This is a genomic window from Lysobacter soyae (assembly GCF_019551435.1).
GTDB lineage: Bacteria > Pseudomonadota > Gammaproteobacteria > Xanthomonadales > Xanthomonadaceae > Solilutibacter > Solilutibacter soyae.
In genome coordinates this window covers 1597961-1828646 of sequence record NZ_CP080544.1, presented here as the reverse complement: position 1 = coordinate 1828646, position 230686 = coordinate 1597961, and the positions used below count along the sequence as shown (strand labels likewise).

Here is a 230686-nt window from a genome sequence, read left to right as displayed (position 1 = left end):
ATCGGTACGTCCAAGATCACGGCATTGGTGGGTGAATTCACACCCGGTGACGTCGGTGTGCACAATCCCATCGACGTGATCGGCATCGGTACGCATGAATCGCGCGGCCTGAAGCGCGGCGTCGTGGTGGATATCGAATCCACGGTGCATTCCATTCAACGCGCGCTTGAGGAAGCCGAACTCATGGCCGGCTGCGAAATCCGCAGCGTGCATGCGTCGATCACCGGCAACCACATTCAATGCCGCAATTCGAAGGGCATCGTGCCGTTGCGTGATTCGGAAGTCACCTATGACGACCTCGACGCCGTGCTCGAAGCCGCGAAGGCCGTCGCCATTCCGTCCGATCAACGCATCCTGCACGCGATTCCGCAAGAATACGTGCTTGACGATTCGCAAGAAGGTATCCGCAATCCGGTCGGCATGAGCGGCGTTCGTCTCGAAGTGCATGCGCACTTGGTGGTGTGCGCTGAGTCGGCCGCAGCCAACATCACCAAGTGCATCCAACGCGGTGGTTTGAAAGTGGATGACCTCGCCTTGTCATCGCTGGCCTCGGCGACCGCTGTCCTCACTGATGACGAACGCGAACTCGGTGTCGCCCTGGTGGACATCGGCGCCGGCACCACCGATCTCGCCGTCTTCATCAACGGTGCCATCGCGCATACCGCCTCGATTCCGGTGGCAGGCGACCACGTCACCAACGACATCGCGCACATGCTGCGCACGCCGACCCCGGAAGCCGAGCAAATCAAGGTGCGCTATGCCTGCGCCCTGGCACAGCTCGCCACCGCGGAAGAATCGATCCAAGTGCCGAGCGTCGGTGATCGTCCGCCGCGTCGGATGCCGCGTCATGCCTTGGCCCAGGCGGTGCAGGGTCGTTACGAAGAAATTTTCGAAATGGTGCAGGCCGAACTGCGCCGCGCCGGTCTCGAACCGCAAGTGCGCGCCGGCATGGTGTTGACCGGTGGCGCCGTGCGCATGGAAGGCGTGGTCGAGTTGGCCGAAGAAATGTTGCAAATGCCGGTGCGTATCGGCATTCCGCAAAAAGTCGCCGGCCTCGGCGAAGTGGTGGGCAACCCCGAACACGCCACCGGCGTGGGTCTGTTGTTGCTCGGCACGATGGCCGACACGCCGCGTCGCACACGTTCTATCTTGCCGGTCGGCAACGGCGCGGGCGGTCTCGGGCAAATGATTTCGCGATTCAAGAATTGGTATCGCGGCGAGTTTTGAGTTTCAGCAACAAAGCGGTGGGCAGGGCAGGACGGCAACGCAACATCCCAACTTAAAAAAACCAATAAACAAAACTAAAAACGAGAGGACACAACAATGGGACACTTCGAACTGGTTGAAAAGCTTGCACCGAATGCGGTGATCAAGGTGGTTGGCGTCGGTGGTGGCGGTGGCAATGCCGTCGCGCACATGGTTGCCAATCAAGTGGAAGGCGTGGAATTCGTGGTGGCAAACACCGACGCGCAAGCCATCAAAAAAATCGGTGCCAAAACGCATCTCCAACTTGGCAGCAACGTCACCAAGGGTCTTGGCGCAGGTGCCAACCCGGAAGTCGGCCGCCAAGCAGCATTGGAAGATCGCGAACGCATCATGGACGCGTTGCAAGGCGCCGACATGGTCTTCATCACCGCCGGCATGGGCGGTGGCACCGGTACCGGCGCGGCACCGGTGGTAGCGCAATTGGCCAAAGAAATGGGCATCCTGACCGTCGCTGTCGTGACCAAGCCGTTCCCGTTTGAAGGCCCGCGCCGTATGCAAACCGCGCAAAAGGGCATCGAAGAACTGGCCCAACAAGTCGATTCGCTCATCACCATTCCGAATGAAAAGCTGATCACCGTGCTCGGCCGCTCGGCCACCATGGTGCAAGCGTTCCGCGCCGCCAACGACGTGCTGCAAGGTGCGGTTCAAGGCATCGCCGATCTGATCGTCCGTCCGGGTGTCATCAACGTCGACTTCGCCGACGTCCGCACCGTGATGAGCGAAATGGGTCTGGCCATGATGGGTACCGGTATCGCCAAGGGCGACGACCGCGCCCAAGCCGCCGCGGAAGCCGCGATCCAAAACCCGCTGCTCGACGACGTCAACCTGTCGGGCGCCAACGGCATCCTGGTCAACATCACCGCAGGCCCGGATTTCACCATTTCCGAATTCAGCGAAATCGGTGCCACGATCGAAAACTATGCATCGGAAGATGCCACCGTCATCATCGGCACCTCGTTGGATCCGGACATGCAAGACGAAGTCCGCGTCACCGTCGTGGCCACCGGCCTCAACCCGGCTGCCGCCCGTTCGGTGCGTCCGTCGCAGGGCCATGGCATGGAACGTGAAAGCAGCCGCGTGCGCGCGCCGAAAATCGAACTGGTTCGCCAAACCGAAGCCAAGCGCGACGGTACCACCGGCCAATTCGTGACCACGGCCATCGACGATGTCGCCGATCCGTACAACCCGACCCAAAGCATCTCGCGCAGCCTGCGTGAGCGCGGCACGGGCACCACGGAAGCGGCAGCGCCGGCGATCGCCGACCTCCCCAACGACTACCTGAACATCCCGGCTTTCCTGCGCCGCCAAGCAGATTGATTTAGAAAAGTTGTCCTCTCTTTTGGCCGCCGGCCTCACGGCTGGCGGCCGGTTTTGGCACTTTCCTCACATTCAGCTTCACGGGTTCAGATTTAAGCTTTGGTGTTAAGCTTTCTGCCCCCCAAGGGTCGATTCCCGTCGATGATTCAACAACGCACGCTCAAGAATGTCATCCGCGCCACCGGCGTCGGTTTGCATGGCGGCGAAAAGGTCTATCTCACATTGCGTCCCGCACCGGTGGATACCGGCGTGGTGTTTCGTCGTGTGGATATGAACCCGGTTGTTGAGATCCCCGCCAGCGGCGAGCTGGTCGGCGAAACCACCCTTTGTACGGGTCTCATCAAGGGCGATGCCCGTGTGATGACGGTCGAACATTTGTTGTCTGCACTCGCGGGCCTGGGCATCGACAACGTCTTTGTCGAACTGTCGGCGCCGGAAGTGCCGATCATGGACGGCTCCTCGAGCCCGTTCGTTTTCCTGCTGCAATCCGCCGGCATCGTCGAGCAGAACGCAGCCAAGAAATTCATCCGAATCAAGAAGACCGTGGAAGTGACGGAGGGCGACAAGCGCGCCGCCTTCGAACCTTACGACGGCTTCAAGCTCGATTTCACCGTCGTTTTCAATCATCCGGCCATACCGCAGTCGCTGTCGCGCGCGGAGGTCGAGTTCTCGAGCAACGCCTACGTCCAGGAAGTGAGCCGTGCGCGCACCTTCGGTTTCATGCGCGACCTCGAATACATGCGCGAGCGCAACCTCGGCCTCGGCGGCTCGATGGACAACGCCATCGTGCTGGACGAATTCCGCGTGCTCAATGACGACGGCCTGCGTTACCAGGACGAATTCGTCCGCCACAAGATTCTCGATGCCGTGGGCGATCTCTACCTCACCGGCCATCAAGTGTTGGGCGCCTACACCGGCTTCAAATCCGGCCATGCCTTGAACAATCGTCTGGTCCGCGCGGTGCTGGCCGATGTCAGTGCTTGGGAGATTGTGACGTTTGAGGACGCCAACCAGGCGCCTGCGACGGTGGCGGGCATCTACCCCAACTTGGTGGTGGCTTGATTTTCCTTCTCCGCGTAAGTGGAGAAGGTGCCCCGAAGGGGCGGATGAGGCGCTTCACCCCTCTCCTCCGCATTCATCTTCACACCCCGTTCACACTTTAAGCCTTCCTTAACACCCCGTACGGAAACCGCCGCTAACATGGCACGGCTCCGGTAACCGCGGTCAGCTGTTATCGGATTCGTGGCCTCGCTTCTGTGCGTCGGCCAACAGGTGACGGATGGTGCGTAGCGCTGTTCGTTCGCTGGCAGGCAAGGGCGGTTGCGCCCGGCCGCTGGCAGATGGGGGTACCGGAAACGGATTGCGTGCCACCCGCACCTTGAGCTCCGCAACATCCAGCCCGACGGAACGGGCAGAAGCAATAATTGGCTCCGCCGAAAGCCGCAAGCGATTCGCCCAAACCGGCCCATCCACCAAATACACCAAGGTCCGCCCTTCGATATTGGCAAAGCGCGCATGCGCGACCAACTCGCGGGGCAATGCCGTCGACAGTTGCAGACCCACTTTGCCAAGCCATGCGGCACGACGAAGCGGATCCGCCAACGCCGATTGCATGGCCACGTCCACCACGTTCCGCGGTTTACGCGCAGGGCGGGGGGGCGAACCCGAACCAAAGGAATTTCGTGAAGACATCGCGCATCCAGAAACAATTCAACTACTTTACCGAAACCTTCGTGACACCGAAGGTGCAACAAGCCGCCAAAGCCATTTCGCAACGCCCGTTGTGGGCCGGCGGCGCCTTGTTGGGCATGGGCCTCCTGGCCGGCTTCGGCATTCAATTCAGTGTGCAACAGGGCGAAGTCCTGAAGTTGCGCAGCCTGCAAGCCCAGCAATCCCATCAAATCGAACTGACGCGCAAGAATGCCCAGCGTGAATTGAATGCGATGTCGGCACGCCTTGCGGAAATGCAGGCAGACGCCACCCGCCTCAATGCCCTCGGCAAGCGCTTGGTGGAGACCAGCGGCCTCGAAGGCGGCGAATTCAACTTCGATCAACCGGTCGGTACCGGTGGTGGTGGCCCGGCGTTCGACATTCCGCCGGAAGCTTTCAGCAAGAGCCTCGATAGCACGCAAGCCCAGCTGCAAAGCACCGGTGCCCAGTTGGAAGTGCTGCAAAACCTGCTCAGCTCGAATATGGCCGCCTCGCGCTTCCTGCCTTCACGTTCGCCTACCAACAGCCCGATCATCACGTCGAGTTTCGGTCTGCGCGCTGATCCGTTCGGTGCCGGTGGACAGTTCCATAAGGGCATTGATTTCAGCGCCGATTACGGCGATCCGGTGTTTGCGGTGGCCGATGGTGTGGTCAGCTTTGCCGGTGTCCGCACCGGCTACGGCAATGTCATCGAAGTGGATCACGGCAACGGCTATGTCACCCGCTATGCGCACAATTCGGCGCTGATCAAACAAGTGGGCGACCTGGTGCGCAAAGGCCAAGCCGTGGCGAAAGCCGGCTCGACCGGCCGTTCCACCGGCGTCCACGTGCACCTGGAAGTCTGGAAAAACGGCGCCTACGTCAATCCGACACCGTTCTTGCAGTCGCAGAACAACCGCGCCGTGGCGCATGGATAAAGCTTAATGTGGCGGTGCGGTCGGCCTTGCATACAGGCAGTGGCGGCCCCAGCTACAATAGGCTAGCCATGAAAGGGCGCATTGCGCCCTTTTTTATTGGTCCGGAATTCCTCAGGAAACAGAACAAGTTCATGATCAATCGTTTGCTCACCAGTGTTTTCGGCAGCCGTAACGAGCGCCTCCTCAAACAGCTCGACGCCATCGTCAAGAAGGTCAACTCGCACGAAGCCGCTATGAAGGCGATGAGCGATGACGAACTCAAGGCACAAACGCAGAAGTTCAAAGATCGCATCGCCAACGGCGAATCGCTGGACAAGCTCCTGCCCGAAGCCTTCGCCACCTGTCGCGAGGCCAGCAGCCGCGTGCTCGGCATGCGCCACTACGACGTCCAGTTGGTCGGCGGCATGGTCCTGCATCTTGGCAAGATCGCGGAAATGCGCACCGGTGAAGGCAAGACCCTGGTCGCCACCCTGCCGACCTACTTGAACGCACTGGAAGGCAAAGGTGTTCACGTCATCACCGTGAACGACTACCTCGCGCGTCGCGACGCCGCGCAAATGGGCAAGCTGTACAACTGGCTCGGGCTGACGGTTGGCGTGGTGTATCCGGGCATGGATCACGGCGACAAGCACGCCGCTTACGCCGCCGACATCACCTACGGCACCAACAACGAATTCGGCTTCGACTATCTGCGCGACAACATGGCGCTGGCGAAAGAAGACCGTTTCCAACGCAGCTTGAACTACGCAATCATCGACGAAGTCGACTCCATCCTGATCGATGAAGCGCGTACGCCGCTCATCATCTCGGGTCCGACCGAAGAATCGCCCGAGCTCTACGCGCGCGTTGATGCCATCGTGCCGGCCTTGAACCGCCAAGACAAAGAAGACAGCGACGGCGACTTCTGGGTGGACGAAAAACAAAAGCAAGTGCACTTGTCCGAACAAGGCCAAGAACACGCTGAAGCGCTGCTGCGTCAAGCCGGCATCATCGGCGAAGACGAAAGCCTGTACGCCCCGCAAAACATTCACGTCGTGCACCACTTGAATGCCGCGATGCGCGCGCATGCCATCTATCAGCGCGATGTCGATTACATCGTCCGCGACAATGAAGTGGTGATCGTTGACGAATTCACCGGTCGCACGCTGCCGGGTCGTCGCTGGTCCGACGGCTTGCACCAAGCAGTGGAAGCCAAGGAGCGCGTCGAGATCCAACGCGAGAACCAAACGCTCGCCAGCATCACCTTCCAAAACCTGTTCCGCATGTACAAGAAGCTCTCGGGCATGACCGGTACGGCGGACACCGAAGCCTTCGAATTCCAAAGCATCTATGGCTTGGAAGTCGTGGTCATTCCGACCCATCGCCCGATGGTGCGCAAAGACCATTCCGATTTGGTGTTCTTGAACCGCAACGGCAAATTCCGTGCGGTGGCGAAGGAAATCAAAGCCGCGCACGAAAAGAACCAACCGGTGCTGGTCGGTACCACCTCCATCGAAGTGTCCGAGCTGCTCAGCGAATACTTGCGCAACGAAGGCATTCCACACGAAGTGTTGAACGCCAAGCAACACGAGCGCGAAGCGCACATCGTCGCGCAGGCGGGTCGTCCCGGCGCCGTTACCATCGCCACCAACATGGCCGGTCGCGGTACCGACATCGTGTTGGGTGGTTCGCTCGAATCGGAAATCGCGATGCTGGAAGCCGAGCGTGGCGGCGAGGCCATCAGTGATGCCGAGCGCGCCGAATTGAAGGCCGCATGGCAGGCACGCCATGACGAAGTGAAGGCTGCCGGCGGTTTGCACATCCTTGGTACCGAACGTCACGAAAGCCGTCGTATCGACAACCAGTTGCGTGGTCGTTCCGGCCGTCAAGGCGATCCGGGTTCCTCACGTTTCTACTTGTCGCTTGAAGACAACCTGATGCGCATCTTCGCTGCCGACTGGGTGCAGAAGATGATGGAACGCATGGGTCTGAAAGAAGACGACATCATCGAAAGCACCTTGGTCACCAAGCAAATCGCTAATGCGCAGCGCAAGGTCGAATCGCATAACTTCGACATTCGTAAGAACCTGCTCGAATTCGACGACGTCAACAACGACCAACGCAAGGTGATTTACAACCAACGCGACGAGCTGCTCGAAGCCGAGTCGGTCAAGGAAAACATCGACGGCATCCGCGCCGACGTCATCAGCGATCTGGTCGCGAAGTACGTGCCCAGCGAATCCATCATTGACCAGTGGGATCTGCCCGGTCTTGAAGCGGAGCTCGCTAGCGAATTCAACGTGCGTTTGCCGTTGACGCAGTGGGTTGAAGGCCGTGACATGGTCGAATCGCACGACGTGGAAGAAGAAGTCCAACAAGCCGTGGACAAACACTTCCAAGTGCGTGAAGAACAAATCGGCGGCGAAACCATGCGCATGGTCGAGAAGCACCTGATGTTGAACGTGCTCGATCAGAACTGGAAAGAACACTTGGCACGCATGGACTACCTGCGCCAAGGCATCCACTTGCGTGGCTATGCGCAAAAGCAACCGAAGGACGAATATAAGAAGGAAGCCTTCGAACTGTTCTCGGAAATGCTGGAAACCGTGAAGCGCGAAGTGGTCGCGATGATGGCGCGTATCCACATCCGTAGCGAAGAAGAAGTCGCACAGATGGAAGCCGCCGAACGTGCACACGCCGATGCCCAAGCCGCGCAAATGAACTTCCAACATCCGGGGATGGGTGCTTATGGCGATGTTGCTGTGAACCCGGAGAACGCGGAAGAAGTTGATCCGATGTTTGCCAATGTGGGCCGGAACGATCCGTGTCCTTGTGGCAGCGGGAAGAAGTTCAAGCACTGCCACGGGCAGTTGGTCTGATTTAGGGCGTCTGGCGCGCGTCCCTCGGACGCGCGCCTTCAAAGCAGGCTCCCGAAACTTCCATCAAGCTCGGGATATGCGTGTCATCAGCCCGCGAGCGGCTTCGATCCGCCTCGCGTACGTCAGAAGTTCTGATGAGTTTTGGAGCGATCTCGCATCAAGCGATTATTGAGCGTCCCCTGTTTTGAAAACAGGCTCGAAATGAACCACATACCAAAGGAAAACAGTGCGCCAGCAAGCAGTGATTTCGCTACGGTGCCGCGAGTCTGTTTGAATCCGAACTTGAGCATCACGTAAAAAATCAGCCCGAAGCAGATGGCTGCAGCGATCAATCTTGAAAGCTTGGCTGTTTTGAACTCAAATCGCTTCATGCAGAGTGCTCATCTCAAAGATCAGAAATTCGAGCTGGAAAGAAATTGTCGCCGACCCAGCCGCCTAAAAAGATTACACCGACCGCGCCGCGTGCTCTTTCCTCCCTTCTCCAAAAAGTGGAGAAGGTGCCCCCAAAGGGGGGATGAGGCGCTCTTAGCTCTGAGCAGCGTCTCGTTCTAATCAACCACGCGCAACCAACGCCCGAATCAGCTTTAAGCTGAAATACAAAATCGCGCCAGTGGTGATTCCCCACGCCATACCAAAAACACAAGACGCCACCAATTGCCCGGCGTACGAGGGTAGGGCGAAGTAGGCGATGCCGGTCATGACCATCGCCCAAACAGTCATCGAAAAGACAGTCTTCTTCATTTGCATCTCCCGACAAACTGAAACAAGGTTCGGCCGAGCCGCCAACTACGAGATACACGGCAAAAACCAGAAAAGCCAAGCCTTGCCATAAGGGGAATATTCTCGTTCGCTGATGCAGCTTTTTGCATTAGCGCTTTAAATGATTGTGTCTTTTCAATCAAATAAGAACTGTAGGAAAAATCCGAATCCAGACCGCGATTGAGGTAGAAAAGCGGCGCTATTCTCTATTATTCGTGCTTCGGTATATTCAGACTTTGCGTATTAGTCCAAGAGGGTACATTGAAAAATCTGATCATTGCCATTTGCATGGCGTCAGTATTCGGATTCGGCCTGAGCTGGTTCTTGATTCTGTTTTACAAGATCTCGGGTGACACATTTGATTTGAATGCGCACTTCGGCGCAATTACGTTTGCGGCATTGTTTTACGCGCTGGGAATGCACATCTTGCTCAAATGGCATAGTGCAAAAAGAAAATCAGTTCTGTCCGCTAAGTAAAAATATAGAATCTGCCAGGGTAGGGCTGGCGCGATCGCAGTAGTGCGCGCGCCAAAAACGGTGATCCCAAAGCGATCCAACTCAATGCAAGAATGATTGCAATGGTTTTGGATAGAAGCAGGCCACCGATGAAGTACACGGCAAGGCCTGAAGCAAAAATTGCCAGCAGGACCAGAATGAACCGAAGCGGTTGGATGCGGAATGCCATGGTGTTTCCAAGGATAAGTTAATTCTTTTTGCGTAAGACCCGGTCAGGTAGACCCAATCTGCGGGATCGACGAGCGGAAGCTATCTCGTTAGTAGTTCCAAGAAGGCCGTCTCCTTCCGAACCACTCAAATCCCGCTGATCGTTGCGATGCCCTGCGCGCCATAACTGCGCGCTAGGGCGATGTGCGCGGGTGTCATGCCGCCCAACGCATAAGTAGGAAGTGCGGGCGCGTGCCCGCGGATGTTGAAGAATTCAGGCCAGCCGATGGGCGGCGTGTTGGGATGGCTTTGTGTCCGCGCGACAGGGCCGAGCAGGGCATAAGTGCAACCGAGCGCGTGCGCGCGCTGTAACTCGTCGGCGTTGTGGCAAGAGGCGCTGACGGGGAGGTTCTGTGATTTAAAGGCTTCGATGTCAGTCGTTGCGAGTTGATGGGATTTGAGATGCAGTCCGCAATCGAGTGCTAGGGCGAGATCGAGGTTGCCGTTTAGGGCGACGTCGGCTTGGGCGGATTTGCAGAGGGCGATGGCGAATTGGAGGGCGAGGAGCGCCTCACCCGGCGCGTTCGCGCCACCCTCTCCATCAGAGATGGAGAGGGGGAAATCCAACCCTTCTCCACGCAGTGGAGAAGGTGCCCCGTCAGGGGCGGATGAGGCGCTCTTCCAAGGCCGCAACTGCACCCGCTTCACCTCGAGCGCCAACACGCGCTGCAATTCCAACAACCACGCGTCCCACCCGCCGACATCCTCAAGCGCCGGCGTGATCCACACCAAATCGGGTGTCAGCAAATGGGCAATCACCGGGACATCCGGTGGCGGCACTGCGTACTGGTTTAACTTCGCTCGGGGCACCCAGGCCAATGCTTGGCCATCCAATCCCTTAGGTGTGCCGGTCCAATGCCGCACCCAACGCACATCGAGCTTGAGCGCTTTGGGCGCGTGTTGCGGAACCAACATCACCGCTTCGTCGATGCGGGCATTGATGCCCAGCTCTTCTTTCAACTCACGGGCGAGCGCGGCTTCGGGGGATTCTCCGGGATCGACCTTGCCGCCGGGGAATTCCCAGTAGCCAGCGAAATCTCGGCCGATCAAACGGCGGGCCATGAGGATTCGACCTTTGGGGTCGGTGATTAGGGCGGCCATGACGTGGATCATTTTTGGGTGGCCTTTGGAAGCGCCTTTAGAAGCGCCTCATCCGCCCCTGAAGGGGCACCTTCTCCACTGCGTGGAGAAGGGAAAGCTTCTCCCTTCTCCATCTTCGATGGAGAAGGTGGCGCGAAGCGCCGGATTAGGCGCTCTTCAAACCCCAACAACCGCCAAACTCCGATACAACACATCCAAATTCCGCGCCACGCCTTCCAGCCGCGCCAAAGTCGAGGTGTTCGAGACCACGTCATCGGCAATCGCCAAACGCTGCGCGCGTGTAGCTTGTGCCGCAATCATTTTCCGCGCCATGTCGGCGTCGGCCTTGTCGCGGGCCATCAATCGTTCGGCCTGCACCGACTCCGGAACGTCGACAACGGCGATGCGTTCGACCCACGGATAGTTCTTACGGCCGCCGCCTTCTGCCAGCAGTGGAATCACCACCACAACGTAAGGCGCGTCGGACGCGGCAGCCATTGCTTGCATGCGGGCGCGAATCAACGGATGCAGCAAGCCTTCCAGCCACGTGCGCGCGTCTTCATCGGCGAAGACACGTGCGCGCATCGCGACGCGGTCCATTCGGCCATCCGGCAACAGCAACTCGGGGCCGAAGTGCTCTGCGATACGCGTGAGGGCTTCGGATCCCGGTTCGACCACTTCGCGCGCGACAACATCCGCATCGATCAAATCGGCACCTAAACGATGTAACGCATCCGCAAAGGCGGTTTTCCCAGACGCGATGCCGCCGGTGACCGCGACGACGAAACGATCCATGTCAGCGCCTGAAGCCCATCGTGTTGTAGTACCAGGCCACCAACTCCGGCCCCCACATGAACACGATCCACCCAGCCACTGCAAGATAAGGACCGAAGGAAATGCGCGTGTCGTAGCCGCGTTGCTGCAGTTTCAGTGAGATGGAACCCAGCACCGCGCCGACAAACGAGGAAAGCAGGATGGTGGGGAACAAACCGGCGGTGCCGGTCCAAGCGCCGATGGCGGCAAGCAGCTTGAAGTCGCCCCCGCCCAAGCCGTTCTTACCGGTGAATTGTTTGTACAACCACCACACCAACCAAAGCACCACGTAACCCACGGCTGCGCCCATGATGGCTTTCTTCGGCGTCACGTACAGACTGTCTGTGGCGGCCAATAGCCCAAGCCATAGCAGGGGCAGGGTGATGACGTCCGGCAACAACTGATGCTTGGCATCAATGCCCACGGCGGCAACCAGCGACCAGGTGAACACCAAAGCACCAAAGCCCTGCCAGCCGAAACCGAAGCGCCACACACAGACCAAAGACAACAGCAAGGTCACCAGTTCAACCAGCGGATACTGCTTTGAAATCGGTGCGTGGCAGTGGCGGCACTTGCCGCGCAAGGCGATCCAACTCAACAGCGGAATGTTTTCGTACCAAGAGAGCTTGGCTTTGCAATGTGGACAATGCGATGGCTCGACCGCGATACCGGGTGGTGCGGGCTCGTAGACTTCCGGAATCTCCAGGATTTCCCGCGCTTCCTTGCGCCATTCCCATTGCATGCGCAAGGGAAGGCGCAACACCACCACATTGATGAAACTGCCGACGCAGGCACCCAAGCCCGCCGCCAAGGCATAGCCCAAGGCGGGCTGGGTATCAAGAAAAGCCATGAATCAACCGACGACGGAGGCGAGTTTGAAGATCGGCAGGTACATGCCAATCACCATGCTGCCCACCAGCACGCCGATGATCACCATCACGAACGGTTCGATCAACGAGGCCAGTGCGTCAACAGCGTTGTTCACTTCCTGCTCGTAGAACTCGGCGACTTTGAACAACATCGTATCGAGCGCACCGGCTTCTTCGCCGATAGCGGTCATCTGAACCACCATATGCGGGAAGAGGTTGGTTTGCTTCATTGCTGTGTTGACGTTGTAGCCGACCGCGACGTCGTCGCGAATGCGAAGTACAGCTTGGGTGTAGACGCTGTTGCCGGTGGCGCCGGCGACCGAGTCCAATGCTTCCACCAACGGCACACCCGCAGCGAAGGTCACCGCCAACGTCCGGGCGAAACGCGCGACGGCGGAATCGTTCAGGATCTTACCGATGATCGGAATACGAAGTGAAATCCGGTCTATCGCGTGCTGGAGCGGTACTGATCGCTTGTAGGCAAAGATAAAACCGACAATCGCGCCCACGGCAACGAGCAGCATCAACCACCACCACGCCACCAGGAATTTACTGGCGGCAACAATCAACTTGGTAAATGCCGGGAGCTCGGCGCCAAAGCCTTTGAACACTTCTTCGAACTGCGGCACCACAAAAATCAGCAGCACGGCGCTCACCAGGATCGCCACCACGATGATCATGGCCGGGTAGAAAAGCGCCTTCTTGATCTTGCCTTTGATCGCTTCGATGTTTTCTTGATACGAGGCAATCGTTTCCAGCACGGTTTCGAGCACACCGGCGCTTTCGCCTGCGCGCACCAAGTTCCGGTACAGCTCATTGAACTGGACCGGGTGCTTGCTCAGCGAGTCGTATAGCGAATTACCGCCGGAAATGTCATCGCGAACCTGGTTGACCATTGCGGCCATTCTCGGATTCTTCTGACCCGAACCGATGATTTCCAAGGCCTGCACAATCGGCACACCGGACTTCATCATCGTTGCCCACATGCGGCTGAAAATGGCGATGTCGAGCGGTTTGATCGGTTTGCCGCCTTTATTGCCAAACATCGACTTGCGCTTGACCTTGACGTCGGTCGGATTAATACCCTGCTTGCGCAATTCTGCCTTGACCAGATTCAAGCTCTTTCCAGTCTGTTCGCCTTTCATCACGACGCCGCGCTTGTCTGTCCCCTTCCAGACAAAGGTCTCCATCTTGTCGGTGGCGTTGACCCTTGCTGCAGATTTAGTGATCGCCATACTTAATCCTTGGTCACACGGTTAATTTCAGAGAGGCTTGTGACCCCGTTTTTCGCTTTCAGCAGAGCAGATTGACGCAAATCTCTTACGCCACTTCGCTGCGCCGCCTCGGCAATTTGCATCGCGTTGCCCCCCTGCAACACGATGCCTTGGATTTCTTCGGTCATGGGCATGACCTGATAAATACCCGTTCGCCCCTTGTAGCCGTCGGTGCAATCCGGGCAGCCCTTTGCTTCATACAAAGTAATGCCTTCCGCTACTTCTTCTTCGGTAAACCCCTCGGCCAGCAAGGCCGCTTCCGGCAGAGTGACAGGCTGCTTGCAGTCATGCAAGCGCCGCGCCAATCGCTGGGCAATCACCAAGGTGACAGAAGAGGTGATGTTGAAAGGCGCAATGCCCATGTTCATCAAGCGGGAAATGGTTTGCGGCGCGTCGTTGGTGTGCAGGGTGGAAAGCACCATGTGGCCGGTTTGGGCGGCTTTGACCGCGATTTCCGCCGTCTCGAGGTCACGGATTTCACCCACCATGATGACGTCCGGGTCTTGACGCAAAAAGCTTCGCAGAGCCGCGGCGAAGGTCATGCCACGCTTGTTGTTCTGCTGAACCTGATTGATGCCGGCCACCCGGATTTCGACCGGGTCTTCCACCGTGGAGATATTGCGGGTTTCGTCGTTCAGGATGTTCAGCGCTGTGTAGAGCGACACCGTCTTACCCGAACCCGTTGGCCCGGTCACCAATACCATTCCGTACGGTTTTTTGATGGCGTCTTCGAACAATCTGCGCTGGTCGTCTTCATAGCCCAGCTTGTCGATACCGAGCTTGGCAGCGCTGCCGTCCAAGAGACGAAGCACGACTTTTTCACCAAACAAGGTGGGCAGGGTGCTCACCCGGAAATCCATTTGCTTGGTTTTGGAGATATTGAGCTTGATCCGGCCATCCTGAGGGATCCGCTTTTCGGCGATGTCCAGCTGCGCCATCACCTTCAGACGGGCAGCAATGCGGGAATGCATCTTGTTCGGGATGACGGCCACATTCTTAAGCAGACCGTCAACACGAAGGCGGACCCGGTAATCCGTTTCAAAGGGTTCGAAGTGGATGTCCGAAGCGCCGCGACGGATGGCATCGATCAGCACCTTGTTGACGAACTTGACCACCGGGGCGTCGTCGCCACCGGCATCGACGCCTTTGTCGCCCGCCGCTGCTTCTTCGTCGTCACCGCCGGAGACGTCTAGGTTGTAGTCGCCGTCGCCGCCGCCCATCATTTCGTCGAAGCTGCTGCCGGAGGCCGCTTGCCAAGACTCCAACGTGCGTTTGATCAGGTCTTCGTCGACCAAAATCATCTCCACACCCAAATTGGTGGTGAAGCGCAGGTCTTCAATGGCGGAGAGGTTGGTCGGATCTGACGTACCGACGAAGAGCTTGCCGCCGCGCTTGAACAGCGGTAGCACATTGTGTTTGTTGATCAGCTCTTCAGATACCAATCTGAAGGCCGATTGGGCTGGGTCCATGGCGCTTGGATCGAACAGGGGAATGCCGAACTCGGCCGACGTCGCCCCCATGACCTGCGGCGTGGTGGCCAATCCGTTTTCAACCAGAAACCGCCCGATGGGCTTACGTTGCGCACTGGCAGCGGACTGCGCATCACGCGCCGCGTCAGGATCGATCAGTCCATCGATCGCCAAGCGGCGGGTGATGCCGGTAATGCCAGTTAGATTGGATGTGGCTACGGTGCTCACGGCCTATTCCAAAGTTCGACCCCAATACAAGAATGTACCGTAAACTCATGTGAATGTAAGTATTTTGGGGTACCAATGGGGATTTCCATCATCCTTCCGGCGAAGAACGAGGCGGAAGGTTTGACCGCAGTATTGCCAGCGCTCAAGGCGGCGTGGCCCGATGCTGAAATCATCGTGGTGAACGACGGGTCGACCGACGCGACTGTTCAAATCTGCGACAGCTTGGGCATTGTATGTCTCAGCCATCCCTATCCCATGGGCAATGGTGCTGCGATCAAGACCGGCAGTCGGGCTGCGACAGGCGATGTGTTCGTATTCATGGATGCGGATGCTCAGCACGACCCGGCCTTGATCAGCAGGCTATTGGACAAATTACACGCCGGTTTCGACATGGTGGTGGGAGCGCGCAATGCCTCGGGCCAGGCCAACGCCGGACGTGGGGTCGCCAACGCGTTCTACAACCGTTTGTCCAGTTGGATAACGGGCCGGAAAATATTGGATTTGACGTCAGGATTCCGGGCCGTTCGAGCACACCGTTTCAAGGAATTCTTGCATCTGCTGCCGAACGGGTTCTCGTACCCTACAACCAGCACAATGGCGTTTTTTCGCAGTGCGTATCCGGTGGCTTATGTTCCGATTCCGGTGGCCAAAAGGATGGGGCGCAGCCATATCCGTCCTCTCCGCGATGGTCTGCGGTTCCTTTTGATCATTTTCAAAATCGCCACGTTGTACGCGCCATTGAAATTGTTCGCACCGGTCTCAGCGGCCTTTGGGCTCACGGGTTTGGGCTACTACATCTATACGTTCCTCACCGAGCACAGGCTGACGAACATGAGTACTTTGCTGATCAGCGCATCAGTGATCGTCTTCCTGATCGGGCTGATTTCCGAGCAGATCACGAATTTGACATACCAGCCCAGATGATCTCGACGGACGACCGAGAATTCACTGGAAAGTATGAGCAGGCAAGCGCATTGTCACAGATCCTCATCGACAGATTCCACGCGCGTGTCCTGCAACTCTTGGATCTTCCGACCGCGGGGGATTTGGTTCTGGAAGTTGGATGCGGTGCCGGTTACTCAACGCATTACTTGAGGACCGCCCTGCAAGCAGACCAATCACTGTTTGCATGCGACATCGGAAACACGCTGTTGGCCTCGGCCCGCAGACGCAATCCCTGCGTTGAATACTTTCAGTCCTCTGTCTATTCAATGCCGATTCCAGACAAATCCGTCGACAGTGTAGTAATGCTGGAAGTACTGGAACACTTGGAAAATCCCCGAAAGGCACTGGAGGAACTTCAACGAATTACCCGTCAAAGGGTCGTGATCAGTACCCCTCGTGAGCCGATTTGGAGAGTGTTGAATGTGGCGCGAGGCAAGTACTTGAAAACTTTGGGAAATACGCCAGGTCACATCCAGCATTGGTCGAGCGCCTCACTCGCGCATGAGGCTGGTCGTTATTTCCATGTTGAGGCGATTAGCAGGCCAACGCCCTGGACCATTTTGAAGCTGCTCCCGCGCCGATGAAAGCGTCTTTTTGGTTGTGGTTGAAACGAATTTACGCCATCGCCATTGTGCTATTGCTTTGTTGGGCAGTCTGGAAGTCATGGCCCGCAATCGCCCAGTGGAGTCCATATCGAATCTTGCCCGGTGCCACTGCCGCGATTACAGGATGGTTGGCGATGGTTTTTCTGCTGGGGACGGGGTGGTCCGGTGCGTTGCGGTCGTGGACCGGCTTGCGTCTCAGTTTGAAGCAATGGATTCCCATGCAAGCGTCGGCTTGGACGGGGCGATACTTGCCCGGAAAAGTCGGGTTGTTGGCAGGAAAAATGCAAGTCTGCGAAATGGGCGCAGGATGGAAAGGGGTTGCCGCATCTGTACTAAGCGAGCAATTGGCGTTCATAGCCAGCGGTCTCGCCCTTTCTTCCTTTGCCATGCCGTATTTGGCCGCACTCGTTTCACCCGCGGTGGCGCCGCATGTCGGCATCCTAATTGTGGCGGCATGCATGCCTGCTCTAGGTTTCGCCGTCATAACTTTCATTGTCTTTGGCAAATTACCCGGCCTGAATTCGCGCGCTTGGGGTCTGCGCTTGCTAGGTTGGTCTTTCGCGGCTCATGTGAGCGCAGGCGTGGGTTTCCATTGTTTGCTTCTGACACTAATGCCGGTGGCGCCTACGCTTTTGGAGAGTATTGGCCTCTTATCTGCCGCGCACACGATCGGCGTCTTGGCTCTATTTGCGCCCGCAGGTCTGGGCGTACGCGAAGTTGTGCTGGCATCCGCGCTGGCGCCGCAGTTGGGCTGGAAGCAGGCAGCCGCAATCACTGCCCTGCAACGAGCGCTCGTAGTCGTCGGGGACGCCATTGTAGTGGCGCTTTGGTGGGTATGGCCGCGATCACGGTCCGTGACTAGGTAGATATATCTCTACGCCGTACAACTGCGCTGAAGCAAAAGCCGATCTACATCATTGAAGCGCACACTGTGCGCTGCCGGTATTGCAATCAACGTCTGTCTTCAGTGCGGCATTACCACGAACCCGACTTACGAATGTCACGGTTCGCGGGTTCGAGAAATCAGTCAAGGTGAGACCGGGATTTGTGGACGGGTCGCATGCACGCGCGACGAATGCGGCGGGCAAGGTCGGATTGGAAAGCTCAACGACGGCGGTGTTCATGTAGGCCTTGGCTTCTGCCAAGCAACTCGAGTTCGCCGCACGTTGGGTGTAATTCCGATACTGCGGCAGTGCAATTGCGGCCAGGATTGCAATGATCGCTACAACGATCATCAATTCGATGAGGGTGAAACCTCGGCTCTTGTTTTTCATTGCTGAACGCTCGGGTCCTGAAAGGATGGCTTAGATTTTTAAAGCAAGAAACGTGCCAGTTAATTCGCTTTAGTGGCTTGTTCCGCCCGGAGGAGCAGAAGCCAGTCGGGACGATTTGCCGCCGCCAGTTGATCAAGCATTTGCTCGATATCCGCGTCGCCGCGGGGGGCAACAGCCACGGCTCGACGGAGGTGAGGAAGGGCCCGTTCGGGCGAGCGGGAGCGGTTGTAAATGAAGGCGGCAAAGCGGAGGTGCTCGTAAGCATCGAAGTCTCCTCGCCACGCAACAATTTCAATGGCTCTGGCGACACCGTCCGCGTCCAAGGGCAGACCGCGGTCAACATTATCCATCAGCATCCAGACGATGCTTTCGTTTTGCTTGCTCAAGGGCGCCTCTGCAAGCCGGGTCAGGAATCGGCGCCAATCGTCAGGGCCCACCGTGCCTTCAATCGATTTATTCACAACAAGATTGGCCAATAGAGCTGTGCCGTTGGTGATCTGCGCGCCCTGCTCACTCAACGCGATCGATTTGGCAAGCAGCGGACCGGGCCGCGCTTGTGCGCGGGCGGCGTAAATCGTTGCAAGCTGCAGCCACGCACGTTCGGAACGCGGGGATCTTGCAACGAGTTCCCGGGCCAGTCGTTCTTCGTCGCCCCAAATAATCGCGCTCCTGAGGGTAATGCATCCCATAAGCAAGGCTGCGATCGCCCCAAACGCCACGATGATTTTTGGTTTCACGGCCCAACGCATCGCTGCGATCCGCAGGAGTTCAAAGGCCGACAACAAAAGGCCGAGCATCGGGATTGCATTTCTATGCTCGAACACCAACTCCAAGCCGATGACTGTACTGGTCATCAGGTGGCCGGCAAAAAAAAGTCCGATCCCAAGCGTGAACAGGGGGCGGGAGTTTCGCCAGCAAAAGGCCCAAATCAAGAGACCCAAGAGCCCTGCTGAACACCATAATGTGCTGACCGGCGTCCAAAGATTCTGGGAGACAACGAAATCGTCGTAATAGAATCTCAAACTCCCCGGATAGGGGGCAAGAATCTGGCTGAGGTAAAGCCCTAAAGCACGCGTTTCTGACAGCAGGCGCTGCGGGGTATTGAAATTGCGACCGGGGTAAGGCGATTCCGTCCAATAATGTGGAACGACAAGCAGCATGAACGCGGCGAGTCCAAGCAGAAAGAACGCCAGAAACGAGAGACGCAGTGATCGCGACAGTCGAGCGGTCGTAGCTCTAAAGCGAAAGACTGTCCACTCAAGCACGAGCACGTAAAGCGGGAAAAGTGCGGCATCCTCTTTCGCCGCAAACGCCATCACCCAGTAGAGGACGGCTTGAAACGCAAAATTTCGGCTGACCTTGCCTGCTCGTTGAGCCTCGCGCATACGGACGTAAGACCAGAGTGCGAGCACGATGAACAACGTACACAGCGTTTGCATACGTTGTACGACGTACAAAACCGAGGAGACTTGCAGCGGGTGAATCGCCCAAATCAAAGTCAAGAAGAGCGCGGAGAGTTCAGCGGAATTGGGTTTGGCTCTCGCGGCGCGCAATACGCCTAGCAAAAAGCCGAAAACCGCCGGGACCGTCAACACATGGATAACGAGGTTCGTCATCTTGAACGTTCGCGCATCCAAACCGCCGCTGCGCCAGAAATCAAAGGCAAAGCTCAACATCGACAGGGCGCGAGAGCCGTGACCCGGTTGGAAGCTGTAAGCGGCGTAGAGAAGGTCGTTGAAACTCAGCCGGTATATGTGCAGCGCGTTGTTCGTGAGGATGTTGGGGCCATCGTCAAACAAGAATGGACCGCTGACGCCTGGCAACAAAAACGCAGCTGCCAGCAGGCTGACCAGTAATAACCCCAAACCTGTTAGGCGCGACCGCTTAGACATCCCTATCCTTTCGGCTGCAAGCAAAAAAAACCCCGCCGAAGCGGGGCTTCCTGAAACAGAATATTGCGAATTACGGGGTGCCGACTGCTGCCAAACGGCAGGTACCGCTGCCCACTTCGCAGGTGGTGCCTTGGATGATGGCAGCGTTGCCGCGGGTGCGCGCGGTGAAGTGAACGGTGGCGCCGGCGGTGTTGTACATAGTGGTGGTCGGCAGGACGCCAGCTGAGCAAGCAACGGGGTTCACCGGGTCTGCAGCGCGGTCATCGGCAAGGTTCGAAACCGCACCATTCATGTAAGCCTTGGCTTCAGCCAAGCAAGCACCGTTCGACGAACGCTGCGTGTAGTTACGGTATTGCGGCAAAGCAATAGCGGCCAAGATGGCAATGATCGCGACAACGATCATCAATTCGATAAGGGTAAAGCCTTGTTGCTTGTTCATTGTGTTCTTCCTAGCTAGAAGGATTGGTTTTCACGTACCCGTGGCCAGCAAATCCGGTCCTTGGGTGCCGTGCGACGGTGCACGTGCATTACTGGTTAAGCAGAGGCCATGCCAAAAGATGCACAACCAAAAATCAATTGCTTACGTCATTCCCTGGTAGGATTCCCCTGAATCCCCTGACGTATCCCCGGTCCCAATGTGACACTTAGCGTCACATTCAGCCACGATTTAACCAAGTACCCTGTAACGGGGCAAGTCCCTAGGGCGCTGAAAACTGGGAGGTGGCGCACATTCTAGGAATAATTCCGAGAATGCCGGCTCAGTCGAGACCCAGCTTCTTCAGCTTGTAGCGCAAAGCCCGGAAGGTAATGCCCAGCTGTGCGGCAGTTTTGGTCTTGTTGTAGCGGTTTTCCAGCAGGGCGTGCTCGATGGCGCGCTTTTCCAGCTCTTCCAGTGCCTCAGGCAGCGCCGCGGTGCCGGCGGGTGCCTGATTTTGCGGTGTCACCGGCAATGCGGGTGCTGCCTCCGGCTCAAGGTCCGCTACCGGGAAGCTCGGCGCGGGCGCCGCCACCGTCTGCTTGGGTAAATTCAAGTCTTCGGCATAGATCGTCTGGCCGTCGGACAGCGTCATGGCGCGCTCAAGAATATTTTCAAGTTCGCGCACGTTGCCCGGGAACGGGTAGTCGCGAAGGGCCGCCTTGGCTTCGGCACTCAATGTCGGTACGGCCGCCGAGTGGCGCTCAGCCAACTTGCCGAAAATGGTTTGGGTGAGCATGTCGAGGTCTTCCACGCGCTCGCGCAACGGCGGCACGCGAAGTTCGATCACATTGATGCGGTAGTAAAGGTCGTGGCGGAATTTGCCTTCTTCGACCAAGGCGGCCAAGTCCTTGTGCGTGGCAGAAATTAGCCGTACATCCACCGTCTCTTCCACCTGTCCACCCACGGGGCGCACAGACTTCTCTTGAATGGCACGCAGCAGTTTTACCTGCATGGCAAGGGGCAGTTCGGCCACTTCGTCCAAGAACAGCGAGCCGCCATTGGCGGCTTGAAACAGCCCTTGCTTGTCGGCATGGGCGCCGGTGAAGCTGCCTTTCTTGTGGCCGAAGAATTCGCTTTCCATGAGTTCGGGTGGAATCGCGCCGCAGTTCACCGGCACGAATGGGCCTTCCGCCCGCGGAGAAGTTTCGTGAATGCTTCGTGCGGCCAATTCCTTGCCGGCGCCGGATTCTCCCAAGATGTAAACCGGTGCTTGGCTGCGTGCCACTTTGGCGATGGTTTGCCGCAGTTGCTCCATGGCGGGCGAATTGCCGTCCATGCGCTTTTCGGGTGCCGGGGATTTCGGGGCTTCTTTGCGTTCCGATCGCAAGTCCAGCGCATGCTGCACCAAATTGCGCAGGACCTTCAAATCCACAGGCTTGGCCACGAAGTCAAACGCACCGCGCTTCAGGGCTTCAACCGCCGCTTCCATGTTGCCAAATGCGGTGAGCATCGCCACCGGCATCTCTGGATAGTTGTCCGCGATATGGGACAGAAGGTCCAAACCGGAACCGTCGGGCAGGCGCATGTCGGTCAGGCAGAAGTCGAATTTCGCGTTACTGAGCTGGCTTTTAGCCATGCTGAGCGTTGCCGCGGTTTCAACGCGCAAGCCCATCCGTGTCAGGGTCAGAACGAGGAGCTCTCGGATATCGCGTTCATCGTCGACAACTAGGGCGCAGCGGTCTTCGGTCATGCCAGAATTTCATTCCATTGAGTCCAGCCATGATAGCGCGAGCGTAGGTCAGGTCTTACGCAGCGCCAGCGAATCCGGCAGCGACAGTTCGAATACGCTGCCCACGCCCGTACGCTTGTATCGCAGGTCGCCGCCGTTGCTTCGCGCCAACTCGCGGGCAATGTGCAGACCGAGGCCGGTGCCGTGCGGCGACGTGGTGTGGAAGGGCCGGAACAGCTGCACTTGATCCTTTTCGCTGATACCGGGGCCTTGGTCGATGACCGAGAGCATCGGTGTGTTGCCGGCCATGAAGGCGCGAATGGTCATGCGCGCGGGTTCGCCGGGTTTGCGGCCGTAGTAGCGGGCGTTGCTCACCAGCACCTGCAGGATTTGGTGGACGTGCTTCGGATCGGCCATGGCTTGCGGATTGTCCGGCGAATCCACTTTCAATATATCGGCATCGAGCGGGTAGCTGCGCACGTATTCGTCGGCGAATTCGCGTGCGATGGTACCGAGTTGGATGGGCTCGGGCAGTGCGCGTTCGCGGCGGGCAAGGCCGAGCACGCTTTCTATGATGCCGTTCACGCGGGTGACCTGCTGGCGAACGATTTCCAGCATTTTGCGATCCATCACCGACAGGTCGCGCGACTCCTCCAAGAGTTGAGTCGAATAACTGATCGCCGACAACGGGTTGCGGATTTCATGCGCAAGACTGGCGGAAAAACGCCCCAGTGCCGAGAGGGTGATGCCTTCGGCGCGTCGTGAGGCGATGGTGGTGTCATCGAGAAAAATGATCACGTCCTCATCGCCTTCCGCGTGCAGGCGCAAAAATTTCGGCACGATTTCCAGCTGGTCGGGACCCATGCGGATGGGGCCGAAGTTTTCGCTCTCTTGGAACTTCACCGTTGGATATTGGCGCCAGAGTTCGAGGCGGTCGGCGAGGTTGGGTGCCGACAAGGCGATAGAGCGCAAACCTTCGCCGGCCTCGCCGAGCAGGGCGATGGCGGCTTCGTTGGCCAGTTGGATATAGCCTTCGCCGTCAACAATGATGACGCCGGTCGGCATGCGGCGGATGATCACTTCATTGATCGCGGCGAGGTCGCGGGCTTCTTCGCTGAAGACTTTCGCGACCTCTTCCGATTTCACCACGCGTCTTCCCAATGAATTGGCGAAGAGTGCGGTGGCGACGAAGGCAGCGGCGAAGACGATGGATTCAGCGATAGGGCGCACGGCGTAGTCGCTGCCGACCGCTTGGTTGATAACGCCTTGCAAAATGAAGGTGGCGCCTGCGAGGGTGGCGGTGGCGAGGCCGAAGGTCATCGAGATCAGCAGCGAGCTGGCCGCGACGTTCAACAGCAACATGATGGCGATGACGGGGGATGCGTCCGGCAGGATGCGGATCGCCAGGTTGGCGAACACGACATCGATGAGGGTGCCGATGGCGACCTGGGTGGCCACCTTCGTGTGGCTGCGTGCCACGCCGATCATGACGAGTGAGTAGACGAGATACGCGATGCAGATCCAGGGTCCGATCACGTCGTGTCGTGTTTCACCGAACCAGCCATGCCCGGGACCGACCACCACCCAGCTGACCATGCTCGCTTGGAAGGCGCGGAACACGCTGTAGGCGAACAACTCCTTTTGGTTGCCGTCGTGGGCGAAACGGGCGGTGGGGAAGAGTTTGAGCATGGGGCGGGGGCTGGGGGGTATGGGTTGAATATATCGGGGTGGGGGGAAGAGTGCCTTCAAGAGCGCCTCATCCGGCGCTGCGCGCCACCTTCTCCACTCCGTGGATAAGGACAGCTCTCCCTTCTCCATCTCCGATGGAGAAGGTGCCCCAAAGGGGCGGATGAGGCGCTTTTGCCGCGCCGCGTCATTTTTTGAGACAATATCGCGCGGCGTTCGGCCGCCCGGCCTCCGGGCACCCTGTCAGCGCTTGCTTCCTTCTTACTACCGGTGAGCCATGAATTTCCACGAATATCAGGCAAAACAACTGTTTGCCGACTACGGCATTGCAGTTCCCGTGGGCAAAGTTGCCCATTCCCCAGACGAGGCCGTGACGGTCGCCAAAGAAATCGGTGGCGATTTCTGGGTCGTCAAAGCGCAAATCCACGCGGGCGGCCGCGGTAAGGCCGGCGGCGTCAAGCTCGCCAAGACCTTGGATGAAGTGCGTGAATACGCCAAGAACATGCTCGGCACCAAGATGGCCACCTACCAAACGGCCGGGGTTGAACTGCCGATCGATTCGGTGCTGGTGACCCAAGCCACCAATATCGACAAAGAACTGTATCTGTCAGTCCTGGTCGACCGCGCCACCCAAACCGTCACCTTCATCGCTTCGGCCGAAGGCGGTATGGACATCGAACAAGTCGCCGAAGAAAAACCCGAAGCGATCAAGTCCCTGCACGTGAACTTCGTTGAAGGTCTGCAGCCGTACCAAACGCGCGACCTCGGATTTGCCTTGGGCATGAACGCCAAGCAAGTCGGCCAACTGTCGAAAATCATGCTGGGCCTGTACAAACTGTTCAACGAAAAAGATCTGGCGCTGGTCGAATTGAACCCGCTCGCCATTCTCGATGACGGCAACCTCGCCGTGCTCGACGGCAAGATCGATTCCGACGACAACGCTTCGTTCCGTCACGCCGACCTCGTCGCCATGCGCGACACGCGTCAAGAAGACGAAACCGAAGTGTTGGCTTCGAAGTACGACCTCAACTACGTCACCATGGACGGCGACATCGGTTGCATGGTGAATGGTGCCGGTCTCGCCATGGCCACCATGGACGTCATCAAGTTGAACGGCGGTGAGCCGGCCAACTTTCTCGACGTCGGCGGCGGCGCGAACAAAGAAAAAGTCACCGAAGCGTTCAAGCTGATCTTGCGCTCGCCGACCGTGAAAGCCATTTTCGTGAACATCTTCGGCGGCATCGTCCGCTGCGACATGATCGCGGAAGGCATCATCGCGGCAGTCAAGGAAGTGGGCGTCAAGGTGCCGGTAATCGTGCGTCTTGAAGGCACCAATGTGGATGCCGGTAAAGAACTGCTGAAGAACTCGGGCTTGGCCATCATTCCGGCCGACGACATCAACGACGGCGCGAAGAAGGCGGTTGAAGCCGTCAAAGGACTCAACTAATGGCTGTTCTGATCAATAAAAACACCAAGGTGCTGGTGCAAGGTTTCACCGGCTCGCAAGGTACTTTCCACGCACAACAAATGCTCGACTACGGCACGAAAGTGGTCGGCGGCGTGACCCCGGGCAAAGGCGGCACCGAACACCTCGGTCTGCCCGTTTTCAACTCGATGGCTGAAGCCGTGGCTGCCACCGGTGCCGACGCATCGGTCATCTATGTGCCGCCGCCGTTCGCTGCCGATTCCATCATGGAAGCCGCCGCTGCGGGTATCAAAGTGATCGTGTGCATCACCGAAGGCATTCCGGTGCTCGACATGATGCGCGTCAAGAACGTGTTGAAGCAGTATCCGGACGCGCGTTTGATCGGTCCGAACTGCCCGGGCGTGATCACCCCCGGCGAATGCAAGATCGGCATCATGCCGGGCCACATCCACATGCCGGGCAAAGTCGGCATCGTGTCGCGTTCGGGCACCTTGACGTATGAAGCGGTCAAGCAAACCACCGACGCCGGCCTCGGCCAATCGACCTGTATCGGTATCGGCGGTGATCCGATCAACGGCACCAACTTCATCGACGCGTTGAAGTTGTTCCAAGAAGATCCGCAAACCGAAGGCATCATCATGGTGGGCGAAATCGGTGGTTCGGCTGAAGAAGAAGCTGCCGAGTACATCGCCAAGCACGTCACCAAACCGGTGGTCGGCTTCATCGCCGGTGCATCTGCGCCGAAGGGCAAGCGCATGGGCCACGCCGGTGCGATTGCATCGGGCGGTTCGGGCACGGCCGAAGGCAAGTTTGCCGCGATGGAAAAAGCCGGTGTCACCACGGTGAAGTCGCCGGGTGATTTGGGTGCGGCGATCGCTAAGCGTCTTGCAAAGTAAAAGCGCCTCCCCTGGCGCATTCGCGCCCCCCTCTCCACTTTGTGGAGAGGGGGGAAAGAAAAGGCCACCTTCGGGTGGCCTTTTGCTTTCTCTCAACGGTGTCCGATACCGATAAAACACGGAAAAATTCTCGATTCCATACGCCTGCGTCGTAAAAGTTCGAGGGGTACACTTTGAATACGGTTGCGCGAACGCCGCCGCATCTGGGTCGAACAAGGGGGATCGGAATGAATCATATCTATCGTCTGGTGTGGAATTGCGCCAAGCGTTGCTTGCAGGTGGTTTCGGAACGGTCCTCCGGAGGTAGCGGTGGTCGTGTGGCACGGCGGCGGGCCAATGCATGGCATCCGTTGAGCCGCGCTTGCGCACTGGCCTTCGGCACAAGCTTGTTGTTAGTTGGGTTGCCGGCCGCCGCGCAATCGGTTGGTGGACGCGGTGGGGCCGGGGAGAGCGGCGTTAATGGGAGAGGCGGGGATACGACCGCAGGCGGCGAGTGCGGATATCCGACGAATTGCCCGACGGGCCCGGGCAACGGGGCCAACGGCTACGGTGGCCAAGGTGGCGGCAATGCGATCAACACGGGCACGGGCGCAGTGGGCTCCTACTTTTTTTCCAATGGCACTGTCAGTGGCGCGGTCACAGGGGGCGCCGGCGCGGCAGGCACTTTCGCAACGGGCGGGGGGGGCATCAGCGCGCCGGGCGTGTACGTCGGCGCCAACGTCTCCGTCACTGTCTCGGGAACAGGCAATGTCACCGGCGGCGCGGGCGGTGCGGGCACCTTCGACGGAACCGGTGGCGGGGGCGGCGCCGCTGGTGCGGGCATCCAATTTGTCACTGGCGGCGCGCTGAGCAACACGGGCGTGATAACCGGCGGCGCCGGTGGCCATGGTGCCGACTTTGCATATGCCGGTGGTGGTGGGGGTGGCGGCAGTGCGGTCAGTGGCGGTGCACTCACCATCAACAACACGGGCACGATCACCGGTGGCGCGGGCGGAACAGGAGGCCTTGGCGCTTACAGCGGCGGCGGTGGGGGTGGCGGACACGCCATCACCGGGGACAACTTGTCCATCAGCAACAGTGGCACCTTGCAAGGCGGTGCTGCCGGTGCAGGCGGTACGGGCGCATCGGCAGGTACTGCCGGCGATGCACTTTTGGTGACGGGTGGAAACAACACCCTGAACATGCAGGCCGGCTCCAACATCGTGGGCGCCATCGAGACGTTCGCCGGAAGCAGCCTGACCGTCAATTCGAATGCCAACAACCAGAACATCAACGGCGCATTGATCAACAACGGCGCGGTAACCTGGAATACGTCCACCAATAACAACTCGATCAAGGCGACAGACGGTTCGGGCACTTTGACCAAGACGGGGACGGGTACGCTATCGCTGCTCGGCAATTCGACACGAACCGGCAATACTGTGATCTCGGCGGGCACGCTGCAGGTCGGCAGCAGCACCACGCATGGCGAATTGTCAGGTGCGATTGACGTTGCCACAGGCGCCAGGCTGGTGTTCGATAATGCGGACCAATTCACAAGAACTGACGGCATTTCAGGCGCGGGTACTGTGGTACAAAGCGGCTCAGGTACCACGGTCTTCGCAGGCAACAACACTTACACCGGTCTCACACAAATCAACGCCGGCACGCTGCAAGTGGGCAATGGCGGCACTACGGGCAGTTTGGGTAGCGGTGCGGTTTCCAATTTTGGGAACCTGATCTTCAATCGCTCCGACGTCTTCTCCGTGAACAACCAGATGTCCGGTTCGGGCGCCGTGATCAAGCAAGGTGCGGGCACGATGATTTACCTCGGCGGGGGTAGTCGGACCGGCACCACACAAGTGCAAGCGGGCACACTTCAGTTGGGGGACGGGGTCACGCCGGGTGGCGGCATTGGCGATGGCGTCGTTAGCCTGAATGCAGGGGCGGCCCTGGTGTACAACACAGCCACGTCCTACCAGCACAATGCGCAGATCACCGGGAACGGGAGCGTCGAAAAGAAAGGGCCGGCGACGCTGCTCCTGACCGGTGCCAATACCTTCAGCGGCGGGTTGACGCTGACCAGCGGCAACCTCGGCATCACCTCCGGCGCGGCACTCGGTACTGGGACCTTTACGCACAATGGTGGCGCACTCGACAATCAAGGCGCGTCCTTCACGCTGTTCAACGACATGGTGCTGGGCGCCACGGGCGGACTCTTCCGCATCACCAGTGGGACACTCACGCTCGCCGGTCCGGTGTCGGGCGCAGGCGGTTTGTGGACGACGGGTTTCGGCACCCTAGCACTCGCCGGTCCGACGCTCACGGCAACGGGCAGCTACACCTTCGACACCCCGGTCGTGCTCACCGCGAATACCTCGCTGGCAAGCAATTCCATCGTGCGTTTCAACAACACCTTGAACGGGGGCTATGCGCTGACCATCGACGCCGGGGACATCGTCTCGTTCAATGGCATCACCGGTGGCACCGCACCGCTATCTGCGCTAACTGTGACCAGCGGCGGCGCCGTCGCATTGGGCAACATGCGTGTGGCGGGCAATGTCAGTGCTACGGCCGCGGGCAATGTTTTGAGTAACGGCGCGGTAAGTCTGGCCGGCAACACGTCGCTTCGGTCCAACGGCGGCAATGTGACCTTCACGAATGCGGCCAATGATTTTTCCGGCACGGTCAATGTGACCGCGGCGGGCAATGCACAAATCAATGATGCAAATGCACTGACGCTTGGCAGCTTGAGCACCAATGGCAATATGACTGCAACAAGTCACGGTGCATTGAATGCCGGCACGGGCAGCGTGGGCGGAATCCTGACGCTGAACTCGAACAATGGCAGTTTGACCCAGGGCGGTGCACTGAACGTCACCGGCAATACGGTGTTGAATGCGGGCACCGGCAATATCAGCTTGACGAACGCGGGCAATACCTTTGCTGGCTCGGTCGCCATGACCGGCAATTCGGCGGCGCTGGTCGCGAATAGTGCGATCACATTGGGCGCGCTCAATGTTCAAAATCTGCAAGTGAGTTCGCCGACGGCAATTCATGTGTTCAACAACATCGTCACGCCCGGCGCGCAGACCTTCAATGGACCGGTAAGGGTCAATGCCGATTTGGCGTTCACAAGCACCTCGAGTGGTGATCTCACTTTCAACGGCACGTTGAACGGCGCGAACGTAGTGTCATTCAACTCCGCCGGCACGACCCGCTTTAATGGTGCGGTCGGCGGCACAACCGCTTTGGCCGGTCTTTCAACCGATGCGGGTGGCCAGACCCTTGTGTCCGGCAACATCACGACATCAGGCGCGCAAACCTACAACGATGCGTTTGTACTGGGCGCGGATGCAACGCTCACCAGCACTGCAAGCGGTGATTTGAATTTCAACAACAGCATGTCAGGCGCGCATGCGTTGACCACGTCGACGAACGGCATGACTGCCTTCAACGGCCCTGTTTCCCTGAGTGCTTTGGATGTCAGCAGCGGCAGCGTGACTACATCGGATGTCACCGTGACCGGCCCGTTGTCGATTCGCACCACGGCGGGATCGATCACGCAAACCGCAGGTGTCTACACGGTGGGTGGCACGTCGAATTTCAACGCGGGTTCGAACGCCATCAATCTGAGCGGTCTCAATGCCTTCACGGGCAACGTCAATCTGACCGGCGGCACCACCGCCATCACCAATCTGGGCACCCTGAATCTCGGTACGGTGAACGCCGCAAGCCTCACCGCCACGTCCATCGCCGGAAGTTTCGGCATGCAAAACGCCAACATCGCCGGCGCGCTCAATGCGTCTGCGCAGGGCAGCCTTGGCCAATCGGGTGCGTGGGTTGTGGGCGGCACCAGCACGTTGAATGCCGCGTCCGGTGACATCACCTTGTCGAACGCCAACAATGATTTCGTAGGCGCTGTGTCGTTGACGGGACGTTCAATCCAGGTCAGCGATGTCAATAGTTTGAATGTGACTGCGTTGACCAATGCCACCAATGCGGCCGTTTCATTGACGGCTGGAGGCGCGTTGTCTTTGCCGACGACGAATATTGATACCGGCACTTCGAATCTGAGCTTGCAGTCCGGTGCGGGACTTACCACGAGCGGCAACCTCTCCGGCGCGAACATCGATTTGCGCGCCGCGGGGCAAATGAATCTCGCAAATGTCACTGCAGCGAATGGCTTGAATGTGTCTGATAGCGCAGGCAATGTGGCGGCCACGGGCGTGGTGCGTACCGGCATTCTCACCGGTGATGTCTCGGGCGGTGCCGGCTTCAACAATCTGAGCAACCAGATCTCGGCGTTAGGCAATTTCAATGCAGGCAGTCTGTCGATTGCAACCGCGGGCAACCTGGCAATCAACGGTACGGTCAACACGACAGGCAATTTCAATTTGGGGCCGTTCACGACGGCCACCTTGACGGGCGCCTTGAATGCAGCCCAAATCAATCTGGCATTGCAGACATCCCTGAATGTCGGAAACTTCGATGCAACCGGCAGTTTGAATGGCAACGTCAACATCACCGCGGGCTCCACGCTGGCGTTCCGTCGTACCGGCACGACAACGCTCAATGGCGTGCTCTTGGGTGCGGGCAATGTTCGCAATCTTGCCGGCGGAACGCTGGTTTTGAATGGTGACAACAGTGCGTTCACTGGTAGCACGCAAGTATCGACCGGTACCTTGATTGTCGGTGACACCGCGGGCAGTGCAGCGAAGCTCGGTGGCAATGTCACGGTGACATCCGCAGGTACGTTGGGCGGGCACGGCACACTGACAGGCAACGTTGCCGTTACCGGTGGCCATGTGAATCCGGGCAATAGCATCGGCACACTCACCGTGGCAGGTGATTACAGTTCAACCAATGGTGTGCTGGATTTTGAAGTTGGTGCGCCCGGACCGAATTTCCAAACCGCGGGTACGAGCGATCGTCTGATCGTCGGCGGCAATGTGAGCTTCGACAACACCACGCTCAATGTGATCGATACCGGCGCGATGGGTCCAGGTATGTACACGCTGGTGACCTGGGGTGGCACGTTGACAGAATCCAACGGCGGCTTGATTCTTGGAACCACGCCTTCAGGGCATACCGTTCAACTGCAACGTCTGGCGACGGCCAAGCAGATCAACCTGATTGATTCGACGGGTGTCACGGTGCAGTTCTGGAATGGCGATGGCACAGCGACGTTGGGCCAACTGGGTGGCGGCAGCGGCACCTGGACTTCGACTTCCACGAATTGGTCGAATGCCAACGGTGATCTCTCCGGTGCCATGACACCACAACCGGGCTTTGCGATTTTCAGTGGAACTCCGGGTACGGTGACGGTGGATGCATCGGCCGGCGCGGTGAGGGCCACGGGGCTGCAATTTGCCAGCAGTGGCTACACCTTGGCCGGTGATTCGATAAACCTGCTGCCGACACCTGCAGGTGTGAGCACAGTGCGGGTAGGTGATGGTTCGGCCGCAGCATCAACGATGACCGCAACCATCGCCAGCGTCATTGGCGGCGCGACCGGCATCGACAAAACCGACGCCGGTAGGTTGATTTTGACGGGCAACAACACCTACACCGGCAACACCATGATCAGCGGTGGAACATTGCAATTGGGCAATGGCGGCACGTCGGGTTCGGTTGCCGGCAACATCACTAACAATGGCGCGTTGGTCATGGACCGCAGCGACAACATCGCCTATGCGGGTTCGATCACAGGCAATGGTTCGATCAAAAAATCGAATGTCAACACGCTGACATTGACCGGCAACAGCAGTGCATTTGCCGGTGTCACGACGGTGGATCTCGGTCGATTGAATGTGGGCGATGCGGCGGGTAGCGCGGCCGTTTTGGGTGGGGACGTACATGTCGGCGCGAATGCGGCGTTCGGAACCTGGGGCACCTTGGGTGGTCACGGCACGATCGGTGGCAACGTCACGTTGGACAACGGTGCACACCTTGCCCCGGGCACCAGCCTTGGCACGTTGACTGTTGCGGGTGATTTCACGGCCGCGCAAGGGAGCGTGCTTGATTTTGAAATCGGCGCACCGGGTGCCAACTTCCAGACAGCGGGCACCAGTGACCGCCTCAATGTCGGCGGCAATCTGAACTTGCAAGGCGCGACGATGAATCTCACGGATGCCGGTGGGATGGGTCCGGGCATGTACACCTTGTTGACGTGGGGTGGCACGTTGACGGAAACAAACGGTGGTCTCGTGTTGGGCACGACGCCAACCGGGCAGACGGTTTCATTGCAACGATTGACCGCATCCAGGCAAATCAATCTGCTCGACACCACCGGTGTCACGGTGCAGTTCTGGAATGGCGATGGCACGGCGACGTTGGGCCAACTGGGTGGCGGCAGCGGCACCTGGACTTCGACTTCCACGAATTGGTCGAATGCCAACGGTGATCTCTCCGGTGCGATGGCACCACAACCGGGCTTTGCGATTTTCAGTGGAACTCCGGGTACGGTGACGGTGGATGCATCGGCCGGCGCGGTGAGGGCCACGGGGCTTCAATTTGCGAGCAGTGGTTACACCTTGGCCGGTGATTCGGTAAACCTGCTGCCGACTCCTGCAGGTGTGAGCACTGTTCGTGTGGGCGATGGCACGACGGCGGCATCCAACATGACCGCGACGATTGCCAGCGTCATCGGCGGTGCCACAGGGATCAACAAGACCGATGCGGGTACGCTGGTTCTGACGGCCAACAACACCTTTTCCGGTAACACCATGATCAGTGGTGGCACCTTGCAATTGGGCAACGGCGGCACTACGGGTTCGGTGGCCGGCAACATCACCAACAATGCAGCGTTGGTGATTGATCGCAGCGACAACTTCACACTCGCCAACACGATGACGGGTGCGGGGAGTTTCGTGAAGCGGGGCGCTGGGACTTTGACCTTGACCGGCAACAGTGCCGCCTTTGCAGGCAATACGACCTTCCTGCAAGGCAATGTGGTGCTGGGGCCGACGGCGGGTTCTGCCGCCGTGTTGGGTGGCAATGCGCGTGTTGAACAAGGCGTCACGCTCAGCGGCCATGGCCGCATCGGCGGCGCGCTGACGAATTTCGGCACCGTATCCCCCGGCAGTTCACCGGGCACGCTGACGGTCGGCGGCAACTACGTTCAGTCTTCCGGCGGCACCTTGGTAATCGAAGCACTGCCCGATGGCACCAGTGATCATCTGGTGGTCGGTGGCAGCGCGAGCTTGGCGGGACGCCTGCAGGTCTTGCCGCAAGCAGGCACATGGTCGGCGAGTACCAACTACACGATTCTGACCGCCGCTGGTGGCGTGAGCGGCACTTTCTCGAATGTCACGTCGAGCCTTGCCTTCTTGAATCCGGTATTGGCTTACACGACCAATGCCGTCAACCTCACTTTGCAACGGAACGATGTCGCGTTCACCGATGTGGCAGTGACGCCGAATCAAGTCGGTGTCGCAAACGCACTTGATGGCTTGGGTATCGGCAATCCGGTCTATACGGCATTCACCCGCTTGAATGCCGATGGTGCGGTGTTGGCTTTAGATCAGCTGTCGGGTGAAATCCATCCCGATGTGCGCGCGAACCTGATCGATCAATCGCGCTTGTGGCGCGATGGTATTCGCAATCGATTGTCGGTCGCGCATGAAGATGTCGGGACGCATGCTTGGGTGAGTGCCTTCGGTGGCGGCGGTGAACTGGAAGGCGATGCGAATGCGGCTGATTCGCGCGCCGATGCCGTGGGCGCCATGGCCGGTGTGGATTTCGCGGCCGGCGAACATGCGCGTGTAGGTGTGGCGGTGGCTACGGGTTACACCGATGTGCGCTTGAATGCACGCTTCTCGCACGGCAAAGTCGATTCGACCGCCTTCGGTGCCTATGCGCAAGCGGACCTCGGTCCGGTTGCCTTGGAAGGCACCGTGTGGCGCGGCAACCATCGCATTGAAACGCATCGGAGTGTCGAATTCGGCGGCCTGCTGGAAGGGCCGATGGCGCGCTATGACGGCAACACCACCGCGGTGTCCTTGAAACTGGGTCATCGCTTTGAATGGGCCGGTGCAAGCCTGATGCCGTATTTGGAAGCGACGCATGTGCGCGTCGGCACCGATGCGTTTGCCGAAAGCGGTGGTGGCACGGCATTGCGCGGCAGCGATGCCGACGACCGCCGGACTTTGTTGACCGGTGGTGTGCATTGGTCCGCACACGTGGGTCGTGGCAGTGTCGTGTTGTACGGCGATGCCGGTTGGACGCAAGTGGTCGGCAACAAACGGGCATCGAGCGACACCCTGCAGTTCGTTTCCGGCAATGTGCCGTTCAATGTGGTGGGTGTGGAAGGGGCGCAAAATGTCTTCCACATCGACAGCGGCATTCAATGGCAACTGGCACCGAACGTGACGATGCGTGCGGGTGTTCAAGGACGTTGGGGCAAGGACAGCAAGAGCCAAGCGGCGCATCTTGGGGTGGATTGGCGGTTCTGACGCGGGAAGAGCGCCTCACCCGGCGCGTTCGCGCCACCCTCTCCACTGCGTGGAGAGGGGCAAAGGTCTCCCTTCTCCACTACGTGGAGAAGGTGCCCCCGCAGGGGGCGGATGAGGCGCTCCTAAAAAAAGCGCATCATCATCAAACGAAAAGGAGGCGCCCCATGACCCCCACCACCCTCTCAAGCGCCGAATTCAAACAACACATCGGCGCCGCCAAAAAAGCCGCACGTCTCAGCGAGGTCTTCATCACCGAACGCGGTCAACCCGCTTACGTGCTACTGAGCCACGCACACTACCGGCGTCTCGCAGGCCGCCGTGCTCAAATCCCTGGGAATCCGGACGACATAGCCCGGTTCACGCGCGTTTGCGAGCGCAATGGCTATTGGACAATCGCGAGGCGATCGAGGCCTACAACGCCAGGGTCGAGCGGGACGGGACCTTGAGTGAACGCGTGAGTGCCTTTCTGGCCAAGCAGGGCGCGTGAGTCAGTTCATCGCTTATGCCAATGCCGATACGGCATCGAAAAGGCTGATTCCTTGCTTGCTGGACGTGCAAAGCGACCTCATCGACACGATCGAAACGCGCGTCGTGATCCCGATGATCCACGCGGATCATGCCGGCGGCGTCATTGATCGATTGATGCCGGTGGTGTCGGTGGCGGACCTTTCGTCGCAACGGGGCGATATCATGGCGGCGCTGGACATGCTGGTTTACGGAATCTGATCGATGGCCAACTCACTTCGTATCGCACTTGCGCAATTCGACTTCCCGGTAGGTGATGTTGCCGGAAACGCGCGGCGCATCCAGGCCTTCATTGAATCGGCGCGCACGCAATTCGAAGCCGACGTGGTGGTGTTTCCCGAACTTGCCTTGAGCGGGTATCCGCCGGAAGACCTGTTGTACCGCCCGGGCTTCTTGCGGGACTGTGAACACGCGATTGCCGATATCGCATCGTCGGTCCATGGCATCGTGGCGGTCGTCGGTTGGCCGCAAGCGGCCGGCAGCGTGGTTTACAACGCGGTCAGTGTGCTGCGCGATGGCGTCATTGCGCAGACTTATCGCAAGCGCGAACTGCCCAACTATGCCGTGTTTGATGAGCGCCGCTATTTCGAAGTCGACCCCGACCGCGAAGATTGCGTGTTCGAGGTCAACGGTACACGTGTCGGCCTGATCATATGCGAAGACCTGTGGTTCGCCGAACCCATCGCCAGCACGGTCGCGGCCGGTGCGCAATGTGTGCTTGTGCCCAACGCCTCGCCGTTCGAACGTGACAAACATGCGCAGCGGGATGCTTTGCTGGCGCAGCGCGCGCGTGAAACGGGTGCCGGCATTGCGTATCTGAATTTGGTCGGTGGTCAGGACGCTTTGGTCTTCGACGGTGCATCTGTGGTGGTTGATGCCGATGGCACGGCGTCACCGGCCGCCGCTGCGTTCACCGACCAATGGCTGGTGGTGGATTACAACCTCACCACCAAACGCTTCCAACCGGTCCTCTGGCAGGACGATGGTGATGAGTCGCGCGATGCCTTGGCTTGGCGCGCGATCGTGCGTGGCATTCGTGACTATTGCGGAAAGAACGGTTTCAAAAACGTTTGGCTGGGTCTTTCAGGCGGCATCGACTCGTCGATGGTGTTGTCGTTGGCGGTCGATGCGTTGGGCGCGGAGAACGTCACCGCGGTACGCATGCCTTCCCGCTATACCGCCGACCTGAGCAACGATTTGGCGCAAGCGCAATGTGACGCGTTGGGTGTGCGATTGATGGCACTACCGATTGAAAAGCCTTTTCAAGCCTATCTCGACACGTTGGCGGAAACCTTCGCCGACAAACCCGTCGATGTGACCGAAGAAAACCTGCAATCCCGAATTCGCGGCGCCATGTTGATGGCCTTGTCGAACAAGTTCGGTGGCTTGTTGCTGACGACCGGCAACAAGAGTGAATATGCCGTCGGCTACGCCACCATCTACGGCGACATGTGCGGCGGCTATGCACCGTTGAAGGATCTGTACAAGACGGAAGTGTTCGCCTTGTCGCGTTGGCGCAACACCGTCGGCACGGGCGAGGTGATTCCTTCGGCAGTCATCGACCGGCCGCCCTCTGCGGAGCTGCGTGACAACCAGAAAGATCAGGATTCACTGCCGCCCTACGATGTGCTCGACGGCGTGCTGATGCGTTATGTCGATCAGGAACAATCCCGCGATGAAATCGTGGCCGCGGGATATGCGGCGGAGATTGTCGACCGTGTGGTCAAGCTGGTGCGCATTGCCGAATGGAAACGCCATCAAGCGGCGCCGGGCCCGAAGGTGTCGCGACGGGCGTTTGGGCGGGAAAGGCGTTATCCGATTACGAATGGGTATCGGGGGTAAGTAAGGCGCCTCATCCGGCGCTGCGCGCCACCTTCTCCACTGCGTGGAGAAGGACAGCTTCTCCCTTCTCCATCTCTGATGAAGAAGGTGCCCCGAAGGGGCGGATGAGGCGCTCTTAAAAGCACCTCAACAGCAACTAACCCTTACTGCGCCTGCATCGGCGGCGGCACATGCTCCACCGTCACCGCGCTACCGCGGGCAAACGGATTCAAACGACGCAACACCGATTCACCACGCGGCCAGCTGCCTTTCAACCAAGGATGATTCGGGTCGTTCGTTTCCAGCACACGCTTGGCATCGGCTGCCAATTGAGTATTGCCAAGACGCGTATAGGCTTCTGCCATCACCGCCACCGCGTCATTGCGGTATTCGGATTCCGGGTAGTTTTCCAACAGGTACTTGGCACGGCTCACAGCGGCCACGTACGCATCGTTACGCAGGTAATGCACCGCCGTACCCAGCTCATAACGCGCGAACTGGTTGTTCAAATAGGCGCGACGCGCGCGGGCGTCTTCGGCATAACGGCTGTTCGGATACTTGTCGAGCACGATGCCGAAATCGTTGTAGGCCTGACGCGGTGCGGCCAAATCACGCGACGACATGTCGATGTCGAACAGGCGTGCCATGAACACCGTATTGCGCGATTGGTTGGCCAAGCCGCGCAGGTAGTACATGTACGGCACATTGCGGTTGGTCGGGTAGGTGCGCAAGAAACGGTCGATGGACGAGACCGCGTCATCGTTGTTGTTGGCCTTATGTTGCGCGTAGGCCATTTCCATCAACGACTGTTCGGCGTACGGGCCGTACGGATACTGCGCGAGCAAGGTCTTGAAATCGTCTTCCGCGGTGCCGTAGTTGCCCTTCATCACGGCTTCGTGCGCCTTGTCATAGAGGACGGCGACCGGGCGGTTGTCTTCTTTGGTCTGCTTCCGGCCGAACAAGCCCTTCATCGTGGTACAGCCCGTGGCAACAACCAGCAGTGCGACTGAAAGGAGGACAGCGCGGACAATGCGCTTGGACGCGAATTCGATGTTGCCTGGGTTCATGGAGGTCTGCGACGCCGTGAATACGGAAAAGGCGATAATACCGCAGGCAAGGGGGCGGACCCCTTCGCCAGAATGAATACACCGTTAAGTACAGGACAGCGCGCGGATGCACGACCCAGACAATGAAACCCATGAGGTCGATCCGGCGGCGACGACGCTGAGTGCCGTCGTGCCGCTGTCCATGGCCGGCAGCCGCTTGGACGTGATCGCGGCCGGCCTGTTCCCGGAATTCTCGCGCTCCAAGCTCTCGGAGTGGATCAAGTCCGGGCGATTGACCTTGGACGGTGCGACCGCGCGGCCGCGTGACACCCTGACCGGTGGCGAGGTGCTGGCCTTGGATGCGCAGCTGGATACGCAAACCCACGCGCTGCCGCAAGACATCCCGCTAGACATCGTCTATGAGGACGCCGACATCTTCGTGGTCAACAAGCCGGCCGGCTTGGTGGTGCACCCGGGTGCCGGCAATCCGGATGGCACCTTGGTCAATGCCTTGTTGTTCCGGGATCCGGAACTCGCCAAGTTGCCGCGCGCGGGCATCGTGCACCGGTTGGACAAAGACACCTCGGGCGTCATGGTGGTGGCGCGGACGATGCCGGCGCTCAACAAGCTCACCGAAATGCTGGCCGAACGCGATGTGCACCGTCAGTATCTCGCCGTGGTGCTTGGCGCATTGGTGTCGGGTGGCACGGCCGATCAGCCGATTGATCGTCATCCGCGTGATCGCTTGCGGATGACGGTGCGCGAAGACGGCCGTCATGCCGTCACCCACTATCGGTTGCGCGAACGCTTCCGCAACCACACGTTGTTGGAGTGTCGACTGGAAACCGGGCGTACCCATCAAATTCGTGTCCATATGCAGTACGCGCGTCATCCGATCGTGGGCGATCCGCTGTACGGCGGCGCCTTGCGACTGCCGAAAGGCGCGACCGACGAATTGATCGAACAGTTGCGCGGATTCAAGCGCCAAGCTTTGCATGCCGAAGTGCTGTCATTCGCGCATCCGGTGCATGGCGGCGAGATTCGTTGCGAAGCGCCGGTGCCCGCCGACATGAAGGCACTGATCGATGCGCTGCGCGACGACGAGCAGCAATTCCAAGAGCGCGAAAGCCGCCGATGAGCGCTTGGATCACGCCGGAAATCGTGCTCCCCGCCGGGGTGCATGTGGTGACGACCCTGCGACATGGATTGGGCGACTCAGCCGCACCCTTCAATCAATTGAATCTGGGTTTGCGTTGTGGCGATGACGTTGCAATCGCACAACGCAACCGTGACGCACTGGCGCAAGCGTTGCAGTTGCCGTCGCCACCGAAGTGGTTGAACCAAGTGCATGGCATTGAGGTGCGCCGGTTCGATTCGGCGTCGAGCGACGGTGATGAAGAGCCTGTCGCTGACGCGGCAGTGACCGCGGTACGCGGTGTCGTGCTGAGTGTGTTGACGGCGGACTGTTTGCCTGTCGCGCTTTTTTCAAGTGAAGGCAATGAGGTGGCAGTGGCCCATGCGGGTTGGCGCGGTCTCGTCGCCGGCGTGTTGGAAAACACCGTGGCGTCGATGCAGACACGGCCCGGGGATTTGATCGCTTGGATGGGGCCGGCCGCGGGGCCATGCATTTACGAGATCGGAACGGAAGTCCGTGATGCGTTTCTCGCTGCGGACGAAATGGCCGCCGAATCATTCCGCGCCACACGACCCGGACATTGGAAAGTGGATTTGTACGGATTGGCGCGCAAACGCCTGCATCGCGCCGGTGTGCTTGCCGTGCATGGCGGCGACCGTTGCACCATCAGCGAGCCCGATTCTTTCTTTTCCCATCGTCGCGATGCACGCACCGGTCGAATGGCGACGCTCACTTGGATGGATCCGTGAACGCCTCCCTGTTTCAGCGCATTTTAGGCGCCGAGTTTTTCCATTTGGCGCCGGCCGTTAAAAGTCTGCATCTACGTCAGGGTGAATTTGCCTACGCTGGCAGGGTCTACATCGTGCGCGGCAAGGGTCTGCTCTCGCGTCTGTGTGGCTTGTTCGCCCGTCTGGCACCGGAGATGCACGATGCGCCGATCACCGTGCGATTCATCACGTCACCGCGGAAAGAGGTATGGCGGCGTGATTTCAACGGTTCGCCCTTGGTGTCGACCTTGCAGACGAAAGATGGCCAATTGTTCGAACGCATGGGCCTCATCTCTTTCCGCTTCCGTCTTTATCGGATCGACAAAGACTTGCATTGGGTTGGCCGCAAGGCGCGCGTCATGGGCCTTATCCCGCTGCCTTCGTCATGGCTCGAGCATGTGCGATGCACCGAGTCCGAAGTGGAAGGTCGCTATCACTTCATGGTGGACGCACAGCTGCCTTTCATCGGTCCGCTCATCAAGTACGAGGGATGGCTTGAGCCGGCCTGAAGCACTCATTGTTTCCTCTAAGCCTCGCCCGCGCGAAGCCCTTGTATCTGCGTCTGGATCGCAAACGGCGCCAGTGAGGTCAAGAGTTCATCCAAGGAAAAGAACCCGGTGCATGCGGATGCGCCGCCGCCGGTGATCTCGCCAGCGGCGATTTTTTGCGCCAATACCACGGCCGGTGTGGCCGGAATTTCCGGGCCATCGCCTTCGCGCGCAATGATGGTCCAGCGGTAAGTTTCGGCTGCGTCGTTCAATCCGCGACCTGCGACATCGACATACATCACGCCGGTGTCGCTGCCGGACGTTTGCCAGCTTTCGCTGAGTTTCAGAAGAGGTGTGGCGAAAGCCGCCATGCTGGGAATGAGGCCGGCGCGCACGGCCCAGCTTGCCAGCCACAAGCCGAAATGCATGCGTCGCAACTCCAAACCGGCGCGAAAATCACAACCCTGAAGGTCAGGGTAGAGCGCTGGCAACACCTCGAGATCGGGAATATCGCAGCGCGCAAACCAGCGTGAACCCACGCCATCGAAGTGTACTTTGCGCAGCGATTGCCATCCATGCGCAGTCACAGCGCGGCCATTTTTAACTATCTGGAACGGCTTGCCGACGTAACCCAAGATCGCCTCTGTCGTGGCCCGACCGCGCTCGGTATGGTTGCCGGGCGAGATGCCCGCTTCAATGCGCCCAATGCGATTCAGGCGTGCACCCAATTGCGCGACGACTGCGGCGGACAGCCCGGGCACGCTGCTGGCACCACTGATAACCCGCAACCCCAAAGATTTGGCGCGCGCATCCAGCTGCCTGATGCGCGCCACATAGTCGCGACCATCCGCCAGATCAATGCAATGTGCGCCGGCATCCAATGCGGCATTGGGCACACGCAATTCCCGCCCTTGAAACGGGCCGGCGGTGTCGATCACGATATGCGGCTTCAGCGAACGCAAATCGGCGCTGAATCCTGCGGCGTTGGTATCCAGCCTGAGCGCTTCGCAACGCGCTTGCGCGAGCTTGTCGAAGCGGCGAATGAGTGCGTCTGCCTTGGCCGGATGGCGACCGGCAACAAGCACTTCAAAACGCGGGTCTTGCGCAAGACGGGCACTGATGCGTTGCCCGAACAGGCCGTATCCACCTAGAACCAAGACGCGGGTTTGGGATGCATTCACGCAGAAACACCAGAGTGGGGGGCTGCACAAGTGTGCGCGAAAACGCGCATTCGGGAGGGCCTTTTGACGTTGAACTCACCGCAGTTCGCCACCATATGGATTGCATCGCGGCGAAGACGCCGCCCTTTTACAGGTGCTTTCCATGCGAATGGACAAACTCACAAGTCGCTTCCAACAGGCCTTGTCGGAAGCGCAATCCATGGCGATCGGCCGCGATCATTCAATGATCGAGCCGGCACATGTCTTGCTCGCCTTGCTCGATGAATCCGGTGGCGGGACCAAACCCTTGTTGTCACAAGCGGGCGTGAATGTCCCGGTGTTGCGCGAACGCTTGACCGAAGCGCTCGACGCTCTGCCGAAAGTCAGCGGGCAGGGCGGACAAATCACCGTCAGCAACGAACTGGCCCGCGTCTTGAACGTGACTGACAAGCTCGCCCAGCAACGGGGTGATGCTTTCATCGCCAGCGAACTGTTCTTGCTTGCCTGTTTAGAGGAAGGCGGCGCTGCAGGTCGCGCCTTGAAAGCAGCGGGCGGCGACAAGCAAAAATTCGAAGCGGCGATTGAAAACATGCGCGGAGGCGAAAAAGTGCAAGACGAAAATGCCGAAGAACAACGCCAGGCGTTGGAGAAATACACCATCGATCTCACAGCCCGTCATGAAAAGGGCAAGCTCGATCCGGTGATCGGTCGGGATGAAGAAATCCGGCGCTGCATCCAGGTCTTGCAACGGCGCACCAAGAACAATCCGGTGTTGATCGGTGAGCCGGGTGTGGGCAAAACGGCGATTGTCGAGGGTCTCGCCCAACGCATCGTCAACGGCGAAGTACCCGAAGGCTTGAAGGGCAAACGTGTCCTGTCGCTCGACATGGGTGCGCTCATCGCCGGTGCGAAATTCCGCGGTGAATTCGAAGAGCGTTTGAAAGCCGTGCTAAATGATCTGGCCAAGAATGAAGGCCGCATCATTCTCTTCATCGACGAGCTCCACACCATGGTCGGCGCCGGCAAGGCTGACGGCGCCATGGATGCGGGCAATATGTTGAAACCGGCGCTAGCACGCGGAGAGCTGCATTGCATCGGCGCGACCACCCTCGACGAGTATCGCAAGTACATCGAGAAAGACGCGGCGCTCGAGCGACGTTTCCAAAAGGTGTTCGTCGGCGAGCCGTCGGTGGAGGACACCATCGCGATCCTGCGCGGTTTGAAGGAAAAATACGCGGTCCATCATGGCGTGGAGATCACGGATCCGGCCATCGTGGCGGCTGCAACGCTGTCCAATCGCTACATCGCCGATCGTCAGCTGCCTGACAAGGCCATTGATCTGATGGACGAGGCCGCGTCGCGCATCCGCATGGAGATCGATTCCAAGCCGGAGGAATTGGACCGCAAAGAGCGCCGCCTGATCCAACTCAAAATCCAGCGCGAAGCCCTGAAAAAAGAGAAAGACGACGCCTCGAAACAACGCCTGGCGGATCTGGAAGCGGATATCGCAACGCTTGAGCGCGAGTTCGACGATTTGAATGAAGTGTGGAAGGCCGAAAAGGCCATGGTGCAGGGCGCCACCAAGATCAAGGAACAAATCGAAACCGCCAAAGCGCAGTTGGAGTCGGCGCAGCGTACGCAAGACTTCGCGCGCATGAGTGAAATCCAGTACGGCACGTTGCCGCAACTCGAAGCGCAATTGAAGGCCGCTCAAGAGGTCGAAACCTCGGGCTTCAAATTGCTGCAAGACAAAGTGACCGCCGAGGAAATCGCCGAAGTGGTTTCGCGCTGGACGGGTATTCCCGTGAGCAAGATGCTTGAGGGCGAGCGGGACAAGCTGCTGCGCATGGAAGCGCAATTGCACACCCGCGTGGTCGGGCAGGAGGAGGCGATCAAGGTGGTCAGCGATGCCGTCCGGCGTTCGCGTGCAGGATTGTCGGATCCCAACCGGCCGAGCGGCTCATTCCTGTTCCTCGGGCCTACCGGTGTCGGCAAGACCGAGCTCACCAAGGCGCTCGCCGAATTCTTGTTCGATTCCAGCGACGCCATGGTGCGCATCGACATGAGCGAGTTCATGGAGAAACACAGCGTCTCGCGCTTGATCGGCGCGCCGCCGGGCTATGTCGGTTACGAAGAAGGCGGTTATCTGACCGAAGCCGTGCGTCGCCGCCCGTATAGCGTGATCTTGTTGGACGAAGTGGAGAAGGCGCATCCGGATGTGTTCAACATCCTGCTGCAGGTGCTCGACGACGGCCGCCTCACCGACGGGCAAGGGCGCACCGTGGATTTCCGCAACACCGTGATTGTCATGACCTCCAATCTCGGCTCGCATCAAATCCAGGAATTGGCGGGCGATGACTCAGCCGAGGCCTACGTGCAAATGAAAGCGGCGGTGATGGGCGTGGTGCAAGCGCATTTCCGTCCGGAATTTATCAACCGGCTTGACGATATCGTGGTCTTCCATCCCCTGACCAAGGACGAGATCAAGTCGATCGCACGCATCCAGCTGCGCGGCTTGGAAAAGCGTCTGGCCGAACGCGGCCTCAGCCTCGCGCTCAGCGACAAGGCCTACGAACTGTTGGGCAATGTCGGCTTCGATCCGGTGTACGGCGCACGACCGTTGAAGCGGGCGATTCAACAGCAGATCGAGAACCCCCTGGCCTCACAAATTTTGCGAGGCGACTTCGGCAATGGCGACGTGGTGCACGTCGACGCCGAAGGGGGTCAATTGGTCTTCAAAAAGTAAGGATGCCCATTCGGGGCGCGATCAAAGCGCCCCGAAATTCGGCCTCATCTCATCGCCGTCTTGCGGATCGGGCAGCACGCGTTCGCCGTCATCCACTAGCAAATGCTCTTGTGGTGCGCTGCGCTTGTGCAGTCGACCTTCTTGAACAAGTTTCTGGATGACCGAAAACACTTCGACGCGACCGAAGGGCTTCTTCATGAATTCATCGGCACCGATGCGCTTCACATAAAACTGTTCGGTCGCCATCGCGTTGCCGCTGATCATGATGACCGGCGTCGTGGCAGTTTCTTCTTGCTTGCGGAAATGACGCAAGGCGTCGAAGCCGCTCATGCCTGGCAAGACCACATCTAGAAAAATCAGCTCGGGCTTTTCGGTGCGTGCCAGTGCGAGGCCGGATTCCGCATCGCCTGCGGACAGCACCTGATATTGGTTTTGCTCCAGCATGCGGCTCAGCACATTGACGATCGTCAGCGAGTCATCAATGACCAGGACTTTCATGCCGATCTCGGCTTCTTCCCGGGCCACAGCCCGCCGGTCGGTGGACGCAGGTGATCGCGGGTCCGCGGCGGCTTCCGGCTGAACCTCGCCGTTCGGCGTCCCCAACATCCGCTTCAGAAAATCCAGTGTTGCCATGTGTAAAGCCCTCCCTGCCGCAAAGAGTACGCCGTCGAGCGCCGGTTTGTCACTGAATGTGCAAATGCAGCAATACGGAGGCTTGCAATTTGCCGGAGTGCACGTGAATACTGGACGCGAGAGAAGTGGCGCATTGCCCTGCGCTCGCCATCTGGAGAAGATCGGATCGTGAAATTGGACAGGGCCCTGCTTCCGCGAAGCTGGGTAGCCACCGCGCTCATTTTGGGCGCCATTGGTATCGTGCTACAGAACGTACCCATGCCCTATGTTTGGGCCCATGGCGATGTCAGCGACAGCGCATCGCTCATGCATCTGCATACGGGCTTCGGCTTGGTGATCGCGATGTTGTTTCGCGACATCCGCGTGGTGGTGAGCTATTTCGTCCTTTTGTTTGCCGGTTGGCTGTTTCGGGCCTACACATCCGGCTATGCGTTCAATGAGGTCTGGCCCGGTCTGGTGGACCTGGCGGTCATGATCGTCTGGTCACGCTTCTGCGCCCACTTGATGGGCTGGCCGCGCCCGCCGGACAGACGACGAATCGAGCGCACCGACTTGCCGCGACTGGCATTTATTGCCTTGATCCTTTTCCCTTTGGGCGTGGTGGTATCAGGTCTGGTGCGTGCCTTGGTGACACCGGCGGATGAATTGTTCGCAGGCGGTGCACAGGTGGTGTTTGCGCGTTACTTCGGCGTGTTGATCATCACCGTGCCGTTGCTCGGCTTCATCACGGAGTTCGATCGTGAGAAGCCTTACCGCCTGCACGTCCAGCGCGCGCCACACAAACGCGTGTTGTGGCTGCTGTTGATGCTGGCATTCTTGTTGCTGACTTATTTCGTGATCAGCAACATGGATCGCAAACCGGCGCATGTCGGCTCGTTGCTGATCACTGACTTCCGTTACGCCGTCGCCGGTGTGCTGGCGTGGGTGGTGTTGTTCCTGCGTCCGAGATTGGCCTTCGCACTGATGGCCATTGCCATGCTGCTCATTTGCAAGCTGGCCTCCATGGGTATTCCCAATCCGGTGGATACCGTTGCCGTGGCCAATCTCGCCTCCATCGCGTTCGAGGCGCTCATCCTGCAGATCGGCTTGCTTTTTGTTTTTGTGTTCAACCGGGACGTGGTGCTGCAGTCGCGGAAATTATCAGAACAGGCGCATGTGGACCCGGTGTCGCGATTGCCGAATTTGGTGGCATTTCGCGACATCGCCAAAGCGATGCAAAAAAGCGGGCGGCCCCTGGAATTGGGCTATATGTTCATCGATAGCAGCGAAGAATGGACGGCCGGATTCGGGATGGATCTGCAGGCGCGCGTGCAACGCGAAATCGCCCAGCAATTGTCCAATTTCTGCGACCCCTTCGTGGCGGGTACCGGCCAGTTCGTGTTGATGCCGCGTGCCGACGGTTTGACCGAGCGTTCATGGCTGCGGGTTATTCGTCGGGTTGAATCCCTGACGGTCGATATTGATGGGCAGCTGGTGCGTCTTTCGCCTTACCTCGGCGTGGCCGCCGTCAAAGACGACACCGAGTTGGCGTTGAACAGTGCGTTGCTTGTCGCCTCGCAATTGGCATTCGATGCGCGGCGACGTTACGAGGTGCGACCGCTGTACGACAGCCAAGGTGATCGCCTCGCCGGCGAAGCGCGCACCCGGTTGCATTCTGTGGGCGAGGCGCTGGCCAACATTCGTTCGCGGCGGATTGAACTGTGGTTCCAGGAGATCGTGCCGTCGGGTGTCCGCGCCCATGATGGCCGCCGATACGGTGAAATTCTTTGCCGCTTGCGCAGCGCAGACGGCGAGCTGATGCAACCCTCGTCCTTCATCGAACCGCTGGAAGCAGCGGGTCGCGGCGCCGAATTGGATTTGAGCGTCTGGCGCACCTTGGTGTCCGTACTCGGCGAGCATCACGACGTCGCGTCCCGGTTGCGGCTGTCAGTGAACTTGGGCGGTGCGAGTTTGGCTTCGGCCTCGTTCCTGCGCGATTTCGAGCGCGTGTTGGATGCCTTGCCGGTGTCGGCGGATTCCATTTGTTTGGAAATCACGGAAACCGCGGCCATTTCCGGACATGATGAAGCGCGGGCCGTGCTCGAGCGCGTGCGTGCGCGCGGCTGCCGGATCGCCATTGATGACTTCGGCAGCGGTGTCCAGAATTTCAGCCGGCTGCGTGATTTGCCGGTGGATGTGCTGAAACTGGACGGCAGTTACGTGCGCAATGTGGTGGCCAATCCGAAGGACCAAGCTTTGGTGCGCGCGGCCGTGCAACTGGCGCAGGCCTTCAACGCCGAAACCGTGGCCGAATACGTCGAAAGCGAAGAAGCGGCGCAATGCTTGCGGGAAATCGGTGTCGATTGGTTCCAAGGCCACTTGTTCGCCGAAGCGCGGCCCTTGTCCGAGGTGATTGAGGAGTTGCGGCGCTATCGTTGAGCGCCGCTTACTCCGAAGCGACGTAAGGTCGATCCCGGATCCACATCGTCGCAATCCACTTTTCTCCGGCGCGCACCGGCGCACCGCCATGGAATGACATGCCGTCGCAGCGGCCGTCTTTGTCGGTGTAGGCGAAGTAGGACGCGTGCCCGGTTTGCGGTGAGATCGACAAATCCCCGTAAGGGAAAATGGTTTCGCCGCCGGCGTCGACATCGTTTAGGTAGATCACGAGCGACGCGACCCGTTGACCATGTTTCAAGTGGCGACGTTCGCCCAACGAACCGAGCGCGAAGTAGTCATAGTGCGGGGCATATTCCGCGCCGACACCGTAACGCATCACTTGCAGGCCTTCGCCGTGGTCGGACGGAATGCCGGTGAGCTGCGAAATGCGTTCATCGAGCTTTGCGATCAAAGGCGACTCACCGCGCGAATGCATGACCAGTTCACTGGTGCGCCGGTCATCCACCAAATCACTGCCATCGATCGGGCTGACCACCATCGCCCGTGAAATCCGGTAGCGCGAGTACTCGATGAGTTCTTTGCATTCCTCGGCGGTCATGACATTGGCGAGACCGATGACATACGGGCGTTCGCTGCGGCAAACCACTTTGATGTCGCCGTGGTCGCTTGGAATGGCGTTTTGGGTCTCGGCAAGTTTGATGCGCGCGCTCGGCTCGAAGCCCTCGATCCACGTCGCTGTTTGGTTGGCGGCCTCGGCTTGCAGATCATCATCGAGCAGCGATTCGAGATCGTCGGGCGGGCAATCGAAAGCGATCACGCAGGCGCGTTCGGCATCTTCTTCGACGTATTGGTGCTCGATAAGGAGTGCGCGCACTTCCTCGCGGCTGAAGCCCTCGTTACGGCGATCGAACAGCCATTGGGCAAGCGCTTTATTGATTGGATTGGCCATGCGCGCCATTTTAGCGGAGCCGCGTGTGGCAATTGCGCTAAACTGTGCCCCGCCTCAGGTGACCGCGCATGCGGTTGAAACGGGAATCCGGTACGCGCAAGCCATTCCGGAGCTGCCCCCGCAACGGTAGGCGAGCAGGGTTTTCCCCGCAGACGGACACGGCCACTGTGCGCAGGCATGGGAAGGCGTCCGAAATGCGCGATTCGATGCTCGCAAGCCCGGAGACCGGCCAGGGGATAACCGGACATGCGGTGGGCATGCAGGCGGTGGCCGTGCCTTTTCCGACGTCCCTTGCTTGCACCTCCATGTCTTCTTTCAACAAACATTGCGCCTGCTGCGCAATGCATGGAGTTGTCCTGATGAAGTTGTCTGTTTCCCGCCTGTCCGTTTTGAGTTTGGCCGTTGCCGCCGCTTGCGCCAGCACCCAGGTGCGTGCACAAACCGCAGAGACCGAAAAATTCGATGCGGTGACCGTGACCGGTACGCGTGTTGAATCGGAAAGCCCGGTCGCGTCCACCACACTGATCACCCGCGAAGAGATCGCCCGTTTGAACCCGGTGTCGCTGCAGGAACTCCTGCGCGGTCGTGCCGGCGTCAATATCTATAACCAAGGCGGTGCGGGCAAACTGTCCGGCCTTTCCATGCGCGGGATGGGCACCAGCCACTACGTCTTCATGATTGACGGCGTCAAAGTCGGCAATGTCACGTCGGGTCTGCCGATGATTCACGACATTCCGGTGTCGCAAATCGAGCGCATCGAGATCGTGCGCGGTCCGATGTCGAGCTTGTACGGCTCCGAAGCGATGTCGGGCGTCATCCAGATTTTCACCCGCCGCGCCGAAGACGGCTTTTCGCCAACGGTGAGTGTGGGCTTAGGCACCCAAGACTCGCAACGTTTGCATGCCGGTTTCTCCGGAAAACAAGGCAAAGCTTGGTATGCCTTGAACGGCTCCTATTCGCATACCGGCGGCTTCAATGCCTGTCATGGCGACCCGCTGACCTTCCAAGGTTGCGGCACGATCGAGCCCGACACCGACGGCTACAAGAACGGCGCCATCGCGCTGAGCGGCGGCTACGCGTTCAATGATGCTTGGCGCGCCGAAGCGAATTTGATGTCGGTGGATGCCGAGAACTTTTACGACGGTTGGTTCAACCACAGTCGTGTGCAACAGCAGACCGCCGGTGCGAAGGTACGCTTTTCGCCCAGCGAGAAGTTTGCATTGACCGCATCGGTCGGGCGCAATCGCGATCGTGCACGCAATTTCCACGACACCGTGTTCATGAACGACGTCAACACCCAGCGTGATCAGGCGGCTTTGCAGGCGGACATCGCCTTGGCAGGCACCTTGAGCATTGGCTACGACTGGTCGCGTGACAGCGTCGAGTCTTCGACCAAGTTCACGACCTTGTCGCGTTTTTCGCGTGCCGTTTTCGGTCAATGGATGGGTGACTTCGGCCGCAATCACGTCCAGCTCGGTTTGCGCCACGAAAACAACAGCCAGTACGGCAGCATCAACACCGGCAATGCCGGCTGGGGTTTTGACATCTCGGACGCGTTGCGCATTCGTGCCAACTACGGCACGGCGTTCCGCGCACCCAGCTTCAACGATCTGTACTACCCGGGTTCGAGCAATCCGGACTTGAAGCCGGAACGATCCAAGAGCATGGAGCTCGGTGTCGAAGGTCGTCATGGCTGGGGCCACTGGACGTTGAGTGCCTACGAAAACCGTCTGCGCGATTTGATCGTGTTTGATCCCACCAAGACTTCTGTGGCGAGCCCGTGGGGCCAGCCTGACAACGTGCAGATCGCCAAGATCCGCGGTGTCGAAGCCGAAGTGGGCACGCAGCTCGCCGGCTGGGATGTGAACGGTTCGCTGACCTGGTTGGATCCGCGCAACCGCACGCCGGGCGCGCAATACGGGAACTTGCTGAACCGTCGCTCGCGCCTGACCGGTCGCGTCGATGTCGACAAGACCTTTGGCCAGTTCCGCGTCGGCGCTTCGATCAACGGTGCCAATGCGCGCTATGACGATCCGAACAATCGCGTTCGCCTCGCCGGCTACGCCACCGGCGACCTGCGTTTGGCTTGGCTGCCGACCTCGGACATGACTGTGCAGTTCACCGCCACCAACGTGCTCGACAAGCGCTACGAAACCAGCGCTTGGTACAACCAGGCCGGCCGCGCCTGGATGTTGGACTTCACCTGGGCACCGAAGCAGTAAACCCAGTGACAAAAAAGGAGGGCAGGATGACTGCCCTCCGTTCTTTCCGCGATAAAATAGCGGGATGATCTCCTTCCGAAATTTTTCGCTGCGTCGCGGCGAGCGCCTCCTTTTGTCCGACGTGGACCTGGCCATGCATGCGGGCTATCGCGTCGGCGTCGTCGGGCGCAATGGCGCCGGCAAGTCTTCGCTGTTTGCGGCGTTGCTCGGTGAAGTGGAGCCGGATAAGGGAGATCTGGACGTACCCGGCAAGGCTCGGGTCGCCAGCGTGGCGCAGGAAACCCCGCATCTGCCCGACCCGGCGCTGGACTTTGTGTTGTCGGGTGATGCCGCCGTGCATGCCGCGGTCAAAGCCGAGCGAGATGCCATGCTCGCCGAAGATTGGGAGGCAGTGGCTGAAGCCCACCATTTGCTCGCAGAATTGAACGCCTATGACGGCGAGGCGAGGGCGGCGAAGTTGATGCACGGTCTGGGTTTCCCCCAGTCCACGCACGAGACACCCGTTTCAGATTTCTCCGGCGGTTGGCGTGTGCGCCTGAACGTCGCGCGCGCCCTGATGACGCCGAGCGATTTGCTGCTGCTGGACGAACCCACCAACCACTTGGACATCGATGCCGTGGTGTGGCTGGAAGATTGGTTGAAGCGTTATGACGGCACGCTGTTGGTGATCTCGCACGACCGCGAGTTTCTCGACAACGTCACCACGCACATCCTGCATTTGCATGACGGCAAAGCCAAACTCTATGCCGGAAATTACACCGCGTTTGAACGCCAACGCGCCGAACATTTGCGCCAGCAACAGATTGCCTTCGAAAAAGAACAGGCCGAACGCGCGCATTTGCAAAGCTTCATCGATCGCTTTAAAGCGCAGGCGAGCAAGGCAAGACAGGCGCAGAGCCGCATGAAGCGCTTGGCCAAACTCTCCGGCACGGAAGCAGTGCGCGCCGAACGCGGCGTCCATATCAATCTGCCCGAGCCCTTGAAGCTGCCGAATTCGCTGTTGCGCTTGCGCCATGTGGATTGCGGTTACGGCGAGGACGCGCGCATCCTTCGCGACGTCAATTTCGGCCTCGAGGCCGGCGATCGGATCGGTCTGCTCGGGATCAACGGGGCGGGTAAATCGACTTTGGTGAAAACCCTGGTGGGTGAGCTCGCGCCGATGAGCGGCGAGCGAACGGCGCATCCGGATTTGCGCATCGGCTACTTCGCACAGCACACCGTTGAATCATTGATCGAAGGGTTCTCGCCGATCGATCATTTGAAGGAAATCGCACCGAATGCGTCGGTGCAGGACTTCCGCAACTTTCTCGGCGGCTGGCAATTCCCGGGCGATCGCGCCTTCGAAGTGATCGACAACTTCTCCGGCGGTGAAAAGGCGCGCTTGGCCTTGGCATTGATTGCTTGGACCAAACCCAACCTGCTGCTGCTTGACGAGCCGACCAACCACTTGGATTTGGAAATGCGCGAGGCGTTGGCAGAAGCGCTCAGCATTTTTGAGGGGGCGATCGTGATGGTCTCGCATGATCGACACTTGATCGGCTTGGTGAGCGATACCTATTGGCGCGTGCACGACGGTGTGGTCGAACATTTCGATGGCGACCTCGATGACTATGCGGCCTGGCTGCGTAGCAAACCGACATCGGATTCCGGTGCGAAAACACCGGTAGCCGCGCCGGCTGCACCCGCGCCCGCGCCTGCACCCGCGCCGAAGAAATCAGGCAAACAGAATCCGTACAAGCTGAAAGAAGCCGAGCAACGCGTGGCGGAACTCGAAGATCAGCTCGTGCAGTTGGATGCGCAGCTCGCTCTGCCGGAAACCTACGCCAATGCCGGCGAGCTTGCGCGCTTGTCGGAAGCGCAAGCGCGTTTGCGCGAGCAATTGGAAACGGCCGAAGCCGTGCTGTTGTCGTTATACGATCAGGCTTAGTGCTTCAGGAAATAGTCGACGGTCGTCACCACACGGATCTTCTTGACGTGGGGACTGCCGGCATCGCGATTTTCAATCGAGACCACACCTTGATTCGCCGAACGGATGCCGCTCACAGATGAGCCGGAATCCTTCGCGAATTGCTCGGCGGATTTGCGTGCGTTGGCCGTCGCCTCGGCGATGAGCTTCGGCTTCACCGAATTCAATTGCGTGAAGTCAAACTGCGGGCCTGAGGGTGCCGCATCCTGCCCGCCGTTGCCGCCGAGCACCACGCCCTGCGCCAAGAGGTCGCCGGTGCGTCGCAAGGCTTCCATGGCCTTCTGCACCTTGCTTGTGCGCAAAGTCACCGTGGTCGAATAGCGATACTGCTCCGGCGAACGATTGTCGCCGTAGGCATACGCCCAGCGATCTTCCAAAGACGCCGGCGCAACCGAGATTTCGTCATCGCCGAAACCCGCCTGTTTGAAGAAATTGCGGATGGTTTGCGTGCGCGTTTCAAGTTCGCGCTGCAAAACGCCGAGATCGTTGCCGGAGACGGTATGGGCCAGCGGCCACACGACCAAGTCGGCATCGACGATTTTCTCTGCAGAGCCTTTGACGGTCACAAAGCGATCGCCGCTGCGGAAGTCCTTCAGGCCGTGGCCCACCAAAAATCCGCCGCCGATCATGCCAAGGGCCAAGACCAACGCGGAAATCAGGCCGGTATTTTTCACGTGGACGTCGTTCATGGGCATCAAAGTTCCGGAACACGGCTACCAACATAACGAGCCGGCAGCGACCCGACCGTGAACACGCAGCCTTGAACTGACGCCGCTTCGCCCCCAAACTTTGCAGCGACCCACGTTTCACGGAATGCCCATGCCCATTTATGCCTTCATTTGCACGTCATGCGGACACACTTTCGACAAGCTGCAGAAACTGTCCGACGCCGATCCGGAGACTTGTCCGTCTTGCGGTCAGGCGACGGTCAAGCGGCAGGTGACAGCGCCGAGTTTCCGTTTGGCGGGCGGCGGCTGGTATGAAACCGACTTCAAGAAAGACGGCGACAAGAAGCGCAATCTGGTGGGTGACGCGTCGAGCCCCGCGCCTGCACCGGCACCTGCGGCCAAAAAAGACGATTGAGTCAGTCGGCGTGGCCGCCGGGCGACGCGACGATCCGGTCCTTGCCCTGAGATTTGGCGTCGAGCAGGGCCATGTCGGCGCGATGCAACAAGCCGCGCATGCTTTCGTCGGTGCGGGCACAGGCCACGCCGATGCTGGTGGATACCCGCACGCCGTCCACGTCAATGCGGCGAACGCGCGCCAGCACTTCGTCGGCAATTTCCATCGCCTCGGCCATCGAGTGCCCGAACATCATCAGCGCGAACTCTTCACCGCCGACACGTCCCGAAATGATGTGTCGGGCTTGCAGCGTGGTATCCGCCTCGCGGATGTGGCCGCCGATGGCGCGAATACACATGGCCGCCTCACTCAACACCCGATCACCGAAGGCATGGCCGTAGCGGTCGTTGATTTGCTTGAAGTCATCCAGATCGATGAAGCAGGCGCAGACCGGTGTCTTGGCGCCTTCGGAAAAACGCATGCTGCGGCTCGCCAATTCCATGAAGCGGCGCCGCGTCAACATGCCGGTCAGTGAATCGGTGAACGCCGATTCGCGCATGTTGATGTTGGACAGATAGGTCTCACGGCGCAGGCGATTGCAGGCCCGATACACGATCGTCGCCACCGCACAGATCGGAATCAGATAGCAAATCAGCGACAGCCAAGTGGCCGGCGACGCGCCGGAAAACGTCATGAAAACAAGGGGCGCGGTGATCGAGATCGTCAGCGTGGCCACGAAGGTGCCGGTACGGACCACGAGTGGCGCAATGGTCAGTTGCCAGATCATCATCTGCAAAATCACTGACGGGGTCAGGGCCGGGTATTCGTAGCAGATGACGCCGAGCAGGACGTAGACCCCCAGCATGAAAGCCAGACAGGCGCGTCCGAAATTAGTGATGCGTCGCGATCGGATCATCGCGCCCCACGCCACCAATGTGAAAACGATGGCAGTCAGCACGGCGGGGTGCATCAGAACTTGCCACATTCTCGGACGGAAGTTGTCGTTCAAGGCCAGCAGCGCCAAGGTGGCGAGCGCCCCGAACGGGCCGAGCAAAATCAAAGGCAGGCGGGCGAAGCGGTAATTCGTGCGGTAGTACTCCCGTTGCAGGCCGTCGGGCAGGGCCGGTGGAAAGGCGCGATCCAGCAGCCTCGCCAATTCAACCCGCATCCCGTGGAAAACCCCTTGCAACAAGCCCAACCCCAGCAGAAAAGCCCCCGATAACGAAGGATAGCCAAATTTGGGTCAGGCCGCCGGCTCGCGCTAAAATACGGGGTTCGCTGCCCCCAGGGGCAGTGCCCTGCCTATTCGGAGTTGTCTTTGCATGCGTAGCCATTTTTGCGGTCTTGTTGACGAATCGATGATCGGTCAACAAGTGGTCCTGTGCGGTTGGGCGGATGTCGCCCGCGACTTGGGCGGCGTGTGTTTCATCGATCTGCGCGACCACGAGGGCATCGTGCAAGTCGTCGCCGAACCGGCCGCCACCGAGGGCAATGCCGAGGTTGTCGCCGCCGCCGCCGCGGTGGGCTACGAAGACTGTCTGCGCATCACAGGCACCGTCCGTGCGCGTCATGCGGTCAACGATAAAATCAAGACCGGTCGCATTGAAGTGGTCGCGGAAAAAATCGAAGTGATGAACAAGGCAGAACCCCTGCCATTCCATCATCACGAAAATCCGGGTGAAGAAACCCGTTTGAAATATCGCTACCTCGATTTGCGCAGTCCCGAGATGCAACGCAAGATGCGCACGCGCATTCGTTTGGTGTCGGCATTGCGCCACTGGTTGGACGCGCGCGGTTTCCAGGACATCGAAACCCCGATCCTCACCAAGGCCACCCCGGAAGGCGCGCGTGACTTCCTCGTGCCCGCCCGCATGCATGCCGGCGAGTTCTATGCCTTGCCGCAGTCGCCGCAGCTCTTCAAGCAATTGCTGATGATGTCGGGCTTTGACCGTTACTACCAAATCGCACGCTGCTTCCGCGATGAAGCCTTGCGCGCCGATCGCCAGTTGGAATTCACCCAGCTCGACATGGAGTTCGCTTGGGTGGAGGAACGCGATATTCAAGATGCCGTCGAAGGCATGATTCGCGAGGTTTTCAAAGAAGTGCTGGATGTCGAACTCGCCCAGCCGTTCCCGCGCATGACCTACGCGGAGGCCATGCGTCGATTCGGTTCCGACAAGCCCGATCTGCGGATTGATTTGGAATTCACCGATGTGGCGGAGGCCGTCAAGACTTCCGAATTTAAGGTGTTCACCGATTGGGCGAACCATGAAGACGGACGCGTCGTGGCCTTGCGTGCACCGGGTGGCGCCGCCTTCTCGCGCAAACAGATTGACGAGTACGGCGCTTACGCTGCCAAGTTCGGTGCCAAAGGTCTGGCCTACATCAAGCTCGGTGACAACGGCGAAGTCAGTTCGCCGATTGCCAAGTTCTTCAGTGAAGACGCCTTCAAACAGTTGATTGAACTCGTCGGTGCGCGCAACGGCGATCTGGTGTTTTTCGGTGCCGGCAACTACAAGACGGTGTGCGATTTCATGGGCGCCCTGCGCTTGAAACTCGGCCAGGATTTGGGTCGTGTGGCCTCGGAATGGAAACCCCTGTGGGTGACCGATTTCCCGATGTTCGAATGGGATGAGGACGAGCAGCGTTACGTCGCCTTGCACCATCCCTTCACCGCGCCGGCGGTGGACGACATTGCCGACCTGCGCGCAAACGCGCGTACCGCTGTCAGCCGTGGTTACGACATGGTCTTGAACGGCAATGAAATCGGCGGTGGCTCGATACGTATCCATCGCAGCGATATGCAAAGCGCGGTGTTCGAATTGCTCGGTATCGGTGCGGAAGAGGCGCAGGCCAAATTCGGCTTCCTGCTTGACGCATTGAAATACGGCGCACCGCCGCACGGTGGCATTGCGTTCGGCATTGATCGTATCGCCGCATTGATGGCGGGTTCCGACTCGATCCGTGACGTGATTGCCTTCCCGAAGACCACGGGTGCGCAATGTTTGCTCACCGACGCGCCGTCGCCGATCGCCGATGCGCAGTTGGCTGAGGTCCATATCCAAGTGCGTCCGGTCAGCAAGGACTGAGGGTTGATGAGCGCCGCATTCAACATCCGTCGGGCCGCGTCCGCCGATGCGGCGACGCTCACGCAGTTGTCCAAGGACACGTTTGTCGAGACCTTCGGGCACCTGTATTCGCCGGAGGATCTTTCCAACTACCTGACGCATACCTATACCGAAAAGGGCTACCTCGACGGCTTCAACGAGTTGGGCTACGCGGCGTGGCTGTTGGAAGATGCACACGGTGCGCCGGTGGGTTTTGCCTATGCCGGCCCGGCCGATATCCCGCATGCCGAGGTGCAGCCGGGCGACATGCAATTGCTGCGCCTTTACTTGCGCAAATCCGCGCAAAGCGGTGGTTGGGGCGCCCGCTTGATGGAGACCGCGATGGCATGGATGGAAGCCTCTGCGCCGCGGAATCTGTGGATCGGCGTTTGGAGTGAAAACCTCGGTGCGCAGCGCTTTTACGCGCGTTTCGGCTTTGAGCACGCCGGGGACTATCTCTATCCGGTCGGCGAAACCAACGATCTGGAATTTATCCTGCGCAAGCCCTTGGCTTGAAGCGCAATCGCGTAAAATCTCCGGATTCCCAACTAGTCTGGTTACCCCATGGGTCGTGGTCCTTCGATCGAGTCGCGCAAGAACGCCGTAGATGCACAACGCGGCAAAATTTTCACCAAGATCATCCGTGAGATTTCGGTTGCCACGCGCACCGCGGGCAGCGATCCCGGTGGCAATCCGCGCTTGCGCACCGCCATCGACAAAGGCTTGAGCGTCAACATGTCGAAAGACGTGATCGAGCGCGCCATCAAGAAAGCGTCGGGCGAATTGGAAGGCGTCGAATACGAAGAAATCCGTTACGAAGGCTATGCGCCCGGCGGCGTTGCTGTGATCGTCGACTGCCTCACCGACAATCGTGTACGCACGGTGGCCGAAGTGCGGCACGCATTCGGCAAGTTCGGCGGCAACATGGGCACCGAAGGTTCCGTCGCTTTCATGTTCAAGAAATTGGGCGTGCTGAGTTACGACGCCGGCGCTGATGAAGATGCCGTCACCGAAGCGGCGATTGAAGCGGGTGCCGACGACATCGTGGTGTATCCGGAAGATGGCGCGATTGACGTGCTGACCTCGCCTGATGCGTTCAATGACGTCAAGGCCGCCATGGAAGCCGCCGGTTTGGCGCCGGGCTATGCCGAAATTACCTTGCGTGCCGACAACGACATTGCGGTGGATGGCGAAACGGCGGAAAAAGTTCAAAAATTGCTGGCGTTTTTGAACGACCTGGATGACGTGCAGTCGGTCCATAGCAATGCGGAACTGCCGGCCTGATACGTGACACGCATCCTAGGCATCGATCCGGGATCACAACGCACGGGCATCGGCATTATTGATGTACAGGCGGACGGTCGCGTGGTGCACGTTCATCATGAGGCCTTGGTATTGCTGGCAGCGTACGACTTTCCGGCACGGCTCAAGTTGTTGGCCGAAGGTCTATGGCGCGTGATCGAGACCTATGCGCCGGATGAAGCGGCCATTGAACAAGTGTTTCTCTCCAACAACGCCATGTCGGCGCTCAAGCTCGGTCAGGCGCGCGGTGCGGGCATCGTTGCCTGCGTGACGCGCGGACTACCGGTGGCGGAGTACGCTGCCAAGGAAGTGAAGTTGGCGCTCGTCGGAAAGGGCGGGGCCGACAAAGTCCAGGTCCAGCATATGGTGGGCGTTTTGTTGAACATCAAACAAAAATTGCAAGCAGATGCGGCCGACGCCTTGGCAATTGCGATTACGCACGCGCATGTGCGTGCGAGCGCGTCGCGTCTGGGTGTCGGGATCCGACAAGCATGGTCGAAACGATGAATCCGCGGAGCTTGCAGTGATAGGTCGATTGAAAGGCACGTTGATCCACAAGCAGCCACCGTGGTTGGTGGTGGATGTGCACGGTGTGGGCTACGAACTTGAAGCGCCGATGAGCACCTTTTATGAATTGCCGGAAATCGGCAAGGAAGTTCAACTGTTCACGCACTATGCGCAGAAAGAAGACAGCGTCTCGCTCTACGGGTTTTTGACCGACAGCGAACGACAGCTGTTTCGCGATGTGCAGCGGGTGAGTGGCATCGGCGCCAAAATCGCACTCGCGGTGCTCTCCGGCGTCAGCGTCGGTGACTTCGCACGATTGATCCAATCTTCGGATGTGGCGGCGCTGACCCGCGTGCCCGGCATCGGCAAAAAGACTGCCGAGCGCATGGTGGTCGAGCTGCGCGACCGGAGTTTGCCGACTGCGGGACCCGCCCTGGGCGCCGGGCCGGTGGCCCATGATGCGCTGTCCGAGGCCATCATTGCCCTGCAACAACTGGGTTACAAGCCGGTGGAAGCCGAGCGCATGGCGAAAGCCGTGTCTGCCGAGGGTGACTCACCCGAATCCATCATCCGAAAAGCGCTCCAACAGGCTTTGCGTTAGGCGTACCATGGGCGCTCATTGGCGCCAGCGAAAGCGGTGCAGGGGTTATAAATGGCAACAGTGTCCACAAACGAATTGCACGATCCGAATGCCGGCCACGGCCATGTAAAGGGCGGTTTGGCCGGCTTGGTGATGGGTGCGGTAGGCGTGGTCTTCGGTGACATCGGCACCTCGCCGCTGTACACCATGAAAGAAGCCTTCATCGAACACTACGGCTTGGTCGCCAATCACGACACCGTGTTGGGCGTGCTGTCGCTGGCGTTCTGGTCGTTGATGATTGTGGTGACCTTGAAATACGTCACCGTCATCATGAATGCCGACAACGAAGGCGAAGGCGGCATCATGGCCTTGATGGCCTTGGCGCAACGGACGCTGCCGAAAACGTCGAGATCTGCGTATGCCGTGGGTATTTTGGGCATCTTCGGCGCCTCCTTGTTCTTCGGTGACGGCGTCATCACCCCGGCCATTACAACGCTTTCGGCGGTTGAAGGTCTAGGTGTGGCGGCACCGGCACTGCAGCATTGGGTGGTGCCGATTGCGTTGGTGATTCTGGTTTGCCTGTTTGCCTCGCAGCGTTATGGCACCGCCAAAGTCGGCAAGGTGTTCGGGCCGGTCATGGTGTTGTGGTTCGTCTCGATCGCCGTCATCGGCGTAGTGAACATCACCAAGGCGCCGGAAACTTTGAAGGCGTTGAACCCGGTGTGGGGGATGAACTTCTTCATCGATCACGGCTGGCACGGCATTTTCATTCTCGGCGCCGTGGTGTTAGCGGTGACCGGCGGTGAAGCGCTGTACGCCGATATGGGCCATTTCGGCGCACGGCCGATTCGCTACGCCTGGTACTTCTTCGTGCTGCCTTGTCTGGTGCTGAATTACTTGGGGCAGGGCGCTCTGATCCTGTCCAACCCTTTGTCGGTTTCCAATCCCTTCTTTGAGGCCGTACCCGCGTGGGCGCGCATCCCCATGGTCGTATTGGCCACGGCGGCCGCTGTCGTGGCTTCGCAAGCGGTGATCACCGGTGCCTATTCGGTGGCGCGTCAGGCCATGCAACTCGGCTACATTCCGCGCATGCAGATCCGCCATACCTCGAGCGACACCATCGGCCAGATCTACGTGCCCGGCATCAACTGGTTCTTGATGATCGCCGTGATTGTGTTGGTGCTCACGTTCCGTGATTCCACACGATTGGCAACCGCCTACGGCATTTCGGTGTCCGGCACGATGTTCATCGATACCTTGTTGCTCGGCCTGGTTGCCTATCGTTTGTGGCCGCGCCAACGCATGTGGGTCATTCCCCTCTGCGTGCTGTTCGGCGTGGTCGAAATCGCCTTCATCATCGCCAACGGGGTGAAGTTCTTCGATGGCGCGTGGTTCCCGCTGCTGCTCGGCCTGGTGACATTCACCTTGCTGCGCACCTGGCGTCGCGGCCGTGAATTGCTGCGCGCGGAAATGCAAAGCGAAGGGATTCAGTTGGACACCTTCCTTGATGGGTTGATGCTGTCTCCCCCGATTCGTGTGCCGGGCACCGCGGTGTTCATGACCGCCGACAAGGGCGTCGTGCCGCACGCCTTGCTGCACAACTTGAAGCACAACAAAGTGCTGCACGAGCGCAATGTGTTTTTGACGGTGGAATCCCTGACGGTGCCTTATGCGCACACCGGACAGCGTTTGAAGGTGGTGCGTGTTGGCGATGGTTGCTACAAGATCATCGTCCGTTTCGGTTTCATGGAAACACCGGATGTTCCGCAGGCATTGATGCGTTGCGCCGACATGGGTGAAATATGCATCGATCCGATGGATACGACCTATTTCGCCAGCCGCGAAACGATCTTGGCCAGCGCCAATCGCGGCATGCCGGTGTGGCGCGACAAATTGTTCGCCCTGATGCACCGTAACGCGGCGCCGGCCACGGGCTTCTTCCGCATTCCGTCCAACCGATTGGTGGAATTGGGCGCGCAAGTCCGTATCTGATCGCGGCTGTTGCGACAGCCGCGTGTCACAATCTGACCATGAGTGACGAACGCATCATTGGCGCGGGCGCGACCCGCGAAGACGATCTCAGCGAAGCCAAGATCCGGCCCGCACGGTTGGCCGACTATCTCGGTCAGGCGCCCGTGCGTGAGCAGATGCAGATCTATATCGAAGCGGCCAAGTCGCGTACCGAGGCGCTCGATCACGTCTTGATCTTCGGGCCGCCGGGCCTTGGCAAGACCACACTCTCGCATGTCATTGCCAACGAGCTGGGCGTCAATCTGCGTGTCACCTCCGGTCCGGTAATCGAACGCGCCGGTGATTTGGCCGCCTTGCTCACCAATCTGCAGCCGCACGATGTGCTGTTCATTGATGAAATCCATCGCTTGTCGCCGGTGGTTGAAGAAGTGCTGTATCCGGCGATGGAAGATTTCCAGATCGACATCATGATCGGCGAAGGTCCGGCCGCGCGGTCGATCAAATTGGATTTGCCGCCGTTTACCCTGGTCGGCGCCACAACGCGCGCCGGTCTTTTGACCGCGCCCTTGCGTGACCGTTTCGGCATCGTGCAACGGCTCGAGTTTTACGAGGTCGACGAGCTCACGCAAATTGTGCGTCGCGCCGCCGGCATTTTGGGTATCCATTGCGAAGCGGAAGGTGCGTCGGAAATCGCACGTCGAGCGCGCGGTACGCCGCGGATTGCCAACCGCCTGCTGCGGCGTGTGCGTGATTACGCGCAAGTGAAAGCGGACGGCCACATCAGTCGCGACATCGCGCAGGCCGCACTCGGCATGTTGAAAGTGGATGCGCAAGGGTTTGACGAGTTGGATCGGCGGATGTTGAACGTCATCATCGATTTCTTCGAAGGTGGCCCGGTCGGTGTCGAATCCTTGGCCGCGGCATTGAGTGAAGAGCGCGGCACGCTGGAGGATGTCATCGAGCCTTACCTGATCCAACAAGGCTTTCTGGTGCGCACCGCGCGCGGCAGAATGGCCACGGCCCGCGCCTATCGGCATTTGGGGCTCAAGCCCAAGGCCCCGGCCGCGGATTTATTCGACGCCGGCGAGCCCGAGGCGTGAGTCGTTTCGAATGGCCGGTGCGGGTGTATTGGGAAGACACCGACGCGGGGGGCGTGGTGTATCACGCGCAATATCTCGCTTTCATGGAGCGCGCGCGAAGTGAATGGGTCCGCGATTTGCTCGGTGACCAACGCGCCGTCAAATCCGCGCATGGCATCGTTTTCGTGGTGCGGGCAATGCAGTTGGACTTTCGCAGCCCGGCGCGCTTGGATGATGCATTGACCGTTTCGGTCATGCCGACGGAATTTCGCGGCGCCAGTTTGCTCGTTAATCAAACAGTCGAACGTGACGGTGTAGTGTTGGTCGAAGCGCGTGTGCGCGTGGCATCGGTGGATGCGGATACCTTCCGTCCCGCGCCGATTCCCGTGTCGTTGATAGACACCCTTAAGAATCCGAGGAATGCATGAGTGGATTGAGTTTGCAGGAAGTGGTTGACACGGTGCTGCCGGCGCAGGGGCCGGTCTCTGATGAGGGCATCGATTTCGTGCAACTCATTTTGCATGCCTCGCTCCCGGTGCAGTTGGTGATGGGCATCTTGCTGTTCGTGTCCATTGCGTCCTGGGCGATCATCTTTCGCAAAAAACGCGTGATAGATCGCGCCATGAATGAAGCCGAGGCGTTTGAAGAACGCTTTTGGTCCGGTGCGGATTTGGCCCGTTTGCAGGCAGACGCCGAGCGCAAAGGGGATGCACGCATGGGCATGGAATCGATTTTCGAGGCCGGCATGCGTGAATATCGCCGTTTGCTGCAGCAACGCGGCAACGTCGACAGCCGCATGCAAATCGAAGCGGCGCAACGCGCGATGCGTGCCACCACGGCGCGCGAATTGGATGGCCTCGAGCACAATCTCGAATTTCTGGCCAACGTCGGTTCCATCAGTCCCTATATCGGCTTGTTCGGCACGGTGTGGGGCATCATGATTTCCTTCCAAGGCTTGGCCAAATTGAAAGAGGCCACGATCGCCACGGTGGCGCCCGGGATTTCCGAAGCCTTGATTGCCACCGCCATGGGCTTGTTCGCGGCCATTCCTGCGGTGTGGGCGTACAACCGCTACGCCACACGCGTCGAGCGCATCGCCTCGCGTTACGACACCTTCGCCGAAGAGTTCTCTTCAATTCTTCAGCGTCACTCGCCGCTGCCGGACTGACGCATGGCTGTTCGTCACACACGCAGGCGTAAACGTGCGTTGAAGGCCGACATCAACGTGGTGCCTTACATCGATGTGATGTTGGTGCTGTTGATTATTTTCATGGCAACCGCACCGCTGTTGAACTTGGGCGTGAATGTGGATTTGCCGCAGTCCAAAGCCAGCACCATTAAGACCGATACCAAGCCCGCGATCGTCAGCGTCAATGCAGCGGGCGAGTTGTTCCTGACTGCCGATACCCTGCGCAACACGCCGCTATCGCGAGAAGATCTGGTGGCGCAGGTGTCGGCATTTGCCAAAGCGCATCCGGATGCGCCCGTCTATGTCGCTGCCGATGGCACGGCGAGTTATCAAACGGTGTATGACGTGCTGTCCTTGCTGCAGTCGGAAGCGCATGTGGCCAAGGCCGGATTGATGAGCATTCCCTCGCAAACCAAGGCGCCATGAAAGGCAGGCGGAATGACACGTTTCGCGGTACCGCGATGTCGGTGTTGTTGCACGGACTCATTTTGGCGGCGCTGCTTTTCTCTTGGCATTCGGTGAAGAAAACCGAGAGCGCGGGCGGCGATGCCGGCATCGATGCGAGCATGGTGAAGTTCGGCGACCTCCCTTCGGACTTGCAGTCAGCCATCACCGGGGCGCCGCAGCCCATGGCGGGCGAACCGCTGCCGGCACCGCAGGAGACGCCCGAGCCCGAGGCGGTGGTGTCCGAAGAGATGCCCACGCCTTTGCCTGAAACGATACCGGAACCGGAACCCGAGCCCGCGCCAGCAGTGGAGAAGCCGGTGCAAACACCGGCACCCGTGTTGGAAAAACCCGTGGTGAAGAAACCGCTCGAAACCAAAGTTGCCAAAGCGGCGCCGGAGAAACAGGCAAAAGCGCCCGCCGCCAAGCCGGTCACAAAACCTGTGGAGAAATCCACGACGCAAAAGCCGCAAACCCAACCGACCGGCGCCGCCAAAGCACGTGCCGAGGCGATGGCGCGCATGCGTGCGGAACAATTGAAGGATATCGAGGGCGGTGGTGCGGCAACGACGTCCGGTAATCCGAAGGGTCAGTCGAGCACCGGCACCAAGTCTTCGGTGGGCAAAGGCGATGCTTCCGGTAGTACTTCGGGCAATCAGAAACGTTGGTTGGATGCCGTGGCAAAAGCCATCGAACGGCAATGGTTGCGACCCGACGGGATTCCCAAAGACCAGGCCTGTCCGATTCGCATTCGCATCATTCCGGGTGGCGAAGTGATTTCCGCCAGTGTGCAACCGGCGTGCCCGTATTCAGCTGCGGCGAAACAAAGCGTGCACGACGCGGTGATGAAAGCGAGTCCGTTGCCGTTCAAGGGTTTCGAGAACGATTACGCGCGGGATTTCACCGTGAATTTCTATCCGTCCAAGTAAGGTGAAGGGGATGTGTCGCGCGAGACTGAACACGGGTTCAGCCAATCGCGTTCGTATTCGTTAACCTCAAGTCATGCCCACGGATAAGAAATTTTCATGAAGCGTACCTTGTCTCTCGCTGTGCTTTTCATGGCGGCAACCGGTGCCCATGCCCAGCAAAACCCGCAAGTGGATCTGATAGGCGGACGTGATGAAGCGCTCCCGATCGCCGTTGTACCGTTCGGCGGCAGTGCCGGCGAGACCGATGTTTCTGCCGTCGTGGCGGCCGACTTGAACCGTTCCGGCCAATTCAAGCCGATGCCGGTGGCCAACATGCCGCAGCGCCCGGTCAATGGCAGCGATATCGATTTCAAGGCATGGCAAGACGCCGGCCAAGACTACATTTTGATCGGCCGCGCCAGTGGCGGCCTGCGCGTGGAATACGAACTGTTCGACGTCTCGACGCAGCAGCGCGTGCTCGGTTTTGCCAAGACTTCCTCCGCCAATGCGGCGCGCGACATCGCACACCAAATCGCCGATGACGTGTACCTGAAAGTGACCGGGAAACCTGGTGCGTTCTGGACCCGCCTGGCCTTCATTCAATCCAGCGGCGTCGGCAAAGGCGCGCGTTTCAGCCTGGCCATCGCCGATGCCGACGGTTACAACGTGCGTGTATTGGATTCTTCCAACCAGCCGTTGATGTCTCCGGCATGGAGTCCGGATGGCAGCAAGATCGCCTATGTCTCGTTCGCGAGCGGCAACAGCGAAGTGAAGGTCCGAAATGTGGACGGCGGCGGCGAAACCACGTTGGCCTCCTACAAAGGCGTCAATGCGGCACCGGCGTTCTCGACGGACGGTTCGCGTGTGTTCGTCTCCTTGTCCAAGGACGGCGATCCTGACATTTATGTCATCGGCGCGGGTGGCGGTGGTGCCACGCGTCTGACGCAGCAATTGGGGATTGATACCAGTCCGGCCGTGGCGTCGGATGGCGTGTATTTCACCTCCGACCGCGGCGGCCGTCCGCAGGTCTATCACATGAGTGCGAACGGCGGCAGCGCCTCGCGGGTGACATTCCAAGGCGAATACAACGCGGATCCCGCTGTGTCGATGGATGGCAAAGTGATCGCGGTAAGCCAGGGCACCGGTGGTGCCTATCGCATCGCGGTGATGGACAAAGACAAGCCGGGTGCACAGTGGAACGTGGTGTCATCCGGCAGCTTGGATTCGTCGCCGACGGTGGCGCCGAATGGCAGCATGGTCGCCTACAGTTCACGAGAGGGCGCAGGTGATGCGCTCCACGTTTCCGCCGCCAATGGCCGCGTGAAAGAACGTTTGCCGGTGTCGGGTCGTGACCCCGCTTGGTCGAACCTGCGAAAAAATTCTCCCTGATCCACCCATTGGAGCCGCACATGACTTCCAAGATTTATCCCGTTTTGATCATCGCCGCCTGTCTCGCCGCGACCGCTTGTTCCGGCAAGAAAACCAAGCCGGCGGAAGGCCCGGTGGTGGTTGACGACAACGCCAATGCGAACAACCAACAAGGCAATACCGGCTCGACCGCACCGCTCGGCGCCTACACGCCGGCCGATCTGGATCGCGACACCTGCTTGCGCAATCGCGTCGTCTACTTCGATTTGGATTCGGACATCACCAAGCCGGAATTCCAATCCGCCATCGGTTGCCATGCGAAATATCTGAGCGATCGCCCGACCGCACGTTTGAAACTCGACGGACATACCGACGAACGCGGTAGCAACGAATACAACTTGGCCTTGGGTGAGCGTCGTGCCAAAAGCGTTCGCCAAGCGATGAGCGCGATGGGTGCGTCCAGCGGCCAAATCGAATTCACCAGCTACGGCGAAGAAGCACCGACCTGCCGCACGCCGGATGAGTCCTGCTGGTCGAAGAACCGTCGCGTGGAAATCAACTACGTCACGCCGTGATTGATCGGAGCTTTGCCATGCGTTCCTTGATGTTTCTCGGCATGTTGGTGCTGGCAACGCCGGTCTTTGCCCAACGGCAAAGCTTGGCGGAGCGCGTTGCTGCGATCGAGCAGAAGCAGGCAGAAGATCCGGCCCGGTTGGAATTGGTGCAGCAGGTGAACGTGCTGCGTGAAGAGGTCCGGCAGTTGCGCGGCGAGATCGAAGAGCTGCGCAATGCCGACGCCCAAGCGCGCGAAAGTTCACGCAACCAATATCTGGATTTGGACGGTCGTATCACCCGATTGGAAGGCGGTACACCGGCCGAAAACCCGGTCGAGCCTGCTACCAAGGAAGCGGTCAAGGAACGGACCAAAGAAACCCAGTCGCCCGTCGTCGAGGCTGCCCCCGAGCCGGTGGCGGCCACCACCGGCAACGACAAGGCGGATTACGACGCCAGCATGAAGATGTTGAAGGCCGGCCAATACGTGGCGTCCGCGCGGGGTTTCCGGGCATTTCTTGGGGCGTATCCGAAATCAGATCTGGCCCCCAACGCCCAGTACTGGTTGGGCGAGAGCTATTACGCAACCGGCAACTACCCCTTGGCCGCCGAGCAATTCAAGGCCATGGCGGCCGCACACCCCACGCATAACAAGGCCGGCGGGGCCTTGCTCAAGCTCGGTATGAGCCAGGCCGAAATGAAGCAGATGACGCAGGCCAAGGCCACCTGGAAGCAAGTGGTGCAGAAATACGCAGGCAGTGACGCGGCGAAACAGGCGCAGGCCAAGCTCAACAGCAAATAACCGGCGTCGCCGGCAAGGTAAAATGGCGGGATGAACGCTGTCCTCGAGCCCGTCGCCGTATCGCCCACGCGGCTGCGCATCACCGAAATTTTTCTCTCCTTGCAAGGCGAGGCACGCGATGCCGGCTGGCCCACGGTTTTCGTGCGGCTCACCGGCTGCCCGCTGCGTTGTACCTACTGCGACACCGCCTATGCCTTCCATGGTGGCGAGTGGCAAGAGATCGACGACATTTTGGCGACCGTGCGTGGCCACGGCGTGCGGCATGTCTGTGTGACCGGCGGCGAGCCCTTGGCGCAAAAACGCTGCGTGCAATTGCTCGGGAAGTTGTGCGACGCAGGTTACGTGGTCTCGCTCGAAACCTCGGGTGCCATCGACATCGCCGACGTCGATACGCGCGTATCGCGCATCGTCGATATCAAAACACCGGGTTCCGGTGAGGTGGAACGCAACCTGTGGTCGAACATGGCCTTGTTGACGCCGAACGACCAAGTCAAATTCGTGATTTGCAGCCGTGAAGATTTCGATTGGGCGGCAGATATCGTGCGAACGCAGAATCTTGCTGAAAAATGTGATGTGTTGTTCTCGCCGAGCTACGCACAAATCGCTCCGGCGGATCTTGCGCAATGGATTATCGATGCGCGCTTGCCGGTGAAATTCCAAATGCAATTGCACAAAGCACTCTGGGGCGAGGCGCAAGGCCGATGAGCAACAAACCCAAGGCAGTGGTGTTGGTTTCAGGTGGCATGGATTCCGCCGTGGTGTTGGCGATGGCCAATGCCCAAGGCTTCGACTGCGCGGCATTGAGCGTTCAATACGGTCAGCGCCATGTCTCCGAGCTGGATGCCGCGCGCCGCGTGGCCAATGGCTTGGGTGCGATCGAACACAAAGTGGTCGGCATTGATTTGCGTAGCATCGGCGGCTCGTCATTGACGGCCGATATCGAGGTGCCGACGGACGACGACGGACACGTGATCGGCGAATCGATTCCGAGCACCTACGTGCCGGCACGTAACACCCTGATGCTGAGCGCCGCGCTCGGCTGGGCAGAGGTGTTGGGTGCGCGTGACATCTTTTGCGGCGTCAACGCGGTCGACTATTCGGGCTATCCGGATTGCCGCCCGGAATTCATCGCCGCCTTTGAAGCACTGGCCAATGTCGCTACCAAGGCGGGCGTTGAAGGCACCCGATTCAAAATTCATGCGCCGCTGATGACCCTGTCCAAGGCCGACATTGCCCGCGAAGGCGTGCGACTGGGTGTGGATTTTTCACAAACGGTGAGCTGCTACAAGGCCGATGCACAAGGTCGGGCCTGTGGTCATTGCGACGCCTGCAAATTGCGGGCGGAGGGATTTGCCGCCGCCGGCATTCCGGACCCTACCCACTACGCGATCTGAATGCTACAATTTGCGGCTCACGCGAAGCGCATGGGTCGTTAGCTCAGTCGGTAGAGCATCGGACTTTTAATCCGCTGGTCGATGGTTCGAATCCATCACGACCCACCATTTCCCGCTTCAATCCCCGAATTATTTCAACTGCACGCGTATATGGGTGGCATCGCTAAATGCTACCTGCCAGCCTTGGCGGACGGCCAAGCGATCCATCAACGCGGAACCGGTACCGGTATCGGCGCGCGCAGACTGCGCTGCTTCCAAAGGCGCGCCTGAGCCATCATCGAATGCCATATCCAGTTGGTCGGGCGCCAGTGTCAGCGTCAATTGCCCGGACACGTGCGCTTGCACCAACTTTTGTGCCAGCCCGAGAATGAGCAGCCGCGCCTCTTGTGCGGCGGCCATCAGATCACCGGACGCGTTGACCTGAAGGCGGATGTCTTCTTTGCCCGCCAAGGCTTCTTCGCCGGCACTGCGCAGAAAGGCTTCGGCAGGAATCGCTTCGGTCACCGGCGTTGCGCGCCTGGCCGAAGACAACATTGCTTCCAACAAATGGCGCATGTCGCGCACACCGCGTTCAAGCCGTTGCACGCGTGCTTGGGCTGCCGGAGTAGCCGACGGAGTGTCGCGCATGACATCGACGACACCTTGAATGACCGATAGCGGAGAGCGAAGTTCATGGCTCGCGTCGGCAAAGAAGGTCTGTTCGCGCGCATCGGCTTCCACCATTCGTGCTTGATAGCCGTCGATGGCGCGCGCCAATTGACCGACTTCATCGTTCGCGGTGTTGTCGGCAAGATGAGAGGGTGCAGGCGTGACCGCCAGGGCATCCACATGCGCGGCCAACGTTCGCAGCGGTTTCAACGCGCTGCCGGCGAGCAGCCAACCGAGCCAGGTGGCTACGGCGGTACCAAGAATGATGAGAGCCGCCAAGAACATATTCAGATGCTGTTCGAGCCGCTCGATGTCACTGAGATCGATTTCAAACATCAAACGACCGACGGCGGTGTCGAAGACACCAATGTGCACGCCATCATTGTCCGGATCCTCGTGCACGCCGGGCTTCAGTGTGGCGCGTTGCCGCGGCAGGGCCGGATCATCCATTCGATAGCCGCTCAGCCGTTGCGTTTGCGGCAGCGTTGCCGGCAAATGATTGGCGGTGCGCAGCGCGTAATCATCGGCTTGCCCGTGCAGGATTTCGCTGGCGATGACGTGCTCGTAATCTTCGGTGATGAAAATGGCGGCCGCCGCGAAGAGCGTGCTCAAGATGAAACCCAGTGCCATGAAGGCGAGGGCGACCCGCCGGCGCAGAGGCAATGTCGACATCATGCAATGTGCTCCAAGCGATAGCCGATACCGCGGACCGTATGGATCAGCGGTGTTTCAAAAGGTTTGTCGATCAGCAAACGCAACTCGTAGATTTGCGTTTGCAAGGCGGGCAGGTCGCCATCGCCTGCCTGCCAAGCGGCGTCGAGTATTTGCGCGTAAGTCACGATGCGTGGTGATTCGATCAACAGAATGCCCAATATCGCACCTTGAAGCCGCGTCAGCGCAATGCGTTGACCGTCGCGGCTCGCGACCATGGTCTTGGGGTCGTATGACAGCCCGCCGTTGACGAGCGCGGTGTGCGTTTTACCACGCAACACCGCACGGATGCGTGCCTCGAGTTCGCGCATTTCGAAGGGCTTCACCAGGTAGTCGTCCGCGCCTTCGCCGTAGCCGAGCAACTTGTCATTCAACGTGTCGCGTGCGGTCAACATGATCACCGGCACACCTTTGCCAGCCTCGCGCAAACGGCGGCACAGTTCGAGACCGTCCATGCGCGGCAGGCCGATATCCAACACAATGACGTCGAAGGTGGTGTCCAGCGCGCGGGCAAGCCCCGTGCTCCCATCCGCACAGTGATCGACCTGATAGCCCCGGTTTTCCAAAAAGTCCCAAATGTTGGCGGCGATGTCGTGCTGATCTTCGATGATCAGCACACGGATGGCGGCAGTTTGGAAGACCGGTTGGGACATGAGAATCCTGCGGGGCAAAGCGGCCTCCCGATACGGCCGGCGGCAATTAACGAATGACTGAGATTGGGCTGAGATCGCCTTACGTAGCCGTTTCTAGGATGACCTTGTTTCCAATGATGCGTCAATCCGATGTCCGATCTCAAAACTTCCGGCTTTTACCACTTCCGGCCCTTGGTCTGGCTTTGTGCTTGCTTCTTGCTCGTCTCGTTCCTGACACGCGCGGTCTTGCTGTGGGCGACGGGTTCGGGTGTCGGCACCTCGGTCGGCGCCTGGGCGTACGTGTTCGGCGTGGGACTTTTTTACGACTTGATCGCCATGGTGTACTTCGCATGGCCACTGGTCTTGCTGTTGTGGTTGATGCCGCGTCGTTGGATGGGCAAACGCTGGGCGCGCGCACTGGTCGGCACCCTGTGTTTTCTCTTGCTCGCCGCCTTGTTGTTTGTTGCCGTTTCCGAATGGACGTTTTGGGAAGAGTTCCAAGCGCGATTCAACTTCATCGCGGTGGACTATTTGGTCTACACGACCGAGGTCATCGGCAACATCCGGCAGTCTTACCCGGTGGGCAAGATCTTGCTCGCACTGGCCGTCGTCGCTGCGGCGGTTTTCCACTTCACCCGCAAACTTCGCGCCATCAGCGCAGACGGTCCGGGATTCTTGGGTCGCACCGCCGTCGTAGCGGCGTGGTTGGTCGTGAGCGTGTTGGCCACTTGGTTGGTCAACGGCGATATGAAGGATCGCAACGGCAATGCCTATGTCAATGAATTGGCCGGCAATGGCATCTATCAATTCTTCTCGGCCTATCGCAATGCCTCCTTGGACTACGGCCGTTACTACCGCACCGTGCCGATCGCCGACGCCTGGCAACAAGTCAGACGGCAAGTCGCGACGTCGGACGCGACCTTTCTTTCGCCCACCGGGATCGAACGGCACATCAGCAATGCCAAGCCGGAAAAGCGACTGAACGTGGTGCTGATCAGCGTTGAAAGTCTGTCGGCGGATTTCTCCGGTGCCTACGGACGAAAAGCCTCGCTCACCCCGTTTTTGGATTCGCTGACCCCGGATAGTTTGATGTTCTCGAATCTTTGGGCATCAGGAACGCGCACGGTGCGCGGGCTTGAAGCCTTGTCGTTGTCGGTGCCACCGACGCCCGGGGAGTCCATCGTCAAACGTGATCACAACGAAGGACTCTTCAGCCTCGGTCAAGTGTTCCGTTCGAAAGGCTACGACGCGCAGTTCTTGTACGGCGGCTACGGCGCTTTCGACAACATGAACTATTTTTTTGCCAACAACGGTTATGACGTGCACGATCGTACGGAAATTCCGAACGACCAGATTCATCACGAAAACATCTGGGGCGTTGCCGACGAAGATCTGTATACCTTGGCTCTGAAGCGCTTCGATGCGGATGCCAAAGCCGGTCGTCCGTTCTTTGCCCATCTGATGACGACCTCCAATCACCGGCCGTATACCTTTCCGGCAGGGCGCGGACCGTGGCCGCAAGGCAAGCGTGAGAGCGCGGTGTCATACACCGATTGGGCGATCGGGGATTTCATCGGCCGTGCGCGCAGCAAGCCCTGGTTTGCCAACACCGTCTTTGTGATTACGGCAGATCACTGCGCATCGAGTGCAGGGAAAGCGGCACTGCCGGTGTTCCGCTACCACATCCCGATGTGGATCTATGCCCCCGGCAATGTCGCACCGGGACGGTTCGACCGCATGGTGAGCCAAATCGACATCCCGCCGACGATTCTCGGTTTGCTCGGGATGGACTATGACAGCCGCTTTTATGGCGTGGATGTCTTCCAGCCACCGGTGGGAACCGCGCGTGCGTTTGTCGGCACCTATCAGTTGTTGGGATACTTGCAGCCCGGCCGTTTGGTGCAACTTGCGCCGCATCGCAAAGTGGAGAACTTGCGTCCCTCTTTCGGAGGTGACCAATCGCAACCGGCGATCGCGGAAGATCCCAAAACCACGCTGCAGGCCATCAGCTACTACCAGACCGCAGCGGCGGCTTTTGCCGACGGATCGATGCGTTGGAAAGGTGCCGATGCGCAAGTCGGCAAGACTTTCCGCAATGCGAAGGTGTTGAAGTGAATACCACCCTCGTCCGCCGTACTTTGGCAAAAGTCCCGGAAGTCACCTTGGTGTTCTGGTTAATCAAGATTGCGGCCACGACTCTGGGCGAGACCGGCGGCGATGCAGTGACCATGTCTTGGCTTGGCGAAACCTCACCGGGTGCCAACGGTATGGGGTATCTGATCGGTACGGCGATTTTCGCTGTGGTCTTTCTCGCCGCCGTTGCCCTGCAAATTCGGCGCAGCACCTTCAACCCTTGGGTGTATTGGTTTGCCATCATCGCAAGCACCACGATCGGAACCACGTTGGCGGACTTTGTCACACGCGCGATGGGTGTCGGGTATTCGGGCGGTTCGGCCATGCTGTTGCTGTTGGTCTTTGCGTCCTTGTTTGCTTGGAAAAAAGCCACAGGAACGGTCGCGGTGGACAGCGTTGGTGATGCGAAATCGGAAGCCTTCTATTGGCTGACCATCACCTGCTCGCAAACCCTGGGTACGGCACTGGGCGATTGGGTCGCCGACACCGCGGGTTTGGGCTACACCGGCGGCATGCTGATTTTCGGTGGCTTGCTATTGGTGGTGGCGGGTTTGTATTTCAGTCGGAAAGTGTCGCCGACCGCATTGTTCTGGGCGGCGTTCATCCTCACGCGTCCGCTCGGCGCCGTGCTCGGCGATTTCTTGGACAAACCGGTGGTCAAAGGTGGGTTGGCGCTGAGTCGCTACTCCGCCTCGGCAGTGCTGTTGGTGTTCATTGCGGCTTGCATCATTTTCTTTCCGCAACGTGCGGCGCGCGCCCGCCATTGATCAGGCGGCGCCTTTGATCCATTTCGCCGCCGCTTCGCCGGCAACCTTCCCGGAGGCCATGCAGGCGGTCAACAAATAGCCACCGGTAGGCGCTTCCCAGTCAATCATCTCGCCGGCACAAAACACGCCAGGCAGTGCGGTCAGCATCAAGTTGCCATCCAAGCTATCGAAACAGACGCCGCCGGCACTGCTGATGGCTTCTTCAATGGGCCGGGGTGCACGCAGTCTGATTCTGCAAGACTTGATTGCATTCGCGCAGGCATCCGCGCCGTGGTCGCCCTTGCCCAATTGTTCAAATACCAAGCCGACCTGCACCGGATTCAAACCACCTTTTCGACGCAAGTGCTCACCCAATGAACGGCCGCCGCGCGGCTGGGAAAGCCGATGCACCAAGGTCGCGCGCTCGACGTCGGGTTGCAGATCCAATTCAAGCATCGCCTCACCCCGTGCCAGAATCCGGTCGCGTAGCGGTGCCGATAGGGCGTAGAGCAGACTGCCTTCCAAACCATATTCGGTGATCACGCATTCGCCGATGCGTGTCGCTTCCAAATCCGAATCATCGAATCGACTGGCGCGCACACGTTTCAATGCTTGGCCGGCGAAACGGGATTTGAAGTATTCGCTCCACCGCGTCTCGAAACCGCAGTTCGCGGGCAATAAGGGGCGAACGCGGACGTTCTTCGCTTCCAAAAGTTGTGGCCATTGGCCGTCCGAACCCAGTTGCGGCCAGCTGCCGCCACCGAGTGCGAGGACCACGGCATCAAAGGATTGGGTGAACGTGTCCGCGCTTGTGGCGAATTTGCACGCACCGGTCTCGTCGAAGCCTTGCCAACGTGTGTCGACGTGGAAGTGAACGCCCTGTGCCTTGAGACGTTTGACCCAGCCGCGCAACAGGGGTGCGGCTTTGAGATCTTCGGGAAACACCCGGCCACTGCTTCCGACCATGGTTTCGATGCCGAAGTCGTGCACCCATGCGCGGAAGGCGTCGCCGTCAAAGCTATCCAGCCAACGACCGACTTCTGTGGCGCGTTCGCGGTAACGAAGATCAAAGGCGGGCCGCGGTTCCGAATGGGTCAGATTGAGGCCACCTTTGCCGGCGATCAGCACCTTTCGTCCCACCGAGCCCTTGTGATCGAAGAGATGAACTTCCGCACCTTGGGCGCGTGCGCATTCGGCGGCCATGAGCCCCGCCGGGCCGCCCCCGATGATTGCAATCACGCCGGACTTTGCCATCAGAGCAGCAACAGTGTGGCCAAGCCCAGGAAGGTGAGAAAGCCCATCACGTCGGTGATGGTGGTGAGGATTACACCGCCGGACAAGGCCGGATCGAAACCGAAGCGTTTCAAGGTCACCGGGACGAAAACCCCGCCTAACGCGGCAAAAGTCAGGTTGATGGTCAGCGCCGAGCCGATCACCAATGACAGGCGCCAGTCATGGAACCATAACAACACGATCAAGCCGAGTGAGGCGCCGAGCGCCAAACCGATGATCCATGCGATCCGCAATTCCTTCCATACCAACACGGGAATGTTGGTGGCGCCGATCTGACCGAGCGCGAGGCCGCGCACCATCAGCGCCAACACCTGCGTGCCTGCGTTGCCGCCCATGCCGGCGACGATCGGCATCAGCACGGCCAAGGCGACAATTTTTTCGATGGTGCCCTGGAAACGGTCGACGACCGACGCGGCAAGGAATGCCGTGCCGAGATTCACGCCCAGCCACACCAAGCGACGGCGGAAGGCACGACGGACCGGCGAGAACAAATCTTCCTCATCATCCAAACCCGCGGCAGACAGGGCTTGGTGTTGCGCCTGGTCGCGGATGATGTCCACCACGTCATCGATGGTGATCCGGCCGAGCAGGATGTTGCCGTCATCCACGACGGGCGCCGAGATCCAGTCATGGTCGGAGAATTGACGGGCGACTTCTTCCGCCGTTTCTTCCACCGTGATAGCCGGTTGTTCGTCATCGATCAGTTCATTGATCGGCGTGCTCGACTCGTGGGTGAGCAAGCTCTGCAGCGAAATCCGGCCGAGGTATTGGTGGCGGCGGCTGACGACATAAATGTGATCGGTGTGATCCGGCAATTCACCGCGCAGACGCAAATAGCGCAGCACGACATCCACGGTGGTGTCGGTACGCACGGTCACCACGTCCGGGTTCATCAAACGACCGGCGGTGTCTTCTTCGTACGAAAGGACTTGTTCGAGGCGCTCGCGGTTTTCGCGATCCATCGACTTCAAGACTTCGTCGATGACGGTGTCCGGAAGGTCTTCGGCCAGATCGGCCAAATCGTCGATGTCGAGGTCTTCGACGGCCGCGATGAGCTCGTCTTGGTCCATGTCGGCGATCAGGCTTTCACGCACCTCGTCACCGACGTGCACCAACACTTCACCGTCATCTTCCGGATCGACGAGGCCCCACACCACGCTGCGTTTGTTGGGCGGCAGTGATTCGAGCAGGTTGCCGATTTCCGCCGGTGAGAGCGAATGCACCAAGCGCCGGACCGGGCCCAGACGGCCGCTATCCAACGCATCCGACAACAGTCGGAGTTGGCGTGCAGGCTTGTCGTGGCGGAGCGCTTCTGCCATGGCACGGGTCCTGTGAGATGCAGCGTGCCTTCGGGCGCGTCGCGGGCGGGTGTCGAGCCGGCGGCGCGACGGGATCACATGTTCATCAGCGCATTATCCCAGCAGATGTCGCCGCTGGGAACCCTCAAGCGGTTCGACTTTCCAACCAGCGCATGATCGACGCACGATCTTTCGCGCGCGCAAGGGCCCGACTCGATTGCACCAGCTGCGCGTGGTCGATCTCGCGAACCGCCTTTCGGATCTGCAAGAAGCTGCCGGGATGCATGCTGAGCTCTTCGATGCCCAAGCCGAGCAACAACGGCGTGAATGCCTCATCCGCGGCGATTTCGCCGCAAATTGCCACCGGCTTGCCGGCTTTGCGCGCGGTGCGGACGATGTCCGACAGCATGCGAATGAAGGCCGGATGCAAGGGCGTGTAAAGATCGCCGAGCGCTTCGTTGTTGCGATCGGCCGCCAACAGATATTGGACAAGATCGTTGGTACCGACCGACAGAAAATCGATTTTGGAGACGAAAGTGGGCAGGGCGATCGCCGCCGCGGGAATCTCAATCATGGCGCCGAGCGGAATATGTTCGGCAACGGCCACACCTTCCTCGGCCAGCGATTTGCGCACACGATCAAACAGACGCGCGGCATACAGGACTTCCTCGCGCGAGGTGATCATCGGCAACAGCACACGCACCGGTCCATAGGCCGAAGCGCGTGCAATCGCGCGCAGTTGGATTTCAAAGAGTTTCTCGCGCGACATGGACAGGCGAATCCCGCGCAGGCCCAAAGCCGGGTTGGGTTCGTCGCGCAATGCAAGGCCGGTGTCATCGGATTTGTCCGCCCCCAAATCGAGGGTGCGGATGGTGACGGTGCGTCCGGTCATGCCGAGCACTGCATCGCGGTAAGCGTTGAACTGTTTTTCTTCGTCGGGAATTTCGTGCGTACCGAGGAACAGGAACTCGGTGCGATACAGACCGACGCCGGCTGCCCCCAATCCGTGCGCTTCGGCGATGTCTTCGCGCGATTCCGCATTGGCCCACAACTTGATATCCACGCCGTCACGCGTGCGTGTCGGTTCCCGGCGCAGACGGTTGAGCTGCTTGCGTTCGCGTTTGAAGGCATCGACGCGTTTGCGGTGCGCGGTCAGATCCGTTTGATCGGGTTCGCAAATCACCAAGCCTTCGAGGGCATCGACGATCAGCACATCGCCGTCGTTGATCTTGGTGAGGGCTTGGGTGGCGCCGACTATCAGTGGGAGATGCAAACTGCGCGCAAGAATGGCCGTATGTGAAAGCAAGCTGCCCGTCGTGGTGACAACAGCCAGAACGCCTTGGGCCTGCAATTGGGCGATTTCCGCCGGGGCCACTGCGTCGGTCACCAAGATATCGCCGGCAACGCCCTGTAGATCGGCGTCACGACGATGCAGCGCGGCATGCAGGCGGCCGATGACTTGGTCGATGTCATCGATCCGGCTGCGCAAGTAGGGGTCGTCCATGCTCAAGAACACATGGGCGACGCGATCGCGTTGTTTGCGAAGCGCGTAATCGGCGGTGTAACCCTTGGTCCTAATCAGCGTATCCAGACCCTGCAGCAATTCCGGATCGTCCAACATCAAGGCGTGCAGATCGAGAAACTCACCGATCTCGTGTGCCAAGGCGCCATGCAAACGTTGGCGCAATTCGTGCATTTCCGCGCGCACGAACTCGATTGCGTCATGGACGCGTTCGACTTCGGCCTCAACCTCGTCGGGCTGGATGGTTTCGCGCTCGACCTCCAACATCAGCGGCATGCGCACGCGCGCACGCCCCAAAGCGACGCCACGTGCTGCCGGGATTCCTTGGATGGCGCGACGCATCAGCTGCCCTCGTCGAAATAGCGGTTGAACAGGTCTTCGATGGCATTCATGCAGGCGACTTCGTCCGGCCCGTCCACACGAACACGCACCACGGTGCCGACGCCGGCAGCCAACATCAACACACCCATAATGCTTTTCGCGTTGATGTCACGCCCCTTGGCCGCCATCATCACTTCCGAGCGATAGCCGGAGACCAGTTGCACGAGCTTGGCGCTGGCGCGCGCATGCAGCCCGAGTTGGTTGATGACCTGGATATCTTTTTCAATCATCTCAAATCTCGTCCAGAATCACGCCGTTGCGCCCGCCCAGCGAGGCCACAGATTGCATCGCATCGAGTTTATTTTCCGGATAGTTCATGACACGCAACAGCATGGAGAGGTTCAGCCCGGCCACGCGCCGTGCGGGCGTACCCAATCGTGCCAGTTGTGCGGCGATGTTGCTCGGACTCGACCCGTACAAATCCACCAAGATCAACACGCCGTCTTCGCTCTCTACTTTGCGCAAGGTGGCGCTGGCCGAGGGCAAGGCCTCTTCGACGCTGGACTCGAACGGCATCTCAAACGTTTCGACCTTGAGCGGAAAATTGCCGACGATTTTGCGCGCCGCCGAGACCAACGCCGGTGCAATCCCCGGATGTGTCACCAGCAGAATGCCGACACTCATTCGAGCTCCCGATGATAGGTGGCCACTTCCTGCCAGCCGGTTTCGCGGGCATGGCGTGCCAGTTGCTCTGCCAGGTACACCGAACGGTGCCGGCCGCCGCTGCAACCGAATGCCACCGTGACATAGCTGCGGGTGTCGGTCTCCATTTTCGGCAGCCAAGTGTCGAGGAAGCCGCGAATCTGGTCCAGATAAATGCCGACGTCCGGTTGGCTTTCAAAATATTGGCGCACTTCGGCATCGCGACCCGACAAAGGACGCAGGACGGCGTCCCAATGGGGGTTGGGCAGCATGCGCGCATCGAACACGAAATCGGCGTCGCCCGGGATACCGCGGCGATAGGCGAAGGATTCGAACAACAAGGACAAGGTGCGTTCATCGGACAGAGCGAACGCGGTAATGACTTCACGGCGCAACTGGTGGACATTCATGCCGCCGGTATCAATGCGGATGTCTGCCAACGCCGACAACGGCTTCAAGACTTGTCGTTCAAGCGTGATCGCATCGGCCAGTGCCAAACCGTACTTGCTCAAAGGATGGCGACGGCGGGTGTCGGCATAGCGGGTCAACAGGAATTCGTTCGACGCATCGAAGAACACCAGTTTGGGGTCGAACCCGAGCCGGCCGACCGACGACAACAACTCAGGCGTGCGTGCCAAATCGCCGCGGCTTCGCACATCGAGACTGACGGCGAGATTGACCGGCGTCTCCTCGTCGCCTTCATCGGAATGCTCCACCCATTGCGGCAGCATTTCCAAGGGCAGATTGTCGGCGCAATGGAAACCGAGATCTTCGAGCGTCCGCAAGGCGACCGTTTTGCCGGAGCCCGACATGCCGGACACGATGATCAATTTACGCAGGGCCGGCGCACTCATTCCGAGGCCTCCAGAAAATGCGAATGGCGTGCCACGAACGCGGCTGCCGGATCGGCGCCTTTGGTGCGCAAGATATGTTGGCGCGTCGCCGCTTCACTCAACACCGCCAAATTGCGGCCCGGCATCACCGGCAGGGTAATACGAGGCACATCGAGATCGAGCACGCGCACGGTATCCACTTCGCCGGTGAGGCGTTCCATGCCGGTGGCGCGCGGCTCGAGATGCGGCCGTGTGAGATGGATGATCAATCGCAGGTACTTGTTGCGTTTGACCGAAGTGTCACCAAACATGTTGCGCACATTGAGCACGCCCAAGCCACGCACTTCAATCATGTCCTGCAAGAGTTCGGGGCAGGCGCCGTCTAGCACGTCCGGCATGATTTGGGTGAATTCGGGTGCGTCATCCGCCACCAGACGATGGCCGCGCGTGATGAGTTCCAAGGCAAGTTCACTTTTGCCCGAACCTGATTCGCCGGTGATCAACACGCCGGTCGAATAGATCTCCATGAACACACCGTGCAAGGTGGTGCGCGGTGCGAGACGGCGCGCCATCCAATATTGGATGTGATTGAGCAGTTCGTGCCCGCGACGCGGCGAAATCCAGATCGGTGTATCGGTTTCGTTGGCTGCTTCGATCAAATCCTCGGGGCAGTTTTGATTTTTGCTGAGTCCGACGCCGAGCGGGCTTGTGTCGAAGATGCGCTGGATCACACGCCAACGCTCGCGCGACTCCAGTGTATCCAACCACTGCAGCTCTTCGGTACCGAGAATCTGCACTTTGTTCGGATAAATGATGTTGAGATAGCCGCAGTGCGAGGGTCGACGTGCGTTGGTGTTGATGGCTTCCACACGGCGTGCACCGCCGCTTTTTCCGGCCACCCAGCGCCAATCGAGCCTGTCTTGCAATGCATCGAAAAGATCTTGCGAGGAGACGCCGGGAATCATTCGCCGAACCCCTGTGATGACGTCAGCGCGGCATAGAGCAGACCCTTGGTGTTCGCATTGCGCAAGGCATCGCGGAATCCGTCGCGCGCCAGTTTTTCGGCAATTTTCGCCAGCAACTGCAAATGGCCTTGCTGCCCCGTCTTCGGTACCAGCAACGCGAAAATCAAATCGGCTTGCTCGCCGCCGAAATCAACCGGTTTGTCGAGTTTGATAAAGCAGGCGCGCCGTGCGTCGAGGTTGTCGACGCGGCCGTGCGGTACGGCGACGCCTTGACCGAGTGCCGTGCTGCCCATGGTTTCGCGAAGTCGGAGTGCTTCGTAGACGGCTTCGCCGTCGAGTCCGGGCGAAGCAAGCAGGAAGGCGGCTTCCCGCAAAACGGTTTCACGGTCTTCAGCGTCGGACAACAAAATGACGCGATCGAAGTCCAGTAAAGGTGAAGTCATGCACGCTCTCCAAGGCTCGCATGGTGTCGAGCCTTGAAGGATAGCAAGTTGACCCGTGCCGGGTCGAAAGATCAGGCGATCGTATCGCTTCGCGACAGGCTGTCGCCGCGGTGGTGGTCCACCATCTTTTCTTTGTGTTTCATCAAAATACGGTCGAGCTTGTCGACGAGCCCGTCAATGGCGGCATACATCGTGGGTGCGCTGGCATCGGCGTGCAGCACTTTGCCTGAAACCGTGACGTGACCTTCGGCGCAGTGGTTCGGCTTGTCAATGGAAAGTTGAGTACGTACATCCAACGGATGGTCGAAGTGCCGCGCAAGGCGTTCCATCTTTTCGGTGGTGTAGTTGCGGAGTGCATCGGTAACTTCGATTTGGTGACCATGGACATCAATACGCATTGTCTTTCCTCCTGTGGTTGTGACCGTTTGCAACTCCAGAATGCGCCAAATCTTTGTAAAAGTGAATGAAGAAAGCGTAAGTGTTTCTTCAAATTAACGTTCAGGCCAAGCGGACCCGTTCCGAAGACGCAGGCAAGCCGATCGCCTCGCGATATTTGGCCACCGTACGACGGGCGACCGGGACCCCGTTGTCGTTCAGTTGCTTGGTCAGCGCCGCATCGGACAGCGGTTTGCGCGGGTTTTCCTTCTCGATCAGTTCGCGAATCATGGTTTGGATCGCGGCGCTCGAGGTTTCGCCGGCGTCGGAATCAATACCCGAGGCAAAGAAGCTGCGCATGGCTATCGTGCCGCGGGGCGTGCGGACATATTTGCGCGCAATGGCACGGGATACGGTGGATTCATGCAACGCCAACTTTTGCGCGATGGCACGCAAGGTGAGTGGACGCAATGCGAGTTCACCGAACTCCAAAAACGCGGACTGTTCTCGCGCCAAACAGCGCGTCACGTTCAACAAGGTTTCGCCGCGCGCTTCGATGCCGCGCAAAATCCAACGCGCTTCCTGCAGGTGTTCGCGCAAGTAGCCGGCGTCTTCGCGCGAGGCCTGCGCAATCATGCGCACATAGGCTTGGTGGATGCCGACCCGCGGCACGGAGTGGCCGGTGAGGGCGGCTCGCCAGACGCCTTGGTCGCGCCAGATGATGGCGTCGGGCACCACATAGGTATCGGCCTCCAATGGCGTGATGGCGCTGCCCGGTTTCGGGTCCAGGGATCGCAGCAACTCGAGTACCGATTGCGCGGTGGCTTCGTCACAGCCCAGCGTCTTGGCAATGCCGGTCAAGCCGATTTTCGGCAGCCGCTCCAGGCATTCTTCGCAAAGTTTGCGCGCATGGGCAATCAAGACCGGGTCGCCGACAAGCAAGTCGAGCTGCCGCGACAAACATTCCGACAAGTTGCGTGCGCCCGAGCCCACCGGATCGAACATCTGGATCTGTCGCAAGATCCGCTCGATCTCGGCGTCTTCCACCATGTACTGCGGGGCCAAGACCGCGCGGATGGCATCCATCGATTCGCGCAAATAGCCGTCATCGTCGATGCCGTCAATGATGGCCGCGCCGATGGCCTGCGCGCGTTCCGGCATTTGGCTCATGCGCAATTGCCAGATCAAATGTTCGTGCAGCGTCTCTTGCGCGACGATGCGTTCGCCGCGTCGGGTGCTGTCGTCGTCTTCATCATCGTCGCCCGTGCCGTTGCCCTGGCCGCCGCTGTGTTCCCAAGCGATGTCCTTGTCGCTCGCCCAGTCGGAGATCGAGTCCAAGGCTTCGTCGCGTGGTTCGGCGGGCGCATCGACGGCATCGGCTGCCTTATCCGGCGCGTCGGGCATGTGTCCGTTTTCAGGCAGGACTTCAGCATCTTCCAGCCAATCGAGCAGCGGGTTCTCTTCCAGAACACGGGTAATTTCCGCATCCAATTCGAGCGCGGACATTTGCAGCAAATGCAGGGATTGCCGCAACTGGGGCGTCAACGCCAGTTGTTGCGATTGTTTCGCTTGCAGTTGTTGCTTCAAGAGTCCTCCGGCGCACGATAGACCGGTTGGCGCGGCACTGCCCTAAAGCCTGAAGCCCTCACCGAGATAGACACGGCGAACATCAGCATCAGCCAGCAATTCGTCAGGTGTACCCTGCGCCAAGACGGCCCCCTCGTTGAGAATATACGCCCTTTCGCAGATGCCCAAGGTTTCGCGCACGTTGTGGTCGGTGATTAGCACGCCGATGCCGCGATCTTTGAGGTGACGGACGATACGCTGGATTTCGGTGACGGAAATCGGATCCACACCGGCGAAGGGTTCGTCCAGCAACATCAGCCGCGGTTTGGCGGCCAAGGCGCGCGCGATTTCAACGCGGCGACGTTCACCGCCGGACAGGCTGGCGCCTTGTTGATCTGCCACGTGCGTGACTTGCAGTTCTTCCAATAGCGATTCGAGTTCGCGATCGCGGCCTTTCTTGTCGAGATCTTTGCGCAACTCCAGCACGAGCTTGATGTTGTCGCGAACCGACAGGCGGCGGAACACCGACGGCTCTTGCGGCAAATAGCCGACACCGAGCGTGGCGCGCGTGTACATGGCCTTCGACGTGATGTCCTGACCGTCCAAAACGATGCGACCCGCATCCGCTTGGACCAGGCCGACAATCATGTAAAAACAGGTGGTTTTGCCGGCGCCGTTGGGACCGAGCAGCCCGACGACTTCACCGGGATTCAAGCTCAAGCCGAAGTCTTTGACAACCTCGCGGGATTTGTATTTCTTGCGCAGTCCTTCAGCAATCAGCATCGGTCAACCCTTGGGCATGATGACCATCTTGACCCGGGTGCCATCGCCCCCGCTGTTCACGTGGCCGGACTTGGTGTTGTACACGATGCGCGAACCCGACATCGAACCGCGCGGCTGGGTGACCGTGACGTTGCCCGACAAGGTGATCACTTCATTGACGAAGTCGTAGTCGGCGTTGGCCGATTTGCTGCTCATCGGGGTGCCGTCGTCGAGTTCCTGGCTGACCGTGACGCCGCCGCTCAATTGGCCGCGTTGCGGACGACCATTGGCTTGGGTGATCACCGCGCGTGCGGCGTTCACCTTCAGGGTGCCTTGGGTGATGATCACATTGCCGGTCAGGGTACAGGTCATCGATGCGCCGAGAATGCACTGTTGGGTGGAAGCCTCGATATTCATCGGCGCCTTGCGATCGCTGGAACGCGCATGGGCACCGCCGACGAAGAGGACGGCCACTGCGACTGCGCCGATCAGGCGCTTAGCGGGAGACATTGGGATCATATTGGGCTCGGACTTCCGATTTCAGATTGACGCGGTCCTGGTCCATTTGGGCTTCGAAACCACGACCGCGAAGTATAACGCCGGGCTGCGATACGGTGACCAAGTCGTCACTCACGGCGCGGTTTTGCTGCGGGAAAACATTCATTTTGTCGCTGCGCAGTTCGGCTTGGCTTTGGCCGGTCGGCGACCGCATAAGGACATCGCCGCGCAAGCGCACTTCTTCGGCCTTGTCAGACACCCAAGCGGTCTTGGACGTTGCTTCCCAGAGCCGGTTTTGTTTGTCGGGGAAGGTGAAGGTCGGGGTTTGCAGGGTCATGCTGTGGTCGTTCGGGTTGCGCTCCAACAGCGGCGCTTTCAACGTGAAAGCGCGTTGCCCTGTGGCGTTAAGCGCGACGATGCTGAAGTCGTGCAGGACATAGTCGGGCGCGGCCGCATCCGGCGCTACCGATTTCAAGCGTTCTTGCGCGCGCCAAACGGCGATGCCCGACAACAGGGCACCCACCACCAACGCCAGCGTGATTGCAGTGCGCCAGTTCATTGCGCGTCACCCGCGTTGTAAATGGCATCCGCGAACCCGTGTGCGGCAAGCAACACATCACACAGTTCGCGTGCACCGCCGCGGCCCCCGGCTTTTTGCGCAGCGAAGTGCGCAATCGGTTTCACGCAGGCGTGCGCATCGGCAGGAATCGCCGCCAAGCCGACCAAACGCATGACTTCCAAGTCAGGCAGATCGTCGCCCATGAAGGCGACTTGCTCGAGTGTGAGGCCCAAAGAGGCGGCCAAGGCGCGAATGCAACCAGCCTTGTTTTTTTCGCCGGTAAAGACGTGCTGCACCTTGAGTTCGCGCCCGCGCGCTTCAACGATCCGGCTTTCCCGGGCAGTCACAAAGGCAACTTCGAAACCGTGGCGCACCAGCAGGGCAATGCCCATGCCATCTTGCGAGTGAAAGGCCTTGAGTTCACGACCTTCCGAGTCGAACACCAAGCGTCCGTCGGTCAGGGTGCCATCGATGTCGAAGGCCACCAAGCGCACAGCTTCGGCGCGCGATTGCAGATCGGGTGAATGGGGGATGGAAGGCATAGGCAATCAGACCACGCGGGCCCGCAACAGGTCGTGAATATTCAGCGCGCCGACCAATTTGGCGTTGTCATCCACCACCAGCAAGGCGTTGATTTGATGCGTTTCCATCAATTTCGCCGCTTCCACGGCCAATTGATCGGGGCCGATCGTGCGCGGCGTGCGCGTCATCACCGATTCGATCGGGGTGGTGTGGACATCCAGCCCGGGCGTATTGAGCGTGCGGCGAAGGTCGCCGTCGGTGAACAGTCCCAGCAGGTGTCCGTCTTCGCGGGTGATGGCGGTCATGCCCAAGCGTTTGCGGCTCATTTCCACGAGCGCATCCCCGAGGCTTGCATGTTGGCCCACGCGCGGAATCTCGTCGCCGACATGCATCACGTTGTGGATGTGCAATAACAGGCGCCGACCCAGGCTGCCCGCCGGGTGGGAGCGGGCGAAATCGTCGGAGGTGAATCCGCGAGCTTCCAGCAAGGCCACGGCCAGGGCGTCGCCCATCGCCAAGGCGGCGGTGGTGCTGCTGGTCGGGGCGAGATCCAGCGGACAGGCTTCGGCCGGAACACTGACATCCAGATGCACGGCAGAAGCGCGCGCCAGGCGTGATTCCGGTTTCCCCGTCATCGACACCACGGTGTTGCCTTGACGGGCGAGGACCGGCAAGAGCATCAGCAATTCGTCGGTTTCGCCCGAGTTCGACAGCATCAACACAGTGTCGGCATCGGTAATCATGCCGAGGTCGCCATGCCCGGCTTCACCCGGATGGACGAAAAATGCCGGCGTGCCGGTGGAAGCGAGCGTGGCTGCGATTTTGCGTGCCACGTGCCCCGACTTGCCCATGCCGACGCAAACTACCCGGCCGGTAGTGGTCATCAAGGCCTGGCAGGCGGCGCTGAAAGCACCGTCAATCCGGCCGCCGACCACGCGTAACGCGTCGGCTTCGATGTCAAACACCCGGCGCCCACTGGCGGCGAAATCCATGGGATCCGGCAATCCTTTCTCGGACATTTCAACGGTCATCCGTTACGCTGTAGGGCTAGTTTAAACCGCGCGAGAGAAGCCCATGAATCCAGACACCATCCGCAGCATGATCGAAGCCGGAATGCCCGGCGCACGCGTGGCGGTGCAGGGTGATGACGGCGTGCATTTCGAAGCCCAGGTCATCAGCGATGATTTCAAGGGCAAGTTGCCATTGGCACGTCATCGTCTGGTCTACGCCACCTTGGGGGACAAGATGGGCGGCGAAATCCACGCGCTGGCACTCAAGACTTTGACGCAGGAAGAAGCCGCGGCCGCTGGTCGCTGAGCACTTCCGATACCGGGAATTCAAATGCAAAAAATTGTGGTGGAAGGTGGCGTGGTGCTCGACGGCGAAGTAGTGATTTCCGGCGCCAAGAATGCGGTGTTGCCGATTTTGTGCGCGACCTTGTTGGCCGACGATGTGGTCACGGTGCGCAATGTGCCGAACCTGCACGACGTGAAAACCACGGCCAAGGTGTTGGAGGGTCTGGGCGCAACCATCACGGTTGACGAGTCCACCTTCGGCACCGGTCAGGACAGCGCGATCGTCGTCGACCCGCGCACCGTCAACAGCCACGTCGCGCCGTACGAATTGGTGCGCACCATGCGCGCGTCGGTCTTGGTATTGGGGCCCTTGTTGGCCAAACACGGTGCCGCGGAGGTATCGCTGCCCGGCGGTTGCGCCATCGGCTCCCGTCCGGTGGATCAGCATTTGAAGGGGATGGAAGCCTTGGGTGCCGAAGTCGTGGTGGAGCACGGCTACATTCGTGCCACGGCAAAGAAATTGAAAGGGGCCACAGTGGTGTTCGACATGGTGAGCGTCGGCGCCACCGAAAACGTCTTGATGGCGGCCACGTTGGCGGAAGGGACATCGGTGTTGGAAAACGCCGCGATGGAACCTGAAATCGTTGATCTCGCCAATTGCCTGATCGCCATGGGTGCGGACATTGAAGGCGCCGGCACCTCGCGCATCATCGTCCGCGGCGTGCCGCGTTTGCATGGCGCAAGCCACAACGTGCTTGCCGACCGCATCGAAACGGGGACGTTCCTGGTGGCCGCCGCCATGACCGGTGGCAGTGTGACCTGTAAGAACGCCAATCCCGATGCCATGGATGCCGTGCTGCGCAAGCTTGAGCAAGCCGGCGCGGAAATCACTGTAAACGGCACGGATATCCGGCTCGACATGCACGGCAAACGTCCAAAGGCGGTCGACATCGTGACAGCGCCGCACCCGGCGTTTCCCACCGACATGCAGGCGCAATTCATGGCGATGGCCTGTATCTCAGACGGCGCGTCGGTGGTGAACGAAACCATCTTTGAAAATCGCTTCATGCATGTGCAAGAGCTGCAACGTTTGGGTGCCGACATCAAGGTCGATGGCCACGCGGCCTTGGTACGCGGCGTGGAAGGTCTCTCCGGCGCACCGGTGATGGCCACTGATTTGCGCGCATCGGCCTGTTTGATTCTTGCCGGCTTGGTTGCGCAAGGCGAAACCCAAATTGATCGCATTTATCACTTGGATCGCGGCTACGAAAACATCGAGCAGAAATTCGCCGGGCTGGGAGCAACGATCCGGCGCATCGCATGAGACTGAGAGATCGCATTCACTGGAGTAAGAAGCGCATGATCTGGACGATCTTGTTGACCGTGTTGGCCAGTGTTTTGGCGGTGGTGTTGGTGATGAATTTCGCCACGCCGGAAAAGAAGTTGGAGCGAAAGATTGAACATCGCTACAACTTGGACGATCCGCAATACGAACGCGAACTCTCAGTCTTGCTCGGGCCTTCGATCACCCAAGGCAATACGGTCGAGGCGCTGGAAAACGGCGATGAAATTTTCCCCGCGATGCTGGACGGCATTCGCAGTGCGCAACACACCATCACCTTTGAAACCTATATCTATTGGTCGGGGCATGTGGGCCAACAATTCGTCGATGCCCTGAGCGAGCGTGCGCGCGCCGGCGTGCAAGTGCGGGTGATGTTGGATTGGGTCGGCAGCGTCAAGATGGACGAAGCGATGCTGGAGCAATTGAAAAGCAGTGGTGCCAGCGTGCATCAATACCGTCCGTTGCGTTGGTACAACCTCGGTCGGATGAACAACCGCACGCACCGCAAGCTGTTGATCATTGACGGCAAAATCGGTTTCACCGGCGGCGTCGGCGTGGCCGACCAGTGGGAGGGCCATGCCCAAGATGCCGACCACTGGCGTGATTTGCATTTCCGCTTCGAAGGGCCGGTGGTGGCGCAGGCGCAAGCGGCATTCAATGACAACTGGATCAAGACCACCGGCGAAGTCTTGAACGGACCGAAGTACTTCCCGGCGCTGCCGGCGGCGGGCGACATGGATGCGCAACTATTTATCGCCTCGCCCTCGGGCGGCAGCGAAAGCATGCACCTCATGTATTTGATGACGATCGCGGCGGCCGAACGCAGCATCGATCTGCAGGCCGCCTATTTCGTGCCCGATGATCTGATCATGAAGGCGCTTCAAGCCGCGCGCAAACGCGGCGTGCGAGTTCGCGTCATCGTGCCGGGCAAACACATAGATTCGGACTCCGTACGACTGGCGTCCAAAGCCCATTGGGGTGATTTGCTCAAAGAAGGCATCGAAATCTACGAATACCAGCCGACGATGATGCACAACAAGCTGTTGATCGTGGATGGTTTGTTGGTCTCGGTGGGTTCCACCAATTTCGATGTGCGGTCATTCCGCTTGAATGATGAGGCGAGCTTGAACATCTATAGCGCGGCCTTCGCCGCGCATATGACGCAAATCTTCGAGAAGGATTTGAAGCTGACGGTGCGCTACACCTACGAGATGTGGGAGAAGCGGCCGCTGAAAGAAAAACTGTTCGAAAAATTCGTACTGCCGCTCAAGTCACAACTCTGACCGAGCGGCAACCGTGGCCATCAATTGACGGATTGCAGTTTCAAGTCCGTCACTGCGCCGTCGTCAGTCTGGCGCAAGCGCACCGGCACCGGGTAGCCGTCGGCGACCCACACGGCGAGCTCGTCACCCTTGTCGTTACGAACGACTTTGGTCGCAGATACGGTCTTGCCGCCCACGGTCACGTTCTCTTTGCCAGCCACCGTGAAGTTCATGGTTTTGGCTTTCCCGTTTTCCAGCATGCGGTAGCGCAGCGGCTTGCCGGCTTTTACGTCACGTACCAACGCAAGGTCGAGTGCCAACGGATCCACGTCGCCGGCTTGAAGTTTGATCGGACCTTGGCGGTCAGCTTTCACATCGCCGCTCCAACGCGCCTCGCCCTTGCCCCAATCAAAGGTGCCCGAACGGTTCAATTTCTTGCCGACGAATTTACGGTTATCCGCGCTCGACACCATCTTCCACTGCGCGCCGCTGGCGTCGAAGACGCTCGAATACGCGGCCGAACCGAGCATGGCGTCGACACTCAACACTGCTTTGTAGCGCGACCCGGATTGCGACAGCGACATCTTGCCGGTGCCGGACATCCCCATATACGTGGCTTTGTAGGTGGCGTTGAACGGTTGCAGACCTTCGGCTTGCGCCGTGCCAGTCACGAACAGCGCCGCGGCCAAGCTCACAGCGGCAAACGAGGAAACGGAACGAATTTTCATTGAATCACCTTGTAAGAGGCGAGCTGGAGATCCAGTTCACCGACATCGTCTTGAACCAATAACATCCGGATCGGCGTTGGCACGCCTTCCGATACCCAAACGGTCAGGCTTTCGTCTGCCGACACACCGGTGCGACGTACAGGCAGCGCTTGGAAACCATCTTCGCCCACCTTCAGCGTTTCCTGCGCCGCGGCGGCGAGGAAATGGATTGGCTTGGCGCGGCCACGATCCACCAGTCGATAGTTCAAGGCCTGACCCGGACGGGCATCTCGCACCACGGCCAAATTCACCAGCAGCAAGTTCATGTCACCGGGCTGCAGTGCCACCGGCAGTTGGCGCGACTTCTTGATGTCGCCGGTCCAGCGCGCTTGTTGCGTTTGCCAGTTGTAGGTACCGACAATCTTGTCCGAGCTCAGCACCGTCTTCAGCACGGTGCTTTGCGACACCGGAACATAGCGCGTGCCGACTTGGTCGAACACTGTGCTTTGTTGTGAATTCAGCGCCGCGAAACCGGCCAAGCCCTTGGTGCCGCGAATGCCGAGATCCACGCGCCATCGATTCGGCCCGAGACGCACCACTTGCATCATTGCGGTGCCGGCCAAACTGCCTTTGCGATAGACCTGATAGTTCGATTGAAAGCCCTGCAGTGCGCGCGGTTGCCCGGTCACCAGGATTTGCTTCTCCGGTTCCAGCACCACCGGATTGGCTGGCGTGGTTTGCGTGGTCGGAGCCGAAGAAACCGGTACGGCATCCTTCGGTGCGGCCTGTTGCTGCGCGTAGGCCAAACCTGTGCCGGCGCAAAGCGCGGCAATGGCGACCATTGAGCGGGCAGGGAGAGGTTTCATCCGCCGCACTCTATCTGAAGGGGCCTAAATTCTTGATGACCGTCCGAAATTGCGCCGTTTTCGTTCAGTTTCAGAGTGCCGCTGCAAAGCTGTTCCAATACACGGATCAGCAAGACGTGCTCGCAATCCAATACGCGAGCCGCCAATTCGGTGGCGTTCTCATTCGGGCGGATCTTCAAACGGCTGTGTCCGAGCACCGGCCCCGCGTCCAATTCCGGAATGACTTGGTGCACGGTCGCGCCATGTTCGGTTTCGCCGGCATCCAGCGCCCGCTGATGGGTATCGAGTCCGGGAAATTTCGGCAGCAAGGACGGGTGGACATTGATGATGCGTCCGCGCTGCGCCGTTATGAAATGCGAAGACAAGATGCGCATATAGCCGGCGCACAACACCAGGTCGGGTCGCACCGCCGCGACGGCCTCGGTGAGCGCGTGTTCGTAAGCCTCACGCGTCTCGAAAGCGCGCACAGGCTGTGACCAGCGCAAGGTTTCAGGCACGCGCTTCAAGGCTTGCGCCGCCGGCTTGTCTGAAAACACGCCGACGATCTCGGCGTTCAAGGTTTTCTGCGCAATCGCATCCAGAACGGCTTGCAAATTGGTGCCGCGCCCGGAGCAGAGCACGGCGATGCGCAGGCCCATGTCAGTTCAGCCGATGTGGACGCGAGATGCCGTGTCGGATGTCTTGACGACTTGACCGATGCGCCAATGGCGCAGTGATTGCGTATCGAGTTCCGCTTCAATTGCCGCGACACTGGCGAGCGGCGCGATCAAGACAAAACCGATGCCGCAATTGAAAGTCAGCCACATTTCCGGCAGTGCCACATTGCCTTCGCGCTGCAGCCACTGGAAGACCGGCGGCATTTCCCAGCTACGCGCGTCGATGTCCAAGCCGAGACCATCGGGAATCACACGGATGATGTTTTCGGTCAGGCCGCCGCCGGTGATATGCGCCATGGCCGAAATCTCATGCGATTTGAGCAGTTTCAGCACCGGCTTCACGTACAACTGCGTCGGCGCCATCAACGCGTCGATCAACGGCACGCCGCCGATGTCGGTGTCGTGCGGCGCACCGCTGCGCTCAAGAATCTTGCGGATCAGGGAATAGCCGTTCGAATGCGGGCCGCTGGAAGCGATACCGATGAGCACATCGCCTTCGCGGACTTTGCTGCCATCAATGATCTCGTCCTTCTCGACCGCCGCGACGCAGAAGCCGGCGAGGTCGTATTCGCCAGGCGCGTACATGTCGGGCATCTCAGCGGTTTCGCCGCCGATCAGGGCGCAGCCGGATTGTTCGCAGCCGTTGGCGATGCCGGCAATCACATTGGCGGCGGTATCCACGTCGAGTTTGCCTGTGGCGAAATAATCCAAGAAGAACAGGGGCTCCGCGCCTTGCACCAAAACATCGTTCACGCACATCGCCACCAAATCGATGCCGATGGTGTCGTGGCGGTTGAACTGCTGTGCCAACTTCAATTTGGTGCCGACGCCGTCGGTGCCGGAGACCAACACGGGTTCGCGGTACTTGCCGGACAAATTGAACAGGGCGCCGAAGCCACCCAGGCCGCCCATCACTTCCGGACGGGTGGTGCGCTTGACCAGCGGCTTGATCCGTTCGACCAAGGCATTGCCCGCATGGATATCCACGCCGGCATCGCGGTAGGTCATCGGGGTTTGGGCGTCATCAATCGGTTGGCTCACGGGGCGTCCGGCGTACTGGTTTGAGCCGACAAGTTTAACAATCACGAGGCCGGCGCAGGCGGTGTGATGGACGGCTCATCTGGGATGCGGCAACATATTCTTTCGGCAAAGGACGTGGGAACGGGCATGCGCGCAGGATTTCTAACTGCAGGGTTCATGGCATTGATGCTGGCTTTCGGGCCTGCGCACGCACAGCGTGTCGAAGGGGATGCGGTCAAAGCGACCGGCGCGTATGCCGCCGAAGTGCCGGTGAACAACCAGACCGTCGCCCAGCGCAACAACGGCATGGCCCGCGCATTGCTCAAAGTCCTGACCAACGTCACCGGCGACAAAAACCCGATCACGCGCGAAGGCGTGGCCGAAGCACTGCGTAACGCATCGAGCTACGCCAGCGGCTACGACTACCGCCAAGACGAGGGAACCTCAAGTACCGGCGCCCCCACGTTCAAGACCATGCTGGTCGTCCGTTTCAACGAGTCGAAGATCAATCAACTGGTCAGCGAGTCCGGCCTGCCTGTGTGGCCGACGCCGCGACCGAAACCCGTGCTGTGGATGGCCATTGATGACGGATCCGGCCCGCGATTGGTGGGCTTGCCGCAGGTCAATGCCGCGCGACCTGTGTTGGATCGCGCCAAAGCGCGCGGTTACCGCTTGGGTCTGCCGGCCGGCAATGCCGCCGAACAAGCCGTCGCCGGCGCGATCTGGCGTGGCGATACCTCCGCCGTGGCCCGCGCCTCGCAAGCTTATCAACCGCCCATGCAGCTCATCGGCAAGATCTATCGCAGTGGTGCGGGATGGAAAGCGGACTGGACCTTTGTAGACAAAGGCCGCGTCTTGTCGCGCTCCAGTGCCGTCGATGGCGACGCACGCAAGGCCATGGCCAAAGGTGCGGATATCGCCGGCGATGCCCTGTTGCGCAAATACGCACGTGGCGGTCGTCCCGCCAAGAAACCGGAACCGGTGGTGGTCAAACCGACCGAATTCGTGCTGACCGTGACCGGTGTCGATTCGGGCGATCGTTACCGCGCGTTGATCAACGCCATCGAATCGAAGTCGGGCGTGAAGTCGCTGACGCCGCTCTCGGCAGATGGCAGCAGCTTGACCCTGGAAGTCGGCATGGTCGGCGGACAAGACGACTTCGACAAAGCGATGGTCGAGCTTGAACGCGTGGATACCGATACCACCGACGAAGGCATGACGGGCGCAAGCTACAGGCTCAAATGACGCAGGATTCCCGTATCGCCTTGGATGACATCGCCACGTTTTTCAGGCGATTGCAGTGGGCTGCCGTCGCGTTTTTCGCACTCTGGGTGTTGTGGTTGCTGGCACCGGTATTGACGCCATTCGCTGTTGCGGCGCTTCTGGGTTGGATGGGCGATCCGTTGGCCGATCGCCTCGAGGCGCGCGGTTTGTCGCGCAATACTGCGGTGATCATTGTGTTCGCGATGATGTCCACGGTCGCCTTGATCGGCTTGCTGGTCTTGGTGCCGATGATCGAGCGCCAGATCGTGACGCTGATCGAGTCCTTACCGAAATACCGCGATTGGGTGCTCGGGACCTTGGTGCCGGCCATCGAGCACCGCCTCCACCTCAACATTTCCGGGTATCTGGATCCGGACAATTTGTTCGAACTGGTGCGTTCGCATTGGAGCCAGGCCGGCGATTTCGCGAGCCAAGTGCTTTCCTATGTGAGCAAGTCGGGTTTCGCCTTGCTGGCGATGGCAGCGAACGTCGTTTTGATTCCTGTGCTCACGTTCTTCTTCCTGCGTGATTGGGATTTGTTTGTCGGGCGTGTCGAGTCATTGGTGCCGCGCGATCATATTGAAACGGTGCATCGCTTGGCGTCGGAATCGAGCCAAATGCTGCGGGAATTTCTGCGCGGTCAACTTCTGGTGATGTTGGTGCTCGCGCTGTTGTACGCGGTCGGGCTGCGTTTGGTCGGGCTGGAACTCGGCATCCTGATCGGCCTGTTGGGCGGCCTTTTCACTTTTGTGCCGTACCTCGGTCCTGCCACCATCATCGTGTTGGGCAGCATTGCCGCGTTGGTGCAGTTCGGTGATTGGCAACACATCGCCGGCGTTGCCGTGGTGTTTGCTGTGGGCCAGGTCATCGAAAGCTATTGGTTGACGCCAAAGCTCGTCGGTAATCGTATCGGCCTGCATCCGGTCGCAGTGATCTTCGCGGTGATGGCCGGCGGGCAATTGTTCGGGTTCCTTGGCATGTTGATCGCCTTGCCGGTGGCAGCGGTGGCGAATGTCTTGCTGCGTTATGCCCGCGAACGTTACACCGCCAGCAAGCTCTATGGCGGCGAGCAGTTTCATGACAAGCCCGTCATCATCATCGATGACGCGGCGTTGCCGGAATCGCAAGACGGCCTGACATGAATTCAGGTATTCCGCAGTTGCCACTGGCACTCGGATCGGCGCGCGACATCGGTTTTGATGCGTTGATCGGGCTGGATGATGGGTTGCGCGCGCGTCTGGAAGCGATTGCCGAGGGCAAGTCTCACACCCATCTTTGTGTCAGTGGTCCGGTTGGGTCCGGGAAGACGCATGTCTTGATGGCGATGGTGGCGCATGCGCGTCGTGCCGGCCTTTCTGCGGCTTACCTGTCAGTGACACCATTGCGCGGTGCGTTGGCGCAGGTGCTGCCGATGCAGCAGTCACATGCGTTGGTGTGCGTCGATCATCCGGACTCGGTATTGGGTGGCTACCCCGATGAAGAGGCGCTGTTCCACTTCCACAACGCGATGACGGATGCGAAAGCGAACATCGTCTATTCGCTATCGAAACCGGTGCAAGAAACGACGTTTGTCTTGCCCGATTTGCGTTCGCGCTTGGCGCAGTGTGAGCACGTGGTGATGCGCGCGTTGGACGATGCCGGGCGCGCACAGATGTTGCAAGCCGCTGCCGCCGCACGCGGCATGGAGATGGAGGATGCCGCCGTGCAGTGGATGTTGCGACGGTTCGACCGCGACGCGCGTGCGTTGATCGCGGCGATTGACGTGATTGACGCGGCGTCGTTGGCGGCGCATCGGAAAATCACCATTCCCTTTTTGCGCGACATCTTTCCCGAGCAATCGGGCGCTTAAGGCATCAACGCAGCGCGATGTCGAGCGCGGCCAGACGGTCGGGTGTCCCGACGTCGGTCCAATGTCCGCGGTGGTGTTCGCCGGTGACACGACCGTGTTGCATGGCGTGTCGTAAGAGCGGCGCCAGTTTGAATCGAGGCGGTGTTTCGCGGCTGCCCGCTGCATCGCCGATGACAGCTCTCCAGTTTTCCAGAATATTCGGCGTATAAACGCCGATCCCTGAAAACGTGAGCGTTTCCGCCCCGGTCGGATGCACATGATGGTCAGCATCCAAAGCGAAGTCTCCGCCGGGGTGCTGCACCGGATTATCGACCAACACCAAGTGTGCGGCGCCGCGTGGTTGCGCAGGTAACCGTGAGAATTCGAAGTCTGTCCAGACATCGCCGTTGACCGCGATGAATGCCGCCTCCGGCGACTGCGCGTCTTGCAGAACGCGCAAGGCATTGTGCATACCGCCGCCGGTTTCCAGCGGAACACCGCCTTCATAGACGTAGCTGAGCGTCAGGTTCCAGCGACTGCCGTCACCGAGTGTCGGTTCGAACTGTTCGGCCAACCAAGACGTATTCAATACCACGTGTTTGACACCCGCGCGTGCCAGGTTTTCCAAATGCCAAACGACCAAGGGTTTGCCGCCGACCTCCAGCAAGGGCTTGGGCGTGTGGTCGGTCAACGGGCGCATACGTTCGCCAAGACCCGCCGCAAAAATCAGTGCGGCCGGTGTGCTCACGCCGGTGCGTCCGTTTGCTTGGCTTCCAGCGCCGCCATGGCCGGTTTGATGCGCGTGTCGATGAAGGATTGCAGTGCGGAAAGCTCGGGATACTTCGGCAACACCGCGTCGAGGTAATGAAAAAACCGCGGCACATCGGTCAAGTATTTCGGCTTGAAATCGCGATGATGCAAACGCGCGAAAATGCCGATCACTTTCAAGTGACGTTGCACACCGATGAGCTCCGCGTCGCGGATGAAGGCGTCAAGCGCAGGTACCGGCAGACCTTCGGCATCCGCCATGGCGTGGTAGCGCTGCAGCCAGGTGTCGACGCGTTCAGTCGGCCAACTGAGGAAAGCGTCTTTGAACAGCGACAACGCATCGTAGGCAATCGGGCCGACTACCGCGTCTTGAAAATCGAGTACTGCGGGTCCGTTTTCAGCTTGCATCAAATTGCGCGGCATGAAGTCGCGGTGCACCAGAACGGTGTTCTGTGCCAAGGCGTTGTTGATCAAGAAACGATAGGCCGCGTCGAGCATCTCCATCTCGCCGCAATCCAAACTCAAGCCGAGGTGCGTGCCGCAGAACCAAGTGTCGAACAACCGAAGCTCACGACCGAGCATCTCGTCGTCGTACTGTGGCAAGTCGTCGGGTGGCGTAGCTTTTTGCAGCTTGATCAACTGCATCATGGCGGCGTCGAAGAAAGCATCCGCATTGTGTGCGTCGATGTCGTGCAAATAGGTGTTCGCGCCCAGATCTTCCAACAGCAGAAAACCCTGTGTGGTGTCCTGTGCCAGCAAACCCGGCACGCGCACACCTGCCGCTTCCAAAATGTCGCGCATGCGCAACCACGGTCGCACATCTTCCTTGTCAGTCGGCGAATCCATGATGATGCGCGAGGGCGATAAGGCGGTCGTGCGCCAATAGCTGCGGAAGCCGGCGTCGGTGGAGGCGCGCTCCAGCCCGATGTCACCGTCTTGCAATGCCTCACGTGCCCAAGCCAGGCGTTCTGCAGCGCGAATGTCGTCGATTGAGTCAGTCATGGAAAACATTGTCCGGAAAAACAGAACCCCGGCAAGCCGGGGTTCTGTGGCAACACTTGTCAGTCGGGATCAAACGCGCGTTTTCGGCTTGCGGATCATTTCATAAATGAACAACAGGACGATGGCGAGAACGATGGCAAGGGCCCATTGCACCAAGGTGTTGGTGATGCCCATTGTTTGGCTCAAATAGCCACCGGCCAATGCACCGAGAATACCGAGGACGATGGTCAGGATCCAGCCCATCGGGTCTGCACCCGGTTTGATCCAGCGCGCGAGAATACCGATAACCAGACCACCGACGATGTAACCGATCCACGATGCGAACATGTATCTATCTCCAGAAAGCCAAGGGGTTGAGTCCCCATAGTACCTAAATTCGTTCAGCAGCAACCATGGTCGCCATGGCGGTCACCGGAGTCCGCCGCCACGCCCGATCCGGTGGTTTCACCGCGTTGGCTCGCGGCAAAATGGGCCGAGATGACATGGGCCACACAGGCGGTCAGTTTCTTGCCCATCGGGATGTGCAGGAACTCGTTCGGACCATGGGCATTGCTATGCGGACCGAGCACACCGGTGATCATGAACTGCGCCGCCGGGAATTTTTCGCCGAGCATGCCCATGAAGGGAATGGTGCCGCCTTCACCCATGTACATCGCCGGCTTGCCGAAGAACGCATGGCTGGCTTGGTCGATCGCCTCGGACAACCACGGTGACAGGGCCGGTGCGTTCCAGCCGGTGGAGGATTTTTCAAGACTGAAGCTGACCTTGGCATTGTTCGGTGGATCTTTGAGCAAGGCTTCTTGCAAGACCTGGCCACCGGTGCTGCCGTCCAAAGTCGGCGGCAAACGCAAGGAAAGTTTCACCGCGGTGTAGGGACGCAAGACGTTGCCGGCGGAATCGAGTGCGGGCATGCCGTCGACACCGGTCACCGAGAGTGCGGGACGCCAAGTGCGGTTCAGCACCAGCTCGGTGTTTTCCTTGGCCATCGGTTGAATGCCTTCCACCAACGGAAATTTGTCGAACACTTCATCGCCCAGCACTTCCGCCACTTTTGCGGCTTGCTGCATGCGTTCCTGCGGAATCTCGACATGCAAGCCATCGAGTTTGATCTTGCCGGTGCCTTCGTCCTCGATGCGATCAATCAGTTGACGCAGCAAACGGAAGCTCGACGGCACGATGCCGGATGCGTCGCCGCTATGCACGCCTTCCTCCAAAACGTCGACGCGCAAATTGCCGCCAGCGAGTCCGCGCAACGAGGTCGTGCACCAGAGTTGATCGTAATTGCCACAACCCGAATCCAGACACACGACCAACGAAGGCTTGCCGAGGCGCGGTGCGAGATGGTCGACGTAGGCGGGCAAATCGTAGCTGCCGGATTCCTCACAGGCTTCGATCAAGATGACGCAGCGCGCATGCGGCAACTTTTGCGATTGCAGCGCCAGAATCGACGTGAGCGAACCGAAAATCGCATAGCCGTCATCGGCGCCGCCGCGGCCGTAGAGCTTGTCGCCCTTCAACACCGGGGTCCAAGGCGACAGACCTTCGGCTTCGTCCCAACCGGTCATTTCGGGTTGTTTGTCCAAGTGGCCGTAGAGCAGCACGGTGTCGTCGGCGTTGTCGCTGCCACTGGCCGGAATATCGATGAAGATCAGCGGCGTGCGGCCATCCAGACGCACCACCTCCACCGTCATCCCCGGAATTTTCTGTGCGCGCGCCCAGGTTTCCATCAGCGCGACCGCTTTGTCCATGTAGCCGTTCTTCACCCAATCGGTGTCGAACATGGGGGATTTGTTCGGAATCTTGATGTATTCGACCAATTGCGGAACGATCTCGCTGTCCCACTTTTCGTTGACGAAATCACTGAGGCGCTGGTTATCCATGATGGCTCCTGTATCCAAGCATCGATTTTAGCCCGCGTAGTGTTAGGTGCGGATCAGTGCGGAGATCACCTACCTGAAATTAGGGGTATACGGAAGGTGTCAAACCGGCGGACTCGCGAGACTGGGCTTCCTGCCTTGTAAAGGATTCGCATGTTTTATCTGAACTTTCTGCGTGCTGCGGCGCTCTGCCTGCTGATGTGTGTCAGCGGTCGGGTGTTGGCCGACGAAACCGTCGATATCAACCTCGCCGACGTGGCGACCTTGGATCGCGTTTTGTTGAATGTGGGCCCGGCCAAGGCCGCTGCGATCGTCGCCTTCCGCGAGGCCAACGGGCCGTTCAAGCGCATTGAAGACCTCGCGGAAGTCAAAGGCATCGGCGCCAAGACGCTGGAAAAAAATCGGGCCCGTATCACCGTCGCGAGCAAGCCCGCGCAGACGCGCGATCCGGAGTGGCGTCGCGTACCGCGTTAGACTTCGCGCATGACCACCGGTTTCGACATCATTCGTTTCGACGAGCTCATCGCGCAGCCATGGAAAAATGGCGCCGGTACGACACGAGAGATCGCCCGTGATGGCAGTGGCGATGCTTGGGATTGGCGCATATCCATCGCCGATGTGGTGGCCACGGCACCGTTCTCCGAATTTCCCGGCATTGATCGCATTCTTGTTCTGTTGGAAGGCGAGGGGATCGCCTTGGATTTCGACGACGGTCGTCGCGTCGCGTTGACGCCGCCGTTTGGCTTTGCGCGATTCGAGGGAGAAGCCGCATTGACCGGACGACCGACCGACGGTGCGACGCGGGATTTCAATTTGATGTGGCGTCGCTCGCATTTGGCGGCCGATTTCGATGTGCGACCGGTGGTGGGCAGTTGGCTGTTGTGCCAAGCGCCGCAGGAAACCTGGATCGTGCACGTTGCTGCCGGTTCGCTGACGCTGACCGATGCCGGTGCGTCTTTAGGGCGTGGCGACACGCTCTGTGTGCGTGGTGGCGAACGCAGCAAGTTGCGAATGGAGGGCGCCGGCACTGTTTTTGTCGCGCGTTTACGCCCTGCGGGCGATCAGGTCGCGTCTTGAATCAATAGACATCGCGACGATAGCGGCCATCGGCCATTAAGGCATCGACGGCGGCATCTCCCAACGTATCGCGCAGCACTTGGTCAACACCGGGCGCCATGCCTTCCCGACTGCCGCAGACCATGATCACGGCGCCCTCGTCCATCCATTGGCGCAAACGATCGGCGTTGGCGGCCAGTGCGTCTTGCACGTAGCGATGGGGTGAATCCGCATCGCGCGAATAGACACGATCCAAATGCGCAATGGCGCCTTCATTCAACCACGTCGCCAAATCCCGGTCGTAGAAACGGTCATGGGCGCGTTTGCGTTCACCAAACAACACCCAGTTGCGATGCCGCTTCGCACCGATCCGGGCGCGGAGATGTGCGCGTAATCCGGCGATCCCGGTGCCGTTACCGATCAAGATCAACGGAACATCACCGTCAGGCGTATGAAAATTCGGGTTGCGGCGAATACGCAGTTGAATGTCATCGCCGGGCTTGGTTTGTTGGCAAAGCCAGCCGCTACCAAGACCGGGTTTGCCATCAGGTGTGTGCATCATCCGGACCAGCAGCGAGAGACGGCCTTCGACGGGCAGGCTGGCAATGGAATACTCGCGGTAAATGTCGGCATCGGCATCCGCCGGGCCGATGCGAATCTCGGCGATATCGCCGGCTTGCCATTCGATGCCCGGCTGCACCGGCGCGAGGTTCAGTTCAAAAGCTGCAGCGCTTGCGCTGCCGGGATTGACGTGCACGCGCTCGGACAAAGCCAATGCTTGCAGGGGCGCACGCGCAAACGCGTCTTGCTGTTCGGTGTGGGTTTGCGCGGCGATGTGCGCTTGCCATGCTTGCAGCGCGGGTGCCGCGGCATTGTCGACTTCGACCAAATCGAACATCGGCATGGCACCCGACGCCGCCAGCCACCGATCCAAGGCGTGTCCGAAGGCGCAATAGTGCGCATAACTGCGGTCGCCCAAGGCCAGAATCCCGTATTCGATGCCCTGCAGTGCCCGGGGCGCGCGCATGGCGTGTTGCACGAAGGCCAAGGCGGGATCCGGTGGGTCGCCTTCACCGGTGGTGCTGACCAAAAACAAACAGCGCGATTCGGCAAAACGTTCACCGTCAAACGCATTGAGCGGGTAAAGCGCCGCCGCATGACCGGCGCCCCTTAGCAGGGAAACAGTGCGGGCCGCCAACTCGAGTGCGAAGCCGGTTTGGCTGGCATGAAAAACATGCCAAAGCGCGCCGGCCGGGTTGTGCTCGCTAACAACGTTCTTATGGCGACGCGAATACAGGGCAGGCGCGGATATCGCCGTGAACGCGATGATGCCCAGCAGTGCCGTCCACTGTGCGGGGCGCGAGCGGGTCATCGTCGGCCAAGGCCTGCCTTGCAAGTGCCAAAACCAAACGGCCAGACCCAACAACAGCGCGCCGATCAGCAGCTGGCCAAAGGCAGAGACGGTACCGGTTCGTGGTGCGGTCGTAATCATGCGGCGAGCAGAAGCTGGAAAGCTTCTGACATCTGTTCGCGCGGCAAGTCGTTTTCCAACCAGTGGAATCGAACGGCCAGTGCATGCGCTTGTGCGAGCCGGGCACCGCGTTCGGGCCCGAGTACACGCATGGCGGTGGCCCAACCGTCGGCAAGCATGGCGGAGTCGGCAATCACCGTGACGGTCATCGGTGTGCACGTGACCGGCGCCCCTTCGCGCGGGTCCAAGGTATGCGCAATACGCCGGTCCGCCAGGTCGTTGTAGTGCCAACGGTCACCGCTGGTGGCAACCCCTTGACCGCGCAACGCGACGACGCGGGGCAAGTCTTTGTCGACGGCGTCCTCGATGGCGACCCGCCAAGGACTACCGTCCGGCTTCAGTCCGCTGGCGCGCAATTCACCACCGACTTCGACCAAGGCATGGTCGATGCCGTTCTGTTGAAGCGAGCGCGTGATCGCATCCGCGGCATGACCTTTGGCAATCGCCGATAAATCCAATTGCAGATCACCGGGTTGACGCAGCTGACTGTCGTGCAGTTCGAGCCGGCGCCAGCCGACATGCACGCGCGCGGCATCAACCGCCTGGGGATTGCCGATCTCATCAGGTCGCCGGGCGTGTGCGCCAAAGCCCCACACGCCGACCAAGTCACCGACTGTCGGGTCAAAGGCACCGTCGGACTGCGCGGCAATCTCGATGGCGCAAGTGAGGACGTGTGCAAAGTCGGCCGGCAATTGGTGCACGCTGCCGGGCTCGGCGCGATTGAATCGGCTGATCACCGAATCCGCTTCCCAAGTGCTCATTTCCTGCACCAGCCCCTGCAACAGCGATTCAATGCGGCGATGCTGCTGGCGCAGATCGGCCTTGCGCGGTGCCACCATGTGTACGCGCCAAGTCGTACCCATGGTTTCACCACCCAGAGAGGCGATCTCTACTGTCACGTTTTATTGCGGCAAAACTTCGAACGTCGCAACGTAACTCAAGCGGCGTTCCTTGGCTTGCGGCACATTGGTTTTCTTGTCTTGCGAGGTGGTTTCAAGCCAGTACATGCCGGCGTCGTTCCAGCGTGCGGTGAACTCGCCGTTGGCATCGGTCTTGAGTTTCATTTCGTCTTGGGCATTGCGATAGCGTGTCGCGCCGCGAATGATTTCCACTTCCAGACCTTGTGCCGGTTTGCCGTCAATGAAAAGTTTGAACTTCGCTTCTTCACCGGCAACCAGATCGTTCGGATGGGTGACCGGCACCAGCTCGATGCCTTCACCCTGCAGCTTCAGTGCGGTCGTATTCGGGGCACCGTTGGTGACGAAAGTTTCGACGCGACCCACCGATTGGATGACTTTCAAATCCTTGGCATTGGCCGGCACTTCCTTGGCGAAGGTAGCCGCGTTGCCGCGCCAACGTTTCGCTGTGCCGTTCTCGTCCCAAGATGCCGACAAGCCGCTGTTCACCACACCGATGCGGTAGGTGCCTTGCTGCTTGAGCTCGAGGTCGAAAACGCTGCGGTATTTTCCGGTTGCCGTGTTGCTTGCGTTGACCGTGCTGCCGTCGGGTGCAGTAATTACGAGGTTGTCCAGTTTCAGCGGAACATGATTGAAATAAAACAAATCATTCGAGACCGCCGCGTCGAAGGTCACCGTGGGCGCGTTGCCGGAGACGACGGTTTGCGATGGCAAGATCCAGGCTTTGTGGGCCATGGCGCTGAAAGGCAAAACGCTGAGCGCGGCGAAGAGTGCGATGCGGGTACGAATCATGAGGATCTCCAGTTATTTTTTGGCGGTCAGACTGACCGCGCCCAATTCGGTTTTGCCTTGCGTGCTACCGGCGCTGGGTGCGCCATTCCACTCGAAAGGAATCTTGACCAGCTCACGGCCGCCGACTTCGCGCACCGCTTCCACCACCAGGCTGTATTTGCCCGGCGGCAATTTCGCCAAGGCCGGATGGCGTTGATCGAACTTGAGCGCATGTTTGCCGACCGGACGGGTCGGGCCGCTGATGCCGTCTGCGGGCACTTTCAGACTGCGGCCGCCTTTGCGCCACCATTGACGCAGGTCGGGAAGCCATTTGGTGCCGGCACCTTCTTTGCTGTCTTTTTGTTGGTACCAGACCGACAAGTTCGCGACGGTTTGTTGGTTGGCGCCTTCAATCCAGACCGCCACATACGGGCGGTGGTACTCAGCCGCATTGATGCGCGGTACTTCGACATTCACGGTGAGTTCGCCGGCGTGGGCCGGGGCGACCAACAGGCTGCCGATGACAAGAGAAACGGTGACGCGCATGGACGGATCCTTTCTTGAAACTAGTGAATGAACAACAAGGCGAGCAATGCCGGAATCAACAAACCGAGACCGACCATCGGCCAAGTCATTTTTCGTTGCTTGGAATGCAGGTACAGCAAAAACAAGCCGCTCAGGGTGAACACGATGCAAGCGACGGCGAAAATATCGATGAACCAAGTCCACGCCGCACCCGCGTTGCGGCCCTTGTGCAGATCATTGAGGTAGGCCAAGGTGCCACGATCGGTGCGTTCGTACTCGAAGCTGCCGTCGGCCTTTTGCACACTGAACCAAGCATCGCGGCCGGGACCCGGCATCGAGACATACAACTCGTCTTCCGACCACTCGGCTTTCTTGCTGCGCGCATCGATTCCGTGTTTCGACGCCAGCCATTCCGTCAGGGCCGGCGGCAGGGGTGCCTCATCGGTGTGCGCGCCCTGCAATTGCGCGAGGACCGTCGACGGAACGCGCGCTTCAAGATGGCTGACTTTCGGAACCGCCTCGATTTTCGACGCATGGTTCAACGTGATGCCAGTAACTGAAAACAACAGCATGCCGATCATGCAAACGGCCGCGCTAATCCAATGCCATTGGTGCAAGGTGCGCAGCCAATAGCCACGCCGCTGCCTGGCCGCCGCCTCTTTTTGCAATGGCAGATCGTCCTGCGCGCGGCTCATGTTTCCGCCCATTGCCGGAGCAGGTTGTGATAGATGCCGGTGAGTTGCAGGGTAGCGGTGGCATCTGCGTTATCGCCGACCAAGGCTTGGATGGCTTGGTCCATATCAAACAACATGCGGCGACGGGCATCGTCGCGCACCATGCTTTGGATCCAGAAGAAAGAGGCGAGGCGTTCGCCGCGGGTGACGGGCTCGACTTTGTGCAGACTGCTGGCGGGATACAGGATCAAGTCACCGGCCGGCAACTTCACCGCATGCTCTCCGTAAGTATCACTGATGACCAGTTCGCCGCCGTCGTAGTCGTCGGGATCGGCAAGGAACAAGGTGCAGGAGAGGTCGGATCGCAATTGCACATCGGCGTCGGCACGCATCACGGCGCCGTCAACATGGAAGCCGTATTCACCATGACCGCTGTAGCGATTGAAGCGGGGTGTCAGAGTCTTCAGGGGCAACGCGGCGGAAAAATAGGTGCTATTGCGCGCCAGTGCAGACAAGACGATGCGCGCCAATTCGGCGCGCAGTGGCGATGCATCCGGAAGTTGCTGGTTGCGCTTGACCTTTGCGCCCTGCGTGCCGACGGTCTCGCGACCGTCGGTCCATTCCGCCCTCGCCAGTGCTTTCCGCATGGCGGAAAGTTCGTCAGGGCTGAGTACGGATGGAATATGCAAAAGCATGGCGGAACTCGCAAATGGCGCGGATCAGAATTTGAAATCCAAGCTCAAGAGCACACTCCGGGCCGCACCCGGGGTATAGCGGTAGCCGCTCTTGTTGATGGATGCCACGTATTTCTTGTTGCCCAAATTGTAGGCATTCAAACGCAGGTCGAGCGAATCGGTGAGCTTCATAGCCGCCACGGCGTCATAGACCGTGTAGCTTTCTGTGTAGCTCGGGGTACCCACCGCACCGTCGGTACCGCGATGCAGGCCGCCCATGTGACGTGCGCCGCCACCGATTGTTAGGCCGAACGGCAGTTTGTAGGAAGTCCAAGCCGTGAAGCTGTCGCCCGGGGTATAGGTGAGATTCGGTGTGCCGTCGGCAGTGACAAACGCACCTTCTTTCACCACCGCCTTTTGGTGAGTGTAGCCTGCGCTCACTGTCCAAGCTTCGGTGAGGTTGCCGAACAGCGAGAGTTCGACACCTTTGACTTCCTTTTCGCCGGTTTGGGTCGGGTTGCCGTTGGCATCCAACACTTGCGTGTTGATTTCATTGGTGACGTTGGTGCGGAACAGGGCAAGATCCAGTCCGAGACGTCCGCCGAAGGTGCGCCATTTCGCGCCGAGTTCCACGGTACGCGCCTTTTGCGGATCCATGGACGGGTTGTCCAAGCTGTTGTTGGCCGTGCTCAGCGAGAAGTTCGCGCCGCCCGGCGGCTGATAGGAGATCGCGTAGTTCGCGTACAGGCTCAGGTCTTCAATCGGCTTGTAAACGGCGCCGAGCTTGTAGTTGATCAACGTATCGGACAAGGTCACCAACGGATTGTCATAGACGGTGCCCGCGGGGTTGCTGCCGCACAATGGGGCACGCGTCGCGCTACACACAGTAGAGCTCTTGAACTCGGTCTTGTAACGGTCCGCACGCACGCCGCCGGTGATCAGGAATTTTTCACTGAAGGTGAGGGTGTCGAACACATACAACGAGGTCGTGGTGGTGGTGCCGTGGTTTTCCGCACCCGTGTAGTTCCACACCAAACCCGTGGCATTCCAATCCGGTGAATAGAGATTGGCCGGCGTCCAGCTGCTGCCGTTGGCCGCGCCTTGGGCACGGAAGTCCTGCGATTCGCGCGTCCATTCCAGACCGGCGCTAAGCGCGTGTTGGACAGTGCCCGTGGCAAAATCCGCACCGAGATTCAATTGATTGGCCAGCAATCCGTTGCGTTGCTCTTTGAACGTGGGATGGCTGCGATTCAAGGTGTAGGTCGACAGGTCGGCAGGATTTGTCCATTTGATGTTGCCAGCCATCGGGTTGGCGACGGTGCCGCCGGTCGACATGAACGCGGTGAGCATGTAGTCCTGCTCGGTGCGCGACCAACGCGTGGTGTTGGTGATCGTCACATGCTCATTCAAATCATGTTCGAAACGCAACGTCGCCATTTGCGCGGTGACCTTGTCGTGATCGGACGAGGTGCCGTAAAAGTTTTCCGGATTCACCGGATGGCCGACCAAAGCTTCCAGGCCCGGTTGCGGTGTCCAGCCGGGCAGGCCGATGGTCGGCACATAGCCGTCGGGCACATTGTCTTGCTTCATGTGGAACAGGTTGAGGTACAGACGCGTCGGAGTGCCGAGTCCGAAGGCCAAGGACGGTGCGATCGCCCAACGACTGTTATTGACGTGATCGCGGCCCGGGACATCGCTGTCCTGCCACATCGCGTTGAGGCGCAAGGCCGAGGTGGCGCCGATTTTCTGACTCCAATCGGTGGTGATGCGTTTTTGGTTGTCGGTGCCCGCCGAGACGGTGCCGTAAATCGCGTTACGCAAGCGCGCCTGCTTGGTGATCATGTTGATCGAACCGGTGGGTGCGGCGCGTCCGGTGTCGGTGCCCGCCGGTCCTTTCACCACTTCGATTTGCTCGATGTTGAAGATGTCGCGGGAAATCGATCCGACATCGCGAATGCCGTCCAGAAAGATGCTGTTCGAAGTATCGAAACCGCGCATCGAGATCGTGTCGCCCGTCGAGGTGTTGCCGTTTTCACCGGCGTAGAAGGTGCCGACACCGGCGCTGTTGCGCAAGGCTTCCGACAGGGTGGTGGCGCCTTGTTCTTTGATCAGTTCGCGACCGATCACTTGCACGGTCTGCGGCGTGTTTTGAAGCGCTTGGGTGTATTTGTTGGACGCGGAGGTGTCGCGCAGGCCGCGAACGTTCACAGCGTCGAGCGTCTTGGCGGCGCGCTGCGGTTCTGCCGAGGTGTCGGCGGCGGCGGTCGTGGTGTCTGCTGCCCATGCGCCTTGCGCGGCGCTCAAGGCGATGCCGGCGGCGGCGAGGGACTTCAACGAAGCTTGGGTCAGTGCTTGACGCTGGCTACCAGCGTATTTACGGGAAACGATCAAGAGAGTGGCCTGCTGAATGCGAGCCGCTAGTCTAAATGATAGTGATTCCTATTTGCAAATGATTTTGGATGTCATTCTCATTCGAGATCGGCGAACAGGTAGTCGTCCTCGATCTTGAGCGTGAAGGCACGCACCGGGCTGTAGGCGGGCGCGCACAGCGCTTCACCGGTTTTCAGGTCGAAGCGGGCGCCGTGCAGGACGCATTCGATGGTCGCTGTCGCGGCGTCGATCGGACCGGCACTCAATTCGAAGTCTTCATGGGTGCACTTGTCTTCCACGGCGTAATACGCGCCGTCGATGTTGGTGATGAGAATGGGCAGGTCATCCACCCATTCGGTCATGCGCTCACCGGGGAGGATTTCGGCAATATGCGCAAGACGCGTCCAGTTAGCCATCGATCAACCCTTTCTCGAGGATTTCAAAGCGCAAATCATCGCGCTTGGGAATGCCATAGCGCTCATCGCCGTAGGGGAAGGGCGCATGACGGCCGGTGCGCACGTAGCCGCGCCGCTCGTAGAATGCGATCAAGCTGTCGCGCACGTCAATGACGGTCATGCGCATCAACGGGGCCTGCCAACGCGTGCGGACAATGCGCTCGGCTTCCGCCAACACACGTTTGCCGATACCGCCGCCTTGTGCCTCGGGTTCGACCGAAAACATGCCGAAGTAGCCGGCGCCGTCTTCCATCGCGACTTGCGCACAGGCCATCGGTTGTCCGTCCAGCGCTGCCACCAAGACCATGCTTTGCGGCGCATCCAAAATCGCCTGCATGCGTTCGGCATCGATCCGTTGGCCGTCTAGCAAGTCGGCTTCCGTGGTCCAGCCTTTGCGGCTGGCATCGCCCCGATAAGCTCGGGTCACCAAGTCCACCAGCCAAGGAATATCGGCATGGTTCGCGTCGCGGAAGGTGAGTGAAATCGTCATTGCAGGAGTTTGCGCACTTTGATGATCGCCGCCGCTAGTGCGTCGATATCTTCATGGGTGTTGTAAAAAGCGATGGAAGCGCGGCAGGTGGCGCTGACACCGAGGAACTGCATCAGCGGATGCGCACAATGTTGACCGGAACGCACCGCGATGCCTTCGAGATCCAACAAGGTGGCCAGATCGTGGGCATGCGCGCCTTCGACGGCAAAGGAAATAATGGCCGCCTTGTCCGGCGCGGTGCCGAAAATTCGCAAGCCGTCGATCTTGGCGAGTTGTTCGGTGGCATAGGCCAACAACTCGGATTCACGCGCTTGAATCTCGGCCATGCCGATGCCGGAGAGATAGCGAACCGCGGCACCCAGACCGACATGGCCGGCAATGTTGGGTGTGCCGGCCTCGAACTTGGCGGGCACGTCGTTGAAGATCGTGCCCTCGAAGCGCACTTCCTTGATCATTTCACCGCCACCGATGAAAGGCGGCATGGCATCCAGAAGTTCTTTGCGTCCCCAGAGCACGCCGGTGCCGGTGGGGCCGCAGAGCTTGTGTCCGGTGGCCACATAGAAATCACACCCCAATGCGGCAACGTTGACCGGCATATGCGGCAATGCTTGCGAACCGTCCACCAAGGTCGTGATGCCGTGCTTGCGCGCCTCGCGACAGATGGCTTGAACGGGATTCACCGTGCCCAAGACGTTGCTGACGTGTGTCAGTGCCAGCAGTTTCACCGTATCGTTCATCGCGGCATAGAGGCCGGCAAGATCCAAGCTGCCATCCGGCAGCAAATCCACAACCTCAATACGGGCGCCGGTGCGTTCGGCAATCAACTGCCAGGGCACGATATTGGCGTGGTGCTCCATGCGCGTGACCAGAATGCGGTCACCGGCGGTCAATCGCGGCAGTGCCCACGCATAGGCCACCAAGTTGATGCCGAAAGTGGTGCCACTGGTCAAAATCAGTGTGTTTGCCGGCACGCCGATGAACGCGGCAATGGCTTTTCGTGCGTCCTCGTAGGCTTCCGTCGCTTCGCTGCCCAAGGTATGGACCGCGCGGCTCACATTGGCATTGTGTTGGCGATAGAAGTCATCCGTCGCTTCAATCACTGCCGCAGGTTTCTGGCTGGTGTTGGCGGTGTCGAAGTAGCGCAGCGGCTTGCCGTTTACTGTGCGCGACAGCAACGGAAAATCCGCCCGAATGGCTTGCCAGTCCCGGTCGCTCACAAGGTCTTTTCCCGCATCGCCGTGGCCAAAGCGGCATTGGCGGCCTCTGCCAAGACGCTGTCTTCAATCAAGTCGATCACTTCATTGCCGAAAGCGCGCGTGAGAATCGCCCGCGCTTTTTCTTCCGGGATGCCGCGTGCGCGCAAATAGAACAGGGCGTTGCTATCTAGTTGTCCGACCGTCGAGCCGTGCGCGGCCTTGACTTCATCAGCGTGGATTTCAAGCACCGGCTGTGATTCGACCGTCGCGGTATTGGACAGCAAGATGTTGCGGGAATTGAATGCGGCATCACTGCCGTCGGCGCCTTGCCGGATGCGGATGCCGCCATGCGTGATGATGCGCGAGCGACCATTGGCGATACCGCGCCAGCGCAAATCGCAGCGGGCGTTCTTGCCGATATGGCTGACATTCAAACGCGTGTCCAGATGTTGCTTGTCACTGGCGACGGCAACACCGTGTGCCTCGCAAAAAGCGTCTTCGCCACGCAGTTCCACATCCAAGACATGCCGCGCCAGGGCCGCGCCGAATTCAAGGTCGAGTCGGCGGTAGTGCGCGCCGCGTTCCAAACTGGCATGCGTGCTGGTGAAGCTGAGCATGGCGGCGCCGAGCGTTTGCACGCGCAGGTGCTCACACTGCGCGTTGGCATCCAAACGCAAGGTGCACACGCTATTCGACAGATGCGAGGCGCCTGCGTTGCCCACATGGTGCTCGATGAGGCAAAGCTTGGCGCCCTCCATCACTTGCACATGGTGTTGGGCGTGCCAGACCACATCCGCCTCGGCAGATTGAGCGAGATTGACCCAATGCAGATGGGCCGTCTTTCCGGCTAGGACGGTGACATTCAAGCCTTGGCCGTTTTGGGCTTCGACGATGTCTTCAAGGAAACGCGCGGGCGAGGATTCAATTTGGTAAGCGTTGTTGCCGGGACCGACCGCAATCGACAACTGGCCCTCGCTGCCTTTCAGATCGCTGAGCTCCGCCACGTAATGGCCATTCGCAAACACCACGCGCGGCGCCGGAATATGGGCGATATCCGCAGCGTCCACCGACGGCGTTGTCGCTGCGGCAAAGCTGCGGCGTTCATAGGCGCGCAGCGCCGTGGTGCGCCAAGCTTCTTCGCGGCGCCCTGGCAATCCGGCATTGCGGATCGCTTGCAGCCGAGTTTCCGAACTCAGCGGATTCTGCGGTTGCGTCAGGCTTTCAAGCAGTGCGCTCATGGGGTCGACACTGCCGTCGGACCGATCCGGTCTTTAATCCAGGCGTAGCCATGCGCTTCCAATTCCAGCGCGAGCTCGGGACCACCGGTTTCAACGATGCGACCGTCCGCCAAGACGTGCACCACATCCGGCTTGATGTAGTCGAGCAGACGTTGATAGTGGGTGATCACAATGAAAGAGCGGTCCGGCGAGCGCAGGGCGTTGACGCCATCTGCCACCGCTTTGAGCGCGTCGATATCGAGCCCGCTGTCGGTTTCGTCAAGGATCGCAAGCTTGGGTTCCAACACCGCGAGTTGGAAAATCTCGTTGCGCTTTTTTTCACCGCCGCTGAAACCTTCGTTGACGCCCCGTGCCAACAAGGTATCGGGCAAGTGCAGCACTTTGATTTTTTCGCGCACCAGTTTCAAGAATTCGACCGAGTCCAATGCCGGTTTGCCCTGCGCTTGGCGTTGTGCATTCAAGGCGGTGCGCAAGAAATACGTGTTGTTGACGCCCGGGATTTCCACCGGGTATTGGAACGCCAGAAACACGCCGAGCGCGGCACGTTCTTCCGGTTCCAATGCCAGCAGATCGCGGCCTTCGAATTGCACCGAGCCCTCGGTGATTTCATAGCCGTCACGACCTGAGAGCACATTGCCCAACGTGGATTTGCCGGCACCGTTGGGGCCCATGATGGCGTGCACTTCGCCGGGCTTCACTTCGAGCTGAAGACCTTTGAGGATTTCCCGCGATTCGACGCGGGCGTGTAGGTTTTCGATGGACAACATGGTGTATGTGCTCCGGATGAGAGTGCGAGATGCCGTGGGCGCTTAGCCCACCGCACCTTCGAGCGAGACTTCCAACAACTTCTTGGCTTCGACGGCGAATTCCATCGGCAGCTCGCGAAAAACTTGGCGGCAGAAACCGTCGACGATCATGGAGACGGCGTCTTCTTCGCCGATACCGCGCGAACGACAGTAGAACAATTGGTCGTCACTGATCTTCGACGTGGTGGCTTCGTGTTCGATGGTGGCGCTGGGGTGTTTGGCCACGATGTAAGGGAACGTGTGCGCACCGCAATGCTTGCCGATCAGAAGCGAATCACATTGGGTATGGTTACGCGCGCCTTCGGCACCGCTTTCCACCCGGACCAGGCCGCGATAGGTGTTTTGACCATGGCCGGCGCTGATGCCTTTGCTGACGATCTTTGACTTGGTGCGTTTGCCCACGTGGATCATCTTTGTGCCGGTATCGGCTTGCTGACGGTGATGGGTGAGTGCAACCGAATGGAATTCACCCACACTGTCGTCGCCTTTCAATACGCAGCTCGGATACTTCCAGGTGATGGCCGAGCCGGTTTCCACTTGGGTCCAAGTGACCTTGCTGCGGTCACCGCGGCATTCCGCGCGTTTGGTCACGAAGTTGTAAATGCCGCCGACGCCGTTTTCATCGCCGGGATACCAGTTCTGCACGGTCGAATATTTGATGTCGGCATCTTCGAGTGCGACCAGCTCCACCACAGCGGCGTGCAATTGGTTCTCGTCGCGCATCGGTGCGGTGCAGCCTTCCAGGTAGCTCACTTGCGCGCGGCTTTCGCAGACGATCAAGGTGCGCTCGAACTGACCGGTGTGGCCGGCATTGATGCGGAAATAGGTCGAGAGTTCCATCGGGCACTTCACGCCCTCCGGAATGAAGACGAAGCTGCCGTCGGAGAAGACGGCGGAATTGAGCGCGGCAAAGTAATTGTCGCCGACCGGTACAACCGTGCCCAAATATTGTTTGATCAGATCCGGGTGGTTTTTGATCGCTTCGGACATCGAGCAGAAAATGATGCCGCGCTCGACCAACTCCTTGTGGACCGTGGTGCCGACACTGACCGAATCAAACACGGCATCCACCGCGACGCCGGCGAGCTTCGCCCGCTCATGCAGCGGCACACCCAGCTTGTCGTAGGTATCGAGGAGCTCTTGCGGCACTTCATCAAGCGAGTTGTATTTGGCTTTGGGTGCCGAGTAGTAGCTGATGGCTTGGAAGTCGATGGGCGCAATGTTGAGATAGGCCCATTCCGGCGTGTCCATGGTCAGCCAATGGCGGAAGGCCTGCAGGCGCCACTCGGTCATCCATTCCGGCTCGTCTTTCTTTGCCGACAAGGCGCGGATGATGTCTTCGTTCAAGCCGGGCGGCAACGATTCCGATTCGATCTCGGTGATGAAGCCCGCTTCGTAGCGGCGACCGAGTTGTTCGGTGATTTCTGCGTTACGCGTGTTCATTTGTGTTGTCCTTCGGACGCCAACAGCGGAGTAGCCCGCAATGCGTCGGCGATCAGATGATTGACCCGCTGCCAGGCATGACGCGAGCGACAGCCTTGCGCGATCGAGCAGCCGGATTGTTGGCTGCAGCATTCGGTCATGGCTAACGGTCCTTCCATGGCTTCGACCACGTCACCCAACGATATGCGATGGGCGTCGCGCGCCAGCTTGTAGCCACCGGCACTGCCGCGAAAACCTTCGACCAGTCCGCTTTGTGCCAACGGCTTGAGCACCTTGGCCACGGTGGTGGCTTCGAGGCCGGCACGTTCCGCAAGCTCGGTGGTACTCAGCACCGCGTCGGGTGCTTCCGCCAGGACCGTCATGACGACGGTGGCGTAATCGGTGAGTCGGGCGATGCGGAGCATTGGGCGGCGGGTCGTATAACAGACCAATATTGTACGGATTGACCGTGCTGCATTCAACTTCCGTGCAACCAGTCGCGCAACGGCGCACCTTATACTCGCTGTTCCACCAAGGGCAGCATCGCATGGCAAAGAAGCATAAGAAGATTGAGCGTCGCGAGTCGGATATTCACGGTAATGGCGTGTTCGCCACCGAAGCCATCGCCAAGGGCGAACGCGTGGTCCGTTATAAGGGCGCTTTGCGCACACATGCGGAGGTTGATGAGGAATACGGTCAGGTCGAGGAAGACGGACACACCTTCTTGTTCACACTCAACGATGAGTATGTGATCGATGCCAATCAGGAAGGCAATGTCGCGCGCTGGATCAATCACAGCTGCTCACCGAACTGCGAAGCGGTGCTCGACGAAAACGAGAAAGGCAAACGCCACAAGGACAAGGTCTACATCGAGGCGATTCGTGATATCCGCCCCGGCGAAGAACTGACGTACAACTACGGCATCACGTTGGATGAGCCGCATACGCCGGCGTTGAAGAAATTGTGGGGCTGCCGCTGCGGCTGCAAAAATTGCACCGGCACGATGTTGCAGCCCAAAGAAGGCGAGAAAAAAGCCGAAAAGAAAAAGAAAGTCGCCAAGCGCAAATAACGCGCGCTGTTCAAGTCAAAGAGGCCGCAACGCGGCCTCTTTTTTCGTCGGAATCAGGGGCGCACTGTGTCGATGCTGGCGGAGCGAATGCTCCAATTTCTCTGCGCAGATGTTGCGCCGTCGACAACCGTGCGGCCCAGGGTATAGCTGCCTTGGAATTCCTTGGTCGACTGATCACGTTGACGCGCGACGATACGAACGGGCAGCACGATATAACGCTGACCGGCGCCGGCATCTACCCGACCCGGATCGCCCAAGCTGACACTGACGCTTGCGGTATCCGCATAGCCATTGGTGAAATCACGCAAGGTCTTGCCGCTGGCTTGGCCGTTGTTCGACCACATGCGATACGCACTGTCGTAAGCACCGCGGTTGACGGCTGCGTAATAGTCCTCAATCAAACGTTTCGCGTCGTCCACCGTCGGTTCACGCGCGTCGTTGGCGTCGATTACGGCCGCGACCGGACCGGAAGTCGTGGGTGGCGCCGGCGTCGTTGTGGTCGGCACGGGTGGCAGCGCCTGCACGACCGCAGGCGGTTGCGCTGTGCCAGATACGCCATTGCCAGTGCCGCCGGGTATGCGGGTAACCGGCGGCAAATTCATATAGCCGTTATCGGTGGGCGTGCCGGTGATTGAACTGCGGCTGCCGCTTGCGGCAGGTTGCGGCAATCCTTTGCTGCTGCCATCGGCATTCATGCCGGTTTCCGGTGTCACCGGCGCAGCGTCACGTTTGCACGCGGTAAACGACAATGTGGTGACAACGGCAACAGCCAAGGTTGCCGACATGAGCCAAGTCCGTGCGCGCATCAGTGGGTCCATCCGTTGCTGGGCGCCGAAGTGCCGGTCGCTGAAGTCGCGGGGCGCAAGTTCACCACCACCATGCCGTTTTCGATCATGGTCGAACTGATTTCACGACCACGCAATTGCGCCTGAGTGGACGCGTCCAATGTATAGACCGGTTCCTTGGCCGCGTAGTCTTGCAGCCAATTCGTCAATGCGTTCTTGGCTGGTCCGTTCAACGCACTCAAATTGTTGAGATTCACATCTTCGACCGCCGGTTCGTCGAGCATCAGACTCATGCGCGCCGGATCAAAGCGGATGCCACTGGTGACGGCAAAGTGACTGTCGCCGGCATCAGGGCTTCGGCCCAGCGCACCGACACCGACATCAAAGTCCAAACGCAATCGCGGAGAACCCGGCACGATGCTGAGTCGCGGATTCAACACCCGCAATGTCACCAAGCCATTGGCCTGTTGGTAGTCGCGCGGGAAGCGCCGATCCAGTTGGGTTTGCAACTGCCCGGGCGTGAACGCCACACGGTTGCTCAGAATCGCACTCAGCACCGGACCGACATTCGCGCAGCCGGCGAGGAGAAGCAGGGTGGCGGTTGCCAATAGGACGCGACGTCCGAAAGTCTTGAAAGTATCCATCGCAGCAGACTGCGCGTGGCGTCATGAAGAACACGTCATTGCCGCCGCGGCGACTCATCCATGGTTTAAGTAGCGGGGTAAACGGTGGGCTTTCGGCCAAGAAAAAACCGGCCACGTGGGCCGGTTTTCCTTTCATCGAGAATCGCGATCGCCTCAGGCGGCAGCGTCCTTCAACTTCTTGAGCGGACGCACTTTCACCTTGGTCGACTTCGGACGTGCCTTGAAGGTCACTTCTTCCTTGGTGAACGGGTTGATGCCTTTGCGTGCCGGACGTGCCGGAACTTCAACCGCCGAGATCTTGAACAGGCCCGGCATGGTGAAGGAGCCTGCGCCCTTCTTGTTGACCGAAGCGTGGACAGTGCTTTCAAGCGAAGCCAACACGGCGCGAACGTCGCGCGAGGCAACACCGGTGTGGTCGGCGATGTGCGCAACCAGACCCGACTTGGTCAGGGCTTCTTTGATCGGCTTCATCGTTGCAGCTTTCGGTGCGGCTTTCGGCGCTGCCTTCGCAGCCTTCTTGGGTGCTGCCTTGGCAGCTTTGGCGGCTTTCTTCGTGGCCATGTTTTGAACGATCCTCGTTTCGTAGGGAATTTGATGTGGCGCGGTATTCACCGGCACTTCACTGTATTGCATGGAATTACGCCCAACAAGGGGTTTTTAACGATTTTTTTCAGTTTTTTTTGAAACCGCATTTTGCTTCGGACGCCGCCTTTTCCGGTGGCAAGTGAATGGTGAGCAACAACTTCGATATCCAATGGCTTGATTCAGCATGTTTTTAGGCCCTCTGGCGCACTGTGTGACCCGCAGATGTACCGCTGCATTCAAGGGAGCAAGGCAATGAAAGTTTGGGTTCGTGCGGCGATTTTGCCGATGTCATTGGCTGCCTCTTTGGCAAGTGCACAAACGGCGGCGCAGTTTGCACCGCAACATGATTCGCGCTGGAACGACCGACAAACCTCCGGTCGCTACGCGGACAATGCGCAATACGACATGGCGCGCGTGATACGTGTGCAGCGCGTCGACAACTACGCCGCGCGCAGTACGTCGAATATGTCGAGCCGGAATGGATCGCGTTGCTACACCGATGGCGGTGGCTACTATCCGCAGGATCGTTACGGTTCGTCCTATCCGGACAACCGCTACGGCAACGGCGGCTACAACAACGGTTACGGCTATCCCGATAACCGCTACGGAAACGGTTACGGCAACACCTATGGCAACGGCACCGGACGCACTATCGCAGGCGTCGTCGGTTCGGTCGTGGGTGCGGTGGTCGGCAGCCAAATCGGTGGCGGCTCTGGGCGCTATTTGGGTACCGCGGTCGGCTCGGTGTTGGGTGGCGTGGCCGGCACCGGCGTCTATGACAATGCGCAGCGCAATCGCGAGCGTCGCCCGCAAGTCACGGTCTGTGATCCGATTCCCGTCGGTGCGGATCCGCGCGACTACAACCGGGGCTACAGCAATGACGGTGGTGCTTGGTACGACGTGACCTATGAATATCGCGGCCGGACTTACACCGATCGTTTGCCCTACGATCCGGGCCACGAACTACGCGTGCGCGTGGACGTACGGCCCATCTGATTGAAAAGCCTGCCTACCGGTCGCACACAGCGGCCGGTAGGTCATCAGCGCGCGTTCAATCGCGCCAGTCGATCGCACCGTTCACGACGGTGCAGACGCGACCGCCAGACCACACATGGCCTTCCGCGTCCACGGTCAATTCCAGGACCGCGTCGTGGCCGACTTCGCGCCCTTGGCTCACACGATAGAAGTGGCCGTCACCGGGAATGGCATTTTGTGAAGCAAGCCAAGCCGCGAGGACCGCATTGGCAGCCCCCGATGCCGCATCTTCGAATCGAGCCGGCGCGCCCACCCAAGCACGCACGGCGTAGTAGTACACCGGGTCGTCACTGCGGGCATAAGCAAACACGCCCATGCTTTGCGTGGCTTCCGCAAGGGTCGCGATCGCCTCCCAATCGGGCTGGGCGCTACGCAACGTGGCTTCGTCTTGGACTTCGACCAACCACCAACGACGTCCTCCGTCCATCAGGACCGGCGGCAGTGCGCCGCGGGGGATGCCTTTCATCGCCGCCACCAATGCGACGTCGTCAGGCGTACCCAGGCGCAGCTGCGACGCGCGCGGTGTGCGAATGGCGATGGTCCGCTTATCGCCTTCGCCGCTCACCAACAGCGGCAGGTCGCCGGCGATACCCGATTGAATCAACTGGCCGTTCACGGGCGTGGCCAAGCCTGCTTCCAACACCGCGTGCGCGGTGCCGACGCTCGGATGTCCGGCGAACGGCACTTCGCGACGCGGGCTGAAAATGCGCAAGCCATAGCTCACCCCGGGATGCGGTGCCGGAAAAACGAAGGTCGTCTCGGGCAAACTCGTCCAAGTCGCGATGGCCTGCATGGTGGCATCGTCGAGGCCTTCCGCGTCCAACACCACGGCCAGCGGATTACCGGCACCGGGTCGGCTGGCAAATACATCCACTTGGGTAAAACGTCTCGACTTTTTCATCTTGCTCCAACGCGTCTTCGAGGCATCCGCGGGACGGGGGATTCGCTAGAATCCCTTATTTGCCCCGTTCTGGGTGCGCATCATCCCACAACTCATGACAACAACCTCTGACCCGCAATGGGTCGTCCTCAAATTTGGCGGTACTTCCGTATCAAGACGCGAGCGATGGGACACCATCGGACGCTTGGCGCAATCACGTCTGGATGAAGGAAAACGGGTGTTGGTCGTGGTGTCGGCGGTCTCTGGCGTCACCAACTTGCTGTTGGCCGTTGCCGAAGGTGCGGTCGACCCGGTCGAACACTATGCGCAGATCGCTGCCTTGCACCGGGAATTTGCGCATTCCCTCGGTTTGTCGGCCGACGGCGTGCTGGCCACGCGTTTGAAGACGTTGCAAGAATTGCTGTGCGAAGACCCGCGCGCTGCCGTCCGTCCGCTCGACTGGCAAGCGGAAGTGTTGGCCCAAGGCGAATTGCTGTCGTCGTCGTTGGGTGCGGAATATCTTCGAACCCAGGGCTATGACATGCGCTGGGCCGATGCGCGTGATTGGTTGACGGCACTAGAGTTGCCGAACCAGAGCGATTGGTCGAAACGGCTGTCGGTGAATTGCCTGCATGCGCACGACGAAGCCAAAGTCGCACGCTTCGGCAACGCGATCGGTCACTTGGGGATTACCCAAGGATTCATTTCAAGGCATGCCGATGGTGGCACCGCGATCTTGGGTCGTGGCGGTTCCGATACCTCGGCTGCCTACTTCGGTGCCTTGTTGAAGGCGGATCGCGTTGAAATTTGGACCGATGTCCCCGGCATGTTCAGCGCCAATCCGCGCGAAGTGCCGGAGGCACGATTGCTTTCCCGCTTAGATCATGCGGAAGCGCAGGAAATCGCCACCACCGGCGCCAAGGTTTTGCATCCGCGCGCGATCGGTCCTTGTCGAGATGCGGATATCGAAATACGCATTCTGGATACCTCGAACCCGGATTTGGGCGGTACGCGTATTTCGCGGATGCAAAAACTCGTTCCGGGTGTCAAAGCCATCAGTCGTCGTAACGGCATCGTGCTGGTGTCGATGGAATCGATCGGCATGTGGCAACAGGTGGGTTTCCTCGCCGATATTTTCGAGCGCTTCAAGGCGCATGGATTGTCGGTGGACTTGATCGGTTCGTCGGAAACCAACGTCACGGTGTCGTTGGATCCGAGCGAAAACCTGGTCAGTACTGACGTGCTCGAGCGGCTTTCCAGCGATCTTTCCACCATCTGCAAAGTGAAAGTGATCGCGCCGTGTGCAGCGATCACCTTGGTCGGGCGCGGCATGCGCTCGATGTTGCACAAGTTGTCCGACGTCTGGGCGACGTTCGGGCGTGAACGCGTGCATCTCATCTCGCAATCCTCCAACGATTTGAACTTGACCTTCGTCATTGATGAGGCCGACGCCGACGGCATGATTCCGTTGCTGCACGCGGAACTGATCCGCAGCGGCGCCATGCCGATTCGGGAGCGCGAGATCTTCGGTCCGAGTTGGCGGCAGTTATTGCAGGCGCGTCCGCCCAAGCCCGACGCGTGGTGGCGTGCTGAGCAGGCACGCCTCATCGACATCGGGACGCAACATGGACCGAGCTACGTGTATCACCTGCCCACCGTGCGCGAGCGTGCCGCGCAGTTGAATGCGATCAAGGCGTTCGATGCGCGTTACTACGCGATGAAAGCCAATTCCAACCCGGCCATATTGAAAACGCTGGCGCAGGCGGGCTTCGGTTTTGAATGCGTGTCCTTGGATGAAATCGAACACTTGCAAACGCATCTGCCCGATTTGTCGCCCACACGCATCCTGTTCACGCCAAGCTTTGCACCGCGCAGCGAATACGAACGTGCGCTGGCACTGGGCGCGACGGTCACGGTCGACAACGTGGAAGTGTTGGAGCGATGGCCGGCGGTGTTCAAAGAGCGCAGCCTTTGGTTGCGAATCGATTTAGGCCATGGCGATGGCCATCATGAAAAGGTGGTCACCGGGGGTGCGGCCTCGAAGTTCGGATTGGATATCACGCGCTTGGGCGCATTTGTTCGCGCCGCACGTGCGTTGAATATTCGCGTCACCGGATTGCACGCGCATCTGGGCAGCGGCATCGAATCCCCAACGCATTGGGCGCAAGTCTATTCCGAGCTGATTGGTATTGCCGAGCAGATCGGCTCTGTGGAATGGATTGACATGGGCGGAGGTCTGCCGATTCCCTACACGCCGGATGCGGAGCCGTTTGATCTCGCCGGATTTGCCGAGGCAATTGCAGGCATCAAAGACAGCTTCCCGCGCTATAAATTGGCCTGCGAACCCGGACGATTCTTGGTGGCCGAGGCGGGTGTGCTGTTGACCCGCGTGACGCAAGTCGTTCACAAGTCGGGTGTGGCACGGGTCGGTCTGGATGCGGGCATGAATGCCCTGATCCGACCCTCGTTGTACGACGCTTGGCACGGCATCCACAACCTGTCGAAACCCGCCGGCAGTGCGCTTGCGGAGTTCGATGTGGTCGGTCCGATTTGCGAAAGTGGCGATGTCCTCGGCAATGACCGGGAGTTGCCGATTTCGACGTCTGAGAATGACGTCATTTTGATTGCTGACGCGGGTGCCTACGGCATGACCATGGCGAGCAGATACAACATGCGGGCTTTGCCGCACGAGGAAATCATCGAGTGAATATTATGGAATTCGACCGTACGTCGGTGGCGCGTTTCCGATTCGTCAGCCACAGCTTCGACACCGAGACCGGCGAGGCAAAACTCGCCTATGCGTTCGACGATGGCCCTCTGATGGTGGAGACCGTGGTCATTCCGGGCGCGCCGTTCAACTTGGACGCGACCCGGCGCAAAGCGGCCGAAGCCGCGACGCAGCTGCTGCATTTGATTGCCGGTGTCAGCTACTACAAAGCAGCGGTACCGCCGGAAATCACCATCGAAAGCGGTGCAATCGATGCCGATCTCGCGCGGTTCCTCGATTCGGTGTATTTGAACGGCTTGGGTGAGTTCGCCTATCGGAACGGTCTGGATTTGCACGGCCGCATCGCCTTTCCGCATGCGGCCGAATCTGCGCCCGCGGCCGTTGACGCCGGATTGGCAGAGCGTGCCTTGGTCGCGATCGGCGGCGGCAAGGATTCGCTGGTGTCGATCGAGGCACTGCGCGATGCCGGCGTCAATCCCGTGGTGAGTTGGGTCGGCGGCTCGCAATTGATTGCCACCTGCGCCGCACGTACCGGCTTGCCGACCTTGAACATCACGCGTCAGTTGGCACCGGAGCTGTTTGAGCTCAATCGCTTGGGCGCGTGGAACGGACATATTCCGGTCACGGCGGTGAACTCGGCGATTTTGGTGTTGGCCGCGATTGTCACCGGTGCGAATCAGGTGGTGTTCTCGAACGAGCGCTCGGCAAGCTACGGCAGTCTGATCGAGGGCACCGGCGAAGTGAACCACCAATGGTCGAAGGGCTGGGCGTTTGAAAGTGCGTTCGCGGACATCGTGCGCAAGCGCGTAGCGGCGGACTTGCGCTACTACTCGCTGTTGCGACCCTTGTCCGAGTTGGCCGTGGCCCGTCAGTTCGCCCGCACTGATAAATATGACGCCTGGTTCTCCAGCTGCAATCGCAACTTCCATCTTTTGGGCGAGAAACCGACGCAGCGCTGGTGCGGTGTCTGTCCGAAGTGCCACTTCGTATTCTTGGCATTGGCGCCGTTTATGGCCAAGACGCGATTGGTGTCCATTTTCGGCCGCAACTTGTTGGACGATGAAAGCCAGATCGAGGGCTACGACGCCTTGCTCGAATATCGCAATCACAAACCTTTCGAATGCGTCGGTGAAGCCAAAGAGTCGCGCGCCGCGCTGGCCGCACTGACCCAGCGTTCCGAATGGGACGAGGATGCTTTGGTGGCACGATTCGCGCGGGAAATCGCGCCGCAGCTCGCCGCCGAAGACTTGTCGATTGAATCCTTGTTGACGCTCGAAGGCGAACACGGCATTCCCGCCCATGTGTGGGAGAAAGTCCGTGCGCATTTTTGAGCTGGCGAATCGCCGCGTCGCGATTTGGGGTTGGGGCAAGGAAGGCAGGGCGGTCTATCAGGCCATCCGCGCCGAACTGCCCGACCTCAATTTGACCGTGATTTGCAACGACGTTGAGGCGCAGATCGTCGAGGCGATGAACGATCCGCGCGTGGTCTGCAACGTGCATGTTGATGCCGAAGTGTTGTCGCATTACGACGTTGTCTTCAAGTCGCCGGGCATTTCTCCGTATCAACCGATGGTCGAAGCCGCCGCCGCGCATGGCACCGTGTTCAGCAGTGGTACCTGCCTGTGGTTCGCCGAACACGCCGGTGACAAAACCCTTTGCGTGACCGGTACCAAAGGCAAGAGCACGTCGACGGCTTTGCTAGCGCATTTGCTGCGCGCGGCAGGAAAACAGGTCGGACTGGTCGGCAATATCGGCATGCCGCTTGCCGACATGATCGATGCGCGCGCCGACTTTTGGGCAATTGAGTTGTCGAGCTTTCAGACGCGTGAGGTGGCCGCCAGTGGCGTCCGTCCGCATCTCGCGTTGGTCACCAATGTCATCGCCGAACATCTGGACTGGCACGGGAGCGAAGCGGTGTATGTCCGCGACAAACTCGCATTGCTCACCGATGCCAAGCCCCATATCGCCGTGTTGAACGCCGCCGATGCCAAACTCGCCAAGCTCACATTGCCAAGTTCGCAGGTGCATTGGTACAACCATCCCGAAGGTTGGCATTTGCGTGGGAATGAGATTTACCGCGGCGATGAAAAAATCATCGACGTGTCGAAGATGCCGCTGCCGGGCACGCACAATCGCGGCAACCTGTGCGGCGTGTTGTTGGCCTTGGAAGCCTTGGGTTTCGATGCGCGCGATTTGGCCTTGTCGGCCTTGGCCTTCAAACCGCTGCCGCACCGACTGCAGTCGATGGGGATCAAGGACGGCATTGAGTACGTCAATGATTCGATCAGCACGACGCCGGACACTGCGCGCGCGGCATTGAATGTCTATGCCGGTCGAGAGGTCGCCATCATTCTCGGTGGGCACGATCGCGGCCTGGATTGGTATCCGTTCGCCGACCACTTGCTGCAAGACGCCCCCGTCGCGATTGTCACCATGGGTGCCATAGGACCACGCATCAACGCGATCATTCGCCGCGCCTGTGAAGCGAAGGGCGTACGACTGGATTCCGCCACCGATCTCGCCGATGCCGTCGCAAAGGCTCGCGCAGCATTGCAAGGCGAAGGCGTGGTGTTGATGTCGCCGGGTGCCCCAAGCTTCGGCATGTACAAGGACTACGTCGAACGCGGCAAAGACTTCGCCAGAATCGCCGGCTTCGATCCCGATCGCGTCGGCGAAATCCCCGGCCAAGGCGTCCACTAAGAAAGGGGGTCAGAGTGACTTTCAAAATGGGGTCAGATGAAATTTCCCCGACGCCATTCCCCAAATTGATTCAGCGTGGTTTTCACACCCTTTGGCGTAGAAAGTGTGTTGACCCCTTTTCGGATTCCAACACGTGAAAAAGCATCTGACGGCCCTAGCGGCTCTCGCCATCTTTGCATCACTCAATGCCTCCGCGGCGATGACCTCCAAACCTGTGGAATGGCAGGTGGACGGAAAGACCTACTCGGGCGTGCTGGTCTACGACAATGCCACGGCCGAAAAACGGCCCGGTTTACTGATGGTGCCGGACTGGCTGGGCATTAACGATGCCGCCATTGCCAAAGCAAAACAACAGGCAGGTCGCGACTATGTCGTGCTGCTCGTGGATATGTACGGCAAAGGCGTGCATCCGAAAAACGATGCCGAGGCCAAGGCCCAAGTCATGAAGTTGGCACCCAAGCCGCAGCTGATGCGCGACCGGATGAAAGCTGCGTTAGCGGCCTTCACTGCGCAGTCGGGCAAAGCGCCGCTGGATCGCGACAAGATCGGCGCATTCGGCTTCTGCTTCGGCGGCACCTCTGTTTTGGAGCTGGCGCGCAGCGGTGTACCGTTGGCCGGGATTGTCACCTTCCATGGCGGCTTGTCGACACAAATGCCGGCGGCGGCCAACAGCGTGCAGACGCCGTTGTTGGTGTTGAACGGTGCCAATGACAAAGGCGTTGCGCCGGACATCGTGCCATTTGAAAAAGAAATGGACAACGCAGGTGCTGATTGGCAATTCGTCAACTTCAGCGGCGCCGAACATTGTTTTGCGCTGGAAGGAAAGAACGCCGATGGTTGCCGCTATAACGAGCGTGCTGCGCGTCGTGCGTACATGATGATGCACGCCTTCTTCAAAGGACGCTTTGCCGCTACACCTTAATGCTCAATGGCTGCGGGAAATCGCGTAATGCGCGAGGCCCCGCAGCGCTGCAACGGCGTCGTTGTCTTCAAGGCCAGCCAGCGCAAGCTCGGCTTCGCGCGCGTAGCTTTCCGCCATTGCCTTTGAATACTCGAGGCTTTGGCAGGCATGAATCGCGGCAACCATTTCCGGCAGGGCCTCGATTTCACCGTTTTGCACAATCGCGCGCAGGCGCTCTTTGGTCGCCGCATCGGAATGGGCAATGGCGTGGATGACGGGCAGGGTGGCTTTGCCTTCCGCCAGATCGTCGCCCAAATTCTTGCCCAAGGTGTCGGCGTCCGCGGTGTAGTCGAGCACGTCGTCGGCGATTTGGAAGGCATAACCGAGCTTCATGCCGTATTCGCGCAAGGCGTCTTGCGTGGCGGCATCGCGCCCGGCCAGCATGGCGCCCAGTTGGGTGGCCGCGGCAAACAGGATGGCCGTTTTGCGTTCAATCACACGTAGATAGGCGGCTTCGGTGGTATCGGGATTGCGCACATGCAGCAGCTGCAGCACTTCACCTTCGGCGATCATGTTGGTGGTGTCGGCGAGCAGGGTCTGCACATCCATGCGCTGCAATTCCACCATCAATTGGAAACTGCGCGAGTACAGAAAATCGCCCACCAACACACTGGTGGCGTTGCCCCAGACCGCATTGGCGGTTTGCCGCCCACGACGCATGTCGGACTCGTCCACCACGTCGTCATGAAGCAGGGTGGAGGTGTGGATGAATTCGACCACCGCCGCCAATTGGTGCGCATCCGCACCTTGGTAGCCGAGCGCGCGCGCCGCCAGCAATAGCAGCATCGGGCGCAAACGCTTGCCGCCGGCACCGATGATGTATTCGGCGACTTGGTTGATCAGCACGACGTCGGACGCCAGCCGCTTGCGGATCAGGGCATCCACGGCCGCCATGTCGGGCGCGGCCAGCGTTTGGATGTCTTTCAAGGCAAGAACGGCGGAATTGGGCATGATCGACTTTCGGTGGGTCAGACCCCGATTATAAATGGGGTCCGGAAACCCTACCTGAGTATCGGATATCTCAGGATTGGCGACTCCGCGCTGATATCATCCAATGGTCTCGCCCAATCTCGGGCATTCATAAACCAAGACCAAGACGAAGGAAAGAAATGGCTCGCGGAATTAACAAGGTGATCCTGGTCGGCAATCTGGGCAACGACCCCGAAGTGAAGTTTTCACAAGGGGGCATGGCCATCTGTCGGCTCAGCCTGGCTACGACCAACGTTCGAAAAGATCGTGATGGCAACAACCAGGAAAAGACGGAATGGCATCGTGTCACGCTCTTTGGCAAGCTCGGTGAAATCGCCGGCGAATATCTGAAGAAGGGGCGCACCGTCTATATCGAAGGCCGTATCGAATACGGTTCGTACGAAAAGGACGGCCAGAAGCACTACACCACCGACATCATTGCAGACGAAATGCAGATGCTGGGCGGTGGCGGTGGTTCAAGCGAAGGCGGCGGTGGTGGTGGTTACGAACGTAGCGACTACGCCAACCGCGGTTCCCGTCAACCGGCGCAGCGCCGCGAACCGGCCAACGCGCCGGCACCGGCACAGATCCCGAATGACTTCGGTATGCCCGACGACGATATTCCGTTCTGATTCAAAGCAGATTGCAAGCAATACCGCGGGCGCCTAGTGCGCCCGTTTTTTTGAGATTGGGCGCAATTCGGTAACTCGTACTTATGTCTATGGCGCACTCCGATCAGGGGAGCCAGTTCACCCGCTCAGATTAGCAATCGTTCCTGACGGCACATCGGATGTTTCCAGCATGAGCCGTTGCGGAACCCGTCATGACAACGCTAGCAGAGAGTTTCTTCGGCGCATCGAAGAAGGAACTGATGAAGGGTCGAATCTACCGTCGCCGGGAGATAGCGAGACAAGATGTCTTCGATTGCATCGAGATCTTTCACAACCCGATCAGGCGACTTGGTTCCGCTGACGGCCTGTCCCCTGTAGAGTTTGAAAGGCGTTATTCAAAGAGCGGCACCAGAGTGTCTAGGAAAAACTGGTCGGTCCAGTAGATGAAAACAAAAAAGGTGATTCTGTCCTTTGGAGCCCTTGTGGCGTTGATGGCTGCTTACGTTTTTGTATTTTCGCTTGTGTCAACTTCGCAGCCGATAGCGACTTCATCAATAGCGCACTCGCAAGAAGTTCTAGCAGCCGTTGGAAAGGTGAAAGCTGTCAGTCTTATTGGTGTCCGACAAAAACTGGTGGGATATGGAGGCGTTAGCTGTACTAGTTCAATCTATGCCGTAGTCGGCGACAAAGGCTTTGAATTCGTAGGTGTTCATATGTCGATGAGGGCACCTGATCATGACTGGGTAGTGGACGACCTGTCCCTAGGATGGTTTAACAAATCCGCAGCGTCATGTTAGTGATTCCGGTTCACACTCAGAGGCATGTTTAAGACTGGACCGATCGGGATCTTGCAAATATCGCCAACTCTTGAACTTGAGAAATTGGAGAAAATTTAGCGCGGCAGCCATACTTCGCGGTCCGGTGGCGACCGGATTTATCTCTCCCAATTGATGCGGCTGGACTTCAAAGGCGTTTCACCGTAGTTTCATGGAATCTCAACCCTCGGGGGTTCCATGAATACAACCGACGCCGGTTCGCCTCGGCAATTAACCTTTCGTGCGGTCATTCTTTCGATCGTGCTTGCCGTCATCCTGTCGGCCGCCAATGCCTACTTGGGCTTGTTTGCCGGCCTGACCATTGCCACCGCCATTCCCGCCGCCGTGGTTTCCATGGGCGTGTTGCGGCTCCTCGGCGGCGGCAGCATTCTTGAAAACAACATCGTCCAGACCGGCGCATCGGCCGGCTCGTCGATCGCCGCGGGCGTCATTTTCACCATTCCCGCGCTCATCATCATGGGCTATTGGCAAGACTTCCGTTATTCGTGGGTCTTGGCCATTGCCGGTTTGGGTGGTTTGTTGGGCGTGTTGTTCTCGGTGCCGTTGCGCCGCTCGATGATTGTCGAAGAACCGCTGCCTTTCCCGGAAGGCAAGGCAGCCGCCGAAGTGTTGAAAGCCGGTGAAAATCCGGGCCCGGGCTTGAAGATTCTCGGCATCTCCGGCGCGCTCGGCGCGATCGTCAAACTCGCCGCGGAAAGCGGCATGAAGCTCATTCCGGACAACGCGGTGGGCAGCGGCTTCATCGGCAAATATCTGGGCTATATGGGCACCAATTTGTCGCCCGCCTTGCTCGGTGTGGGTTACATCGTCGGTTTGAACATCGGCATTGTGGTGTTGTCAGGCAGCATCCTGTCTTGGAACATCGCCATCCCGATGTATCACGCGATGTTCTTGCACACCGACCCTGCCATGGCACAAGAGCTCGCCAACGCGAGTGCCGCGGATGCCGCCGGCGCCATCTGGTCGGCGAAGATCCGATACCTCGGTGTCGGCGCGATGTTGATCGGCGGTGTCTGGACCTTGTTCTCGCTGCGCAAATCTTTGCTGTCCGGCATCAAGAGCGGTATCGCCGCCGCCCGGGCGGAAGGCGGCGCCATCGTTCATCACACCGAGCGCGATTTGCCGATGAAGTGGATGCTGATCGGCTTGGTCTTGTTTGTTCTGCCGTTGTTGCTCCTGTATCAAGCCATTGTCGGCAACTGGGCCGTCAGTGTGCCGATGGCGATCATCATGATTGTTGCCGGCTTCCTGTTTGTGTCCGTCTCCGGCTACCTCGCGGGATTGGTGGGTTCGTCCAACAATCCGGTCTCCGGTATCACGATTGCGACCATCCTGTTCGCTTCGGCCGTGTTGCTGCTGTTGCTGGGCGCTTCGGGCAAGGCCCCGGTCGGCGGTGGCGGTGCACCCTTGGGCGCGGTGGCGGCCATCATGATCGGCGCGGTGGTCTGCTGTGCCGCAGCGGTGGGCGGTGACAACCTGCAGGACTTGAAAGCCGGTTATATCGTCGGCGCGACGCCTTGGAAACAACAAGTCATGTTGATGATCGGCGCCTTCTCTTGTGCGCTGATCATGGCACCGGTATTGAACTTGCTGGCACAGGCTTACGGGATCGGTGCCCGTGATGCGGCGCATCCGAATGCACTTGCCGCGCCGCAAGCCACCTTGATGGCCTCGGTGGCAAAAGGTTTGTTCGGCGGCAAACTGCCTTGGGACATGATCGGCATCGGTGCGGTGATCGGCGCCGCCATCATCGCCTTCGACGAGTGGCTCAAAGCGCGCAAGTCGACTTTCCGTGTGCCGGTGTTGGCTGCTGCAATCGGCATTTACTTGCCGCTTGAATTGATGGTGCCGATCTTCCTCGGTGGCTTGCTCGCCTATATCGTCGAACGTCGCCAAGGCGTGCTCGGTGCGAGCGATGAAGCACGTGATCGCGTGCATCGTCCGGGCACCTTGTTTGCCGCGGGTCTGATCACCGGTGAAGCACTAATGGGTATCGCGATCGCCATTCCGATCGTGATCAGCAAGCGCGCCGATGTACTGGCTTTGCCTGAGGCTTACCACTTCAGCAAGTATGTCGGCTTGGCCGTTCTTGCCCTGGTTGCATGGCTGCTGTATCGCACGGCAACCAAAGAAAAATACGTTGCCGATCCGGCGCACGCTTGAACTTGAAAGTGAAGGAAATGCCATGAAATTTCGAAATGCACTGCTACCGATGATGATCGCCGCCGCGCTGCCGCTCGCCGCGCAGGCGCAACGCGGATTCACCGTCGAAGACATGGTGAAGCTCGATCGCTACGGCGCACCGCAGCTCGCCGCCAACGGCGACGTGGTCTACACCAAGCGTTCGATGAATGCCGAAGTCACCAAAGCCAGCACGGCGCTGTGGGTGAAGCCCGCCAACGGCAAAGCCCGTCAACTCACGCCGGCCGGTTGGAATGTGAATTCTCCGTCGGTGTCCGACGATGGCAAGACGGTGTATTTCCTGAGCGGCAAGAACGGCAGCTCGCAGCTGTATGCGATCGCACTTGCCGGTGGCGCACCCAAACAAATCACCAACATGGCGTTGGATGTCGATGCCTACAAAATGGCGCCGGGTAACAAACGCGTCGCTCTCGCGATGGCCGCGTTTCCCGACTGCAAAGACGATGTGTTGAAGTGCACCAAGGCGCGGTTGGAAAAAACTTCCCCGAGCAGCGGTCAAGTCTTCGATCGCATGTTCGTGCGCCATTGGGATATTTGGGCTGATGGTCGCTACAACCGCGTGTTTGTCGCGCCGGTGGGCGAAAAAGCGACGGCGGCAGCCACATTGGTCACGGGCGCCATCATGGGCGACATCCCCTCCAAACCCTTTGGTGATTTGAGCGATCTGGCTTGGTCACCCGACGGCAAGCAATTGGCGGTGTCGGTGCGGGCGGGTGATGCGATGGAACCCACCAGCACCAACTTCGACATTCTTTTGGTGAATGCCGACGGCAGCGGTGCGCCGCGCAACCTCACCGCGTCGAACAAAGCCTGGGATGCCGGCCCCGTATTCAGCGCGGACGGCAAGACCTTGTACTACCGTGCGATGAAGCGGCCGGGCTTCGAAGCCGATCGTTTTGCATTGATGGCAATGGACCTGGCATCGGGCAAAGCGCACGAAATCGCGCCGAAGTGGGACCGTTCTGCGGACAACATCGTGTTGTCGGGTGACGGAAAAACCATTTACACAACGGCGGGCGATGTCGGTCAACACCCCTTGTTCTCCGTGGACGTCGCCACCGGCAAAGCCACGCGATTGATCGCCGATGGCAGCGTGTCGTCGGTGGACATGCGTGATGGCCGCATGGTGTTCTCGCGCAATTCGATGAAGTCGGGCGATCAAATCTTCGTCGCATCCGCCGACGGACAAAGCTGGGAAGCGATCACGCCGAGTGCGCTCGAGCAAACCGCCGGCGTCAAAATGGGCGAATACGAGCAATTCAGTTTCAAAGGTTGGAACAATGAAACCGTCCACGGCTACGTGGTGAAACCTTGGAACTATGAAGAGGGCAAAACCTATCCGGTCGCCTTCCTCATCCACGGCGGTCCGCAAGGCAGCTTCGGCGATGGCTGGAGCTATCGTTGGAACCCGCAAACCTATGCCGGTCAGGGCTACGCAGTGGTGATGATCGACTTCCACGGCTCGACCGGTTACGGCCAAGCTTTCACCGATTCGATCAGTCAGCATTGGGGCGATCGACCGTTGGAAGATTTGCAAAAAGGCTGGGCGGCCGCACAGAAGAAATACGCCTTCTTGAACGGCGACAAGGCCTGTGCCCTGGGTGCAAGCTACGGCGGCTACATGGTCAATTGGATCGCCGGCAATTGGAACCAGGCGTGGAAGTGCTTGGTGACGCATGACGGTGTGTTCGACAACCGCATGATGGGTTACGCCACCGAAGAACTCTGGTTCAGCGAATGGGAAAACGGCGGCACGCCTTGGGCTAATCCGAACGGCTATGAGAAATTCAATCCGGTCAATCACACCGGCAAGTGGAAAGTGCCGCAGCTGATCATCCATGGCCAATTGGACTACCGCATTCCGGTGGAGCAGGGACTGGGCGCGTTCACCGCCTTGCAGCGTCAAGGTATCGAATCGAAGTTCCTTTATTTCCCCGATGAAAACCACTGGGTGTTGAAGCCGCAAAACAGCGTGCTCTGGCACCACACGGTCAACGATTGGTTGAAGAAACACATCGGCAATTGAGGTGTTGAAGGCCCCGGCATTGATCCAGGACGACATCGTCGTCCTGGGTCTGATTGCGGCAACGTTGGGCCTGGTGTTTTATGGCGCCAGCCGGCCATCGGGACCTTGGCGGAAATTTTTTGCCTTCGTCCCGCCCTTGCTGTTGTGCTATTTCATTCCCGGCATTTACAACTCGATCGGGTTGATTGATGGCGCCCAAAGCCATTTGTACAACCCCGTCGCCAGCCGCGTGTTGTTACCCGCGGCGCTAGTGCTGCTGACTATGACCGTCGACTTGCGCGCCATTGCCAAGTTGGGGCCAAAACTCCTCGTGATCTATGTCGCGACCTCTGCCAGCGTGATGCTCGGTGGTGTCTTGGCGTTCTTGCTGATGCGCGTGCTCGCGCCTGAGACGATGGCAGGCGACACCTGGGCCGGCATGGCTGCGCTCGCGGGCAGCTGGATCGGCGGCGGCGCCAACATGTTGGCGATGAAGGAAGTGTTTCATGTCGATGCCACCACTTTCGGGCAATTTGCCGTGGTGGACGCGGGTGTTGCCTATGTGTGGATGGCGCTGTTGCTGTTGTGGGCGCAACGCGCCGCGGTCATGGATCAAAAGCGTGGGGCGGACACTTCCGCGTTGGATAGTTTGCGCGAACGAGTTTCGGCCTACAAAGCCACGCATGAACGCATTCCTGCCTTGAGCGATTGGATGATCTTGATCGGCATCGCGTTTGGTGCCGTGGGACTTGCGCATGCGCTTGCCAAAGTCGTGGCGGCGTTTTTGGCGGCGCACACGACGTGGGCCGCGCCGATGGGCTTGCATCAAGCATTCCCGTGGATGATCGCGATTTGCACCTTGATCGGCTTGGGCTTGAGCTTGACGCGCGCCCGCACACTGGAAGGCGCGGGTGCTTCGACGCTCGGCACGGTGCTCTTGTACTTTCTGATCGCCTCCATCGGGATGCAGATGGAGATCGCCGCGCTGCTCGACAAACCGATGCTGTTCTTGCTGGGTGCGCTCTGGCTCGCGATTCACGCGGCATTGCTCTGGGTGGTCGCGCGAATGCTGCGCGTGCCGTTTTTCTATTTCGCGGTGGGTTCGCAAAGCCACATCGGTGGCCCGGCCTCTGCACCGGTGGTGGCGGCTGCCTTCCACCCGGCGTTGGCGCCGGTGGGCGCGTTGCTCGGCACTTTGGGCTACGCCACCGGCACGGTTCTGGCTTATGTGATGGGGCTCATCTTGCGGGCGCTCGCCGGCTGAGATGTCTCAGAGCCAATGCACGCGCTTCAAATACCGGTAGAGCGATGCACAGGCCACCGCGACGACGCCGATCAGAATCGGATAGGCGTAACGACCATCGAGCTCCGGAATATGTTTGAAATTCATGCCGTACCAACTGGCAATCAAAGTGGGCACGGCCAATAGTCCCGCCCAACCCGCGAGTTTCTTGACCACCTCGCCCTGATGAATCGTCACCAATGACAGGTTAGTGCTCATCGCGGCACTGGCGGTTTCGCGCAGCGTATCGATGATGTCGGCGGTGCGGCCGGCGTGATCGCGGACATCGCGGAAATACGGCTTGGCGACATCCGGAATGCCCGGGTTCTCCGAGCGCATCAACTGCGAAATGATGTCTTGCATGGGCGACACCGCCATGCGCATTTGCGTCAGCTCTTTGCGCAGGGTGTAAAGGCGTTGGATCGTATCGCGGCGATATTCCTCTTCCGCGAATATCGATTGCTCGAGTTCGTCGAGCTCCTCCTCGAAGTCGTTGACGATGGGTGCGTAGTCGTCGACGATGAAATCCAAGACGCCATGCAATGCGACAGCGGGACCCATGGCCAGCAACTCCGGCTGAAGTTCGAGTTTCTCCCGTGCCACCGCAAAGGAATTCGATGCGCCGTGGCGTACCGTGATCAAGAACCGGCGCCCGTAAAAAATGTGCGTCTCTCCGAATCTGACGTGCTCGCTCACCAGCTGCGTGGTGTGCACCGCCATGAAGAGGGTGTTGCCGAAGGCTTCGATTTTCGGACGTTGATGCGCCATCAAGGCGTCTTCAATGGCGAGATCGTGCAGGCAAAACTCTTCCTGCAATTTGCCGAGCAAGGCGTTGTCGGGTTCGTACAGACCTACCCATACATAACTGTCATCGTCGACCGCCAAAACATCACTGATCGCGTCGATGGTGATGTTTTCACTTCGACCTTGGCGATAGACGCGGCAATTGACAACGACCGGTGCATCTTTCAAGGCTGGGGCAATCGCCATGACGTACTACTTCGAAGCTTCGGAACCCAAATGATGCAACGCCACGGTGATGGCGACAAGGATGGGCAGCATCAGTGCAATCCATGCGCCGTTCGGTTGTGGATTGAAGATCCAGAGAATGAAGGTGGCCAAGACGGCGAGCAGCGCAAGCACGCAGGAGAGAATTGCCGCAAATCGTCCCGGTGCACGGCCACGGTATACGCACACGGCCGCGGGCAACAAGCACAGTGCCAGTGGCGAGAACAACAGCAAATTGCTATTACGCCACATCGCCCAGTGGTCGGTGAACAACCAACCGAGCAGCAGCACGCAGCCCAGAATGCCGCATTTCAGCCAGGTGATGCCAAGCAGTGCGCCCAAAAGCTTGCGATGACCTGCGGTCGCCAACCAATACAACAGGCCTCCGAAGGCCGCGCCAAGCAGACCCATGACAAACACGTTCAAACGGCGTGTTTTGTCTAGATTATCCAAGCGGTGCGGCAGCAAGGTTTCGGTGCTTCGTACCAACGGGCGCCCGTCCGCCAACTTGACGCGGTCCAATCCGCTTGCGAGATGTTCGGGTAGGAAGGCGTCATCCCAGAAGGACAGCGGCTTGCTGGCTTCGGGGCCCAAACCCAAATCAAATCCCAGCCACATCCAAACAGTCGGCGTGGAAAGTCGCAGGGCTTCACTGCGGAATGAATCACCGTTGGAGGTGGTGCTCAGTTGCCGTTCGATTCTGCCATCCAGCACGCCGTCCAGCGCATCGCGCACGCGGGTCGTGCAGTTGTCGCGGAAGTAGTCGTAGCGATACCGTGCGTTCTCCGGTTTGGCATTCTCCGCCAAACGTGCCGCGAGCAATGTGGCCTGGGCGTCGGTCAGATTGAGCCATTGAATCTTGACCCCGCGACCTTCTTCCCGGTAATTGGCCAAATCATCCTGCAAAGGAATTGCAGCGAGCATGTACTGCATTCTTCCGCGCGCAAAATTCTTCACGAAGCCCGGTTCGGCCAAATCGAAATAGCCGAAGTTGTAGGAGGTGGCGCTGCCGGTCGCGTCATCGACGACCACCAGAGAGTCGTGTCCGAACCGCTCCCAGAAGATCTCGCCCGGTGCCATCGTCATCACGCCGACCCGTGGCGCGGCCGATGCCGACAGGCACCAGCACGCAGACATCAGGAACAAGACCGCAAGACGCAAAAAGAATGACCGCATCAGCGTTCGCCGTGCACACCTACGTGGAACGCATGCACGCGACGCGCATCCGCGTTGACCACGCGGAACACAAACCGACCCATGGTCAGCTCTTCGCCGGATTCGGGAAGGTGTCCAATGGCATTGGTGACAAGGCCGCCGATGGTGTCGTAATCATCTTCGGGGAAATCGGCACCGAAACGCTCGTTGAAATCCGCAATGGGTGTCAGCGCGTCAACAACGTACTGGCCGTCACTTTGCGCTTGGATATGCGCGGTTTCGTCGCTGGCGTCGTCGTGTTCGTCATCGATATCGCCGACGATTTGCTCAAGCACGTCTTCGATGGTCAGCACGCCGGCCACACCGCCGTATTCATCAATGACGATACCCATGTGATTGCGTGACAAGCGAAACTCGCGCAACAGCACGTCCAGTCGCTTGCTTTCCGGAATCAGGAAGGCCGGGCGCAACAGTTCACGCAGTTGTTGACCGCTGCCTTCCACCGTCACCCGAAGCAAATCTTTGGCCAAAAGAATGCCGAGAATTTCGTCCTTATCTTCGCCGTGCACCGGCAGTCGGGAATGTCCGGACTCGATGACTTGCTTCAAAACGTTTTCCAGCGGCGAATCCACTTGGATCATCGACATTTGCGCGCGCGGAATCATCACGTCGCCGACGGTCAATTCTGAAATCGCAATTGCGCCTTCGAGCATGCGCAGCGTATCGGTGCCGATCAGCCCGTCTGCGCTGGCATCGCGGAGAAACTCGAGGACATCGCCTCGTGTGGTGGGTTCGCCGGAGAGTGCGGCGCCAATTCTTTCAAGCCAACTCCGATGCTCGGGTTGACTTTGACTACTGTCGGGTTCGTCGGCCATGTGGGGGAGCGATACGATGAATCTTTGAATGGCGGTCAGTTTAACCGAGCCGGATTGACGAATCGTGACGATGCCTTATTCGGCGTAGGGGTCGTCCAAACCGAGTTCGGCAAGAATGTCGCGTTCCAATTGCTCCATCGCCAACGCGTCGGCTTCCAACTCGTGATCCCAGCCCAAGAGATGCAAACTGCCGTGAACCGTCATGTGAGCGTAATGGGCCGACAAGCTTTTACCTTGCTCTTGCGCCTCGCGGGCAATGACCGGTGCGCACAGAACCAGATCGCCAAGCAAGGGGAAGCGCGCCGATTTGGGTAGCCCGGGTGGGCGCTCCGCCGGAAAGCTCAAGACATTGGTGGCGTAATCCTTGCCGCGGAAGTGCGCATTGAGATGTCGGCCCTCAGGGATGTCCACGATCCGGATGGCGAGATCAGCATCCTTGATGCGCCCGGATAAGGCCGCTTGCACCCAGCGCCGGAAACTCGGCGCGGCAGGAATGCCTTTGCGCGGCAGCGCATAAGCGACAGAAACTTCCAGGGTGAGGGGGCCTTTGGTCATGAGCGGATTCTATTCGACTTGTTGAAACGGAATCAGAACCCCTGGCCGCCGGCGTCGTCCATGGGCGAGGGATTGCGCCGTGCGTTCTCGACTTCCACGCGGGCATCGCGTTTGTCATAAGCGGTGACAATGCGTGCCACCAACGGGTGGCGAACCACGTCTTTGGCTTGGAAGAAAGTAAAGCTCACGCCGTCGACATCACGCAGCACTTCGATCGCGTCTTTTAAGCCCGACTTCACTTGTTTCGGCAAGTCGATTTGCGTCATGTCACCGGTGATGACCGCGGTACTGCCGAAACCCAAACGCGTCAGGAACATTTTCATCTGCTCGATGGTGGTGTTCTGCGCTTCGTCAAGAATGACAAACGCATCATTCAAGGTGCGACCCCGCATGTAGGCGAGGGGTGCGATCTCGATGACGGATTTTTCAAGCAGCTTGACGACTTTTTCCGCGCCGAGCATTTCATAGAGCGCGTCGTACAACGGGCGCAGATAGGGATCCACTTTTTGCGTCAGATCGCCGGGCAGGAAGCCGAGTTTTTCACCCGCTTCGACGGCTGGACGCACCAAGATGATCCGTTGCACGCGGGACTCGTTCAAGGCCTCGACGGCCATGGCGACACCCAAGAAGGTTTTGCCCGTACCGGCCGGCCCGATGCCGAAGTTGATATCGTGCGTGGCGATGGCGTGCAGGTATTTCTTCTGGTTGTCGCCGCGGCCGCGAATACTCCCTTTCTTCACGCGGACGGTGACGTCCTGCGGCACGTAGTCAGACGTTGCCGGGGGTCTTTCTGTCGCTTCGTGAGCGACCGTCGCCAAGCGAACATTCAATCCTTGCGCATCCAGGGTTTCATTCTCTATATCCGCATAGAGATCGCGCAAAAAGCTCTCTGCCTTTGCCACTGACGTCTTGTCGTCGCCGCGAACACTGAAGACATTGGCGCGGTTGGCGATCTCGACGCCGAGTCGCATTTCGATCTGGCGCAGATGCGCATCGAAGGGCCCAGCCAGATTGGCCAAGCGTTCAGTGTCGGCGGGATCCAGCGTGAAGTCGGTTTGATGTTGTGTCATCCCGCTAGGGTACTGCGCGCCATATGAAGGCCACCAAAAAAGGGGTCAGATTGAATTTTGGAAAAAGGGGGTCAGAGTGACTTTTCTATTGAAAACTCACTCTGACCCCCTTTTTCGTTATTTCTTCTGACCCCATTTTTTGTCAGGCGGCTTGGGCTTCGCGTTGGAATTGCTCTTCTTCGGTGGAGCCTTTCAACGCCACCGTTGAGGACTGCTTCCCTTGGATAGTTTGTGTGACCGCATCGAAATATCCGGTGCCCACTTCGCGCTGGTGTTTGACAGCGGTGAACCCGTGCTCTGCGGCGGCGAATTCGGCTTCTTGCAATTCGACGAATGCGCTCATTTGGCGCTCCGCGTAGCCACGCGCCAGGTTGAACATGCCGTAGTTCAAGCTATGGAAGCCGGCCAAGGTGATGAATTGGAACTTATAGCCGTAGCTGGCGATTTCCTTCTGGAACTTGGCGATCGTGGCGTCGTCCAGATTCTTCTTCCAGTTGAAGCTCGGCGAGCAGTTATAGGCGAGCAGCTTGCCCGGATAGCGCGCGTGGATGGCTTCGGCGAACTTGCGTGCGAATTCCAGATCGGGCTTGCCGGTTTCACACCAGACCAAGTCGGCATACGGCGCATAGGCGAGACCGCGACTGATGGCTTGATCAAGGCCTTTGTCCGTTTTGTAAAAACCTTCGACGGTGCGTTCGCCGGTGCAGAACGGACGGTCGTTCTCATCGATATCGCTGGTGAGCAAGTCCGCGGCTTCGGCATCGGTGCGTGCAACGATCAGTGTCGGCACGCCCATTACATCGGCCGCCAAGCGTGCAGCGGTCAGCTTTTCGATGGCTTCGCGCGTCGGTACCAACACTTTGCCGCCCATGTGGCCGCACTTCTTCACCGATGCCAGTTGGTCTTCGAAATGCACACCGGCGGCACCGGCTTCGATCATTGCTTTCATCAATTCATAGGCATTGAGCACCCCGCCAAAACCGGCTTCCGCATCGGCCACGATCGGTTGCAAGTAGTCGATGCTGTGATCGCCTTCGGCGTGGGTCAACTGATCTGCACGCAACAGCGTGTTGTTGATGCGCTTCACCACTTGCGGCACCGAGTTCGCCGGATACAGCGATTGGTCGGGATACATTTCACCGGCCAGATTCGCATCGGCGGCGACTTGCCAGCCGGAGAGGTAGATGGCCTTCAAACCGGCTTTGACTTGCTGCATGGCTTGGTTGCCGGTCAAGGCGCCCAAGGCATTGACGAAATCTTCCTTGTGCAGGGACGCCCAGAGTTTCTCGGCGCCCAAGCGCGCGATGGAATGTTCGACATGGACGGTGCCGCGCAGGCGGACAACGTCTTCGGCGCTGTATTCGCGACGGACACCCGTCCAGCGCGGGTTGTTATCCCAATCATGCTGCAGTTCTTGAGCGGTCGGCAGAGTGCGGTTCATGGTTTTTCCTTATGGTTTCCGGTGTGGAGGATCAGGGCAGGCGTTGGTAAGCGGGGAGGGTGAGAAAATCTGCGAGTGAATCGGCGTGTGTCAGTTCGACCAAGAGCGCAATGGCGTCGTCAATGCGCGACGCGCCGACGATGTTTGCCGCGGCAAGTCGCGAGGGCAGACCGATCAACGCGCATTCCAAAAGATCGAAATCCACCGGACGCCCGTCGTCGAGACGGATGCCGCCGTGGTGGATCCATTGCCACAGTTGCGCACGTGAAATCTCGGCGGTTGCGGCGTCTTCCATCAGGTGATGGATGGGCACGCAGCCATTGCCGGACAGCCACGCGGCGAGATAGCGCACACAGACTTCAACGTTGTTGTCGAAACCGGCGCGGGTGATCGTGCCCGCGCAAGGCGCCAACAAATCGCTTGCGCGCACCGACACGTCATCACGTCGCACGCTCAATTGATTGTCACCGGCCACATGCTCGGCGAAGGCGGCACGCGCAATCGGAATCAAGCCGGGATGGGCAACCCAAGTGCCGTCGTGGCCGGCGCCGGCTTCGCGCTGCTTGTCTGCCGACACACGCGCCATCGCCGCGTCGTTTGCCACCGGATCGTTGTTGATCGGCACTTGCGCCGCCATCCCGCCCATCGCAAATGCACCGCGACGGTGACAGGTTTGAATCAAGAGTTCCGAATAGGCTTTCAAGAACGGTTGCAGCATCGTGACTTGACCGCGTTCGGGCAACACCCGATCCCGATGCATGCGCAAGGTCTTGATGTACGAAAAAATGTAATCCCAGCGACCACAGTTCAGACCCACGATGCGATGGCGAAGCGCGTACAGGATTTCCTCCATTTCGAACGCCGCCGGCAGTGTTTCAATCAGCACGGTGACTTTCATCTGGCCATGCACCAAGCCCAATTCGGCTTCGGCAAATGCCATGACCGATTCCCACAGCGCGGCTTCTTCCATGGACTGCAATTTGGGAAGGTAGAAGTAAGGGCCGCGATCTTTGTCGGCCAATGCGCGCGCATTGTGAAACGCGAACACCCCGAAATCGAACAGCGCGGCGGACATCGCCCTGCCGTTGAATTCGACATGTTTTTCGTCCAAGTGCCAGCCACGTGGACGCACAATCAATACGGCGCGACAGTCTTCTTCGACGAGCGCATAGGTCTTGCCGTTCGAACCGGTGAAGGTCAACGTGCCGGAAACCGCATCACGCAAGGCGCATTGACCGGCGATCAGATTCGGCCACGTCGGCGAGGTGCTGTCTTCAAAATCGGCCATGAAGCAATCGGCGCCGGAGTTCAGCGCATTGATCACCATCTTCGGATCGACCGGGCCCGTGATCTCCACTTGGCGGCGCAAGAGTGCCGGCGGGATGGGCGCGACCGACCAATCGCCTTGGCGGAGCGCCGCGGTGTCCGATCTGAAATCCGGGAGGGCGCCGGCGTCATAGGCGGCTTGGCGCACTGCGCGTGCCGCGAGGCAGGCTTGGCGACCCGGCTCGAACTGGGTGTGAAGTGCGGCCAGAAAGGCCAGTGCGTCTTCGCCCAGCAGGCCGCCTTGGCCGCTGGTCGACGTACGTACCAAAGGTAGATCGAATGTAGGGGTTTGCAACTGAGCGGACATGAGGCTTGGGGTCGGCGCAGCGACGTGCTGCAAATCAACCATCCGCTGGCGAATAGTATTTTGCAAAGCAAAGTTGTCAATGGTAAATATTAAAAAAACAAATACGAGAAGTGCCGACCATGGCCAAGTCCCTCGAAACAGCGCCGCGATTCTCTTACAAGGGCAGCCGCCTCAAGCCGCTGCGGGCCTTCTGCCAGGTGGCGCGACTCGGGTCGATTTCACGGGCAGGCGAAGCGCTGTTTTTGAGCCAACCGGCCGTCAGTTTGCAAATTCAAGCCATCGAGCGGGAGTTCGGGGCCACGCTGTTTCATCGCCGCGGTCGGCGATTGGAATTGACGGACGAAGGGCGCTTGTTGTTCGAACAGGTCGCGCCGCTGGTTGAAGGCTTCGACAATCTCTACACGAACTTTCAAAAAGCGCTCAAAGGTTCCGGCGCCGGCGAACTGCATATTGCGGCAGGCACTTCCACCATCTTGCATTTGCTGCCGTCGATCGTCGCCGCCTTCAAGGCGGCCAACCCCGCCATTCGATTGACCTTGCACAACGTGACCGGCGCGGGCGGTCTTGAACTGCTTCGCGCAGATAAGGTGGATCTCGCCGTCGGTTCGATGCTCGATGTGCCGAATGACATTCGCTACGAACCGGCCTACACGTTCGAGCCGACTTTGATCATGCCCTTGGGGCATCCGTTGGCGGAGAAAGACGAAATCACGCTGGCGGATTTGTCACCGCACGGATTGATTTTGCCGCCGCAGCGACTCACCACCTACCGCTTCGTCGACCTCGTTTTTCAGCGTGCGCGTGTGCCTTATAGCGTTGCGCTGGAAGTGGGCGGTTGGGAAATCATCAAACAATATGTGGCGATGGGGCAGGGCATCAGCATCGTGACGTCGATCTGTTTGACCGCGCAAGATCGCGAGCGATTGGTCACACGCTCATTGGCGAAATATTTCCCCTCGCGCACCTATGGATTGGTGCTGCGGAAAGGGAAATTCCTCTCGCCGCATGCACGCGCCTTCGTCGATTTGATTCGTCCCGATTTGTTATCGGGTCGCGACTACTATCGCGGGGGTCACTCCGAACGTTGAGCGTCCGTCGTTACCACGCGTCCGCGCAAGGAGTTGGTCAGCGCGTCGGTAATCACGACATCCACGAAGCCACCGATCAAACGCGGATGGCCGGCGAAATTGACCTGACGCATGTTCTCGGTTTTCCCGGTGAGTTCGTTGGCGTCTTTGCGCGATACGCCGGTCACGAGAATGCGTTGCACGCTGCCCACCATCGACTTTGAAATCTCGAACGAATGCGCATTGATATGCGTTTGCAAGCGTGAGAGACGTGCGTGTTTCAATTCGTCCGAAACGTCGTCTTGCAAATCGGCCGCGGGCGTCCCCGGTCGACGTGAGTAAATGAAGCTATAGCTTTGATCAAAGCCGACATCTTCGATGAGCTTCATGGTCTTGTCGAAATCCGCATCGCTTTCACCGGGGAAACCCACGATGAAGTCCGATGAAATGGAGATGTCCGGACGAACCGCGCGCAACTTGCGAATCTTTTGTTTGAACTCAAGCGCGGTATAGCCACGCTTCATCGCTGCCAAAACGCGGTCACTACCGGACTGCACCGGCAAGTGCAAATAATTGGCGAGCTTCGGCACATCACGATAGGCCTCAATCAAGGCATCGCTGAATTCGAGCGGGTGTGACGTAGTGAACCGGATGCGATCAACACCGTCGATTTCAGCAATGGTACGGATCAACAACGCGAGATCGGCGACGTTGCCTTGATCGTCCATCGGCCCGCGATAGGCATTGACGTTTTGTCCGAGCAAATTGATTTCGCGCACGCCTTTTTCGGCGAGCTGCACGACTTCAAACAAGACGTCTTCGAACGGGCGGCTGACTTCCTCGCCACGCGTATAGGGCACGACGCAGAAGGAACAGTACTTCGAACAGCCTTCCATGATGGACACGAAGGCCGTCGGGCCATCGGCGCGCGGTTCGGGGAGGGCATCGAACTTCTCGATCTCCGGGAAACTGATGTCCACTTGTGCCTGACCCGACGCACGGCGTGCGCGCAACATCTCCGGCAAACGATGCAATGTTTGCGGGCCGAAGACCAGGTCGACGAAGGGCGCGCGTTTGACGATGCCTTCGCCTTCCTGCGAAGCCACGCAGCCACCCACGCCGATCATCACCGGCTTGCCACCCTTCTTGAATTCTTTCCAGCGCCCCAGTTGGCTGAAGACCTTTTCCTGCGCCTTTTCGCGGATCGAGCAAGTGTTCACCAAGATGACATCGGCTTCGGCGATATCCGTGGTGAGCGCCAGACCCTCGTGCTCAGCAAGAACGTCGGCCATCTTCGCCGAATCGTACTCGTTCATCTGGCAACCGTGCGTTTCGATGAAAACTTTGCCGCGCGCCTGCAAGGGCGCATCCGCGGTGCTGTGCGTGCTGTGTTCAATGCTCATGGTCATCTCCGGGGGCGCGGAGCTGATTCCGGGCCGGGGGCGCAAGTATACGCAAGGCCCACCCACTTGCGGCGCATTCAGCTGACTCAATCAAATCAATGGCTTGCAATTTGTTAATTTTGCGTGGAGACTGCGCCCATGGGAATCGGGATCCGCCTCGTCGCTGCGTTGTTGCTGATACTTTGCGCCTTGCGTGCGGAAGCTTCGGGCCTGTATCGCTGCACCAGCCCTTCGGCGATCACCTATACCTCGACGCGCATTGCCGGCCAGTCCTGCAAAGCCGTCACCAATATCAAGACACCCAGTGGTCGCAAAGTCCGACCGGTTGAGCCTGCGCCGCTGGCTGCCGAATCGAACGCCGGCTATACCTTGTCGCCGCTCAGCGCGAGCAGTGACGCCAAGCCGACCCGGGATATCACCGTGGCCAATGCCGCACCGGTCAAACCGACATCGGGCGGGCCGCGTCGGGTGAGCGGTCAGGTGTACTCCTATATGAAGAACGGTACGCGCTACGTCACCAGCGTGCCGCCAGCCGGGATGAAAGCGGGTGCCATCCGCACCATCAATTACAGCTTCATGGAGTCCTGCTTCGCCTGCGACGTCAAGTCCACGGTCAACTTCCGGACGCTGCGCTTGAATACAAACGCCTTTGCCGCCGAAATTGCCGAGGCATCACGCATGTACGGGGTGGAGGAGTCGATCATCCGCGCCATCATCCATGCCGAGTCGGCCTACAACCCGCGTGCGCTCTCGCGTGTGGGGGCACAAGGCCTGATGCAGTTGATGCCGGCGACGGCGCGCCGTTTCGGCGTCTCCAATGCCTTCGATCCGGGGTCGAATATCAAGGGCGGCGTGCAGTATTTGGCCTGGCTCCTGAAGCGATTCAAAGGCGACTTGTCGCTGATGGCCGCCGGTTACAACGCCGGTGAAGGCGCCGTGGGCAAATACGGCGGCGTGCCCCCGTATGCCGAAACACGCGTGTATGTCCAACGCGTCCGCATGCTGGCGGATCGCTACCGCAACACCCCGCGTCAGGACTGAAAACGCCGACGCCGGCCAAGCGTGGCAGCGATTCGCCCATTCAATATATTGTGGTTTTGTTAAGCGTTCCGTAAACTTGTGGGTCATGTGCAAACAGGATTCCTCCTGTTTGGCGCCAGTTAGACAAAACACGTTGCGGAGTGCCGAATGGCCCACGATGAAGTTCACGGTCCGAATGATCCGGGCCGGCGCAGGTTCCTGACAGCTACCACTGCGGTGGTAGGTGCGGTCGGCGCAGGTTTCGCTGCAGTTCCTTTTATCAAGTCCTGGAACCCGAGCGCGCGCGCCAAGGTCGCGGGCGGTCCGGTCAATGTTTCCATCGGGGAATTGGCTGAAGGTCAGCAGCTGAGCGGCATCGCTTGGCGCGGTTCGCCGATCTTTGTGATGAAGCGCTCGCCGGCCATGCTGGCAACGCTGAAGCAAATGGACGCGCTGGTGGCGGATCCGAAATCGGACAACACCGACCAGCAGCCGAAGTACGCCCAGAACGAACATCGTTCGCTTAAGCCGGAAATCCTGGTCTTGATCGGCGTTTGCACCCACTTGGGTTGCGCGCCCGAATTGCATGCGGAAGTGAAGCCGATGCCTTTCGACCCGGATTGGAAGGGCGGCTATTTCTGCCCCTGCCACAAATCCCGCTACGACATTGCCGGCCGTGTGCTGAAGTCGCAGCCGGCCCCGGCCAATCTGCCGGTGCCCCCGTACCACTTCGCCGATGACAGCACGCTTGTCATTGGTGTCGACCCGCAAGGAGTCTGATCCCAATGTCGAATATCGCGATTCGTACGGCGAACACCGTCATGGATTGGGTGAATGAGCGCGCACCCGCGCTGATGCCCATGTACCGCAAGCACATGACGGAGTACTACGCTCCGAAGAACTTCAACATTTGGTACATCTTCGGCATCTTGTCGACGGTGGTGCTGGTCAACCAAATCCTCACCGGGATTTTCCTGACCATGCATTTCAAGCCGAGCGCGGCAGAAGCCTTCGACTCGGTCGAATACATCATGCGCGACGTCGAGTGGGGCTGGCTGATCCGCTACATGCACAGCACCGGCGCCTCGTTGTTCTTCATCTGCATTTACCTGCACATGTTCCGCGGGCTGATGTACGGCAGTTACAAGAAGCCGCGCGAGCTGGTTTGGCTGCTCGGGATGGTGATTTATCTGGTGCTGATGGCCGAAGCCTTCATGGGCTATGTGTTGCCTTGGGGTCAGATGTCGTTCTGGGGCGCCAAGGTGATCATTTCCTTGTTCGGCGCGATTCCGGTCATCGGTGGCGACCTCACGCAGTGGATCATGGGTGACTTCAACCCGGGCGACGCTACCTTGAACCGCTTCTTCGCGCTGCACGTCATTGCGTTGCCGCTGGTTCTGTTGTTGCTGGTCGTGCTGCACTTGGGTGCGCTGCACGAAGTCGGCTCGAACAACCCCGATGGCGTTGAAATCAAGAAGGGTCCGAAGGGAAACCGTTGGTCGCCGACCGCGCCCGCAGACGGCGTGCCGTTCCATCCGTATTACACGGTGAAGGACACCTTCTTTGTCGGCTGCTTCCTGATGGTTGCTGCCTTCATCATTTTCTTCATTCCGAACTTCGGCGGTCTGTTCCTCGAACACGACAACTTCACCGCGGCGAACGCGTTGGTCACGCCGGCACACATCAAGCCGGTGTGGTACTTCACGCCGTACTACGCGATGTTGCGCGTGGTGCCCTCGTTCTTCGGCATCAAGTTGTGGGGTGTCTTGGTGATGGGTGGTGCGATTGTCGTGCTGTTCCTGTTGCCTTGGCTCGACCGCTCCAAGGTCAAGAGCTACCGCTATCGCGGTTGGCTGTCGTGGTTGATGCTCGGCTTGTTCGTGCTCAGCTTCGTTTGGCTCGGCATCATCGGCGGTGGCCCGGGTACCGATCCGAAGGAAGCCGTCATCGGCCGCATCCTGACCGTCTATTACTTCCTCTTCTTCTTGACGATGCCGATCTGGACTTCGATTGACAAGACCAAGCCGGTTCCGCAACGGGTGACCATGCATGACTAAGTTCTCCGCTCTCAAAGTATTTGCCTTGGTGGCGGGCCTGTTCTTGGGCGGCGCGCAAGTGGCGTCGGCGAGCGAAGGCGGCGATACCCAGCAAGCGGGCGTCGATCTGACCGATCGCGGCTCCTTGCAGCGCGGTGCCAAGTACTACATGAACTATTGCGCCGGCTGCCACTCGTTGAAGCACTTGCGCTACAACCGCTTGGCAGAAGACCTGGGCCTCAGCGAAAAAGACGTGCAGGAACAATTGAACCTGACCGGCGGCCAATTCGGTGACCACATCCTGTCGTCGATGACGCCGGAAATGGCCCAAGCGGCATTCAACAAAATGCCGCCGGATTTGAGCTTGATCGCGCGCGTTCGCGGTGAAGATTGGATCTACACTTATCTGAAGTCGTTCTACCTCGATGAAACCCGCCCGGTGGGTTGGAACAATACCTTGTTCCCCGGTGCCTCCATGCCGAACCCGCTGTGGTCGCTGCAAGGCGTGCAGCAACCGGTCTACGGCAAAGCCGATTCAAACGGCGAGCGTCCGGTCGAGCGTCTGGAATTGGCCCAAGAAGGCACGCTGAAACCGCGTGAATTCGATCAGGTCGCCCGCGACGTCACCGCTTTCCTCGTTTACGCGGGTGAGCCGGCAGTGTTGAAGCGTCCGGCCTTGGGTGTGTGGGTGTTGCTCTTCCTCGCCATCTTCACGTTGTTGGCGTGGCTCCTCAAGAACGAGTACTGGAAGGACGTGCATTGATGATCGACAAGGGATTGTTGGCGAGCTCGCCGGTCCGCGCCCGTAATGGACTGACGCTTTATTCTGCTTTGGATGATGTGGTCTGCCATCGCGTGCGCTTGGTCTTGGCTGCGAAGGGCGTGCCTTACGATCTCGTTCCTGTCGATCCGCAAGCACCCCCGGAAGATCTCATCGATCTGAACCCGTACCAGTCGGTGCCGACCTTGGTCGAGCGCGACTTGGTCTTGTATGCGGCCTTGGTGGTCACTGAATTCCTTGACGAGCGCTATCCGCATCCGGCATTGATGCCGATGGATCCGATTTCCCGCGCACGCGTGCGCCTGGCCACCTTGCGCATCGAGCACGAATGGGTGCCGCAGGTGCAGGCCATCCAGATGGGTAACAAATCGCAAGCCGATGCAGGTCGTAAGCGTCTGTCGGAGCTTCTGACGGCTTCCGTACCGTTGTTCAAGGCCAGCAAGTTCTTCTTGAACAGCGAAATGTCCTTGGCCGACTGCGCCATCGCGCCGATCATCTGGCGTTTGGAAGCACTCAACATTCCGCTGCCCAAAGACGGCAAAGCGATCGAAGATTACGGCAACCGCATCTTCCGCAATCCGGGCTTTGCACGCAGTCTGACCGAAGCCGAGCGCAAGCTGCGCGTCTTGCCCGAGTAATCGGGCAAGTTCCGGCAATGGAGATGACACCGCAACGCCCGTACCTCGTGCGGGCAATGGTTGCATGGATCGTCGATAACGGCATGACACCGCACCTGTTGGTGGATGCCACGCAACCGAATGTGCATATTCCGCCGGGTACCGCCCAAGACGGTAAGGTCGTTTTGAATATCGCCGCACGGGCGACCCAAGGCTTGGACTTGGGCGATGACGCCATCACTTTCTCCGCGCGCTTCAACGGCGTGAGTCAATCGCTTTACCTGCCGATGGCGGCAGTTTTGGCCGTGTATGCGCGTGAGACCGGTGCGGGGATGGGGATGCCACCCGAGCCCGCTTATTCGAATGAACCGCCCGCGATCACAGCCGCGGATATTGCGCGTTCGGAGTCGATAGACGAATCGTCGGTGACTGCGTCCGAAACGGATACGCCGCCGGACGACACACCGCCTGCGCCGAAGCGTGGGGCGCATTTGCGCATCGTCAAGTAACTCGTTTAAGAGCGCCTCACCCGCCCCGTTCGGGGCACCCTCTCCATCAAAGATGGAGAGGGGAGTACTTCCTTCTCCACGCAGTGGAGAAGGTGGCGCGCAGCGCCGGAAGAGGCGCCTCACCCGCCCCGTTCGGGGCACCCTCTCCATCGAAGATGGAGAGGGGAGTGTTTCCCTCTCCACGCAGTGGAGAAGGTGGCGCGCAGCGCCGGATGAGGCGCTTTACTGAAAAGCCACCACCTCTCTCGTAGGCCCCACAAACCCCACCAGCCGCCCCTCGCGCAACACCAAGCGTCCTTCGTGCCGCTCCGCGCCATCGTGCGAATAATCGAAACGATAAGTGCGTTCCAACGTCAGCCAACCACTATCACTGCGCGTCCAGCGCGATTTGATTTGCTGCACGCTTTCATCCAGCCACTGCACCCCGGCTGCTTTACAGGCATTCCTGCCGAGTTCACGTGCGCGGTCAGCCGCTTTGCGCGTGCTGTCCCACCAAAAAAACAACAGCATGAACGCGATGAGCGCAAAGAGTGCTTCTCCCATCACTGTGCGCGCACTCCGAAGATGACAAAACTTTTCATGACCCAGTTTACACTCCGACCCGAACCCCAAAACGGCTTGACCCATGCAGCTCAACGACTTCCCGATTACCGGAAAATGGCCGGCCAAACATCCCGAACGCATCCAGCTTTACTCGCTCGGCACGCCGAATGGCGTCAAGGCATCGATTGCTTTGGAAGAGATGGGGCTGCCTTATGAGGCGCACAAGGTTGACTTCGCGACACAGGATCAACTGACGCCGGAATTCCTGTCATTGAATCCCAATAACAAGATTCCTGCGATGATCGATCCGGTCGGCGCGGACGGGCAGGCGGTCGCCGTCTGGGAGTCGGGTGCCATCTTGATTTACCTTGCCGAAAAGTCGGGAAAATTGCTGCCGTCTTCCGGCGCCGCGCGTTATCAGGTGTTGCAGTGGTTGATGTGGCAGATGGGCGGTCTCGGCCCGATGATGGGGCAGGTCGGCTTCTTCCATAAATACGCGGGAAGTGCCTACGAAGACAAACGCCCCTTGCAACGCTATGTGGACGAAAGCCGACGACTGCTATCGGTCTTGGATCGTCACCTGCAAGGACGTGAGTGGATGGTCGAAGACACGTATTCGATTGCCGATATCGCCATTTTTCCCTGGGTGCGCAACTTCATCGATTGGTATGCGGCCGGCGACCTTGTTGGTTATGCCGACTTCAAGCATGTGCAACGTGTGTTGGACGTTTTCCTCGCGCGTGAAGCGGTGCAGAAAGGACTCGCCGTGCCGGCATGATTGCTGCCGGCACGACGCCGGCCTCAAGGCGTGCGCAAGCGGAGTAGGGCTGCCCAATTCTGGCGATTCAAGCTGCAGTTGTTCTCATTGGCCGGCGTGCAACTGCTGTCGCCGGCATCTTCGCCGTCACCTGCGGCTTCGAAACCCACCGGACGCGGCAGCATCGCAATGCCACGGTCATCCAAGCGCAACTTGCGCAACGTCACACCGTTCAAAACATTGCCGCCGACGGTCTCCATCAACTTCGCCGTACGATCCACTTTGACCACTACGTCGCAATGCGCGGCTTGCCGCAGACTCGGATTGTTTGAAAACGCGGCGATCAATCCTTCATAACCGATAATTGCGCGGGTATTGCGCACATAGCAGACCATGTCGCCGGGTGACGGTTGGGTCGTGGCGGGATTCATCATCAAGAACGGACCGCTGCCGTTATAGGCATCGCGGATGTAATCGATGTGCGCCGGCGAGGTGTTGAAGTTGGTCACACCGGCTTGCAACATCACATACGAGATGAAGGCCGCAGACCAGGGATTGTCGAGCAAAAACGCGCGGCACTCGGCACTGGAATAGCTCGTGCTTTGGCAGGTGCTGGCACCACTGATGCCGCTGTCCATCATGGAATACAAGGTGCCGCTGTTGCGCCAGTAGGTGACCACTTTTTCCCAACTGGTCGTGCCATCGGCCAAGCGCACTTTTTCCGACTCGGTGGTGCGCTGATAGCGCAGGCCGCCGTTGACGTCGATAAAAGGCTGGTACCAGTTGTAATTTTCGCGCAGGGCCACTTGCACGATTCGCGAAGCGGTGGAGCCGCCGTAAATGGGGCCGGACGGTATCACCGGCGGCGTCACCGCAGGTGCTTGCGAGCTGCCATTAGACGGTGCCGAAACCACAGGCGGGGCTTTCTTCGGCGGTGGCGTACTCGCACAACCGGCCAAGACAACGCCGCTTGCCAGCGCAATCATCCAGTTCGAAACGCGCATATCCCTTGCTCCTGAATTCGAATCAAAACAAGTTACCAGCCGCGGCGTTCACGTTGGCTGAATCGGTGGCGGGCCGAGCTTCAATGAAAAATCAATCGCATGTACGTGTTTGGTCAAACCGCCGATCGAGACATAATCGACACCGTCTTCGGCGATGCCGCGAATGGTTTGCATATCGACGCCGCCGGAGACTTCCAGCGGAATTTTTCCGCCACCTTCATCACGTGCGATTTGCACGGCGGCTTTGCGCATCGCTGGCTCGAAATCGTCGATCAAGATGCGCGTGCAATCGGTCTGAAGGGCTTCGCGCAGTTGTTCGAGTGTTTCCACTTCGATGATCAAAGGCGCATCGGGATAACGCGAACGTGCGTGCTCGGCTGCAGCCTTCAATGAACCGGCAGCGCGAATGTGATTTTCTTTCAGCATCACCGCATCAAACAATCCGATGCGGTGATTTTCACCGCCGCCCATGCGTACCGCGTACTTTTGCGCCATGCGCAGCCCGGGAATGGTCTTGCGAGTGTCGAGCACTTTCGTCGGCAGTTCGCCGATGGCATCGACGAAAGCGGCTGTGGCGGTCGCGGTGCCGGACAAGGTTTGCAGGAAATTCAACGAAGGACGTTCGGCGCTGACCAGCGCGCGGTTCATGCCGCGCAGCAAGGCGATGACCGTGCCTTTCTTGACGCGATCACCTTCCGAAACCAGCCATTGGATCTCGACGTTGGGATCCAAGGCCTTGTGGCAGGCATCAAACCACGGGCGGCCTGCCACCACACAATCTTCTTTGCACAGCAAATAGGCGCTATCCGGCGCGTCCGGCAATAAACTCGCGGTCAGGTCGCCTGTGCCCAAGTCTTCCCGGAATGCTTTGGCGATATCCTCCGCAACCACCTCGGGCAACGGCGGCACGATTTGCAGCCGGTGGCTCATGCGGGCTTGAATCCGAGCGCCGCGCCATCGGCAAAGGCTTCGGGAAGCAGGACCGGAATGCCGTCGTCGACGCGATAGACGCGCTTGCCGTCACGCGTGATCAAGGCCTCCTTCAGAACATCGGCCTGGATGTCCTCGCCGAAGGCAACGCCACCGGATTTGATCGATTCGTTCAAGCGTTGCAGCTGTGCGGCATCCAACAGTGACAGCGGCTGGCGGGTCACCGGGCACACCAGCAGGTCGAGCAGTTTCTTGTCCATGACATTTCGCGTTTCCGTGGGTGATGGCTAGAATACGTCTTTAGCTGTGGAGAACACCATGTTGTCCGATTCCAAGACCCCGTTGGTGGGCATCGTGATGGGCTCCCGATCCGATTGGGAGACCATGCGGCCGGCCTCGGAAAAGCTTGACGCGCTGGGCGTTGCACACGAGGTGCGCGTGGTGTCTGCGCACCGTACGCCGGATGTCCTGTTCTCGTATGCGGCGGAAGCGCAGTCGCGCGGATTGCGCGCCATCATCGCGGGGGCCGGCGGCGCCGCGCATTTGCCCGGTATGTTGGCCGCAAAAACCTCGGTGCCCGTTCTCGGTGTGCCGGTGCAATCCCGCGCATTGAACGGATTGGATTCGTTGCTCTCTATCGTGCAAATGCCGGCCGGTATTCCAGTCGCCACGTTTGCCATCGGCGTGGCGGGTTCGGCCAATGCGGCGTTGTTCGCGGCCTCGATGCTTGCGCATGATCATCCGGCGATTGCCGAAGCCCTTGAGGCGTTCCGTCAACAACAGACCGACGCGGTCTTGCAACACGACGACCCGCGCGTATGACTACGGTCGGCATCCTCGGCGGCGGACAACTCGCACGCATGATCGCATTGGGCGGCGCACCGCTCGGTCTTCGGTTCTTGGTGTTGGACAGCGTTGAAGATGCGTGCGCGGGTCAATTCGCACCCCTGTTGCTTGGGGACTACCGCGACGAAAATGCGCTGGCGCAATTCTCATCGGAAGTTGATGTCGCCACCTTCGATTTCGAAAATGTGCCGGCGGAAAGTGCGGAGTGGTTGACCCAGTTCGTGCCGGTATTTCCAAATCCGCGCGCCTTGGCGACCGCCCAGGATCGCTTGGCCGAGAAAACCCTTTTCAAGGAACTCGGCATTCCTGTGCCTGCATTCGAAGACATCACCTCGCGCGCCGATCTCGAAGCCGCGGTCGAGAAGTTGGGCGCGCCCTGCATCCTGAAGACCCGACGTTTGGGCTATGACGGCAAGGGGCAATTCCGCATTCGCGACAACTCGCCCGCATCCATCGAAGCCGCATGGGATGCCTTGGGGGAGCAAGCGTTTTCAACCGGGCTGATTTTGGAAGCCTTCGTCCATTTCGATCGTGAACTGAGCGTGGTTGCCGTGCGCGGTCGCAATGGCGAATTCCAAACCTGGCCGTTGACAGAAAATTGGCATGTCGATGGCGTGTTGTCGGCGAGTCTGGCCCCCGCACGCGTCGATGATGCGCTGGCAGCACGTGCGCATGCCTATGCGAAGTCCTTGGTCGAAGCATTGGATTACGTCGGCGTGTGTGCGCTTGAACTCTTCTGCAAGGACGGCGAGTTGATGGCCAATGAATTGGCGCCGCGCGTGCACAATTCCGGTCACTGGACGATTGAAGGCAGCGAAACTTCGCAGTTTGAAAACCACCTTCGCGCCGTATTGGGTATGCCTTTGGGCAGCACGCGCATGCTCGGCCATGCCTGCATGTTGAATTGGATCGGCGAGATGCCGGATCCCACACCGGTCCTGCGCGACGCATGTGGGCATTGGCACGATTACGGCAAGCAACCACGCGCGGGACGCAAAGTGGGTCACGCCACCTTGCGTGCGGATACGCCGGAAGAATTGTCGCGTGCGCTGGAGCGCGTTGGCGGCGAGCTTGCAAGAAAAGCGCAAGTTTCACCCGTGATTCACGCACTTTCAAATTGATTCGTTGCAAGATGGGTGGATGAATAAAAAAATCCCCCACCTTGTAACACTTACATTGCTTGCTTTGGCGTTGACATCCTGCGGCGCTTCGGACTCCGCAGACGCCGAATCGGAACAAGCCAAACAGTCCACCCAAAAACCCAACCGCAAAAAAGCTGCCGCCACAGACGCCAACGCCGCCGTCACCTCGGTTGCGACGTCGAACGCATCAGGTCAGCCCAACATGGCCTTCATCAACACGCTGCCGGTCGGATTCGTCATCCGCGGCACTTGTGAAATGGGCACCTGCGATTGGTTGAAAGTACTGAAGGTCGAACGCGGCGGCATCGACGCCGAACCGAAATACAACTTTGATTTTCAGCGCGGTGAATCGATGCACTCGTCTGACTATCCCGCAGATGCGAACGGTGTGCAGATCACGTGGAAAAGTGACAAGCCGAAAGGCGTCGTGGTCTGCTCACGCGAGCATCCTTACGCCTCGGTCGGCGGGCAGGGCGATGACTTGAAACTGTCGCCGGCCGGTATGGCAGGTGCCATGCAGATTCCGGCCAATACTTATTTCGCAGCCTGCCATGGTGAGTCGGGCGATGATGGGAAGTTGGCGGCTAAGTATGGGTATGACTTGAAGTGAGGTGATTAAGAGCGCCTCACCCGCCCCTTCGGGGCACCCTCTCCATCAAAGATGGAGAGGGGCAGCATCCCTTCGAAACACCTCCCTTCTCCATCTTTGATGGAGAAGGTGGCGCGCAGCGCCGGATGAGGTGCTTTTCCCGCAATTACTTCATATTCCCCGCAACAAACTCCCAGTTCACTAGATTCCAGAAGTGCTCCAAGTACTTTGGACGCAGGTTGCGGTAGTCGATGTAGTACGCGTGTTCCCACACGTCGCAGGTCATCAGCGGGGTGTCGTCGCCGGTGAGCGGCGTCGCGGCGTTCGAGGTGCTGACCAACGCGACGGTGCCGTCCTTGCGTTGAACCAACCACGCCCAGCCGGAACCGAAGGTTTTCACGGCGGTATCCGTGAATTGCTCTTTGAACTTCGCGAAATCACCGAAGGCGGCATTGATGGCATCGGCCAACTTGCCGGTCGGTTCGCCGCCGCCGTTGGGCGTCATGCAGTTCCAATAGAAGGTGTGGTTCCAGACCTGCGCCGCGTTATTGAAAACGCCGCCATCGGAGGTCTTGACGATTTCTTCAAGCGACTTGTCGGCGAACGGGGTGCCTTCAATCAGCTTGTTGAGGTTGTCGACGTAAGCTTTGTGATGCTTGCCGTAGTGGAAATCGATCGTTTCACCGGAAATATGCGGTTCCAAGGCGTTGCGATCGTACGGAAGGGCGGGCAATTCGATGGCCATGCGGCGACTCCAAGTTTGTTTGCTGCGGGTTTACAATGACGCATTGTAAATTCACTGGTGTTGGCGTGTTGTCACGGCCAACCACGGAGCTGACATGAGTGTGATCGACCGCATCAAGGAAACCGTTGAATCCAAGCCCATCGTGTTGTTCATGAAGGGTACGCCGCAGTTCCCGATGTGCGGCTTCTCCAGCCGTACGGTTCAAGCGCTGAAGGCCGCCGGTGTTGAAAATATGGCGACGGTGAATGTCCTGGAAGACCCGGAAGTGCGCGCCAACTTGCCGCGTTTCTCGAATTGGCCGACCTTCCCGCAGCTCTTCATCAAGGGCGAGCTCATCGGCGGTTGCGACATCGTCACCGAACTGTACGAGTCGGGCGAACTGACCCGTCTCGTGGCCGAAGCCCAGAGCGCATGACCGCAGCACGGCGGCTTCAAGACAAGGTCATTCTTGTCTTGGGTGCACAAGGCGGTTTGGGTTCGGAAGCGGCGCGCAGCTTCGCGAAAGAGGGCGCACGCGTCATCATCTCAGGGCGCAGCGTTCGCATGCTGGAGAAACTCGCCAAGCAAATCGAAGCCGACGGCGACTTCGTCCAGATGTATCCGCTCGATATGGAAGGTGCTTCCCCCGAGCAATGGGCGGAAATGGCCGAGCGCATCACTGAAGAGCATGGTCGTTTGGACGGTTTGTTCCATGCCGCCGCGCATTTCCAAGGTTTGACACCGGTCGAACTGACCGATCCGGCGGAAATCGCGCGTGCCATCCATGTCAATCTCACCGCCTGTGTGTGGGCAACCATGGCCTGCTTGCCGGCCCTGCAAAAATCCGAAGCGGCGGTGGTCGTTATCGCACTCGACGACACCGCACGCACCTCCCGCCCGTATTGGGGTGGCTATGGTTTGGCCAACGCCGGTCGTCATGCCTTGGTGCCGATGCTCAAGGGCGAACTATCCAATACGGCGATCAAAGTGATCGGCATCGAACCCGGGCCGATGCGCACCGGATTGCGCTCGCGAGCCTATATCGCCGAGCGTGATTTCACCGCCGTGGTGCCGGCGCAGTATGCAGCGCTCTGCATTCGCGCCATGATGGGGGACGACAGTACGGATAGCATGCCCGCATGACCATCATTTCCGCCGCCTTGCTGTTGTTTTTGATTCTCGACCCGCTCGGTAACGTGCCCGTGGTTTTGGGCCTTTTGAGGCCACTGCCGCCGGAACGGCAGCGCAAGATCATCATTCGCGAAGTCTTTATCGCGTTCGTCGTCCTGATGATTTTCCTGTGGTTCGGGAAATACGCGCTCGACGTGATGCATCTCGAACAGCAGTCGGTCGCCATCGCCGGCGGCATCGTCTTGTTCCTGATCGGCATCCGCATGATCTTTCCGCCGCCGGAAGGGATCATGGGTGAACTCCCCGACGGCGAACCCTTCATCGTGCCGCTCGCCGTGCCGATGATTGCTGGCCCCTCGGGCATGGCGACGGTGATGCTGATGGGGACCCAATATCCGGGTCGCGAATGGGATTGGAGCCTCGCGCTATTAATCGCCGTGGTGGCCACGGCGGTCATCTTGTTGTCATCGACGATGCTCTACAAATTTCTCGGCCCGCGGGTCCTGATCGCGGTTGAGCGCCTCATGGGGATGCTGCTGGTCGCAATCTCTGTGCAAATGTTCCTGGACGGCATCAAAACCTATGTCGGATCAGTGCCTTGAGAGACTGTTAAAATAGCGTGATGGCCATCCCACATCCGCTAGCGCATGCTGCCTGGGATGTCACATGAATGTCATTGAAATGGCATACTGTTTAACGCAGTTTTAATACATGCGCGACCGTGTGCTTCGAGCACGATGACGGCCGCACCTTTTCTCAAGTGTTTGCCCTGAAATCGAGGCTCTAAATGCGAAATCCGAATCAACTCCGCAAGTCCAAGCTGGCGCTTGGCTTGATGGCAGCCTTGGTCGCTGCTCCTGTTTTTGCTCAAAGCACCTCTGCGAGCGTCGGCGGTCAAGTCACCGCAAACGGTTCGCCGGTTGCCGGCGCTGAAGTGGTCATCACCCACGTTGAATCCGGTACCACCAGTCGCGTCACCACCGACGCGAACGGTCGTTACAACGCACGCGGTCTGCGCGTGGGTGGCCCGTACACGATCGCCGTGAACAAAGCCGGCTCGGGTAGCGACACGGAAAACAACGTGTACCTCAGCGTCAACCAAACCACGCAAGTCGACGCGCAACTGGAAGGTGGTACGGCCGCCGGTACGTTCGACGCCATCACCGTGTCGGCGATTGATGCCGCCGTGTTCTCGCCGCTCAAGGCCGGCGCGGGCACCAACGTGACCCGCCAAACCTTGGAATCGCTGCCGTCCTCGAGCGGCAACATCCAGGATTACATGCGCCTCGATCCGCGCGTGACTTTCATTGACCGCGCTTCGGGTTCGATCAGCGCCGCCGGTCAAAACCCCCGTTACAACAGCATCCGGGTCGACGGCGTCTCCGCTAGCGATACCTTCGGCTTGGAAGGCAACAACATGCCGACCCGTCGCCAACCGGTGGCGATGGACGCCATCGAGGCGCTCGATATCGATTTGTCGAACTACGACGTCACCATCACCGGTGGTACCGGTGCGGTCGTGAATGCCGTCACCAAGTCGGGCACCAACGAATTCCACGGTTCGATCTACAGCACCTTCCGTGACGGCGAATGGTTCGGTCGCGCACCGCGCAACTATGGCCTCGACAAAGTCAACGGCGACACCTTCAAGGGTTTCACGCAAGAAAAGACCTTGGGCGCCACCTTGGGCGGCCCGATCGTGAAGGACAAGTTGTTCTTCTTCGCCAACTACGAGAAATTCGAACAGGCAGCACCGGGTGCGGATCTCGCAGCTTCGCCGTACGGCGCGGGCCGCATTTCCGATGCGGACATCGCGCGCGTTCAAAGCACTTTCCAATCGCGCTACGGTGTGCCGGCAGGTGGCTTGGTCAGCAACGGTGATACCACGTTGACCGAACGCGCCTTGAAGCTTGACTGGAACATCAGTGACGCGCACCGCATGAGCGTGCGTTACAGCGACCTCGAGCAAAGCAAACTGCGCTTGAACGGCTTCAGCACCACTGCTGCATCGCTCAGTTCGTACTGGTACCAGCACGACAAGAACATCAAGAATTACGTCGCCCAATTGTTCAGCGATTGGTCCGACAATTTCTCCACTGAAATGAAGGTCAGCTTCCGCGACTACGCCGCGGTGCGCAACACGCCGACCGAAGGCACGCCGGAAATCCGCATCAGCTACGGTACCAGCCTGACCGACGGCGTTGCCGGATCGCCGTACCTGTTCCTGGGTACGGAAGTCAATTCGCAATACAACGAGCTCTACACCAAGACCTGGAACTATTACGGCGCGGGCACCTGGATCCTCGGCAACCACAACATCAAATTTGGTGCCGACTACGCCACCAATGACATCTACAACGTTTTTGCGCCGTACGTCGATGGCCAGTACTACTACAACAACGTCAACGCTTTCGTGGCCAACACCCCGAGCTACTCGCTCGTGCGCACGCCGCTGAATGGCGACGTCGACAACATGGCGGCCAAGTACAAGTACAACGCTTTGGGCCTGTTTGTCCAAGACCAATGGTATGTCACCGACGCGCTGACGTTGACCTACGGCCTGCGCGCAGACCGTTACACGACCGACCACAAGCCGCCGTACAACGCGGCCGCCCAGTCGGTGTGGGGCTACAACAACACCGATATCGGTGGTGGCAAGTTCTTGATCCAACCGCGCATCGGCTTCAACTACAAGCTCAGTGATGATTCGCTGGCGCAAATCCGCGGTGGCGTCGGTCTGTTCCAAGGCGATTCGCCGCAAGTGTGGCTGGGCAACTCGTTCAACACCTACGGGCCGAACTACACGCAAGTCGAGCGTTATTACAACTCGACCCGTACACCCACGCCGCCCTCGCAAAGCGTCAATTTCCTTTCGCCGGACTTCGAACAACCGTCAGTGTGGAAAGCCAACCTGGCCTTGGACGTCGGCTTGCCTTGGTACAACATGATCTTCTCGGCCGAATTGATGGCCACAGAAGCCAACACCAGCTTGTACTACAAGCGTTTGGACTTGGTTTCGCCGACCCGTCAAGGTCCGGATGGACGTGACATGTACTGGGCCAACACCCCGACCCTGAACACCACCGCGCGCTCCAAGCGCCCGAACGGCTGGGGTGACGTGTTCCTGCTGGAAGCGTCCGACAAGGGTTCGTCGCAACAATTCACGGTGAGCTTGTCCAAGCCGTTCACCAAGACCAGCGATTGGTCCTGGAGTTTGGCGTACACCTATACAAACGCCAATGAAATCAGCGCGCTGACCAGCTCGACCGCAAGCTCGGGCTGGGGGACGAATCCGGTCTTCAACGCGAACGACGACGCTGTCGGCCGTTCGCGCTACGAAATCCGCGATCGTCTCTCGGGCAACCTCACTTGGAAGCACAACTTCTTCGGCGACTACCAAACCAAAGTCGGCTTGGTCTATGAAGGCCGCAGCGGCCGTCCGTACAGCTGGGTCTACTTCAATGACATGAACGGCGACAGCCGCACCTTCAACGATCTGTTGTATGTGCCGAGCGGTCGTGGCGATGTGCAGTTCGGTACGCTGAGCGGAACGGGTGTCTTCACCAACAACCAAGCGATGGAAGACGCGTTCTTCGCTTACCTCGACGGGAACCGTCAATTGAGCCGTTACAAGGGTCGTGTCGCGCCGGTCAACGGCGGTCGCGCCAGCTGGGTGAATCTGTTCGACCTGCGTCTGTCCCAAGAACTGCCCGGTTTCTGGAAGGGTCACAAGGCTGAGTTGTGGATGGACGTGCAAAACGTCGGCAACATGATCAGCCGTGATTGGGGGAATGTTATCGACTACGGCTTCAACTCGAGCTCGGCCGTCGCGAACTATGTCGGTATCAACCCCGCAACCGGCAAGTACGTGTACAGCTACACCAGCGCACAAACGCCGAACGTGGCCAACGGCGACGCCGACGGCTTCAACGTCGGTATCTCGCAGTGGTCCGTTTCAGTGGGTCTGCGTTACAAGTTCTGATCGAACTTGGATTGATGACAAGAAAACGGCCGGTGAAACCCGGCCGTTTTTGTTTTTTCCCCGACAAAGTGTCTAGAATCAATCGATGAACGATAAAAAAATAGAAGACTCGGCAACCGATCCGTTGCCCACCCTTGAAGAAGCGCTTACCACCGTCAATGCCAGCCTGTACCCCAAGGGGCATCTCGACATCCTTTCCCGCGAAGAAGTCGCCCGACTGCGTGATGCATCGGCGGGCGGCATGCATGGCTTGCTGCGCAACTGCGCACTGGCTGTGCTGACCAGCGGCGCCCATTCGGATGATCCGAATGCCGCCGCCAACGCCTATCCGGACTTCGATATCCAAGTCCACCAACAAGACCGCGGTATCCGCATCGATTTGATCAATGCACCGGGCATGGCCTTCGTCGACGGCCGCATCATTCGCGGTATCGCCGATCTGTTGTTCGCCGTCGTGCGCGACCTCGTGTATACCGCCATTGAAATGGGGCCGGAGTATTCGCAGGAGTTGGAAACCTCTGCGGGCATTACCGATAACGTCTTCCGCTTGTTGCGCAACGCACGTGTGTTGAAGCCGGGCGATCCGAACCTCGTCGTGTGTTGGGGTGGACATTCCATTGGCCGAGAAGAATACGAATACACCAAGCAGGTCGGGTACGAACTGGGTCTTCGTGCCATGGACATTTGCACCGGCTGCGGCCCGGGCGCGATGAAAGGGCCCATGAAAGGCGCCACCATTGCCCACGCCAAACAGCGCCGCGGCAGTTCCCGTTACATCGGCTTGACCGAGCCCGGGATCATCGCCGCCGAGTCACCGAATCCGATCGTGAATCACTTGGTGATCATGCCGGACATCGAGAAGCGCCTGGAAGGCTTCGTACGCATGGCACACGGCATCATTGTGTTCCCGGGCGGCGTCGGTACGGCAGAAGAGATTCTGTATCTGTTGGGCGTGCTGTTGCGCGAAGAAAATCGCAAATTGCCGATGCCTTTGATTCTGGCGGGCCCGAAATCAGCGGCGGCCTATTTCGAGCAGATCGACCGCTTCATCCGCATGACCTTGGGTGAGGATGCGGCCTCGCGCTACGAAATCATTGTGGGTCAACCCGATTTGGTGGCACGCACGATGGTGAAGGGTGTGCGCGCCGTGCGCGAGTACCGGATCGCCAATCGCGATTCGTTCTTCTTCAATTGGGCAATGGAAATTCCTTACGAATTCCAAGTGCCGTTCGACCCGACCCACGAAGCCATGGCCGGATTGCAATTGCACAAGGGCAGAGCGCCGCAAGACCTCGCCGCAGATTTGCGCCGTGCCTTCTCCGGCATCGTCGCCGGCAATGTGAAAGAGCAGGGCGTCCGTCGCATCAAAGAGCACGGCCCGTTCGAAATCCATGGTGACCCCGACATCATGGAAGCCATGGATCATTTGTTGCGTGCCTTTGTCGATCAGCGTCGCATGAAAATCAGCGGTGAATACCAACCCTGCTATCGGGTGGTACGCTGATTTAGCGGGGCAGGACGATACGCGCGAGGTGGCGCGTATCGTCACTTTCGGTTTCCAAGCTGCCGATGCCTTGTGTCGCGGCGAGGATTCTCGCCTTGACCCCGGCAACGCCCACCTTGTGGCCAGCGCGCGGTGGCGATGCGTCTGCCCTGCCGCGTTCGTTTTCGATCTCGATCAGTATTTTGTCGCGTTGGGCATCGACGCGAATGACGACACAGCCGCCGCGCAGCATCGGCTCGATGCCGTGTCGGATCGCGTTTTCAACTAAAGGTTGGATGGAAAGCGACGGCAGGGAGATATCCGGCAATTGCTCCGGATATTGGCGCATGATCCTGAGGCGATCGCCGAAACGTATTTGCTCAATTTCCAAATAGCGGTCGGTGAGTTCGAGTTCTTTTTCTAACGAGATGATCTGGGTCTCCGACAAGGCTGCACGGAACAGGTCTGACAAATCGAGCAGCACCTGTTCGGCCGCATCCGGTCGAGCGTGCAGTAATGCGATGGCCGTGTTCAGCGTGTTGAACAGAAAGTGCGGATCGACACGTGCTTGCAACGCGGAGAGTTCGGATTGTTTGGCGCGGTATTCCTGCGATTGCGCGGTCCAGTGGCTTCGCAAGGCGAGCAGACCGAACAACATCATGCAAAGCAACGCCCCGAACAACCGCAATCCCGTTTGCATGATTGACTGCCCCGGCACAAGCAACCACTGCGTGATGCCCGAAGAAACCACCGTCAATGCAAACATCAAGGTCGTCGCTAGCAGTATCACCCTCCACACCGGCCATGCTCGCAAAGGCTTGCGAAAAAGGTAGAGCAGAGAAAGCGTGAAAATTGCAATCCACTGGATGGCGAACGACAGGACGCCGAACCGGATCAGGCGAGCCTCCTGAAGCTCGGGCGCCAAAGCCAAGATCAATGCCAAGAGTTCGCCCGCGGCAAAGATGCTGATCAGGGTGGCGGGCTCGAACAAGGTGTCGAGCGGGTGTCTCGAATCGGTCGGCATACGCTATCTTAGCGTCCGCGTTGGGTAGCCGTTCAGCTACTATGAAATGCCGTCTGTCGGATGGCCACGCCGGCCTCCGGCAGGCGCATTAACGTGCAACTTGAATAGTAGGGGATCCCGCGTGCGCAGTTCCACCCACAAATACAAACAACAACACCTTGGCTTCTCCCTTGTCGAGCTGATGGTCGTCGTGGCGCTGATTTCCATTATCGGCGCAATTGCCGCGCCGAACGTTGTTCAAATGACGCGTCGCGCTCGTTTGACCAATGCTGGCAATGAATTTGTCGGCGCGATGCAGACCGCGCGAATGACGGCTGTTTCCCGGCGGGAAACCGTTTCACTGTGCCCGACGGCCGATGGCACGACATGTGCAAACTCGGCAGGCACGCGATGGATCGTCCTGACCACCGGCAACGACGTGGTACGTGACATCAACCTCCCGCCTGGTATCGCTGTTCAAGGCAGCCCGAATCTGGTCGCTGCGAATTTCAGAGTCACCTTCGGACCCTCGGGATTCTCCAAGGCGGGCTTGGGGGCGGCAGCGCCGACCACTGCAACATTGGCAGTTTGCGGTAGCAATATCACCGGAATCAATGCGATGGACGTCACTTCATCTATGGGGCGGGTTACAACGGCGCGGCGTGCCGCGACTGCGGCTTGTGCGAACCCGGGCGAAAACTGAGGTCAATATGAAGAAGCGATTAGAAACCAGGAACAGCCGTTGCCGTCAAGCGGGCGTGAGTTTGCTTGAAGTTCTGATTTCCGTATTGGTGCTCGCCATCGGAATCTTGGGTATCGCCGCGCTTCAGGCGATCACGCTCAAGAACGCGGGAAGCGCTGCGTCACGGACACAGGCGTCGATGCAGGTGTATTCCATGTTCGACATTATCCGTGGTAATCGAGGAAATATTGGTGGATTCAATACCAATACCTACACGGCCGGCGGCGGCAGCGGTACCGCGGGCACGATGGAGGGTTGGCTGGACAGTCTGCAGACCACGATTGCACCTGACGCGCGCGGACGAGTCGTCTGTGATGCGGGCACTCAGATTTGCGAAGTGGGCGTTCGTTGGAGTGACGAACGCGCGACCGGCGGAAGCCAGACACAAGAAATTGTTGTTCGGAGCCGCATATGAGTCGTTCGAATTTCCAAACACATGGGCAGGAAGGCTTCACGTTAGTGGAGCTTATGATTTCCTTGGTATTAGGTCTTCTCGTTATCGCGGCTGCCGGCGGCATTTTTCTTTCCAACAAGCGCGTGTACGGTTCGACAGAAGCGATCAATCGAATTCAAGAAAACCAACGCGCCGCATTCGAACTCATGTCTCGCGATTTGAGAGAAGCCGGCGCGAACCCATGCACGCGTTTCAACGCGACGGTGGGCCCGGTGAACTTGTTGGCCGATCGATCCAGCCCGGTTTGGTCGCGATTTCAGATGGGACTCACGGGCACGGAAGGCGGTACAAGTGACAATGTGGTGGTCTACAACGCGGGCGGTCGCTCGCGTGTCACCGCACACGCGACGCCCGGCGCAGATTTGACAGTTAGCGACACGGCCGGTCTGGTAAATGGCCAGACCTTAATGGTGTGCAACGCGGATACGGCAATGATTTTTTCGGCCACGAAGATCACAAGTGGCGGCACAATCGTAGGCCACGACGGTGCCGGTAATTGCGGACGGGGTTTCACGCGTCAACCGGATTATGCCCGTTGCGCCGACGCGGTCGCCAGCAATGTCGGCTATTGTTTCAACAGCATCGACCAAGCGACGTGCGGCGCAAGCGCCGAACGGGGAAGGTCTCCGGCCATGTTGATCGTTCCTGCAGCAATCCAGTGGTCGATTGCCAACAACGGGCGAGGCGGAACCTCATTGTTCCGCACCGTCAATGGAACCGCGAGCGAGATCGCAGAGGGCGTCACCAGTCTGCAACTCAGTTACAAAATCGGTAACTCCACCGCATTTGTCGACGCCAGCGCGGTAGGCGCCGCACAATGGGCAACTGTCACGGCGGTCCGCGTGGGCATGAATTTTGTCGCCGCACAAGGCGCCCAATCCACGACCGATATCCGTGGCACCAATAACGCCGCGCTTACCCGGACAGCAGTGGACGTCATCGCACTTCGAAACCATTTGGATATCCAATGAACATCCACAGTCGCACCGGTACGTCCATCCGTGACACTCAAGAAGGGGCGGCACTCATCGTAGTGCTGATGCTTTTGATTGTAGTGACGCTCCTTGGTTTGGCGTCGATGCGCGGTGCCATCATGCAGGAGCGGATGGCCGCAAATACTCTGGCACGAGCCGCTGCGTTCCAAGCCGCGGAGGCGGGTATGCGGGAGGCGGAGCTTGCCGTTCGCGACGGAACGATTGCGACGGCGCCTGCAAATGGTTGCACGGCCGGGCGATGTGCCAGTCCGCTTGCGTCGGCAACGCCAAATTGGGAATCAACAGCGTTTTGGACCAATACTTCCGCACCAGGGTATGCGCAGGGCACTGCGTTGGGAAGTGGACCCACGGCGATCCGCCCGCGTTTTGTAATCGAGGACTACGGTATGTCAACCGGCGGTGCCGCGGCCGGTGGTCAAGGTGTGGACGGGTCCAAGGAGCCGGTGGAAACACCGCCTGACCAAGCTGTGTTTCGAATCACGTCGTTTGCCAGCACGCCCAACGGTGCGCAGGTCATGTTGCAGTCGTTGTACCGCCGTTGAAAGGCCGTCAGGTGAAGCTCATGAAAAACTCAAATAGCAAAATGTTTCCCAAACAACGGATGCTCACTGCAATCGCCGCACTGGCGTGTACGTTGGCGGGCGTCCAAGTCAATGCGGCTACCTTCCCGAATTCTCCGCTCATCACAGGTGGCGAGGGTATTCCACCGAACATCCTTTTGATCCTGGATGACTCGGGTTCGATGGCATTCACGAAAATGCCTGACGATGCCAATAACCTCGCGGATACGGTAAGCGATCGATCCTACGTAACAAATTCGATTTATTACAATCCGACTAAGACCTATTCGCCGTGGCGCACTTCGAGCACGGTGTTGACAGACCGGCTGGCGCAAGCGGATTTCTGGCAAGTTGCCAGCAGTACCACAAGCCCGACGGCGTCTCGAATCGATCTGCGGGATTCCGCGGAGTCCTACTTTTATGTGCCAAAGATTGCCAATCCGGGCACCGTCGAAGCCAACTACGATAAATATCGGATTTCCACCTCCAGCTCATCGACCAGTTACAGCGGCGGCGTAGTACAAAAGCGAGGGGCGTCGAGTTCGCTTGCGAGCGCAACAATTGCGCGTATCAATTCAAACAGTTCGTCCAGCTGTATTTCCGTTCCCCTTTCCGGCAAGTCGGAAATCACCATCACGGTTACAGGAAGCACTCGAGCCGATATCTACGCGTACCGCTCAAACAACTGTTCGAACAATGGATATGGTTCAAACACTTCCAATAGCAATCCCAAAAGTCTGACGTTCACTGCGGACTCAAGCGCCACGACAATTTACTTTCTGATCTATGCGGACACGAACAACAATATTTCCAACGTGTCTTACAACGTCACCGGAGTCGCTTGGGCAGACATGACTCCCAGCGGCAACACGTCTGCTTTGCAACAGGCCGAGCTCAAAAACTACGCCAACTGGTATCAGTATTTCAGAACAAGATCCAAGACGGCAAAGGCGGGCGCATCGGAAGCATTCGGCCGCTTGGGTTCGAGATATCGAGTCGGTTTCGACACTATCTGGAATCGCGGCGGAAGCACAACTAACACCGCGGGTTCCAGTCCGGCGTTTCCGATCCCCTTTACCGTAGCGGATGGCGCGTTTTCAGGTGCCAATCGCGATACGTTTTATGCGCGACTCCACGGCGCAACGGCCAGCAGCGGTACGCCGTTACAGGGTGCCTTGCAGCGCTCGGCTCGATATTTTTCCACGGACGACCCATGGAAAGACTCTTCTAATCGGATGCTGAGTTGCAGGCAGAACTATTCAATTCTTACAACCGACGGTTTCTGGAACGATCAGTCGGGCTACACGGCCGTGGGCAATGCTGACTCGGGTTCGACTTACTCTGATGCGTACGCCGATACTTTGGCTGACGTCGCGTACAAGTACTGGGCCAACGATCTGAAAACCGGCGCTAGCTGGCCGAACAATGTCCGTCCGTCGACGAGCGATCCGGCCACTTGGCAACATATGGTGACCTTTGGTGTATCGATCGGCCTGCAAGGCCGGCTGAATCCGAACAACCCACCGCCAAGCACCTGGGCCGATCCGACCGATACCGAAGATGAAGACCGGATTGATGATTTGTGGCATGCCAGCTTGAACGGTCACGGCAAGTTCGTGGTCGCGGGTGATGCAGATCAGTTCGCGGATGCACTCAAGGCGGCACTGGATACGATTTCAGAACGCACGGCTTCGGGCTCCAATATCGCTTCGAGCTCGACGAAAACCGATGCCGGCACCCTGACGTTCTCGGCAAAGTTCACGTCGGGCTCCTGGATCGGTGACATGTCGGCGAGTCCCTTCAATGCGGCTTTGACAGGGGTGTCTACCACGCCGCTGTGGACCTTGTCGAACACGTTCGGCACCACCGGCGTCAACGCAAATTTCGCGAATCGATTCGTCTTCACAACTTGGAACGGCTTGCCCGTCCGGTTTGATGCAAGCTACCCCGGCGTTGCCCAGTTCGAACGTACCGGGGGGCTAGACGCGGTTGCGGGGGATGACAACATTCGCTACATCAATGGTGATCAGAGCAAGGAAATCGGCCGCACAAACGGTACCCTCCGTCAACGCGCCTATCCGATCGGCGACATCGTGGATTCCTCGCCGTCCTACAGCGCTGATTCTGGCACAGTCTTCGTGGGTGCCAATGATGGCTTCCTGCATGGCATCAATGCTACTAATGGAAAAGTGCTGTTCTCCTATATTCCCAAAGGCGTATTGATCACCGACCTGAAGACCTTGAGCAGTACCGATTACCAGCATCGGTACTTCATGGATGGTCAGATCGATGTGGTGTCGCGTGCGAATCAGGGCTACGGCAAGAATATTCTGGTGGGCGCGCCCGGGCGCGGCGCCAAAGGTGTATTTGCGCTGGATGTTACCAATCCCGCAACGATGTCAATCGCTAATTTCCTGTGGGACAACACGTACGGCGTAGACAACGACATGGGCTACGTTCTGGGAAATGTTCGTCTACGCAAGAGCAACAAGTTGGACGCGCTCGGGAAGCCAACGGTTTTCGCCTTTGTTCCGAACGGTATTGACAGCACAAGTGGAAAAGCAGTCCTGTTCGTCTACGAGCTGACTAGCACAGGCGCAATTGCAAATACCTACAAGCTCACCACCGACAATGCCACCAACAACGGAATGATGTCCACGGGCCTGGCCGACCTGGATGCAAACGGCACGATGGATACCGTCTATGGCGGCGACCTTCTGGGTCGCGTCTGGAAATGGGATATCTCAGTAATTAACGCGGCACGTCCGCTTCCTGCGGTCTTCGCCGGCACAAAGATCTTTCAGACCACCGACGGAACGAATCCGCAGCCCATCACAGGCGGTATCTCGGTCGCACGCGACACCAACGGTCAGATTTTCGTTGGCTTCGGTACCGGTCGATTGATTTCATTGTCCGATGTGCCGGGTAACGCGGGCTATGTCAGCCAAACCCAAAGCATGTACGGCGTCAAAGACCTCGGCACACTGGTTGCGAAGGTCGATTTGCTGCAAAGGACAATCCCGTTCACAGGAACATTGAACGGCTTGCCGGTGCGAGGATTCGAGTCGTACCAAGACTTGCCTGCAGGGAAGAAGGGTTGGTATATCAATCTGGGTGTTCCCGCCGCAACAGCCGATGGCGAACGCGTGATCACCTCACCCACAATTGTAGGTTCTGCAATGTGGCTCACCTCTGTGATCCCCGCACAAGGCAGTGACTGTTCCGGCGCACTTGGCAGCGGCTACCTCAATGTCGTAAATGTGTTCACGGGAACGAGCCCGCTGCAAAACAGCTACTTCGATACCAACGCCACGATTCCGGGCGCCAACAATACGAACGGTCTGGTGGGTTCGATGGGGATCATCGGCGGTATGCCCACCGAGGTGAACGTCACTTCCCAGCTTGCAACTGTCGGCGACGGCGGTGGCGGTTCACCGGTAAGTTTCAGGCGAACACTTCCGTTGGGCGGAATTCCCCAGCGCATGACTTGGCGCGAGATCGTCGCGCCTGATAACTGATGGAAAGGATAGAAACCATGTTTGCTTCGAAACAGTCACGTATCGCAGGTTTCACCCTCGTAGAGTTGATGATCGTCGTTGCGATCATCGCCATATTGGGTTCCATCGCGTATCCCAGCTATGTTGAACACGTACGCAAGACCCGGCGCGCCGCCGCCGCTGGTTGCATGTTGGAAGCAACGCAATTCATGGAGCGCTATTACACAACGAATATGACGTATGCCGGTGCGGCTTTGCCAAACTTGGGTTGCATGGGCGAGGTTGCACAGTTTTACACTGTGGGCCTTACCGCGGCTGCGACTGCAACGGCCTTTACGATGCGTGCGGTTCCGACCGCAGCGCAGAACGACGCCCGCTGCGGCACGCTAACGATTGACCAAAAAGGCACCAAGACCAAATCGGGTACGGCCGCCAGCGTTGCTGAATGCTTCTGACCTGTACGCACCGCCGGTTCATCATCGGCGGTGCCCCTTTGATTTTTCCTGTACAATTCGCCGGTTCGCGCTCGGCTGGTCCGTTTTCCCAGGCAGCCCGCCGCTTGATGCTTTCGCATCAACCGGCTCTTCTATCGCACGTCTTTCGCAGCACGAACACGGTCTGGACTGATTCAGTACCGTCATTTCCCAGGCTTGCAGCGCGAATGTGGATCGCTCCGAGTCAAACGCAGCCCTGATATCCGGGGTTGCGCACCGCTTTGGAGCCAACATGAATTTTGAATCCCTCGGGCTTTCGCCCGCAATCTTGCGTGCGCTTTCGGAACGCAATTACAACACCGCTACCCCGATTCAAGCGCAAGCGATTCCGCTCGTGCTGTCGGGTCATGACGTCTTGGGTGCGGCCCAGACGGGTACCGGTAAGACGGCCGCATTCGCGCTACCGGTGCTGAACCGCCTCAGCAAAACCACGCCACCGGCCGGCCCGCGCAAGCCGCGCGCACTGATCTTGGTGCCGACGCGTGAGTTGGCGGTGCAGGTGGCCGACAGCTTCAAGAAATACGGCCGCCATTTGCGCCTGAACGTGAATACCTTGTTCGGTGGCGTGGGTATGCAGCCGCAAGTGCAGCAACTGCGTCTGGGTGTGGACGTGCTCGTGGCATGCCCCGGTCGTTTGATCGACCATCTCGATCGCGGCAGCGTCAAGCTCGACGCTATTGAAGTGCTGGTGATGGACGAGGCCGATCGCATGCTCGACATGGGCTTTTTGCCGGCGATCAAGCGCATCATCAACCGCTTGCCAAAAGACCGCCAAACCATGATGTTCTCGGCCACCTTCGAAGCGCGCATCAAGCAACTCGCTTTGGAGTTCATGAACAATCCGAAGCAAGTGCAAGTGGCCACGCAAAACGCCGTGGCGCACACCGTGACGCACCGTGTGCATCCGGTGGATGGCTCGCGCAAAAAAGATTTGTTGGTGCAGATTCTGTCCCAGCGTCACAAGGACCAAGTCATTGTCTTCGGCAAGACCAAGCACGGTTGCAACCGTTTGGCCGAACAGCTTGAAAAGGCGGGCCTCCCGTCAGTGGCCATTCACGGCAACAAGAGCCAAGGTGCGCGTCAAAAAGCATTGACCGATTTCAAGTCGGGCAAGGCGCGCATTCTGGTGGCCACCGATGTGGCTGCACGCGGCTTGGACATTCCGGATCTGCCCTTGGTGATCAATCATGACCTTCCGATGGTCGCCGAGGATTACGTGCACCGCATCGGCCGTACCGGTCGTAACGGCGCGACCGGTGAAGCGCTGTCACTGGTCTGTGCGGAAGAAGGCCATTTGTTGAAGCAAATCCAGCGTGTGCTGAGCGCAGACATCGTGATGGAACACGTCAACGGTTTTACGCCGACGCGTGCCATCAACCTCAACGCCAAGGCGCCGAAGCAAGCGCCGCGCGGTCCGCGTCCGCCGCGCGCCGCCGGTGCGACACGCTCGCACTCGAACAACAATGCACCGGGTGGTTTCGGCAAGCCGAAGGCACAAGCCCATGCGGGCAAGCCTGCAGGTCGTCCGGCAGGCAATCGTCCGCCGGTGCGTACCAACCGGAATGCGCCGCGCGGTTGATCCTCGCAGCGTTGTTTGGAAAGAAAACGGGTGCTTAGGCACCCGTTTTTATTTTCACTTAACCCAGCGATCGATGACCTGCGACACGACATTCGTGTAGGCAGAGGGTTCTCCCAGATCGTGGTTGATTTCGCCGTGACTCTTGGCTTGGGGAAGCATGCGCATAGGAACGCCCAAACGCGCCGCCTTGCCGGCAAACTCACGCCCTTCGACGCAAGGCGCCGTCGGAAAATGGCGCGTACTTGAACAGACGATCAGCATCGGTACGGCGTCTCTTCCCAGTTGATCAAGTGGCGAGCTCCGCGCCCAAAATCGCGGGTCGGAGCCAAAGGCGTTTGTGTACAGCGGCGGCACCCTTCGCTGCGACATCAACTTCGGGACATTCAATGCGCCGGCGTCCAATGAAACGATGCCGACCGGCCTGCGCGCACCGGCGTCCGTCAACATGCGTGGATTGGCGCCGAGCAAAGCCACCAAATGCGCGCCGGCCGAATGCCCCATCAAAACGACGCGCGATGGGTCGACGTGCCACTTCCTCGCATTGCGTTGAACCTTGGCCAATGCACGAGCCACGTCTTCGGCCTGCATGATCGGATTCACTGAAGGGACCCATCGATAATTGGTGGAGACAACCGCGTAGCCGCGCGGAATCCAATAGGCGAGCTTGGTTTCAATGCCGGGATTGTCTTTGCCGCCGTTGGCCCAGCCACCGCCATGAACATAAAACACGACCGGCGCATTGCGCGCACGTTCGGGGATCCAAAGGTCGAATCTTTGTGCAGGGTCGGGCCCGTAGGCAAGGTTTAAAAAGCTTTGTGTGCCCGCCGGTACACGGACGGGCCGATCTTGCCGGCTGGCACCACGCATTCGCGCGATGCGATCGCCCGCGGGTTGTGCATCGGCCAGAGAGGGGAAACAGAACGCGGTGATCAGAAGGAGGCGCAGCAGCGTTTTCATGGACAGGTCCTGGAAGTCGGAGAGAGCGCATGCGTAAAATCGCTGCGCACATCGTCAACGCCGCTGACGGCCGGTGGGATGACCTGACGGTGTCCAAAGATTCAGATTCGATCGATTCAATCCAGCTCGAACGTCAGCATCCATGTGCGTCCGGGACCGGGCTCGTAGTAGCGGCCATTCGCATCATTGATGATGGCCGAGCCGATATGAAATCGATCGGCCAGATTGTCCACGCCGAGGGAGACGCGGGCCATTCGACCACCCGCTTCAAAACCATAGGCCATTCGCGCATCAACAAGGGCATACGGCGGTGCGGTCGCATCACCCGCGGTGTTGACGCTGACTCGGCTGACGTAGTGGGATTCCACACGCGCCTGCCAACCCGTGCGTCTGCCGAATTGCAGGGCAAGGTGTGCCTGCAATTCGGGTGCGCCGGGAATGGCCGAGCCCGGCACGACACGCGGCGTGGCGCTGCACACAGTGATCGAGCAGCCGGTAAAAGCATCTCGGAATCTCGCGCGCATCCACGTGGCGCTGCCTTCCACCCGCCATGCCTCCGTCGCCTGCCATTGAATGCCGGCTTCCGCACCGGCGCGGCGCGCGCGTCCCGCGTTTTGGAAATAGGTGCGTCCGCCCACACTCGCGCCGACGATAAGTTCATCCCGGGTATCGGTTTGAAAAAGCGACAATTCAGCCGTCAAGCGACGCCCGCTGCCGACGTGCAAGCCGGCCTCGACACTGCGCGTGCGCATCGGCAGGAGTGAATAGTTAGGACCGGTACCGCCATCGCTTCGGTAGGCGAGTTCATTGAAGGTCGGCGTTTCAAACCCGCGACCGGCAGAGACGAAGAAGGACAGGTCAGCGCGTGGTTGCCAATTCAATCCCAGCACGGGCAACCAAGCCTTGAACTGCAGTCGGCCGCTATCGTCGGGATTGTCAGCGGTGATGAAGTTGTCGCGCGAACTGAAGTCGACTTGCGTGTGACGCACCCCTGCGCTCAGGCGCCAGGTCGGGCTGAGGTGCAGCGTGGCCTGAACATACGGGTCGAGGCTGCGAACACGGTCGGTTTGTTGCAAACGCAGGGCGCCGCGTAAACCCGCAATGGCACCAACAAAATTTTCATACCCGCGTCGGTATTGCGTTTGCGACTCCGCCGAGATGCCCGCCACCCATTCAATCGGCCCATGCACCGCCATCCATCGCGCGTCGATGCCGGCGAAGGGCGCGTCGAGATCGATCCAGCCGCCCGCGCTCAAGGCACTGCGCTGCGCGCTCTCCGGCGTCGAAAGCACTTGCTCGATCGCGCGTTGCCCGCGATAGGCCATGACACGAACGGTTTGGTCGCCGCGCGTCCAGCTGTATACGGCACCCAGTTGGTCTTGGGACACGGATTTGCGCGTGTTGAAGCGCAACGCTCCGGCACTCGCCCCTCTAGGTTCATCCACCGCTTCCTGCCATGTGCGTCCTTGCGGGTCTTCGGCGCGTGGCATGCGGAACGCATTGGCGATCAAGGTCAATTCACCGGCGCCCAAGCGTGTATGCCATTTTGCGTACAGACCATTGCGTTGCGCGGAGGCATGTCGGCGCCAGCCGTCGGTATCCAAGGTCTCGACGGAAACCCGCAACGCACTGTTCTCGCCCACGCCTCCTGCAATTGACGCATTGGTACGACGCAGTCCGTAGCTGCCGACCGTCAATCCGCCACTCATGTGCAGTGGACCTTCATCATCTGGCGTAAACAGTTGAATGACACCGCCGGAAGCGTTGCCATACAGTGCAGTGAAAGGGCCGCGCAGTACTTCGACACGATCGATCGCGCTCAGCGGAAAATGGGCGGTTTGTCCTTGACCATCGGGCATCGTGGCAGGCAGGCCGTCGACGAACAAGCGCACGCCTCGTAGTCCGAAACTCGCACGCGTGCCGAAGCCGCGAATGGAGATTTGCTCATCCTGAGCGAAATTTTGACGTGACCGTGCGAGCACGCCCGGGGTGGTCGAAACGATGTCCGACAAGCCCGTTTTGGCGCCTTCCGGCACGTCTTCAGCACGGATGACAGACACCGAGGCCGCGGTCGAATGGCGATCGCGCTGCGTGCGTGTGGCGGTGACTTGGATGGTTTTGAAGGTGGCAGGGTCGGCTGATGTTGCGATCTGAGACGTTTTAGTCGTGGCCGGCAGATCGGGCTTGGATTGCGCCGATCCGGTGACATACGGAAATAGCCACAAACTCACATACATCGCTGTTTTTTTCAGCCATCCCGATGATCCCTGCGCGAAGCCGCCCGTAGCAGGCACCTCACCCCGCTTCATGCGCGTGAACTCTGTTCTGACGGGTGAACGGCGGCGGTGATCATGGGTTTCTCCTTGAATCGAAACATACCGCACACCGCGAAATAAAACGAAAAAGGCCTGCGATTGCTCGCAGGCCTTTTTCAAATTCTGGCGCCCGAAGTTGGACTCGAACCAACGACCCCCTGATTAACAGTCAAGTGCTCTAACCGGCTGAGCTATTCGGGCGGGGAACGGGGATTTTAAAGAGTCCGGAGCGGGGGGTCAAGCGGTGCAGACCGTTTCTTTGGCGGGGCGCTCAACCCGTGTGCGCCCGCCATTGTTAACGACCAGCTTGGCGTGCAGCTTGGTTTTCACACAATAGCTGACCGTCAGGTTGGCACCCATGCTGAATCCATCCGGGCGATAGACGATGGATTTGCGTCCGGCCGTGGACGTCACCACCAAGCCGCCGGTGTGGCCTTTTTGCCGGACATAGACGATTTCCTCGCCATCGTCTCGCCGCCGATTGCGATTCCGGTCTTCAAATGACATCCATCCCTGCAACCAATCGGTGCTGACATCGCATTGCGTCCCGCCGGCGCTGGGGCAGACCACGACGTCGGTTCCCCTGGAGATTGCCCGAACGCGTGCCGATGCGAAATCAACCGTCATGCTGGAAACGAGCGTGTCTGCGCGAAGACGCAGGATCAATCCGGTAAATGCGGGGGCGGCGATGCCCGACAGCAATGCCGCAACCACCACAGTGATGCACAGTTCGATCAGCGTGAAACCCGTCTGCTTGCCGTCCATGGCGTACTCCCGTCTTCCGTGTGTTCATGTTGGTCTCAGCCGTTGCGACGGACTAGCGGCACAATCTGCCGGCAGTGTCGGGTTTTCCTGTTTCGCGCCGTCTTGGTGCCCGAGTCCATACACTGATGCATTCGCAACGCACCCGAGCGCTGCGGTCACCGGACAGAATTGCCCCATGTCAGAAGATGTCGGTTTCAAGCTTTACTCGCCATACCAACCCGCCGGCGAGCAGCCGCAGGCCATCGCCAAACTCATAGAAGGTTTCGAGTCCGGCTTGGCCCACCAAACCTTGTTGGGAGTGACCGGCTCCGGCAAGACCTTCACCATTGCCAACGTGGTGCAAGCGATTCAGCGGCCGACCTTGGTAATGGCGCACAACAAGACCCTGGCCGCGCAGCTGTACGGGGAATTCAAGTCGTTCTTTCCGAACAACGCCGTCGAGTACTTCGTCAGTTACTACGATTACTACCAGCCTGAAGCCTACGTGCCGTCGTCCGACACCTTTATCGAGAAAGACAGTTCGACCAACGAACACATCGAACAAATGCGGCTGTCGGCGACCAAATCCTTGTTGTCGCGACCGGATGCACTGATTGTGGCGACGGTCTCGGCCATTTACGGTTTGGGTGACCCGGAAGACTATTTGAAATTGCGCTTGATCCTGGCCGTCGGTGAGCGGATCCAACAACGTGCGCTCATCCAACATCTGACTGAATTGCAATACGTGCGTAACGACGTCGAATTGCGACGCGGCACCTTTCGCGTGCGGGGTGAGGTCATCGACGTGCATCCGGCGGAAAGCGAAGAAGAGGCGTTGCGGATCGAGCTCTTTGACGGCGAGGTGGAAAGCCTGGCCTTGTTCGATCCGTTGACCGGCGCGATCAAGCGAAAAGTGCGCGGCTACACCGTTTACCCCAAAACGCACTACGCCAGTACGCGCGAGAGCGTGTTGAATGCCATTGAAACCATCAAGGCTGAACTGGTCGATCGATTGGCGGAACTCACCGCTCAAAACAAATTGTTGGAAGCGCAGCGCTTGGCACAGCGCACACGTTTCGATTTGGAAATGATGGCGGAAGTCGGCTTCTGCAACGGCATCGAAAACTATTCACGGCATCTGACCCGCCGATTGCCGGGAGAGCCGCCGCCGACATTGTTCGATTATTTGCCGCCGGACGCGCTGTTGGTGGTGGACGAATCGCACGTCACGGTGCCGCAAATCGGCGCGATGTACAAAGGCGATCGTTCACGCAAAGAGACCTTGGTCGATTTCGGCTTCCGTCTACCCTCGGCTTTGGACAATCGCCCCTTGCGCTTCGAGGAATGGGAAGCGCGTGCGCCGAGAACCATTTTTGTTTCGGCAACACCTGGGAAATACGAGATCGAAAAGAGCGGCGATGAAGTCGTGGAGTTGGTGGTGCGTCCAACCGGCCTGATCGATCCCAAGGTGGAGATTCGACCCGTCGGCACGCAGGTGGATGATCTGCTGGGTGAAATTCATCAGCGCGTAGCCATGGGCGATCGCGTGTTGGTGACCACTTTGACCAAACGCATGTCTGAGAACCTCACCGAGTATCTCGATGAACACGGTGTGCGCGTGCGCTATTTGCACTCCGATATCGATACCGTTGAGCGCGTGGAAATCATCCGTGATTTGCGCCTTGGCAAGTTCGATGTGCTGGTCGGCATCAATCTGTTGCGCGAAGGTTTGGACATGCCGGAAGTGTCTTTGGTAGCAGTCCTCGACGCTGACAAGGAAGGTTTCCTGCGCTCGAGCAGTTCCTTGATCCAAACCATCGGTCGCGCCGCCCGCAATGTGCGTGGTAAGGCCATCTTGTACGCCGATCGCATCACCAAATCGATGCAATTGGCCCTGGACGAAACGCAACGCCGGCGCGAAAAGCAGGAGGCCTTCAACTTGGAACACGGGATCGTGCCGACATCGGTCAGCAAGCCGATCATGGACATCATGGAAGGTGCGCGCGAAGACGCCGCCGCCGCGCGTGATGCAAAAGGCAAAGGCAAGGGCACGCGCCGCGTGGCGGAACCGGAAGTCGATCCGCGCAGCTTGTCGCCCGAGGTGCTGGCGAAACGGATCAAGGCACTCGAGCAAAAGATGTATCAACATGCCCGTGACCTCGAGTTTGAAGAGGCCGCCAGCACGCGGGATCAGTTGCGAATATTGCGGGAAGCTGAATTGGGTTGAGCGCTGCGGTCGATCTTGATGCGCCCCTAACATCGACCGTGCGAGGCTGGTATTTCTCTTCCCCCAACTCACATGGATACGAGGACAACACATGGGCTTTTTTGATTTCGTAAAGGACGCAGGCGAAAAAATCTTCAAGCCGGGTGAAGCCAAAGCCGAAGGCGCCATTCAAGCGGCCATGGCTGACAACGGCATCGACCATTCGGGCATGACCATCGAAGTCGACGGTTCGACGGTCAAGCTGAGCGGCCAAGCGACCGACATCATGAGCAAAGAAAAGGCTGTGTTGATCGCCGGCAACATCGAAGGCATCGACAAAGTCGACGACCAATTGACCGTGCCGGCCACCAACGCCGACTTCAGCGACGTTCAAGGTTCGGTCGAAACGGTGCAAAACATCGGTTCGGGTGGCGGCGGTGGCGAGGGCTGGAGCTCGCGTACCTATACCGTCGTGAAGGGCGACACGCTGTCGAAGATTTCCAAAGAAATGTACGGCGACGCCAACAGGTACAACCAGATCTTCGAAGCCAACAAGCCGATGTTGAAGCATCCGGACAAGATCTATCCGGGTCAGGTGCTGCGCATTCCGGCCGACGGGCAGGCCTGAGCCCCGCCTCGAGTTGATCGCCGGGAAAGCCGCCCGAACGGGCGGCTTTCTTTTCGCTTGAGCAAAGCGTAAAGCTTCGTTATACTTGCCGGCTTCACGGGCGGTTAGCTCAGCGGTAGAGCACTACCTTGACATGGTAGGGGTCACAGGTTCGAACCCTGTACCGCCCACCACTTCTTTAGGAAGTGGTCCTGCAAGAAATTCACCTGATTTGACTCAGGTCAACGCAAATATCTTCGGGTACGCCTAAATTCATTGGCATGACTCCCGTCGGCATCTCCCTCGAACCGGAATTGCTTCGTCGTTACGATACGGCAGGGCCGCGCTATACCTCCTATCCCACTGCTCCCCAATTTTCTGATCGATTCGGACCGCCGGATCTGGCGGCCGCGATCGCCCGCTCCAATGATGAGCCGATTCCGAGAAGGCTCTCGCTGTACGTACATGTGCCCTTCTGCGAGTCTCCGTGCTTCTACTGCGGGTGCAACCGGATCATCACGCGCGACAAGGCCAAGGCGGAGACGTACTTATTGCGCCTCTACCGCGAAATCGACTTGGCTGCCAAGCAGTTCGATCGCGATCGTGAAGTGGTGCAACTGCATTTCGGCGGCGGCACGCCCAACTTCCTGTCGCCGGCGCAATTGGGCGAGGTGGTCGAGGTTTTGCGCGGGCAGTTCAATTTTTCCCGTGCCCGCGATCGGGACATTTCGATCGAACTTGATCCGCGCTTCGTGTCACCGCCGGATATCGCGAAACTCGCCGACTACGGGTTCAATAGAGCCAGTCTGGGCGTCCAGGATTTCAATCCGGAAGTGCAGGCCGCGGTGAATCGCGTGCAATCGATCGAAGAGACGCGTGCCATCGTTGATGCCTGCAAGACCCATGGCTTCGAATCGGTGAACATCGATTTGATCTACGGCTTGCCGAATCAAACGGTCGATCGCTTCAAGAAGACCTTGGATGAAGTGTTGGACATCGGTCCGGACCGGCTGGCTGTTTACGGCTATGCGCATTTGCCGCACCTGTTCAAGCCGCAAAAACAGCTGGATGCGAGCCTGTTGCCGACGGCGCAAACACGTCTCCGCTTACTGCAAACCGCGATTGAAACCCTCACGGCGGCCGGTTATGTCTATATCGGCATGGACCATTTCGCGCTGCCGGGCGATAGTTTGGCGCGCGCGCAGGCGGCCGGTTCATTGCACCGCAATTTCATGGGCTATACCACCCACGCCGAGACCGACTTGTTGGGGCTGGGAGTCAGTGCCATCAGCAAAATCGGCGATACCTTCAGTCAAAACCCCCGCGATTTGCCCGGCTGGGAGACGGCGCTGGACGACGGGCGCTTGCCGGTGTTTCGCGGGATGACTTTGGATGAAGACGACATCTTGCGCGCGGATCTGATCCAAGGCCTGATGTGTCAGGGAAAAGTCCCCCTGACCGAGCTGTCAAACCGATACCAGATCGATGCGGCGTCTTATTTTCAATCCGAACTCGCGGCGACCGCCGGCTTTGAGCAGGACGGCCTGTTGCAGCGCGATGAAGACGGCCTCCAAGTCACCACCAAGGGGCGGCTGTTTCTGCGCAATATCGCCATGTGCTTCGACAAATATCTGGCAAGCCGCGCCGCCTCGACCAGTCCGACTTATTCACGTTCGCTGTGAGCATTTGATCTGGATCAAGGTGACTTTTTCTTGAATGCGGCACTATGATTTGATGGATACTGTGCCGGATCGAGAAACGCAATGAGTAATGCATCCGTTCAAGCAACGGTGGCCGCGACCAATCAGGCCGCACCGCTGGGTTATTACAACGACAAAGTCGTCAAGCAGTTCGCCATCGCCACTGTGATTTGGGGCGTTGTGGGCATGACCGTCGGATTGTTCATTGCGGCGCAGTTGTACTGGCCGACATTGGGCGAGGGGATTCCTTGGCTGTCGTACGGCCGTCTGCGTCCCTTGCACACCAACGCCGTGATTTTCGCCTTCGGCGGCTGTGCATTGTTTGCCACCAGCCTCGATGTGGTTCAACGGACCTGCCATACGCGGGTGATTTCGGACAAATTGGCCGCTTTCGTTTTCTGGGGTTGGCAAGCCATCATCGTGGCCGCCGCCATTTCGCTGCCGCTTGGCTACACCCAAGGCAAGGAATACGCCGAACTGGAATGGCCGATTGACATCGCCATCGCAGTCGTCTGGGTCGCCTATGCCGTGTTGTTCTTCGGCACCATTGCCAAGCGCCGCGTCAATCACATCTACGTCGCGAACTGGTTTTACGGCGGTTACATTCTGGCAATCGCCTTGCTGCACATCGTCAACAACATCTCAATGCCGGCGGGTGCAATGAAGTCGTATTCGGCCTACGCCGGTGCGGTGGATGCCATGGCGCAGTGGTGGTATGGCCACAACGCCGTCGGTTTCCTGCTCACCGCAGGCTTCCTCGGCATGATGTATTACTACGTGCCGAAACAAGCGGGCCGCCCGATTTACTCCTATCGGCTGTCCATCGTTCACTTCTGGGCGTTGATTGCGGTCTACATGTGGGCCGGTCCGCACCATTTGCACTACACCGCGTTGCCTGATTGGGCGCAGTCGGTGGGCATGGTGTTCTCGTTGATCTTGCTTGCACCGAGCTGGGGCGGTGCCATGAACGGCATCCTGACCCTGTCGGGCGTTTGGCACAAATTGCGCACCGACCCGATCTTGAAGTTCCTGATCGTGGCGATCAGCTTCTACATGATTGCAACGTTTGAAGGTCCCATGATGTCGATCAAGACCGTGAATTCACTGTCGCACTACACCGACTGGACCGTCGGTCACGTCCACGCCGGTGCATTGGGCTGGGTCGCGATGATCTCCATCGGCTCGATCTACGCCTTGGTGCCGAAGTTGGTGGGCGCCAAACAAATGCATTCGGTGAAATGGATCGATACCCATTTCTGGATCCACACCATCGGCGTTTTGTTGTACATCGCATCGATGTGGATTGCCGGCGTGATGCAAGGCTTCATGTGGCGTCAAACCAAGTCCGATGGCACGTTGACCTACAGCTTCGTCGAAGCTCTGCAGGCCACGTATCCGTACTACTTTGTGCGCGCCGCCGGCGGCTTGTTGGTTGTCGCAGGGATGTTGTTGATGGCTTACAACATGTGGAAGACCTTTGCCGCTGCAAAACCCGTACAAAATCCGGTGCTGCAACCGCACCCGTCTGACGCGCGCGTGGCCTGAGGAATACACACATGAGCACACAAGACAAGAAACCGGATCACGCCGCCGGCTCAAACGCCCACCAAAAGATCGAACGCAACGTCGGTCTGCTGGCCATCCTCATCACCATCGCTGTGTCTTTCGGCGGCTTGGCGGAAATCGTGCCGATGATGTTCCAGGCCGAAGCCATCAAACCGTTGCCGGGTATCAAGCCGTATCCGGCGTTGCAACTGGCGGGCCGCGATATCTACGTGCGCGAAGGTTGCTACAACTGCCATTCCCAGATGATCCGCACCTTGCGTTTCGAGAGCGAACGCTATGGCCAGTATTCGTTGGCCGGCGAGTCGGTGTATGACCGTCCCTTCCAATGGGGCAGCAAACGCACCGGTCCGGACTTGGCGCGTGTGGGCGGCCGGTACAGTGATGAATGGCATCGCGAGCATCTGAAGGATCCGCGCGCGTTGGTCGAGCAATCCAACATGCCGTCGTTCCCCTGGCTGGCTGAAAACAAAATCGATCCCGCGCAGTTGCAATCGCATATGCGCGCGTTGAAGCGCTTGGGCGATCCCTACACCGAAGCAGACATCAACAACGCACCTAAAGACGTCGCCGGCAAAACCGAACTCGATGCGGTGGTCGCGTATTTGCAGGGCCTGGGTAGAGCGCGCGCGCAGAATCGCGCCAATGATGCCGCGGCCATGAAGGCAGGTGCGCAATGAGCGCTGGCACCTTGTCGGGCATCATCTCGCTCGCTCTTTTGGTCTTGTTCGTTGCAGGCTGGTTGTGGGTTTGGAGCCCGCGCCGCCGCGAGGTATTCGATGCTGCGGCACGCTTGCCGCTGGAAGAATCGGAAGGGGATGTGAAATGACGACCGGTTGGTCTATCTATGTGATCGTGCTTGTCACCTTCAATATCGTGGGGGTTGCCGCGCTTTTGATGTGGACCGCGAAGCGCCGCCCCGGAGATCCCAAGCCGACAGACACCAGTCATATTTGGGACGGCGATGTCACCGAGTACAACAAGCCGCTTCCGCGTTGGTGGATGATCTTGTTCTGGATGACGATCATTTTTGGGGTCGGCTACCTGGTGTGGTATCCGGGCTTCGGCAACTTCAAAGGCGTCTCGAAATGGACGTCCGCGGCCGAGCACGATCAGCAAAAGAAACTCGACGATGCGAAGATCGACAAAGCATTCGCGCCCTACAAAGGCATGTCGATCGACCAAATCGCCAAAGATCCGACCGCGGTCAAAATGGGTCGCGCGATCTTTGCCAACAACTGCGCCACCTGCCATGGCTCATCGGGTAAGGGCGCAACCAACGGATACCCGAATCTCACCGACAACATCTGGAAGTGGGGCGGCAAGCCCGAAGACATCCTGACCAGCATCCAACATGGCCGCGAGGGCCTGATGACACCTTGGGGAACCGTCTTGACCGGCATGGGCGGTCCGAGCGCCGTGGATGCCGTGGCGGCCTATGTGCGTACCTTGTCGAATCCGGAACTGTTGAAAAACAACTATATGGCCTCGCAAGGCAAGGCGATGTACGAGGGCGTGTGCGTTGCTTGTCACGGCAAAGAAGGCAAAGGCAATCAAGCCATCGGCGCGCCCGACCTGACCGACCACGATTGGCTGTATGGCGATTCCACCGCAGCCATTCGCGAGACGATTCAAAACGGCAGGCACGGCATCATGCCGCCGCACTTGCCCTTGCTCGGTGATACGCGCACGCGGGTGGTCGGTGCCTATGTTTGGTCCATCTCCCATCCAACCGAATCTTCGGGTGCGCATTGATGGAAGCCGAACGCCCGTTCGACCATCCGCGCCGCCCGTTGGCCCAACGCATCGGCGCCATTTTGTGGCCGAGTTTTTTCGCGGCGGGCGTATGCACCATGGTCTTCTTCGCCTTCGTGGATCCGATCATCATGCGTGACATGAGCTTTCCCGATCTGCCGATGACGCGCGGCTTGGGTTACACGGTCGGCTTCTTCATGTTTTGGGCAGCCACGTCCGCGTCGAGTTTGTTTACGTGGTTGCTGTTGCGTCCCTCGAGCCGTTTCAACCAAAGATTGGACACCTAAGCGGAAATACCGCTGGAATAAAAGTGAAAAAAGCCATCGACATTGCGTTGGAGGAAGAGAATCTCTCCAACTATGTGAGCGAACGGAAGGTCTATCCGCGTGATGTGCGCGGTCGCTTCGACCGGCTGCGCCGGGTCGCCGTTTTCGTACTGTTGGGAATGTTCTACCTCTTCCCTTGGCTGAAATGGGACGGACGCCAATCCATTCTGTTCGATTTGCCGGCGCGGAAATTTCACATTTTCGGCATTACCTTGTGGCCGCAAGATTTTCCTTTGTTGGCGTTGTTGCTCATCATTGCGGGGATGGCGTTGTTTTTCTTCACGGCGCTGGCGGGTCGGTTGTGGTGTGGCTATGCCTGTCCGCAAACCGTGTGGACGGAAACGTTTTTGTGGATGGAACGCTGGACGGAAGGCGATCGCAACGCCCGCATGAAATTGGATGCCGGTCCATGGAATCGCAACAAGATCGTCCGCAAAACGGGTAAACACTTGCTCTGGATTGTGTTTGCCCTGTGGACAGGGTTCACCTTCGTCGGATTCTTCACGCCCATTCGTGAATTGGCTGCGCGTCTACCGCAGTTGGCTTGGGGCGGTTGGGAGACCTTTTGGGTGCTGTTCTACGCGTTGGCAACCTGGGGAAATGCTGGGTTCTTGCGCGAACAGGTCTGCAAATACATGTGCCCTTATGCGCGTTTCCAAAGCGCGATGTTCGATCGCAACACGTTGATCATTGCTTATGACCCCATGCGTGGCGAACCGCGCGGCCCGCGCAAGCGCGGTTTGCCGAGCGTGCTCGAACGCGGACGCGGTTTACTGGACAAATTGACGGCTTACGACTATGTCTTCCGCGTCGCCCAGCATCCGACCGCCGCGGATAACCGCGCCCACGCCAAGGGCACCATCACTTTCGATCCCGGCAGCGCGGAACCGTTGCCGAAATTTAGTCCGGAAGAACTCGGAGATTGCATCGACTGCACGATTTGCGTGCAGGTCTGCCCGGTGGGTATCGATATTCGCAATGGCTTGCAATACGAGTGCATCGCCTGCGGCGCTTGCATCGATGCCTGTGACGATGTGATGGACAAGATGGGCTATCCGCACGGCTTGATCCGCAACACCACGCAGAACGCCATTGATGGCGGCACGACCCAAGTGATGCGTCCGCGCATTTGGATCTACGGATTTCTGTTGCTGGGGCTGTGCGCCGCTTTCATGTACGGCCTCGCCAACCGCAGCACGATGATTGCCGACATCCTTCGGGATCGCAACGCGCTGTACCGCGAGACGGCCGACGCAATCGAGAATGGCTACACCCTGAAAATCGCCAACAAAACCGATCTGCCGCAAGACTACGTGGTCAGCCTCGCGGCACCGGGCACATCGTTGGCGTTGCGCGCCACGAAGCCTGTGCATGTGGCTGCGGGAGACGTGATGGAGGCACCCTTGTTGGTTGAGGGGCCCAAGTCGATGCGCGGACGTCAGGCGATCATGTTCACCATTCGATCCGCCGACGGACAGAGCCGTGCCGACGTGAAAAGCAGTTTCTTTGGGCCGATGGAATGAAAACCGAACAACGCTCGCCTTGGCGCGAGCCCATGGTGTGGTTGGTGGCGGCAATCCCGGCCTTGTCTTTTTTTGCCGTCGGCGGATTGTTTTGGGCGGCCAGCCGAGCGGGCGGTGTGGATCGGGTTGCCGACCGCGTTGAACGCACCGGTCAGATTCAAGTTGCCAATACAGGGCCGGTTGAGCAAGCCATGCAACGGGGCTTGAAGGCCTTGATCAAGTGGGACGGGAAGCGCCTTGAGGTGTATCCCGCATCGGGCACATTCGATCGCTCTCAAAACTTGATCTTGAAGTTGCATCATCCGGTCACCGCCGACGAGGATCGCAGCGTGTCGTTGATCGGCACGGTTCATGGATGGGCTGCGGAAGTTGCCCTGCCAACAGGTCACGACTGGCTGCTCGAACTTGAACCACAGGATGGCAGTTGGCGTTTGGAAGGACGCTGGCCCGCAGGACAGCAGGCCGCCTTGCTCGCGCCGTCACTCGCCGTCGCGCAGTGAAGCCGCCTTCTGCCGGCGGCGACGCGCTGAGCACGCCTGTGAACACACCCAACGCGACCTGTTTCCACTGTGATGAGCCGCTTGGCGCCGCACCTGTCCAGGCGCTGATTGACGGCACAACGCACGACTTCTGTTGCAACGGCTGCGCGACGGCCGCGCAATGGATTCGCGACGCGCGCTTGGACGCGTACTACCAACTGCGCACGGCACCCGCACCACGAATTGATGAAGCGCCGACCGATTTGGCGATTTGGGATCGTGAAGAGGTATTGCGTGAGCATGCGCGAGATGTTGCAGGAGGCCGGGAAGTCACCGTGCTCACTGACGGCATGCATTGCGCGGCCTGCGCGTGGCTGATTGATCGTGCGCTGATGCGTGAGGCAGGCGTTCAATCGGTCAGTGCCAACGCCGTGACGGGTCGCATTCGGATTGTTTGGGACACGGAAAAAACCCGACTCTCCTTCTTGCTGCATCGTCTCAACGCGCTGGGTTATCGCCCCTTTCTTGCAGGCGGCATTGCGCAAGAAGAGGCGCGGCGCAAACAACGCAACATTTGGCTGGTGCGTATCGGTGTTGCCGGTCTTGCCAGCATGCAAGCGATGATGTTTGCGGAAGCGCTTTACCTCGATACGCGCAACCAGATGCCGATTCCGACGCGCGATTTTTTCCGTTGGATCACCTTCCTCGTGTCCACGCCGGTGGTTTTTTGGGCAGGCTGGCCGTTTCTTTCCGGCGCGTGGCGTGAGTTGAAAAACCGACGTCCGGGCATGGATGCTTTGGTGTCGATCTCCATTTTGTGCGCGTGGGCGGCGAGTGTGTGGGAAACCGTGCGCGGCGGCCCGCATGTCTGGTACGACGCGGCGGTGATGTTCGTCTTTCTGCTGCTCGTCGCGCGGATGTTGGAGCAGCGCGTCCGTCAGCACGCCTCGGCGCAAGTCGATGCGCTGGCGCGCGCGCGGCCACAGTTCGCCACCTTGGAAACCCGGCATGAAGACGGCGAAGTCACCCGCGCTCAAGTTCCGGCCGCGAGTTTGACCCCGGGCGCAGTGGTCGCCGTTGCGGTAGGTGAGGCCGTTCCCGCCGATGGCATTTTGTTGGAGGAAGCCGCGGCGTTTTCCGAAAGTCTGCTCACGGGTGAGTCGGCACCTGTTGAAAAGGCTCAGGGAGATACGGTGTTGGCTGGCTCCATGTGCGTTCACACCCCGGCGCGCGTACGCGTCACCCACACGGGCGCGCAAACGCGAATTTCGCAGTTGGCTGCCGTGGTCGAACGTGCACAGGCACACCGCCCGCATCTGGCGGATGTGGCCGATCGAATCGCCGCATGGTTTGTTGTGGGAATGGTGATCGCCGCCTGCGCGGTTTACGCGTTTTGGCGTATGCATGCCCCTGAACGCGCATTTGAAGTGATGCTCGCCGTATTGGTCGTGAGTTGCCCTTGCGCTTTGTCTCTGGCCATTCCGGCGGCGGTCGCCGCGGCAAACGGCCGTTTGTCGAAATGGGGCATCTTGCCGCTGAGCCCCGACGCCTTGATGCGTTTGTCGCGGGTGACCGATGTCATGTTCGACAAGACGGGCACACTGACCACCGGTTCGCCCACCCTCGCGCGTGTAGCGTTGCTCGCGCCATTCGAACAAGCCGATGTGTTGGCGTGGGTCGCTGCGCTGGAGCGAGACACCGGGCATCCCATCGCGCAAGCGTTCCTGCCGTTTGACCAGGGATTGGCTGCGCGTGACGTGCAGGTCTTGCACGGCGCGGGCGCAACCGGTGAGGTGGCCGGTCACAACGTCAAAATCGGCCATGCGCGCTTTGTGACCGGCAATGCCGACGTCGACGATGGTGACTTGTGGATGAGTGCCGATGGCGAAGTGGTCGCACGATTCGGCATGGGTGAAACCTTGCGCCCGGATGCCGCCGAAGCGGTGCGTCAATTGAACGCACAGGGCATTGCATTGCACCTTTGCAGTGGCGACGCTGAGGCCAAAGTGGCAGAAGTTGCGCGGACATTGGGCATCACCGAATGGTCTTCGCGGCAAACGCCCGAAGGCAAGCTCGCCCGCGCGCACAATCTGCAATCCATCGGGCATGTGGTCGGCATGGTCGGTGACGGTATCAACGACGCGCCGGTACTAGCGGGTGCCGATGTGTCCATGGCCATGGGCGAGGGCGCCGCACTTGCGCAGCGTGCGGCCGATTTGGTGTTGTCCGGCACGCGTTTGACCAAATTGCCGGCGGCGCTGCGATTGGCCCGAACCACGCGCAAAGTCATTGCGCAGAACCTGTTTTGGGCGCTGGCCTACAACGTTGTGGCCCTGCCGGTTGCGGCCATGGGCTGGGTGACGCCTTGGATGGCCGCCGTGGGCATGGCCGCATCGTCGTTGATTGTGACGCTGAACGCATTGAGGCTGTCCGGTTCGGGCTTGGAGGGCGGGGTATCCTAGTGCGTTATGCAATGGTCGGGTATCCGCCCGGCGGCGCCTTATTGGAGAACGGCACGAATGTTGCCTGAGATCGGACAAATTGCCCTCATTCTCGCGATGATCGTGGCGGCCCTGCAATGCGTCTTGCCCTTGTGGGGTGCGCATGGTGGCCGGCGCGATTGGATGGAGATTGCCCGCCCCGCTGCGGCGGCGCAATTGGCCATGGTGGGCTTGGCATTCCTGATCTTAACGATGGCCTTCCTGCGTCAGGACTTCTCCATCAAATACGTGGCCGACAATAGCAACTCGTTGCTGCCGACGCTGTACCGCGTCACAGCGGTATGGGGCGCGCACGAAGGCTCGTTGTTGCTGTGGGCATTGATCCTTGCGGTGTGGACCGCCGCAGTCGCGATGTTCTCAAGAAAACTGCCGTTAACGGTCATGGCACGTGTGCTCGGTGTGATGGGCTTTGTGTCAGCCGGCTTCCTTGCTTTCCTGGTGTTCACCAGCAATCCGTTTGAACGATTGCTTCCCGCTGCCGCCGATGGCCAGGATCTCAATCCCTTGCTGCAGGACCCGGGCATGGTGGCGCATCCGCCGATGCTCTACTTGGGCTATGTCGGCTTCGCGGTGCCGTTCGCCTTTGCCGTGGCCGCGTTGTTGGAAGGTCAAATGGATGCGCGTTGGTTGCGTTGGACGCGCCCGTGGACGAATGCCGCTTGGGGCTTCTTGACGCTCGGCATCATGATCGGTTCTTGGTGGGCTTACTACGAGTTGGGTTGGGGCGGATGGTGGTTTTGGGATCCGGTCGAAAACGCCAGCTTCATGCCGTGGCTGGCAGGTGCCGCTCTGTTGCATTCGCAAGCGGTGACTGAAAAGCGCGGGAGTTTTGCCGGTTGGACCCTGTTGCTCGCGATCGCCGCGTTCTCGCTGTCGCTGCTCGGCACCTTCTTGGTGCGGTCCGGCGTGTTGACCAGCGTGCACGCGTTCGCGGCGGATCCCACACGCGGCGTTTTCATCTTGGTGTTCTTGGGCTGTGTTGTCGGCGGCTCTTTGATTTTGTATGCCCTGCGCGCCCATACGACCCACGGCGCCGCGCAAGCGAAGCCGTTCGAATTCAATTCGCGGGAAACCCTGTTGATGGCGAACAACTTGTTGCTGGCCTCGGCCTGCGCGATGGTGTTGATCGGCACCTTGTATCCGTTGCTGGCGGATGCTTTGAATTTGGGCAAAGTGTCGGTCGGTCCGCCGTACTTCGGTCTGCTGTTTATCCTGTTGATGGCGCCATTGGTGGTGTTGATTCCGTTCGGACCGTTGACCTATTGGCAGCGTGAGCAGGGCAGCCGCGTCGCCAGGATGCTGTGGCCTTGGGCGCTGTTTGCGTTGGTCTGCGGTGTGATCGCTTTCTTTGTTGCGCCCCAAGGTCGATTGAAAACCGCGGCCGGCATCGCCGCCGCCGTATGGGTGGCGCTGGGGACTTGGCGCTTCGTGCAGACGCGTCTGAAGTCCAAGAGCGCGGGCGCGAAAATGACGCTGGAGATGGTCGGGATGGCCTTCGCGCATACGGGCATTGCCGTGTTTTTGGTCGGTGCGCTATTGACCGAGGCACTCAGCACGCAACGGGAGTTGGCGATGCGGCCGGGCGACACGGTGACGATCGGACGCAACGCGTTCACGTTCAAGGGCGCCACGCATAAAGAAGGTCCGAACTACATCTCCGATCAGGGCCGCGTCATCATGCGTGGTGCGCAGGGTGGGGAAGTGGTCCTGCTCCCTGAAAAACGCAAGTACGTTGCCGGTGGACAAGTGATGACCGAGTCGGCGATTTCACGCGGCGTCTTCCGTGATGTCTATGTCGCCATGGGCGAGCCGTTGGACATGGCGCCGGGTGCGGCGAACAGCGGCAGCAGCAGTTGGGCTGTCCGTATACATGTGAAACCTTTCGTTCGTTGGATTTGGTTCGGTGCGATCTTGATGGCATTGGGTGCCTTCATCACCGCCGCGGACAAACGTTTCAAAACAGCGCCGGGGGCAGCCGCATGAGGCCAGTAGTTCTTCGACGCCTGATGGCCGCTGTCTTGTTCGCAGGCTGGATGTTTGTTGCGCCGATCGCGGTCGCCCAAACCGATTCCAACATCGCGCCCTTGACCTTCCGCAGCGCGCAAGAGGAGGCACGTTTTCATGCGCTTTCATCGGAGCTGCGCTGCGTGATGTGCCAAAACCAATCGCTGGCGGACTCCAACGCCATCATCGCGCGCGATCTGCGTGTTGAAGTGTTGGCGCTGATGCGAAAGGGCATGAGCGATGCCGAAATCAAAACCTTCCTGGTGCAACGCTACGGCGAGTTTGTTTTGTACCGCCCGCGCATGCAGGGTGCCAATGTACTGCTTTGGTTGGCGCCGGGTCTTCTGTTACTGGGGGGCGGACTGGTGTTGTTTGCCGTGGTCAAGCGCCGTCAATCGAATTCGCCGAAAAGCAGCGTGACCACATCCGACGAGGAGCAAGAGTGGTGAATACCCAATTCCTCGTCATTGCCGCGGTGCTGGTGGTGGTAGTCATGGCGCTGGTGCTGTACCCCGTGTTTAAACGCCAATTTGTCTTGGGTCTTGCGCTGTTGTTGATTTGTGCGGTCAGCGTCGGTGCGCTCTACACGCAGTTGGGCACGTCGGCCGCATTGGACGCGCGATTGGTGAACCAACCGCGTTCCTTGAAAGACGCCATCTACCAACTGGAAACCGCGCTGGCGAAAGATCCCGCCCAGGCCGAAGGATGGGCGTTGTTGGCGCAAACCTATCGGCAGGACAATCAATTCGTGAAATCCCGCGATGCGTTTGCAAAGGCCAGCGCGTTGGCACCTGCAAACGTCGCGCTGCTGACCGATGCCGCCGAATCACGCGCCATGGCAGACCCGAAACATTTGTTTGATGCGGATGCATTGGCCCTGCTCGACAAAGCATTGCGTTTGGATGCCGACAACGAACGCGCCCGTTGGTTCATGGGGGTGGCGTTGCGGCAGCAGGGCAAGAACGCGGAGGCGGCAGAGATGTGGACGCCTCTGTTGGCACGTGTCGAGCCGGCGGCGGCGGAAGCCTTGCTGCCACAAGTCAATTTGGCGCGGACAGCGGCGGGACTGCCCGCCATCGACATGCCCGAACGGAAAACAACGGCGGGAACGCATGCCATCGACATCGCACTGACCATCAATCCTGCGTTGGCGAAAGATCCGCGTTGGAACGCTGACTCTGCCGTGTTCGTCATCGCGCGTGTGCCGAACGGTCCGCCGATGCCGGTGGCGGCGCGCAAGCTGTCCTTGTCTGAACTCCCGGCAAGCCTGCGTCTGACCGATGCGGACAGTCCCATGCCGACCGCCAAACTGAGCGGTGTCGAGGAGGTGGAAGTCTTTGCGCGTCTCTCGGTCGATGGTTCCGCGAACCGCGGCGAAAACGATGTCGAAACGGCGCCGCAACGCGTGCGACTCCCTTCGGCCGTCCCGCTGCGCTTGGAGCTCGGCAAGCCGTGAACATGTTGCTGGTCCTGATTCCGATCAGTCTGTTGCTGTTGATCGTGGCCATCTGGATGTTCATCTGGGCGGTGCGCAAGGGTCAGTTCGACAATTTGGAAAGCGCCGCTCTCGATATCCTGGTGGATGAAGAGGCGCCCACCGCCGCCGCCGAAAAAGCCGATGCCGATTGACTGGATTGTTGTTGCGGGCGCGCTCCTGAGCGGATTGATCGGCAGTGCGCATTGCGTATTGATGTGTAGCGGTATCGCCACCGGCATCAATGCGCGTACCGCTCGTCCTTCGTTCTGGGTGGCATTGCAACCCAACATAGGGCGCGTCGCCGGATACACACTGGCCGGTGCCGCCGTCGGCGCGGTGGGAAGCGGTCTGCTTCAGGTGGCGCGAAATGCCCAGCTGGCCTTGATTTTGCGGTCTTTGGTCGGTGTGGTGCTGATCATTGTCGCGTTGCGCATGTTGGACACGCGCGGTCGACTCGGTTTCCTGAAGTCGCCGGGCGGGCGCTATTGGCGATGGTTGCAACCGCTCCAAAAACAACTCGTTCCTGCCGACACGGCATCGAAGCGTTTGATGGCGGGATTGCTGTGGGGTTGGCTCCCGTGCGGGTTGAGCACGACCCTGTTGACCGCGGCATGGTTGCAGGGCAGTGCATGGCATGGCGCCCTGACCATGGCCGCGTTCGGCACAGGCACGCTGTTGGCGATGGTGCCGCTGACCTGGGCCGGCGCGCGCGTTGCACAAAGATTGCAGCACGGACGCGGCAAGCACCTGGCCGCAGGTGGACTCCTCTTGATGGGTCTCTTGACCGCAACCGCACCCCTGTTGGCAGGCGTGCCCGCCGTTCACGGCGTGCTCGAGGCTTTGGGATGCAGAACGGTGCCCCTCGGGCATTGAGTCGAGCCCCGAGGCGATGCCTGTCCTATAATTCGCCCTATCCACCGGAGTAATCGCACTTGACCAACCAAGCCCACGTCATCAAGACCCAACTGCCCAATCCGCCGCCACCCGCGGATGTGCTCTTGAAACACGTGCATACCGCCGTTGAAAACTTGAAAGGCGTGGAAGTGGTCGAAATCGACGTGCGCGGCAAAACCAGCGTCTGCGATTTCCTGGTCATCGCATCCGGCACATCGACCCGCCACGTCAAGTCCATTGCCGACGAAGTGGTGCGGGAATCCAAGAAGCTCGATTGCCAACCGCTCGGCGTCGAGGGTGAACGCGAGGCCGAGTGGGTGCTCGTGGATCTCGGCGATGTGGTGGTTCACGTCATGCTGCCCCGCGTCCGCGAGTTCTATGCGCTGGAGCGCCTGTGGACCGTGGGTGACGAGCCGCCGGAATCGCGTGACAGCGATATCCGCTGATTCGGACTGCGTGCGCGCATGAAGGCGCACTTGATCGCTGTCGGTGAAAAACCGCCGTCCTGGGTGACGGAAGGCTTCGAAGATTTCAAAAAACGCTTGTCGCACAGCCTGCCACTTCAGTTGCATGAAGTAGCGCCCGGCATTCGCGGCAAAGGTCGCGACGCGCAACGTGCCACCTTTGAAGAGGGACAGCGAGTCCTCGAGTGCATTCCGAAAGGCGCTTGGGTGGTGGCACTGGACGGGCCGGGAAAGACTTGGTCGTCGGAGCAACTGGCGCAACGCATGGAACATTGGCGTGGCCAAGGACGGGATCTGGTGTTCTTGATCGGCGGTCCGGAAGGGCACGCGGCGGAAGTCCGGGCGCGGGCCGATGAATGCTGGTCCTTGGGGCCGCTCACGTTGCCGCACATGTTGGTGCGTGTCGTAGTGGCCGAACAGCTCTATCGGGCGACCTCCCTACTGGCAAATCACCCTTACCACCGCGCGTAGCGATGGCAAGGGTTTGCTTCTGAGAAGCGTTTACTTGCCCAATTCGTAAACAATGTTGAGCGTCACACCGAGGCTGCTTTCGCCCGGGGCGATCTCGGTGTCAGCCGCTTTGCCAGCGTAGGCATTCGCACTCATCGCTCGCATTACCGGCACCGGATTCATCATGCCGCCGCCCTCATCAATGCTGACGATGCGACGAACGCGCAGGCCGAGTGCATTCGCATACAAATCGGCACGCTTACGCGCCTTCTCCAGCGCGCTCAAACGCGCTTCGTCATAGGCTTCGTCGGCCTTGTCGACTTCGAAGCTCGGGCCGTTCAAATCATTCGCACCGGCGGCCACCAAGCTGTCCATCAACTTGCCCAGCTTCGTCAGGTCACGCACTTTGATGCTGACGGTGTTGCGTGCTTCGTAACCGGTGATCCGCGGCGTCTTGCCGTTCTCGTAGTCGTAGCGCGCATTGAGATTGACGCCGCTGGTTTGGATATCGCGGGAGGCAATGCCGGCGGTCTTGATGGCCGCATTGACGCGGGTCATCTTCTCGGCGTTCAAACGCATGGCCGTATTGGCATCTTCCGCTTGGGTCACGACACCCGTGGAGATCGTCGCGATGTCGGGCACGCGTTTGGCCGAGGCCTGCGCGGAAACCGAGATCAGTGTGCCGTCTTGGGATTGGGTGCCGGCAGCAACGGTGGCGGCATTTTGGGCGTGTCCGGGCATGGCGAAACTCGTCAGTGAAAGGGCCAGTGCTAGGGCCAAGTATTTCGGGGCGTGGTTCATACAGCAGCTCCTCAAAGTTCAAAACGCACAGTGCGTTATAGGCGGTGAACGGGGAATGATGGGGTTCGGGGTCGAATACGCCGGAATGGTTGCCAAAGATTCAGCGAAACCTGTGTGCATACAGGTTCACGCGGTATTCTTGAGCGATGCTCTATTTAGCCTCGCGATCCCCCCGCCGCGCAGACCTGCTCGCACGTTTGGGCGTGCAATTCGGGCTGCTTGATTTGGACATCCCCGAGGTGCGATTGCCCGGTGAACCCCCCGCCGATTACGTCAGTCGGGTGGCCCGTGAAAAGGCCGGCGCCGGATTGCTGAAGGTCATGTCCAACCCCAGTGCGGTGGTCTTGGGTTCGGATACCGAAGTGGTCTTGGACGACGAGGTCTTCGGCAAACCGACCGATCGCGACGATGCGCGACGCATGCTTGAGGCGCTGTCCGGAAAAACGCACGAGGTCATCACCGCGGTGTGGTTGGTCTCGGCGGGTCAAGAGCTTCGGGAAATGTCCACGACTCGCGTCCGCTTCGGGACGCTCGATCAGGCGATGCTCGACGGCTATCTGGCCGGGGACGAGTGGGAGGGCAAGGCAGGTGCCTATGCCATCCAAGGGGCGGCGCAAGCATTTATCGCGCATGTCGAAGGCAGTCCCAGCGGCGTGATGGGCTTGCCCTTGTTCGAAACCGCCCATGCCTTGCGCGCATACGGTTTGTTCGCCGCAGGTGGGGCGCAATGACGGAAGACATTCTCGTCAATGTGACGCCGCGCGAAACACGCGTGGCCGTCGTCGAGAACGGCATGTTGCAGGAGTTGCACATCGAGCGTGGTTGGCGTCGCGGTGTGGTCGGCAATATCTACAAGGGCAAAGTGCAACGGATCATGCCCGGCATGCAGGCGGCCTTCGTCGACATCGGTTTGCCACGTGCCGCGTTTTTGCATGCGAACGATATTTTCCGCAACAGCACGCCCTTGCCGACGGACGAGGCTGTCATCGAAGAGGGCAATCCGCCGCCGCAAGTAAGACCCATCTCGGAATTGTTGAGAGACGGTCAAGATATCGTCGTCCAAGTCTTGAAGGACCCGATCGGCTCGAAGGGTGCGCGCTTGACCACGCAATTGAGCGTGCCGTCACGGTACCTCGTCATGCTGCCGCAATCCAAAGTGATCGGCGTGTCATCGCGCATCGAAGCGGATGAAGAGCGGGCCCGTTTGAAATCGTTGGTGCAAGAGCTGTCTTTGACCGGCGGCTCGGGATTCATCGTTCGCACCAATGCCGAGAGCCAGCCTGCCGAAGCCTTGGCAGAGGACCTCGCCTACCTGTCGCGCGTGTGGGGGCTGATCGAAGATCGCGCACGCACCGCGCCGGTCGGTGCCTGTATTTACGAAGATTTGATTCTGCCTTTGCGCGCGGTGCGCGATTTGATGCGCAGCAACGTGGAGCGGGTGCGTGTCGACTCGCGCGAAACCTGCGATCGATTGCGCGAGTTTGCCGCACAGTACATGCCGCAGTTGGCCGAGAAAGTCGAGCATTACACCGGTGCGCGGCCGATCTTCGATCTTTACGGCGTAGAAGATGAAATCCAGCGGGCCCTGCAAAAGGAAGTGCCGTTGAAATCGGGCGGCTATCTGGTGATTGATCAAACCGAAGCGATGACCACGGTGGACGTGAACACCGGTTCTTTCCTAGGTCAACGCACGTTGGAAGAAACGGTGTTCCGCACCAATCTGGAAGCGGCGCAATCCGTGGCGCGGCAACTCAGGCTGCGCAATCTCGGCGGCATCATCATTATTGATTTCATCGACATGCACGACCCCGAGCATCGCCGGCAGGTGCTACGAACGCTTGAGCGTTCGTTGGTGAAGGATCATGCCAAGACCACGGTCTACGATTTTTCGCCGCTGGGCCTCGTGGAGATGACCCGCAAGCGCACCGTCGAATCGCTGGAGCGGCAACTCTGCGAACCCTGCATTACCTGCAACGGACGCGGCACGTTGAAGACCTCCGAAACCATCACCTATGAGATCTTCCGCGAAATAACCCGTGCAGTGCGTCAATTCGATGCGAACCAGCTGCTGGTGATTGCTTCCACCTTGGTGGTCAACCGGATCACTGACGAGGAGTCCGCGGCTGTGGCCGAGCTCGAAGAATTCCTGGGCAAGACAATTCGCTTTCAAGCCGACGAACACTACTCGCAGGAGCAGTACGACGTGGTGCTGCTGTAAGGCATGAAGCGGCACCTTCATCTCGCTGGAAAAAGCGTTTACTACCTGCTCGGCGCCAAGCTCTTGCTGTTGGCGTTGCTGATGATGGGCATCGCACGTTTCATGCCTTGGTTGGAAAGTCATCCGCAGCAGGTCAGCGCTTGGTTGTCGAAGAAGGCCGGGCGGCCCGTGCGTTTTGACAACTTGCAAGCCCAATGGACGCGATCGGGTCCTCTGCTGAAACTCAAGAATATGCGTGTGGGTCCGGTCGGCAATCCCTTGCGTGTGGGCGATGCCGAGCTATTGGTGTCGCAATACAGCGGCTGGTGGCCGGGTCGCCGATTGACCGAGCTGCGGATTCGCGGCGTCGCCATCACACTCGAAAGAAGCGATGCCGGCGAATGGCGGGTGCATGGTTTGCCGGGCCAGTCGACCGGCGGTGATCCGTTCTCGACCTTGGAGCGCTTGGGCGAACTCCAAGTCGTCGACGGCAAGCTGCGCGTCTTGGCGCCTTCGCTGGGGCTGAATCTGTATTCGCCTCATGTTGATGTGCGCACGCAGGTCAATGGCGATGTGGTGCGTGTTGGGATGCGGGCTTGGCTGGAAAATGCCAAATTGCCGGTGGATGCGGTCATGCGATTCGATCGCAAGCAAGGCGCCGGTCGCGTCTATGTCGGTGGAAAATCCTTGGATTTGTCCGGTCAATCGTCGGTACTCAAATTTGCCGGTGTCGCCATTGTCGAAGGCAAAGGCAGTGGCCAAGCTTGGCTCACAATGAAGAACAATCGCGTCGCGGCGGTGCAGAGCAACGTGGACTTTCAAGCGATTCGTTTGCAGTCAACGGCCTTGGAAGAAACACCGCGATCCATCCGCATCGATCGGTTGACCGGCCGGACATTCTTCACGCGCGGTGCCGACAAATGGTCGCTGCAGATTCCGGAGCTGGCGATACAAAGCCAGGGGCAGCAACAACAGCTCAAGGGACTGGAAGTCAACAGCAGTGATTCGATGTCGGTCGCTGTTGATCGCATCAATCTCAGATTGGTCTCGTCGTTTGCCGATCTCACCGATCGCATGCCGGCCAAATTCCGCCAATGGCTTGCGCAGGCCGCGCCTGCCGGCACACTCGACAATGTCGTGATGCGACGCTTCGCCAATGGACGCGTGCAACTGGATGCAGATGCGGTAGGACTCGGTGTCAACCCGGTGGCCTCGACGCCCGGCATTCGCGGTGTTTCCGGTCGGATCACCGCCGACGAAGCCGGCATGCGTATCGATCTGGCGCCATCGAGCGAATGGACGTTTGATTGGCCCGCTGGATTCGGCGTGCCACATCAGTTCAACCCGCAGGGCACGGTCGTGGTTTGGCGCGAGGGACCGGGTATCCATGTCGGCACAAACGGTTTGTCATTGAAAGGGCCCGATGCGTCGTTCGATGCGCGCGGTGGACTGTTTTGGGAGGGCGACGGCAGCCATCCGCGGATCGACATCGCGGTGGAGTTGACCGCGCCGGCGCAAGTCACCAAAGCACGCGGTTTCTGGGTACACAACGTGATGTCGAAGCCCGCCATCAATTGGCTCAATTCGGCATTGGTTGCCGGCACCGTCGAGCGCGGCCAAGTATTGGTGTCCGGCGACTTGGACGAATGGCCGTTCGACCAGCAAAACGGCTTGTTTGAAGTCCTGGCCGACGTACGCAATTTCCGCATGAAATTCCAACCCGATTGGCCGGAAGTGGTCGGCAACCACGCCGCGCTGCAATTCAAAGGCAAGGGGATGGCGATTTCGGCGGACGGCAGCATCAGCGGCATCAAACTCGCAAAGGCCACGGCCGATATCGAGAATCTCGGAAAGCCTGATCTCCTGATTCATGGTGAAGGCGCGGGCGATGCATCGCAGTTCTTGGCATTGATTCGCAGCAGCCCGTTGCAAAAAGAATTCGGCGAGCACACCGATCCGATCATTGCGACCGGCCCGGCCAGCGCGCGTGTGGATTTGAAACTGCCGCTGCATCATGACGAAGCGAAGTTCGAAGTAAACGGGCTAGTGAGCTTGAACGGCGTGGAAGCCACGCATAAGACCTATGAGCTTCAATTCAGTCAAATCAAAGGCGTGGGTGAGTTCAATCGCGATGGTTTCAAAGCACCGGATTTGGCGGTGATTCACGAGGGTCAGGCAGGCAAACTGAGCTTACGCGTCGGCAGCGGGACGCAAGATGCTCGCAACATGTTCGAAGGCGGGCTGATGGTGAATGCCGGCGCGCGAAGCTTGTTGGCGCGTGTGCCGGATTTGGCGTGGCTTGGCAATCGTGTCGAAGGGCGTTCTGATTGGACCGTCGGTGTGGCATTGCCGCGCGGCGCGAGCGCACAAACGGTCAATGCGCTTGAGTTGCGCTCAACTCTCGTCGGTACCGCGATGAATCTGCCCGCACCTTTCAATAAATCGTCGGGTACGAGTTTGCCGACGACGGTGCGTATTCCGCTGCCGATAGATGGCCCCGGAGAGATTCAAGTCAGCATGGGACGACTTGCCAATGTCCGTGCGCGTCGCCATAGCACCAATACCGGCGTAGCCGTGATGTTGGGCGGTGCGCCTGCCGGATTGCCGCCGGCACGTGGCGTGACCATCAACGGGGCGGTGCCCGCCATGGATGCGCTGGCATGGATGGCGGTGATGGATAGCGGAAGCGCCGGGGCGCCGGGGCTCACGGTAAACAGTTTGGACGTCAGGGCGGACCGGCTGATGGTGGGTGACACCGCTATGCCGGGCGCACGTCTGCGCATGACACCGACGCGCGACGGCAAGCAGATCGACATTACAGGCACTGCGATGCAGGGCACGATTCATGTCGGCAGCGCTCGTAACGCGCCGATCGTCGGGAGATTGGATCGTCTGCGCATCGCCATGCCGAAAACGAGCGGTACACCTTCCAAGTCATCCGACGCCGCGACAGGCTTGCTGTCCGATCCACGCAAGCTGCCGCCGTTGGACCTGAGCATCCGATCCCTCTGGGTGGACAAAGCGGAGCTGACGGCCGTGCGTCTGAAAACATCGCAGGTGCCTGCGGGGGTGTCCGTCGATCGCTTTTCGGCGACGGCGCCGCAAACGCAAATGGAAGCGACCGGCAGTTGGTTGGGCGATGCGTCGGCGTCAAGGACCGCGCTGAAGCTCACTGTGGACACCCGCAACTTGGGCAAATTGGTCGATGCGCTCGGCGCGGTGGGTCAGGTGTCCAAAGGGCGCGGTGCCATCACGGCAGATATCGCTTGGCCGGCCAGTCCGATGGATTTGCGAACGGCAAAACTCAGCGGAAAAATCCATGTGGACATGCGTGAGGGCAGCTTGGTCAAGGTCGAGCCCGGCGTTGGACGTGTCATCGGGTTGTTCAGTGTGGCCCGATTGCCGCGACGCCTGACCTTGGACTTCAGTGACTTCTTTTCACAGGGTTTCGCCTTTGACACGGTGAGTGGCGACATCCGCTTTGATGCCGGCTATGCGAAAACTGATCATTTTTCAATCAAGGGGCCCGCCGCCGACATCGACATACGCGGCAGCGCAAACCTTGAATCCCAGACTTTCGACCAAACCATAGATGTGTACCCAAAAGCCGGCAACATGTTGACGGTGGCCGGCGCGGTCGCAGGTGGACCCATCGGTGCAGCCATCGGTGCGGTTGCCGGGCAGATTCTCAAAAAGCCCTTGGGTCAAATGGCGGCAAAAACCTATCACGTCACCGGGCCTTGGAGCGATCCGCATGTGGAATCGGTGGACAAGAATGGAAAAAAGAAATGATTGAATTGGACACCTCACAGCAATCCATGCTCGAAGTCGCATCCTCGAAACTCTTGATGCCGTTCGAGCTCGACATCGCGCGTATCGATCCCGCGTTCTCGACGCTCATGGGGCAGGGAATCGACTTCGGGGATTTGTATTTTCAACATTCCAGGCGCGAAAGCTGGAGCATTGAAGACGGCATCGTCAAAACGGGCGCACATGCGATCGAGCAAGGCGTCGGTGTCCGCGCGATCAGTGGCGAGAAAACCGGCTTCGCTTATTCGGGCGACATCAGTGCGGTGGCACTGCAAGACGCGGCGCGCGCGGCGCGTGCGATTGCCAATGACGGCAAGGCACTGGCACCGCAATCGCTCGCACCACAATCGTCGCGCGTTCTGTATCCGGCAATCGATCCGGTCGATGCACTGGCCAATGACGAAAAAGTCGCTGCGCTTCGCGCCGTCGACGCATTGGTGCGATCGCTGGATCCGCGTGTCAGGCAAGTCACTGTCAGCTTGACCGGTGCGGTGGATACCGTGTTGATCGCACGCAGCGACGGCATTTTGGCTGCCGACGTGCGACCCTTGGTGCGCTTGAATGTGCAGGTGATCGTCGAGCAGAACGGTCGTCGCGAGTCCGGCTACGCAGGTTTCGGCGGACGCTATGACTACCGGGAATTGTTGGGCAATGGCCAGCCTGAAAAGTTCGCGCGCGAAGCCCTGCGCTCGGCACTGCTGAACCTCGAGGCGGTGGATGCGCCTGCCGGTGTCATGCCGGTGGTCTTGGGCAACGGGTGGACCGGCGTGCTTTTGCACGAAGCGGTGGGTCACGGATTGGAAGGCGATTTCAATCGCAAAGGCACCTCCACGTATGCGGGGCGCATGGGTCAACGCGTGGCGTCGCCCGGCGTCACAATCGTGGACGACGGCACGTTGCCGGGGCGTCGCGGTTCCCTCAATTGCGACGACGAAGGCCAGCAAACGCAATGCACGACGTTGATCGAAGACGGGGTATTGACCGGCTACATGCAAGATAGTTTGAACGCGCGATTGATGGGCGCGGCACCGACCGGCAACGGGCGTCGCGAATCATTTGCGCACACCGTCATGCCGCGCATGACCAACACCTACATGCTGCCGGGTCAGGATGATCCGCAAGACATGATCCGGTCGGTCAAACGCGGTTTGTATGCGGTGAATTTCGGTGGTGGCCAAGTGGACATCACCAACGGCAAATACGTGTTCTCGGCGACCGAAGCCTACTTGATCGAAGATGGCAAAGTCACCGCACCGGTGAAGGGTGCGACCTTGATCGGCAATGGTCCGGAAACGATGCAGAAAGTGACCATGATCGGTCACGATTTCGCGTTGGATGCCGGTGTCGGCGTGTGTGGCAAAGACGGTCAATCGGTACCGGTCGGGGTGGGGCAGCCGTCGGTGCTGATCAGCGAAATCACCGTCGGCGGCACCAGCGCTTAAGCCGCGTCGTCTTCCCCGTCATGCTCGATTACGTCGCGACCCGCCAGTTCCAGTTCCGTTTGCAATGCAAGGATTTCCTTGTAAAGCAGACGGAAAGCGCGCGGCGGTTTGTTCGCGGCCATTTCGGATCGCGCATTGCGCGCCAGTTGCCGCAAATTTTGCGCATCGGCATTCGGCGTTTCCGCAATGAACGCGGTCAGGGCCTCGTCGCCGCCTTCGATCAAGCGGCTGCGCCAGGCTTCGGCACGATGCATCAGCGCCACTTGCCGCTTCGACCCTTCACTGCTGGCATCCATCGCATCACGAATGGCATCCAGCGTGTCATCGTCTTCGCGACGCATCTGCTTGGCCAAAAAGGCGATCTGCCGTTTCCGGGCGATATGCGACGTGATGCGTTGCGCGTCGCGGATATGCGGCAGCAGATCTTCCGGCACCGGCAATTTCGCCAATTGCCCGTCGGACAAGCCGGTCAAGGTTTCGGCCAAGGCCAGCACATCCAACGCGTCACGCCGCTGTTGGCTACGGCTTTCGCCAATGAATTCACCGGTTTCAACGTCGCGACCGCGCGCCATAACATTCTCCTTGCTGCAAATAGGATACGCCATTGAACACCTTGACCCCGATTGATGTCCCCGCCCGTGACGACAGTGCGGAACGCATCGCACTGCTGACTTCGGTGGCCGAACAGGTCCTCGAGATGTGCAAAGCCCGTGGCGCCACCCAGTCGGAAGTCGACTGTTCGGAGTCGTCGGGACTCACGGCGACGGTGCGCATGGGAGAGGCGGAAACGGTTGAGTCCAACCGCGATCGCGGGGTGTCGTTGACCGTGTATTTCGGTCAACGCAAAGGCACAGCGAGCACCGGCGATCTGGCAGAAGAAAGTTTGCAGGCGACGGTGGAACAAGCCTGCGCCATCGCCAAATACACCGAAACCGATCCCGCCTCGGGGTTGGCAGATGCCGACTTGATGGCGAAGGACATCCGCGACTTTGATCTCTGGCATCCGACCCATTACGACGCCGACGCCTTCGTCGCCGAGGCCATCGCCTGTGAAGCGGCGGGTCGCGCGTTCGACAAACGCATTACCAACTCCGATGGCTGCACGATGGCCGCGAGCAGTGCGGTAGGCGTGTATGCGAACTCGCATGGCTTCATCGGCACCGAGCGGGATACGGGCTACACCTTGGCCTGCGCCTTGATCGCGGGTGAAGGCGAAGCGATGCAACGAGAAGGTTGGTACACCACAGCAATCCGCCGCGATGCGTTGGAGAGCGCTCAATCGGTCGGTGAGCGCGCAGCGAGCGAAGCCGTTGCACGCCTGTCGCCGCGTTCTTTGCCCACGGGCGCGATGCCGGTGGTGTTCTCGCCGGAAATGGCCCGCGGATTGATCGGTGCGTTTTTGGGTGCGGTTTCCGGCAGCGCGCTGTATCGCGAAGCCAGCTTCCTGCTAGACCACGCCGGCAAGCCGGTGTTTCCTTCCTGGGTCGATATTCTGGAAACGCCGCACGTGCCCGGCGGATTCCGCTCCACGTCCTTTGATGCCGAGGGTGTGGCCACCCGTGAGTCCGCAATCGTTGCCGGCGGCGTTCTGCAGCGCTATTTGCTGGGCAGCTATTCGGCACGCAAGCTCGGCTTGACGAGTACCGGCAACGCCGGCGGTGTGCACAATCTGCGGGTGAATGCCAACGCGCCGGACTTGAAATCGATCTTGCAAGACACGCCCCGATGCTTCCTTGTCACCAGTTTGATGGGGCAGGGCGTCAATATGATCACCGGTGATTATTCACGTGGTGCTGCGGGTTTCCTGGTGGAAAATGGTGAGATTGCGTACGCCGTTGACGGCATCACCATTGCCGGCAATTTGAAGACCATGTTCCAAGAGATGGATGCGATCTCGGCGGACTTCGATCCGCGTTCGCATCTGCACGTCGGCGCCATCCGGGTGCCCTCGATGACCGTCGCCGGCAACGCCGCCTGAACGGTCCGCCCATCCTTGACCGCCTCAAAAACAGGTCTTCAGTTGGGTTGAACTGTCATGGGTTCAGTCGCATATTGAATTTGAGGGTTAGCTTGGAGAAACGAAATGGAAACCATTGAAAACCACGCACTGAGCCAAGAAGAGCGCCTGTGGGCAGCGGGCGTGCATTTGGGCGCGTTGCTGGCCGCCTTTTTCACCAGTTGGATGGTGGGTATTGCAGGCGCGGTGGTCGCGATTTGCGTCTGGTTTGTGGTGCGCGACCGTCATCCGTTCGCGGCCGAGCATGCTAAGGAATGTTTCAACTTCAACCTGTCGATGTTTCTTTACGCGTGTTTGGCGGTGATTGTCGGATTGGTGTTGGGCGTGGGTGCGGTGATCGCCACCATTGCCACGTTGGGTCTTGCCGCGCTGGTGGCCGCACCGGTGGTGCTGGTCATCGTGGTGGCACTGGCTGCGATTGCGGTGCTCTGGGTGGTGTTCGGCATCATCGCTGCAATGAAGGCCTATGAAGGCCAGTCGTATCGCTATCCGATGACGATGCGCTTCCTCAAATAAGCATCGCGCTCAATGCGTGCGTTCGACGACGCGCGTGAGCAAACATCTGAGCGGTTCGGCCGCGTCCCCGAATGCACGCAGCAATGCGTGCATTTCTTCTTGCAGTTGGCCAAGCCGCGCTTTCGACGCCTCCATGCCGATCAAGGCCGGGAAGGTGGTCTTGCCTTGTTCGACATCTTTGCCCGCTGTCTTGCCGAGCGTGCCGCTGTCGGCTTCGATATCCAGGATGTCATCGCGAATTTGAAAGGCGAGCCCAAGGCGTTCGGCGAAAACCGCCAATTGCGCAGTGTCTTCCGTGCTCGCCTGCGCCGAGAGTGCACCCATCAACACCGCGGCACGAATCAGCGCGCCGGTCTTCAGGGCGTGCAAGGTTTCCAACGCTGTGAGTGATTGCGAACGCACGTGGCCGGTCGCTTCGAGGTCCAGCATTTGGCCGCCGCACATGCCGGCAATCCCTGAAGCGCGCGCCAACAAGGCCACCATGGCAATGCGCGTTTCTGCATCGTGCGGCGACGCACTCAATACCTCGAAGGCCAAGGTTTGCAAGGCGTCACCCGCCAGAATCGCAGTGGCCTCGTCGAACGCGATATGCACGGTGGGCTGTCCGCGACGCAAGGCATCATCGTCCATCGCTGGCAGATCGTCGTGCACCAAGGAATAGCCATGCACCAATTCAACCGACAGTGCGGGTTGCATGGCGCGCATCGGATCCTGGCCCAGCGCATACGCCGTCGCCAAGGTCAGTTGCGGCCGCATGCGTTTGCCGCCATTCAAGATCGCGTGTTGCATCGCGGCCTGCAGGCGTTCATTGCCCGTTGCCTGCAGCATCACTGCGTCCAAGGCATCTTGGATAGCCGCGTGCCACGCATCCAATTGCGCGCGCGCGGCGATCAGCTCGTTGCTCATTGCGCGGCAGGGTCGGACAAGCCGGGGAAGTCTTTGGCCGCTTCGGGATGGTCGAGATCGGTTAGCAATTTCACGCGAAGCTCGGCCTGTTCAAGGGCCAGTTGGCATTTGCGATAGAGACCAACACCTTGCTCGTAAGACGCGAGCGATTCTTCCAGCGTCAGTTGGCCGCCTTCCATGCGCGCCACCAGCGCTTCGAGCGCGTCCAGCGATGTCTCGAATTCGGCGACCGGATTCGCGGGGGCGTTGTCTTCTGCGGAGGTTTTTCGAGCCATGGGACCTAGTGTGTCAATCAAGACAAGCGGGGTCAATCTCGGTGTCATGAACGAGCTGCGATCCGGTGCGTTGCAGCCATGACGAGAGCGTCTCTGACACCGCCCAGCCCGGAATCGCATGGACTTCCCCCGATTCATCCACGAGTAGCGGCAGCTGGCTGCGTTGCCAGGCTGGCACGCCCAAGGCCTGCAGCAGCTTCTTCACTTCGGTGTGGTGGCTGCGTCCGGGCAATCGGATGCGCTCTCCGCCGCGACGTGCGACTAACGTATAGGATTGCGGTAGGGCACCTGCAGGCATCAAACGCAAGCGTCGACCGTCCGGAAGGGGAAGCGGCGTCGTGCCGTCCCAGCGAACCTCTGCAAATTCCGCTGGGGTATCTTGTTTGGACGCATGCAACACATCGCGCCAGCGCAGCATGCGCGCCTGTGCCCACTCGAACACCGGCGTCGCGTCCTGACGGGCAGCCAACACATCCCGTTCGATCTGCTGCAAATGCGAACTCCCCAATGGCGGCAATCCAAGCGAAGCAACCCAAGCACGCAAAACTCGCGCGCGGTCTTCCACCGAAAAGCGCATCAATGCATCCACGCGCAAATCGTCATCCGCCAGTCGACATTGCGCCAGCATCTCGCGCGTCGTGGCGTCCAAGTCGGAACGCGTCTGCGCTTGCAATTCCGCCGCGCGCGCAAAGGCCGCTGCGGCATGCGGCCAGCGCGCACGAAGCAAAGGCATTACTGAGAGGCGCAGATAATTACGGTCGAATCGCGTCGTCGCATTGGTCGGATCTTCAATCCATTCCAATGCATGTTTTTGCGCGTAGTGCGCCAATTGTGTGCGCGGTACTTGCAGCCAAGGGCGCCAATAAAACGCATCGTTGATGACCTGCAGCATTGGCATGGCCGACAGACCATCCGGCCCCGATCCGCGCAGGGCATTCAAGAGAAACGTTTCCGCTTGGTCATCTTGATGATGTGCCAAGGCAAGAATGTCGCCCTGACTCAGGTGTGCAGAGAATGCCGCACGTCTCGCTTCACGCGCCGCGTCTTCGAGGCCGCGTCCGTTCCCGGAAACTTGCACGCGCGCGACTTCGATCGGCACGGCCCATTCTTTACAAATGCGCAGGCAGTGTTCGGCCCAAGCGTCGGCGTCCGTCTGCATGCCATGATGGACGTGCAGGGCATGAACGCGTGCGCCATACACACGACGCAAGGCATGCAACAACACGGTGGAATCGAGACCGCCGCTGTAGGCGACAACGATGCGGGAGCCGGCGCCTTCAAGGCCGGCGGGCAAGGGCCGCAGGCTTTGCTCTAGCGGCATCGGAAAACCGGCTCAGGCTTTGGCGTAGGCGCCATAACCGCGCAAACGTTCATAGCGCTTTTGCAAGAGCTGGTCGACCGGCAGAGCCTTGAGAGCTTCGAGTTCGTTGACGATCACGGCCTTCAAACGCTTGGCGGTTTGCACCGGGTTGCGATGTGCGCCGCCGATCGGTTCGCGCACGACTTTGTCGACCAAGCCGTGGCCTTTCAGCTTCTTGGCGGTGATCGACATTTGTTCGGCGGCTTCGTTGGCCTTGCCGGAATCCTTCCAAAGAATTGCCGCGCAACCCTCGGGGGTGATGACCGAGTACGTGCTGTATTCGAGCATCAAGGTCCGGTCGCCGACGCCGATGGCCAATGCGCCGCCGGATCCGCCTTCGCCCACCACGCAGCAAATGATCGGCACTTTGAGTTCCGACATCTCCAGCAAGTTGCGGGCGATGGCTTCGGACTGACCGCGTTCTTCGGCATCGATGCCCGGCCATGCGCCGGCGGTATCAATGAAGGTGATGACCGGAATGTCGAAGCGTTCGGCCATTTTCATCAAGCGCAGAGCTTTGCGATAGCCTTCCGGACGCGGCATGCCGAAATTGCGCTTGACCTTGGATTTGGTGTCGCGGCCTTTTTGGTGGCCGATGATCATCACCGGCGAACCGTTCAAACGGGCAAGTCCGCCCACGATGGCTTTGTCATCGGCAAAGGCGCGGTCGCCCGCCAGTTCCTCGAAATCGGTGAACATCACCTTGATGTAATCGAGGGTGTAAGGGCGCTGCGGATGACGCGACAACTGCGAAATTTGCCAGTCGCTCAGATCACGGAAAATGTGCGCCGTGCGCTGGCGCAATTTGTTTTGCAGCGCGGCGACTTCATTGTCGATATTGACCGCCGGTCCGGCGCTCGCATGACGAAGTTCTTGGATCTTGGCTTCAAGATCGGCGATGGGTTGTTCAAAATCTAGGTAATTCGGATTCATGTGGGTCTGCCCGGCGACGCGCTCAGTCTAACGGATTTCGGTTTTCGCACCCTACGCAGGGGTCGGTTTCACCAAGGCTTTCTGAACGAAACGGCGACCGACTTCACGCCGTCGATGGCGCGCAAGATGCCCGGTAGCTCGATGTCCGGCAGCACACCATGGGGCGCCCGCAAGTCCACCGCGCCGCGGACACCGTCGCGCAGCAATTCGATACGCAGGGGCGTCAGACCCGGCCGGTAAGCTTTCAGCGCCTCGAGGAAGCGGGCCGCCGCCGCGTCATCGCGGGCATCCAGTCGCACCAAGATGCGCTCGGCATAGGCCGGATGGATTTCACGGAAGTTCCAAACGCGGCGTGCGCGCAAAGAGAAGCCGCCATTAAAGTCATCCTCACGCAGGCCGCCTTCGACGATCAACAGGGCGTCTTGTGCCAGCAGATGGCCAAACTGCTCCATTTCTTCCTGGAAGACCATGCACTCCACTTGGCCGCGACCATCTTCCAGTGTGGCAATCGTCTGCGTCTCGCCGCGGCGGCGCAAACCGGTGATCATGCCACCGAGAATCGCGTTGGCCTCAGGGCGCCAACCACGGCGTTCCTGATCACTGCGATTGTTCCAGATGCTTTCCAGGTGGGAGAGGTCGTGTCCGGTGATGGCGATCAGACTGTCGCGATAGGGGTCCACCGGGTGCCCGGAAAGATATACGCCCAGACTGTCCTTTTCCGCCTTGAGTCGCTGCGCAAGCGTCCAATCGCTGGCGGTGGGCAGGTCCACTTGCAACGGCGGCGCAGCGGCGCCCATGCCGCCGAACAAGGAATCCTGGCCGACCGCCTGCGCCTTGGCTTCCTGCTCCTGCGCCTTCATGGCTTCAGGGAACTGCAGCAACAACGTCGGCCGGTTGCCGCCCAAGCCGTCCATCGCACCGGCGTGAATCAAGGCTTCGATCGCGCGACGATTGACGCGGGTCGCATCGACGCGTGCACAAAAATCCATCACGTCCTTGAAGACGCCGCCGCTGTCACGTGCTTCGGCAATGGCTTCACAGGCGTTTTGACCGACACCCTTCACCGCGCCCAAGCCATGACGCACAGTTTGCGGATCGATCGCTTCAAACATGTAGCGAGAGGCATTCACATCCGGCGGCAACAGTGTCAAACCCATTGCGCGCGCCTCGTTGAGAAAACCGACCACCTTCTCGGTCTTGTCCATGTCGGACGACAACACGGCCGCCATGAATTCGGCGGGGTAGTGCGCTTTCAGCCAAGCGGTTTGGTAAGACACCAATGCATAGGCGGCCGCGTGCGATTTGTTGAAGCCGTAGCCGGCGAACTTTTCCAGCAAGTCGAAGATCGGACCGGCGACCGCAGGGGCGATGCCGTGCACTTCCTGAGCACCGGCTTCGAATTTGGCGCGTTCCTTCGCCATCTCTTCGACTTTCTTCTTGCCCATGGCGCGGCGTAGAAGATCGGCGCCGCCCAATGAATAACCGGCAAGAATCTGCGCGGTTTGCATCACCTGTTCCTGATACACAACCACACCGTAGGTCGGTGCCAGTACCGGTTCGAGCAAGGGATGCGGATAGCTGACCTCGGCAATCCCGTGCTTGCGGTCGATGAAGTCCGGAATCAGATCCATCGGGCCGGGTCGATACAAGGACACCAACGCAATCAAGTCTTCGAAGGTGTCCGGCTTCGCTTTCTTCAGCAATTCACGCATCCCGCGTGATTCGAACTGGAACACCGCAACCGTGTCGCCGCGCGCGAACAGCTCGAAGGTCGCGGTATCCGTGAGCGGCAGGGCGGTGATGTCCACCAGTGCGGCGTCAGGCTCGTTGGCGCGAATACGCGCATTGATCGCTTTCACCGCCCAATCAATGATCGTCAGCGTGCGAAGTCCGAGGAAGTCGAATTTCACCAAGCCGACGGCTTCGACGTCATCTTTGTCGAACTGCGTCACCGGATTGCGACCGAGACCTTCGCCGGCGTGTTCTGCAAAGAGCGGGCAAAAATCCGACAGCGGAGTCGGCGCGATCACCACACCACCCGCGTGCTTGCCGGCATTGCGAGGCAAATCTTCCAGCTTCAAGGCGAGATCAAGCAGGTCGCGAACGCCATCTTCTTTTTCGTAGCGCGATTGCAATTCGGGGCTGGCGAAATTGGCGTCTTTTTTGCCTTTTTCCGTGCGGCCGAGCGCATCCTCCAGACCGACCCCCAAGGTCATGGGAATGAGCTTGGCGATGCCATCCACGAAGCCATAACCAAAGCCCATCACCCGGCCCGTGTCGCGCACCACAGCCTTCGCGGCCATCGTGCCGTAGGTGATGATTTGGCTCACGCGGTCGCGGCCGTATTTTTGCGCGACGTAATCGATCACTTCGTCACGGCGATCCATGCAGAAGTCGATATCGAAGTCAGGCATCGACACGCGTTCCGGATTGAGGAAGCGTTCGAACAGCAGGTCATAGGGCAGCGGGTCGAGATCGGTGATGCCAAGCGCCCATGCCACCAGCGAACCGGCACCCGAACCGCGGCCAGGGCCGACCGGGATACCGTTTTTCTTCGCCCAACCGATGAAGTCGGCCACGATCAGGAAGTAGCCGGCGAAGCCCATGTTGGCAATCACGCCGAGTTCAACGTCCAATCGTTCGATATAGGATTCGCGCGTGTGCCCGTTGGCCAGCGGCTGTTTTTCCAGTCGTCGTTCGAGGCCTTCGTGCGCCTGCGATCGCATCCAGGTTTCGAGCGTCTCCTCAGAGGGCACCGGAAACGCGGGCAAGAAATAAGTGCCCAACTGCAGCTCGAGATTGCAGGCACGGGCGATGGCGTTGGCGTTGTCTATCGCGTCGGGCGCATCCTCAAACAACGCGCGCATCTCGTCAGGCGATTTGAATGACTGTTCCGGCGTGTAGGGACGCGGTCGGCGTGGGTCATCGAGCACGCGACTGCTCGAGATGCAAACGCGTGCCTCGTGTGCCTCGTAATCACTGGCATCGAGGAAACGGACATCATTGCTGGCCACCACCGGCACAGAAAAGCTGCTGCTCAAATCAAACGCCGCCGCGTTGAACGGGTCGTCGTTCTCGCGTTGTGCGCGCGTGACGGCGAGTGCCAGCCGCTCACCGAAAATGGACAGGAGCGCTTCGGTCTCCTGCTTTGCCAGCGCATCTTTTTGCGCCAAGGCATGAATACCGACGGCCGAATCAAACCCGGCGAGCGCGAACAAATCACGCGGCGCTTCCTCGGCGATCCAATCGAAGTTGATGGCGACACCTTCGGTCTGGTGACCCTCCATCCATGCGCGCGTCAGCAAGCGAGACAAAGACAAATAGCCGTCCCGGTTGCGGCACAGCAAGGTCAGTTGGGAACGGGTGCCGTCGGCATGTTTGACAGAAACATCCGCGCCGGCAATTGGTTTGATGCCGGCCTTTTCCGCCTTGCCGTAAAACTTGACCAAGGCGAACAGGTTGTTGCGGTCGGTCACTGCGACAGCAGGCATCGCCAATTCACGGGCACGTGCAATCAGATCATCCAGACGGATGACCGAATCCATCAGCGAGTATTCGCTGTGTAATTGCAGGTGGGTGAAGCGGGAGCTCATGCCGTGTGCGCGTGCGGGGAACATTGAGGGTAGGGTTCGCGGCGACGCATAACAAGGCTTGACAAGTGCAGACGGTCAAATCCGTGAACGGGCATCAGAATCCCAACGTGGTTTGTTCGATCTGCGCCGCCTGAACCGGTGCGAACGAGCGCCGGTGCGCGGGGCAGGGGCCGTGAGTGCGCAGTGCGGCGAGGTGGCCGGGACTGCCATAGCCCTTGTGCGACGCAAAGCCGTATTGCGGGTATTCCGCATCCAATGCCAGCATGATCCGGTCCCGGGTGACTTTGGCGAGAATCGAAGCGGCCATGATCCGGCGGCATCGCGCGTCGCCGCCGACCCAAGCGGTCGCGGCGCAGGGCAGACCACTCGGCACGATGTTGCCGTCGATGCGGATTTCATCTGCCTGCGCGTGAACGCGCGCAACGACGCAGCGCATGCCGTGCAAAGTGGCTTGCAAGATGTTCCGTGCATCGATCTCTTCCACATCGACCACTTCTATCGCCCATGCCGAGGCACGTTCGAGAATGCGCGGATACATCAACTCGCGCTTGGCCGCGGTCAAGCGTTTTGAATCATCCAACCCGTTGATGGGCGCGCGTCCGGGTGGAAAGACCACCGCGGCGACCACAACCGGGCCAGCCAAGGGACCGCGGCCCGCTTCGTCGACGCCGGCGACGCGGAGCAATTCGTTCATGCCGGGGTGATCAGTTCGGCGACCGCTTCCGCCGCGTGTCTTGCGGCATCCTTGCGCAATTGCGAATGGATTTGCGCAAAGGTTTCGCGCACGCGCGCACTGCGTTCTGGGTCATCGAACCAAGCCAGGACGGCATCGGCCAATGCTTCGGGTGTGCATTCGGCTTGGAGCAATTCCGGAATCAGGGCTTGATCCGCCAAGACATTGGGCAAGCTCACGAATCGTGATTTCAACATGCCCAAGCCTTTGACGATGCGATAGGTGAGTCCCGATATCCGGTGTCCCACAACCATGGGCCGTTTGCATAACATCGCTTCCAATGCCGCAGTGCCCGACGCAAGCAAGACCACATCGCTGGCAATCATCACGGCTTGTGCTTGTCCGTCGAAGACGCGCACCGGCAAATCAGGCGCGGCATGCGTGGTGATGTGTGCTTGAATCCGGGCTTTGCAGCGCGCATTCGCCGCCGGAATCAACACCTGCAGATCGCGTTTGACTTGCTGTACGCGACTGGCTGCGGCGAGAAAGGCCGGCAACATGTTGTCGATCTCGCTGGCCCGCGACCCCGGCAACACAGCCAGGACCGGCAAAGCGTTTTCCACGCCCAAATGCGAACGCGCCGCGCCTTGGTCAGGTGTCAGCGGTATTTCATCGGCTAAGGGGTGTCCGACGAACGTGGCGTCGACGTCGTACTGCGCATAAATCGGCGGTTCCATCGGAAACAAGCACAGCACCCGATCGGCGGACTCACCGATTTTCTCCGCGCGCTCGGCCCGCCAAGCCCAGACGCTCGGACTCACGTAATGCACTGTACGCACGCCGCGGGATTTAAGCCAAGCTTCCATGCCGAGATTGAAATCAGGGGCATCGATACCGATGAAGACATCGGGTCGCCATGCCAACAAACGCTGCCGAAACGCTTTGCGTAGCTTGAGCAAACGCGGCAGATGCGACAACACCTCTGCGAAACCCATCACGGCCAAAGCATCCGCGTCTTCCCAGGCATCGACGCCTGCAGCTTTCATCCGCGGGCCGGCGATACCGGCGAATTGCGCGTCGGGAAGTTCGCGCTTGAGTGCTTCAACCAGACCGGCACCGAGTTGATCACCGGAGGTTTCACCCGCGCATAAGGCAATGCGCAACGGGCGGCCCATCGGCGCCACTTCAGCGCAACAGCGGCCGCTCGCCGCGTTCAATGAATTCAAGAAATGCGCGCACGTCCTCACTGCCGGTCGCGATTTCGGCGAGTTCCTGTTTCGCTTCCTCGAGCTTGGCATCGCCCATGTACAACGCGCGGTAGGCACGCTTCACCAAGGCGATGCGTTCGGCGCTGAAACCGCGACGCTTCAAACCTTCGGTATTGATACCGCGCGGCCGGCTGTAATCACTTTGCGCGACCATCACGAACGGTGGGACGTCGCCATTGACGAACGCACCCATGCCGACGAATGCATGCGCACCGATCCGGCAGAACTGATGCACGCCGACGAAGCCGCTCAAAATGACGTGATCTTGCACGGTGACGTGACCTGCCAGCGTCGCGTTGTTGGAAAACACGCAATGGCTGCCGACGATGCAGTCGTGTGCGACATGCACATACGCGAGGAACCAGTTGCCATCTCCCACGCGCGTTTCGCCGCCGCCGTGACCGGTGCCGCGATTGACCGTGCAAAATTCCCGGAAGGTGTTGCCGTCGCCGATGACGAGCGTGGTGCGCTCACCGTCAAATTTTTTGTCCTGCGGGTCGCCGCCGATGGCGACATGCGCATGAATCTTGTTGTTGGCCCCGATTCGGGTGGGGCCTTGAATACTGCAATGTGATCCGATCTCCGTGCCGTCACCGATGACGACGTCGGCGCCAATCAGCGTGAACGCACCGACGCGCACGCCTTCGCCCAGACGGGCAGCGGGGTCGATCGAGGCGGTGGGATGGATCAGATCTTGCATGGGCTTATTTGGCCTCGGCACAGAGGATTTCGGCGGCGGCGACTTCCTCGCCATCCACACGGGCGATACCTTCGTACAACACCATGTTGCGGATGGCACGTTTGATTTTCACTTCGAGCGCCACTTGGTCTCCCGGTCCGACCATGCGCGAGAAACGCGCACCATCAACCTTCACCAAATAGGAGAGTCCGTTGTCGTAAGAAGTGCCGCGGCTCAAATGGCTCAGCACGCCACCGGCTTGGGCCATCGCTTCGATCAACAGCACACCCGGCATCACCGGACGGCTGGGAAAGTGGCCTTCAAAGTAGGGCTCGTTGGCACTGACGTTCTTGATGCACACGATACGCGCGCCGGCCTCGAATTCAACGACGCGGTCCAGAAACAGAAACGGGTAGCGATGCGGCAGCAGTTCTTTGATTTTTACAACGTCCAACGGCAATTGCACTGAAGCGGTCACAACGACTCCTTCGAGAGCCGGGCGATCCGTCGCGCCAGTTCATCGAGTTGTTTGAAACGGGTGGCGCTCCTGCGCCAACTACGACTGTCCATCAACGGCGTGCCGGACGAATATTGGCCGGGCGTGTCAATCGAATGGGTCACCAAACTCATGGCGGTGACCACAACCCCATCGCAGATCTCCAAGTGACCTACGATACCAGCCGCACCGCCGATCAGGCAGCGGCTGCCGATGCGTGTGCTGCCGGCGACGGCCACGCAGCCGGCCATGGCAGTGTGATCTCCGATCACGACGTTGTGTCCGATTTGGATCTGATTGTCTAGCCGCACGTCGCGACCCAGAATGGTGTCATCAAGCGCACCGCGATCGATGGTGGTGTTGGCACCGATTTCGCAATCGTCGCCGATGACGACACCGCCCTGTTGCGGCACTTTGATCCAATGACGCTCGCCGTTGGCGTCAATGTCTTGTGCCAGGCCAAAGCCGTCGGCGCCCAACACCGCACCCGGATGGATGCGGACCCCCCGCCCAAGGCGGACACGTTTGACCAAGCTCACCCGTGCGACCAAGCTGCAGCCGGCGCCGACGATGCAATCCTCGCCGATGATGCAGCCCGGCCCGATGACGGCACCGTCTTCAATCACGCTGCGCGCACCGATCACGCAATGCGGACCGACCTGCGCGGTTGCGGCAATGGTCGCGGTGTCGTCAACAACAGCACTGGCGTGGACGCCCGGTACCGGTTCCGGATCCGGATCGAACAGGGCGGAAATCTTGGCGAACGCGCTGTATGGATCTCGCGCAATCAGGGCACCCTTCGGTGCAAGCGCTGCGTCTTCCTCACGCAAAATCACCGCGGCGGCACGCGTCTGTGCCACTTGATTGCGATAGAGCGGGTTGGCGAGAAAGGCGACATCAGTGGCCGCGGCATTGGCCAGGGTCGCGACACCGGTGACACGTGTGCCTGCCTCACCCCGAAGGGTGAGGGCGAATCGTTCGGCAATGTCTTCCAGCGTATAGCCGGCGTCGGTGCTGCGGGTCGCCGGCATGCACGTCTCCGTTAGAACTGTCCTGCGAAGGAGAATTGTAAGCGTTCGATACGGTCGCCCGGGAATTTGCGCACCGGAATCGCATAGCTGATGGAGATCGGCCCCATCGGCGAACGCCACATCATCGCCACACCGGCCGAGGCGCGGAGTTCGCTGGCCTTGATCGACGAGCGGTCGGCAAACACGTTACCGAAGTCGAGGAAGGCCGACACACGTGCCGCAGGCGAGTCGATCAGTTTCGGGAAGAACAGTTCCAACGAGCCGATGGTCTTGATCGAGCCGCCGATCGGTTGGTTGTAACCGAACGAGCTGAAATCCGTCGGGCCCAAGGTGTTGTCGACGAAGCCGCGCACGCGACCTGCTTGCGAGACGCCGCCGGCATAGAAGTTCTCATAGAACGGCATGCCCTTGGCAGTCACTACGCGACCATCACTCAAGGTGCGGGTGTAGGTTTTGCCGTAGGAATTGCCATAGCCGATGTTGGCGACGGTGTTCAGCACCAATTTGTCGCTCAGCGGGAAGAACTTCGACAATTGATAGTCGAGGATGTAATAGCTGACGGTCGAATTCGGCAACGTGACTTCCAAGCCGAGGCGTTGGTATGTACCGCGCGTCGGCTGCAGGTAGTTGTCACGCGTGTCGCGGGCGAACGATACCGAGGTGCGCCAAGCATTGAAGGTGCGGGTCCCGACCGCGTCGATGTAGTCGACGATCGATTGCGGCGTGGAGCCACGGAAAATCGAGACTTGCTTGCGGCTATAGCCCAACGACCAATTGATGGAGTCCCATTCGGTCAACGGAATGCCCAAGGTGACGTTGGCGGCGCCTTCACTGGTGTTGTACTGCGCCGTGTTGTAGTTCGAATAGTCGAACTCGCTCCAATACACGTTGTAGCCGAGCGACATGCCGTTCTTGCTGAAGTACGGATTCAAGAACTGGAACGAGGCCTGCTTCTGGTAGCTGCTGCGTGCCAGCGCGACCGAGAGCTGGTTGCCCGAGCCCATGAAGTTGCGTTCCGAAAGCGAGCCGTTCAATTGGATGCCGCCCAACTGCGAGTAGCCGACACCGAAGTTTATGGTGCCCGAGTTGGTTTCTTTCACGCTCACGGCAAGATCAACTTGATCTTGAGTGCCCGGCACGGGCTTCGATTCGATTTTCACTTCTTCGAAGAACCCGAGCTGTTGCAAACGGATTTTGGAACGGTCGATGGCGGCTTGCGAATACCAGCTGCCTTCCATCTGACGCATTTCACGGCGCAAAACGTTGTCTGCGGTGCGGGTGTTGCCATCGAATACCACGCGGCGCACGTTCACGCGCGGACCCGGATTGACTTGGAAGTCGAGCGCAACGGTGCGGCTTGCGCGATCCACATTCGGCACCGGATTGACCGAGGCGAATGCATAGCCGATATTGCTGAGCGCGGCGGCAACCGATTCGTTGGCCGCTTCGAGACCGCGACGCGAGAACACCTTGTCCGGTGCGACAAACAACTTGATTTGTTTTTCAATGTCTTCGTGCGGCAACACGGTGTCGCCACTCACCGTGACGGTGGAGACTTTGTACTGTTCGCCTTCGGTCAGGCCGGCGGTGATGTAGAGATCACGCTTGTTCGGGCTGATGGCGACTTGGGTGTTGTCGGGGGTGACGTCGGCATCGATGTAACCGCGATCCAGGTAATAGGACTGCAGCTTTTCCAGATCGCCGGAAAGGCGCTCTTTCGAATATTGATCGTCCCGCTTGTACCAGGACAACCAGCCGGTCTGGCGGGATTCCCAGTTATCCATCAACTCCTTGTCGGTGAACAATTCGTTGCCGATCACGTTAATGTGACGGATCTTGGCGGCTTTGCCTTCCTTGACGTTGATCGCGACATTGACGCGATTGCGGTCCAGTTGGGTCACCACCGGATTGATTTCGACGTTGTACTTGCCGCGGTTGTTGTATTGGCGCGTCAGTTCCTGCGTCACACGGTCGAGACTCATGCGGTCGAAGGTGTCACCTTCTTCAAGGCCGATTTCCTTCAAGCCTTTGCGAAGGTCGTCTTCCTTGATGTCTTTGTTGCCCTTCATTTCGATCTTGTTGATCGCCGGGCGTTCGACCACGTTGACGACGAGGATGCTGCCTTCGCGGCTCAAGCGCACGTCTTCAAAGAAGCCGGTCTTGTACAAGGCGCGGATGGCGTCCGCCGCATTGGATTGATTGACGGTGTCGCCGCGCTCGATCGGCAGATAGGTGAAGACCGTACCTGCTGAAATACGCTGCAAACCATCCACGCGGACGTCGCTGACCTGGAACGGTTCGACTTCCTGTGCAAAGGCGGGGACTGAAAGCGCTGCAGCGAGTGCGAGAGCAATGAGGCGGCGAGTTGGACGTCTCGTCATCATGATTTCCGTTATTTCCGGCCGACTACCGTAGCAGGCCTAAGATGTCATTGTAGAACGCGAGCCCCATGAGGCTCACGAGAAGGGTGGCACCTAGCAATTGACCCACCATCATCGCACTTGGTTCCAAGGGGCGACCACGGATTGTTTCGATTGCCAGATAAAGCAAATGCCCGCCATCGAGGAAGGGGACAGGCATAAGGTTAATGACTGCGAGGCTTAAAGACATTAACGCAAGGAAACGCAGGAACCAGGCAAAGCCCTGTCCGGCGGATTCGTTGGCCACGCGCGCGATGGTGATCGGCCCCGAAACCCCTTCGCGGGCGCTGGGTGCGCTGAACAGGCGAACCACCATGGACGCGGTATCCCGCGCCAAAGTGGCGGTTTCGCGCAGGGCGGCGGGGATCGCGGCCAAGGGGCCAAGCCGGTAGACCGTGTCGAATCCCGGTTCGGTCGTCGCGGCAGGGCCGATGCCGATCAAGCGCTCGCTGCCCGACAGGGCCGGCTTCAAATGCGTCGTTTGGGTCTCGCCGTCGCGTACGAACGAAATTGTGAACGTATGTTCAGCTGGCGCGGCGCGAACGGCTTCAGCGATCTGGGTGAAGGATCGCACCGGACGGTCATCGAGCGTGAGAATGCGGTCGCCGGATTGCAGGACGCCGGCCGCCGGCGTGCCGGGACGCACCTCACCGATCACCGGTGCAATCAGCCAATGTTTGGGAATCAATCCCGAGGCGGCGAAGAGCGCCGTGTCCGAAGTGTCAGCGGGCACCGCGCTGAAATCCAACGTGCGCGTTTGCGTCGCGCCTTCGGCGGTACGCACTTCGGTCGTGACGCGATCACGGGCCACGCCGTGGCGCAGAATCGGCATCAGCGCGTCATTCCAAGTCGGAACGGATTGGCCGCCGATGCTGAGCAAGGTGTCGCCCGGCTTGAAGCCTTGTTCCGCCGCCATGCCGCGCACATCACCGACGACCGGTGTGTAGTCCGGACGACCGACGACCAACATCACCCACAGAAACACGATGCACAAAAACAAATTCATCAACGGGCCGGCCGCAAACACCAGTGCGCGCTGCCATTTGGGTTTGTGCGTGAGTGCTTGCGAGCGCATCGGCTCAATCAATGTGTTATCCGGATCTTCCAGGATCGAGACATAGCCGCCGAGCGGGATGCCGGCGATGGCGTATTCAACGCCGTCTTTGGCCCGGCGCGACCACAGGGGTTTGCCGAATCCCCAAGAAAAGCGATTGACGCGAATGCCGAACGCACGCGCCATCCAGAAGTGCCCGAGTTCATGCAGGGTCACCAACACGCCGAGGGTGACGACGAGCCAGAGGATGGATCCCAAAAATGTACTCATGCGGCGCGACGTATTCCCGGATGCGGTGGATCAATGTGTACGCAAGTATTCCGCGCCAAACGCACGTGCACGCAGGTCGGCGGCAAGCAACGCATCCAGCGAACTGGCGGGTTCGGATTCAAGGGTGTTCAAACCGGCCGCCACCAGCGCGGATATGCCTAGGAAACTGCATTGCGCCTGAAGAAAGGCTGAAACAGCCACTTCATTCAATGCGTTGAGCATCGCCGGTGCCGTACCACCCGTCGCCATCGCATCAAAGGCGAGCTGCAAAGCGGGAAAGGTGTCGAGATCGGGGGGTTCGAAATCCAGACGACTGTGCTGTTGCCAATCAAGGCCGGCGACGCCGGACGCAACCCGGTCCGGCCAAGCCAACCCGACGGCGAGCGTGGTGCGCATGTCGGGGCGACCCAATTGCGCTAGGGTTGAGCCGTCGTCGTATTCCACCATGGAGTGGACGATGCTCTGCGGATGCACAACGACCGAAATGCGCGACGGCGCCATCCCGAACAAATGGTGCGCTTCGATCACCTCGAGACCTTTGTTCATGAGCGTGGCCGAATCGACGGAAATTTTCGCACCCATCGACCAATTGGGATGGGCAACCGCTTGTGCCGGCGTGACCTCGGCAAGCTCAGCACGACGTTTTCCACGGAAAGGCCCGCCAGAGGCAGTCAGAATGATGCGCGAGACATTTCGGTTGTCGCCATGGGCAGGCAGGCATTGAAAGATCGCGTTGTGTTCACTATCCACCGGCACGATGGTGGCGCCCGATGCGTGCGCCGTTTGCATCAGTAGCTCGCCGGCCAGAACCAAGGATTCCTTGTTGGCGAGCAATAGGCGCTTGCCCGCACGCGCAGCTGCCAAAGTGGAATCCAAACCCGCTGCACCGACGATGGCCGCGATGACCGTATCGACGTCCTCCGCCGATGCACGTTCATTCAGCGCCGCTGCCCCGGCGGCGGCTTGGGTGCGCAAACCGCAATCGGATAGGCCGTTTTTCAGCGCCTCGTAACCAGAAGGATCGGCGATCACGGCAAAACGCGGATGGAATTTTTTGCACAATTCAATCAGCGCATCGACGCGCGAGCCGGCCGCCAACGTGTCGATAACAAACCGTTCCGGGTGACGGGCAATGACGTCGAGTGCGGAGGTGCCGATGGAGCCGGTGGCGCCCAGCAGTGCGATGCGTTGTGGGGCGTCGGCGTTCACAATCCGAGCAAGAGCTTGGACAGGGCAAAGACCGGCAGTGCAGCCAGCACACTGTCCACCCGATCCAAAATACCGCCGTGTCCCGGAATCAGATCACTGGAGTCTTTTGCCCCGGCATGGCGCTTGAGCAAGCTTTCAAACAAATCACCGATCACAGCGGCCACGACCGTCAGCATGCCCACCAATGCCACCGCCGGCAGCGCGCCGGCTGAAATGCCGGTCGCTAGGGAGAAAATCATGCAAGTCACGACGCCGGCGGCGATGCCGCCGAGCAGACCTTCCACGGTCTTGTTCGGGCTGATGCGCGGGCTCATTTTGCGCTTGCCGAATTTCTTGCCGGCGAAATACGCGCCGGAATCGGCCATCCACACGGTGGCAAGCGCCGTGAGCAACCACCAATGTCCTGCCGGCACGTTCCAAAGACCGCGTTGCACGACATCGTCGGCGCCGCTGTGCAACAACATCAACGCGCACCAAGCCGGGAGGATCGCAAGGCTCGCCGCAAAGAGTTTGCAGACGCGCGACCAATGTTCGTGATGGGAGCCGAAGGCCGGGAAGCGCAACCAAAGCGCGCTGATCAGCCACCACACCACACCGATCATGGTCATGACAGTGAGCAGGGCGGTCGTGCCACCTTGTTTCGAATGCGAGGCCCATACCAGAACCACGAGCAACAGCAAATTCAGGGCGACGAGGATGCTGCGGGCCAGCGTGTCATCCACGTCGGACAGTTTCAGCCATTCCCAAAGGCCGCCCATGAAGACGGCGGCGGCAAGCACCGACATCCAGGGCGTCGGCAACAGCAAGATGGCCGAGATCGCAATCGGTGCCATCACCAAGGCGGAAATTACGCGGGTACGGGTCATGGGGTAAAGGCCGCTCCTGCGCCGTCGTCGATTTGTTCGCCCGTCATGCCAAAACGACGCTGCCGCCTGGCAAAGTCGCTGAAAGCCTCGGACAAAAGTTTTGCGTCCACATCCGGCCAGAGTACCGGTGTGAACCACAGTTCGGAATAAGCAATTTGCCACAACAGGAAGTTGCTGATGCGCAAATCCCCGCCGGTACGGATGCACAGGTCGACCGGCTGCAGATCCGACATCGCCACATGCTGCGCCATGCGTTCTGCATCCACTTGCTCAGGGCGCAGCTGTCCGTCTGCCACTTGTTGGGCGAGCACGCGCGCCGCTTGGGCGATGTCCTGATGACCGCCGTAACTCGCGGCGATGACCAGCGTCAGTTGTGTGTTGTCAGCGGTAGCGGACTCGGTGTCCTGCATGCGTGCACGCAGGGATTCACTGAAGGCGGCGCGATCACCGATGAAGCGGATGCGCACCCCGCGTCGCGATAACTCCGACACTTCGGTATCGAGCACATTCAAGAAAATGCGCATCAACCCGCTGACTTCTTCTTCAGGCCGGCGCCAGTTCTCGCTGGAAAACGCATACAAGGTGAGCACTTCCACGCCTTGCTGCATGCAGTAATCGATGGCATTGCGCACAGCGCGCGCGCCGGCACGATGGCCGATGATGCGCGGGCGGCGGCGTTGCTGCGCCCAGCGACCGTTGCCGTCCATGATGACGGCCACATGCCTTGGCAGGGTATTCGGTGTATTCATGCGCCAGTCGCGGGCCGACGCGTCAAACCGCCATCAATTCAACTTCTTTTTCTTTGATGACGTCGTCAATGTCTTTGATCGCCTTGTCGGTGATCTTTTGAATTTCTTCTTCGGTGCGGCGCACGTCATCTTCGGTGATGGCCTTTTCTTTCAACAAATCTTTGATTTGCTGGTTGGCATCGCGGCGGATGTTGCGGATCGCCACCTTGGAATCCTCACCTTCGCCATGGACGACCTTGGTCAGGTCCTTGCGGCGTTCTTCGGTGAGGGCCGGGATATTGATGCGAATGGTGGTGCCGGCGGTGTTGGGGGTGAGGCCCAAGTCGGAGGCGAGGATCGCCTTTTCGATGGCAGCGACCATCGGTTTTTCCCAAGGCGTAATGGTGAGCGAACGCGCGTCGCTGACGGTGACGCTGGCCACCTGGGTCAGGGGCATGTCTGAGCCGTAATAGTTGACCTTCAAGTGATCGACCAATGCCGTGGTGGCGCGGCCGGTGCGCACTTTGCTCAAGGTGTTGCGAAGGGCTTCAATGCTTTTTTGCATGCGCGCCTGCGCGTCTTGCTTGATTTCGTTCAACATGTTCGGAGCTCCGCGAATCTGACTCCCCATTATAGAGGGGAAGGTGTGCGAACAGCGTTGAATCCGGCTCTTCGGGGCGCTCAGGCGTGAACGAGTGTGCCGACCGGTTCGCCGTTGAGGATCCGCGAAATCACACCGGGCTGATACATGTCGAATACGCGCATCGGCAACGCGCTGTCGCGGGCCAAGGCGAATGCGGCGGTATCCATCACCTGAAGGTTACGTTGCAGCACTTCGTCGTAGGTCAGGTCATCGAAGCGCACCGCATCGCTGTGTTTGTTCGGATCTTTGTCGTAGATGCCGTCCACCTTGGTGGCTTTCAGCAGCAAGTCCGCGCCGATTTCGATGGCGCGCAGCGCGGCACCGGAGTCCGTGGTGAAGAACGGGCTGCCCACACCGGCGGCGAAAATGCAGATCCGGCCTTTTTCCAAGTGACGGACGGCGCGTCGACGGATGTAGTCTTCGCAAACGTCGTTGATCTTGATCGCACTCATCACCCGGCATTTCGCGCCGAGTTTTTCCAGCGCATCTTGCATGGCCAGCGCGTTGATCACCGTGGCCAGCATGCCCATCTGATCGCCGGTGACGCGATCCATGCCGCCGGCCGCGAGTCCGGCACCGCGGAAAATATTGCCGCCGCCGATGACCAGTGCGATTTCCGCACCGGCCGCGCGCGCTTCAATGACTTCGGTGGCAATGCGTCCCAGGATTTTCGGGTCGATGCCGTAGTCTTCGTCCCCCATCAACGCCTCGCCTGAAAGTTTCAACAACACGCGGCGATAGACGAGTTCGGACATGGGACACCTGTCGGCAGAAGATGGCCATATTCTAGCGGACGTTGCGTCGCAGCACGATGCGCCGAGTTTCAGTACGTAATCGTGACGGTGACAGTGTCGCTATAGTCGCCTGGGGTAGCCGTTTGCTGAGGGACTTGACCGTAGACGGTCACGGTTTGTGCGTTGCCCGTGCCTATACCGTTCTGCGTGTCGCTGTTCAAGGTCGTGCCCCATCGCTGGCTACGCCCGGCGTCCCGATATAACTCGTAGTCGACGAATTCTGCCGCGGCGCTGTGCTTCATTCTTCGCTGCGTACCATTGGCATTGATGCCGTTGTTCAACCCCAGCTTCCATGCAGTGCCACCTACGCAGCGCAAGTTAATTTGCGACGTTTGATTGACTGCAGAAGTGATAAAGCCTTCGACGCTGCCGAAGTTCAGATCGCTGGCCGTGTTGATTTGGCAAGTGGTCGTGACTTGTGCAGTGGTGGCGAATGGAAAATTCGGCGTATTGGCGCCGGCAATGTCCCCGGTCTTGCAGCTGGCGGGCGGTGCTGTGGGATCACCGAAAAATCCAGGTTCACTGGATCTGAATTCAGCGCTCGTGGCCACGCCTGGAAGCGTGTGACTGTAGGTTCCATTCACGGCTCCTGATTGCGCAGGAATACGAGCGTTGATCAGAACCGTTGCCGAGCCGGATCCTCCACCCCAGCCAACGCTGTAGTTGAGGTTCACCATTTGTTGGGATGGCGGTGACGCAGAAGGCGCCTGCCAAACCGATCCACTCGCCGTATAGAGTTCATACGCAAGTGTGCTTGCCCCGTTGACGAGTCGGCGCGGCTGTCCATCAATGTATAGACACAAATTGACATAAGCCCGGCCTCCGAAGAGTGCGAAATCCGGCGTCGTACAACGGACCGTGATGGTGGTATTCGCGGAAGCCTGTGCCGTTCCGTCATATCCGGTGATGACGATGTCTGGCGCGGAAGTGGTGCACGTGGTGGCAGCTCGCGCCGGTGCCGTGTGAAGCACCAGCCAAAGCATGGCCAACAGCAAGAGCAGCGCCCGGGAATTCATTCTGCCTCCATGACACAACGCACGGATTCGATGCGCGGGATCCCCTGCGCCTTCGAATCGTAGTTGAACTCTGAATGACAAACGCCTGCCGGTGTCTCGACGATGAGTTTGTTGTGTTCCGAAAGGCCTTCCAAGTACACCTCGCTGTCGTATCCCATGATGGTCTCAGATTGCGACCCATCTGCATTCAACCGTCGCACGGTGCTGCCCACGGGAATCGCTGCACCATCCTTATCCGACAGAACCACGACGGCCGCGTGAACGGGAGATAGATTAAACGTTACCCGTGTCGCACCACTGGCGCCCGGAACGGCGTCACGATCACTGCTTTGGACTCGCACATTGGCAGGAAGGTTGGTCGGGTCGATTGAAACCCGGTTGTGCTGAAAGGGAATCACAGGCGTCACGATGAGTTCGCCGGCGGCGTTTGTGACCCCGTACGCACGATTTTCAAGTTTGACCGGCACACCCGGCAAGCCGGTCTGAACCAAGGCAAATCCGTCCACAACTTCGCGCGACGCGAAGAAGCTACGACCCATCCACAGCACACTGCCGCGAGCAGCCAATCGGTATTGACTGCCCTGATCGCGCGCGCCGCTGGTCGCGGCCGCAGTCACTTCAGCAGCTTTGGTCAACCATTGGCCTTCGACGAGACCTTGTATGCCGCCCAATGTGTCTTTCCGGGCTTGCACGCGCCAGCCGAAATCACCATTGGCGCGAGCTTGCTTCATCAGGTTGGCCTCGAAGCTGTCGTTCGTCTTGGAATGCCGCATCGAACTGAAGGCTTGCAGATCTTGGCCGAGGGTTGCGGACAAACTGAGTTGATAACTTTCCAGGCGCGGGTTTTCCAAGTCGCGTTGCATTCCCGCGCTAAGAAACCAGCGGTCGCCGATCGTCCGGTTCCAGTAAGCGCCAAGGATGCGATTGCCATTCTCGTCTGGATACCGCAGGTTTGCGTAGGTGAGATTGAAACTGCCCACTCGTGCGTTGTTGAACCCAGCACTAGCGGAATCGGACTTGTCGGCTGATAGGAAGCCACTGGAAACTGCGGCGATATCGCGATAGTCGCCATGCGTGCGTTGGCTATCGAACGCCAAACTGAATCGGGTATTCGCCCATTGATAGCCCCAGCGCGTTTGGCTGCCCTGCAATCCGCGCGAGCGGCTGCCGCTCATTGCCACGTGGATCACCCCGGCATTGCCGGCAACCATTGCCGCACCGAGGCCGCCAAGTTGCAGGTCGCGCCTTGCTTCCGCATGCACTTCCCCGGTAAATGAATCGGTCAATCCACCGCGCCAACTTGCGTCGAGCGCAACGGTACCGTCATACCGGTTTGACGTGGCGCCGTATCCAAGGCGAACGCGACCCACGGCGACCGACCAGTTATCGAGACCGCGAGCCAACAGCCGTCTTGTGCCATAAAACGGAATCTCCACAGTTCGCGCACGTCCGTAGGCATCCGTCATGACCAAGCGCGCGTTGCCTAATCCTTCCATGGAAGGAAGGCCGGAAACAACGAAGCGACCGGCGGGCGTGTCCCCTTCGAATTGCTTGATGCCATTGACATAGAGCTCGACGTTGCTCGGCACAGCGCTTTCACCGCTGAAAACAGGGCCCGGCGAAAGCAACCTATAAGGTTGCAAAGATTCGTAGTTCGTACCGATTCGCACGCCCCCCATTCGGGTTTGCCGCGCCCAATCCGGTCCGCCCGTGACCAAATCGCCCACGATGACTTCGATGGCTTTGTCGGGCCGCGTCCAGCGTATGCGGCTGTCGAGACGTATCGCGCGCGTTTGCGACCGATGATCGGCATTGGCGGTTTGCACGATGCCACTGGATTCGAACACTACGTTTCCCGGTCCGAAGAGCCGAACCGTTGGTGCAATCACAACTTGCGTGGCACTCCCGGTCTTGAACCCGTCTACGTCGTAGTTCAACAATCCGCCCCAAGGTGCAGGGGTGGGTTCCGGTGCGTCGGGCATTGAATGCAAATGCGTCGTGCCGATCGCAAGTTCGGAGATGGGGGCGACCAGGGTGAGAGATTGTGCGGCGACATCGTAGTGGGCTTTTACGCCCTCGCGCTCGACGGGCACCAAGCGCTCGTTCTTGTCGGACGCCGCGACGCGAAGACCGAGTTCTTCGAGCGTTGAAGGGCTTGCATACAATCGGCCATCGCGCAGGACGAACCGATGGAGCGACGCGCGCAATTGTTCATTCACTGTGACCTGCAAATACACTTCGTCGGCGGCTTCGGCCGCCTCGGTTGCGTTAGAGCTGCCGCTGATGTCTTCGCCGGCAAAGGCGCTGACGCTGAGGCAACAGGCAGCTGCAAAAGCGAGCAGGTTAGGGCGCAACCGAAGACTGAAGCTTGCTAGCGTTCGGATCATCGTTAATGACTGCTTCGAAATAGCCGTTGCCACGGGTCGTGCCGGCAGGAAGTGGCCAGCGCATGGTTTCGCCTGCCAATACGTAACCCAACAATCCCGGCGCCAGTTCATGGCGTGACTTATCGGCAGACACCCAGAAAACTTGCGACAAACGGGCGTGCATGCCACCGCTGTTGGAAACTTCGAGCGCATTGCCTAGAACGCGCGCGGAGAGCGAAGGGCGTGCCGTGTCGGATTTTTCAAGCGGCGCGATGAAGACCGGCAAAGAGTATTTCAACAAAAAAGACAAACCGGCCTTCGATTTTTCGATAGAAGGCGCGGGAAGTTCGCTGACGATGATGCGGAAGCTGCCTTCTTTGGTGGAGGCCGATCCTACGCGCACGACGCGCACAAGTTGCCGTGCTCCCGGTGCGATCGAGAGCATGGCGGGTGTGGCTACCAGATCACGCGTAGGTTCCAACACATCTTTGCCATCGATTTGGCGCCAGCGAAACACTTGAACCTGTGCCCGGATCGGGGTTTGACCGGTGTTCGACAAGCTCAAGGCGTCGGCATTTTGCGCTGCACTCAATTCCAATCCGGTCGGCGATACTTGCAATGACGACGCCCCTGCGGGCATCGCCAATGCAAATCCGAAAATCCAGACAGTGAATCGAAATAGCAGACCGCGCGTCATGGCATCAGTAGGTGATGGTGGCGGTGATGGTGTCTTTGTAGTCATCCGGGGTCACGTTCAACGCGGAAGACAGAACACGACCATACACGGTCAAAGTTTGTACGTTGTTGTTGCCCGTGCCACCGACCGCGCCCGTCGCGATGGTGCCGCCCCAGTTGGTCGTACGGCCTGCATTGCTGTACAGCCCATAGGCGACTTTGTCGACGTTGGCGCCGGTGCCCGCCATCAGGCGCGCAGCTTCCGTGCCACCGGTCGTGGTTCCGGCATTCAGTCCGACGTTGTAGGTCGTTCCCTTGGTGCACTTGACCGAGATGTCATTGGTCGCGTCAAAAGGACCGGTTTCGTTGAAGTCATGCGAAGCGAAGTTCATATCTGGCGCGACCACGCTGATGCTGCAAGCCTTCTTGACATTGATCTTGACGTCAAAAGAGGCCTGCTTGGTGTCGGCCATGGCCGGTGCTGAAACAACAGAAGCCAATGCAATTGCGAGTACTGTGCGAAGAATCATGAAAAAGATCCGATTGGTGTAGTGGAAAGAGCATCGGGAATTAAGCACGAATCATGCCAACGTCAATCGGCGACAGAAAAATTCCGAACTACGTCTCTAAATCCCTGATTTATGTGTCGAAATTGTGATCAACAACCATTTAGAGTTGAAATTTCAATCACATCAGAATCTCTCTGCGTTGAAAAGTGACCTTATTTGTCGATTGCCTTCGACGGGCACAAAAAAACCCGCCGTGAAAGGCGGGTTTTCTTTGAAGCGAAAAGCGTCAATCAGACTTGCATAGCCTTGGCGACTTCTGCAGCGTAGTCTTCTTTCACTTTTTCGATGCCTTCGCCGACGGCGAGACGTTCGAATTTCAGGACTTCGGCGCCGGCAGCCTTGAGGGCGGCTTCGACGGTGAGGTCGCTGTTCAACACGTACGGCTGACCGGTCAGGGTGATTTCCTTGACGGTCTTGTCGACCTTGCCCGAGATCATCTTTTCAAGGATGTCAGCCGGCTTGCCCGAGTCTTTCACTTGGGCCAAAGCGATTTCTTTTTCGCGTTCGACAAATTCGGCCGGCACGTGGGCGGGCGAAATGTAGGGCGGGTTCATCGCGGCGATGTGCATGGCGATACCGCGGGCCAATTCTTCATTGCCACCCTTGAGTTCAACCAACACGCCGATGCGGCCGCCGTGCACGTAGGCACCGATGGTGTTCGCGCTTTCAATGCGGGCCATGCGACGGACCTGGACGTTTTCACCGACCTTGGCCACCACGGCGGCGCGGGTGGTTTCAACGGTTTCGTCGCCGATTTTTTCGTTCTTGAGTGCGTCGATGTCGGCGGCGTTCAATGCGGCTTGTGCGACTTGGTCAGCGAAGCCGGTGAAGTTGGCGTCCTTGGCGACGAAGTCGGTTTCGGAGTTCACTTCAACCAAAGCAGCCTTGCCCGGTGCGGTGGCCATCGAGATGCGGCCTTCAGCAGCAACGCGGTCAGCCTTCTTGTCGGCCTTGGCGAGACCGGTCTTGCGCAGCCAATCGGCCGCGGCTTCGATGTCGCCATTGTTTTCGGTCAGTGCCTTCTTGCATTCCATCATGCCGGCGCCGGTGCGCTCGCGAAGTTCCTTGACCATGGATGCGGAAATATCAGCCATTTCGGATTCCTTGAATGTATTGCGGTCACCGCTATTCGCGCAGTGACGTGAGAGAGTCGGGCGCCAAAGTGTGGCGCCCGGATGTTGCGGTCCGATTACTCGGCGGCAGCAGCGTCGGCTTCGCCGGCGGCTTCTTCAGCGGCCGGTGCGGCTTTGGCGGCGGGCTTGCGGCCGCGGGCCGGCTTGCCTTCAGCAAATTCGTCTTCCGAGACCGAAGCGGCATTCGGCGAAGCAGCCTTGCCTTCCAGCACGGCGTCGGCAGCAGCACGTGCATACAACTGCACGGCGCGGATGGCGTCGTCGTTACCCGGGATGGCGTAGTCGACCAAGGCCGGATCGTAGTTGGTGTCAACCACGGCGATCACCGGAATACCCAAGGTCTTGGCTTCCTTGATGGCGATGTCTTCGTGACCGATATCAATGACGAACAGCGCGTCGGGCAGGCGGTTCATGTCCTTGATGCCGCCGAGCGATGCTTCCAGCTTTTCACGTTCGCGACGCAGGCCCAGCACTTCGTGCTTGACGAGCTTTTGGAAGGTGCCGTCGCTTTCACCGGCTTCCAGTTCCTTCAAACGGGCAACCGACTTCTTGACGGTGGCGAAGTTGGTGAGCGTGCCGCCCAACCAGCGTTGGGTCATGAACGGCATGCCGCAACGTTCAGCTTCTTCCTTGACCGCGTCACGGGCGCTGCGCTTGGTGCCGACGAACAGCACGGTGCCGCGCTTTTGGGCAACCTTCGACAAGAAGTTCATGGCGTCGTTGAACAACGGCACGGTCTTTTCGAGGTTGATGATGTGGATCTTGCCACGGGCACCGAAGATGTACGGACCCATTTTCGGGTTCCAGTAACGGGTTTGGTGACCGAAGTGGACGCCTGCTTCGAGCATTTGGCGCATGGTGATCTGGGGCATTGCGTAAAACTCCATAAATAAGGAACCACTGCCGGAAAATAGGGCAGCTGCACGCGAGCGTGCGAGGTTCCGGGGTTGGGCCTCCCAATCGTCACTGCCGCCGAACCTGCACGAAACAGGCACCCCGGAGCAGGGATTGTCGATTGGTGTGTATTTGCCGGTGTCGCCCGGCATGGCGGCCGCTTAAACTGCAGCGGACGAAATAATACCAGAAATCCCCTTACGGCGCCTTGCGCGCATCGGCGATAATAGGTTCATGAGTATTTCGATCAAATCCGAGCAAGACATCGAATCCATGCGCATCGCCGGCCGTCTGGCCAGCGAGGTCCTGGATTTGATGACCGAACACGTCCGTCCCGGCATCAGCACTGCCGAGCTCGACCGTATCGCCCACGACCACATCGTCAATGTCCAAAAGGGTATCCCGGCCAACGTCGGTTACCGCGGCTTCCCGAAGACCTTGTGCACGTCGGTGAACAACGTGATCTGCCACGGGATCCCCAACGAAGGGAAGGTTCTGAAGGACGGCGACATCGTCAATATCGACGTCACGGTCATCAAGGATGGCTGGCACGGTGATACCAGCCGGATGTATTTCGTCGGCACGCCGTCGGTGATGGCCAAGCGGTTGGTCGAAACCACCTACGCAGCGATGTGGCAGGGTATTCGCCAAGTCCGTCCGGGTGCGACCTTGGGCGATATCGGCGCCGCGATCCAAGCCTATGTTGAAGCCGAGCGATTTAGCGTGGTGCGCGAGTACTGCGGCCACGGGATCGGCAAGATCTATCACGAAGACCCGCAGGTATTGCACTACGGAAACGCCGGCGAAGGTCTCGTGCTTAAAAAGGGCATGACCTTCACCATCGAACCGATGGTCAATGAAGGCAGCTTCCGGACCAAGCTGTTGCCGGATGGTTGGACCGTGGTCACGCGCGATCGCTCGTTGTCCGCACAGTGGGAGCACATGTTGGCCGTCACCGATGACGGATTCGATGTGTTGACGCTGTCGGCAGGTTCGCCGCCGCCTCCGTGAGTCCGTCGAGCGACCCGTCCTGTCTCTCTTGGTCGCAACGCGCGCGGCAGCGTCTTGCCGACTTCGATGCCGAATTAGCTCAGCGTTTTGATCGCCATGAACCGGTGCGCGAACTCAATCGCGACCGGTCCGCGTTCATGGATCAATTGGTCGGTGAAGCCTGGCAAATGAATTTGCCCGATTCGCCGGTCTGCTTGATCGCGGTCGGCGGTTATGGCCGGCAAAGTCTTTACCCGCAATCCGATGTCGATTTGCTGATTTTGATCGAACCCGCCGAACGGCGGACGCAGGCCGACGCCATCGCAAAGTTCGTGGCCATGCTTTGGGATGCGCGCATTCCCATTTCCCATGCGGTGCGCACGCAATCCGAAGCGGCACAGGCTTGTTCGGAGGACATCACAGTGCTCACCGCGTTGATGGATGCACGCGTGCTGGCAGGCGATTCCCGCCGGTTCGACGGTGTGCAATCGGACACATCCACCGAGCACATGTGGTCGGAATCGGCGTATTTTTCCGCCAAGCGCGAAGAGCTGCGCACGCGGCATGCGCGATTCAACGACACCGCGGAAAATCTGGAGCCGAATATCAAAGAGGGGCCGGGTGGCCTGCGCGACATGCAGACACTGCGCTGGATGGCGATGCGCGTCTTGGGTGAGCCCGGATTGGATGCCTTGCAAGCCCATGGGCAACTCGGCGCCGACGAGCATGCCACGCTCATGCGCGCCGGCGCCAATTTGCAAAAACTCCGCTTCGGTTTGCACTTGATTGCAGGCAAGCGCGAAGAACGCCTGCGATTCGATCACCAGCGCGCCTTGGCTGCGCACCTGTTGCACAACGACGAAGCATCGAATGCCGATGTCGAACGCATGATGCAAGGGTTTTACCGCAGCGCGGGTTTGATTCAGCGGATCTCTGAGCGATTGCTGCA

At 59.3% G+C, this 230686-nt stretch carries 211 protein-coding genes, 3 tRNA genes, 2 pseudogenes and 1 riboswitch (2 of these 217 cut by a window edge); of the genes and pseudogenes, 109 read left to right on the top strand and 107 right to left on the bottom strand.

Annotated features, from left to right (window positions below):
- From ftsA to lpxC, 3 genes are all read left to right on the top strand, one after another.
- Positions 1–1227, top strand: partial view of a cell division protein FtsA gene (gene ftsA, locus H8L67_RS08810; protein ID WP_220379461.1) — the 3' portion only. The gene continues 42 nt to the left of window position 1, outside the view; only the last 1227 of its 1269 coding nucleotides appear in the window; the start codon falls outside the window, past its left edge; it ends in the stop codon at positions 1225–1227.
- Between the two features lie 96 nt (positions 1228–1323).
- Positions 1324–2583 carry a cell division protein FtsZ gene (gene ftsZ / locus H8L67_RS08805; protein ID WP_220379460.1) on the top strand — a complete coding sequence of 420 codons (1260 nt, stop codon included), beginning with the start codon at positions 1324–1326 and terminating at the stop codon, positions 2581–2583.
- Between the two features lie 141 nt (positions 2584–2724).
- Entirely contained in the window at positions 2725–3645 is a 921-nt protein-coding gene (gene lpxC / locus H8L67_RS08800; protein WP_220379459.1) for a UDP-3-O-acyl-N-acetylglucosamine deacetylase, read from the top strand.
- Between the two features lie 162 nt (positions 3646–3807).
- On the opposite strand, the gene H8L67_RS08795 is transcribed toward lpxC, so the two are convergent.
- Positions 3808–4197 carry a DciA family protein gene (locus H8L67_RS08795; protein ID WP_220379458.1) on the bottom strand — a complete coding sequence of 130 codons (390 nt, stop codon included), beginning with the start codon at positions 4195–4197 and terminating at the stop codon, positions 3808–3810.
- A gap of 68 nt (positions 4198–4265) precedes the next feature.
- On the opposite strand from H8L67_RS08795, the gene H8L67_RS08790 reads away from it, so the two are divergent.
- Both H8L67_RS08790 and secA read left to right on the top strand, forming a co-directional pair.
- Complete coding sequence (locus tag H8L67_RS08790) at positions 4266–5210, top strand: M23 family metallopeptidase (RefSeq protein WP_255555954.1); 945 nt, start codon at positions 4266–4268, stop codon at positions 5208–5210.
- A gap of 131 nt (positions 5211–5341) precedes the next feature.
- Positions 5342–8068 carry a preprotein translocase subunit SecA gene (gene secA / locus H8L67_RS08785; RefSeq protein WP_220379457.1) on the top strand — a complete coding sequence of 909 codons (2727 nt, stop codon included), beginning with the start codon at positions 5342–5344 and terminating at the stop codon, positions 8066–8068.
- 122 nt (positions 8069–8190) lie between these two features.
- Here the strand turns inward: secA and H8L67_RS08780 are convergent, their stop codons facing one another.
- The 8 genes from H8L67_RS08780 to pilB form a co-directional block, all read right to left on the bottom strand.
- Positions 8191–8439 carry a hypothetical protein gene (locus H8L67_RS08780; RefSeq protein ID WP_220379456.1) on the bottom strand — a complete coding sequence of 83 codons (249 nt, stop codon included), beginning with the start codon at positions 8437–8439 and terminating at the stop codon, positions 8191–8193.
- Positions 8440–8620: 181 nt separating this feature from the next.
- Entirely contained in the window at positions 8621–8809 is a 189-nt protein-coding gene (locus tag H8L67_RS08775; RefSeq protein WP_220379455.1) for a hypothetical protein, read from the bottom strand.
- A 487-nt stretch (positions 8810–9296) separates the two neighbouring features.
- Positions 9297–9512: a hypothetical protein gene (locus H8L67_RS08770; RefSeq protein WP_220379454.1), complete on the bottom strand. Its 216-nt coding sequence runs from the start codon at positions 9510–9512 to the stop codon at positions 9297–9299.
- 125 nt (positions 9513–9637) lie between these two features.
- Complete coding sequence (locus H8L67_RS08765; protein WP_255555952.1) at positions 9638–10651, bottom strand: thiamine phosphate synthase; 1014 nt, start codon at positions 10649–10651, stop codon at positions 9638–9640.
- 156 nt (positions 10652–10807) lie between these two features.
- Entirely contained in the window at positions 10808–11425 is a 618-nt protein-coding gene (gene coaE, locus H8L67_RS08760; RefSeq protein ID WP_220379452.1) for a dephospho-CoA kinase, read from the bottom strand.
- Position 11426: 1 nt separating this feature from the next.
- Positions 11427–12293 (bottom strand): prepilin peptidase, encoded by an 867-nt coding sequence (locus H8L67_RS08755; RefSeq protein WP_220379451.1) that lies wholly within the window; start codon positions 12291–12293, stop codon positions 11427–11429.
- A 3-nt stretch (positions 12294–12296) separates the two neighbouring features.
- Positions 12297–13547: a type II secretion system F family protein gene (locus H8L67_RS08750; RefSeq protein ID WP_220379450.1), complete on the bottom strand. Its 1251-nt coding sequence runs from the start codon at positions 13545–13547 to the stop codon at positions 12297–12299.
- A gap of 2 nt (positions 13548–13549) precedes the next feature.
- Entirely contained in the window at positions 13550–15283 is a 1734-nt protein-coding gene (gene pilB / locus H8L67_RS08745) for a type IV-A pilus assembly ATPase PilB (RefSeq protein ID WP_220379449.1), read from the bottom strand.
- A gap of 75 nt (positions 15284–15358) precedes the next feature.
- On the opposite strand from pilB, the gene H8L67_RS08740 reads away from it, so the two are divergent.
- Positions 15359–16207: a glycosyltransferase family 2 protein gene (locus H8L67_RS08740; protein WP_220379448.1), complete on the top strand. Its 849-nt coding sequence runs from the start codon at positions 15359–15361 to the stop codon at positions 16205–16207.
- The gene (locus H8L67_RS08735) at positions 16204–16812 is read left to right on the top strand and encodes a methyltransferase domain-containing protein (protein ID WP_220379447.1); all 609 of its coding nucleotides are present in this window, start codon (positions 16204–16206) and stop codon (positions 16810–16812) included. Before H8L67_RS08740 ends, H8L67_RS08735 begins: the two co-directional genes overlap by 4 nt.
- Before the next feature lie 935 nt (positions 16813–17747).
- On the opposite strand, the gene H8L67_RS10375 is transcribed toward H8L67_RS08735, so the two are convergent.
- The 5 genes from H8L67_RS10375 to H8L67_RS08710 form a co-directional block, all read right to left on the bottom strand.
- A complete protein-coding gene (locus tag H8L67_RS10375; RefSeq protein WP_305068560.1) occupies positions 17748–18107 on the bottom strand; it encodes a prepilin-type N-terminal cleavage/methylation domain-containing protein in 360 nt (119 codons plus the stop codon).
- A 59-nt stretch (positions 18108–18166) separates the two neighbouring features.
- On the bottom strand, positions 18167–20023 hold the full coding sequence (locus tag H8L67_RS08725; protein ID WP_220379446.1) for a hypothetical protein: 1857 nt from the start codon (positions 20021–20023) through the stop codon (positions 18167–18169).
- Between the two features lie 46 nt (positions 20024–20069).
- Positions 20070–20438 carry a prepilin-type N-terminal cleavage/methylation domain-containing protein gene (locus H8L67_RS10370; protein ID WP_305068559.1) on the bottom strand — a complete coding sequence of 123 codons (369 nt, stop codon included), beginning with the start codon at positions 20436–20438 and terminating at the stop codon, positions 20070–20072.
- Between the two features lie 319 nt (positions 20439–20757).
- Complete coding sequence (locus H8L67_RS08715; RefSeq protein WP_220379445.1) at positions 20758–22167, bottom strand: sigma-54-dependent transcriptional regulator; 1410 nt, start codon at positions 22165–22167, stop codon at positions 20758–20760.
- 48 nt (positions 22168–22215) lie between these two features.
- The gene (locus tag H8L67_RS08710) at positions 22216–23835 is read right to left on the bottom strand and encodes a sensor histidine kinase (protein ID WP_220379444.1); all 1620 of its coding nucleotides are present in this window, start codon (positions 23833–23835) and stop codon (positions 22216–22218) included.
- Positions 23836–24109: 274 nt separating this feature from the next.
- Between H8L67_RS08710 and sucC the strand changes: the two genes are divergently transcribed.
- From sucC to H8L67_RS08680, 6 genes are all read left to right on the top strand, one after another.
- Positions 24110–25279: an ADP-forming succinate--CoA ligase subunit beta gene (gene sucC / locus H8L67_RS08705; protein ID WP_220379443.1), complete on the top strand. Its 1170-nt coding sequence runs from the start codon at positions 24110–24112 to the stop codon at positions 25277–25279.
- Complete coding sequence (gene sucD / locus H8L67_RS08700; RefSeq protein WP_220379442.1) at positions 25279–26154, top strand: succinate--CoA ligase subunit alpha; 876 nt, start codon at positions 25279–25281, stop codon at positions 26152–26154. Before sucC ends, sucD begins: the two co-directional genes overlap by 1 nt.
- 227 nt (positions 26155–26381) lie before the next feature.
- Positions 26382–34589 (top strand): autotransporter-associated beta strand repeat-containing protein, encoded by an 8208-nt coding sequence (locus H8L67_RS08695; RefSeq protein WP_220379441.1) that lies wholly within the window; start codon positions 26382–26384, stop codon positions 34587–34589.
- Positions 34590–34956: 367 nt separating this feature from the next.
- Positions 34957–35076, top strand: a complete 120-nt coding sequence (locus H8L67_RS10395; RefSeq protein WP_350339433.1) for a type II toxin-antitoxin system CcdA family antitoxin — start codon at positions 34957–34959, stop codon at positions 35074–35076.
- A complete protein-coding gene (locus H8L67_RS08685) occupies positions 35073–35315 on the top strand; it encodes a CcdB family protein (protein WP_220379439.1) in 243 nt (80 codons plus the stop codon). The genes H8L67_RS10395 and H8L67_RS08685 overlap by 4 nt, the downstream gene beginning before the upstream one ends.
- A 3-nt stretch (positions 35316–35318) precedes the next feature.
- Positions 35319–36956: an NAD+ synthase gene (locus tag H8L67_RS08680; RefSeq protein ID WP_220379438.1), complete on the top strand. Its 1638-nt coding sequence runs from the start codon at positions 35319–35321 to the stop codon at positions 36954–36956.
- 143 nt (positions 36957–37099) lie between these two features.
- On the opposite strand, the gene H8L67_RS08675 is transcribed toward H8L67_RS08680, so the two are convergent.
- Entirely contained in the window at positions 37100–38002 is a 903-nt protein-coding gene (locus H8L67_RS08675; RefSeq protein WP_220379437.1) for an outer membrane protein assembly factor BamD, read from the bottom strand.
- Positions 38003–38108: 106 nt separating this feature from the next.
- Between H8L67_RS08675 and rluD the strand changes: the two genes are divergently transcribed.
- Genes rluD through H8L67_RS08660 form a run of 3 tightly spaced genes read left to right on the top strand, consistent with a single transcriptional unit; the run spans position 38109 to position 40392 of the window.
- Positions 38109–39119: a 23S rRNA pseudouridine(1911/1915/1917) synthase RluD gene (rluD, locus tag H8L67_RS08670; protein WP_220379436.1), complete on the top strand. Its 1011-nt coding sequence runs from the start codon at positions 38109–38111 to the stop codon at positions 39117–39119.
- Positions 39116–39865, top strand: a complete 750-nt coding sequence (gene pgeF, locus H8L67_RS08665; protein WP_220379435.1) for a peptidoglycan editing factor PgeF — start codon at positions 39116–39118, stop codon at positions 39863–39865. The genes rluD and pgeF overlap by 4 nt, the downstream gene beginning before the upstream one ends.
- Positions 39862–40392: a DUF4166 domain-containing protein gene (locus H8L67_RS08660; protein WP_220379434.1), complete on the top strand. Its 531-nt coding sequence runs from the start codon at positions 39862–39864 to the stop codon at positions 40390–40392. The genes pgeF and H8L67_RS08660 overlap by 4 nt, the downstream gene beginning before the upstream one ends.
- Positions 40393–40409: 17 nt before the next feature.
- Here H8L67_RS08660 and H8L67_RS08655 read toward each other — a convergent pair whose 3' ends face one another.
- Complete coding sequence (locus H8L67_RS08655; RefSeq protein WP_220379433.1) at positions 40410–41552, bottom strand: saccharopine dehydrogenase family protein; 1143 nt, start codon at positions 41550–41552, stop codon at positions 40410–40412.
- Between the two features lie 142 nt (positions 41553–41694).
- Here H8L67_RS08655 and clpB point away from each other — a divergent pair, with 142 nt between their 5' ends.
- Positions 41695–44277: an ATP-dependent chaperone ClpB gene (clpB, locus tag H8L67_RS08650; protein WP_220379432.1), complete on the top strand. Its 2583-nt coding sequence runs from the start codon at positions 41695–41697 to the stop codon at positions 44275–44277.
- A gap of 21 nt (positions 44278–44298) precedes the next feature.
- Here clpB and H8L67_RS08645 read toward each other — a convergent pair whose 3' ends face one another.
- Positions 44299–44910 carry a response regulator gene (locus tag H8L67_RS08645; RefSeq protein ID WP_220379431.1) on the bottom strand — a complete coding sequence of 204 codons (612 nt, stop codon included), beginning with the start codon at positions 44908–44910 and terminating at the stop codon, positions 44299–44301.
- Between the two features lie 258 nt (positions 44911–45168).
- On the opposite strand from H8L67_RS08645, the gene H8L67_RS08640 reads away from it, so the two are divergent.
- On the top strand, positions 45169–47328 hold the full coding sequence (locus H8L67_RS08640; protein WP_220379430.1) for an EAL domain-containing protein: 2160 nt from the start codon (positions 45169–45171) through the stop codon (positions 47326–47328).
- 7 nt (positions 47329–47335) lie between these two features.
- Here H8L67_RS08640 and H8L67_RS08635 read toward each other — a convergent pair whose 3' ends face one another.
- Positions 47336–48238 (bottom strand): 2OG-Fe(II) oxygenase, encoded by a 903-nt coding sequence (locus H8L67_RS08635; RefSeq protein ID WP_220379429.1) that lies wholly within the window; start codon positions 48236–48238, stop codon positions 47336–47338.
- Between the two features lie 39 nt (positions 48239–48277).
- Positions 48278–48486, top strand: a riboswitch (cobalamin riboswitch).
- Between the two features lie 111 nt (positions 48487–48597).
- Between H8L67_RS08635 and H8L67_RS08630 the strand changes: the two genes are divergently transcribed.
- Both H8L67_RS08630 and H8L67_RS08625 read left to right on the top strand, forming a co-directional pair.
- The gene (locus H8L67_RS08630; protein WP_220379428.1) at positions 48598–50460 is read left to right on the top strand and encodes a TonB-dependent receptor domain-containing protein; all 1863 of its coding nucleotides are present in this window, start codon (positions 48598–48600) and stop codon (positions 50458–50460) included.
- A gap of 64 nt (positions 50461–50524) precedes the next feature.
- The gene (locus H8L67_RS08625; RefSeq protein WP_220379427.1) at positions 50525–52387 is read left to right on the top strand and encodes an ABC-F family ATP-binding cassette domain-containing protein; all 1863 of its coding nucleotides are present in this window, start codon (positions 50525–50527) and stop codon (positions 52385–52387) included.
- Here the strand turns inward: H8L67_RS08625 and H8L67_RS08620 are convergent.
- Positions 52384–53115, bottom strand: coding sequence for an SIMPL domain-containing protein (locus tag H8L67_RS08620; protein WP_220379426.1), 732 nt, complete (start codon positions 53113–53115; stop codon positions 52384–52386). The two genes, H8L67_RS08625 and H8L67_RS08620, sit on opposite strands and share 4 nt — an antisense overlap.
- A gap of 130 nt (positions 53116–53245) precedes the next feature.
- On the opposite strand from H8L67_RS08620, the gene H8L67_RS08615 reads away from it, so the two are divergent.
- Complete coding sequence (locus H8L67_RS08615; protein WP_220379425.1) at positions 53246–53509, top strand: FmdB family zinc ribbon protein; 264 nt, start codon at positions 53246–53248, stop codon at positions 53507–53509.
- 1 nt (position 53510) lies between these two features.
- Here H8L67_RS08615 and H8L67_RS08610 read toward each other — a convergent pair whose 3' ends face one another.
- On the bottom strand, positions 53511–54680 hold the full coding sequence (locus tag H8L67_RS08610; RefSeq protein ID WP_220379424.1) for a GGDEF domain-containing protein: 1170 nt from the start codon (positions 54678–54680) through the stop codon (positions 53511–53513).
- A gap of 130 nt (positions 54681–54810) precedes the next feature.
- Here H8L67_RS08610 and aspS point away from each other — a divergent pair, with 130 nt between their 5' ends.
- The 17 genes from aspS (at position 54811) to H8L67_RS08525 (ending at position 68799) form a co-directional block, all read left to right on the top strand.
- Positions 54811–56577, top strand: a complete 1767-nt coding sequence (gene aspS, locus H8L67_RS08605; protein WP_220379423.1) for an aspartate--tRNA ligase — start codon at positions 54811–54813, stop codon at positions 56575–56577.
- Positions 56578–56583: 6 nt separating this feature from the next.
- Entirely contained in the window at positions 56584–57111 is a 528-nt protein-coding gene (locus tag H8L67_RS08600; RefSeq protein ID WP_220379422.1) for a GNAT family N-acetyltransferase, read from the top strand.
- A gap of 48 nt (positions 57112–57159) precedes the next feature.
- Positions 57160–57879: a YebC/PmpR family DNA-binding transcriptional regulator gene (locus H8L67_RS08595; protein ID WP_220379421.1), complete on the top strand. Its 720-nt coding sequence runs from the start codon at positions 57160–57162 to the stop codon at positions 57877–57879.
- A gap of 3 nt (positions 57880–57882) precedes the next feature.
- Positions 57883–58404 (top strand): crossover junction endodeoxyribonuclease RuvC, encoded by a 522-nt coding sequence (gene ruvC, locus H8L67_RS08590; protein WP_220379420.1) that lies wholly within the window; start codon positions 57883–57885, stop codon positions 58402–58404.
- A 16-nt stretch (positions 58405–58420) separates the two neighbouring features.
- Positions 58421–59005, top strand: a complete 585-nt coding sequence (gene ruvA, locus H8L67_RS08585; protein ID WP_220379419.1) for a Holliday junction branch migration protein RuvA — start codon at positions 58421–58423, stop codon at positions 59003–59005.
- Positions 59006–59056: 51 nt separating this feature from the next.
- Entirely contained in the window at positions 59057–60976 is a 1920-nt protein-coding gene (locus H8L67_RS08580; RefSeq protein ID WP_220379418.1) for a potassium transporter Kup, read from the top strand.
- 38 nt (positions 60977–61014) lie between these two features.
- Positions 61015–62055 carry a Holliday junction branch migration DNA helicase RuvB gene (gene ruvB, locus H8L67_RS08575; RefSeq protein ID WP_220379417.1) on the top strand — a complete coding sequence of 347 codons (1041 nt, stop codon included), beginning with the start codon at positions 61015–61017 and terminating at the stop codon, positions 62053–62055.
- A complete protein-coding gene (gene ybgC / locus H8L67_RS08570) occupies positions 62052–62462 on the top strand; it encodes a tol-pal system-associated acyl-CoA thioesterase (RefSeq protein ID WP_255555949.1) in 411 nt (136 codons plus the stop codon). Before ruvB ends, ybgC begins: the two co-directional genes overlap by 4 nt.
- Entirely contained in the window at positions 62459–63202 is a 744-nt protein-coding gene (gene tolQ, locus H8L67_RS08565) for a protein TolQ (protein ID WP_220379416.1), read from the top strand. Before ybgC ends, tolQ begins: the two co-directional genes overlap by 4 nt.
- Positions 63203–63205: 3 nt before the next feature.
- Positions 63206–63649 (top strand): ExbD/TolR family protein, encoded by a 444-nt coding sequence (locus H8L67_RS08560; protein WP_220379415.1) that lies wholly within the window; start codon positions 63206–63208, stop codon positions 63647–63649.
- Entirely contained in the window at positions 63646–64596 is a 951-nt protein-coding gene (locus H8L67_RS08555; RefSeq protein WP_220379414.1) for a cell envelope integrity TolA family protein, read from the top strand. Before H8L67_RS08560 ends, H8L67_RS08555 begins: the two co-directional genes overlap by 4 nt.
- Before the next feature lie 96 nt (positions 64597–64692).
- Positions 64693–65964, top strand: coding sequence for a Tol-Pal system beta propeller repeat protein TolB (gene tolB / locus H8L67_RS08550; RefSeq protein ID WP_220379413.1), 1272 nt, complete (start codon positions 64693–64695; stop codon positions 65962–65964).
- A gap of 20 nt (positions 65965–65984) precedes the next feature.
- The gene (pal, locus tag H8L67_RS08545) at positions 65985–66518 is read left to right on the top strand and encodes a peptidoglycan-associated lipoprotein Pal (protein ID WP_220379412.1); all 534 of its coding nucleotides are present in this window, start codon (positions 65985–65987) and stop codon (positions 66516–66518) included.
- A 17-nt stretch (positions 66519–66535) separates the two neighbouring features.
- Positions 66536–67297 carry a tol-pal system protein YbgF gene (gene ybgF, locus H8L67_RS08540; protein ID WP_220379411.1) on the top strand — a complete coding sequence of 254 codons (762 nt, stop codon included), beginning with the start codon at positions 66536–66538 and terminating at the stop codon, positions 67295–67297.
- A 30-nt stretch (positions 67298–67327) separates the two neighbouring features.
- Positions 67328–68002 carry a 7-carboxy-7-deazaguanine synthase QueE gene (gene queE, locus H8L67_RS08535; protein ID WP_220379410.1) on the top strand — a complete coding sequence of 225 codons (675 nt, stop codon included), beginning with the start codon at positions 67328–67330 and terminating at the stop codon, positions 68000–68002.
- Entirely contained in the window at positions 67999–68691 is a 693-nt protein-coding gene (queC, locus tag H8L67_RS08530; protein WP_220379409.1) for a 7-cyano-7-deazaguanine synthase QueC, read from the top strand. The genes queE and queC overlap by 4 nt, the downstream gene beginning before the upstream one ends.
- Before the next feature lie 32 nt (positions 68692–68723).
- A tRNA-Lys gene (locus H8L67_RS08525) sits at positions 68724–68799 on the top strand.
- Between the two features lie 21 nt (positions 68800–68820).
- Here the strand turns inward: H8L67_RS08525 and H8L67_RS08520 are convergent.
- Both H8L67_RS08520 and H8L67_RS08515 read right to left on the bottom strand, forming a co-directional pair.
- A complete protein-coding gene (locus tag H8L67_RS08520; RefSeq protein ID WP_220379408.1) occupies positions 68821–70014 on the bottom strand; it encodes a sensor histidine kinase in 1194 nt (397 codons plus the stop codon).
- On the bottom strand, positions 70011–70703 hold the full coding sequence (locus H8L67_RS08515) for a response regulator transcription factor (RefSeq protein WP_220379407.1): 693 nt from the start codon (positions 70701–70703) through the stop codon (positions 70011–70013). The genes H8L67_RS08520 and H8L67_RS08515 overlap by 4 nt, the downstream gene beginning before the upstream one ends.
- 129 nt (positions 70704–70832) lie before the next feature.
- Here H8L67_RS08515 and H8L67_RS08510 point away from each other — a divergent pair, with 129 nt between their 5' ends.
- Entirely contained in the window at positions 70833–72797 is a 1965-nt protein-coding gene (locus H8L67_RS08510; protein ID WP_220379406.1) for an LTA synthase family protein, read from the top strand.
- Positions 72794–73582, top strand: a complete 789-nt coding sequence (locus H8L67_RS08505; RefSeq protein ID WP_255555948.1) for a COG4705 family protein — start codon at positions 72794–72796, stop codon at positions 73580–73582. Before H8L67_RS08510 ends, H8L67_RS08505 begins: the two co-directional genes overlap by 4 nt.
- On the opposite strand, the gene H8L67_RS08500 is transcribed toward H8L67_RS08505, so the two are convergent.
- The 15 genes from H8L67_RS08500 to H8L67_RS08430 form a co-directional block, all read right to left on the bottom strand.
- Positions 73583–74815, bottom strand: a complete 1233-nt coding sequence (locus H8L67_RS08500; protein WP_220379405.1) for a TIGR03862 family flavoprotein — start codon at positions 74813–74815, stop codon at positions 73583–73585.
- The gene (mgtE, locus tag H8L67_RS08495) at positions 74815–76173 is read right to left on the bottom strand and encodes a magnesium transporter (protein ID WP_220379404.1); all 1359 of its coding nucleotides are present in this window, start codon (positions 76171–76173) and stop codon (positions 74815–74817) included. The genes H8L67_RS08500 and mgtE overlap by 1 nt, the downstream gene beginning before the upstream one ends.
- 124 nt (positions 76174–76297) lie before the next feature.
- A complete protein-coding gene (gene ptsP, locus H8L67_RS08490) occupies positions 76298–78016 on the bottom strand; it encodes a phosphoenolpyruvate--protein phosphotransferase (protein ID WP_220379403.1) in 1719 nt (572 codons plus the stop codon).
- On the bottom strand, positions 78016–78285 hold the full coding sequence (locus H8L67_RS08485; protein ID WP_220379402.1) for an HPr family phosphocarrier protein: 270 nt from the start codon (positions 78283–78285) through the stop codon (positions 78016–78018). The genes ptsP and H8L67_RS08485 overlap by 1 nt, the downstream gene beginning before the upstream one ends.
- Before the next feature lies 1 nt (position 78286).
- Positions 78287–78679 (bottom strand): PTS sugar transporter subunit IIA, encoded by a 393-nt coding sequence (locus H8L67_RS08480; RefSeq protein WP_220379401.1) that lies wholly within the window; start codon positions 78677–78679, stop codon positions 78287–78289.
- A complete protein-coding gene (gene rapZ / locus H8L67_RS08475) occupies positions 78676–79551 on the bottom strand; it encodes an RNase adapter RapZ (protein WP_220379400.1) in 876 nt (291 codons plus the stop codon). Before rapZ ends, H8L67_RS08480 begins: the two co-directional genes overlap by 4 nt.
- Positions 79548–80495 (bottom strand): HPr(Ser) kinase/phosphatase, encoded by a 948-nt coding sequence (gene hprK / locus H8L67_RS08470; RefSeq protein WP_220379399.1) that lies wholly within the window; start codon positions 80493–80495, stop codon positions 79548–79550. Before hprK ends, rapZ begins: the two co-directional genes overlap by 4 nt.
- Positions 80492–80938: a PTS sugar transporter subunit IIA gene (locus H8L67_RS08465; RefSeq protein WP_220379398.1), complete on the bottom strand. Its 447-nt coding sequence runs from the start codon at positions 80936–80938 to the stop codon at positions 80492–80494. The genes hprK and H8L67_RS08465 overlap by 4 nt, the downstream gene beginning before the upstream one ends.
- A 71-nt stretch (positions 80939–81009) precedes the next feature.
- Complete coding sequence (hpf, locus tag H8L67_RS08460; protein WP_220379397.1) at positions 81010–81336, bottom strand: ribosome hibernation-promoting factor, HPF/YfiA family; 327 nt, start codon at positions 81334–81336, stop codon at positions 81010–81012.
- Positions 81337–81436: 100 nt separating this feature from the next.
- Positions 81437–82900: an RNA polymerase factor sigma-54 gene (locus H8L67_RS08455; RefSeq protein ID WP_220379396.1), complete on the bottom strand. Its 1464-nt coding sequence runs from the start codon at positions 82898–82900 to the stop codon at positions 81437–81439.
- A gap of 42 nt (positions 82901–82942) precedes the next feature.
- The gene (gene lptB, locus H8L67_RS08450; protein WP_220379395.1) at positions 82943–83662 is read right to left on the bottom strand and encodes an LPS export ABC transporter ATP-binding protein; all 720 of its coding nucleotides are present in this window, start codon (positions 83660–83662) and stop codon (positions 82943–82945) included.
- A gap of 3 nt (positions 83663–83665) precedes the next feature.
- Positions 83666–84151, bottom strand: a complete 486-nt coding sequence (gene lptA, locus H8L67_RS08445) for a lipopolysaccharide transport periplasmic protein LptA (protein ID WP_220379394.1) — start codon at positions 84149–84151, stop codon at positions 83666–83668.
- Positions 84138–84698 (bottom strand): LPS export ABC transporter periplasmic protein LptC, encoded by a 561-nt coding sequence (lptC, locus tag H8L67_RS08440; RefSeq protein WP_220379393.1) that lies wholly within the window; start codon positions 84696–84698, stop codon positions 84138–84140. The genes lptA and lptC overlap by 14 nt, the downstream gene beginning before the upstream one ends.
- Positions 84695–85240 (bottom strand): KdsC family phosphatase, encoded by a 546-nt coding sequence (locus H8L67_RS08435; RefSeq protein WP_220379392.1) that lies wholly within the window; start codon positions 85238–85240, stop codon positions 84695–84697. Before H8L67_RS08435 ends, lptC begins: the two co-directional genes overlap by 4 nt.
- A gap of 6 nt (positions 85241–85246) precedes the next feature.
- Complete coding sequence (locus tag H8L67_RS08430; protein WP_220379391.1) at positions 85247–86239, bottom strand: KpsF/GutQ family sugar-phosphate isomerase; 993 nt, start codon at positions 86237–86239, stop codon at positions 85247–85249.
- Between the two features lie 55 nt (positions 86240–86294).
- On the opposite strand from H8L67_RS08430, the gene H8L67_RS08425 reads away from it, so the two are divergent.
- From H8L67_RS08425 to H8L67_RS08415, 3 genes are read left to right on the top strand one after another with little or no spacing between them, the layout of a single operon-like run.
- Positions 86295–86537 (top strand): BolA family protein, encoded by a 243-nt coding sequence (locus H8L67_RS08425; RefSeq protein ID WP_220379390.1) that lies wholly within the window; start codon positions 86295–86297, stop codon positions 86535–86537.
- A gap of 24 nt (positions 86538–86561) precedes the next feature.
- Positions 86562–87839 (top strand): UDP-N-acetylglucosamine 1-carboxyvinyltransferase, encoded by a 1278-nt coding sequence (gene murA / locus H8L67_RS08420; RefSeq protein ID WP_220379389.1) that lies wholly within the window; start codon positions 86562–86564, stop codon positions 87837–87839.
- A gap of 35 nt (positions 87840–87874) precedes the next feature.
- On the top strand, positions 87875–89140 hold the full coding sequence (locus H8L67_RS08415) for a phospholipase D-like domain-containing protein (protein WP_220379388.1): 1266 nt from the start codon (positions 87875–87877) through the stop codon (positions 89138–89140).
- A 20-nt stretch (positions 89141–89160) separates the two neighbouring features.
- Here the strand turns inward: H8L67_RS08415 and H8L67_RS08410 are convergent, their stop codons facing one another.
- The 4 genes from H8L67_RS08410 to purM are packed head-to-tail and all read right to left on the bottom strand — an operon-like array spanning position 89161 to position 92356.
- Complete coding sequence (locus H8L67_RS08410; RefSeq protein WP_220379387.1) at positions 89161–89847, bottom strand: DUF3108 domain-containing protein; 687 nt, start codon at positions 89845–89847, stop codon at positions 89161–89163.
- The gene (locus tag H8L67_RS08405; protein ID WP_220379386.1) at positions 89844–90692 is read right to left on the bottom strand and encodes a DUF3108 domain-containing protein; all 849 of its coding nucleotides are present in this window, start codon (positions 90690–90692) and stop codon (positions 89844–89846) included. Before H8L67_RS08405 ends, H8L67_RS08410 begins: the two co-directional genes overlap by 4 nt.
- Positions 90689–91330, bottom strand: a complete 642-nt coding sequence (gene purN / locus H8L67_RS08400) for a phosphoribosylglycinamide formyltransferase (RefSeq protein ID WP_220379385.1) — start codon at positions 91328–91330, stop codon at positions 90689–90691. Before purN ends, H8L67_RS08405 begins: the two co-directional genes overlap by 4 nt.
- A gap of 6 nt (positions 91331–91336) precedes the next feature.
- The gene (gene purM, locus H8L67_RS08395; RefSeq protein WP_220380796.1) at positions 91337–92356 is read right to left on the bottom strand and encodes a phosphoribosylformylglycinamidine cyclo-ligase; all 1020 of its coding nucleotides are present in this window, start codon (positions 92354–92356) and stop codon (positions 91337–91339) included.
- 159 nt (positions 92357–92515) lie between these two features.
- On the opposite strand from purM, the gene H8L67_RS08390 reads away from it, so the two are divergent.
- The 3 genes from H8L67_RS08390 to H8L67_RS08380 are packed head-to-tail and all read left to right on the top strand — an operon-like array spanning position 92516 to position 95480.
- Entirely contained in the window at positions 92516–93613 is a 1098-nt protein-coding gene (locus tag H8L67_RS08390; RefSeq protein WP_220379384.1) for a DUF2066 domain-containing protein, read from the top strand.
- Positions 93610–94773, top strand: a complete 1164-nt coding sequence (locus H8L67_RS08385) for an AI-2E family transporter (protein ID WP_220379383.1) — start codon at positions 93610–93612, stop codon at positions 94771–94773. The genes H8L67_RS08390 and H8L67_RS08385 overlap by 4 nt, the downstream gene beginning before the upstream one ends.
- Complete coding sequence (locus H8L67_RS08380; RefSeq protein ID WP_220379382.1) at positions 94770–95480, top strand: HdaA/DnaA family protein; 711 nt, start codon at positions 94770–94772, stop codon at positions 95478–95480. Before H8L67_RS08385 ends, H8L67_RS08380 begins: the two co-directional genes overlap by 4 nt.
- Positions 95481–95484: 4 nt before the next feature.
- Here the strand turns inward: H8L67_RS08380 and murU are convergent, their stop codons facing one another.
- The 4 genes from murU to H8L67_RS08360 all read right to left on the bottom strand — a co-directional run bounded on the left by murU (position 95485) and on the right by H8L67_RS08360 (position 99109).
- Complete coding sequence (murU, locus tag H8L67_RS08375) at positions 95485–96207, bottom strand: N-acetylmuramate alpha-1-phosphate uridylyltransferase MurU (protein WP_255555947.1); 723 nt, start codon at positions 96205–96207, stop codon at positions 95485–95487.
- Positions 96204–97229, bottom strand: a complete 1026-nt coding sequence (locus H8L67_RS08370; protein WP_220379381.1) for an aminoglycoside phosphotransferase family protein — start codon at positions 97227–97229, stop codon at positions 96204–96206. Before H8L67_RS08370 ends, murU begins: the two co-directional genes overlap by 4 nt.
- 69 nt (positions 97230–97298) lie before the next feature.
- Positions 97299–97556, bottom strand: a complete 258-nt coding sequence (locus H8L67_RS08365; protein WP_220379380.1) for a GlsB/YeaQ/YmgE family stress response membrane protein — start codon at positions 97554–97556, stop codon at positions 97299–97301.
- Positions 97557–97609: 53 nt separating this feature from the next.
- On the bottom strand, positions 97610–99109 hold the full coding sequence (locus H8L67_RS08360) for a M20 family metallopeptidase (protein ID WP_220379379.1): 1500 nt from the start codon (positions 99107–99109) through the stop codon (positions 97610–97612).
- A 150-nt stretch (positions 99110–99259) separates the two neighbouring features.
- Between H8L67_RS08360 and H8L67_RS08355 the strand changes: the two genes are divergently transcribed.
- Both H8L67_RS08355 and H8L67_RS08350 read left to right on the top strand, forming a co-directional pair.
- A complete protein-coding gene (locus H8L67_RS08355; RefSeq protein WP_220379378.1) occupies positions 99260–99580 on the top strand; it encodes a ComEA family DNA-binding protein in 321 nt (106 codons plus the stop codon).
- A gap of 9 nt (positions 99581–99589) precedes the next feature.
- A complete protein-coding gene (locus H8L67_RS08350) occupies positions 99590–100183 on the top strand; it encodes a HutD/Ves family protein (RefSeq protein ID WP_220379377.1) in 594 nt (197 codons plus the stop codon).
- Position 100184: 1 nt separating this feature from the next.
- On the opposite strand, the gene H8L67_RS08345 is transcribed toward H8L67_RS08350, so the two are convergent.
- From H8L67_RS08345 to H8L67_RS08280, 14 genes are all read right to left on the bottom strand, one after another.
- Entirely contained in the window at positions 100185–101654 is a 1470-nt protein-coding gene (locus H8L67_RS08345) for a sulfite reductase subunit alpha (protein WP_220379376.1), read from the bottom strand.
- Positions 101651–102556, bottom strand: a complete 906-nt coding sequence (locus tag H8L67_RS08340) for an FAD:protein FMN transferase (RefSeq protein ID WP_220380794.1) — start codon at positions 102554–102556, stop codon at positions 101651–101653. Before H8L67_RS08340 ends, H8L67_RS08345 begins: the two co-directional genes overlap by 4 nt.
- Positions 102557–102595: 39 nt before the next feature.
- The gene (locus tag H8L67_RS08335; RefSeq protein WP_434063397.1) at positions 102596–103402 is read right to left on the bottom strand and encodes a DUF4198 domain-containing protein; all 807 of its coding nucleotides are present in this window, start codon (positions 103400–103402) and stop codon (positions 102596–102598) included.
- Between the two features lie 12 nt (positions 103403–103414).
- Positions 103415–103927, bottom strand: a complete 513-nt coding sequence (locus H8L67_RS08330) for a DUF2271 domain-containing protein (RefSeq protein WP_220379375.1) — start codon at positions 103925–103927, stop codon at positions 103415–103417.
- A 20-nt stretch (positions 103928–103947) separates the two neighbouring features.
- On the bottom strand, positions 103948–104601 hold the full coding sequence (locus tag H8L67_RS08325; RefSeq protein WP_220379374.1) for a PepSY-associated TM helix domain-containing protein: 654 nt from the start codon (positions 104599–104601) through the stop codon (positions 103948–103950).
- Complete coding sequence (locus tag H8L67_RS08320; protein ID WP_220379373.1) at positions 104598–105275, bottom strand: Fe2+-dependent dioxygenase; 678 nt, start codon at positions 105273–105275, stop codon at positions 104598–104600. Before H8L67_RS08320 ends, H8L67_RS08325 begins: the two co-directional genes overlap by 4 nt.
- Positions 105276–105299: 24 nt before the next feature.
- Positions 105300–107645, bottom strand: coding sequence for a catecholate siderophore receptor Fiu (locus tag H8L67_RS08315; protein ID WP_255555946.1), 2346 nt, complete (start codon positions 107643–107645; stop codon positions 105300–105302).
- A 77-nt stretch (positions 107646–107722) separates the two neighbouring features.
- Positions 107723–108040 carry a Rieske (2Fe-2S) protein gene (locus tag H8L67_RS08310; RefSeq protein ID WP_220379372.1) on the bottom strand — a complete coding sequence of 106 codons (318 nt, stop codon included), beginning with the start codon at positions 108038–108040 and terminating at the stop codon, positions 107723–107725.
- The gene (locus tag H8L67_RS08305) at positions 108033–108569 is read right to left on the bottom strand and encodes a GNAT family N-acetyltransferase (protein WP_220379371.1); all 537 of its coding nucleotides are present in this window, start codon (positions 108567–108569) and stop codon (positions 108033–108035) included. The genes H8L67_RS08310 and H8L67_RS08305 overlap by 8 nt, the downstream gene beginning before the upstream one ends.
- Entirely contained in the window at positions 108566–109786 is a 1221-nt protein-coding gene (locus H8L67_RS08300; protein WP_220379370.1) for a cysteine desulfurase, read from the bottom strand. Before H8L67_RS08300 ends, H8L67_RS08305 begins: the two co-directional genes overlap by 4 nt.
- Positions 109783–111003, bottom strand: coding sequence for a Fe-S cluster assembly protein SufD (sufD, locus tag H8L67_RS08295; protein WP_220379369.1), 1221 nt, complete (start codon positions 111001–111003; stop codon positions 109783–109785). Before sufD ends, H8L67_RS08300 begins: the two co-directional genes overlap by 4 nt.
- The gene (gene sufC, locus H8L67_RS08290; RefSeq protein WP_220379368.1) at positions 111000–111770 is read right to left on the bottom strand and encodes a Fe-S cluster assembly ATPase SufC; all 771 of its coding nucleotides are present in this window, start codon (positions 111768–111770) and stop codon (positions 111000–111002) included. Before sufC ends, sufD begins: the two co-directional genes overlap by 4 nt.
- Positions 111771–111812: 42 nt before the next feature.
- Positions 111813–113252 carry a Fe-S cluster assembly protein SufB gene (sufB, locus tag H8L67_RS08285; RefSeq protein ID WP_220379367.1) on the bottom strand — a complete coding sequence of 480 codons (1440 nt, stop codon included), beginning with the start codon at positions 113250–113252 and terminating at the stop codon, positions 111813–111815.
- Positions 113249–113656: an SUF system Fe-S cluster assembly regulator gene (locus H8L67_RS08280; RefSeq protein ID WP_220379366.1), complete on the bottom strand. Its 408-nt coding sequence runs from the start codon at positions 113654–113656 to the stop codon at positions 113249–113251. Before H8L67_RS08280 ends, sufB begins: the two co-directional genes overlap by 4 nt.
- A 122-nt stretch (positions 113657–113778) precedes the next feature.
- Here H8L67_RS08280 and H8L67_RS08275 point away from each other — a divergent pair, with 122 nt between their 5' ends.
- Positions 113779–114300 (top strand): SET domain-containing protein, encoded by a 522-nt coding sequence (locus H8L67_RS08275; protein WP_220379365.1) that lies wholly within the window; start codon positions 113779–113781, stop codon positions 114298–114300.
- 53 nt (positions 114301–114353) lie between these two features.
- On the opposite strand, the gene H8L67_RS08270 is transcribed toward H8L67_RS08275, so the two are convergent.
- From H8L67_RS08270 to H8L67_RS08260, 3 genes are all read right to left on the bottom strand, one after another.
- Complete coding sequence (locus tag H8L67_RS08270) at positions 114354–115085, bottom strand: hypothetical protein (protein ID WP_220379364.1); 732 nt, start codon at positions 115083–115085, stop codon at positions 114354–114356.
- 20 nt (positions 115086–115105) lie between these two features.
- A complete protein-coding gene (locus H8L67_RS08265) occupies positions 115106–115729 on the bottom strand; it encodes a YceB family lipoprotein (protein ID WP_220379363.1) in 624 nt (207 codons plus the stop codon).
- A gap of 153 nt (positions 115730–115882) precedes the next feature.
- Positions 115883–116290 (bottom strand): HU family DNA-binding protein, encoded by a 408-nt coding sequence (locus H8L67_RS08260; RefSeq protein ID WP_220379362.1) that lies wholly within the window; start codon positions 116288–116290, stop codon positions 115883–115885.
- A 276-nt stretch (positions 116291–116566) separates the two neighbouring features.
- Between H8L67_RS08260 and H8L67_RS08255 the strand changes: the two genes are divergently transcribed.
- On the top strand, positions 116567–117310 hold the full coding sequence (locus H8L67_RS08255; protein ID WP_220379361.1) for a glycine zipper 2TM domain-containing protein: 744 nt from the start codon (positions 116567–116569) through the stop codon (positions 117308–117310).
- Between the two features lie 55 nt (positions 117311–117365).
- Here H8L67_RS08255 and H8L67_RS08250 read toward each other — a convergent pair whose 3' ends face one another.
- Complete coding sequence (locus tag H8L67_RS08250) at positions 117366–118250, bottom strand: PhzF family phenazine biosynthesis protein (RefSeq protein WP_220379360.1); 885 nt, start codon at positions 118248–118250, stop codon at positions 117366–117368.
- Positions 118251–118344: 94 nt separating this feature from the next.
- Here H8L67_RS08250 and H8L67_RS08245 point away from each other — a divergent pair, with 94 nt between their 5' ends.
- From H8L67_RS08245 to H8L67_RS08230, 4 genes are all read left to right on the top strand, one after another.
- A complete protein-coding gene (locus H8L67_RS08245) occupies positions 118345–120936 on the top strand; it encodes a bifunctional aspartate kinase/diaminopimelate decarboxylase (protein WP_220379359.1) in 2592 nt (863 codons plus the stop codon).
- Between the two features lie 2 nt (positions 120937–120938).
- Positions 120939–122288: a UDP-N-acetyl-alpha-D-muramoyl-L-alanyl-L-glutamate epimerase gene (gene murL / locus H8L67_RS08240; RefSeq protein ID WP_220380791.1), complete on the top strand. Its 1350-nt coding sequence runs from the start codon at positions 120939–120941 to the stop codon at positions 122286–122288.
- Positions 122275–123657: a UDP-N-acetylmuramoyl-L-alanine--D-glutamate ligase gene (gene murD / locus H8L67_RS08235; RefSeq protein WP_220379358.1), complete on the top strand. Its 1383-nt coding sequence runs from the start codon at positions 122275–122277 to the stop codon at positions 123655–123657. The genes murL and murD overlap by 14 nt, the downstream gene beginning before the upstream one ends.
- Positions 123658–123856: 199 nt before the next feature.
- Positions 123857–124579, top strand: coding sequence for a dienelactone hydrolase family protein (locus tag H8L67_RS08230; protein WP_220380790.1), 723 nt, complete (start codon positions 123857–123859; stop codon positions 124577–124579).
- Between the two features lie 3 nt (positions 124580–124582).
- On the opposite strand, the gene H8L67_RS08225 is transcribed toward H8L67_RS08230, so the two are convergent.
- Entirely contained in the window at positions 124583–125569 is a 987-nt protein-coding gene (locus tag H8L67_RS08225) for a polyprenyl synthetase family protein (protein ID WP_220379357.1), read from the bottom strand.
- Between the two features lie 158 nt (positions 125570–125727).
- Between H8L67_RS08225 and ssb the strand changes: the two genes are divergently transcribed.
- The 5 genes and pseudogenes from ssb to H8L67_RS08200 all read left to right on the top strand — a co-directional run bounded on the left by ssb (position 125728) and on the right by H8L67_RS08200 (position 132505).
- Positions 125728–126219, top strand: a complete 492-nt coding sequence (gene ssb, locus H8L67_RS08220) for a single-stranded DNA-binding protein (protein WP_220379356.1) — start codon at positions 125728–125730, stop codon at positions 126217–126219.
- A gap of 89 nt (positions 126220–126308) precedes the next feature.
- Positions 126309–126641 (top strand): annotated as a pseudogene (locus H8L67_RS08215) (IS3 family transposase); the annotation flags it as partial.
- Between the two features lie 570 nt (positions 126642–127211).
- Complete coding sequence (locus tag H8L67_RS08210) at positions 127212–129197, top strand: OPT family oligopeptide transporter (RefSeq protein ID WP_220379354.1); 1986 nt, start codon at positions 127212–127214, stop codon at positions 129195–129197.
- Positions 129198–129219: 22 nt separating this feature from the next.
- On the top strand, positions 129220–131262 hold the full coding sequence (locus tag H8L67_RS08205; RefSeq protein ID WP_220379353.1) for a S9 family peptidase: 2043 nt from the start codon (positions 129220–129222) through the stop codon (positions 131260–131262).
- 4 nt (positions 131263–131266) lie between these two features.
- Positions 131267–132505: a DUF819 family protein gene (locus H8L67_RS08200; RefSeq protein ID WP_220380789.1), complete on the top strand. Its 1239-nt coding sequence runs from the start codon at positions 131267–131269 to the stop codon at positions 132503–132505.
- 6 nt (positions 132506–132511) lie between these two features.
- Here the strand turns inward: H8L67_RS08200 and H8L67_RS08195 are convergent, their stop codons facing one another.
- The 7 genes from H8L67_RS08195 to aceB all read right to left on the bottom strand — a co-directional run bounded on the left by H8L67_RS08195 (position 132512) and on the right by aceB (position 140260).
- Positions 132512–133513 (bottom strand): magnesium and cobalt transport protein CorA, encoded by a 1002-nt coding sequence (locus H8L67_RS08195; protein WP_220379352.1) that lies wholly within the window; start codon positions 133511–133513, stop codon positions 132512–132514.
- A 6-nt stretch (positions 133514–133519) separates the two neighbouring features.
- Complete coding sequence (locus H8L67_RS08190) at positions 133520–134707, bottom strand: lipoprotein N-acyltransferase Lnb domain-containing protein (RefSeq protein ID WP_220379351.1); 1188 nt, start codon at positions 134705–134707, stop codon at positions 133520–133522.
- Positions 134707–135561: a CorC family transporter gene (locus tag H8L67_RS08185; protein ID WP_220379350.1), complete on the bottom strand. Its 855-nt coding sequence runs from the start codon at positions 135559–135561 to the stop codon at positions 134707–134709. The genes H8L67_RS08190 and H8L67_RS08185 overlap by 1 nt, the downstream gene beginning before the upstream one ends.
- A 75-nt stretch (positions 135562–135636) precedes the next feature.
- Positions 135637–136116 (bottom strand): rRNA maturation RNase YbeY, encoded by a 480-nt coding sequence (gene ybeY, locus H8L67_RS08180; RefSeq protein ID WP_220379349.1) that lies wholly within the window; start codon positions 136114–136116, stop codon positions 135637–135639.
- A 32-nt stretch (positions 136117–136148) separates the two neighbouring features.
- Positions 136149–137186, bottom strand: a complete 1038-nt coding sequence (locus H8L67_RS08175; protein ID WP_220379348.1) for a PhoH family protein — start codon at positions 137184–137186, stop codon at positions 136149–136151.
- Between the two features lie 142 nt (positions 137187–137328).
- A complete protein-coding gene (gene aceA / locus H8L67_RS08170; protein ID WP_220379347.1) occupies positions 137329–138627 on the bottom strand; it encodes an isocitrate lyase in 1299 nt (432 codons plus the stop codon).
- A 31-nt stretch (positions 138628–138658) separates the two neighbouring features.
- Positions 138659–140260 (bottom strand): malate synthase A, encoded by a 1602-nt coding sequence (gene aceB / locus H8L67_RS08165; protein ID WP_343222342.1) that lies wholly within the window; start codon positions 140258–140260, stop codon positions 138659–138661.
- A 119-nt stretch (positions 140261–140379) separates the two neighbouring features.
- Here aceB and H8L67_RS08160 point away from each other — a divergent pair, with 119 nt between their 5' ends.
- On the top strand, positions 140380–141348 hold the full coding sequence (locus H8L67_RS08160) for a LysR family transcriptional regulator (protein WP_220379345.1): 969 nt from the start codon (positions 140380–140382) through the stop codon (positions 141346–141348).
- Here H8L67_RS08160 and miaB read toward each other — a convergent pair.
- The gene (gene miaB / locus H8L67_RS08155) at positions 141333–142730 is read right to left on the bottom strand and encodes a tRNA (N6-isopentenyl adenosine(37)-C2)-methylthiotransferase MiaB (RefSeq protein ID WP_255555944.1); all 1398 of its coding nucleotides are present in this window, start codon (positions 142728–142730) and stop codon (positions 141333–141335) included. The genes H8L67_RS08160 and miaB overlap by 16 nt on opposite strands.
- A 138-nt stretch (positions 142731–142868) precedes the next feature.
- On the opposite strand from miaB, the gene H8L67_RS08150 reads away from it, so the two are divergent.
- From H8L67_RS08150 to H8L67_RS08125, 6 genes are all read left to right on the top strand, one after another.
- Positions 142869–143771 (top strand): lytic transglycosylase domain-containing protein, encoded by a 903-nt coding sequence (locus tag H8L67_RS08150; RefSeq protein WP_220379343.1) that lies wholly within the window; start codon positions 142869–142871, stop codon positions 143769–143771.
- Positions 143772–143918: 147 nt separating this feature from the next.
- Positions 143919–144530 (top strand): ubiquinol-cytochrome c reductase iron-sulfur subunit, encoded by a 612-nt coding sequence (petA, locus tag H8L67_RS08145; RefSeq protein WP_220379342.1) that lies wholly within the window; start codon positions 143919–143921, stop codon positions 144528–144530.
- Positions 144531–144535: 5 nt separating this feature from the next.
- On the top strand, positions 144536–145807 hold the full coding sequence (locus H8L67_RS08140; RefSeq protein WP_220379341.1) for a cytochrome b: 1272 nt from the start codon (positions 144536–144538) through the stop codon (positions 145805–145807).
- Positions 145800–146549, top strand: coding sequence for a cytochrome c1 (locus H8L67_RS08135; protein WP_220379340.1), 750 nt, complete (start codon positions 145800–145802; stop codon positions 146547–146549). Before H8L67_RS08140 ends, H8L67_RS08135 begins: the two co-directional genes overlap by 8 nt.
- The gene (locus H8L67_RS08130) at positions 146549–147205 is read left to right on the top strand and encodes a glutathione S-transferase N-terminal domain-containing protein (protein ID WP_220379339.1); all 657 of its coding nucleotides are present in this window, start codon (positions 146549–146551) and stop codon (positions 147203–147205) included. The genes H8L67_RS08135 and H8L67_RS08130 overlap by 1 nt, the downstream gene beginning before the upstream one ends.
- Positions 147206–147228: 23 nt before the next feature.
- The gene (locus H8L67_RS08125; protein WP_220379338.1) at positions 147229–147693 is read left to right on the top strand and encodes a ClpXP protease specificity-enhancing factor; all 465 of its coding nucleotides are present in this window, start codon (positions 147229–147231) and stop codon (positions 147691–147693) included.
- A gap of 222 nt (positions 147694–147915) precedes the next feature.
- On the opposite strand, the gene H8L67_RS08120 is transcribed toward H8L67_RS08125, so the two are convergent.
- Entirely contained in the window at positions 147916–148236 is a 321-nt protein-coding gene (locus tag H8L67_RS08120; RefSeq protein WP_220379337.1) for a DUF3301 domain-containing protein, read from the bottom strand.
- An 82-nt stretch (positions 148237–148318) separates the two neighbouring features.
- On the opposite strand from H8L67_RS08120, the gene H8L67_RS08115 reads away from it, so the two are divergent.
- Positions 148319–149014, top strand: coding sequence for a glutathione S-transferase N-terminal domain-containing protein (locus H8L67_RS08115; RefSeq protein ID WP_220379336.1), 696 nt, complete (start codon positions 148319–148321; stop codon positions 149012–149014).
- Positions 149015–149037: 23 nt separating this feature from the next.
- On the opposite strand, the gene H8L67_RS08110 is transcribed toward H8L67_RS08115, so the two are convergent.
- From H8L67_RS08110 to H8L67_RS08100, 3 genes are read right to left on the bottom strand one after another with little or no spacing between them, the layout of a single operon-like run.
- On the bottom strand, positions 149038–149997 hold the full coding sequence (locus H8L67_RS08110) for a DUF2272 domain-containing protein (protein ID WP_220379335.1): 960 nt from the start codon (positions 149995–149997) through the stop codon (positions 149038–149040).
- Positions 149998–150045: 48 nt separating this feature from the next.
- Complete coding sequence (gene nadC, locus H8L67_RS08105) at positions 150046–150927, bottom strand: carboxylating nicotinate-nucleotide diphosphorylase (RefSeq protein WP_220379334.1); 882 nt, start codon at positions 150925–150927, stop codon at positions 150046–150048.
- Positions 150924–151187 (bottom strand): Trm112 family protein, encoded by a 264-nt coding sequence (locus tag H8L67_RS08100; protein WP_220379333.1) that lies wholly within the window; start codon positions 151185–151187, stop codon positions 150924–150926. The genes nadC and H8L67_RS08100 overlap by 4 nt, the downstream gene beginning before the upstream one ends.
- A 58-nt stretch (positions 151188–151245) precedes the next feature.
- Between H8L67_RS08100 and purE the strand changes: the two genes are divergently transcribed.
- From purE to H8L67_RS08085, 3 genes are read left to right on the top strand one after another with little or no spacing between them, the layout of a single operon-like run.
- The gene (gene purE, locus H8L67_RS08095) at positions 151246–151749 is read left to right on the top strand and encodes a 5-(carboxyamino)imidazole ribonucleotide mutase (RefSeq protein ID WP_220379332.1); all 504 of its coding nucleotides are present in this window, start codon (positions 151246–151248) and stop codon (positions 151747–151749) included.
- Entirely contained in the window at positions 151746–152894 is a 1149-nt protein-coding gene (locus tag H8L67_RS08090; RefSeq protein WP_220379331.1) for a 5-(carboxyamino)imidazole ribonucleotide synthase, read from the top strand. Before purE ends, H8L67_RS08090 begins: the two co-directional genes overlap by 4 nt.
- Positions 152895–152913: 19 nt before the next feature.
- Positions 152914–153525: a hypothetical protein gene (locus tag H8L67_RS08085; RefSeq protein WP_220379330.1), complete on the top strand. Its 612-nt coding sequence runs from the start codon at positions 152914–152916 to the stop codon at positions 153523–153525.
- 145 nt (positions 153526–153670) lie between these two features.
- On the opposite strand, the gene sodB is transcribed toward H8L67_RS08085, so the two are convergent.
- Positions 153671–154249: a superoxide dismutase [Fe] gene (gene sodB / locus H8L67_RS08080; RefSeq protein WP_220379329.1), complete on the bottom strand. Its 579-nt coding sequence runs from the start codon at positions 154247–154249 to the stop codon at positions 153671–153673.
- A gap of 94 nt (positions 154250–154343) precedes the next feature.
- On the opposite strand from sodB, the gene grxD reads away from it, so the two are divergent.
- The 5 genes from grxD to ppnN all read left to right on the top strand — a co-directional run bounded on the left by grxD (position 154344) and on the right by ppnN (position 160845).
- Positions 154344–154664 (top strand): Grx4 family monothiol glutaredoxin, encoded by a 321-nt coding sequence (gene grxD, locus H8L67_RS08075; RefSeq protein WP_220379328.1) that lies wholly within the window; start codon positions 154344–154346, stop codon positions 154662–154664.
- Positions 154661–155371, top strand: coding sequence for an SDR family NAD(P)-dependent oxidoreductase (locus H8L67_RS08070; RefSeq protein WP_220379327.1), 711 nt, complete (start codon positions 154661–154663; stop codon positions 155369–155371). The genes grxD and H8L67_RS08070 overlap by 4 nt, the downstream gene beginning before the upstream one ends.
- On the top strand, positions 155368–155961 hold the full coding sequence (locus H8L67_RS08065; RefSeq protein WP_220379326.1) for a MarC family protein: 594 nt from the start codon (positions 155368–155370) through the stop codon (positions 155959–155961). Before H8L67_RS08070 ends, H8L67_RS08065 begins: the two co-directional genes overlap by 4 nt.
- Before the next feature lie 185 nt (positions 155962–156146).
- On the top strand, positions 156147–159341 hold the full coding sequence (locus H8L67_RS08060) for a TonB-dependent receptor (RefSeq protein WP_220379325.1): 3195 nt from the start codon (positions 156147–156149) through the stop codon (positions 159339–159341).
- Between the two features lie 85 nt (positions 159342–159426).
- Positions 159427–160845 (top strand): nucleotide 5'-monophosphate nucleosidase PpnN, encoded by a 1419-nt coding sequence (gene ppnN, locus H8L67_RS08055; protein WP_220379324.1) that lies wholly within the window; start codon positions 159427–159429, stop codon positions 160843–160845.
- A gap of 1 nt (position 160846) precedes the next feature.
- Here the strand turns inward: ppnN and H8L67_RS08050 are convergent, their stop codons facing one another.
- Positions 160847–161848 carry a sensor histidine kinase gene (locus tag H8L67_RS08050; RefSeq protein WP_220379323.1) on the bottom strand — a complete coding sequence of 334 codons (1002 nt, stop codon included), beginning with the start codon at positions 161846–161848 and terminating at the stop codon, positions 160847–160849.
- A gap of 121 nt (positions 161849–161969) precedes the next feature.
- Here H8L67_RS08050 and H8L67_RS08045 point away from each other — a divergent pair, with 121 nt between their 5' ends.
- The 7 genes from H8L67_RS08045 to H8L67_RS08015 all read left to right on the top strand — a co-directional run bounded on the left by H8L67_RS08045 (position 161970) and on the right by H8L67_RS08015 (position 170148).
- Positions 161970–162530, top strand: a complete 561-nt coding sequence (locus H8L67_RS08045) for a GspH/FimT family pseudopilin (RefSeq protein ID WP_220379322.1) — start codon at positions 161970–161972, stop codon at positions 162528–162530.
- Between the two features lie 7 nt (positions 162531–162537).
- Positions 162538–162984: a type IV pilus modification protein PilV gene (gene pilV, locus H8L67_RS08040; protein ID WP_220379321.1), complete on the top strand. Its 447-nt coding sequence runs from the start codon at positions 162538–162540 to the stop codon at positions 162982–162984.
- Complete coding sequence (locus tag H8L67_RS08035) at positions 162981–163994, top strand: prepilin-type N-terminal cleavage/methylation domain-containing protein (protein ID WP_220379320.1); 1014 nt, start codon at positions 162981–162983, stop codon at positions 163992–163994. Before pilV ends, H8L67_RS08035 begins: the two co-directional genes overlap by 4 nt.
- Positions 163991–164560, top strand: coding sequence for a pilus assembly PilX family protein (locus tag H8L67_RS08030; RefSeq protein ID WP_220379319.1), 570 nt, complete (start codon positions 163991–163993; stop codon positions 164558–164560). The genes H8L67_RS08035 and H8L67_RS08030 overlap by 4 nt, the downstream gene beginning before the upstream one ends.
- Before the next feature lie 20 nt (positions 164561–164580).
- Entirely contained in the window at positions 164581–168096 is a 3516-nt protein-coding gene (locus tag H8L67_RS08025; protein ID WP_220379318.1) for a pilus assembly protein, read from the top strand.
- Between the two features lie 17 nt (positions 168097–168113).
- On the top strand, positions 168114–168530 hold the full coding sequence (locus tag H8L67_RS08020; RefSeq protein ID WP_220379317.1) for a type IV pilin protein: 417 nt from the start codon (positions 168114–168116) through the stop codon (positions 168528–168530).
- 271 nt (positions 168531–168801) lie between these two features.
- The gene (locus H8L67_RS08015; RefSeq protein WP_220379316.1) at positions 168802–170148 is read left to right on the top strand and encodes a DEAD/DEAH box helicase; all 1347 of its coding nucleotides are present in this window, start codon (positions 168802–168804) and stop codon (positions 170146–170148) included.
- A gap of 54 nt (positions 170149–170202) precedes the next feature.
- Here the strand turns inward: H8L67_RS08015 and H8L67_RS08010 are convergent, their stop codons facing one another.
- The 4 genes from H8L67_RS08010 to H8L67_RS07995 all read right to left on the bottom strand — a co-directional run bounded on the left by H8L67_RS08010 (position 170203) and on the right by H8L67_RS07995 (position 174185).
- Positions 170203–171105, bottom strand: coding sequence for an alpha/beta hydrolase (locus tag H8L67_RS08010; RefSeq protein WP_220379315.1), 903 nt, complete (start codon positions 171103–171105; stop codon positions 170203–170205).
- Positions 171106–171221: 116 nt separating this feature from the next.
- A complete protein-coding gene (locus H8L67_RS08005; protein WP_220379314.1) occupies positions 171222–173414 on the bottom strand; it encodes a TonB-dependent receptor family protein in 2193 nt (730 codons plus the stop codon).
- 130 nt (positions 173415–173544) lie between these two features.
- Positions 173545–173621 (bottom strand) — tRNA-Asn (locus tag H8L67_RS08000).
- A 36-nt stretch (positions 173622–173657) separates the two neighbouring features.
- Positions 173658–174185 (bottom strand): GspH/FimT family pseudopilin, encoded by a 528-nt coding sequence (locus H8L67_RS07995; RefSeq protein ID WP_220379313.1) that lies wholly within the window; start codon positions 174183–174185, stop codon positions 173658–173660.
- A 175-nt stretch (positions 174186–174360) separates the two neighbouring features.
- Between H8L67_RS07995 and uvrB the strand changes: the two genes are divergently transcribed.
- The 19 genes from uvrB (at position 174361) to rlmH (ending at position 192134) form a co-directional block, all read left to right on the top strand.
- Positions 174361–176391, top strand: coding sequence for an excinuclease ABC subunit UvrB (uvrB, locus tag H8L67_RS07990; protein WP_220379312.1), 2031 nt, complete (start codon positions 174361–174363; stop codon positions 176389–176391).
- A gap of 91 nt (positions 176392–176482) precedes the next feature.
- The gene (locus tag H8L67_RS07985) at positions 176483–176998 is read left to right on the top strand and encodes a LysM and BON domain-containing protein (protein ID WP_220379311.1); all 516 of its coding nucleotides are present in this window, start codon (positions 176483–176485) and stop codon (positions 176996–176998) included.
- Between the two features lie 98 nt (positions 176999–177096).
- Positions 177097–177171: transfer RNA gene (locus H8L67_RS07980), tRNA-Val, on the top strand.
- 87 nt (positions 177172–177258) lie between these two features.
- Positions 177259–178659: an oxygen-independent coproporphyrinogen III oxidase gene (gene hemN / locus H8L67_RS07975; RefSeq protein ID WP_220379310.1), complete on the top strand. Its 1401-nt coding sequence runs from the start codon at positions 177259–177261 to the stop codon at positions 178657–178659.
- Between the two features lie 81 nt (positions 178660–178740).
- The gene (gene ccoN, locus H8L67_RS07970; protein ID WP_220379309.1) at positions 178741–180222 is read left to right on the top strand and encodes a cytochrome-c oxidase, cbb3-type subunit I; all 1482 of its coding nucleotides are present in this window, start codon (positions 178741–178743) and stop codon (positions 180220–180222) included.
- 11 nt (positions 180223–180233) lie between these two features.
- Positions 180234–180920 (top strand): cytochrome-c oxidase, cbb3-type subunit II, encoded by a 687-nt coding sequence (gene ccoO, locus H8L67_RS07965; protein ID WP_220379308.1) that lies wholly within the window; start codon positions 180234–180236, stop codon positions 180918–180920.
- On the top strand, positions 180917–181069 hold the full coding sequence (locus H8L67_RS07960) for a cbb3-type cytochrome oxidase subunit 3 (RefSeq protein WP_220379307.1): 153 nt from the start codon (positions 180917–180919) through the stop codon (positions 181067–181069). The genes ccoO and H8L67_RS07960 overlap by 4 nt, the downstream gene beginning before the upstream one ends.
- On the top strand, positions 181066–181995 hold the full coding sequence (gene ccoP, locus H8L67_RS07955) for a cytochrome-c oxidase, cbb3-type subunit III (RefSeq protein ID WP_220379306.1): 930 nt from the start codon (positions 181066–181068) through the stop codon (positions 181993–181995). Before H8L67_RS07960 ends, ccoP begins: the two co-directional genes overlap by 4 nt.
- On the top strand, positions 181995–182282 hold the full coding sequence (locus H8L67_RS07950; protein WP_220379305.1) for a hypothetical protein: 288 nt from the start codon (positions 181995–181997) through the stop codon (positions 182280–182282). Before ccoP ends, H8L67_RS07950 begins: the two co-directional genes overlap by 1 nt.
- Before the next feature lie 23 nt (positions 182283–182305).
- A complete protein-coding gene (locus H8L67_RS07945; protein ID WP_220379304.1) occupies positions 182306–183844 on the top strand; it encodes a 4Fe-4S dicluster domain-containing protein in 1539 nt (512 codons plus the stop codon).
- Positions 183841–184344 (top strand): FixH family protein, encoded by a 504-nt coding sequence (locus H8L67_RS07940; protein ID WP_220379303.1) that lies wholly within the window; start codon positions 183841–183843, stop codon positions 184342–184344. The genes H8L67_RS07945 and H8L67_RS07940 overlap by 4 nt, the downstream gene beginning before the upstream one ends.
- Positions 184341–186785, top strand: a complete 2445-nt coding sequence (locus H8L67_RS07935) for a heavy metal translocating P-type ATPase (protein WP_255555939.1) — start codon at positions 184341–184343, stop codon at positions 186783–186785. The genes H8L67_RS07940 and H8L67_RS07935 overlap by 4 nt, the downstream gene beginning before the upstream one ends.
- Before the next feature lie 57 nt (positions 186786–186842).
- Positions 186843–188807 carry a heme lyase CcmF/NrfE family subunit gene (locus H8L67_RS07930; RefSeq protein WP_220379302.1) on the top strand — a complete coding sequence of 655 codons (1965 nt, stop codon included), beginning with the start codon at positions 186843–186845 and terminating at the stop codon, positions 188805–188807.
- Positions 188808–188830: 23 nt separating this feature from the next.
- Positions 188831–189277 carry a cytochrome c-type biogenesis protein gene (locus tag H8L67_RS07925; RefSeq protein WP_434063435.1) on the top strand — a complete coding sequence of 149 codons (447 nt, stop codon included), beginning with the start codon at positions 188831–188833 and terminating at the stop codon, positions 189275–189277.
- Positions 189274–190284: a tetratricopeptide repeat protein gene (locus tag H8L67_RS07920; protein ID WP_220379301.1), complete on the top strand. Its 1011-nt coding sequence runs from the start codon at positions 189274–189276 to the stop codon at positions 190282–190284. The genes H8L67_RS07925 and H8L67_RS07920 overlap by 4 nt, the downstream gene beginning before the upstream one ends.
- A gap of 2 nt (positions 190285–190286) precedes the next feature.
- On the top strand, positions 190287–190457 hold the full coding sequence (ccoS, locus tag H8L67_RS07915; RefSeq protein ID WP_343222355.1) for a cbb3-type cytochrome oxidase assembly protein CcoS: 171 nt from the start codon (positions 190287–190289) through the stop codon (positions 190455–190457).
- Positions 190447–191178, top strand: coding sequence for a sulfite exporter TauE/SafE family protein (locus H8L67_RS07910; protein ID WP_220379299.1), 732 nt, complete (start codon positions 190447–190449; stop codon positions 191176–191178). The genes ccoS and H8L67_RS07910 overlap by 11 nt, the downstream gene beginning before the upstream one ends.
- A gap of 59 nt (positions 191179–191237) precedes the next feature.
- Positions 191238–191645: a ribosome silencing factor gene (rsfS, locus tag H8L67_RS07905; RefSeq protein ID WP_220379298.1), complete on the top strand. Its 408-nt coding sequence runs from the start codon at positions 191238–191240 to the stop codon at positions 191643–191645.
- An 18-nt stretch (positions 191646–191663) separates the two neighbouring features.
- Entirely contained in the window at positions 191664–192134 is a 471-nt protein-coding gene (rlmH, locus tag H8L67_RS07900; protein WP_220379297.1) for a 23S rRNA (pseudouridine(1915)-N(3))-methyltransferase RlmH, read from the top strand.
- Positions 192135–192164: 30 nt separating this feature from the next.
- Here the strand turns inward: rlmH and H8L67_RS07895 are convergent, their stop codons facing one another.
- Positions 192165–192914: an SIMPL domain-containing protein gene (locus tag H8L67_RS07895; protein ID WP_220379296.1), complete on the bottom strand. Its 750-nt coding sequence runs from the start codon at positions 192912–192914 to the stop codon at positions 192165–192167.
- A 146-nt stretch (positions 192915–193060) separates the two neighbouring features.
- Here H8L67_RS07895 and H8L67_RS07890 point away from each other — a divergent pair, with 146 nt between their 5' ends.
- The 4 genes from H8L67_RS07890 to tldD are packed head-to-tail and all read left to right on the top strand — an operon-like array spanning position 193061 to position 200363.
- Positions 193061–193645, top strand: a complete 585-nt coding sequence (locus H8L67_RS07890; protein ID WP_220379295.1) for a Maf family protein — start codon at positions 193061–193063, stop codon at positions 193643–193645.
- Complete coding sequence (gene rng / locus H8L67_RS07885) at positions 193642–195132, top strand: ribonuclease G (RefSeq protein WP_220379294.1); 1491 nt, start codon at positions 193642–193644, stop codon at positions 195130–195132. Before H8L67_RS07890 ends, rng begins: the two co-directional genes overlap by 4 nt.
- Before the next feature lie 3 nt (positions 195133–195135).
- A complete protein-coding gene (locus tag H8L67_RS07880) occupies positions 195136–198903 on the top strand; it encodes a YhdP family protein (protein WP_220379293.1) in 3768 nt (1255 codons plus the stop codon).
- Positions 198904–198929: 26 nt separating this feature from the next.
- Positions 198930–200363: a metalloprotease TldD gene (gene tldD, locus H8L67_RS07875; protein ID WP_434063434.1), complete on the top strand. Its 1434-nt coding sequence runs from the start codon at positions 198930–198932 to the stop codon at positions 200361–200363.
- Here the strand turns inward: tldD and yjgA are convergent.
- Positions 200360–200935 (bottom strand): ribosome biogenesis factor YjgA, encoded by a 576-nt coding sequence (gene yjgA / locus H8L67_RS07870; protein ID WP_220379291.1) that lies wholly within the window; start codon positions 200933–200935, stop codon positions 200360–200362. The genes tldD and yjgA overlap by 4 nt on opposite strands.
- 32 nt (positions 200936–200967) lie before the next feature.
- Here yjgA and pmbA point away from each other — a divergent pair, with 32 nt between their 5' ends.
- Both pmbA and H8L67_RS07860 read left to right on the top strand, forming a co-directional pair.
- Positions 200968–202341, top strand: a complete 1374-nt coding sequence (gene pmbA / locus H8L67_RS07865; RefSeq protein WP_220379290.1) for a metalloprotease PmbA — start codon at positions 200968–200970, stop codon at positions 202339–202341.
- A gap of 105 nt (positions 202342–202446) precedes the next feature.
- Positions 202447–202896 carry a DUF4870 domain-containing protein gene (locus H8L67_RS07860; protein WP_220379289.1) on the top strand — a complete coding sequence of 150 codons (450 nt, stop codon included), beginning with the start codon at positions 202447–202449 and terminating at the stop codon, positions 202894–202896.
- Between the two features lie 9 nt (positions 202897–202905).
- On the opposite strand, the gene H8L67_RS07855 is transcribed toward H8L67_RS07860, so the two are convergent.
- From H8L67_RS07855 to rpsB, 23 genes are all read right to left on the bottom strand, one after another.
- Positions 202906–203802: a polyprenyl synthetase family protein gene (locus H8L67_RS07855; protein ID WP_220379288.1), complete on the bottom strand. Its 897-nt coding sequence runs from the start codon at positions 203800–203802 to the stop codon at positions 202906–202908.
- The gene (locus H8L67_RS07850) at positions 203799–204077 is read right to left on the bottom strand and encodes an exodeoxyribonuclease VII small subunit (protein ID WP_220379287.1); all 279 of its coding nucleotides are present in this window, start codon (positions 204075–204077) and stop codon (positions 203799–203801) included. Before H8L67_RS07850 ends, H8L67_RS07855 begins: the two co-directional genes overlap by 4 nt.
- Positions 204078–204090: 13 nt before the next feature.
- Positions 204091–205398, bottom strand: a complete 1308-nt coding sequence (tilS, locus tag H8L67_RS07845) for a tRNA lysidine(34) synthetase TilS (protein WP_220379286.1) — start codon at positions 205396–205398, stop codon at positions 204091–204093.
- 12 nt (positions 205399–205410) lie between these two features.
- A complete protein-coding gene (locus H8L67_RS07840; RefSeq protein ID WP_220379285.1) occupies positions 205411–206370 on the bottom strand; it encodes an acetyl-CoA carboxylase carboxyltransferase subunit alpha in 960 nt (319 codons plus the stop codon).
- A gap of 68 nt (positions 206371–206438) precedes the next feature.
- On the bottom strand, positions 206439–209963 hold the full coding sequence (gene dnaE / locus H8L67_RS07835) for a DNA polymerase III subunit alpha (protein ID WP_220379284.1): 3525 nt from the start codon (positions 209961–209963) through the stop codon (positions 206439–206441).
- Positions 209964–210057: 94 nt separating this feature from the next.
- Positions 210058–210657: a ribonuclease HII gene (rnhB, locus tag H8L67_RS07830; RefSeq protein WP_220379283.1), complete on the bottom strand. Its 600-nt coding sequence runs from the start codon at positions 210655–210657 to the stop codon at positions 210058–210060.
- Positions 210654–211811, bottom strand: coding sequence for a lipid-A-disaccharide synthase (gene lpxB, locus H8L67_RS07825; protein ID WP_220379282.1), 1158 nt, complete (start codon positions 211809–211811; stop codon positions 210654–210656). Before lpxB ends, rnhB begins: the two co-directional genes overlap by 4 nt.
- A 10-nt stretch (positions 211812–211821) precedes the next feature.
- Positions 211822–212604 (bottom strand): acyl-ACP--UDP-N-acetylglucosamine O-acyltransferase, encoded by a 783-nt coding sequence (lpxA, locus tag H8L67_RS07820; protein WP_220379281.1) that lies wholly within the window; start codon positions 212602–212604, stop codon positions 211822–211824.
- A 4-nt stretch (positions 212605–212608) separates the two neighbouring features.
- On the bottom strand, positions 212609–213061 hold the full coding sequence (gene fabZ / locus H8L67_RS07815) for a 3-hydroxyacyl-ACP dehydratase FabZ (RefSeq protein WP_220379280.1): 453 nt from the start codon (positions 213059–213061) through the stop codon (positions 212609–212611).
- On the bottom strand, positions 213058–214110 hold the full coding sequence (gene lpxD / locus H8L67_RS07810) for a UDP-3-O-(3-hydroxymyristoyl)glucosamine N-acyltransferase (protein WP_220379279.1): 1053 nt from the start codon (positions 214108–214110) through the stop codon (positions 213058–213060). The genes fabZ and lpxD overlap by 4 nt, the downstream gene beginning before the upstream one ends.
- 11 nt (positions 214111–214121) lie before the next feature.
- Positions 214122–216491 carry an outer membrane protein assembly factor BamA gene (gene bamA / locus H8L67_RS07805; RefSeq protein WP_220379278.1) on the bottom strand — a complete coding sequence of 790 codons (2370 nt, stop codon included), beginning with the start codon at positions 216489–216491 and terminating at the stop codon, positions 214122–214124.
- Positions 216492–216516: 25 nt separating this feature from the next.
- Positions 216517–217854 (bottom strand): RIP metalloprotease RseP, encoded by a 1338-nt coding sequence (rseP, locus tag H8L67_RS07800; protein WP_220379277.1) that lies wholly within the window; start codon positions 217852–217854, stop codon positions 216517–216519.
- A gap of 30 nt (positions 217855–217884) precedes the next feature.
- On the bottom strand, positions 217885–219063 hold the full coding sequence (locus tag H8L67_RS07795) for a 1-deoxy-D-xylulose-5-phosphate reductoisomerase (protein ID WP_220379276.1): 1179 nt from the start codon (positions 219061–219063) through the stop codon (positions 217885–217887).
- The gene (locus H8L67_RS07790; protein WP_220379275.1) at positions 219060–219929 is read right to left on the bottom strand and encodes a phosphatidate cytidylyltransferase; all 870 of its coding nucleotides are present in this window, start codon (positions 219927–219929) and stop codon (positions 219060–219062) included. Before H8L67_RS07790 ends, H8L67_RS07795 begins: the two co-directional genes overlap by 4 nt.
- Positions 219926–220678 (bottom strand): polyprenyl diphosphate synthase, encoded by a 753-nt coding sequence (gene uppS, locus H8L67_RS07785; protein ID WP_220379274.1) that lies wholly within the window; start codon positions 220676–220678, stop codon positions 219926–219928. The genes H8L67_RS07790 and uppS overlap by 4 nt, the downstream gene beginning before the upstream one ends.
- Positions 220679–220700: 22 nt before the next feature.
- The gene (gene frr, locus H8L67_RS07780; RefSeq protein ID WP_220379273.1) at positions 220701–221258 is read right to left on the bottom strand and encodes a ribosome recycling factor; all 558 of its coding nucleotides are present in this window, start codon (positions 221256–221258) and stop codon (positions 220701–220703) included.
- Between the two features lie 80 nt (positions 221259–221338).
- Entirely contained in the window at positions 221339–222055 is a 717-nt protein-coding gene (pyrH, locus tag H8L67_RS07775) for a UMP kinase (protein WP_220379272.1), read from the bottom strand.
- Between the two features lie 68 nt (positions 222056–222123).
- Positions 222124–223110, bottom strand: a complete 987-nt coding sequence (locus tag H8L67_RS07770; protein ID WP_220379271.1) for a Csu type fimbrial protein — start codon at positions 223108–223110, stop codon at positions 222124–222126.
- Positions 223107–225497: a fimbria/pilus outer membrane usher protein gene (locus H8L67_RS07765; RefSeq protein ID WP_220379270.1), complete on the bottom strand. Its 2391-nt coding sequence runs from the start codon at positions 225495–225497 to the stop codon at positions 223107–223109. The genes H8L67_RS07770 and H8L67_RS07765 overlap by 4 nt, the downstream gene beginning before the upstream one ends.
- Positions 225454–226173 carry a fimbrial biogenesis chaperone gene (locus H8L67_RS07760; RefSeq protein ID WP_220379269.1) on the bottom strand — a complete coding sequence of 240 codons (720 nt, stop codon included), beginning with the start codon at positions 226171–226173 and terminating at the stop codon, positions 225454–225456. The genes H8L67_RS07765 and H8L67_RS07760 overlap by 44 nt, the downstream gene beginning before the upstream one ends.
- A 4-nt stretch (positions 226174–226177) precedes the next feature.
- Positions 226178–226681, bottom strand: coding sequence for a Csu type fimbrial protein (locus H8L67_RS07755; protein WP_220379268.1), 504 nt, complete (start codon positions 226679–226681; stop codon positions 226178–226180).
- A gap of 269 nt (positions 226682–226950) precedes the next feature.
- Entirely contained in the window at positions 226951–227814 is an 864-nt protein-coding gene (gene tsf, locus H8L67_RS07750) for a translation elongation factor Ts (protein ID WP_220379267.1), read from the bottom strand.
- Positions 227815–227909: 95 nt separating this feature from the next.
- Positions 227910–228725 (bottom strand): 30S ribosomal protein S2, encoded by an 816-nt coding sequence (gene rpsB / locus H8L67_RS07745; RefSeq protein WP_220379266.1) that lies wholly within the window; start codon positions 228723–228725, stop codon positions 227910–227912.
- A gap of 256 nt (positions 228726–228981) precedes the next feature.
- Between rpsB and map the strand changes: the two genes are divergently transcribed.
- Together map and glnD are read left to right on the top strand one after the other, a co-directional pair.
- Positions 228982–229758 carry a type I methionyl aminopeptidase gene (gene map, locus H8L67_RS07740; RefSeq protein WP_220379265.1) on the top strand — a complete coding sequence of 259 codons (777 nt, stop codon included), beginning with the start codon at positions 228982–228984 and terminating at the stop codon, positions 229756–229758.
- Positions 229755–230686: pseudogene (gene glnD, locus H8L67_RS07735) on the top strand ([protein-PII] uridylyltransferase) (its annotated part continues 1555 nt past the right edge of the window); the annotation flags it as partial. The gene map and the pseudogene glnD, both read left to right, overlap by 4 nt.

Excerpts from the sequence above, each read along its gene's own strand:
- ftsZ (WP_220379460.1), top strand. The coding sequence starts at position 1,324 with ATGGGACACTTCGAACTGGTTGAAAAGCTTGCACCGAATGCGGTGATC.
- lpxC (WP_220379459.1), top strand. The coding sequence starts at position 2,725 with ATGATTCAACAACGCACGCTCAAGAATGTCATCCGCGCCACCGGCGTC.
- H8L67_RS08795 (WP_220379458.1), bottom strand. The coding sequence starts at position 4,197 with ATGCAATCGGCGTTGGCGGATCCGCTTCGTCGTGCCGCATGGCTTGGC.
- secA (WP_220379457.1), top strand. The coding sequence starts at position 5,342 with ATGATCAATCGTTTGCTCACCAGTGTTTTCGGCAGCCGTAACGAGCGC.
- H8L67_RS08780 (WP_220379456.1), bottom strand. The coding sequence starts at position 8,439 with ATGAAGCGATTTGAGTTCAAAACAGCCAAGCTTTCAAGATTGATCGCT.
- H8L67_RS08775 (WP_220379455.1), bottom strand. The coding sequence starts at position 8,809 with ATGAAGAAGACTGTCTTTTCGATGACTGTTTGGGCGATGGTCATGACC.
- H8L67_RS08770 (WP_220379454.1), bottom strand. The coding sequence starts at position 9,512 with ATGGCATTCCGCATCCAACCGCTTCGGTTCATTCTGGTCCTGCTGGCA.
- H8L67_RS08765 (WP_255555952.1), bottom strand. The coding sequence starts at position 10,651 with ATGGCCGCCCTAATCACCGACCCCAAAGGTCGAATCCTCATGGCCCGC.
- coaE (WP_220379452.1), bottom strand. The coding sequence starts at position 11,425 with ATGGATCGTTTCGTCGTCGCGGTCACCGGCGGCATCGCGTCTGGGAAA.
- H8L67_RS08755 (WP_220379451.1), bottom strand. The coding sequence starts at position 12,293 with ATGGCTTTTCTTGATACCCAGCCCGCCTTGGGCTATGCCTTGGCGGCG.
- H8L67_RS08750 (WP_220379450.1), bottom strand. The coding sequence starts at position 13,547 with ATGGCGATCACTAAATCTGCAGCAAGGGTCAACGCCACCGACAAGATG.
- H8L67_RS08740 (WP_220379448.1), top strand. The coding sequence starts at position 15,359 with ATGGGGATTTCCATCATCCTTCCGGCGAAGAACGAGGCGGAAGGTTTG.
- H8L67_RS08735 (WP_220379447.1), top strand. The coding sequence starts at position 16,204 with ATGATCTCGACGGACGACCGAGAATTCACTGGAAAGTATGAGCAGGCA.
- H8L67_RS10375 (WP_305068560.1), bottom strand. The coding sequence starts at position 18,107 with ATGAAAAACAAGAGCCGAGGTTTCACCCTCATCGAATTGATGATCGTT.
- H8L67_RS10370 (WP_305068559.1), bottom strand. The coding sequence starts at position 20,438 with ATGAACAAGCAACAAGGCTTTACCCTTATCGAATTGATGATCGTTGTC.
- H8L67_RS08715 (WP_220379445.1), bottom strand. The coding sequence starts at position 22,167 with ATGACCGAAGACCGCTGCGCCCTAGTTGTCGACGATGAACGCGATATC.
- H8L67_RS08710 (WP_220379444.1), bottom strand. The coding sequence starts at position 23,835 with ATGCTCAAACTCTTCCCCACCGCCCGTTTCGCCCACGACGGCAACCAA.
- sucC (WP_220379443.1), top strand. The coding sequence starts at position 24,110 with ATGAATTTCCACGAATATCAGGCAAAACAACTGTTTGCCGACTACGGC.
- sucD (WP_220379442.1), top strand. The coding sequence starts at position 25,279 with ATGGCTGTTCTGATCAATAAAAACACCAAGGTGCTGGTGCAAGGTTTC.
- H8L67_RS08695 (WP_220379441.1), top strand. The coding sequence starts at position 26,382 with ATGAATCATATCTATCGTCTGGTGTGGAATTGCGCCAAGCGTTGCTTG.
- H8L67_RS08680 (WP_220379438.1), top strand. The coding sequence starts at position 35,319 with ATGGCCAACTCACTTCGTATCGCACTTGCGCAATTCGACTTCCCGGTA.
- H8L67_RS08675 (WP_220379437.1), bottom strand. The coding sequence starts at position 38,002 with ATGAACCCAGGCAACATCGAATTCGCGTCCAAGCGCATTGTCCGCGCT.
- rluD (WP_220379436.1), top strand. The coding sequence starts at position 38,109 with ATGCACGACCCAGACAATGAAACCCATGAGGTCGATCCGGCGGCGACG.
- pgeF (WP_220379435.1), top strand. The coding sequence starts at position 39,116 with ATGAGCGCTTGGATCACGCCGGAAATCGTGCTCCCCGCCGGGGTGCAT.
- clpB (WP_220379432.1), top strand. The coding sequence starts at position 41,695 with ATGCGAATGGACAAACTCACAAGTCGCTTCCAACAGGCCTTGTCGGAA.
- H8L67_RS08645 (WP_220379431.1), bottom strand. The coding sequence starts at position 44,910 with ATGGCAACACTGGATTTTCTGAAGCGGATGTTGGGGACGCCGAACGGC.
- H8L67_RS08640 (WP_220379430.1), top strand. The coding sequence starts at position 45,169 with ATGCCCTATGTTTGGGCCCATGGCGATGTCAGCGACAGCGCATCGCTC.
- H8L67_RS08635 (WP_220379429.1), bottom strand. The coding sequence starts at position 48,238 with ATGGCCAATCCAATCAATAAAGCGCTTGCCCAATGGCTGTTCGATCGC.
- H8L67_RS08630 (WP_220379428.1), top strand. The coding sequence starts at position 48,598 with ATGAAGTTGTCTGTTTCCCGCCTGTCCGTTTTGAGTTTGGCCGTTGCC.
- H8L67_RS08625 (WP_220379427.1), top strand. The coding sequence starts at position 50,525 with ATGATCTCCTTCCGAAATTTTTCGCTGCGTCGCGGCGAGCGCCTCCTT.
- H8L67_RS08620 (WP_220379426.1), bottom strand. The coding sequence starts at position 53,115 with ATGAACGACGTCCACGTGAAAAATACCGGCCTGATTTCCGCGTTGGTC.
- H8L67_RS08615 (WP_220379425.1), top strand. The coding sequence starts at position 53,246 with ATGCCCATTTATGCCTTCATTTGCACGTCATGCGGACACACTTTCGAC.
- aspS (WP_220379423.1), top strand. The coding sequence starts at position 54,811 with ATGCGTAGCCATTTTTGCGGTCTTGTTGACGAATCGATGATCGGTCAA.
- H8L67_RS08600 (WP_220379422.1), top strand. The coding sequence starts at position 56,584 with ATGAGCGCCGCATTCAACATCCGTCGGGCCGCGTCCGCCGATGCGGCG.
- H8L67_RS08595 (WP_220379421.1), top strand. The coding sequence starts at position 57,160 with ATGGGTCGTGGTCCTTCGATCGAGTCGCGCAAGAACGCCGTAGATGCA.
- H8L67_RS08580 (WP_220379418.1), top strand. The coding sequence starts at position 59,057 with ATGGCAACAGTGTCCACAAACGAATTGCACGATCCGAATGCCGGCCAC.
- ruvB (WP_220379417.1), top strand. The coding sequence starts at position 61,015 with ATGAGTGACGAACGCATCATTGGCGCGGGCGCGACCCGCGAAGACGAT.
- tolQ (WP_220379416.1), top strand. The coding sequence starts at position 62,459 with ATGAGTGGATTGAGTTTGCAGGAAGTGGTTGACACGGTGCTGCCGGCG.
- H8L67_RS08560 (WP_220379415.1), top strand. The coding sequence starts at position 63,206 with ATGGCTGTTCGTCACACACGCAGGCGTAAACGTGCGTTGAAGGCCGAC.
- H8L67_RS08555 (WP_220379414.1), top strand. The coding sequence starts at position 63,646 with ATGAAAGGCAGGCGGAATGACACGTTTCGCGGTACCGCGATGTCGGTG.
- tolB (WP_220379413.1), top strand. The coding sequence starts at position 64,693 with ATGAAGCGTACCTTGTCTCTCGCTGTGCTTTTCATGGCGGCAACCGGT.
- pal (WP_220379412.1), top strand. The coding sequence starts at position 65,985 with ATGACTTCCAAGATTTATCCCGTTTTGATCATCGCCGCCTGTCTCGCC.
- ybgF (WP_220379411.1), top strand. The coding sequence starts at position 66,536 with ATGCGTTCCTTGATGTTTCTCGGCATGTTGGTGCTGGCAACGCCGGTC.
- queE (WP_220379410.1), top strand. The coding sequence starts at position 67,328 with ATGAACGCTGTCCTCGAGCCCGTCGCCGTATCGCCCACGCGGCTGCGC.
- queC (WP_220379409.1), top strand. The coding sequence starts at position 67,999 with ATGAGCAACAAACCCAAGGCAGTGGTGTTGGTTTCAGGTGGCATGGAT.
- H8L67_RS08520 (WP_220379408.1), bottom strand. The coding sequence starts at position 70,014 with ATGATGTCGACATTGCCTCTGCGCCGGCGGGTCGCCCTCGCCTTCATG.
- H8L67_RS08515 (WP_220379407.1), bottom strand. The coding sequence starts at position 70,703 with ATGTCCCAACCGGTCTTCCAAACTGCCGCCATCCGTGTGCTGATCATC.
- H8L67_RS08510 (WP_220379406.1), top strand. The coding sequence starts at position 70,833 with ATGTCCGATCTCAAAACTTCCGGCTTTTACCACTTCCGGCCCTTGGTC.
- H8L67_RS08500 (WP_220379405.1), bottom strand. The coding sequence starts at position 74,815 with ATGGCAAAGTCCGGCGTGATTGCAATCATCGGGGGCGGCCCGGCGGGG.
- mgtE (WP_220379404.1), bottom strand. The coding sequence starts at position 76,173 with ATGGCAGAAGCGCTCCGCCACGACAAGCCTGCACGCCAACTCCGACTG.
- ptsP (WP_220379403.1), bottom strand. The coding sequence starts at position 78,016 with ATGCGTCGCGCCATCCAAGGAATCCCGGCAGCACGTGGCGTCGCTTTG.
- H8L67_RS08485 (WP_220379402.1), bottom strand. The coding sequence starts at position 78,285 with ATGATTGAAAAAGATATCCAGGTCATCAACCAACTCGGGCTGCATGCG.
- H8L67_RS08480 (WP_220379401.1), bottom strand. The coding sequence starts at position 78,679 with ATGAGTGTCGGCATTCTGCTGGTGACACATCCGGGGATTGCACCGGCG.
- rapZ (WP_220379400.1), bottom strand. The coding sequence starts at position 79,551 with ATGAGTGCGCCGGCCCTGCGTAAATTGATCATCGTGTCCGGCATGTCG.
- hprK (WP_220379399.1), bottom strand. The coding sequence starts at position 80,495 with ATGATTCCCGGCGTCTCCTCGCAAGATCTTTTCGATGCATTGCAAGAC.
- H8L67_RS08465 (WP_220379398.1), bottom strand. The coding sequence starts at position 80,938 with ATGACTTCACCTTTACTGGACTTCGATCGCGTCATTTTGTTGTCCGAC.
- hpf (WP_220379397.1), bottom strand. The coding sequence starts at position 81,336 with ATGCGTATTGATGTCCATGGTCACCAAATCGAAGTTACCGATGCACTC.
- lptB (WP_220379395.1), bottom strand. The coding sequence starts at position 83,662 with ATGCTGATTGCTGAAGGACTGCGCAAGAAATACAAATCCCGCGAGGTT.
- lptA (WP_220379394.1), bottom strand. The coding sequence starts at position 84,151 with ATGTCTCCCGCTAAGCGCCTGATCGGCGCAGTCGCAGTGGCCGTCCTC.
- lptC (WP_220379393.1), bottom strand. The coding sequence starts at position 84,698 with ATGAACTGGCGCACTGCAATCACGCTGGCGTTGGTGGTGGGTGCCCTG.
- H8L67_RS08435 (WP_220379392.1), bottom strand. The coding sequence starts at position 85,240 with ATGCCTTCCATCCCCCATTCACCCGATCTGCAATCGCGCGCCGAAGCT.
- H8L67_RS08430 (WP_220379391.1), bottom strand. The coding sequence starts at position 86,239 with ATGTCCGAGAAAGGATTGCCGGATCCCATGGATTTCGCCGCCAGTGGG.
- H8L67_RS08425 (WP_220379390.1), top strand. The coding sequence starts at position 86,295 with ATGAATCCAGACACCATCCGCAGCATGATCGAAGCCGGAATGCCCGGC.
- murA (WP_220379389.1), top strand. The coding sequence starts at position 86,562 with ATGCAAAAAATTGTGGTGGAAGGTGGCGTGGTGCTCGACGGCGAAGTA.
- H8L67_RS08415 (WP_220379388.1), top strand. The coding sequence starts at position 87,875 with ATGATCTGGACGATCTTGTTGACCGTGTTGGCCAGTGTTTTGGCGGTG.
- H8L67_RS08410 (WP_220379387.1), bottom strand. The coding sequence starts at position 89,847 with ATGAAAATTCGTTCCGTTTCCTCGTTTGCCGCTGTGAGCTTGGCCGCG.
- H8L67_RS08405 (WP_220379386.1), bottom strand. The coding sequence starts at position 90,692 with ATGAAACCTCTCCCTGCCCGCTCAATGGTCGCCATTGCCGCGCTTTGC.
- purN (WP_220379385.1), bottom strand. The coding sequence starts at position 91,330 with ATGGGCCTGCGCATCGCCGTGCTCTGCTCCGGGCGCGGCACCAATTTG.
- purM (WP_220380796.1), bottom strand. The coding sequence starts at position 92,356 with ATGACCTACCGCGATGCCGGCGTGGATATCCATGCGGGCAATGCCTTG.
- H8L67_RS08390 (WP_220379384.1), top strand. The coding sequence starts at position 92,516 with ATGCGCGCAGGATTTCTAACTGCAGGGTTCATGGCATTGATGCTGGCT.
- H8L67_RS08385 (WP_220379383.1), top strand. The coding sequence starts at position 93,610 with ATGACGCAGGATTCCCGTATCGCCTTGGATGACATCGCCACGTTTTTC.
- H8L67_RS08380 (WP_220379382.1), top strand. The coding sequence starts at position 94,770 with ATGAATTCAGGTATTCCGCAGTTGCCACTGGCACTCGGATCGGCGCGC.
- H8L67_RS08370 (WP_220379381.1), bottom strand. The coding sequence starts at position 97,229 with ATGACTGACTCAATCGACGACATTCGCGCTGCAGAACGCCTGGCTTGG.
- H8L67_RS08365 (WP_220379380.1), bottom strand. The coding sequence starts at position 97,556 with ATGTTCGCATCGTGGATCGGTTACATCGTCGGTGGTCTGGTTATCGGT.
- H8L67_RS08360 (WP_220379379.1), bottom strand. The coding sequence starts at position 99,109 with ATGGATAACCAGCGCCTCAGTGATTTCGTCAACGAAAAGTGGGACAGC.
- H8L67_RS08355 (WP_220379378.1), top strand. The coding sequence starts at position 99,260 with ATGTTTTATCTGAACTTTCTGCGTGCTGCGGCGCTCTGCCTGCTGATG.
- H8L67_RS08350 (WP_220379377.1), top strand. The coding sequence starts at position 99,590 with ATGACCACCGGTTTCGACATCATTCGTTTCGACGAGCTCATCGCGCAG.
- H8L67_RS08345 (WP_220379376.1), bottom strand. The coding sequence starts at position 101,654 with ATGATTACGACCGCACCACGAACCGGTACCGTCTCTGCCTTTGGCCAG.
- H8L67_RS08340 (WP_220380794.1), bottom strand. The coding sequence starts at position 102,556 with ATGGGTACGACTTGGCGCGTACACATGGTGGCACCGCGCAAGGCCGAT.
- H8L67_RS08335 (WP_434063397.1), bottom strand. The coding sequence starts at position 103,402 with ATGATTCGTACCCGCATCGCACTCTTCGCCGCGCTCAGCGTTTTGCCT.
- H8L67_RS08330 (WP_220379375.1), bottom strand. The coding sequence starts at position 103,927 with ATGCGCGTCACCGTTTCTCTTGTCATCGGCAGCCTGTTGGTCGCCCCG.
- H8L67_RS08325 (WP_220379374.1), bottom strand. The coding sequence starts at position 104,601 with ATGAGCCGCGCGCAGGACGATCTGCCATTGCAAAAAGAGGCGGCGGCC.
- H8L67_RS08320 (WP_220379373.1), bottom strand. The coding sequence starts at position 105,275 with ATGCTTTTGCATATTCCATCCGTACTCAGCCCTGACGAACTTTCCGCC.
- H8L67_RS08310 (WP_220379372.1), bottom strand. The coding sequence starts at position 108,040 with ATGGCTAACTGGACGCGTCTTGCGCATATTGCCGAAATCCTCCCCGGT.
- H8L67_RS08305 (WP_220379371.1), bottom strand. The coding sequence starts at position 108,569 with ATGACGATTTCACTCACCTTCCGCGACGCGAACCATGCCGATATTCCT.
- sufD (WP_220379369.1), bottom strand. The coding sequence starts at position 111,003 with ATGAGCGCACTGCTTGAAAGCCTGACGCAACCGCAGAATCCGCTGAGT.
- sufC (WP_220379368.1), bottom strand. The coding sequence starts at position 111,770 with ATGTTGTCCATCGAAAACCTACACGCCCGCGTCGAATCGCGGGAAATC.
- sufB (WP_220379367.1), bottom strand. The coding sequence starts at position 113,252 with ATGAACACGCGTAACGCAGAAATCACCGAACAACTCGGTCGCCGCTAC.
- H8L67_RS08280 (WP_220379366.1), bottom strand. The coding sequence starts at position 113,656 with ATGCTCCGCATCGCCCGACTCACCGATTACGCCACCGTCGTCATGACG.
- H8L67_RS08275 (WP_220379365.1), top strand. The coding sequence starts at position 113,779 with ATGGCAAAGAAGCATAAGAAGATTGAGCGTCGCGAGTCGGATATTCAC.
- H8L67_RS08270 (WP_220379364.1), bottom strand. The coding sequence starts at position 115,085 with ATGTCGGCAACCTTGGCTGTTGCCGTTGTCACCACATTGTCGTTTACC.
- H8L67_RS08265 (WP_220379363.1), bottom strand. The coding sequence starts at position 115,729 with ATGGATACTTTCAAGACTTTCGGACGTCGCGTCCTATTGGCAACCGCC.
- H8L67_RS08260 (WP_220379362.1), bottom strand. The coding sequence starts at position 116,290 with ATGGCCACGAAGAAAGCCGCCAAAGCTGCCAAGGCAGCACCCAAGAAG.
- H8L67_RS08255 (WP_220379361.1), top strand. The coding sequence starts at position 116,567 with ATGAAAGTTTGGGTTCGTGCGGCGATTTTGCCGATGTCATTGGCTGCC.
- H8L67_RS08250 (WP_220379360.1), bottom strand. The coding sequence starts at position 118,250 with ATGAAAAAGTCGAGACGTTTTACCCAAGTGGATGTATTTGCCAGCCGA.
- H8L67_RS08245 (WP_220379359.1), top strand. The coding sequence starts at position 118,345 with ATGACAACAACCTCTGACCCGCAATGGGTCGTCCTCAAATTTGGCGGT.
- H8L67_RS08230 (WP_220380790.1), top strand. The coding sequence starts at position 123,857 with ATGACCTCCAAACCTGTGGAATGGCAGGTGGACGGAAAGACCTACTCG.
- H8L67_RS08225 (WP_220379357.1), bottom strand. The coding sequence starts at position 125,569 with ATGCCCAATTCCGCCGTTCTTGCCTTGAAAGACATCCAAACGCTGGCC.
- ssb (WP_220379356.1), top strand. The coding sequence starts at position 125,728 with ATGGCTCGCGGAATTAACAAGGTGATCCTGGTCGGCAATCTGGGCAAC.
- H8L67_RS08210 (WP_220379354.1), top strand. The coding sequence starts at position 127,212 with ATGAATACAACCGACGCCGGTTCGCCTCGGCAATTAACCTTTCGTGCG.
- H8L67_RS08205 (WP_220379353.1), top strand. The coding sequence starts at position 129,220 with ATGAAATTTCGAAATGCACTGCTACCGATGATGATCGCCGCCGCGCTG.
- H8L67_RS08195 (WP_220379352.1), bottom strand. The coding sequence starts at position 133,513 with ATGGCGATTGCCCCAGCCTTGAAAGATGCACCGGTCGTTGTCAATTGC.
- H8L67_RS08190 (WP_220379351.1), bottom strand. The coding sequence starts at position 134,707 with ATGCGGTCATTCTTTTTGCGTCTTGCGGTCTTGTTCCTGATGTCTGCG.
- H8L67_RS08185 (WP_220379350.1), bottom strand. The coding sequence starts at position 135,561 with ATGGCCGACGAACCCGACAGTAGTCAAAGTCAACCCGAGCATCGGAGT.
- ybeY (WP_220379349.1), bottom strand. The coding sequence starts at position 136,116 with ATGACCAAAGGCCCCCTCACCCTGGAAGTTTCTGTCGCTTATGCGCTG.
- H8L67_RS08175 (WP_220379348.1), bottom strand. The coding sequence starts at position 137,186 with ATGACACAACATCAAACCGACTTCACGCTGGATCCCGCCGACACTGAA.
- aceA (WP_220379347.1), bottom strand. The coding sequence starts at position 138,627 with ATGAACCGCACTCTGCCGACCGCTCAAGAACTGCAGCATGATTGGGAT.
- aceB (WP_343222342.1), bottom strand. The coding sequence starts at position 140,260 with ATGTCCGCTCAGTTGCAAACCCCTACATTCGATCTACCTTTGGTACGT.
- H8L67_RS08160 (WP_220379345.1), top strand. The coding sequence starts at position 140,380 with ATGGCCAAGTCCCTCGAAACAGCGCCGCGATTCTCTTACAAGGGCAGC.
- miaB (WP_255555944.1), bottom strand. The coding sequence starts at position 142,730 with ATGAGCATTGAACACAGCACGCACAGCACCGCGGATGCGCCCTTGCAG.
- H8L67_RS08150 (WP_220379343.1), top strand. The coding sequence starts at position 142,869 with ATGGGAATCGGGATCCGCCTCGTCGCTGCGTTGTTGCTGATACTTTGC.
- petA (WP_220379342.1), top strand. The coding sequence starts at position 143,919 with ATGGCCCACGATGAAGTTCACGGTCCGAATGATCCGGGCCGGCGCAGG.
- H8L67_RS08140 (WP_220379341.1), top strand. The coding sequence starts at position 144,536 with ATGTCGAATATCGCGATTCGTACGGCGAACACCGTCATGGATTGGGTG.
- H8L67_RS08135 (WP_220379340.1), top strand. The coding sequence starts at position 145,800 with ATGACTAAGTTCTCCGCTCTCAAAGTATTTGCCTTGGTGGCGGGCCTG.
- H8L67_RS08130 (WP_220379339.1), top strand. The coding sequence starts at position 146,549 with ATGATCGACAAGGGATTGTTGGCGAGCTCGCCGGTCCGCGCCCGTAAT.
- H8L67_RS08125 (WP_220379338.1), top strand. The coding sequence starts at position 147,229 with ATGACACCGCAACGCCCGTACCTCGTGCGGGCAATGGTTGCATGGATC.
- H8L67_RS08120 (WP_220379337.1), bottom strand. The coding sequence starts at position 148,236 with ATGGGAGAAGCACTCTTTGCGCTCATCGCGTTCATGCTGTTGTTTTTT.
- H8L67_RS08115 (WP_220379336.1), top strand. The coding sequence starts at position 148,319 with ATGCAGCTCAACGACTTCCCGATTACCGGAAAATGGCCGGCCAAACAT.
- H8L67_RS08110 (WP_220379335.1), bottom strand. The coding sequence starts at position 149,997 with ATGCGCGTTTCGAACTGGATGATTGCGCTGGCAAGCGGCGTTGTCTTG.
- nadC (WP_220379334.1), bottom strand. The coding sequence starts at position 150,927 with ATGAGCCACCGGCTGCAAATCGTGCCGCCGTTGCCCGAGGTGGTTGCG.
- H8L67_RS08100 (WP_220379333.1), bottom strand. The coding sequence starts at position 151,187 with ATGGACAAGAAACTGCTCGACCTGCTGGTGTGCCCGGTGACCCGCCAG.
- purE (WP_220379332.1), top strand. The coding sequence starts at position 151,246 with ATGTTGTCCGATTCCAAGACCCCGTTGGTGGGCATCGTGATGGGCTCC.
- H8L67_RS08090 (WP_220379331.1), top strand. The coding sequence starts at position 151,746 with ATGACTACGGTCGGCATCCTCGGCGGCGGACAACTCGCACGCATGATC.
- H8L67_RS08085 (WP_220379330.1), top strand. The coding sequence starts at position 152,914 with ATGAATAAAAAAATCCCCCACCTTGTAACACTTACATTGCTTGCTTTG.
- sodB (WP_220379329.1), bottom strand. The coding sequence starts at position 154,249 with ATGGCCATCGAATTGCCCGCCCTTCCGTACGATCGCAACGCCTTGGAA.
- grxD (WP_220379328.1), top strand. The coding sequence starts at position 154,344 with ATGAGTGTGATCGACCGCATCAAGGAAACCGTTGAATCCAAGCCCATC.
- H8L67_RS08070 (WP_220379327.1), top strand. The coding sequence starts at position 154,661 with ATGACCGCAGCACGGCGGCTTCAAGACAAGGTCATTCTTGTCTTGGGT.
- H8L67_RS08065 (WP_220379326.1), top strand. The coding sequence starts at position 155,368 with ATGACCATCATTTCCGCCGCCTTGCTGTTGTTTTTGATTCTCGACCCG.
- H8L67_RS08060 (WP_220379325.1), top strand. The coding sequence starts at position 156,147 with ATGCGAAATCCGAATCAACTCCGCAAGTCCAAGCTGGCGCTTGGCTTG.
- ppnN (WP_220379324.1), top strand. The coding sequence starts at position 159,427 with ATGAACGATAAAAAAATAGAAGACTCGGCAACCGATCCGTTGCCCACC.
- H8L67_RS08050 (WP_220379323.1), bottom strand. The coding sequence starts at position 161,848 with ATGCCGACCGATTCGAGACACCCGCTCGACACCTTGTTCGAGCCCGCC.
- pilV (WP_220379321.1), top strand. The coding sequence starts at position 162,538 with ATGAAGAAGCGATTAGAAACCAGGAACAGCCGTTGCCGTCAAGCGGGC.
- H8L67_RS08035 (WP_220379320.1), top strand. The coding sequence starts at position 162,981 with ATGAGTCGTTCGAATTTCCAAACACATGGGCAGGAAGGCTTCACGTTA.
- H8L67_RS08030 (WP_220379319.1), top strand. The coding sequence starts at position 163,991 with ATGAACATCCACAGTCGCACCGGTACGTCCATCCGTGACACTCAAGAA.
- H8L67_RS08025 (WP_220379318.1), top strand. The coding sequence starts at position 164,581 with ATGAAAAACTCAAATAGCAAAATGTTTCCCAAACAACGGATGCTCACT.
- H8L67_RS08020 (WP_220379317.1), top strand. The coding sequence starts at position 168,114 with ATGTTTGCTTCGAAACAGTCACGTATCGCAGGTTTCACCCTCGTAGAG.
- H8L67_RS08015 (WP_220379316.1), top strand. The coding sequence starts at position 168,802 with ATGAATTTTGAATCCCTCGGGCTTTCGCCCGCAATCTTGCGTGCGCTT.
- H8L67_RS08010 (WP_220379315.1), bottom strand. The coding sequence starts at position 171,105 with ATGAAAACGCTGCTGCGCCTCCTTCTGATCACCGCGTTCTGTTTCCCC.
- H8L67_RS08005 (WP_220379314.1), bottom strand. The coding sequence starts at position 173,414 with ATGAAGCGGGGTGAGGTGCCTGCTACGGGCGGCTTCGCGCAGGGATCA.
- H8L67_RS07995 (WP_220379313.1), bottom strand. The coding sequence starts at position 174,185 with ATGGACGGCAAGCAGACGGGTTTCACGCTGATCGAACTGTGCATCACT.
- uvrB (WP_220379312.1), top strand. The coding sequence starts at position 174,361 with ATGTCAGAAGATGTCGGTTTCAAGCTTTACTCGCCATACCAACCCGCC.
- H8L67_RS07985 (WP_220379311.1), top strand. The coding sequence starts at position 176,483 with ATGGGCTTTTTTGATTTCGTAAAGGACGCAGGCGAAAAAATCTTCAAG.
- hemN (WP_220379310.1), top strand. The coding sequence starts at position 177,259 with ATGACTCCCGTCGGCATCTCCCTCGAACCGGAATTGCTTCGTCGTTAC.
- ccoN (WP_220379309.1), top strand. The coding sequence starts at position 178,741 with ATGAGTAATGCATCCGTTCAAGCAACGGTGGCCGCGACCAATCAGGCC.
- ccoO (WP_220379308.1), top strand. The coding sequence starts at position 180,234 with ATGAGCACACAAGACAAGAAACCGGATCACGCCGCCGGCTCAAACGCC.
- H8L67_RS07960 (WP_220379307.1), top strand. The coding sequence starts at position 180,917 with ATGAGCGCTGGCACCTTGTCGGGCATCATCTCGCTCGCTCTTTTGGTC.
- ccoP (WP_220379306.1), top strand. The coding sequence starts at position 181,066 with ATGACGACCGGTTGGTCTATCTATGTGATCGTGCTTGTCACCTTCAAT.
- H8L67_RS07950 (WP_220379305.1), top strand. The coding sequence starts at position 181,995 with ATGGAAGCCGAACGCCCGTTCGACCATCCGCGCCGCCCGTTGGCCCAA.
- H8L67_RS07940 (WP_220379303.1), top strand. The coding sequence starts at position 183,841 with ATGAAAACCGAACAACGCTCGCCTTGGCGCGAGCCCATGGTGTGGTTG.
- H8L67_RS07930 (WP_220379302.1), top strand. The coding sequence starts at position 186,843 with ATGTTGCCTGAGATCGGACAAATTGCCCTCATTCTCGCGATGATCGTG.
- H8L67_RS07925 (WP_434063435.1), top strand. The coding sequence starts at position 188,831 with ATGGCCGCTGTCTTGTTCGCAGGCTGGATGTTTGTTGCGCCGATCGCG.
- ccoS (WP_343222355.1), top strand. The coding sequence starts at position 190,287 with ATGTTGCTGGTCCTGATTCCGATCAGTCTGTTGCTGTTGATCGTGGCC.
- H8L67_RS07910 (WP_220379299.1), top strand. The coding sequence starts at position 190,447 with ATGCCGATTGACTGGATTGTTGTTGCGGGCGCGCTCCTGAGCGGATTG.
- rlmH (WP_220379297.1), top strand. The coding sequence starts at position 191,664 with ATGAAGGCGCACTTGATCGCTGTCGGTGAAAAACCGCCGTCCTGGGTG.
- H8L67_RS07895 (WP_220379296.1), bottom strand. The coding sequence starts at position 192,914 with ATGAACCACGCCCCGAAATACTTGGCCCTAGCACTGGCCCTTTCACTG.
- H8L67_RS07890 (WP_220379295.1), top strand. The coding sequence starts at position 193,061 with ATGCTCTATTTAGCCTCGCGATCCCCCCGCCGCGCAGACCTGCTCGCA.
- rng (WP_220379294.1), top strand. The coding sequence starts at position 193,642 with ATGACGGAAGACATTCTCGTCAATGTGACGCCGCGCGAAACACGCGTG.
- H8L67_RS07880 (WP_220379293.1), top strand. The coding sequence starts at position 195,136 with ATGAAGCGGCACCTTCATCTCGCTGGAAAAAGCGTTTACTACCTGCTC.
- tldD (WP_434063434.1), top strand. The coding sequence starts at position 198,930 with ATGCTCGAAGTCGCATCCTCGAAACTCTTGATGCCGTTCGAGCTCGAC.
- yjgA (WP_220379291.1), bottom strand. The coding sequence starts at position 200,935 with ATGGCGCGCGGTCGCGACGTTGAAACCGGTGAATTCATTGGCGAAAGC.
- H8L67_RS07860 (WP_220379289.1), top strand. The coding sequence starts at position 202,447 with ATGGAAACCATTGAAAACCACGCACTGAGCCAAGAAGAGCGCCTGTGG.
- H8L67_RS07855 (WP_220379288.1), bottom strand. The coding sequence starts at position 203,802 with ATGAGCAACGAGCTGATCGCCGCGCGCGCGCAATTGGATGCGTGGCAC.
- H8L67_RS07850 (WP_220379287.1), bottom strand. The coding sequence starts at position 204,077 with ATGGCTCGAAAAACCTCCGCAGAAGACAACGCCCCCGCGAATCCGGTC.
- tilS (WP_220379286.1), bottom strand. The coding sequence starts at position 205,398 with ATGCCGCTAGAGCAAAGCCTGCGGCCCTTGCCCGCCGGCCTTGAAGGC.
- H8L67_RS07840 (WP_220379285.1), bottom strand. The coding sequence starts at position 206,370 with ATGAATCCGAATTACCTAGATTTTGAACAACCCATCGCCGATCTTGAA.
- dnaE (WP_220379284.1), bottom strand. The coding sequence starts at position 209,963 with ATGAGCTCCCGCTTCACCCACCTGCAATTACACAGCGAATACTCGCTG.
- rnhB (WP_220379283.1), bottom strand. The coding sequence starts at position 210,657 with ATGAACGAATTGCTCCGCGTCGCCGGCGTCGACGAAGCGGGCCGCGGT.
- lpxB (WP_220379282.1), bottom strand. The coding sequence starts at position 211,811 with ATGGGCCGCCCGTTGCGCATTGCCTTATGCGCGGGTGAAACCTCCGGT.
- lpxA (WP_220379281.1), bottom strand. The coding sequence starts at position 212,604 with ATGCAAGATCTGATCCATCCCACCGCCTCGATCGACCCCGCTGCCCGT.
- lpxD (WP_220379279.1), bottom strand. The coding sequence starts at position 214,110 with ATGCCGGCGACCCGCAGCACCGACGCCGGCTATACGCTGGAAGACATT.
- bamA (WP_220379278.1), bottom strand. The coding sequence starts at position 216,491 with ATGACGAGACGTCCAACTCGCCGCCTCATTGCTCTCGCACTCGCTGCA.
- rseP (WP_220379277.1), bottom strand. The coding sequence starts at position 217,854 with ATGAGTACATTTTTGGGATCCATCCTCTGGCTCGTCGTCACCCTCGGC.
- H8L67_RS07790 (WP_220379275.1), bottom strand. The coding sequence starts at position 219,929 with ATGACCCGTACCCGCGTAATTTCCGCCTTGGTGATGGCACCGATTGCG.
- uppS (WP_220379274.1), bottom strand. The coding sequence starts at position 220,678 with ATGAATACACCGAATACCCTGCCAAGGCATGTGGCCGTCATCATGGAC.
- frr (WP_220379273.1), bottom strand. The coding sequence starts at position 221,258 with ATGTTGAACGAAATCAAGCAAGACGCGCAGGCGCGCATGCAAAAAAGC.
- pyrH (WP_220379272.1), bottom strand. The coding sequence starts at position 222,055 with ATGTCCGAACTCGTCTATCGCCGCGTGTTGTTGAAACTTTCAGGCGAG.
- H8L67_RS07770 (WP_220379271.1), bottom strand. The coding sequence starts at position 223,110 with ATGAATTCCCGGGCGCTGCTCTTGCTGTTGGCCATGCTTTGGCTGGTG.
- H8L67_RS07765 (WP_220379270.1), bottom strand. The coding sequence starts at position 225,497 with ATGATCCGAACGCTAGCAAGCTTCAGTCTTCGGTTGCGCCCTAACCTG.
- H8L67_RS07760 (WP_220379269.1), bottom strand. The coding sequence starts at position 226,173 with ATGACGCGCGGTCTGCTATTTCGATTCACTGTCTGGATTTTCGGATTT.
- H8L67_RS07755 (WP_220379268.1), bottom strand. The coding sequence starts at position 226,681 with ATGATTCTTCGCACAGTACTCGCAATTGCATTGGCTTCTGTTGTTTCA.
- tsf (WP_220379267.1), bottom strand. The coding sequence starts at position 227,814 with ATGGCTGATATTTCCGCATCCATGGTCAAGGAACTTCGCGAGCGCACC.
- rpsB (WP_220379266.1), bottom strand. The coding sequence starts at position 228,725 with ATGCCCCAGATCACCATGCGCCAAATGCTCGAAGCAGGCGTCCACTTC.
- map (WP_220379265.1), top strand. The coding sequence starts at position 228,982 with ATGAGTATTTCGATCAAATCCGAGCAAGACATCGAATCCATGCGCATC.